This window comes from Williamsia deligens (assembly GCF_024171765.1).
GTDB classification, from domain to species: Bacteria; Actinomycetota; Actinomycetes; order Mycobacteriales; family Mycobacteriaceae; genus Williamsia_A; species Williamsia_A deligens.
Map to the genome: position 1 here is coordinate 171,547 of NZ_JAMTCI010000001.1, position 230,686 is coordinate 402,232.

Below are 230,686 nucleotides of genomic sequence, written 5' to 3' on the forward strand. Positions count from 1 at the left end.
GCGATCGATCTCGTCGTCGCTGGGCACCCGGGACTATCTCCGGGTGCGGCTCGGGATCGGCCGGCCCCCCGGGCGCATGGATCCCGCGGACTTCGTCCTCAAGCCGTTCCCGGCCGCGGACCGCCCCGAGGTCGAGCTGTTGGTGACCAACGGGGTCGACGCCGTCGACCTGCTGCTCACCTCCGACCTCGAGGACGCACAGAACACGGTGCACACGTGGTGAGTCACAATCCGCCGGGACGTGCTCTGCACAGGTGCACCGGACGGGCGATGTCCGCGTCTGCGACGACGAACCGACAGGCGAGAATGACCCCGTCACGCGGGGACGATCAGGACCACCGCGAGCGCGGGGAGAGTGGGAGACATGGCGACCATCAAGGCGAACACCGGACGCGAGAACGTCGCGATGCTGGGCATCGGTGCATACCGACCGAGCCGCGTCGTCACCAACGACGAGATCTGTCAGACGTTGGACTCCACCGACGAGTGGATCTACGAGCGCACCGGCATCCGTAGTCGTCGCTGGATCTCCGGCGACGAGTCCGCGCGGTCGATGGCCGTAGCCGCCGCCGAGAGGGCCATCAGCAACTCCGGTGTGCCGCGCGAGAAGATCGGCGCCGTCCTGCTGTCCACGCTGAGCTGGAAGACCAAGATCCCCCACGGCGCGCCGCAGATCGCCTACGACCTCGGGATCAACGGCGTCGCCGCCGTCGACCTCGCGTCGGGCTGCAGTGGCTTCGGGTACGGGCTCGGCGTGGCCGCGGACATGGTGCGGTCGGGGTCGTCGGAGTACGTGCTCCTCGTCTGTGTGGAGACGCTGTCGATAGTGCTGGACCCGACCGACCGGAACACCGCCTTCATCTTCGGCGACGGTGCCGGCGCCGTGATCGTCGGACCGAGCGAGGAGAACGGCATCTCCCCCACCGTGTGGGGCAGCGACGGCGAGAACGCCGAGGCCATCGGCCAGAGCTACGACATCATCGAGTACATGGACCGGGCCCAGGAGATGCAGGCCCTCGACCCGACCGACGCGCCGCTCGACCGCATGGTCGTCACCATGCAGGGACCGCGGGTGTTCCGCTGGGCCGCCATCGCCCTGCCGAAGGCACTCTCGACCACCCTCGAGGAGTCGGGCATCACCGCCGACGACATCGACGTCTTCATCCCCCACCAGGCCAACGCCCGCATCAACGAGCTGATGAAGAAGAACCTCGGGCTGCGCGACGACATCCCCATGGCCAACGACATCGAGCAGACCGGCAACACCTCGGCCGCGTCGATCCCGCTGGCCATGGAGGAGATGCTGGCCTCGGGCAAGGCGCAGGGCGGTCAGACCGCGCTGCTGCTCGGTTTCGGCTCCGGTCTGAGCTACGCCGGTCAGGTCGTCACGCTGCCGCCGGCCCCGAAGGAGACGAGTCTCTAGACGACGCGCCGGTACGGCGTGCGTGACCTGCCGGTTCGTCGGCGGGGTTAACACCCGGGGGAACACCTGCGACAGTGATACGGGGCGACGAAAGGACACGGCATGACCGCGATCGCGGAGACCACGGGGATCAACACCATCGGCATGCTCGGGATCGGTGCGTACCGACCTGAACGAGTCGTCACGAACGACGAGATCTGCGAGCAGATCGACTCCTCGGACGAGTGGATCTACACCCGTACCGGCATCAAGACCCGCCGCTTCGCCCGCCGCGACGAGGACGTCACCCAGATGGCCGTGGCGGCCGGTCGCACCGCGATCGCCAACGCGCTGCTGCAGGGATCCGACATCGACGCGGTCATCCTCGCCACCAACACCCACCTGCTGCTGACGCCGGCCGGCGCGACGAAGGTCGCCACCGAACTCGGCGCGAACGGTGTCCCCGCGTTCGACGTGACCGTCGGGTGCGCGGGCTTCGGCTACGGCATGGCGCTCGCGTCGGACATGGTCCGCGGCGGTAGCGCCCAGCACGTGCTGGTCATCGGGGCCGAGCAGCTCTCGGTGACGCTCGACATGACCGATCGCGGCAACTGCTTCATCTTCGGTGACGGTGCCGGCGCGGTCGTCGTCGGTCCGACCGAGGACCAGCAGCTCGGACCCGTGGTGTGGGGCTCGGACGGCTCGCAGTACAACGCGATCCGCCAGGACTTCGACTGGGTCACCTTCCTCGACGGCGACCGCAAGCAGCGCCCGTTCCTCCGCATGGAGGGCACCTCGGTGTTCCGCTGGGCCGCGTTCGAGATGGGCAAGGCGGCGCAGCGCGCGCTCGAGGCCGCCAAGATCGGATCCGAGGACCTCGACGTCTTCATCCCGCACCAGGCCAACGCCCGCATCAACGAACTGCTCGCCAAGAACCTGCACCTCAAGGAGGGCACGGTCGTCGCCGACGACATCGAGTTCACCGGCAACACCTCCGCGGCCTCCATCCCCCTGGCCATGGAGAACCTCCTGTCGACGGGCCGCGCCAAGCCCGGCCAGACCGCTCTGCTCCTCGGCTACGGCGCCGGCCTCAGCTATGCCTCCCAGGTCGTGAAGCTCCCGCCCGTCCCCTTCGAGTGACCGCGCATCCGACGCACTTCTTCCCGCTCACCGGGAAGAAGTGCGTCGGATCGCGTAACGGATCGTGGCCACGACGTATCCGGGGCGTTCTGTCGCGTCCCGCCAGGTGAAGTTCAGTACGTTTCACCCTGCGGCCATGAGCGCATTCCGGCGTTCCCGGTCCCGCTGAAATGCGCCCGGGTCGGTGTGGAACGCGAATCCGTCGATCTCGACGATCACCTTGGCCTCGCGGAAGACGATGTCGCCGACGTAGCCCGACACCTCGACGTTCGCCGCCCACCCGTGGATGCGCGCACGCCTCAACAGCTGATGCGTGATCCGCTCCGCCTCCGACCGAGCCCCACCTGACGCGGCGGCGAGGATGCGTTCGGCGGCCCCCGCGCCTCGTCGCCCGGGATACCTCTCGTGAGCTGCCACGGCATCGGCCAGGTCGATCTGCCGGCGCAGGAGTGCGCGATCGAACGCGTCGACGGCACCCTCGTTCGCCGCCGCTTCCACCGCGGCGAACGGCAGCGCCATGACGCGCAGGCCACCTCGGGTCGCGATGTCCTCCGGATGCAGTTCCCGCTGCAGGATGACCGTGCCCACGACGACCCGACCGCGACGGCCGCGCGGCGCCACGACGACCACCCGCTGCGGAGCGCGCTCCGCAGCACCCTGCCACCACATGGAGGCGAGGCCCCCGAGAACTGCCCGATCGCCGACGGCTTCGCAGGCCAGCCGAAGTCGCGACCTGTCCGTCATCGCGCGATCGGTCGCCATGTAGACACCGCCCGCGACGGCACGCCATCGGCCGCCCGCGACCAGCCGACCGATCGCCGAACTGCTGAGACCCGCCTCGAGGGCCTCTCTGCGGGTGATGACCCCGTCGTGCGCCGCCAGGACATCGCGCACCGCTGCGTTCATGGTCATTGGACGCCCCGAACCCGGTAACGGTTCCACGGCCCGATACGACGCAGTTGTTCCCGCTGGCCGGGAACAACTGCGTCGGATCGGCGAAGTGGGCGTCGAGTAAAGTGTCACGGTGAGTTCTGAAGCCATCGCACGTGAGGTGGCACGTCGGCGCACCTTCGCGATCATCTCCCACCCCGACGCCGGCAAGTCCACGATGACCGAGGCTCTGGCGTTGCACGCCAGGGTGATCGGCGAGGCGGGCGCGATCCACGGCAAGGCCGGTCGCAAGTCCACCGTCTCGGACTGGATGGAGATGGAGAAGGCCCGCGGCATCTCCGTCAGCTCCACCGCCCTGCAGTTCACGTACGGCGACGCGGTGATCAACCTCGTCGACACCCCCGGCCACGCCGACTTCTCCGAGGACACCTACCGCGTCCTCACCGCGGTCGACGCCGCCGTCATGCTCATCGACGCGGCGAAGGGACTCGAGCCGCAGACGCTCAAGCTCTTCCAGGTGTGTCGTCACCGCGGGATCCCCGTGATCACGGTGATCAACAAGTGGGACCGCCCGGGCCGCACGCCGCTGGAGCTCATCGACGAGATCAGCGAGCGCATCGGCCTGCTTCCCACACCGCTGTACTTCCCGGTCGGCATCGCCGGTGACTTCCGCGGCCTGCTCGACCGCCGCACCGGCGACTACGTCCGCTTCACCCGCACTGCGGGCGGCGCGACCATCGCACCCGAGGAACTGATGACGGCCGACGCCGCCGCGGCCCGCGAGAACGGCGAGTGGACCGCTGCGGTCGAGGAGAGCGACCTCCTCTCGGAGATGGGCCAGGACCACGACGAGGAACTGTTCCTCGCGGGCGAGACCTCGCCGATGATCTTCGCCTCGGCGATGCTCAACTTCGGTGTGCGGCAACTGCTCGACGCCCTCGTCGAGCTGGCCCCGCCGCCGGCCGCCCGGGATTCCGTCGACGACGCCACCCGCGACGTCACCGACCCGTTCTCGGCGGTGGTGTTCAAGGTGCAGGCGGGCATGGACTCGTCCCACCGGGACCGCCTGGCGTTCATGCGCATCGTGTCCGGTGAGTTCGAGCGCGGCATGGTGGTCACGCACGCGCAGACCGGGAAACCGTTCGCCACCAAGTACGCCCAGGCCGTCTTCGGCCGCGACCGCTCCACCGTCGACACCGCCTACCCCGGCGACGTCGTCGGTCTGGTCAACGCTATGACGCTGGCGCCCGGTGACACGCTCTACACCGACGACGAGGTCCGCTACCCGCCGATCCCCTCGTTCGCACCCGAGCACTTCGCGGTGCTGCGCGCCGTCAGTGCCGGCAAGTACAAGCAGTTCCGCAAGGGCATGGACCAGCTCGCCTCCGAGGGTGTGGTCCAGGTGCTCCGCAACGACCTGCGCGGCGACGCCTCGCCGGTCCTCGCGGCCGTCGGACCGATGCAGTTCGAGGTCGTCACCGCCCGCATGAAGACCGAGTTCGGGGTCGACACCGCCGTGGACTTCCTCGGCTTCACCCTCGCCCGACGCACCGACGCCGCCAGCGCCGACGAGCTGAATCGTCAACGCGGGGTGGAGGTCTTCACCCGCAGCGACGGTGTCCTGCTCGCGCTGGTCAGCGACAAGTGGCGGTTGCAGTACATCCAGAAGGAACACCCGGAGCTGACGCTGGAACCTCTCGTTGCCGCGGCCGACTGACCGTCGCGGCCACCCGCCGACGATCGGCCTCGCCACCGTCGCCGTCGGTGTCCTGACCCTCGCGGCATGCGGGTCGTCGACCGACCCGGCCGATCCCGACCGCCGTTCCCCGGCACCGACAGCCTCGGCGACGGGACAGACGGGGCGCGCTCCCGCGCAGAGGTGCGCGACGTCGCCGACGCGGGGCACACTGACGCGCCCGGAGAACACGTTGCGCTTCACCCGGGGAGAGGCCGCGGTGTCCGTGCAGCGGCTCCCGGCCCCCGTCCCCGCCGACCGCACCCCCGGGGCGACCGGGACCGGCACCGACATCGGGTGTTTCGTGTTCGAGCGGTGGGGTCCGCCGAATCCGGTCGTGCCGGTCGAGAGCGTGCTCCTCGCCTTCCGCGGTCCCGGCGCCGACGGTGTCCTCATCGACATGTCCCTCGCCGACTTCGTGGCCCGCCCGCGGGTGCCCGCGCAGATCGGGGTCGTCGTCGACGGCCGGCACTATCAGGGCACGTGCACAGTGGAGACGACAGACCTCGGTGAGACACGCGCTGCGGGCGTCTTCGTCTGCCCCAGTGCTGTTCTCGACGACGCGAACCCGTTCGCCCCGGACGACGACATCGCCGCGAGCGATCGGTCGCCCGAGCCGGAGACGACCAGTCCCCCGCCCGTCCCGGGGCCCGGCGGTCTGGCGATCCCGGCGACGACGGCACCGATGGCGCCGACGCCGACAGAACAGACCGCAGCGCCGTCGGCGTCGTTCACCGGGTGGTTCCGCGTCAGCGGTTGATCGGCGCGCTCAGCTCCCGGTGACGATCCGCACGACCTCGTGGGGATCGACGTCCTCCAGCGAGGCGGGCATGAACGACGGGTTCCGGTCCTTGTCGACGAGGACCGCGCGCACCCCCTCGGCGAAATCCGGGGTGGCGCAGATGCGTTCGGCAGCGTGCAACTCCCGCTCGAAGCACTCGGCGAGGGTGGACCGCTCGCCCGCCTCGATGAGGGCCGCGGTCACCAGCAGGCTCGTCGGCGATGCCGCGCGCAACGCGGTGACCATCGACTGCGCCCACTCGTCACCGACCGCTCCTTGCAGGCCGCCGACGACCCCGGCGACCGAGGTGTCGTCGAAGTACTCCGCGATCGCGGACGGCCGCAGATCGCTGCTCGGCGGGGCCGCGAGGTCACCGAACACCTCGGGAAGCGGCGCACCGGAACGGATCCGGTCCGCGACGGTGCCGAAGTCGTCGGCGGGGACGAAGTGGGTGGCCATCCCGACGGCGACAGCATCGGCCCCGGAGATCCGGGACCCCGTGAGGCCCAACCACATCCCGACGCCCGCGGGCAGACGAGGGAGGAAGTAGGTGGCGCCCACGTCGGGGAAGAAGCCGATGGCCGTCTCGGGCATGGCCATCATGGTCGACTCGGTGACGACCCGGACCTCGCCGTGCACGCTGATGCCGAGACCCCCACCCATGGCGGCGCCGTTGATCATCGACACGTACGGCTTGGGGAAATCGGCGACGAGCTGGTCGAGCTCGTACTCCGACCCGAAGTACTTCGTGATCGCGGCCGCGTCAGCCGCGAGGGCGTTGTCGCGGATGGCGCGGATGTCACCACCGGCGCAGAAGGCCCGCTCGCTGCCCGACGTGACCAACACCGTCTCCACGGTGTCGTCGTCGGCCCACCGACGCAGGAGGTCGGTCATGTCGTCGATCATGGTCTGATCGAGCGCATTCAGGGCCTTGGGACGGTCCAGCACGATCTCGCCGACACCGTTGGCGAGCGAACTACGAATGTAGGACATGCAAGCACCGTACTAGCCCCACTGTTCGGCGAGCTCCATCCACTCGGTTTCGGCGGCCTCCTTCTCCGCGACCACCGAGGTGAGCTCGGAGTCGAGGTCACGCAGGCGGCCGGCATCGGTCGCCGCGGCGGCGAGCAGCCCGTGCAGCTCGGTCTCGCGGGCATCGAGTTTCGCGATCTGACGTTCGAGGCGCTTCATCGCCTTCTGTGCGTCTCGCTCGGCGCCGGCATCCCGAACCGGTGCCGCGGCAGGCGAACCCGCCCGGCCCGCCACCGACGAGACCGGGGTCGCGTTGTCGCCCTGACGCGCACGGCGCTGCAGGTACGACTCGATGCCCCCGGGCAGGTTGGTCAGCCCGCCGTCACCGAAGAGTGCCCAGGTGCTGTCGCAGATCCGCTCGATGAGGTACCGGTCGTGGCTGATGACGACCATCGTCCCGGCCCAGCCGTCGAGGATGTCCTCGAGCTGCTGCAGGGTGTCGATGTCGAGGTCGTTGGTGGGCTCGTCGAGCAGCAAAACGTTGGGCTGCGCCATGAGCACCCGGGTGAGCTGCAGGCGACGACGCTCGCCACCGGAGAGATCCCCGACCGGGGTCCGCTGCCGGGCCGGGGAGAACCCGAGGCGCTCGGCCAGCTGCCCCGCCGAGATCTCCTTCTCCTGCTTGGTGCCCGCACCGATGGTGATGCGTCCGGCGACGTCCTCGACCGCCTCGAGCACACGCATGTCGGTGGGGAGATCGTCGAGTTCCTGTCGCAGCCAACCGATGGACACCGTGGTGCCCTCCTTGCGGCGACCCGGATCGACCGGCACCTCACCGGCCAACGCGCGCAGAAGCGTGGTCTTGCCGGAACCGTTGATGCCGACCAGACCGATGCGTTCGCCGGGTTGCAGTCGCCACGTGAGGTCCTCGACCAGCACGCGGTCGTCCGGGGTGCGCAGCGTGGCGTCCTCGAGTTCGATGACGACGCGTCCGAGGCGGCGCTTGGCGAACGTCGACAGCGCGACGCTGTCCCGCACGGGCGGGACGTCGGCGATCAGCTTCTCGGCGGCCTCGATGCGGTACTTGGGCTTCGAGGTCCGTGCCGGCGGGCCGCGGCGCAGCCACGCCAGTTCCTTACGGGCGAGGTTGCGGCGGCGTTCCTCGGCGGCGTCGGCGAGGCGGCCCCGCTCGGCGCGCGCGTAGATCCAGTCGTTGTATCCGCCTTCGTATTCCGTCACCGAGCCGTGCGCGACCTCCCAGGTGCGGGTGGCGACGGTGTCGAGGAACCAGCGGTCGTGGGTGACGACCACGAGCGCGCTCCGGCGGTTGACTACGTGGTCGGCGAGCCACTGCACGCCCTCGACGTCGAGGTGGTTGGTGGGCTCGTCGAGGATGAGCAGGTCGAGGTCCTGCACCAGCGCCGCGGCCAGCGCGACACGACGACGCTGCCCACCGGAGAGTTCCTCGACGCTGCGTTCGAGTCCCCCGTCGAGACGATCGATGCCGATGCCCGCGAGCACCGACCGGACCCGTGCGTCGGAGGCCCATTCGTGTTCGGCGACGTCGAGCGGTCCGAGGACCACGTCGCCGACGGTGGAGCCGGGCGGCAGGACACCGCGCTGGGTGACCGTCGCCATGCGGACGCCGCCGGCGATCGACACACGCCCCGAGTCGGGTTCGGTGATGCCGGCGAGGATCTCCAGCAGCGTCGTCTTGCCGCCGCCGTTGAGTCCGACGACACCGATCCGCTGGTTCTCCTGCACACCGAGGCTCACCGACTCGAGGAGCGGTGCGATCCCGAAGCTCTTGCTGATCTTCTCGGCGTTGACGAGGTTGCTCACCGGTCGCCTCCTGTCTGTTCGTCGACGACCCGTGCACCGGGTACCGGTCCTGTGGCTGTTCGTACGGCGCGGGCGACGCCCTCCCCCGACAGTTCCGCAGCGACGCGCACCGCGTGGTCGGCGTCGGCGCACAGGAACACGCACGTCGGGCCGGACCCGGAGACGATGCCCGCGAGCGCGCCCGCCTCCGTCCCCGCACGCAGGGTCCGCCGCAGGGTCGGGCGCATGCTCAGCGCCGCGGGTTGCAGATCGTTCACGAGCGCGTCGGCGAGCAGGCGGGCGTCGCCGGCGGCCAGTGCGGTCAGGACGTCGTCGGATGTGCCCGCGCGGCGGATCGGTTCGGACCGTTCCGCGGCGCGCAGGGTGTCGAGCTCGCGGTAGACCGCGGGGGTGCTGAGTTCGCCGGCCGCGACGGCGATCACCCAGTGGAACGTCCCCCGCGACAGCACGCGCGTGAGGCGTTCACCGCGGCCGGTGCCCAGCGCGGTGCCACCCTGCAGCGAGAACGGGACGTCGCTGCCGAGCCCCGCGGCGATTCCGGACAGTTCGTCGCGCCCGACGTCCAGACGCCACAGCCGGACCAGCCCGGCGAGCACGGCGGCCGCATCCGCGCTGCCTCCGGCCATCCCGCCCGCGACGGGGATGCCCTTGGCGATCGAGACTGCGACCTCACCGTGGTCGCCACCGACGTGGGCGCGCAGCGCGTCGACGGCCTTCCAGGCGAGGTTGGTGCTGTCGAGGGGAACGGAGTCGAGGGCGCGATCGTGAGCCCCGGACGGCCCCGTGACGGTGATGGTCCGCGTGTCGGCGGGGGTGATGCGGACCTCGTCCGTCAGCGACACGGCGTGGAAGACGGTCTCGAGTTCGTGATAGCCGTCGGCCCGCAGATCACCGACACCGAGGTGGAGGTTGATCTTCGCGGGTGCCCGGACGACGACGGGCGAAGGGACGACGGACAGCACGTCATCCCACACTAGTGAGGGCGAGCCGGACGAAGTCGGCCACGTCGAGACGTTCGCCCCGCAGGGAAGGGTCGATGTCGGCGGCGCGCAACCGTTCCTCGGCCGCAGCGGGCGAACCGGCCCAGCCCGCCAGGGCGGCACGCAGCGTCTTGCGACGCTGGGCGAACGCGGCGTCGACCACGGCCCACACCGCGCGGCGGGTGGTCTCGTCGGTGGACCACGGCATCTCGCACCGGTCGACGCGCACCAGGCCGGACTCGACCTTGGGCACCGGCCAGAACACGCCGGCACCGACGGTCCCCGCCCTCCGGACGTCACCGAAGAAGCGCGCCTTGACGCTGGGCACTCCGTACGTCTTGCTCCCGGGGCCCGCCGCCAACCGCTCGGCCACCTCGAGCTGCACCATCACCAGTGCCGTGCGGATGCCCGGGCAGTGCGCGAGCAGGTGCAGCAGCACGGGGACGGCCACGTTGTAGGGCAGGTTCGCGACCAGTGCCGTCACGTCGCCGACGTCCGAGGACGAGACGTCCATCGCGTCGGCCCGGACGATGCGCAGCGACGACGCCTGCGCCGGCGCCAGCTCGGCGACGGTGCGGGGCAGGACGCCTGCGAGGACCGGATCGATCTCGACGGCCGTGACCCGACCGGCGGATCCGAGCAGCGCGAGCGTCAGCGACCCGAGTCCGGGCCCGACCTCGAGCACGTGATCGTCGGCGGTGACGCCGGCCTCGGCTACGATGCGTCGGACCGTGTTGGCGTCGTGGACGAAGTTCTGGCCCAGCGACTTGGTCGGTCGCACACCGAGCTCGTCGGCGAGCTCCCGGATGCGGACGGGGCCGAGTAGACCGGGTGTCGGGTCCCCCGACGGCAGACCGGGTGTCGGGTCGGTCAGCGGAGGCCCTCGCCGGAGGCGGGGATCATCGAAGGCCCAGCTTGGCCGAGCAGGACGGCCAGGCGCCCCAGCCCTGGGCGGCGAGTGTCTTCTCGGCGACCGCGATCTGCTCCTCGCGGGTGGCGAGGTCGGCACGAGGCGCGTACTCCTGGCCGCCCCAGCGGTCCCAGGTGTTCTGGTCGAACTGGACGCCGCCGTAGAAGCCGTTGCCGGTGTTGATGGCCCAGTTGCCGGTCGACTCGCACTGCACGAGCTGGTCCCACACGGAGCCCGCGGGGACGAAGGGTGCACCCGGCTTGGTGCCGATCCTGACCTCGGCCGCGACCGGCTGCGTCAGCTCCTGGGACCCCAGCTTGACCCGCTTCGTCTCCTTGCCGTCGACCGTGGTCACCGAGTACGTGACCTGCTGCGAACCGGGCTTGCCCGGCGTGGTGACGACCCGCTTGTCCTTGACCAGCGTCGGGTCCGGGGTCTCCTTGTCCGGCGCGGTCAGCGGCTCGGTGGCGGTGAACTGCTCGGTCCGGATGCGGGTGACGGCGATCTTCATGTTCGCGCTGACCGGCGTGTCGGCCGCGGGCGTCACGACGTCGTCGCCGGACAGGGGTGCGCCGACGTCGGCCAGGAGGTCGCCGACGGTCTTCGCGGCCACGACCGGCTTGATGGTCTTCTTCGCGTCGACGAGGGTGACCGGCTTGGGCAGGATCACCGACACGGCGGCGCCGTCGACGGGGAGAGGCGCGGTGCGCGAGGACTCGACGTCCACGCTAGGCCCGCCGAGGTTCTGCTGCGCGAGCGCCTGCTCGACGGTGACCGCGTTGGTCTTGATCTCCCGCGGGGTGCCGTCGACGTTGAGCAGGACGGTCTTGAGGCGGTGGAAGGTGATGGTCTGGCCGTCACCGAGTCCTGCGGACGCCGCGGGCTTCACCAGGTCACCCGAGGCGGGGTGCAGGCCCTGGTCGGCGAGGACGTCCTCTACCGAGGACCGCATGGTCGCGACCGTCATGACCTTGCCGTCGACGTCGATGATGACCGTCTTGTGGCGCATGACGCCGAGGATGCCGCCGGCCACGAGGGTGGCGAGCAGGGCGGCGATGGCGACGCGAACCCGCAGGGAGTTCGATTCGTTGATTCTCGCTAGGAAAGACACACGTCAACTTCTGGTCGGCGGCAAGGTCTCGGGGATTCCCCCAGGCAGCGGCGATCACCGGTTGGGATCGCTGCGATCACAGAAATATAACGAGGGGTCACGCGGATGGCAAAGCGATCCCGTAGAGACGCTCGGCGTTCGCGGTCACCTGCCGGGCCAGATCGGCCGGGTCGTCGCAGCGCGTCTGCGCCAGCGATCGCACGGTGTACGGCAGGCAGTACGGCTGGTTCGGTGCGCCGCGGTGGGGATGTGGGGTGAGGAACGGCGCGTCGGTCTCGACGAGCAGCAGCTCCGGTGGGACCACCCGTGCCGCCGCCTGCAGCGCCGCGGCGTTCGTGAAGCTGACCGTCCCCGAGAAGGACAGCGCGTACCCCCGGTCGACGCATTCGCGCGCGATCGTCTCGTCCTCGGAGAAGCAGTGCATGATCACCGTCTCCGGTGCGCCCTCGTCGGCGAGGACGTCGAGCAGATCCCGGCCCGCGTCGCGGTTGTGGATCATCAGGGGCTTGCCGACCTCCTTGGCCAGCGCGATGTGCCACCGAAAGCTGTGTTCCTGCTGCACCTTCGACGCACAGTCGTCGGAGCGCTCGAGCCAGTACCAGTCGAGCCCGGTCTCGCCGACGGCGACCACGCGCGGATGGCGGGCCATCGCGGCGAGCTCGTCGGCCGTCTCGTCGGTGAGGTCGTCGGCGTGGGTCGGATGCAGCGCGGTCGCCGCCCAGACCCGGCTGTCCCAGTCGGCGGCGGCGATCGCCCAGCGCGCGTCGACCATGTCGTCGGCGACGGTGACCACACCGCCCACGCCGACGGCGCCCGCGTGATCGAGGATCTGTGCGACCGCCTCGGCGTCGCGGCCACCGCACGCGGCGAGGTGCGTGTGCGCGTCGATCAGGGGCGCGAGGGGTTCCGGATCCGGGGGCGGGGGCTTGCGCTTGCTCACAGCGTCACCGTCCCGGTGATGGTGGTGTTCGACACACCACCCACCCAGATGCTGTCCCCGTCGTCGTCGATCGACACCCGTCCCGCGCGTCCGATCGCCGTGCCCTGCGCGGCCACGTAGGACGCGGGCACCTCCCCCGCCGACCGCAGCCACACGGCGAACCCCGCGTTGAGGCTGCCGGTCACCGGGTCCTCGGGCACCCCGACGCCGGGGACGAAAGCCCGGACCTCGTACGCCGCGTCGGCGGCGTCCCCGCGATGTGCGCCGATCAACCCCACCTTGTGGTCGCCGAGGGCGCCGAAGTCGGGCGTGATCTCCAGGACACGCTCCGCCGATGTCAGCATGAGTCCGATCCACCCGGGCCCGTTGTCGACCCAGTTGCTCGCGACGACATCCGACGGTGCGAGACCGAGCGCCGACCGGATCTCGGCGAGCACGTCGTCGTCGACCGGTCCGGACCGTCGCAGCGGCGGGGCCGCGAACGCCAGGCGTGCACCGTCACGGCGGATGGTCACCAGCCCGATGCCGCACTCCTGCACGATCGCCTCGGCGGCGGGCACCCCGCCCGCCTCCAGCCACGCATGCGCCGAGCCCAGGGTCGGGTGGCCCGCGAACGGCAGTTCGCCGCCGGGGGTGAAGATGCGCAGTCGGTAGTCGGCGGACGAATCGGTCGGCGGGAGGACGAAGGTCGTCTCCGACAGGTTCGTCCAGCGCGCGAACGCGGCCATGGTCGCGTCGTCGAGGCCGTCGCCGTCGAGGACGACAGCGACCGGGTTGCCGGTCAGCGGGCCGGACACGAAGACGTCGACCTGGGCGAACGGGCGGGAGGACGGAGTGCTCACGCCGCCATGGTGTCAGGCGCGCATCCGACCCGGCGATCGAGTTCTCCCCGCCCGGCGTAGCGTCCCCGGGCGATGGACCCCGCACCGACACCCACCGACGCCGACCGGCCCGGCGTCGTCGTCATCGCCGTGGACGAGGCCGACCCCGATCTCGCGGCGATGCTCGACTGCACCGTCGCCGAGCTGACGCGCCGCTATCCCGACTACCACCCGGAGCCGTTCGTCGAGGGTGGCGAGTATTTCGTCGCGCGACTCGAGGGCCGACCCGTGGGATGTGTCGCGCTGGTCCGCCACGAGGACCTCCCCGACGCTGCCGAGGTCAAGCGGCTCTACGTCGACTCCAGCGCGCGGCGGGCGGGTGTCGCCCGCGCTCTGATGGACGCCCTCGAGGACCGCGCCCGCCGGCTCGGCCTCTCGCGGGTGGTGCTCGAGACCGGCAACCGCCAACCCGAGGCGGTCGCGCTGTACGAGCGGATGGGCTACGCGGTGACCGAGCCGTATCACCCGCAGGGCTGGAACAACGTCAGCATCTTCATGGCCCGGGACCTGGCGTCGCCGACGTCCCGCCCGGCACGCTGAACGTCCCTGACTATCGTCGGTCCGATGGAGATGCGGACGGGGACAGCGCGGGTCGGCACGGCGGAGATCGACGGGGTCGAGCACGAGATCGACATCTACTACGAGGACCTCGGTGACGTCTCGGACCCGGCCGTCCTGCTCATCATGGGCCTGTCTGCGCAGCTGACCGTGTGGCCGACCGGGTTCTGCGACGCGCTGGTGGACGCGGGGTTCCGGGTCATCCGCTTCGACAACCGCGACATCGGACTGTCGACGCACCTCGACGGCGTCCGCGTCCGCGGGTCCGTGCTCCCGCGCCTGGTCCGGACCGAGCTGGGGTTCGGCAGCAGGGTCCCGTACACCGTCGTCGACATGGCCGCCGACGCGATCGGACTGCTCGACCACCTCGGCATCCGGCGTGTGCACGTCGTCGGCGCCTCGATGGGCGGGATGATCGCGCAGGTGGTCGCGGGCAACTATCCCGAGCGCACGCTGTCGGCGGCCATCATCTTCTCCTCGACGCTGCAGATGTTCCTGCCGCCGCCCGCACCCGAGAAGCTGCTCGCCCTGCTGTCCGGCCCCGGCAGGGGTGCGACGCGCGAGGACTACATCGCCGCGTCGGCGAAGGCGTTGCAGACCATCGGCAGCCCCGGCTACCCGATGTCCGACGAGGAGGCGTGGGAGAAGGCCGCGGAGTTCCACGACCGGTCGCACGACCCCGCGGGGATCCTGCGTCAGACCGCGGCCGTCATGGGCAGCGGGAGCCTGCGCCGCTACGCGCGCGCCATCACCGCGCCGACGGTCGTCATCCACGGCAAGGCCGACGGACTGATGCGCCCGACCGGGGGCAGGGCCATCGCCCACGCCGTCCCCGACTCCCGTCTGCTCCTGCTCGACGGCATGGGTCACGACCTGCCCGAGCCGCTGTGGCCGCAGATCGTGGGCGCCATCACCGACAACATCGCCCGCGCGGCGACTGTCTAAGCTGGCCCATCATGGCTGACGAACCCCGGGCTGCCGGCGACCACGCGACCCCGTTCTACGTGACGACGGCCATCGCGTACCCGAACGGTGTCCCCCACATCGGCCACGCCTACGAGTACATCTCGGCCGACGCCATCGCCCGGTTCAAGCGCCTCGACGGCTTCGACGTGCGGTTCCTCACCGGCACCGACGAACACGGCCAGAAGATGCAGCAGACCGCCGCCGCCGAGGGCATCCCGACCCGGGATCTCGCCGACCGCAACGCCGCCGCGTTCCGCACGCTGCAGGAGTCGCTGGGCAGCAGCTTCGACCGGTTCATCCGCACCACCGACGCCGACCATCACGCGGCGTCCCAGGAGATCTGGCGTCGCATGGCCGACGCCGGCGACATCTACCTCGACACCTTCAGCGGCTGGTACTCGGTGCGCGACGAGGCGTACTACGCCGAGGACGAGCTCACCACCCTCGACGACGGCAGCCGCGTCGCGACCGCGACGGGCACGCCGGTCGAGTGGACCGACGAGGCCAGCTACTTCTTCCGCCTCTCGAACTACCAGGACAAGCTGCTGGCGCTCTACGAGTCCCAGCCCGACTTCATCGGCCCCGCCACCCGGCGCAACGAGGTCGCGAGCTTCGTCGCCGGTGGCCTGCGCGACCTGTCGATCTCGCGCACCACCTTCGACTGGGGCGTGCCCGTTCCCGGCGACCCCGACCACGTCATGTACGTGTGGGTCGACGCACTCACCAACTACCTCACCGGCGTCGGCTTCCCGGACACCGATCCCGCACTGCTGGAACGCTTCTGGCCCGCAGACCTGCACATCATCGGCAAGGACATCGTCCGCTTCCACTGCGTGTACTGGCCGGCGTTCCTCATGAGCGCCGGCATCGCGCTGCCGAAACGCGTGTTCGCCCACGGCTTCCTGTTCAACAAGGGCGAGAAGATGAGCAAGTCGGTCGGCAACGTCGTCGACCCCTACTCACTCGTCGAGCAGTACGGACTCGACCCGCTGCGCTATTTCCTGCTGCGCGAGGTGTCCTACGGCCAGGACGGGTCGTACTCGCACGAGGCGATCATGGCCCGCATCAACGCCGACCTCGCCAACGAGCTGGGCAACCTCGCCCAGCGGTCGCTGTCGATGATCGCCAAGAACTTCGACGGGTCGGTGCCGCAGCCCGGCGATCTCACCGAGGACGACTCCGCCCTGCTCGCGCGGGCCGACGGTCTGCTCGAACGGGTGCGGGCCGAGTTCGACGTCCAGACACTGCATCTCGGCCTCGAGGCGCTGTGGGAGGTGTTGGGCGAGACCAACCGGTACATCTCCGCGCAGGAGCCCTGGAAGGTCGCCAAGGTCGACCTCGACCGGGCCGGGACCGTGCTCTACGTGTGCGCCGAGGTGGTGCGGATCGTCGCGACGCTGACCCAGCCCGTCATGCCGGAGTCGAGCAATCGCCTGTTGGACCTGCTGGCCGTCGACGCCGACGCCCGCACGTTCGCCCACCTGCCGGATCGGCTGGCTCCCGGGGTGACGCTGCCCAAGCCCGCACCGGTCTTCCCGCGCTACGACGACACCCGCGACTGATCGTCGCGACGATGACGGTGGCCGAGAGCCTCGGTCCGGGCTCATCCGTCGACCAGGTGCTGGGCGCACTCGCCGACCGTGCCCGCGCGCACGGTGTCCCCGGTCCGGCTGCTCTCGTCGGCGACTGGCTCGACGCGCAGGCGGTGATCGCCCCGTCCATCGACGTGCGGTCCGGACACGGCATGTCGGAGGTCCCGTCCGGGTTCTGGTTCGGCGCGCTCTCCTACCCCGACCGCACCGACGAGGCCCGGCTGCCCGCCGTCCTCGGCGGCACCACCGACGCGGTCCTGGTCTCGCGGGACGGCGTATGGGAGTTCGTCGCGACGAGCGGCAGTCGGTGCCCGGACGACCTACGCGCGATCGTGTCCGGGACGGTCGCGACCGGGCAGCCACGGTGGGCGTCGCGGTGGTGCGCGCCGGATCGACGCCGACACGAGGACGCGATCACGTCGTGCCTCGACGCGATCGCCGCCGGCGAGATCTACCAGGCGTGTGTCTGCAGTCGGTTCACCGGACACCTCGACGGTGATCCGCTCGACTTCTTCCGCTCCGGCGTCGCGGCGATGTCACCGCGGAAGGCCGCGTTCCTGTCCGGGGCGTGGGGTGCGGTCGCGTCGTTCTCCCCCGAGACCTACCTGCGGCGTCGCGGCGAGACCGTCACCTCGAGTCCCATCAAGGGGACGCTGCCGCTCACCGGTGACCCTGCGGCGCTGCGCGCATCGGTGAAGGACGTGGCCGAGAACGTGATGATCGTGGACCTCGTCCGCAACGACCTCGGTCGGGTCGCCGTCCCGGGGAGCGTGACCGTGCCCGAGTTGCTGTCGGTGCATCCGGCGCCCGGTGTGTGGCACCTCGTCTCGACGGTCGCCGCACAGGTACCCACCTCCGTCGACTCCGACACCCTGCTGCAGGCGACGTTCCCACCGGGATCGGTCACCGGGACACCGAAACTCGCCGCACGCTCGTTCCTGGCCGGCTGGGAGTCCGACGCCCGGGGGGTCTACTGCGGCGCCATCGGGGTCCGGACAGCTGAGGGCGACCTCGACCTGAACGTCGCGATCCGCACCGTCGAGGTCGCCCCGGACGGTGCGACGGGACTCGGTGTGGGCGGCGGGATCACCATCGACTCCGATCCCGCTCTCGAGTGGCAGGAGTGCCTGGACAAGGCCGCGTCGATCGTGGCGTTGCGCGACCGATGACGACAGGTCAGCGAGCGGCCAGGACCGCCTCGTAGAGATCGCGGCGACCGACCCCGGTCCGGGTCGCGACCTGCGCGCAGGCGTCCTTGAGCCGCACGCCGTCGGCGACGAGGTCCTCCACCGCGCCGACGAGATCCGCCGGATCCGACGGGGCCGCGACAGCGCCCTCGATGACGACGGTGATCTCCCCACGGACCCCCTGTGCGGCCCATTCGGCGAGGTCGGACACGGTCCCCCGGCGGACCTCCTCGTAGGTCTTGGTCAGCTCACGGCACACCGCAGCGCGGCGGTCCGGTCCCAGCACCGCGACGGCGTCGGCCAGGCAGTCGGCGAGGCGGTGCGGGGACTCGAAGAACACCGCCGTCCGGGGTTGGACCAGCAACTCACCCAGCCATGACCGTCGCGCCGACGGTTTGCGGGGCGCGAACCCCTCGAAGCAGAAGCGTTCGACGGGCAGCGCCGACAGCGCAAGCGCGGTGGTCACCGCCGACGGCCCCGGCAGGCAGGTGACCGGCAACCCCGCCTCGGCGCAGGCCACCACCACGCGGTAGCCGGGATCGCTCACCGACGGCATGCCCGCATCGGTCACCAGCAGCACCCGGGACCCGGCGGCGACGTCGTCGACGAGTCCGGGTGTCCGGCGCTCCTCGACCTGGTCGTAGTAGCTGACGACGCGGCCGGTGATGGTGACGTCGAGCGCGGCGGCCAGGCTGCGGGTCCGGCGGGTGTCCTCGGCGGCGACGACGTCGGCCGTGGCCAGCGCCTCCCGCAGACGCGGTGAGGCGTCGTCGGGTCGGCCCATCGGGGTCGCGGCGAGAATGAGACATCCCGGTCGCGCGGCCGGGTCGTCGCCCGTCGTCGTCATGTCGCCTCCGTCGCCGTCACCGCCCGACAGCCTACGATCGTGCGGGTGAGCATCGTCGAGCCCGTCGAGAAGGCCCGCCCGCGCGGGTCCGACGACCCGTCCGATCTGCTCGAGCTCTCCGGTCAGGCCGAGGACCTCGGCGCCCGTCCCGGCCCGTCGGTGCCGGATCCGGTCTTCGGTGCCACCGACACCCGGCGCGGATGGATCGTCGCGGCGGTCCTGACCGTCATCACGGCCATCACCCGCTTCTGGGGCCTGGGCCACCCGACCGACAACGGCACCCCGGTCTTCGACGAGAAGCACTACGTCCCGCAGGCATGGCAGGTGCTCACCGGCGGCAACTGGATCGAGGACAACCCCGCCTACGGGCTCGTCGTGCACCCGCCCGTCGGCAAATGGGTGATCGCCCTCGGCGAGGCCATGTTCGGCTACACACCCGTCGGGTGGCGGTTCGCGTCCGCGGTGCTCGGCACGATCATGGTGCTCATCGTGTTCCGCCTCGCCCGGCGGTTGTCGCGGTCGACCCTGATCGGCGCCATCGCCGCGGTGTTCCTCATCTGCGACGGCGTGACCTTCGTGTCCTCGCGCGTCGGCATGCTCGACATCGTCCAGATCTTCTTCCTGCTCGCCGCGATGGCCACACTCGTCGCCGACCGCGACCAGATGCGCGCCCGCCTGCACCGTGTGTGGACGGAGGGACGGATCGCCGACTCACCGTTCGGACCGCGCCTCGGTTTCCGCTGGTGGCGATTCGCGACGGCGGTACTCCTCGGTCTGGGCTGCGCGACGAAGTGGTCGGGCATCTACTTCGTCGTCTTCTATCTGGTCTTCTCCCTCGGCTTCGACGTCGCCAACCGGCGCGCGTACCACGTGCAGCGCCCGTGGATGGGCACGCTGCGTCGCGACGTCGTCCCCGCGGGGTTCAGCCTCGGCGTGACCCCGATCCTGGTGTACCTGGCCAGTTTCGCGCCGTGGTTCGCCGGCGAGACGTCGGTGTACCGGTACGCGGTCGGCAACCAGGTCGGCTACGACGGCCCGTCCTCCTGGGTCCCCGGGGCGTGGCGGTCGCTGTGGTTCTACGAGGCCGGGATCCTGAAGTTCCACGAGGGTCTGACCAACTCGGCGGGCAACCACCATCCGTGGGAGTCGAAGCCGTGGACGTGGCCCATGAGCCTGCGCCCGATGCTGTACGCCGTGCAGAACGGTCCCGACCAGTGCGGCGGCGGTCAGTGCATCCGCGTGCAGATGCTCATCGGGACCCCCGCCATGTGGTGGCTGGCCTTCCCGATGCTGCTGTGGGCGCTCTGGCGGTGGATCGCGCGACGCGACTGGCGCTACGGCGTCGTGCTCGTCGGCTACGGCGCAGCCTGGCTGCCCTGGTTCATGGAACTCGACCGCCAGATGTACTTCTTCTACGCCACCGCGATGGCCCCGTTCCTGGTGATCGGGTTGGCGTTGTGCGTCGGCGACCTCCTCGGCGTCGACGGACGATGGCGTCGCTTCGGCCGCGAACGACGGATGCTCGGCGTGGCGCTCGCGTCGGTCTACATCGGTCTGGTGATCACGAACTTCATCTGGATGTGGCCCATCCTGACCGGCGCACCGCTCTCGCTCCGGGAGTGGAACCTGCAGATGTGGCTGCCCAGCTGGCGCTGAGCCCTCGTCGGTCGTCCGTTGGGCGGCTGGAGACGTCGGTTGGGCGGTTAGAGGCGTCGAGTGGGCGGTTAGAGGCGTCGAGTGGGCGGTTCGACCCACTTGACTCGTCAACCGCCCAGTCGACGCGTTCTAACGCCCACTCGACGTCGTCAACCGCCCACTCGACGCGTGGGTGGGGTCGCGGTCGCGGCCGGGGGCGGGGGTCGATCAGTTCGGGATACGCCCGCGGAGCCTGTCGGTGGTGCCGACGTCGGAGGCGACGTAGATCTGGTCGAGGCTCGTCTGCACGTCGAAGAACGCGAGCGGCAGGTTCTTGAGCCGGTCGTCCTGGGTGCGGAACTCGACGCGGTTGCCCGCGTAGCGCATCGTCATCGTGACGATCTGGTTCTTGTCGGTGCCGACCGGGTTGAAGATCATCGGGCCGGTGAACGGCGTGCCCTTCCGGACCGGGAACCCATCGCGGGTCGGATCACCGCTCAGCGAGATCGCGGCCACCGACTGACCGGTCCCGCCTGTCACGTTGCGTGGCCCGTAGAGCAACACCGAGTACGTCGGGCCGTACCCGCGACCGAACCCGGCCGCCCCTCGGGTCACGAGGGTGACGTCGAGGCGACCGGTTCCACGGTCGTAGTCGACGGTGACCGACCGCAGGTCGACGCTGCCAGGAGCTGCCTTGATCGGCGACGGCACCGTCACCGATCCGGCCGACGCCGGCGTCACGCCGACCGCTGCGCCCGCTGCCACCAGGAGACCGGAGAGGGCTGTGACGGACCACCGAGCAGTGCGATGCATTGCGACTCCTGTGACGTACGCCGCCGGGATGCGGCTCTGTGACGAGTATCGCATCTCGGATCAGCGATCCTCAGCCGAGTCGGCCACCCGGACGAGTCGACACACAGCCGACTGGTCGCGTCGCCCGATCGGTCGAGTCGCTCAGATCTTGTCGGCAGGTGGCGGCGGGTCGAGCAGTGACGCGTCGACGGGGACGCTGCCCGAGGGCAGGACGTCGGTCGTCGGGTCGGTCGCCGCGAGGGTGTTGGCGTGGACGCGGACCTTGTCGTCGATGCCCTCGGCGCGCTGTCGGGCCGCGATGATCAGCGGGTCGCGACGCAGGTCCATGAACAGCGACACGCACATCGCGATCATCACGATCACGAAGGGCAGCGCGGCGATGATCGCCATCGTCTTGATCCCCTCCAGCGCGTCGTCCCCGCTGACCCACAGCAGCAGCGCCGCGACGGCACCGGTGAGCACACCCCAGAAGATGACCACGCTCTTCGACGGCTCCGGTCGGCCCCGCTGCGACAGCGTGGCCATGACGAGCGACGCGGAATCCGCACCCGAGACGAAGAAGATGGCGACGAGGACCATGACCAGCACCGAGGCGACACCCGCGAGCGGCAGGTTGTTCAGCATGTCGAACAGCTGCGACTCCTCGTCGGGGCTGTTCGACAGGCCCTTGCCGTCCATCTCCTGGCTGATGGCGGTACCGCCGAACACGGCGAACCACACCAGCGAGACGGTGGTCGGGACGATCATCACGCCGATCACGAACTGGCGGATGGTGCGGCCGCGGCTGATCTTGGCCAGGAACATGCCCACGAACGGGGTCCAGGAGACCCACCAGGCCCAGTAGAAGATCGTCCACCCCGACAGCCACTCCTGGCCGGCGGCGTCGGTGGTCGCGCTGCTGCGGGCGGCGTCGGAGGTGATGTCGTTGAGGTAGCTGCCGATCGAGGTCGGCATGACGTTCATGATGAAGACGGTCGGGCCGACGACGAACACGAACAGCGCGAGCACGATCGCCAGCACCATGTTGATGTTCGACAGCCACTGGATGCCCTTGGCGACGCCGGACACCGCCGACGCGACGAATGCCGCTGTCAGCACGGCGATCACGGCGACGAGCAGGAATTTACCGCTCTCGCCGACCCAGTTCAGCTCCTCGAACCCCGAACCGATCTGCGCCGCACCGAGACCCAGCGAGGCGACGGTCCCGAACAGGGTCGCGAAGATCGCGAGGATGTCGATGACCTTGCCGCCCCAGCCGTTGGCGCGGTGTCCGAGCAGCGGGGCGAAGACCGCGCTCATGAGCTGGCCGCGACCACAGCGATAGGTGCTGTAGGCGATGGCCAACCCGACGACGGCGTACATCGCCCACGGGTGCAGTCCCCAGTGGAACATCGTGGTGGCCATGGCCACACCGACGTCGCGGGCGTCGGTCCCGGGCGGTGCGTTGACGTAATGGGTGAGCGGCTCGTACGCGCCGTAGAACATGAGGCCGATGCCCATGCCGGCGCTGAACATCATGGCGATCCAGCTGACGGTGCGGTACTCCGGCTTCTCGCCGTCGCGACCGAGCGGGATCTTCCCGTACTTGCTCACGGCCAGGAAGATCGCGAACAGCACGAATGCGGTCGCGGCGAGGATGAAGAGCCACCCGAGGTTGTCGGTGATCGCCGACAGGATGGATGCGGTCCCGTCCTTGAGGCCCGTCTTGTCGACGATGCCCCAGACGAGGAACGCGACGACCAGCGCTGCGGTGACGCCGAAGACGACGACGTCGACGCCGATGCTGCGTCGTCCGCCCGGCGTCGACGTGGGGGTCCTGCTGCCACCGTGTTCTCCGGTGGAAGGGGTGGGTGTCGTGACTGCCATGGCAGCCACTCTCTCAGTGAATCGTCACAACCGCCAAAGATCACACAACGGACATTCACTCGTAATCCGGCAAACATGCAGCGCACACCCTTGTCAGGGTGGGGCGGTCAGGGCGTCCCGCGAAGCGCCGCGGTGAGCATCGCGGCGATCTCGTCGTCCCCGACACCGAGCGCCCGCAATGCCGACACGTGCTCGGTGGTCGCCTGTTGGGCACGCTCCCGGGCCGACGACGACTGCGCGGCGACGAACGAACCCTTCCGGCCGCGGGTCTCGATGACACCCGCCTCCTCGAGTTCCCGGTAGGCGCGGGCGGCGGTGTTCGCCGCGATCCCGAGGTCCTCCGCCAGCGCGCGCACCGTGGGGAGACGGGTGCCGACGATGAGCTCCCCGCGCGCCACGAGGTCGACGACACCGCGTCGCACCTGCTCGAACGGCGGATCCGACGCGTCGGGGTCGATGGTCAGCGGCAGCGTCACGACTCAGCCCTCCGCACCCGGCAGGGGGTCGCGCGCGACGGGACACGACATGCATCGGGGTCCACCACGGCCGGAACCGAGTTCACTGCCGGCGATGGTGAGCACCTCGATGCCCGACTGCGCGAGTCGTCGGTTGGTCTCGACGTTGCGGTCGTAGGCGACCACCACGCCGGGGGCGATGGCCAGGGTGTTGTTGCCGTCGTCCCACTGTTCACGTTCGGCGGTCACCGCGTCGAGACCGGTGTCGATGACGCGCAACTTCCCGATGCCCATCGCGTCGGCCGCGGCCTCGACGAACGGACGTGGTCCGGTGACGGCGGTGGACGCGTCACGGCGGATGGTGAACGCCGACAACGTGTCCTGGACGGCGGGGTACATCACGACCGCGTCGGTGTCGACCATGGTGCAGACGGTGTCGAGGTGCATCGACGCACGCCGCTGCTCGATGGGGACGGCCAAGACCGTGTGGGCGAGACCGTCGTCGAACAGACTGTGCGCCAACGCCTCCGCCCCGGCCGGGGTGGTCCGCTCCCCCACCCCGACGGCCACCACGCCGGGCGCCATCAGCAAAACGTCACCGCCCTCGACCGGCGCCGAGTGCGATTCGTAGGCCCGTCGCGTCCCCCGGAACCGCGGGTGGTGCGCGTAGACGATGTCGGTGAGCGACGTCTCCCGGGCTCGCGCGGGCAGCGCGAGACTCGTGATCGCGAACCGCGGTCCGATCCAGAACGAGCTGTCGCGGGTGAACAGCAGGTTGGGCAGCGGATCGACGGCGAACTCCACGCCGTGGTGCATCCGACGCACCAGCGACGTGCGTGCGGCCGCGGGACTCTCGGGCAACTCGTCGAAGGTCATCCCCGCGGTCAGCACCGACACGAGGTCCGCCGCGGCGAGCGACCGCAGGTGCGCGGACAACTCGGCGGCGAGGTGCGGGCCCAACCGTCGGGCGCTGACGGCGGCGGCGATGCCCTGCATCCGGGCCGCCCCGCTGGCGGCCATGGTCTCGACGAGCAGGTCACCGAGCAGCAGCACCTCGACGCCGTGGCCGGCGAGCAGGTCGGCGAACGCGTCGTGCTCCTCCTGCGCGCGGTCCACCCACGGCAGGCCGTCGAACAGCAGCTGGTCGCTGTTGCGGGGGGTCAGTCGGCGTAGCTCGTCGCCCGGGCGATACAGCATGACCGCGCGCAGGCGACCGACCTCGGAGTCGACCCCGGGCGCGACCGGCGTCTGGAGCCCCACGGCACTGTCCATGGCCCCACGGTAGTGGCCGAGCGGAGGCGTGTCCGTCCTACGCGCCGTCGCCGTCGACGGCCGCCGCCGCGATGCCCGACCGCGCGGGCGCCGTCTCGCGGGCGAACACCCAGAACACCAGCGCCACGAGGGGAACCACTCCGGTCAGCAGGAACGCGGGTCCGAATCCTGCGCTCTGGGCGATGAATCCGGCGACCACCGGGCCGCTGACCGCACCGATGTCGGAGGTCATCTGGAACGCCGCGAGGGCCGTCCCGCCCTGACCACGCACCGACAGCATGTCGGCGAGAGACGCCTGATGCGTCGGCGCGAACAGCCCAGAGCCGATCCCGGCAGCGAAGCTCAGTGCCCCCGCCACCCACACCGACGCGCTGAACCCGAGGACGAGTGTGGATGCGGCCATGATCGCCAACCCGGGGAGCATCAGCGGCCGTCGACCGAACCGGTCCGACAGCCGCCCCGCGAGGATGATGGCGACGACGTTGCCGCCGGCGTAGACGGCGAGCAGCACACCGGCCAGCGCCGGTGACTCACCGAGCCCGTCGGTGTCCACGACGAACAGCGGCACCAGGGCGACCCGCACACCCATGGACGCGAAGCCCTGTGTGAAGTTCGACGCGAGCACGGCGCGATAGGCACTGTCGCGCAACGCCTCGACGAAACCCAGCGGCGCCACGTCCGAGACGGCCGCGCCCGCGACCGGCCGACCGCCGACGTCGCGCAGCAGGGTCGCGACGACCGCGGACGCCACGATCAGGGCGATCGCGTAGACCACGAACGGCATCCGCAGCCCGAAACCGACCAGCGCTCCGCCGATGAGCGGGCCGGTGATGCTGCCCATCAGGAAGCCCGCGCTGAAGAACCCCGACGCGCGACCCCGGATCTCGGGCGGCGCCAGGCGGATCAGCAGCGCGAGCGCCGAGACGGTGAACATGGTGGACCCGACGCCACCGAGGGCACGGAACACCAGGAGCTGCCAGTAGTTCTGCGCGAACGCGCACGCCAGGGTCGACGCCGACACGATGACGAGGCCGCTGAGATAGATCCGGCGCTCCCCCATCCGCGACACCAGCCGGCCGCCGACAGGCGCGAAGACCAGGCGCATGGCCGCGAACGCGGACACGATGACCGACGCCGCGCCGACACCCACGTCGAAGCTGCGGGCGAAGGCCGGCAGCGCCGGTGCGATGAGTCCGTACCCGAGTGCGATGACCACGTTGGCCGACAGCAGCACCCAGATCTCACGGGGGATCGCCCGCATCAGGTCTCCGCCCGCGTGCGGCGGAGCACGTGGTGCCGGGGGTCGTCGACCGGGTTGTCCGGCGGGATGTCCCCGGTCGCGACGACGGTGAAACCCGCCTTCTCGAGCGCCCGCCACGACGCGCGGTTGGCGGCGACGACGGGGACCAGGATCTCCGTCGCGTCCGGGTGTCGCGCGAAGGTCTCGTCGACGGCGGCGGCAATGATACGGGGGCCCAGGCCGTGACCGCGATCGGACTCGGCGCCGATCAGGTAGTCCAGGCACCATGCGGTCGGCGGGACGTCACCGACGACAGGTTCGAGGACGGCGACGTCGTCGGGGACGTCGACGATCCGCGAGGACTGCACCAGTCCGACCGGCCGCACCCCGCCGTCGTCGGTCACCTCCACCACGAGGTCCTCACCGGGTTCGGTCCCGTCGACCTGCGGTCCGAAATCGCGCTCGAGGGCAGCCTCGTCGGCGTCCTGGAACCACCACCGGTGGACCCGGGGTTCGGCCAACCACGCCGCCAGCATCGGGAAGTCGTCGCGCGTCAGCGGCCGGAAGGTGATCGCGTCGAGCGGCGCGCGGTCCCGCTGCGATGCACTCACCCCCTGATGGTCGGTCATGGGATCAGCGTGAGCAAAACCGGCTGCACGGACCGGCGCCCCGGGAGTGCCTACGATGACGCGATGCCGACCACGCGTACCCGCTCCGTCTCCGTCCTCGTCTGCGTCGCCGGGCTCGGTGCGGCCGTGCTCGCGGCCTGCGCACCGACCTCCGACACCTCCGCCCCGGCATCGTCCTCGTCGGCCTCCCTCGCCGACTGCACGCCGTCGACGCTGAAGGTGCGGACCGCGGGCAAGCTCACCGTCGCCACCGACGACCCCGCCTACGACCCGTGGTTCAGCGACAACGACCCGACGAACGGCCGCGGGTACGAGTCGGCCGTCGCCTACGCGGTGGCCGGCAAGCTCGGGTTCGCCCGGGACGCGGTCACCTGGACGAAGGCCGGGTTCAACCAGGTCATCCAGCCTGGCCCCAAGGCGTTCGACTTCGACATCAACCAGTTCTCCATCTCCGCGCAGCGCGAGAAGGCGGTGGACTTCTCCAGCCCGTACTACTCGGCGGCGCAGGCGATCATCACCCGCAAGGACTCGCCGTTCGCCGGCGCGACGTCACTCGCCGCACTCAAGGGCGCACGACTCGGAGCGCAGATCGCGACCACCTCGCTGACGGCGATCGATCAGATCGCGCCCACCACCAAGCCTCTCGTCTACGACGACACGTCGAAGGCCGGGCAGGCGTTGCAGAACCGTCAGGTCGACGCGATCGTCGCCGACCTGCCGACCGCGTACTACCTGACGTCGGCGGAACTGACCGACGCGACGATCGTCGGACAGTTCCAGCCGACACGGGGCGACCAGGAGAAGTTCGGCCTGTTGCTGGCCAAGGGCAGCCCGCTCACGTCGTGCGTGAGCGCAGCCGTCGACGCGTTGCGGACCGACGGGACCCTGACCGCGCTGCAGAAGCAGTGGCTGAGCCAGGCGACCGACGTCCCCGAACTGACGTGAGCGCGCCGTACGTCCCCAGTGCACGCCAGGTCGACCGCGAGCGGTTCCGTCGCCGACGGACCCGGCGGCGCGCGACCATCGCCGCGGTCTCCACGATCGTGGTGCTCGGGGTCCTCGTCGCCGTCGTCGTGACCTCGCCCGGCTGGGACAGGGTGCAGGCCACCTTTTTCAGCCCGTCCGATGCGGCCGCCGCGTTCCCCGACGTCGCCAGGTCCTTCTGGCTGAACATCCGGCTGTTCCTCGTCGTCGAGGTGCTCGTGCTGATCCTCGGACTCGTCGTCGCTGTGATCCGGGTGATCCCGAGCCCGGCGCTCGCGCCGCTGAAGCTCGTCGCCGTGGTCTACGCCGACGTCTTCCGCGGCACCCCCACGCTGCTGATCGTGTTGCTGGTCGGGTTCGGTGTCCCCGCACTGCAACTCGCCGGCGCCCCCACGAGCCTGTTCTGGCTGGGGACCATCGCGTTGACCCTGAGCTACGGCGCGTACGTCGCCGAGGTCATCCGCGCCGGCATCCAGTCCGTGCACGCGACGCAGTGGGCCGCGGGCCGGGCGATCGGACTGTCCTACGGGAAGACGCTGCGGTACGTGGTGCTCCCCCAGGCGATCCGGCGGGTGGGACCGCCCCTGCTCAACGACTTCGTCTCGCTGCAGAAGGACACCGCGCTGCTGTCGACGATCGGCCTCGTGGAGTCGTTGCGCGCTGCGCAGGTGATCTCGGGCCGCGACTTCGTCTTCACGCCGTACGTGGTCGCGGCCTGCTTCTTCATCGTCGCGACCATCCCGCTCGCCCGCCTTACCGACCACCTCACGGTGCGGTCGCTCCGACGGGAGAACGCCCTGTGACCGGCACGTCGCTGCGACTCGAGGACGTCCGGAAGTCGTTCCGACGTCGCGGTTCCGACGATGTGCGGCCTGTTCTCGCCGGGCTGAACCTGACCGTGGGCGCCGGGGAGGTGGTCTGTCTCATCGGCGCGTCCGGGTCGGGGAAGTCGACCGCGCTGCGTTGCATCGACCTGCTCGAGCAGATCGACGACGGGGCGATCTGGCTGGGCGAGGACGACATCACCGATCCCCGGGTCGACGCCGACGCCGTCCGTCGCCGCATCGGGGTGGTGTTCCAGGCGTACAACCTGTTCCCGCACCTGTCGGTCCTGGACAACATCATGCTGGGTCCCGTTCGCGCGCATGGCCGTTCCCGCGCGGACGCCAGGGAGACCGCGCTGGCGCTCCTCGAGCGGGTGGGGTTGTCGGAGAAGGCGCGGGATCACCCCGATCAGCTCTCGGGCGGTCAGCAGCAGCGCGTCGCTCTCGCGCGGGCGATCGCGACGGGCCCCGAACTGCTCCTGCTCGACGAGGTCACCGCCGCTCTCGACCCGCTGCTGGTCGGCGAGGTGCTCGACGTCGTGCGCGGACTGCGCGACGACGGGATGACGATCCTGATGGCCACCCACGAGATGGCCTTCGCCCGTGAGGTGGCCGACCGCGTGGCGTTCGTCGCCGACGGGCGGGTGGAGGAGGACGGCCCTCCCGAGCAGATCTTCGGCGCGCCGACCAGTCCCCGGACCGCCGACTTCCTCGCCCGCTTCCGCCGGGCGTGAGGCTCCCGCCTGCGCCACGCCACCGACCCTGCGGGGCCTCGGACACCGTCAGGACGACGAACGGCCGACCGCGCGGGGGCGCTCGAAAGCGGTGACCATGGGCGACGCATGCGAGTCGAGTGCACGTTCGGTGAGTGCGCGGCCGAGCTCGATGGCCTCGGTGGCGCGGTGGAAGTCCAGGCTGCGGATGGCGGCTCGCGGCACCTGGATCAGGACGTCGGGGGGCAACGCCGCGAGCTGATGCCGCGCGAGCGCCTCCTGCATGATGTCCAGCGACCGGTTCATCACGGCGAACCGGCTGAGCTTGCGGGCGGCGTCGCCGGCACCCGAGCCGGACCGCTGCTCGTGCGCGATGGCCTCGATGACCTCGTCGGAGTCGGCGAGGCCGTCGCCCGCGACGCGGTCGACGATGGACTTGACGAAGTCGTTGTCGAGCGCGTGCGACCCGATACGGCGCAGGCGCGACATCGCGTCGAGGGGCAACCCCGGCCCCGTCTCCCCGGACCGCTGCACCGTCTCCTCGGCGTCGGCGTCGGACGGCGCGCCACTCTCGAGGCGGCTCTCGTCGAGACCCACACCCTCCGACCCGAGGTCGACACCGATCACGACGTCGGCCGGGGCGGCGGCGAGAGGGGCGATGGGCAGCGGGTCGAGGATGCCGCCGTCGACGAGGACACGGCCGTTCATCACGTGCGGCGTGATCACCCCGGGGATGGCGATCGAGGCGCGGATCGCCACGTCGACGGGGCCGCGCTGGAACCACTGCGGGCGACCCGAGGTGAGGTCGGTGGCGACCGCGGTGAACGGGATGGCGAGGTCCTCGATCGCCACGTCACCGAGGATCTCGCGCACCTTGTCGAGGATCTTGTCGGCGTGGATGACGCCGGGCGCGGTCAGCGACACGTCGAGCAGTCGCATCACGTCGAGCTGGCTGAGCCCGGTCACCCAGTCGACGTATTCGTCGAGGGTCCCGGCGGCGTAGAGCCCGGCGACCAGGGCGCCCATCGACGAGCCGCTGACGGCGACGATGTCGTAACCGCGCTCGTCGAGGACCTGCAGCACACCGATGTGCGCGTATCCCCGAGCGCCGCCACTGCCGAGTGCGACGGCTGCTGTCGGAGTGCTCACGCGTTCCAGATTACGGACAGCGGGTCGAAACGCCTTATCGTCGTCGCGTGGACTGGACCGGCTACGCGATGTTCCTGGGGTTCGCCGTGGTGCTCACGCTGATCCCCGGCCCCGACACCGCCGTGTCCATCGCGAACACCCTCGCCGGTGGGCGCACCCGGGGGCTCAGCGCGGTCGTCGGGATCGGCGTCGCCAACCTGGTGCAGAGCGTCGCGGCCGCGGCGGGCCTGTCGGTGCTGGTGGTGCGTATCGAGCCGCTGTTCCTCGCGATCAAGTGGATCGGCGCCGCCTACCTGCTGTTCCTGGCCGTCCAGACCTTCCGGGCGATGCGCCGGCACACCGACGAGGTCGAGGCGCCGCCGGCACCGGACGGTGGGCCCCGCGTGGCGACAGGGCTGCGGCAGGGTTTCCTGTCGAACATCTGCAACCCGAAGGTCATCACGTTCTACCTCGCGGTGCTCCCCCAGTTCCTCGGCACGGACCCCGCGACCGGGACCGTCGTCCTCTACGCCGTCACGGTCCCCGTCATCGGTGCCGCCTACCTCCTGGCCGTGGTCATCGGCGTCGATCGTGCGCGGGCGGTGTTCTCCCGCAGCCGCGTCCGCGCCGTGATGGACGCCGTCACGGGCACTGCACTGCTGGCGTTCAGCGTCCGACTGGCCACCGAGTAGCGGCGACGGTCCGCACGGGGTCGGTGGCCTAGACGGGGTCGGAGTCAGCGGGCACCGCGAGTCGCAGGGCACCCGGTCCGCTCTGCGCGGCGACGTCGTCGGGGTTGAGCAGCTTGCACGACGTCATCGACAGGCAGCCACAGCCGACGCACGACCCCATCAGATCGCGCATGTGGGTGAGCAACTCGATCCGGGCGTCGAGGTCGGCGATCCACTTGCGCGACGCCCGCTCCCACATCTTCGGTGTCGGCGACTCGGCGTCGCCGAGGACCTCGAGCACCTCGGCGATCTTCGACAGCGGGATCCCCGCGGCCGCCGACGCCCGGATGAACGCGACCCGCCGCAGCATCGCCCGGTGATAGCGACGTTGGTTGCCCGACGTGCGACGGGAGAAGATGAGGCCCTTGTCCTCGTAGAACCGCAGCGCCGAGGTGCTGACACCGGAACGCTGGGCCAGCTCACCGATCGTCAGTTCCACCGCCCGGGACGCCATGTCCTGGCACAGTACGCCCGGACCACGATGACCGAGCGGTCGTCACCGATGAGTTCCGACCGTCCGCACGGTCTGCACCACCGACAGCACATCCCGCGTGAAGGAGACCCCCATGGCCGCCGCCATCACCCCGTTCCTCTGGTTCGACGACGCACTCGAGGAGGCACTCGACTTCTACCGCGGCGTCTTCCCCGACATGGAGGTCGAGCACATCGGACGCGCGGGCGACTCCGTCCTGACCGCGACGTTCGTCCTCAACGGACAACGCTTCCAGGCGATGAACGCCGGGCCGCACTTCCAGTTCACCGAGGCCATCTCGTTCATGATCGACTGCGCCGACCAGGAGGAGACCGACCACTACTGGTACGGCCTCCTCGCCGACGGCGGCCAGGAATCACAGTGCGGGTGGCTCAAGGACCGCTTCGGCCTGAGCTGGCAGGTGACGCCGCGGCGGCTGCTGGAACTCAACTCCGACCCCGATCCGGCACGGGCCCAGGCGTCGATGGCGGCCATGATGACCATGCAGCGCATCGTCATCGCCGACCTCGAGGCGGCTGTCGCGGCGGTGTGACCCCGTCGACGACGGGCGGCGTCGACAGCGGCCGAATCGGACACCGTTAGCCTCCGGAGATGACCACCGTCGACGCGCCCGTGCCCACGGTCGCCGCCCGACTGGACCGCCTGCCGGTGGTGCGCGCGCATCGCATCGCCACCGCGGTGATCGGGCTCGGCCTGTTCTTCGATCTCTACGAGAACTTCCTCGCAGCCACCATCTCCGGCGTCCTGCGGTCGGAACTGTCACTGGACCGCACCGGGCTGAACCTGCTCCTCGGATCGGCGTTCATCGGACAGTTCCTCGGCGCCGCCGTGATGGGTCGCTACGCCGACCGCGTCGGGAGACGGCGGGCGTTCATGATCAACCTCGCCGTCTACTCGTTCTTCTCGCTGCTGGGCGCCTTCTCCCCCAACGCGGCGTTCCTGGTGGTGACGAGGTTCATCGCGGGTGTGGGCATCGGTGCCGAGTTCGCCCTCGCCGACTCCTACCTCTCCGACCTGCTGCCCAAGAACGCCCGCGGACGGATGATCTCGTGGGCCTACACCGTCGCGTTCTTCGGCGTCCCGGTGGTCGGGCTGCTCGCGCGCTGGCTGGTCCCGCTGCAGCCGTTCGGCGTCGACGGTTGGCGGTGGCTGTTCGTGCTCGGCGGTCTCGGCTCGTTCGCGGTGTGGGTGGTACGCCGTGGACTGCCCGAGTCACCCCGCTGGTTGGAGGCGCAGGGCCGCCACGACGAGGCCGACGCGATCTGTCGGCGCTTCGAGGACCAGGCGATCGCCGCGGGACACCAGCTCGCCGAACCCGACCGCACCCTGGTGGTCACCCCGACCCGCGCTGTCGGTGTGCGGGCGTTGTTCCGGCCGCCGCTGACACGTCGCACCACGATGCTGTGGATCCTGTCGGTGCTGGAGGTGTTCGGCTACTACGGTTTCGGCACCCTCGCCCCGATCGTTCTGCTGGACAAGGGCTTCGACCTGGTGACGTCCCTGGGGTTCCTGGCCGCGACCTACTTCGGCTACCCGCTCGGCTCGATCCTCGCCGTGCCCATCGTGGAACGCATCGAACGGAAGTGGCTGGTGATCGGCTCCGCCGGGGCGATGGCGGCGTTCGGACTCTGGTTCGGGTTCGCCGGGGCCGCGTGGGCGATCGTCGTCTCCGGGGTGCTGTACACGATGGCGAGCAACCTGTTCTCCAACGCGTACCACGTGTATCTCGCCGACTCGTACCCGACGGCGATCCGCGGCACCGCGGCCGGTGCCGCGTACTCGCTGTCGAAACTGACGACCGGCGTGCTGCCGTTCATCCTGCTGCCGTTCCTCGACGCGAACGGTGCGGGCCCGGTGTTCGCGCTCGTCGCCGCGGTGATGCTCGCGCTGATGGTGAACGTCGGGGTGCTCGGACACCGCAGCACAGGGCTCTCGGCCGACGCGGCGGTCATCGACAGTCGCCATCCGCCCACTCGACGCGATTAGCCGCCCACTCGACGCCCTGACCCCGTCGACTGGGCGGTTAAGAACGTCGAGTGGGCGGTTGGAGACGTCGAGTGGGCGGGTGGAGACGTCGAGTGGGCGGGTGCGACTTGCCCCGGGCTCATTGCGGGACGCGGACGCGGTCGGGATGCTGGAGGTATCGAACCTTTCCATGACGCCCCCGCCGACGACGATCCCCGCCCGGATCGTGGGTCGACGCTGCGCTCGGCGGGGATCTACGTGGTGTCGGTGTTCTCCTTCGCCATCGCGTTCCTCGTCGTCGGGGCCGCTCTCTACGACCCCGTGCCCCTGTGGGTGCTCATCGTCTTCCCGCTGCTGGTGTTCGCGGGCGCCGTCGGCGCACTGTGGTGGACGTTCCGGATCTGGCAGGCCGAGCGGTCCGCGGCCATGACCCCGCGCGGACGCTGGCAGGTCTGGCAGGGCGCCGGCTGGCTGCTGTTGGCGATGTTCCTGCTGTCACTCGGTGGCACCGGCGGCGCGCTCATGGACCGCTGATCCCCCGACGACCCGCTCGATGATGCGTGCCGCCTCGGGGAACTGCGCGGGGTCCGCCCACCCGTAGTTGAGGCGCAGGTGCGGCCCGGGCACCGACGCCGGGAACCACTCGTCGCCGGGCGACACGGCGACGCCCTCGGCCAGGCAGCGGGCTGCGACCCCCTGCGCGTCCAGATCCTGCGGCAGCCGCGCCCACAGGTTCAGTCCACCGTCGGGAACCGACGCGACGGTCAACGACGGTGCATGCGCCGACACGGCTGCGGCGAGCGCGTCGCGACGGACCCGGAGTTCGCGACGCAGCCGCGCGAGATGTGTCTGCCACGACGGCCGCGTCACCACGTCGAGAGCAGCGTGCTGCAGCACCGGTGAGACGTAGAGGTCGCTCGAGGCGAGTGCGCCGGCGATCCGGTCGCGCACCGGCCCCCGTGCGATCACCGCACCCACCCGCAGGGCGAGCGATGCACTCTTCGTCAGGGAGCGGATGTAGACGACGTGGCCGTCGGGGTCGTCGGCCACCAGCGGTGGGCGCGGTTCGGCGATCGCCAGGTCCCGCGCCCAGTCGTCCTCGACGAGGAACACCCCACGGTCGGCGGCGACCCGCATGATCGCGGCACGCTCCTCCGGGAGCCAGTGCGCGCCCGTGGGGTTCGCGAACGTCGGCTGGACGTAGGCGATGCGTGCACCCGACGCCCGCAGGGCCTCGTCCATGTCCGCGACGCGCGGTGCTCCGGCACCTCGTGCGACGGGGACGATGACCAGCCCTGCCTGGCGGGCCGCGGAGATCGCACCCCAGTACGTCGGCGACTCCATGACGACCGCCTCACCGGGCGCGGCCAGCGCACGGAAGACCGCCGACAGGGCCGCCTGTCCGCCTGCGGTCACCACGACGTCGGTCGGGCGCGGTGCCGCCGACGCCAATCCGGGTGCGGCCTCCCGCGCGAACCACGCACGCAGGTCGGCCACGCCGACGAGAGGTGGCCGGTCCCAGGGGTTCTCGCGGATCGCGCGCTGCAGTGCCGACCGCACCTCACGCAACGGCACCAGGTCCGGTGACGGGTAGCCGCTGTGGAGCGCGATCGTGCCCGGCCCCACATCCCGCAGCGTCGATCCGACAGGTGTCGGACCCGTACGGTCGGGTCCGAGGCTGGTGGTCTGCCAGTCCACGTCGCCCGCGCCCCTGGCCGAGGGGGATCGCAGGACGAAATTGCCGACGCCGGGCCGTGTCTCGACGAGACCGGATGCGACGAGCCGACCGATCGCCTTCTGCACCGTCACCGGTCCGGCCCCGAACCGCTGGGCGAGCGACCGGGTGGACGGCAGTCGCGACCCCGGGGCCGCCTCGGACAGCTCGCGGCGGAGCTGCTCAGAGATGGCCGCACTGCTATCGTCGAACATGAGATACGACAATAGCGCTATCGCCGGTGCGGCCGCACCGCTACCGGCGCGCTCCGGCCTGGCGATCGGGTCGGTCGGAGTGCTGGCCTTCTCGTTCACGGTGCCCATGACACGCATCGCCGTGGCCGATCTCGATCCGCTGGTCGTCGGCATCGGCCGGGCCGTCGTCGCCGGGGTGCTCGCTGCCGCCGTGCTCGCCGCTGTCCGGCCCCGGCGTCCCCGAGGCGTCCAGTGGGCGCGTCTCGCGGCGGTCGCCGGCGGCGTCGTCGTCGGGTTCCCCGTGCTCACCTCGATGGCGCTGACCACGACGACGGCCGCGCACTCGGCTGTCGTGATCGGTCTCCTGCCTGCGGCGACGGCGGTCGCCGCGGTGGCGCGGACCCGCGAGAGTCCCCCGGCCCGGTTCTGGTGGTTCGCGGCGCTCGGCGCACTGGCGGTCGGTGTGTTCTCGGCGGCGGGGCGGGGCTCGTTCGGTACACCGCATGTCGGTGACCTCCTGCTGGTGGCCGCCGTCGTCGCCGGCGCGATCGGGTACGCGGAGGGCGGACTTCTCGCCCGCGAGCTCGGCGCGTGGCAGACCATCAGTTGGGCGTTGCTGCTCGCCCTGCCCGTGACCGCAGCGGTGACGTGCACGGTGGTCCTGCGGTCCGCGCCGCACGCGGGCGGCACGGGGTGGGCGGCGTTCGCCTACCTGTCCGGCGTCAGCATGTTCCTGGGCTTCTTCGCCTGGTACCGCGGGCTGGCGATCGGCCCGATGACCACGGTGAGCCAGATCCAGCTCGTCCAGCCGGTGCTGTCGGTGCTGTGGTCCGTCGCCCTCCTCGGCGAGCACCTCACCTGGGCCCTGACGCTCGGTGCCGCGGCGATCATCGCGGTCGCCGCGTGTGCCGTGCGCAGCCGCCCGACTACTGGACCGGCGAGTCCGGTGGCGCCACACCGAAGTGCGGGGCCTGCTCGATCGACGCCACACCGCGTATCGAACTGAGCGGACCGCGCACGTCGTCGGCGACGGTGCCGGAGATGATGCCGATCGCGGCGTGCACGGCCGTCACGTGGACGCCGACCGCGCGGACGGACGCGACCACGTCGTCGAGAGCGGCGAGGTGGTCGTCGTCGACGGTGATCGTGACGTCAGCCATGGCGGCCGATCCTACGCCCGCGACAGCGACTCGTCCGCAGGTCAGCGCGGCGCCTGAACCAGACCCGCGCCGACATCGGACGCGGGCACATCGAGCCGACGGGCCTGCTGGGTGAGGGTGGTCCACAGGTCGCGGCCCCGCCGGCCGGTGGTCTGCGCCCAGAGAGCCGCGATCCCCGCCACGTGCGGTGTGGCCATCGACGTCCCACTGATGGTGGTGTACCGGCTCGCGCCGTCACCCTCCGAGGACCCGGGCGGGAAGACCGGCCACGACGAGTACACGTCGACGCCCGGGCCCGCGAAGTCGACGTTGCCGCCCTCGACGTCGGTACTGCGGGCGGAGAACGGCGCGATCGCCGAACGCTGGTCCGTCGCGGCCACCGCAGCGATCGACGGACTGTTCGCCGGCACCCCGACGAACCCCGGGTCGGCGGGACGGTTCGCGTTGTTGCCCGCCGCAGCGACGATCAGCGTCCCCGCCGCGAGTGCGCGCCGACCGACCGTCTCGTAGGCGGTGGACACCGCGCGGACATCGGCACCGAGCGACATGGACACGATGTCGACGCGGTTGGTCAGTGCCCAGTTGAGCCCCGCGAGGATGCCCTCGTCCGCGCCGCTGCCGTCGTCGCCGAGGACCTTGCCGACGAACACCGCCGCCTCGTACGCGATGCCGTACCGCCGGCCGGCGGTGGGGGCCTTCGGTCCGCACGACGTTCCGACGCAATGGGTTCCGTGACCGTGACCGTCCTGTGCGGTCGTCACCCCGTCGACGAATGCGGCCGAGGTGATCTCCCGGCCCGCGAAGTCGGGATGCGTGAGATCGAGACCGGTGTCGAGCACGGCGACGCGCACACCGGCGCCGGTGGCCGTCGTGGTCGAGACGCCGGTGGCGATGAGGCCCCACGTGAACGCGTCGGTGTCGGCGACAGGCGCGGCGGCACGGACCGAGGCCGCGCCGGCGCCGAGTCGGGCGACGAGATCGGCGACGCCGTCGGCGTATCCGCGCAGGTACTCCGAGCGATCCGGCGTGGGCGGCACCCCCGGTGCGCTCAGGATCCGGTGCACGCGTTCAGGTTCCACGGCGAGGATGTCGCCGTCGGACGAGCACTGTGCGGCCAGCGCGGACGCCTGGTCGTCGTCGGCCGCGACGACCGCGATGCCGAGGTCGGCGAAGACGGTCGCCTGTGCTCGCCGGGTCTGGGAGGGGTCGACGACGCGGTCACGGAAATCCGCGGTGGACGCGACGTCGGTGAGTCCGGCGACGCGGCGCAGCACGTCCGCGTATCCCCCCGCGCTCGTCGCGTCCCCGAAGACCACCAGTCGGCGTCCTGTCGTCCCCTGCTGTCCGGTCCCCCGCTGTCCGGTCCCCTGCTGTCCGATCCCCTGCTGTCCGTTCGATGTCCCGATCATCGATGCCTCCCATGCTCGTGTTCGCACACCGTAATGCGAGCCTGCGACAGCGTCCGGGCGCCGACGCACGGTGGGCGCCGCCGATATCGGGCGCGGTTCAGACCCCGTAGAGGTCGGCGACCCTGCGCAGCAGCGGCTCCTGTGCGGGCAGGATCTTGCGGCCGGCGGTGGGCATGTCGAACCACTCGACGCGGTCGATCTCGGGGAACTCCCGCATCGTGCCGGATCCCCGCGGCCACTCCATGGTGAAGGTGTTGCTGACCGACGTCGCGGGATCGACGTCCGTCTCGATCACGTACGCCGTGACGATCTTCCCGCTCTTCTGGGTGATGTCACCGATCGGCTGCAGTGCGCCGGCATCGACGGCGACACCGACCTCCTCGGCGAACTCGCGGGCGGCGGCGTCTCGCGGGTCCTCATCGGTGCACTCCCCCTTGGGGATCGACCAGGCGCCGTCGTCACGTCGGGCCCAGAGGGGGCCACCGGGGTGGGCGAGCAGGACCTCGATCGTGCCGGCGCCGGCGCGGCGCACGGCGATCACGCCGGCGCTACGGCGTGGCAACGCTGCGGATCTCGGGTGCGACGTGTGCTGCGCGGCGGCGTTCGACCTCACCCCGATGGATGGCGGCACCGATGGTCAGGGCGGTGATGGCCGCGACCGCGAGCCACCCCACCACTGCTATGACGACGATCACAGCGACCATGCCAGCATCGTGACCTGCGGCCGGTCCACACACAAGGGGACAGGGGTCCCGCGTTGGTCACGACTTGCTCACGATGTCCGCGACGTGATCGGCCACAGTCGCGAGATCGGGATACGCCGCGTGGGTCCCCGTCGTGCGGACGGCCAGCGATCCGGCCGTGACGGCCCACCTCACGGCGTCCCGGAGATCCTCACCGACGGCCAGCCGGGCGGCGAGCACCCCGACGAGAGCGTCTCCCGCACCGGTGGAGTCGACCACGTCGACGCGCGGCGGGCTCACCTCGCCCGTGTCGTCGCCGGTCACCCAGACCGCTCCGCGCGCACCGAGGGTGACGACGACGCTGCGAGCACCCCGCCGCGTCATCGCCGCCGCGGCCGCACGTGCGTCACCGATGCCGTCGACGGATCGACCGGCGAGGACGGCGAGTTCGTGTTCGTTCACCACCAGGGGGTCACATCGGGCGACGAGCGTGGCGTCGAGCGCGCCGGCGGGTGCGGCGTTCACGATCAGTCGGCCCGTGCAGGCGTCGGCGGCGGCCGCCGTGACCGCCGTCGGGACCTCCATCTGACAGACCACCACCGCCGCCTCGGACACCACGGATCGTTCGGTGTCGTCGAGGTCGTCCCACGCCTCGTTCGCGCCGGGGTCGAGCACGATGGTGTTCTCGCCGTCGGCCACCTGGATGAAGGCGGTGCCCGTGCGTGCGTCGGCCACGGTCCGCAACCCGGTCACGTCGACACCCTCGCGGTCCAGTGCCGCGCGGGCGTCGCTCCCGTCGGGTCCCTCGCCCACGCGACCGATGAACGCCACCGCCTCGTGGACTCGCCGCGCGGCGACCGCCTGGTTGGCACCCTTGCCGCCGACGTTGCGACGGACACCCGCCGCGCGCAGCGTCTCCCCCGGTCGCGGGAACCGGTCGAGCTCGGCGACCACGTCGACGTTGACCGATCCCACCACCACCACGGCTGCCTGCACGGTCCCGATGATGCCGGACGGCCGCGGGGTCCCCGGTGGGTATGGTCGGGAGGCATCACAGGAGCCCGGCAGCGGAGGTCAATCGTGGACGTCGACGTCATCGTGGTGGGAGCCGGACTCTCCGGTCTCGTCGCCGCACACGAGCTGACCGCGGCGGGGCGTCGGGTCGCGTTGCTCGACCAGGAGAACGCGGCCAACCTCGGCGGGCAGGCGTGGTGGTCGTTCGGCGGCCTCTTCTTCGTCGACAGCCCGGAGCAGCGACGCCTGCGCGTGCACGACTCCGTCGAACTCGCCTGGCGTGACTGGCAGAACAGCGCCGGCTTCGACCGTCTCGACGACGAGGACTCGTGGGCCGTGCAGTGGGCCCGCGCCTACGTCGAGTTCGCGGCGGGCGAGAAGCGGTCCTGGCTCGACGGTCACGGCATCACCTTCCTGCCCACCGTCGGGTGGGCCGAACGCGGTGGCCTGCGCGCCGACGCCCACGGGAATTCGGTGCCGCGCTTCCACGTCGCCTGGGGCACCGGCACGGGGATCGTCCGCCCGTTCGCCGAATCCGCCCGCCGCGCCGCGACGCAGGGGACGCTCGCGTTCCACCACCGCCACCGCGTCGACGAGTTGATCGTCGAGGGCGGCGCCGTCGTCGGTGTCCGCGGGTCGCTGCTCGAGCCGGATGTCGCCGTGCGCGGAGCACCCACGTCCCGGGTCGTCGTCGGCGACTTCGAGCTGCGCGCGCAGGCCGTCGTCGTCACGTCCGGCGGGATCGGCGGCAACCACGAACTGGTCCGCAAGTTCTGGCCGGAACGTCTCGGCACCCCTCCGCGGACGATGGTCACCGGTGTCCCCGAACACGTCGACGGGCGGATGCTGGGCATCGCCGAGACCGCCGGCGCGCGGTTGGTGAACCGGGATCGTATGTGGCACTACACCGAGGGCGTCGCCAACTGGGATCCGATCTGGCCGTCGCACGGCATCCGGATCCTCCCCGGACCGTCGTCGATGTGGTTCGACGCGCTCGGCCGCAGACTCCCCGATCCGTGCCTGCCCGGCTTCGACACGCTCTCCACCCTCCGTCACCTGCGGACCACACCCGACATCGCCGACCACGACCACTCGTGGTTCGTGCTCAACAAGCGCATCATCGCCAAGGAGTTCGCCCTCTCGGGGTCGGAGCAGAACCCCGACATCACCTCGGGTGGTCGCATGGCGATGGTGCGCGAACGCGTCTTCGGTTCCGGCGCACCGGGACCTGTGCAGGCGTTCATCGACAAGGGTGTCGACTTCGTGACCGCGTCGACCGTCGAGGAACTCGTCGCGAAGATGAACGGCCTGACCGACTCGGCCCTGCTCGACGCCGCGACCGTCCGTCGACAGATCGAGGCGCGCGACGCCCAGCTCGACAACGCGTACAGCAAGGACAGCCAGATCATGGCGATCCGCAACTCGCGGGCGTTCATCGGCGAGCGACTCGGCCGCACCGCCGCGCTCGGCAAGATCCTCGATCCCGACGACGGCCCGCTGATCGGCGTGAAGCTGCACGTGTTGACGCGGAAGTCGTTGGGCGGGATCCAGACCGACCTGTCCTCACGCGTCCTTGGTCTCGACGGCGAGCCCGTGGAGGGGTTGTTCGCCGCCGGCGAGGCGGCCGGGTTCGGCGGCGGCGGCGTGCACGGCTACAACTCGCTGGAGGGCACGTTCCTGGGCGGGTGCCTGTTCTCCGGCAGGACAGCCGGCCGGGCGATCGACGCCGCGCTCGGCACCCGGCCGGTCGCCAGTCGCGAGAACGCGTAGGAGGAACCCTTCATGGCCGAGACACCGCGCGACCACGGCGATCCCGGTGACGCACCGTCGGTGCCGTCGCCGCTGACCGCACCGATCAACCCGGTCCGTCCGAGTGCGGCGGAGGAGGCGCGGACCATCGCGGCGTCGACGAACACCGCGACGCTCGCGACCCTCACCGCCGACGGCGACCCCTGGGCGTCGTACGTGACGTTCGGTCTGCTCGGTGGCGATCCGGTGCTGTGCGTGTCCCACATGGCCGAGCACGGACGCAACCTCGCGTCGGATCCGCGTGCGAGCCTGGCCGTCGTCGCACCGACATCCGACACCGATCCCCTCGCGGGCAGTCGGATCACGCTGGCGGGCCGCGTCGCGAAGCCCGTTCGCGACGAGTACGCCGCCGCGCGCACCGCACACCTCGCCGCCGTGCCGGCCGCGAGGTATTACGTCGACTACAGCGACTTCACGCTGTGGGTGCTGCACGTCGACCGCGTGCGGTGGGTGGGCGGATACGGGCGGATGGACTCGGCCACCGGAGCGGATTACGCGGCGGCACAGCCCGATCCGGTCGCGCCGCTGTCGGCTCCTGCCGTCGAGCACCTCAACGCCGACCACGCCGACTCGCTGGTGGCGATGGCCGGGGCGTTCGGCGGGTTCCCCGACGCGACCGCGGCCACGTGCACGGCGGCCGATCGCTACGGACTCGACCTCAAGGTGACGACGCCGCGCGGGATCGCGTACACCCGCGTCGGGTACGCGTCGCCGATCGACGGCATCGACGACCTCCGCGCCGCGACAGTCGATCTCGCCCGCCGCGCCCGCTCCTGACCCACGCCCCACCCGTCGAGTGGGCGTTTGGAGACGTCGAGTGGGCGTCTGTGTACGTCGAGTGGGCGTTCGACGACGAGCCGACGCCTCCAACCGCCCAATCGACGTCTCCAACCGCCCAACCGACGTCTGTAAGCGCCCAACCGACGTCTGTAAGCGCCCAACCGACGTCTCCAACCGCCCACCCGACGAGTTCGGGCGGGGTGCCAGACCCGTCCGGCCGTCAGAAGCTGACGGTCGGCGGCGCCTGCTGACCCTCAGGGGCCTTGTAGAACTCCCGGCGACCGACCTTGGCGACTCCGGAGAAGAACATCCACGGGATCGTCGAGACCAGGGTGTTGAGCGTGCTCACGGCGTCGTTGTAGTACTGGCGGGCGAACGAGATCTGGTTCTCGGTGTCGGCGAGCTGCCGCTGCAGGTCGAGGAAACCGCTGTCCGCCTTGAGATCCGGGTACGCCTCGGCGACGGCCATCACGTCGACGAGCGCCTTCTGCAACTGGGCGTCGGCGGCGGCCTTCTCCGGCACCGCACCACCCTGCGCGGCGGAGGCGACGCGCGACCGCGCCTCGGTCACGGCCTCGAGGACGCCCTTCTCGTGCGATGCGTAGCCCTTCACCGTGTTGACCAGGTTCGGGATCAGGTCCGCGCGGCGGGTCAGCTGGACGTCGATGCCGCCGAGCGCCTCCTGTGCCCCGATGTCGGCCTTGCGCAGCTTGTTGAAGCCGACGACGCCGGCGATCACCAGCAGCACGACGATGACGACGATCACGATCACCGCGATCAGCATGCGATTCCTCCTCCGGTTGTCACCACGAACCACCGCCTCCTCCGCCGCCGCCCCCGCCACCGGAGAATCCCCCGCCGGAGAACCCGCCGCCCGAGCTCGACGACGACTTCTGCGTCGCCTCGTAGGACGAGATCGCCGACGACACCGACGACGAGAAATCCGAGGGGAACGCCGCGAACGTCCCGGCACCGTATCCGGCGTAGAAGCCGGGACCACCCGCAAACCACGTCGGCGCGGGCGGGTCCTCGCCCATCTGTACGCGGTACTTCTCGGCCCACACATCGGCGACACCGAACGCGACGGCCCACGGGATGTACTGCGTGTACAGCTCCCGGTGGCCGCTGAAGTCGAATCGTGCCTCCGACGAGCGCGTCCCCAGCACCCGTCGGAACCCGCCCACCTGCGACCAGACATCGCGGCCCTTCTTGGTCCGGAACGTGACCGCGCCGGGCTGCAACACCGGCAGGCACACGACCGCGAACGCAGCGAACGGCAACCCGAGCAGCGACATCGAGAGCGGGTTCCAGATGTAGATCACCGCGGCGACGATCGCGGCCAGGATCAACGCCAGGCGCGCTCCCTGCGCGAGCCGCGCCGCCTCCAGCAGCCCCGACGACCGTCCCCACGAGGCCAGGGCGCTGTCGAAGCCGGACCGGACGTCCTTGAGGTGTCTGCCGGCGTCGGCATCGGACGGATCGGCGACGAACTCCGCCCCCGACCGCACCCCGAGCGACGCGGCCACATCCTGCGTCACCGAGTCCACCGGGGCGGTCGGGCTCTCGCCGCCACGGATGGTCCAGGTGTCCCCCTGCTTGGCGACGGTCGCGACACCCCGCTCGCCCATCTCCAGGATCGTGGCGGCGAACAGGTCGTCGGAGGTCGCCTCGGTCATCACGAACGCCCCCTGGGCCGGGCCGATCCCCGCCGGCGGCGCGTACATCAGCGGGAAGGCGGGCTCCGGCTCGTGGGTGCTGCGCACGATGAACCCGGCCACGCCCGCCGCGAGGAGCGCCAGCACGCCGACGACGACGGCCCACGGCACCGAACGCCCGAACACCGCGTCGAAGGCGACGGTCCACGGGAGGGACACGCGGTCCGGCGGCGGCACGTCGATCGCCGTCTGCACCGTGACCGGCGTGTGCGGCTCGAGCTCGCCGGTGGTGACCGTCAGCGTCGTACCCGACGCCTGCGCCGTGCACCCGGTGGTCGAGGCCGTGCCGACGGCGCACCGCGTCTGTCGCGGTGCTGCGGGCAGCTCGACGCGGATCGCACTGCGGGTGATGGGCATCTGCCATCCGCCGGGGATGACGTTCCAGTAGAACTGCGACCCCGCCGCACCGTTCTCCGCACGTCCCAGCACCCCGGCGATGGTGTACTCGATGACGTAGCGGTGCCGCCCGCTGATGGTGGTGTCCGCGTCACCGATCTTCGCGACCCGATAACGGCCGTTGCTCTGTGTACTGACGTCGAGACCGTCGGGGCGGCCGTCGCGGGTCACCGCGATGTCCTCGGGGACGAGGCGCACGTGGTGATCGGACGGGTCGACGACGTCGAAGAAGCGGAAGATGCCGTGCTTGGAGACGGGGAAGTCCACGTCGAGGGTCTCGGTGGCGCGCAGTCGACCGTCCGCGGCGACCCGGAAATCGGCCGAGTAGTCGACGATGCGCGCGGTCTCCGTGGTCGGTGAGCCGGAATCATCTCCGGCCCCCGACAGCAGGGGGATGAACATCGCCCCCACGGCGACGAGCAGACCCACCACCACGGTGATCGCTCGCCTCATGGGCAGGGAGCGTAGTCCACTCCGGGGAGAATGCCCGGGTTACGACCATCCCGCCCGTGACCAGCCGGTTTCGACGGTGCCGGGCACCTTTGCTACCGTTGCAGAGCTTCACCCAGGGGCTATAGCGCAGTTGGTAGCGCGTCTCGTTCGCATCGAGAAGGTCGGGAGTTCGATTCTCCCTAGCTCCACCACGACATTGAAGTTCAGAGAGCGTTCCCGGTCTGACCGGGGCGCCCCCCGGTTTCTGTCCGCAGTTCTTCCGCAGCAGATTCGCGGGATCGCCGCATCGAGCGCGCCCGCGACGGCATCGAGGTCGGAGTCCAAGAGGTCGGCGTACTCGTCCGACGTCTTCGACGTCATCGACGCCTTCGCGAGTCCGAGCATCCGCTGTCCGCGGACGTCGGCGCCGGCCGACACCGCCAGTGACGCGGCCGTGTGACGAAGGTCGTCCTGACCGCCACCCTGCAGTCGATCTGCGGTACCAGGGGAGATGAGCGGTTCGGACACCCCACCTCTCGCGGAGCGTACGGTCTAGACGACCCCCGGCCGACCCTCCCAGCGTCACGTCGGTCCGTGGGTGGCCCCCGCCTGGCCACCGGGGTTGGAAGCGCCCGGGCGACGGCCGGCGGCCCGCCAACTCGGGGGAGGATTGGCGGGCCACCGGCTGCGGCCACATCTTCGCCGCGGATCAGGTCTGAGTCTCTCTGCTCACCGTCGACACAGGTAGCCGTTCCGGCCACCCCTCGCCCGGGATACTGGACGGCTCGCGCTGTACTTGCCCCGGGGCCCGTGCGCGAAGCGATCGTCCGCGCGGGGCGCGTGAGACCGCGCGACGACACGGGCGGTCTTGGGTGGAGGTTTCGCCAAAGCCGCATCCCGCGGCCGCTTCGGGAGGATCGTCCGCCTCATGTGCCCCGACTGCGCGTTCCGCATCGTCACCTCGACGATGACAGGGGAACTGCGCGCCGACGGCACCCGCGACGACGTCGTCCTCCGCTACTGCTCACCCGACTGCGCACTCAACGGCACACGACCTGCCTGACGGAGCAACTGTGTCCTCCGGTCGGTCGATGCGCAATCGTCACCCGGGGTGGCCATCGACGATGCATGGTGGCCACCGGACTCGAGGTGACGCTGCACCAGGGCCGTGAGCGCGCCGAGGTGTCGCGCTTCACCCGCACCCTCGATGGAATCGTGCTGTCCCTGCGCGAGATCGATCAGGTCTATCTGACCCGCGCACCGCGGGCGACGTGGGTGCAGGCGGATCTCAAGCACCGCCGCGACCGCAGACGGCAGCCGTCTCGCCGGGCTCGTCGCGCCGAACAAGGGCGTGCAAGCGGTCTCTCTCGCCACCTAGAACGACGAGCGCGTGGACGCCGGGTGGAAGCTGTCGGACAGTGTGAGGATCCACCTCACACACGACGAGGGGTTCCCCTGTGGTCACGTAGTCCGCGGCATTCACGTCTTTCGCCCTGCGCCGGTGTGGGTGCCCACGCTCGATGACGCGTTGGCCGAGGACAGCACCCGCGGCTGACGGAACCGTCGGCGTCCCGAGCGCGCCCGACGTAGGCGAGCATCCTCGGCGCCGTGGGCCACGCCCTCACCACCGCCGCGGCCGACCCCTGCGAAGGGGAAGCGAAAGCGCTCGCAAGAATGTTCGCATGTCGCAGAACGACCACGATATGAACGCCATCCCCACCGGTGACCCGATGCCCCAGCTCGTGCACAAGGCGCGTAGCCGCCCACGCGACGAGAACGCAATCACCGAATCGGTCCGCGCGTGCATCGCCGTTGGCTACGACTGGAGCGACATCGGCCCCGCCATCGGACTGAGCGTCAACGAAGCCCGCGAGCGGTGGCGGCACCTGCAGGGCGACCCTCGGGCGTAGCGAGGTCGGTGCCGCGGCCCACTGCTAGAACCGCGACACCTCGGCAACCTCGGCCACCGTGATCACAGGCTTCACTGCTGCACCGCGTGCGAAACCAGGCCGGCCAATGTTGGACACACCCGTCAGCTCTGGCCAGATGGGTCACCACGTCTCAAGCGCAGGGGTGCAACGCGAGCGGTGACCCGCCGCAACGAGACTCCAGCCTTCTCGGTGCCTGCAGACGTCCGGTTCGTAGAGCGTGCATCGAGAAGGTCGGGAGTTTTGAGCCATGTTCAGAATCGGAGGGTGGACCCGTGACCAGCGAGAACGTGACGACGACCGAGCCCGTCGACGCCGTCGCACGACGTCGCCCGACGCTTCGACCAGCTGCAGAAGATCTATTCTGCGGGGCCGTTTTCGCAGCGATCTGGCAGCACCAGAGGGTGTCCATCGATGACATGCACGACGAGACCCCGTGGCGACTGTTCACCGCCGACATCATCGCCGAGCTGCCGATCTCGCAGGACGACAACACCCCGATCGCGGACATCGCGAGGACGCTCGTCGCACGGGACCACCCGGGGCCGGACACGGCGAACCGCACGGACAGCTGACGACCGCACCCGACCGTCAGTCGGCGTCCCCTCGGCGTCCGAGAAGATGGAACGCTCGGCTCATCTGCCGGTAGGGGTCACGGCGACTCGCCTCGGCCTCGACCCGCGCGATGGCGTCAACCTCGGCGGGATCCGAGATGTCGAGGGCTGCGCCGGCGAACTCGAGCCAGTCGACGAAGAGCCAGGTCCCGTACAGCGCCTCCGTCGCCACCCCGTGAGCGGACAGCGTCGTCGTCAACTCCTCGGGCGTGTCCGACCGCGTCTGAACCCCGAGTGGGTTGTCCTGCACCCGCTCGTCGAACGCCGCGAGGGCGTCGACCCATCGACGTTCCATCGCGGGGCGGACCGCGGTGGCGTGGGCGTTCGAGGTCATGATCGAGACCAGGCCCCCAGGCTGCGCACAGCGGCACAGCGTGGCGATCACGGGCTCCGGGTCGTCCAGGTAGCCCAGCACGCCGTGGCACAGAACGCCGTCGAACCGGTTGTCCCCCACCGCGTCCACCGCATCCTCGCCGGCCGCCTGGATGAGTGTCACCCGAGTCCGCGCATCGTCGGACATCATGCGCAGCCGCTCCCGGGCCCGGTCGAGCATGGCCGAGGACGGCTCCACGATCGTCACGTCGAAACCTGCGGACGCCAACGGGAACGACTGATGCCCGGCGCCGCCGCCCACATCCAGCACCCGCGCGGGCGGCTGCGGCAGATGATGCAGCAGGTGTTGGTGGAGCACGTAGGTCCGTACGTATCCCTTGACGGATCCATAAGCCCCGTCGACGAAGCGGTCTGCGAGGTCACGATCGGCCCAGGAGGCATCGTTCACGCAGTGACGGTAGCGCGACGCGCCGTACCGATTCAGCCCGAAAGTGCCGGTTTGCGATCGTGAACGTGCGTACAGTCGGTGTGGGTCCGGATGGGGTGTCCCCCCCAATCCCCATACGGGCCCATCCCACGCCACGAGTGCGTGGGGAGTCTCCACGGAGACGCCGACGGCCCCCTGTCTCCCCCGACCCGGGGGCCGTCGGCCCGGGGCTCCACAGATCGCCCCCGTCCGCCCGGAACGGCTCGCCGCGCGGTGATGGCACCATCGAGGGATGGTGAGCACAGCGTGACGAGTGTGGTCGTGGTCGGCGCGGGCGTGGGAGGACTCGCCGCGGCCGTCCGCCTGGCCGCGCAGGGACACGACGTCACCGTCCTCGAGCACGCAGACGAGCCCGGCGGCAAGCTGGGCGTGATCCGGCGCGACGGCTTCGTGTTCGACACAGGCCCGTCACTGGTGACCATCCCGGACATCCTGGAGGACCTGTTCGCCGCGACGGGCGCACCGGTCCGCGAGGTCCTCGACCTCCAGCGGCTGTCGACGGCAGCGCGGTACCGCTTCCCCGACGGCAGCGTCCTCGACATGCCCGGCCACCTCGACGACATCCCCGCCGCGCTCGACGCCGCCCTCGGTGCGGGCACCGGGGCACAGTGGGCAGCATTCCTGAAGCGCGCGGAGACGATGTGGGACGCCTCGCGGGAGACGTTCCTCGAGGCGCCGCTGACGATCTCGGCGCTGCGGCGCAATCACCCGTCGCCCGCCGCGCTGCCGGCGATCGCACCACTGCGGACCATGCGCGGGATCGGCAAGAAGTACCTCTCCGACCCGCGACTGCGCATGCTGCTCGACAGGTACGCGACATACACCGGATCCGACCCCCGGCGCGCTCCGGCAGCGCTGGCCACCGTGCCCTGGGCCGAACAGGCATACGGATCCTGGTACGTCCGTGGCGGACTCGGCCAGATCGCCGCCGCCCTGGTCGACCGGCTCGTCGGACTCGGCGGCCGCATCGAGTACGGGGCGTCTGTCGGCGCGATCACCACCACCGACGGCCGGGCCGACGGCGTGGACCTCGTCGACGGCACCCACATCGCGGCCGAGATCGTCGTCGCCAACGCCGACGCCCGCTCGGTCTACGGCGCACTGCTGCGGACACCGGCGACGACGAGGATGGCCAAGCGCGTGCTCGCGCCGACCCCGTCGTTCTCCGGTTTCGTCCTCCTGCTGGCGGTCGACGATCCGCCAGACGGGCACCCGCACCACGAGGTGCTGTTCGCCGAGGACTACGACGCCGAGTTCGACGCACTGTTCGGTCGTCGCGGCGGACCCCGGCCGGTCGACCGGCCGACCGTCTACATCTCGGCCCCCGACGACCCCGGGATCGTCCCCGGCCCGGGCAGCGCGGCATGGTTCGTCCTGGTCAACGCGCCGCGACACGACGTCCCGCATGGGGTGGACTGGGACGCACCGGGACTCGCGACGGCCTACGCCGACAGGATCCTCGACCTCATGGCCGAGCGTGGTGTCGACGTCCGTGACCGCATCCGGTGGCGCGAGGTCCTCTCGCCCGCCGACCTGGAACGTCGCACGCTCACCCCCGGCGGGTCGATCTACGGGTCGTCGTCGAACGGGGCCCGTGCGGCATTCCTCCGGCCGCAGAACGCATCTCCGGTTCCCGGGGTCTATCTGGTGGGTGGCTCCGCCCATCCCGGGGGCGGTCTGCCGCTGGTGATGCTGTCGGCGAAGATCACCGCGGAGCTCGTCGCGGCGGACCTCACCGGACGATGATCACCGGTCTCCGAGACCGTCCTGCAGTCGCCTCGGAGCCCGCCGACGCCACGCGTCGGTGAGGAGGTCGAGGACGGGCTCGGCGTCGGCCGAGGCGAGATCGACGGCCACCGCCGACACCCGCGACCCCCACATCACCACGCTCGCCCAGCCGAATTCGGCGACCGCCTCGTGGACCTGCTCCGGGGTGAGCATGATCCGGAGGACCTGCGGTTCGGGACGGGTCGCGAGGACCGAGGTGCGGAAACGGATCGCGTCCATCCCGTGGTGGTCACCGACAGTCACCTCAGGCAGCGACGCAGCGTGCCGCGTGACGTCGTCCCAGGTGAGCACGCCCCGAGTGTCCGCCGCTACTGCCCGACAGCGCTGCGGTAGTCCGGCTCCTCGCGCATCATGCGGCGATGCTGGAACGGCGGCAGATGGTCGAACACCGGGTGCTCGTCGTCGATCTCGAGGACCACCGCGCCGGGGCGACGCAGGTGCATCGGGATCTCGTCGGCGAACGGATCGCCCACATCGTCGAAGTCGCGGCGACGCTGCGGCCGGGCAGCGCGGGTCGCACGCCGGCGACGGATCTGCTCCTCGATGCGGACTGCGCGACGCAGGACGGCCATGTAGACGACCAACGCGGCGACGGTCACACCCGTTGCGACCCAACCGAGCCCACCGAGCGCGATACCGACACCCAGGCCGGCCAGCGCCAGCATCGCCAGGGTGAGCACCACCCGTTGCCGTCGGCGGTAGAGCTTCTCGCCGCGACGCTTGTCCGCAGCGGCGTCGTATCCACCGCGCCCACGACGGCGCGGCTCGTCGGCGTCGGCATCCAGGTCGTCGTCAGCCGCGTCGTCGTCATGCAGGTCGTCGTCGAGCTCGCCATCCGCATCGTCGTCGTGATCAGCGTCGGCGTCGCCCGCCGACGCATCGCCGTCGGTGTCTTCGGCGTCCTCGATGTCGTCGGCGTCCTCGGCCACGATCTCCGGCGCACCGTCGGCCTCCTCGCCGGCGGTGCGGGTCCGGGGCGGGGTGCCGACGTGGATGGCGTCGAGGTCGACCACCGCGTCCTCGTCGGACTCGCCGGCATCGTCGGCCGCGACCGTCGCGGCGACCCGCTCACGCCGGACATCTGCGTGGTCGTCGTCGTCGTTGATGAGCTCGCCCGGCTTGCGGTACTCGCGCTCCGGGGCGACCCAGCCGGCGTCGTGGGGGTGGCGCCCGGCGGAGATACGGCGCGTGGCCCGGGACATCGCGCGGCCGCCGCGGTCGATGACCCGCGTGGCGAGCGTCGCCTGCGTGGGCTTGCGGATCTCGGGGCGGTTCTTGATGAGCATCGGGACCAGGACGAACAGCCAGATGGCCACCAGACAGATCCACAGCACGGAGTTGGGCATGCGGGCGGCTCCTCCTCTCGGCGTCATCCCGGTGACCACACCAGTCACACGTGATCCCCGAAAGGTTAATGCGCCGAACAGCTCGACCTGCGCCGACGCGCCGGGCGGGACACCAGATCACGCGGGGAAGGCGGCCCGCCCCGTACGGACGATCGCCTCGGTGGCGCTGCCCACCACCTCGTCGGCCGTGAGAGCGAAGAGCAGGTGGTCCCGCCACGCCCGGTCGACGTCCATGTAGCGCTGCAACAGCCCCTCGCGGCGGAAACCGACCTTGCCCAGCACAGCCTTCGACGCCTCGTTCGCGGGTTGGACCGTGGCCTCCACCCGGTGCAGTCCGACGGGGCCGAAGCAGTGGTCCACGGCGAGCGCCACAGCGGCGGTCACGACGCCGTTGTTGGTGCGGTCGGCGTCGATCCAGTAACCGATCCACGCGTTGCGCAACGCCCCGCGCTGGATGTTGCCGATGGTGAGCTGCCCGACGAACTCGCCGTCGACCTCGATGGCCAGCGGGATCATGTTCCCCACCTTGGCCTCCCGGCGGAGCACCGAGAACAGTGCGGGCCAGGCGGTGACGTGGTGGCGATCGGCCCAGTCGCCCTCACCGGTCGGCTCCCACGGCAGCAGGGTGGCCTGGTTCTTGATGCGCAGGGCGCTCCACGCCCGACCGTCGCGCAGGCGGACGCCCCGGAGACGCACCGTCCCACCCGGCGTGAGCAGGGGTCCCAGACGCGTGGGCCAACCGGGGTGCGGACCACCGCGCTTGTTCGCCGACCGCCAGAACACGTCCGAACTGTAATACGCGGGTGCGACGAGCCGGGCGGATCAGCCGCGCTGCGCCAGGAACAGCACGTCGACCTCGTCGCCGGTCTGCACCTCGTCGACGTCGGAGTCGACCACGACCAGGCAGTTCGCCTCGGCCAGCCCAGCCAAAAGGTGCGACGACCCGCTCTCGGACGAGCCGATGACCTGCACGAGGTACTCGCCCGTCTGCTCGTCGCGCATCAACTGTCCGCGCAGGTACCCCCGACGTCCGCGCACCGAGGCGATGGGCCCGACGGTGCGGGCCCGGATGACCCGACGCATCGGCTTGCGCTTGCCCAGCGCGATCCGCACGAGCGGCCGGACCATCACCTCGAACGCCACCAGCGCGCTCACCGGGTTCGAGGGCAGCAGGAACGTCGGCACCTCGTCGCGGCCGAGCTGCCCGAAACCCTGGACCGAGCCGGGATGCATGGCGATGCGGTCGATCTCGATGTCGCCCAGCGGCGCGAGTGCGTCCCGGATGTTCTCCGACGCCGTCCCGCCCAGCGGGGCGCAGATCACGACGATCTCCGACCGGATGAGCTGGCCCTCCACCACGTCACGCAGCTGCGACGCCTCGCGGCTCGCGATGCCGACGCGGTTCACGTCGGCGCCGGCGTCGCGGGCTGCCGCCGCCAACGCATAGCTGTTGACGTCGAACACCTGCCCGGGACCGGGCGCGCGGTCGATGTCGACCAGTTCCCCACCGACCGAGATCACCGACAGCCGCGGCCGGGGATGCACCAGCACCCGGGTGCGTCCGACGGCCGCGAGCAGCCCGACCTGCGCCGACCCGATGATGGTGCCCGCACGCACCGCGACGTCACCGGGTTGTACGTCGTCGCCGACCCGGCGGACGTAGTCACCGCTCTCGACGGCGTGGCCGATCTTCACCTTCGACAGTCCGCCGTCGGTCCACCGCAACGGCAGCACGGCGTCGGCGAGGGTCGGCAGTGGTGCGCCCGTCTCCACGCGCACCGCCTGCCGGGGCTGAAGCCGTGTGGGGGTGCGGGATCCGGCGGGCACCTCACCGACAACGGGCAGCACGACGACGACGTGTTCGCCGGGTGCGTCGGCGTCGTCGGACGCCACGATGCCGGCCTCGGCGACATCGACACTGCGCACCGCGTACCCGTCGATGGCCGCCTGGTCGAAGCCGGGCAGCGGGGCCTCGGTGACGACCTCCTCGGCGCACAGGAGTCCCTGCGCCTCACTGATGGCGACGCGGACGGGGCGCGGCGCCACCGCGGCGGCGGTCACCCGCGTCAACTGGTCCTCGACCGAACGCATCTCGCCTCCCACCGTCCCCTCGTCACCCGGGCGCGCCCGGGGACTGCTGATCGAGGTCTGACGTTAGTCGGTGACGGCGCGGGATCGGGCGATCACGCGTCCTGGGCGAGCCGTTCGACGAGGTACTCGCGCAGTTCGGGGCCGATGTCGTCGCGGTCGAGCGCGAAATCGACGGAGGCCTTGAGGTATCCGCCGGGGTTGCCCAGGTCGTGGCGGGTGCCGTGGTGGACGACGACGTGGACCGGGTGGCCCTCCTCGATGAGCAACGCGATGGCGTCGGTGAGCTGCAGCTCCCCGCCGGCGCCGGGCTCGATGCGGCGCAGCGCGTCGAAGATGGCGCGGTCGAGGATGTAGCGGCCCGCGGCGGCAAGGTTCGACGGGGCGTCGGCGGCGTCGGGCTTCTCCACCATGCCGGTCAGCTTCATCACGTTCGGGTTGTTCGCGTCCTCGAGCGGTTCCACGTCGAAGACGCCGTAGGCACTGATCTTCTCGTGCGGGACCTCGATGGCGCACAGCACCGTTCCGCCACGACGGGCGCGGGTGCGCGCCATGACCTCGAGGACGCCACCGGGCAGCACGAGATCGTCAGGGAGGAGAACGGCCACGGCGTCCTCGTCGTCGCGCAGTTCGGCTTCCACGCAGCCCACCGCATGCCCGAGACCTAGGGGCTTGTCCTGCACCACGGCGGCGACCTCCATCAGCGACGGCGCGTTGCGCACCTTCGCCAGCATGGAGGCCTTGCCACGCTTCTCCAGCGTCGACTCCAACACCAGGTCCTCGACGAAGTGGGCCACCACCCCGTCCTTGCCCGGCGACGTGACGATCAGGAGCCGTTCCGCCCCGGCCGATTTCGCCTCCTCGGCGACGAGCTCGATACCCGGCGTGTCCACCACGGGCAGCAGCTCCTTGGGGACCGTCTTGGTCGCGGGCAGGAACCGGGTGCCGAGCCCGGCCGCGGGAACGATCGCCGTGCGTGGGATCGGCGGCGTGTTCGGAACGCTCTCGTATTCGACGCCCTTGGGTCCCATGCCCTACCTCTCAGCTCAGCTGTCAGTGTCGGATCGACGCTAGGTCTTCTCCCCGCCCGTCTCCTGTGAACCTATCGGGTGTCGGCTGTGCGCGCGGGCCGTGCGAGGACCGCGATCCGGGAACCGTCGACATCCCAGCCGACACCTGCGGGGTCGCGGCCGGCGCGGTCCACGACGTCGTCCAGGAGGGCGACGTCGTCGGGCGCGAGATGCTCCCGCGTGGCCGCGAGGACCCGTCGGAGATGGTCGGTGGCCCACGTCACCGCAGGTCCCCCGGTTCCCGGGTCGACGCGCGTCGTGAACTCGTGGGCGTCGACCACCTCCCAGCCGGAGTCGGCGACGATGCGCGGCCAGTCGCCGCCGTGGGTCGGCATCGCCGCACGCAACCGCGTGTCCACGAGATCCCAGGCACGACGTTCGGCCGCCCCGGCGGGACTGTCGGCGGTGAGGAACCGCATCGGCCGGGCCACCTCGACGACGCACATCAGGCCGTCGTCGGTGACGGCGCCGGCGAGACCGCGCAGCACGCGTCCGGGATCCGCCACATGGTGCAGACAGTTCGACGCGAACAGCAGGTCGGGGGCCGTATCGAGCTGCAGGTCCCCGTCGAGATCCGCGACGACCGTGCGGACCCGGGAGGCGACACCCAGTCGGTCGGCGTCGCGCATCAGCGCCTCGTCGTACGCGTCCGAGGCGTCGACCGCGGTCACCTGGGCGGCCGGGAGGCGTCGCGCGAGACCCACCGCGGCGATCCCGGTACCCGCTCCGAGGTCGACGACGGCACGAGCGCGCGGCGCCCGAGCCGCCACCCAGTCGAGCAGTTCGTCCCAGTGCCCGGCGAGGGCCAGGGTCTCGGCGGGCAGTCCCGCGTACGCGTGGTCGCCGGGGGGACCGTGGTGGTGATGACCGTGGGGCATGGCGCGACCATAACCATCTCCCGGCCACAACAGCACACCGTATTGCTGAAACAGCACACGCGTCCTGAACCCACCGCACCGTGCCATCGGCGGATGGCACGATGAACCCATGACGACGTCGAAGACGGTCCACCCCGGACGGCGGAAGACCCCGTTCCACCGGTGGCTGTTCCGTCCCGGACGCTTCCGCGTCCTGGTGAGCCTCTACCCGCCACTGCTCGGCGCGGGCGTACGCGTCTCACGGATCTCCGACGACTGGACGTCGGGCGTCGTGAGCCTGCGGGTCTATCCGTGGACGGCAAACCTGCACGGCGCGGCATTCGGCGGCGCGCTGTTCAGCGCGACGGACATCCTCTACGGGATGATGCTGGCCGCCCAGCTCGGTCGCCGGTTCGAGGTGTGGACCAAGGCGGCCCACATCGAGTTCCACGCCCCGGGTCGCGGCCGACTCCGACTCGACGTCACCCTCACCCACGACGAGGCACAGACGATCCGTGAACAGACCGAGCGCGACGGGTCGTCGGACGTGATCCACCACGTCGCGATCGTCGACGGCGCCGGTACCGTCGTCGCTGAGGCGACGCACACCATGCGGGTCCGAGTGCGGGCGGAGCGATCCACAGACGCGTGATCGCCCGTCAGCCGTCGTGGCGTCCGTGCCGCAGGATCCCGCCGATGGTGTAGTCGACATAGGTCTCGACCAGCGCGTCGATGTCGTGGTCGTCGCGGAGCCACCAGCTCACGCCGTTCATCAGGTCCAGGACCGCGATGGCCGCGCGCGTGGGGTCGGCCACCGTGAAGTCCCCGGATCGGACGCCCGCGGCGATCACGTCACGGACTCGACGCTGGTAGTACCGGCGGTAGTCGACGATGCGCTCGCGGTGCTCCTCGGTGAGAGCCGCGAGATCCCGCAGGCTCACGAGGTGCTCGACGCGGTTCTCGGCGAGGAAGCGCAGATGGACCTCGACGAGCTCCGACAGCCGACCGGCCGGCGTCCCCGCGCCGTCGAGGACGAGCATGTGCTCCTCCACGGGCACCTTGGTCATCCTCAACGCGATGGCGTAGAGGATGTCCTCCTTCGACCCGAAGTGGTTGTAGAGGCTCGCACCCTTGATACCCACGGAGTCGGCGATGCCCCGCATCCCCGCCGAGTGGTAACCGACCTCGGCGAAGTACTCGGCGGCAGCGGAGACGATCTCGTCTCGACGGTTGCGCGGTCGTGTCAGTCGGGTGACGCCGTCGTCCGCCGACGGTTCAGGCCGGGGCGCCACGTCGTCGTAGTTCACGCTTGAGGATCTTGCCCTGCGCGTCGACCGGCACCGCGTCGACGAGGTGCACACGCTTCGGCAGCTTGTAGGACGCGAGCGTGGTCCGGCAGTGCTCCCGCAACTCGTCGCCGGTGACGTCACTGCCCTCGACGGGGATGACGAAGGCGGTGACCGCCTCCACCCAGTAGTCGTCCGGGAGGCCCACGACGGCGGCGCGCGCCACACCGGGATGCGTCTGCAGTGCCCGTTCGACCTCCTGCGACGAGACGTTGTACCCGCCGGTCTTGATCATGTCCTTGATGCGGTCGAGGAAGAAGAGGTTCCCGTCGGCGTCGCGGCGCACCCGGTCACCGGTGTGCACCCATCCGCCCTCCATCACGGCCGCGGTCTTCTCCGGTTCGGCGAGATACCCGACCATCACCGACGGTGTGCGGCAGAGCAGTTCACCGCTGTCGGAGTCCCTGCCGTCCTCGTCGACGACACGGATCTCGAGGTGGCCGACGGGCTTGCCGATCCAGGTGGGGTCGTTGTCCGGAACGTCCTCGAGACGGCTGAACCACCCGACGGAGCCGAGCTGGGCGAGTTCGGACTGCCCCCAGTAGGTGCCCCAGATCGACCCGGGGGCAGCGTCGGCCCACGCATCGACCGTCCTCGGCGACACCTGGCCTCCGTATGTCAGGCACCGCTGCACCGTGCCGACGGTCGCCGACCCGAAGTCGGGGTGATCGGCGAGCGCGAGGTAGAAGGTGGGCGTCTGCGCCAGGACGGTGATGCCCTCGTCGCGGATCACGCGCAGCGCGTCGGCCGGGGCGACGCTCGACGGGAAGACCAGCGTGGCACCCAGCAGCAGAAGCGATGTGGCCGAGCCGATGCCGGCGATGGTGTGCAGCGGCATGACGAACAGCCACACGTCGTCGTCACGGCATCGCAGCCCCCACGTGTAGGCCGGCGCCGTGGAGATCAGGTAGTGCCTGTGGGTGAGCATGACGCCCTTCGGCGCCGCCTCGGTGCCACTGGTGTAGACGATCATCGCCAGGTCGTGTTCGTCGACGACGCAGTCGGGTTCGGTCTCGTCCATCTCCGCGAGAAGGCGGTCGAAGCCGCGAGGCCCGTCCCCACCGAGGACGACGATGTGCGGTCGGTGCTCGCGGCCGGAGAGCGCCGCCTCGACGGTCGCCTCGAGTTCCGCCGCGACGACCACGACTGACGGCCTCAGGTGGTCGAGCTGCTGGGCGACCTCGGCCGCGCCGAACAGTGCGTTGATGCCGGAGTACGCGGCCCCCACCTTGAGCAGGCCCTGGTAGACCACGATCGACTCGACCCGGTTCCGCGACATCACCGCGACCCGGTCGCCCTGACGCACCCCCATCGACAGGAACAGGTGCGCGGCGCGGTTGGCCTGCCGATCCAACTCGGCGTAGGTCGTGACCAATCGGGTCCCGGCGGCGTCGTAGGTGACGACGGCGGCTCTGGCGCCGCGACTCTGGGCGTGGCGCCGCAGTTGGTCCCCGAGGGTGGCGCGCCGCATCCGCGCCTCCTGCGCCTGCGTGAGCATCGGGCGATCAGACAGCTCCGGCGTGGCCGTCACGCGAACATCGGGTTGTCGAAACGGTCGAGGAACGCGGTGTCGGCGACCTCGGCGCGGGTCAGCTTCTTCGGGAAACCCTTCGCGGGGTACCCGACCGCCACGTGGGCAGCGGTGATGACGTCGTCGGGGATGTGCAGCAGTTCCTTCACCGCCGGCTCCTCTGCACACAGCAGCGTGGTGACGGCGGAGGCGACACCCTGGTCGCGCAGCGCGAGGGTGAGGTTCTGGACCACGGGGTAGATGGACGCACCGCCCACGACGCTGAGCCGTCCGAGCTCGTGGTCGGTCGGGTGCAGACCCGCCATCTCGGCACACACGACGATCAGCACGGGCACCTCGGCCAGGTGGTTGGCGAAGTAGTTGGCGCTCTCGACGGTCCGGTCGACGGCGCCGACCGCCTTCTGCCCCTCCTTGATCGCCGCGTAGTAGGCGTTCCAGTAGGGCATGTACAGCTCGGCCAGACGGGCCTTGGTCGCGTCGTCACGGACGACGATCCACCGGACCGGCTGCCGGTTGCCACCCTGCGGCCCGAACCGGGCATGGTCGAACGCCTGACGCAGTACGTCGTCGGTCACCAGTTCGTCGCTGAAGTACCGGCAGGTACCCGTGGTCCGCATTGCCTCCACCAGTTCCACAGTTCAACCCTTCGTCTGAAACTACCCGCTGTTAGTGAGATCCAGGTCATAGTTGCACCGACTTGCGTCGACGTCAACGCCTCGCTGCCGCGATTTGCAGGGAGCTCTTCCCTCCGCAGCTAACGACTGTTAGTTTCGGATCATGACCACGATGCCCGACGCCGACCGCGCCCGTCTCGACCGTGCGACCGCGTCGGGGAGCATCCCGACGATGCTCGCGGTGCTGGTCGAGTACACGGGCGATCGCGGATGGCTGCAGCCCCGCTTCCGACCGACCCGAAGTCGCGGGATGGACGAGAACGCCTCGGGCGGGCTCCCCGACGAGGTCCAGGCCGAGATCCGCGCCGCGTTCGCCGACGCCGTCCGCCACTGGTGGGAGCAGGGCAGACCAGCACGCCGGGACCTCGCCGCGGGCGAGGTCGAGACCGTCCTGTCCTTCACGACCGGGGAGACGGTCCCGGCCGACGTGGCGTCGATGATGGCCGAGATCGTCAACGGCCCGCAGCCCGTCCCGCAGGCCCCCACCGCAGCACCAAATCTGCGCGCGATCGTGATCGGTGCGGGAGTCGGGGGGATGTTGATCTCCGTAGCGCTCGATCGCGCTGGGATCGACCACGTCATCCTGGAGAAGAACGAGGAGGTCGGCGGCTCCTGGTGGGAGAACCGGTATCCCGGCGCAGGCGTCGACACCCCCAGCCACCTCTACTCGATCTCCGGCTTCGATCACGACTGGTCGACCTACTTCGGCAAGCGGGACGAGGTGGAGGCCTATCTGCAGGCCTACGCCGACGCCCACGACATCCGGTCGCGCATCCGGTTCGGCACCGAGGTGACCCGCGCTGTGTTCGACGACGATGCGCAACGCTGGGCGGTCACCGCCGTCGGCGCCGACGGCGACACGACAGACCTCGAGGCACCGGTCCTCATCAGCGCCGTCGGCCTGCTCAACCGACCGAAGGTCCCCGACCTGCCGGGCATCGGAGACTTCCGAGGCCGTGTCTTCCACTCCGCCCACTGGCCTGCCGAGCTCGACGAGCCGGACTCCCTGCGCGACAAGACGGTCGGGATCATCGGCGCCGGCGCGAGCGCGATGCAGATCGCACCCGCCATCGCCGACCGCGTCGGATCGATGACGATCTTCCAGAGGTCACCGCAGTGGATCGCGCCGAACGCCGACTACTTCCGGCCGGTCGACGACGACGTCCACTGGCTCATGGACACGATCCCCGGGTACCGCGAGTGGTACCGCGCCCACCTGTCCTGGATCTTCAACGACAAGGTGCACCCGTCGCTCCAGATCGACCCCGACTGGCATGAGGCGAGTGCGTCGATCAACGAGACCAACCACGGTCATCGCCGGTTCTACGAGCGATACATCCGGGACCAGCTCGGCGACCGTGACGACCTCATCGCGGCGTCCCTGCCCGACTACCCGCCCTTCGGGAAGCGGATGCTGCTCGACAACGGCTGGTACGCGATGCTGCGCGAACCGCACGTCGACCTCGTCGCCCGCGGGGTCCGCGCCTTCACCCCGTCCGGCGTCGTCGACGCCGATGGTGTCGAGCACGCACTCGACGTGGCCGTGCTGGCGACCGGCTTCCAGAGCACTCGGATGCTGTACCCGATGGAGATCGTCGGCCGGTCCGGTCGGTCCACGCGAGAGGTGTGGGGCGACGACGACGCCCGGGCCTACCTCGGGATCACGGTCCCCGACTTCCCGAATCTCTTCATCCTCACCGGACCCAACACGGCGATCGGGCACGGCGGCAGTTTCATCACCATCCTCGAGTGCCAGGTCCGCTACATCGTCGACGCCCTGCACCGCATGCAGACCGACGGCATCGCGGTCCTGGAGTGCCGGCCGGAGGTGTCGCACGACTACAACGCGGAGGTCGACGCCCGGCACGCCCGCATGGTCTGGACGCACCCCGCGATGCAGAACTGGTACCGCAACGCCGACGGGCGCGTGGTCGCCGTGTTGCCCTGGCGCATCACGGACTACTGGTCCATGACGCGTCAGGTCGACCTCGACGACTTCCTCGTCGAGCCGCCCCGCGGACACGCGGAGACGGTCGGAGGACCTGCGCACCGCTCGGCCTCGTGACGTACCCGGGCCCGTTGCACGGGGTGCGGGTGCTGGAGATGGAGGCGATCGGCCCGGTGCTGCACGCCGGGATGATGCTGGCGGACCTCGGCGCCGACATCGTCCGCGTCTCGCGGCCACGACGGGTCGACACAGCCGACGACGGCGTCACGGACGCCGACGCCGCGATGCTGCGCGGCCGCGTGGACGTGACGGTGGATCTCGCCGATCCCGCTGAGGCGGAACGGTTTCGGGAGCTCGTGAGCCGCGCCGACATCCTCGTGGAAGGTTTCCGACCGGGGACCATGGAGAAGCGCGGCTTCGGGCCGTCGGAGTGCGCCGCGGTCAATCCACGGTTGATCTACGGACGCATGACCGGGTGGGGTCAGTCGGGACCGCTGGCGCGCACCGCCGGACACGACCTGAACTACCTCGCCGAGTCGGGCGCCCTGGAACCGATCGGTCCCTCCGGCGCACCGCCCACGCCGCCGCTCAACTACGTCGGCAACTTCGGTGGCGGGTCGATGTTCCTGGTCGTCGGAATTCTCGCCGCCCTGCACGACCGGACACGCACCGGCCTCGGGCAGGTCGTCGACGCGGCGATGATCGACGGCGCGAGCTCCCTGACCAGCCTCGTGCGGTCGTGGCGACATGCCGGCCGGTGGTCCGACGACCGCGGGACCAATCTCCTCGACGGGTCCGCACCCTTCTACCGCGCCTACACGTGCCGAGACGGACGGTTCGTCGCCGTCGGTGCACTCGAGGACGCCTTCTACGACCGGTTCGTCCGCGGCCTCGGCCTCGACCCCGGCGACCTGCCGGACCGATGGGACCGCGGGCACTGGCCGCATCTGACGGAACGACTCGGCGACATCCTGCGCACCCGCGACCGCGACGAGTGGGCGGATGCGTTCCGAGGCCTGGACGCCTGCGTCTCCCCCGTCCTCACCCTCGACGAGGCGACCGCGACCGAGCACGCCCGTCAGCGCGCGGCGTTCGTCGCGTCGGGGCCGGTGACGATGCCCGCGCCGGCACCCCGTCTCGACCGGGCCGGCGACGCCGCGCCACCGCTGACTCACGGCGACGTGGACGCGGCGATCGCCCGCTGGCGCTGACCTTCCGCGACCGGTCGCGTGTCCCGCGCGGCCGACGGCGATGATGGGCGCGTGCCCGATGACATCGCGACCGCCAAACACGAGCTGCGCGCCGACCTCGTCGGCCGTCGCGACGCGCTGTCGGAGACCGCCCGTCGCGATGCCGGGGTCTCTCTCGCGACCCACGTGGGCGGCGCACCGGTCCCCACCGGCCCCGGCGTGACCATCTGTGCCTACGTCTCGGTCGGGACCGAACCGCCGACCGGACCGCTGATCGCCGCCCTCGCCGACACCGGGGCGAGGGTGCTGCTGCCCATCAGTCTCCCGGGGCCGCCGGCGCCCCTGGAGTGGGCCGCGTTCGACGGGCCGCAGTCGCTGGCGTCGGGACGGTTCGGTCTCCTGGAGCCGACCGGCGAGCGACTCGGCCCGACGGCCGTCCGCGACGCCGACCTCGTCCTGGTCCCCGCACTCGCCGTCGACGTCCGCGGCTTCCGGCTGGGTCGTGGCGCCGGCTTCTACGACCGCTCACTCGTCGACGTCCGCGGCGTGGTCACCGCCGTGGTCTACGACGACGAGGTGCTCCCGTCGGTGCCCGGCGACACCCACGACGTGTCGATGACGTGGGCCCTCACGCCCGCGGGCGGGTTCCGGCGCCTCGACCGGTGACCGATGACAGTCCGACCCCCGCTCGGCCGGACAACGAACCACGTCGCCGCCGATTCTCTTTACAGTCGTGGTGAAGATTGTGAACCGGATCACGCGTGCCCGACCGAAACACGAAGTGCCGGATAGCGTTCGTCGTCATGACCACCATCCGCGTGACGCGGGAAGACGCGATCGGCCGCGAGGCACAGTTGTCCTGGCTCCTCGCCGCCGTGGCCGGGATGATCGGCGCCGCGGCGTTCCTCGATTCAGACGGGTACTTCGTCACGTTCATGACGGGCAACACCGAGCGTGCGGTACTCCAAGGGTTCGACACGACCCGCGAGAGGGGCGTCATCGGCCCGGTCGCCTTGAACGCCGGCATCCTGATCATCGCCTTCGTCCTCGGCGTGGCCGTCGCGATGTACCTGCGCCGGAAGCTGTGGAAGAACAACCCACACGGCATCACGGTGTTGACCACCCTGGGTCTGTTCGCGGCAGGGATGACCGACCTGATCCTGAACGGGTTCCACGAGAACGATGTCACCTACGTCCCGATCATCATCGTGGCGTTCACCGTCGGCACGTTGAACACGGCGTTCGTCAAGAAGGGGGAGGTCTCGATCCCACTGAGCTACGTCACGGGCACGCTGGTCAAACTCGGCCAGGGCGTGGAGCGCCACGTCACCGGCGGTGGCACCGTCTATGACTGGCTGGTCTACGCCCTGCTCTACGTCGGCTTCATCACGGGTGCGGTCCTCGGCGGCGTCGTCGCCTCCATCATCGACGGCGGGTACGTCCTCTTCGGAGCGGCCGGCCTGTGCGCCGTCGCCACGGTGGTCGCCTTCTTCCACACGGATCGGCTGCGGAGTCATGCGTGGCCACCCGAGCCGGCGGAGCAGACGACCGCCTGACCCCGTGGTTGGCACTCGTGTCGGTCGAGTGCCAGATGGCGCGCTAGACTCTCACAGGGTCCGTTCCGGGCCCCGTGATCTTCAGTCCCGGAGGTATGTCGGTGCCGACCTACTCGTATGCGTGCACGGAGTGCGACAACAAGTTCGACATCGTGCAGTCCTTCAGCGACGACTCGCTCACGGAGTGCCCCAAGTGCGGCGGCCGTCTGCGCAAGCTGTTCAACTCGGTCGGCATCGTGTTCAAGGGCAGCGGCTTCTACCGCACCGACAGCCGGTCGGGATCGACCGTCGGGTCGGAGTCGTCGGGGTCGGAGTCCTCGAGTTCGGACTCGTCCTCGAAGTCGGACTCGAGCAGCAAGTCCGGTGACAGCGCGAAGTCCTCGAAGGACTCGTCCGCCGGTTCGTCGAGCAGCAGTTCGTCGAGCTCCTCGGGCTCGAGTTCGTCGTCGAGCACCGCCGCCGCATCCTGACCCGCCGCGCGGTTCTCCACAGCTCGGAGTAGTCCACAGGCTGACCCCACGACGATGACCCCGTGGACGCGATGCGTCCGTAGCGTCCGCGGGCATGGTCGGTCGTCGTCAGGGTCCCCGGGACCATCGTCTCGATCCCACCGTCACCGATCGGGTGCGCGTGGCTCTTCGTCCGGGGTGGACGCGATCGCTGGCGATCCGTCGCATCCTCGCCATCGTGCTGGTGGGTGCCGCCGTGACGTCGGCGGTGATCGCCCACCGGGGAACTCAGCTCGCCACGGTCATGGTCGCCGCCCGCGACCTCTCCCCCGGTCTGGAACTGACCGCCACCGACCTCCGCGCAGTCGAGGTCGATCCGTCCGCGGTTCCGCCCGGTGCACTCCGGATGACGCGGGACGGCCTGGGACGCACCGTCACCGGACCCGTGCACAGCGGTGAGATCCTCACCGACTGGCGACTGCTCTCGACACGCCTTCCCGCGCTGCTGACCTCCGACGAGTCCGCACGCCTCGTCCCCGTCCGACTCGCCGACGACGCCGTCGTCGACCTCCTGCGCACCGGTGACGTGGTCGACGTCCTCACCGAGGCCGACAAGCCCGAGGGCACCGGCACTTCCCGTGACAGCGGCAGGGTCCTGGTCCGTGGCGCGGTGGTGGCGGTGGTGCCCGGCCACGCGGGTTCCCGCGACACCCGGCCGCCGGTCGTCATGCTCGCGATGCGGGAGCGCGACGCCCACGCCGTCGCCGGCACCGCACTCGCCGCGCCGGTCACCGTCGTCTTCCACTAGCGCGGGCTGTCGGGACGTCGCGACCGAACGATGCAACCGTGATTGCTGATCCGCTGTCGCCCCATCGCCCGCGCAGTCCGGGGTGATCCCGGCACGAGATCAACCTCTGACCGCCTCACCGGGTTGGCCCTCGCGGCGGTCGAGCGGGGTCGGGATCAGAGGCCCCGGGGAGCGGGCCGACGGGGCGTCTTCGTCGGCCCGTCCGGGTCGAATCCGCGGTCGCTGCGGCTCGATTCGGGCGGCCGGGCTGCGCGGGTCGGCCCATTGCCAGTTCAGGCCATGAGCCGACCCGCACCTCATCAGGTCACGCCAGTGACATCCGCACCCTCTCGGTCGCGGCGACGACGTGGGCCAGCGATTCGCGGACCTCGTCGGGCTTGCGGGTCTTCAGGCCACAGTCCGGGTTGACCCACAGCCGTTCTACCGGAACAGCATTCAGTGCTGCCCGCAGCGATTCGACGATCTCGTCCTGCGACGGCACCCGCGGCGAGTGGATGTCGTAGACACCCGGCCCGACGCTGTTGCCGAAGCCGATCGCGTTGAGGTCGTCGAGGACCTCCATCTTCGACCGTGCCGCCTCGATGGACGTGACGTCCGCGTCGAGGTCGGCGATGGCCGTGATGACCTCACCGAACTCCGAGTAGCAGAGGTGGGTGTGGATCTGCGTCGCGTCGGCGACACCGGACGTCGACAGCCGGAACGCATCGACGGCCCACGCCAGATACGCGGCCTGGTCGGCCGCACGCAGTGGGAGGAGCTCACGCAGAGCGGGTTCGTCGACCTGGATGATCCCGATACCGGCATCCTGGAGATCGACGGTCTCGTCCCGGATCGCCAGGGCGATCTGGTTGGCCGTGTCCGCCAGCGGTTGATCATCGCGCACGAAGGACCACGCGAGGATCGTCACGGGACCGGTCAGCATCCCCTTCACCGGCTTCGGGGTCAGAGCCTGTGCGTACGTGGCCCACTCGACAGTCATGGGCCGGGGGCGCGACACGTCGCCGAACAGGATCGGCGGGCGGACGCAGCGGCTGCCGTAGGACTGCACCCAGCCGTTGTGGGTCGCGGCGAACCCGTCCAGCTGCTCGGCGAAGTACTGGACCATGTCGTTGCGTTCGGGCTCACCGTGCACCAGGACGTCGAGACCGAGCTCCTCCTGCAGACGGATCACGGATTCCACCTCGCCGCGCATGCGACGGGTGTACTCCGCCTCGTCGATCTCGCCCGACCGCAGCGCTGCGCGGGCCAGACGGATCTCCGAGGTCTGCGGATAGGAGCCGATCGTCGTGGTCGGCAGGACCGGCAGGCCCAGGCGCTCGTCCTGTTGCCTGCGCCGATCCGCGGCCGGGCCCCGGGCTATGCCCTCCGCGACGATGTCGGCGACTCGGCCGCGGATGCCCTGGTCGTGGACCCGGGGGTCCGCCCGTCGGGCCGCGATCGCATCCGCCGCCTCCGCGAGCTCCTCGGTGACCGCATCGCGTCCCTCGGTCAGGGCGCGTGACAGGGTCACCACCTCGGCGACCTTCTCGGACCCGAACGCCAGCCAGGGACGCAACGTCTCATCGAGACCATCCTCTGCGGCGATCGTGTACGGAACATGCAGCAACGAGCACGACGTCGACACCGCCACCGTCCGCGCACTGCCGAGGAGCGTCGCGAGAGTCGCCGATGCCCGGTCGAGGTCGGTGCGCCAGATGTTGCGTCCGTTCACCACCCCGGCGACGAGCAATTTCTTCGCGAGGCCCGTCGACGCGACCACGCGGTCGACGTCACCGCGCACGAGATCCACGGCGACGCCGTCGATCCCTGTCGCGGCAAGTGCACCGAGGGCGTCACCGAGGTCTCCGAAGTACCCGGCCACCAGCAGCGCAGGTCGGTCTGTTGAGTCTCCGAGCGGGCCATAGACGCGTGCGGCCAGGCCTGCCGCGTCGGGCGTCACATCTGTGGCGAGCGCCGGCTCGTCGATCTGCACCCACTGCGCACCGGCGGCTTTCAGCTGCCCGAGGAGGTCGGCGTACAGCGGGATGAGCTCGTCGAGGCGGGAGATCGGCGCGTCCGCCCCGTCCACCGCTTTGCTCAGGAGCAGAAAGGTGATCGGACCGATGATCACCGGGCGCGCAGGCACCCCGAGCTCGGTCGCCTCGACCAGCTCGGCCACGGCCTTCTCGGGATGGAGTGAGAACGTGGTGTCCGGCGAGATCTCCGGGACGATGTAGTGGTAGTTCGTGTCGAACCACTTGGTCATCTCCATCGCGGTCACCGACTGCACGCCGCGCGCGGCGGCGAAGTAGCGGTCGAGGTCGTCGGCGATCCCGTCGTACCGGTGTGGGAGTGCACCGAGCAGGACGATGGTGTCGAGCACCTGGTCGTAGAACGAGAAGGTGTTGACCGGCACGGAGTCGAGGCCGGAATCGCGGAGACGGGTCAGATCGTCTCGGCGCAGGTCGCCGGCCTGGACGAGCAGTGCCTCGCGATCGATGCGGCCCGCCCAGTACGCCTCGGTGGCGCGTTTGAGTTCGCGGTTCGGGCCGATTCGTGGTGCACCGAGAACGGTGGCGCGGAAATCCGTTGTCGTGCGATCGATGTCGGACATGGTGGTCGTACCTCCGGATGTGGAGCGGATGGCCATCGCCCATACCCGACGGTCACCGGACCACGCGTCGACGCTCTCGCACGGCGACGACGCCATCGCCCCGCGGCACCACCCGTCCGATCGACGGTTGCCGTGCGGCGACCCACCTGTCCGGCCACACGCCCAGTCCACGAGGCGATGAACCGTCCACCGCGGCGCGGCGGACACGGCTGGCAGGTCTTCGGACTCATGGGCGAGCGCTGACGCGCACCTACTGGTCGACGCTTCCCGGGCATGGGGCCCAGTGCTGTTGCCGACGGTCGTTCCCACTCACCGCTGCGGGACAGTCCCGGATTCCCACCGGGTTCCCTCTCGCGGGGGTCCTGCCGGTCTCCCGGCCGGTGATCCCCACTCGATGCGGCGCCAACGGACGCAGTTCCCTGCATCCGGTGGCGCCGCAGACCAGCTGCGCGCCTCACGCTACGTGGACCGCCGGCGTCCGCGAGTCGAGGGGCTGTGAATCCCGGCCGTCAACGGCAGCGCCTACCACCGTCCTCGCCTGCCTGACGTCGTCGTCGTCGCGCACATCGTTCCCCCGGCACCGCCGATCCGCGCGTGCGTCCGACGTCGAGAGTCCGAGGTCGATAGGGTGATCGGGCACATCGACCATCGGACGAGGAGGGCACATGCTCAAGGGCTTCAAGGACTTCCTGATGCGCGGGAACGTCATCGACCTGGCGGTCGCGGTCGTCATCGGCGCGGCGTTCAGCGCCATCGTGAAGGCGTTCACCGACAGCATCATCCAGCCACTGATCAACTCGCTCGGCAGCACGAACCAGGCCGAGGGGCTCGGCTTCCTCATCCGCAGCGGCAAGGCCAACACCTTCGTCGACTTCGGCACGCTGATCACCGCGGCGATCAACTTCGTCATCATCGCCGCGGTCGTCTATTTCGTGATCGTCCTGCCGTTCGAGAAGATCAAGGCACTGAGCGCGAAGAAGGGCGACGACGCCGCCGCGCTCACCGAGGCGGAGCTGCTGACCGAGATCCGCGATCTGCTGGCCACCCAGCAGACAGGCGGCTCGGCGACCAGCGGCAGCACTGCCGCACCGACCGGCGCCACCGCCGTCGACGGTCCCGGACGCCACGAGGCCTGACCGGCCCGGGAGACGTCAGCAGTCCCCAGGCTCGTTCCCGGGACGACCCGGACGCGGAACTGTACCCCGACCCGGACGAGTACTTCTCAGGCCGACGCGCGAATCTCGAGCTTCTCAACCATGGTGCTGCCACCCGCGATCGTCTGCGGCGTCTCAGCAGAGGGGCTTGAGGGCCCAGAAGAAGTCCGCGACGAATCCGCTGATGAAGTGGCTCTTCGCGTGAAGGTGGGCTACCCCGATCCGGGCGAGAACCGAATGCCGAGCAGCCGTGGTCAGGCTCACTGCCCGCCGCCTGCCACGAGGAGCGTCGTCGTATGCAGACACATGCGGAACGTACGCCACATTGCGGGCTACGGCTACGAAACCGCTTCTTGTCTGCAGCTGTGATGGGTGGAGCAGTCGGACACACGACGTCGTCGACCTGCACTCGACGGCGTGGGTCACGAGTGTCACCCCTTTCCGAGGTGGCTTTGTCGTTCACTTCGGCGACACCGCGAAACCGGAAAACCATTACGGTCGGCGGATGCGCATCTCTGTTGTCGTGCCCGCACACAACGAGGCCGGCGACATCGCACACTGCCTGGAACGCTTGATCGAACAGGACGGCCCCATCACCGAGATCATCGTGGTGGACAACAACAGCACCGATGAAACTCCCGATCTGGTCCGCGAGGCGGCCGTCGGCGACGATCGCGTTGTTCTCATCACCGAGCCGCGACCGGGTGTTGCATACGCACGGTATGCCGGCTTCGCCGCTGCGACCGGTGACGTCATCGTCAGCGTCGACAGTGATACTCGGGTCGAGCCCGGGTGGTCCACTGCGATAGCGTCCGCCTTCAGCGACAACCCGCGAATCGCCGCCGGGACGTGCCCCATGGTCATGTTCGACCTTCCGTTCCAGGGTGCGTTCTCTCGCCGTAACCTGCGTCTGCAAGCACGGGCACAACGCCATCTAAAGCACGGGGAGATCACTCCCGCTCCTGCGTTGTCGGGCGCGAACTCGGCGATCCGGCGAACCGCCTGGGACGACATCGCCGACAAGGTGAGCTACCGCGGTGATCTGTTCGAGGATCTGGACCGTTCGCTTCTCCTGCAGGATGCAGGCCATTCGCTTGCAATCGTGCCGGGAATGGCGGCCACGGTGTCGGGGCGGCGACTGCTCTCCGGACCGCGGAGTCTGCTGCGATACGCCGCGTGCGGACCGCGGACCTACGCCGTGCACGGCAAGACGCGTGAGGCCGCCATAGCGTGGGTGCTGAACGTGGTCATCGTGATGCGATCATCGGTATTGCTGCCGGCGAACCGGGCCTGGGATCCCGACCGCGGCAATTTCTCCTTGCGACGCCTGCTCGCGCGGGAATGGCAGGTGCGACACTCGCCGATCGGCTGAGCCCTGACTGGGATGCCCGGCAGTCAGCCATCGGTTGCGGCACAGTTTCGTCGTTGATGCGCGCCGAACATGCGTGGCCACCCCCCGGCGTTTTCCCACGAAGGGACGACTTGCCGGATCCATGTCCGAATGTTGCGATCGATGCGTGAGCAGACCGCAGCTGTCGGTGATCGTGCCCGCCTACAACGAGGAGGAGATGCTGCCCGACTGCCTCCGGACGCTCGTGGACCAGGACGACCCTGTGGACGAGATCGTCGTGGTCGACAACAACTCGACGGATTCGACTGTCGCGGTCGCCGAGGGCACTCGCCGACCAATTCCCCATCATCCGGGTGATGCACGCTCGGGAACAGGGTGTGATCCACGCCCGGTCCGAAGGTTTCGACGTCGCGACCGGAGACGTCCTGGCACGCGTCGACGCGGACACCCGCGTGCACCCTTCGTGGGCACGGATGGTGCGGGATTTCTTCTTTTCACACGGGAACCAGTTCGCCGCCGGCTCGGGCCTGTGTAGCTGTCACGATCTGCCGTGGCAACAGATCTTCCGTCGCCAACAGCGACGGATCTCCGATTCCGTCGCGGCATCCCTCGCAATGGGCGACGCGTCGGCGGCGGAGTCGATGCGACTCTTCGGGTCGAACATGGCCATAGCCCGGCGTGCCTGGGAGACCGTTCGTGCCGACCGTTCCAGGAGCACAGACGTCTTCGAGGACCTGGATCTCAGCCTGACGTTGGAGGCCGCGGGGTATCGGATCGGTCTCATCCCGCACCCCGACGCCCAGATCTCCGGCCGGCGATTCCTCTCACCCCCGGCGGTCTACCTGCGGTACTGCTGGCGCGATCAACGGACCCTGCGGCGCCGCGGTCACGTCGGCCGGGCGTGGCGCGCGGTGGGGACGACGGTGCTCGTGCAGATGCCGTTCTACTGTGTCATGTGGATTCCGTTCCGCGCGTTCGATCCTCGCACGCAGCGGATGCGGCCGAGGCGACTGCTGCGTCGCGGTGAACACAGGGTGCTGCCGTCCGGGGACTGACCGGGTGGAGCCCGTCAGACCAGGGACGCAGCTCGATGTGCGGCCACCGATGCCTCGATGAACCCCAGATAGACGCTCGGGTCGGCCATGACGGAGTCGTCGGTGGTGACCGAGACGATCAAACGGTCCCGCACGGTGCGGATCGAATGGGCGAGAAGGCATCCGGCGCTGAGCGTCTGCATGCCGTACATCGCGTCGACGGACGATCCCGCCATGGTCTCGACGCCCCGAGTGGGACCGACGTTGGTGATCGCCACGGTGGCCACAGCGGGTCTCGCGTTCAGGCGGCTGGAGCGAGACACGCCACCGAGCAGCCGCAGCAGCGGCCCGGGCAACTCGGGTGTTCGTTCCGACTGCGACGCGCGGACACGTGCCTTCGCGGCGGTCGCGGAGGCGCTCACGGCCGCGACGCGTTCCAGTGGGTGATCGATGTCGGTGTGCAGGTCGACGATCGACGCGGCGAACTGGTTCACGGGCCCGTCGGTACCGGTCCGTGTCGAGATCGGCACGAGCGCGGGAAGGGTGGCCGCCGGCGGTTCACCCAGGCCGGCCAGGTAGTCCCGGAGCGCACCACCGATCACCGAGAGCATCACGTCGTTGACCGTTGCACCAGGACACGAACGCCGGATGTCGAGGACGGCGGCCAACGGCACGGGAACGAACGAGCACACGCGCTCGCCGCGTTCACGAGCGATGAACCGGGTGGGCGGGCACGGAACAGCGTCGGGGCGCCCCGCGTGATCGTTCTGCCGCTCGCGCGACCTCAGGCTCCGGAGGATGCCCACCAGGAATCGCGTCCAGGTCACTGGCGCGAGGACGATCTCTCGCACCGCGGCGGCAGCAGGGCCGATACCGTCGTCGTCGACCCGCCAGCCGTCGGGTGCAGGGCCGCGATTCTCACCGGCATCGGCGAGGGCGTACCGGGTGAGTTCGGTCCAACGCATCCCGTCGAAAGCGGCATGGTGCCACATGATCGCGAGAAGACTGGATGGACCGGATTGACCGGGCACCCCGTCGACCGCGGGTAGCAAATGCGCCCGCCACAGCGGCCTGTCGGGCGCGAGCGGCCGCGCACCGATGCGACTGATCTCCACGGTGGCTTCCGACCACGTGAGACCGGTGGCGTGGTCGAAACAGTGTCTGGTGACGTCGAACTCCGGGTCGCGCTGCCAGAACGGTCTGCCCAAAGAGAGCGGGACGTGGCGTACGCGGGACACGAAATGGTCATCGAGGGCGGTCATGGCCCGCACCCGGGCCAGGACCTCGTCCTGCGACACCCCTGTGCCGTCGGCATGGTCGCGAAGCACCCATACCGAGATGACGGTTGCCGAAGCGTGCCGGTCGCCGAGGAACAGATACGCGGCGTCGCGCGACGACATCTGGTGCATCGGTCCTGCCTCCACATACAACAGGCAGGCGCCCCATGATGCGGCGGTCCCACGGATCTAGGCTGTGGCGGGATCGTACGGCGGGCAGTCGTCGGCCATGATCGAATCGGGCAATGCCGTCCGACTCGGCCGCCAGTGCAGACGACGCCCATCTGGCAGTGTTGACCGCATGGCTGATCGGGATGTGACACCGTCCGACGCCGATGTCGAACGCTCCGCGCGATGGCTCGACCGGGACATCCGTCGCGCCGCGCGCGCCGCCCCCTCGGAGATCGACGAGCGTGTTCACCGTCGTCTCGGGCATCTCGTGACCCATGCGCGTAACCACTCCCCGCTGTTCGGTGAGCTCTACGCCGCGGTCCCTCCCGAACCCCGGGTCGATGACCTCCCCATCACGACGAAGCCATGGCTGATGGAGCGTTACGACCTGTGGGCGACGGACCGTAGGGTGACGTCGGCGGCCGTCGATGACTACGTGGCGCGCGCCGACCCAGGGTCGCGCGACTTCCTCGGCGACTACATGTACAGCGAATCATCCGGGACGAGCGGTGCGACCGGCCGGTTCGTCACCGAACGGTCCGCCCTGAAGGTGTTGCACGCGTTACGGTCTCGTCTGCCGCGACCATCCGCGACGACCCTCCTCCGCGTCGCGCGTAAGCGAGGTCGCTCGGCCGCGATCATCAACGACCGCGGCCATCACATGGGCGCGGTGTACTACCGGCGGGCCGACGGCGGAGCCCGCGCCGGCCGCATCCTGGTGCCGGTCACTGATCCGATCTCCGTCATCGAGGCTGCACTGGAGGACTGCGACCCCGCTTCGATCAGTTCCTACGGATCGGTGCTGGCCCAGCTCGCCGAACGCCAGATCGCCGGACACCTGAACGTCGACCCGGCTGTGCTGATCCCGTTCTCGGAGACCGTGACCGACCCCACCCGACGGCGCCTCCTGACGGCCTGGCCGAACGCAACCGTCGCCGAGCAGTACGTCGCGAACGAGTGCATGTTCATCTCGGCACGGTGTTCTCACGGCGCCCACCACCTCAACGCCGACTGGGTGATCCTGGAGCCCGTCGACGTGGCGGGGCGGCCGGTGCCACAGGGCACGACATCGCACTCGGTACTCCTCACCACCCTGTTCCGGCGAGTGCAGCCCATCATCCGTTACGACCTGGGTGACCGGGTGCGCTTCCATGAGCACCAATGCCCATGCGGCAGCCGGTTGCCCGCCTTCGACGTTCTCGGTCGGACCGGCCACCTGATCTCGCTGCAGACGCAGGGCGGCCAGGTCTCGATATCCCCCACTGTGCTCACGGTCGCCCTCGACGACCTCGAGGACGTCGTCACCTCCCAGTTGGCGATCGACTCCGACGACCACGTGACGGTCCGGCTGACTGCTCGCCACGGAGCGGACGCGGAAGCCGTCGGCGCGCACGCGGCCGGCTGCCTATGGGCGGTCTTCCGCGATGCGGGTGCGCCGTCGGTTTCGGTCCGCGCACTTGTCGAGGACCCGGTCCGCGGCCCCGGCGGCAAGATCCCTCGCACGATCGACCATCGGCCGACCTGACGCACGGGGCAAGACTCGTCGCACATACACAATTGCGGTGCAACGCCGTCACAGTACGGACTTCGGGAATTGAACAGACGATCAGACGTCGGTGCGCTGGACGCGCACGGCAGCGACGAGGCCCAGCACGATGACCCACGCCACGAGCACACCGAGCCCGATCCAGGGGGTGAGGCTGGTGGGTTCGCGGAGACTGGAGATGAAGCTCCCGCCGGCGTTGCTGGGGAGGTATTGCGCGATGTCGCGGCCGATCTGTCCGAGCAGGTTACCGAACAGGACCGGCAGGACGAGGATCAGAGCGATCAGGGTCACGATGGCCCCGGGGGTGCTGCGGATGATCCATCCGAGAGCGGCACCGAGCGTGCCGATCAGCGTCAGGTAGAGCCCGGTCCCCAGAACGATCCGGAGAACTCCGGGGTCACCCAGCGATGCCCCGGTGCGGTACTGCGATAGGAATGCTTGCGCGGCCGTGAACGCGACGACACTGCTGGCCACCATCGCTACCAGGGTCACCACGAAGAACACCACGAGCTTCCCGACGAGCACCGGAAGTCGGGTGGGGACCGCACCGAACGTCGACCGGATCATGCCGGTGCTGTATTCCCCGGTCACGAACAGCACACCGAGAGCGCCGATCAGCAGCTGCGCCAGGTAGTGCCCTTGCAGGGTCGCCGAGGGAACGGCGTCCTCGAGCTGGATTCCGCTGAGGTGACGGGTGTTGACGGCGACGAGTCCCGCGATGACCAGCATGCCGAGTACCGCCGCACCGAGTACGGCCAGTGTCGAACGCAGTGTCCGGAATTTGATCCACTCGGAGGTGATGACCCGCCACACCGTGACCGGCTGGGCGGGACTGTTGATCGCGACGCGATCGGCGGGATGTGCGGTGGTGGTCATGCTGCGTTCTCCGGGGTTCGATGCGCGGTGCCGGCGCGGTAGGTGACCGATTCGTCGGTCAGTGCCATGTAGGCCTCCTCCAGAGAGGCGCTCTGGGTGGCGAGCTGGAACAGTGTGATGCCGTTCCGGGCTGCCACGATCCCGATGTCGTCGCTGCTCATACCCTCGACCTCGAGTCCGTCGGGCACGGTCCGTACGACCGCGCCGCGATCGAGGAGACGAGCTAGTTGGTCTGCCTGCGGTGAGCGCACCAGCACCACGTCGGCGGATGCGTCGGCGATGAACTCGGCCATGGATTGGTCTCGGAGCAGACGTCCGCCACCCACGACGATCACGTGGTCTGCGGTCTGGGCCATCTCGCTCATCAGATGCGACGACAGGAACACTGTGCGGCCTTCGGCGGCCAGACCGGTCAGCAGGTTCCGGATCCATCGAACCCCGTCAGGATCCAGACCGTTGACCGGTTCGTCGAGGATCAACGTCTGCGGGTCGGCGAGCAATGCGGCGGCGATCCCGAGCCGTTGGCCCATCCCCAGTGAGAAGGCCCCCACTCGTTGTCCTGCGACGTCGTGCAGACCGACGAGGTCGATCACCTCGTCGACGCGTCCGCGTCCGATTCCCGTGGTGGCGGCGACTGCACGCAGGTGATTACGCGCGGACCGCCCGGTGTGCACCGCCCTCGCCTCGAGCAGCGCCCCCACCTCGGCCAGCGGCCGGCGATGCTCGGCATAAGGCTTGCCGTTGACGGTCACCGACCCCGAGGTGGGTGCATCCAGACCCAGGATCATCCGCATCGTGGTCGACTTCCCTGCCCCGTTCGGGCCCAGGAAGCCGGTGACGATGCCCGGCTCGACAGTGAACGAGAGATCGTCCACGGCCAGCGTCTCGCCGTACCGCTTGGTCAGGCCGCGTGCTTCGATCATCGACAACTTCCTGCCTTCGTTCCCAGTGTGTCTGGAATTCTTGCTGCGACCACTGTGGCGACCACCGCCACGCCACGAATCCCCTGCCGTCACAAGACAGCGGGCCGAGTCGATCCCCCCAACCATGCGCCCCGAGTCCTGAGAGAACGCTGTGACGGCGCACCACGGCCTTGTCCAGCGTCATGTACGGGGTGTGACGGGCAGGGAGCGCCGACTCGGCACAGTCTCAGGGCTTGCCAGGGGCTTCTCAGCGCCGGAGGTCGATGGTGGGAGTCGGGCTCGAGGGAGCCCCGGCCTTCAGGGGTCGCGACCATCTGATCGGAGATCATCATGTCCCATCGCACGTGGCGAACGGTGGCCATCGCAGCGGTGATCGGCGCGGCGTCGCTGACGGGCGCGGGCTTCGGCATCGCGCATTCGCTCGCACCGGCATCGCCACCGCCCTCGCTGAGCAACCAGGTCGACAAGCCCGAGGCCGGGGACACACCCGACGCCACCGGCACCGTCGACAAGCCCGAAGCCGGGGACACCCCCGACTCGCCTGCGGCAACCGACACCCCCGAGCCCGGCGACACCCCCGACGCGCCGGGTCAGCACTGACGCGCCGGGTCAGCACTACGCGACACGAACCCCGGCGACCGCCCCGTGGCGTCGCCGGGGTGGTGTAGTTCTCGTGGGTGAGAGGTGGGTGTGAACGTGCGGATCCTGGTGATCGAGGACGATCCGAATGCCGCAGAGACGGTACGCCGGACGTTGATCGCAGAGGGATGGGTCGTCGACGTCTCTGCCGACGGTGAGGACGGCCTGGTCCAGGCGCTGCACGGTCAGTACCAGGCGATCGTCTGCGACATCATGATGCCCGGACTGAACGGCTACGAGGTGGTGCGGCGACTCCGGTCGGCAGACATCTGGACACCGGTGCTCATGCTCACCGCCAAAGACGGTGTGTACGACCAGACCGACGCCTTCGACCTCGGTGCCGACGACTACCTCACCAAACCGTTCTCGGTCGAGGTGCTCGTCGCGCGGCTGCGGGCGCTGATGCGGCGGGGCGGCCCCTCTCGTCCCACCGTCCTCACCGCGGGTTCCCTGTCGCTGGACCCCGGCGCACACGTCGTCACCCGCGGTGACTCACCCATCTCGCTGACTCCACGCGAGTTCTCGGTGTTGGAGTTCCTGCTGCGCAACAAAGGTCTCGCCGTCACCAAGACCGAGATTCTGCAGGCGGTGTGGGACAGTCATTTCGACGGCGATCTGAACGTCGTGGAGGTGTACATCGGATACCTCCGCAAACGTGTGGACCGTCCGTTCGGGTGCGCCTCGATCGAGACCGTCCGCGGGATCGGTTATCGACTGGTCGACGCCGGCTGATCGGCCCCCTCGTCCCCTGCGGGCGGAACGGTGATGGTGATCGCCGCACCGCCCAGATCGGATGCGGAGATCGTCAGCGTCCCGTGATGCGCGCGGACGATCTCGGCCGTGATCGCCAGGCCGAGTCCGGTGCCACCGTTGCTGCGTCGCCGGGATGGATCGAGCCGGACGAACCGCTCCAGGACCCGGTACCGCTCGGTCACCGGGATCCCGGGCCCGTCGTCGCCGACGGTGACCGACGCCCCGCCGCGGGGATCGACGTCGACCGTCAACTCGACGGTGCTGCGGGCGTGGCGCAGTGCGTTGTCCACCACGTTGCGGATCGCACGCTGGAGCATCGCGCGATCGGCGACGACCCGCGCCGCGCGGACATGTGCCGCCACGGTGACCGTCCCCAGCTGGCCCAACCGTCGGATCTCGTCGGTGACGATGTCGTCGAGGTCGACGTCCTCGACGCTCACCGGGAGCCCACGTTCGTCCGCGCGGGCGAGCAGCAGCAGGTCGTCGACCATCCCCCGGAGCCGGTGCGCCTCGGGTAGCAGGATCTCGTCGACGGTCGCGTGATCCAGATCCTCACCCCGGTTGCGCGCGAGCTCGAGCAGGCCGACCACGGTGACCAGCGGGCTCCGCAACTCGTGTGAGGCGTCACCGACGAACCGCAGCTGCGCATCCCGGGCCGATTGCAAACGTTCGAGCATCTCGTTCATCGTCGTCGCCAGGCGCGCGATCTCGTCGCGCGTCGCGGGCTCCGACACCCGCTCGCTGAGGTCCGCACTGCTGATCGCGGCGACCTGCGAACGAATGCGTTCCACGGGCCGCAGCGCCCGCGCCACGGCATAGGAGGTGCTGGCGGCCAGCAGGACGAGAATGACCGGGAACACCGAGGCGAGCAGGATCGCGACCGTGATCACCACGTGGTTGATCGGTCCCTCCGCCGCGCCGACGACGACCGTGGCGTCCCCTGCAGGACTGCGGACACCGAGAACGGTGGCCCGGTATTCCGCCGGGTTGTCACCGAGGGTGGCGCCGTCGACGGCCCGTCGTGTCCCCACCGCGACCGGTGACGTCAGGGCATGAGTCCGATCCCGGGCAGTGGCCGCCACGACGCGCCCACTGCTGTCGACGACCTGCACGACGTCGATGTCGGCGGTCGGCGCGAGCGCGGACGGGTCGAGGCCGGCGATCGATTCGGTGCGCAGCGTCGCTGCGATGTCCGCGGCCCTGCTCGCGGTGGCGGCGTCGGCGGAGTTCAGCAGGGACTGATGCAGGACAGCGAGCATGATCGCTGCCGCCACTCCCAACGCCAGCGCCAACAGGGCTGTCGCGATCAGCGTCAGTCGAACTCGCACGCTGCCGAACGCACGTCGGACACGCCGTCCGACACCGATCTCGACGGTGGTCATCGGCAGAGCCTAGACACGGACTCGATCACCGCGGACCCGGCGTTTCAGCGTCCTCTCAGGAGGACCCAGGATTGCCACAGCGGCCGCCACGCATCGTGGCGTCATGAACAACGCTGCACGATCCGGGGTCTCGTGTGCCGCGGTGATCGGGGTGTGGGTGCTCGGTCTGGCGATCGTCGCGCATCACAACCCTCTGGGCTGGGCCGACGGAAGTGTCCTGCAGTGGACGGTCGACCACCGCTCGGCCGCTCTCACCTCGCTGGTCGAGGTGGTCACGGTGGCGTTCAGTCCGCTGTGGGTGCTCATCTGGACGGTGCTCGCCGCAGCCGTGCTCGCGCTGCGTGATCATGCCGCGCACCGTGCCGTGCAACTGGTCGCCGTCGTGGGCGTGGCCGGGGTCGCCTGCGAGGTCGTGAAGCTCGCCGTCGAGCGTCACCGCCCGCCCGTGATCGATCAGGTCGGCACGCGCGAACTGGCCATGTCGTTCCCGTCCGGTCACGTCAGCGGCGCGACCGCACTCGTGCTCGGGCTGGCGATCGTCGTCACGGCCGGGTCCGCACGACGCGTTCGCCTGATCGCCGTCGCGTGCGCCGTCTGCGTGTCGCTGGTGGCCGCCGGCACCCGCCTCTACCTCGGCGTGCACTACCTGACCGATGTGACCGCCGCCCTCGTCCTGTCCACCGCGGTCGCCGCCACGCTGCCGGCGCTGGCGGCCTCCGCACTCGACCATCTCGCACCCCACCTGCCTCCCCGCTGGCAGGACATGGTGAACGACCCCGAACACGCCGCAGTGGCGACGACGAAAGGCTGATCGATGCACCCCGACGTAGCAGTCGACACCCGTTCCACCGTTCGACGTGCGTGGAGCAAGGTCCCCGAGGTCACCATCTGGTTCTGGGTGATCAAGATCCTGGCGACGACCGTGGGTGAGACGGCAGCCGACTACCTCAACTCGACCCTCGGGTTCGGCCTGGTGAACACCACCATCGTCGCGGTGCTCCTCCTGATGGTCAGCCTGACCGCGCAGTTCGTCGTCCGCCGGTACGTCCCGGCCCTGTACTGGTGGATCGTCGTGGTGGTGAGTGTCACCGGCACCCTCATCACCGACAACCTCACCGACAGCCTGGGGGTGCCGCTGGTCACGACGACGGTCGTGTTCGCGGTCGCCCTCGTCATCGTGTTCGCGGCGTGGTGGTCGGTCGAGCGGACGTTGTCGATCCATTCGATCCGGACTCCCCGGCGCGAGGCGTTCTACTGGCTGGCCATCCTGGTGACGTTCGCGCTCGGTACCGCGGCCGGCGACCTCATCTCGGAGAGGTTGGCCCTGGGATACGGCTGGTCCCTGCTGATGTTCGCCGCCGTGATCGCGGTGATCACGGCGGTCCACTACGGACTCGGCGTATCGGCGGTGCTCGCGTTCTGGGCCGCCTACATCGTCACCCGCCCGCTCGGCGCCTCACTGGGCGATCTGCTCACCCAACCCGCTGACGCCGGTGGACTCGGCCTCGGCTCGACAGTGGTGAACTCGGTGTTCTTCGCCGTGATCATCGTCCTCGTCGCATACCTGACGTTCACGAAGGTCGATCGACTCGAGCAACAGGCTGACGGAGCCGCAGCGTGAGCTGCGTGGACCACCCGGGTCATGTCCGGGTCCCGACCTGGCTCGTGGTCACGGCGGTGATCTACGCGGCGACGGCGTCATTCGTCCTGACGCTGGTGTGCGCCCGGGAATGCGGCATGGCGTCCGACGTCGCGGCCGGCCCGGGCGCGGTCGGGGTGGCCATGACCGCGGCCGCGGTGGTCGTCGGTTGTCTGGCCCCGACTGCGCTGGCGACGGTGCGGCATGGTCGCTCGCCCGAGTAGCGCGACGTCAGGCGCTCGTCGGTCTCGCCGGCGGACGTCGGCCCTGATCGTTCTCGCCTGCCTCACCGCGTTCACGGTGGTGGCCGCGCAGTCCTATGTCCGCGCGCTCACCGCGCCGGGCTATTCCACGGTCGCAGACATCACCTCGGCGTGGCTGCGATCTCACGGGGCGCGATCTCTCGTCGACGGCGCGGAGGCGTGGTGGTACAGCCACCACCGACCGTCGCAGGCCCCCGCAGATGTGCGACGGTTCCCCACCACGACCACCACCGACGCGTCTGTCGCACTGCCCACCCTCCCCACCCCGTCGGGTGGGTTGCATCCGCCCGGCTGGCAGGTCGCTGCACGGGACTCGACCGGTCGCCCGGCGGTGTACACCAGCCTCTTCGAACCTGATCCGGCGCTCCCCAGCGTGGTTGCGAGTGTTGCGGTGCTCCCCGCCGTTGCGCTGCGCGCGCACCTCGTCCTCGGAACGGCTGAGCCCCGACGCAGCAGCCCGTCCGGGATCGCGTCCGTTCCGCCCGCCGACGTCCCCCATCTCATCGCGACCCTCAATTCCGGGTTCCGCTTCTCCGACATCACCGGCGGTGTCGTCGCCGACGGACGGACGGTCCGCGCGCTGCGTGACGGACAGGCCACGGCAGCGATCGACGACCGCGGACAGCTGACGGTGGGTGAGTGGGGGCGAGACGTGCACCCCGACGGCCACCTCGTCGCCGCACGTCAGAACCTCGAGCTGATCGTCGACGCCGGGGCTGCTCTTCCACGTGCCGGCCGTAGCGATTCACGGTGGGGCGGAGCGCATCTGCAGTACCAGTTCACGTGGCGATCCGCACTCGGCGTCGACCGTCATCACGACATCGTCTACGTCGCCGGCAACCGCATGGACCTCGCCGCTCTCGCGGAGGCGCTGGTGGCCGCCGGGGCGGTCCGTGGCATGGAGCTCGACATGCATTCGGGGATGACGGCGTTCAGCACGTGGGCACCAGGCGCGGACGGGACGCGAATGCCGACCAAACTGATCGCGGCCATGCCGGGCCCGGCTGACCGCTACCTCGAGCCGGACAGGCGGGACTTCTTCTACCTCACGGAGGCGACCGGCAAGCCGGCGCGTGCGGCCGCGCCGACCGCAGGTGCCCGGTGACTCTCGCCGAATCGGTCGCCCTCGTCGTCACCGTCACCACGACCGTGCCGGACGACGTGACTCGAGCATGAGATGGCAACGCAGTACAGCGTTGGCCCTCGGGGCCGCGTGGTGCTGCGCTGCGGCGGCTTGCCGATCGCCACTGTTCCCGGGGGTGACAATCGACGGGACGGGCCCATCCGAGGATCTGAGCGGCCTCGCTGCCTCCACCGCTCTGACCACTGTCACAGTTCTCTGTCCAATGCTCGCGGTCGTCGCCGCGTGGCGTGCGATGTCCACGATCCCCTCCGCCGACACCCGGTTCTCGGCTCGCCTGTCAGCGGTCGTCGTCATCGCGGCGAGTGCGGTACAGATCCTCACCCTGCCCGTCGTGGTCGGAGCCGTTCGCGTGCCGGCAGAGACGTTCTCGGTCGAGACCCGAACGGCGGCCATGCTCTCCGGGCTGTCGTTCGCTCTGGTCGCCGGTGTCGTCGGGGTGGTCGCACGGAGGACGACCGACGACACCACCGGACCGCTCGCACTGACCACCGTCGTCACGTGCGTGCTCACGTCCACCGGCCTGATCACCGGGGTGGCCCTCTTCGCGGTCGCGGGGTGGATGGCGGTCCCCGCCATGCTGGTGACGTCGGCAGATGTGGTGAGCCGGGCCGTGGCTGCACCGAGCCCCTGACTCGGGGACGATCATCGCCATGGATTCCTGGGCGAGACTCGCACTGGGCGCCGTCGTTCTCGTCGCGATCGCCGTCGCTCTTCTCACCTGGTTCGGCACGGCCCACGCCAGGGCCGCGATCCCCGCCGTCTCGCGGGCAGCGGTGCAACTCGCTGTCGTCGCCATCGTGCTGCATGCAGCGATCACAACAGGGTGGCTCGTCGGGGTGATCGTCGCGGTGATGTTCACGGTCGCCGTCGGTACCGCGGCCCGGCGACTGACGGACATCGATCACGCCGTGTTCCGGTGCGCGGCCTCCTGCGGGGTCGGCGCCACCGTGACGATCGGCCTCATCGTGGGTGCGGGTGTCCTCGACCGTGACAGCAGGACCCTGGTGGCCGTGTCCGGCATCGTCATCGGCGGATGCATGACGGCAGCGACCCTGACGGGCCGTCGCCTCACCGACGGCATGCGATCGAACAGGGATGAGATCGAGGGATGGCTGGCCATCGGCGCCCCGCCCCGGCGAGCCGTGCTCGACACCGCGCGGACAGCGGTGACCGAGGCGCTGATCCCCGGACTGGACCAGACACGGACAGTCGGCCTGGTCACACTGCCCGGCGCGTTCGTCGGTGCGCTCATCGCCGGTGCCGACGCCACCCAGGCGGCCCGATTCCAGTTCATCGTTCTCACGGGCCTCGTCTGCGCCCAGGCGCTCACGTCGGTCACCCTCGCGATCCTGGCCGGCGAACCCCGCACTCTGCCGGCTGTCGCGGAGCCTCGGTGAGGGCGACATCGGACACCGTGGGATCGCCGGCGACCCGGAAACGCAGCCGTAGCCTGCTTTCAGCGTCGTCTCAGCAACCGTCGGGCACCATGTCGCCCATGACTGCACAGCCTGATGGCTCGATGACGGCACCGTCGGCGCGTCTCACTCCCGCCTCCTCGGTGTGGCTGCGAGTGCCCGAGGTGACCGCGCTCTTCTGGACGATCAAGATCCTCACGACGGGCATGGGCGAGACGCTGTCCGACTACCTCGGGACCCACCTCGCACCGGAGATCGCCGGGGTCATCATCCTCGCCGCGTTCATCGCCGCGTTCGTCGTCCTGTTCCGCTCCACGTCCTTCTACGCGTGGCGCTATTGGGCGGCCGTCAGCATGGTCAGCGTGCTGGGCACCGTCGTCGCCGACGTCATCCACGCCGTCGGCATCCCGTACGTGGTCAGCAGCGCTGTTTTCGGTGTCGCGGTCGCAGTGATCCTCTGGACATGGCGACGCGCCACGGGATCCCTCGACGTGCACGACATCACCACCCGCCGTGCGGAGCTGTACTACTGGGCGACCGTCTGTGCGACATTCGCGCTCGGTACCGCACTCGGCGACTGGACAGCCGCGTCGCTGCACCTCGGCTACCTCCTGTCCGCCGTCGTCTTCGGGGTCGCGATATGCCTTCCGCTGGTGGGGTGGCGGCTCGGGATGAACGCGGTGACCGCGTTCTGGATCGCCTACGTGCTGACGCGGCCCCTCGGGGCATCCACCGCGGACTGGCTCGCCGACGCCAGACACGGCGGCCTCGGATGGGGAACCGGACCCGTCACCGCAGGGTGGGTCATCGCGATCGTGGTTCTCGTCGCCGTCGTCGCGCGACGCGACCGGCGACCTGCACCGCTCCCACAACGCTGAACCGCCGCGCCACGGTGCGCTCCTGCGGCAACCCAGACCACGGTGGGTGTCGCCACAGCGCCGATAGTGTGCACGTGTGATCAGCGCAATCGTCGAATGGCTGCTGGACCTCCCGCCGTGGCTGGTGCTGCTGATGGCGTTCCTGTTCCCGGCACTGGAGGCGTCGGTGTTCGTGGGCGTCGTCATCCCGGGTGAGATCGCGGTTCTCATCGCAGGCGTCGTCGCCAGCGGTGGCCGACTCGAACTGTGGGAGGTGCTCGTCGCGGCGATCGCCGGCGCGGTCATCGGGGACTTCATCGGATTCGAGGTCGGCCGACGGTGGGGTCAGGCACTGCTCGCGAAGCTCCCGGAGCGCCTGGTCAAACCCGAGCACGTCGAGCGCGCCCGGACAGAACTGCGTCGACGCGGCGCCCTGGCGGTCCTGGTGGGCCGCTGGACCGCGGCCCTGCGAGCACTCATGCCCGGCCTGGCGGGGATGTCCGGCGTGCGGCTACAGACCTTCGCGATCTTCAACGCGATCGGCGGCGCCATCTGGGCGGCGGTCGTGGCCGGCCTGGGCTACGGCGCCGGCTCCTCGTACGAGCGCGTGGAGAACGTCCTGGGCACCACGTCGAAGGTCGTGATCGGCGTGGTCATCGTCGTGATCGCTGCGCTGGTGGTGCGGCATCGTCTGCGCCGACGGACGATCGCAGCCGCTCCCGGCCTGACCCGGGACAACACTGCGGAACCGCGGCCCGTCGGCGAGTGACCCAGGCGTCGCCCTACGCGGCGCGCGCCAACCAGAGGCGTTTGCGGCACACGGCTTTCATCTGTTCGACGACGTGAGCCGGGAGCGTCCCGCCGTCGTCGACGCGTTCGGCCGGGTTGTCCAGGTACTCACGGAGGCGGTGGAAGAACTCCACGTCGCCCATCCCGAACTCCTCGCGGATCTTGTCGGTGGGCCCCCCACCGCGTTGGAACCACCCCAGCTCGAACTCCAGCAACTTGCCGTCGTCCAGGCCGCGGTTCCCCATCCCGCTGCCGACCGTCGCACCCATGCTCATACCGCCTACCCCGTCGATGATCCTGTGCCCGTGTCCCGCTCGACACCGGGTCTTCTCCACCGGCTCCGAGCGACCCGTCCATTGTGCCGATCGAAGGTGACATGGACCACCCTTATTGCGCACGACGAATGAATACACGAAGAACGGGGAGCGACCCTGGGGGCCGCTCCCCGTCTTGTCGGGTTCGTGCTGTGTCAGCCGATGCTGAACGGCTTGCCGACGAGGGTCACGTAGCCGTCGACCGCGTCGGTCGAGACCTTGACCTTCACGTAGGCCTTGGCCTCGGCGAAGCCGGCGCAGCCGTCGACGCGGAACTGCTCCTGGCTGTACGCCAAGCCCGCGCGGGTGCCCTTGAACTCGAAGCCGGTGTCGTCACCGTTCTTCACGACGCTGACCGCGGTGGCCTTGCCCGGCGAGAGCTCGAAGGAGCTGCCGATCGAGTTGTTGGACAGGTCCGCACCATCCCCTGTCGTGCCTGCAGCTTTAGCCGCATCCAAGATCTGCTCCGTCGACAGGCCGCCCTGAGCGTTGGCGCCCGCACCGAAGTTGAGCTGGCAACCGACGATGTAGCCGGCGTCGATCGCACCGCCGGTGGCACCTGAGCCGCCGACCGTGACGAGCACCTTGCCCGAGACCAGCACGTTGCGGCTGGTCGGCAGGGCGACGGTGGACTGCTGGCGACGGTCGACCGACTCGTCGAAGAGTCGGACGGTCACCTTGGTGCCGTCGACGAGGGTCTGGGAGGTGAACCCGCCGGGCAGCGGGCCGGCCGCGGCGCCGCCGGCGCCGAGGCTGGAGAGGGCGACGGCCGAGACGGCGGCGAGGCCGGCGACCGCGCCGGCGCGACGCTTGGTGCTGGTGTTCATGGTTTCCCCTTCAGGAAAGTCGTTCTGCGTGCAGCAGATGGGTCTATCGGAGATGGAAGGACGGATCTGCTGCTCAGCCGAGCGTGAACGGGACGCCGTACAGGGTGGACTTGATGTAATAGTCGCCGGTCGTCTCGAGCACGGCGATCGAGCGGGCCTGCGCGTAGCCGCCGCACTGCTGCACGTCGATCTGGAAGCGCTGGAGCTGCACGGCCGCCGTGGTGCCCTTCAGCTCCTTCGCGCCGACAGCCACGGTCTGCACCTGGCCGGGCGACAGGGGCACGGTCAGCGAGCCGGACAATCCGAAGCTGGGCAGCGGAAGAGCGTTGCTGGCGCTGGGTCCGCCGACACTGAACCCGAGCCCGCCCTTGAGGCCCTCGATGTTGATCTGGCACCCGATGAGGTAGCCGACGGTCAGCTTGCCCGACGTGCCCTTGGGGTAGGTGGCGAAGAAGTTGCCGAAGGTCTCGGCGGCGCGACCGGCGCCGTTGTTCGCCTGCGACTTGACGGGGAAGATCCCCTCGCCCGTGCGGGCGAGCTTGATCGTGGTGCCGTCGACACCGACGGTGGTCTTGGATCCGTTGGGGAGGGCACCGGCGGCAGCATTGCCCGCGCCCATGCTGGCCAGACCGACGGCCGAGACCGCGACGACGGCGGCGGCCGCTGCGAGGCGGCGCAGACCGAGCTTGCTCTTCGTGCTCATTCGTTCCCTCTCAAGGACGTGCTGTGAACCAGACTGTGGCGAAGCGTAGCCCGGTGTGACCTGACGGTTCCGCGAAATCGTTGCGTGGGCACTTGACGGTTGAGTTGCCCGACGTTTCGCGGAGGTTAATTCCGCGTCGAGCCCTCGTGACGCCACCGCCCCGGCCCGACCCGCGGCGACGCGGCACCGTCAGTTCATCTGTGGTGCGTTGTCGATCGGAACGTTAACCCGGGGGGCTTGACCGGACAACAGATGGGCTCGGCCCGGTCACGAAATGGGTACATCCGAACCGGATCACCACGACAGGCCGAGCGATCGTGGCATAGACGACGAATCGGGCATCACCGGACCGCGCGCTCGCCTGACGTGGTCATTCGTGATGCGGGGGCTTGTTCTCCCGGTACCAGCGCTCGGAACCCGACCCCGCACCATCGTGATCTCCGTCACTCTTGGTTAGGGTTGCCTCATCTGCCGTCACCGACGGCAGGTCGTCGCCGAAGATCCGTGCCAACCGACGACGACGCTCCCATGCGGATTCCTGCATGGGAGCGTCGTCGGAGTGCTTGTCGGACATGACCTCTGGCGTCAGAGCTCGGTGAGTGAGGAGATGATGCGCTCGGCGAGCGGGGTCACGGTGGCCATGCCGTCGCGGACAGCCGCACGGGAGCTGGCCAGGTTGACCACCAGGGTCTGACCCGACATCCCGGCGACACCACGGGACAGCCCCGCGTCCGACGCACCGGCGGCCAGACCGGAACTGCGCACGGCCTCCTCGATCCCCGGCAGTGACCGGTCGAGCAGACCCGCCGTCGCCTCCGGGGTGACGTCACGCGGTCGCACGCCCACACCGCCGACGGAGATCACGAGGTCGACACCACCGATGACGGCGGTGTTCAGCGCGTTGCGGATCTCGACCTCGTCGGCGGAGACGGCGATGGTCGCGTCCACGTGGAAGCCGGCCTCGGTGAGCAGCTCGCCCACGAGCGGGCCGATGAGGGTCTGGTCTTCGCCGTGCGCCGCGCGGTCGTCGACGACGACCACGAGGGCACGACCGAGGTCGTTGGACTCCAGGCTCACCGATGTCATGCGGTCATCCTGCCGCGACCCGGCCGCGAGTCGCTCGGCGGCCCGGTCGGCGTCGGCGACATCCTGCGAGGAGACGCCCAGTCCGACGGACCCGAGTTCGTCGAGGATGTCGGCGGCGGGCGGCTGCGGCAGGATCCGCAGGATCGTCGAGGATTTGTCGAGGGTCATCAGCGGCCTCCGGTGTCGAGTGTGTCGAGGGTGACCTGAACGGTCTTGGACGACCCGTTGGCCGTGTAGGTGATGGAGACGGTGTCCCCGGGGGCGTGCGAACGGATGGCCGCGACGAGGGCGTCGCCGGAGGAGATCACCCTGTCGTTGACCTTGGTGATCAGCGAGCCGGACGGGATGCCGGCCTTCGACGCGGCACCACCGGCCTGCACGGCGGAGATCAGGGCACCGGGCGTCGCGGCGTTCTCGCCCGACGACTGCACCGACACACCGAGCCCGGCCTGCGTCGCACGACCGGTGCGCTGCAACTCCTGGGCCACGCGCATGGCCTGGTCGATCGGGATGGCGAAGCCCAGGCCGATGCTGCCGCCCTGCTGGCTGGAGCTGTCGGACAGGCTGGCGATCGCGGTGTTGATGCCGATCAGCGCGCCGTTCGCGTTGACCAGGGCACCACCGGAGTTGCCGGGGTTGATGGCCGCGTCGGTCTGGATGGCGTCGATGACCGAGGCGGTGCTGTTGTCCTCACCCTGGGTCGAGACCGGGCGGTTCAACGAGCTGATGATGCCCGTGGTGACCGTGCCGGCCAGTCCGAGGGGCGACCCGACGGCGATGACGTTCTGGCCGACGGCCAGGTTGCCCGACGTCCCAACGGTGATCGGTGTCAGACCGGTCTTGTCGGCCTTGATGACGGCGATGTCGGAGATGGGGTCGGCGCCGACGACGGTCGCACCCGAGGTGCTGCCGTCGTTGTAGCTGACCGTCAGATTGCCCGACCGTCCCGACTCGGCGGTGACGACGTGGTTGTTGGTGAGGATGAAGCCGTCCTGGCTGAGCACGACGCCCGAGCCCTCACCCTCCCTGTTGCCGACGCGCACATCGATCGACACGACCGACGGCAGCACCTTCGCCGCGACGGCCTGCACCGACCCGGCCTCGCCCTGCACGGGCTGCGACGTGTCCCTGTCGCCGCCGAGCGGCGACGAGAGCGAGCGGCTCGAGGTGTTGTCGACACCGGCACCGACGACGCCTCCGACACCTCCGGCGACGACCGCCAGGACGATCGCGCCGATCACGAGACCCGCGCGCGACCCGCCACGGTTCTGGGTCGCCACCGGCGCGGGGTGATACGTCGGCGACGCGAAGCCACCGGTGTAGGCGCCGTACTGCTGCGTCGAGTCGTCCTGGCCCGAGCCGAACTGCTGGGTGGAGCCGTACTGCTGACCCGACCCGTACTGCTGGCCCGAGCCGTACTGGCCGTACTGCCCCGGATCGGACTGCTGCCCGCCTCCGTACTGCTGGGACCCGTACTGCTGGGACCAGGGCTGCTGCTGGTCGGAGCCGTAGGCTTGCCCGTAGGACGGCTGGTTCTGCGCCGACCCCTGGTGGCCCGGGTAGTAGCGCGACGTGTCCTGCTGGTCGGCGGATCCCTGCGAGTCCGAGGACGAGCCCTCGTGGCGTCCCTGGCCGGACCAGCCGCCGGTGTCCTGCGCGTCACCGCCGCGCTCGCCACCCTGGCGTGACCCGGGATCGTCCTGGTTGTCGCTCATGCGTCGAAGTCCTCCATCGCTGCTCCGGAGCGGCTCGGGCCGGCCGGCGTCGTGAGACGCGGGACCCTCCGCGGGGAGTGACGCACAGCTGCGTCGTCGTACCTGTTGACCCTAATCCTGGCGGGGGGTCCTGAGAGAGGTCTGAGACCTGTCGATGAGTACCGAAAGGAACTCACCTCACGCGTGGATGGTCACGGCGAGGTCACCGCCCGTCGTCGACCGGCCCGGGACCCGGCGTCGGCCGACCGGGCAACTCGATCCGGATCCGGGCGCCACCGAGCGGCGACTCCCCCGCCTGCACCGAGCCGCCGTGACGGACCACCACCTGCCGGACGATCGCAAGCCCCAGACCCGAACCCGGCATCGACCGCGCCGAGTCCGATCGGTAGAAGCGCTCGAAGACCAGATCTCGATCCTGCTCCGGGATCCCGGGACCCGCGTCGGACACGGTGAGCTCGGCGCGGTCGGCCGAGACGGACCGCAGCTCGACGTGCACCGGCTGGTCCGGCGGACTCCACTTGGCCGCGTTGTCGAGGACGTTGAGCACCGCCCGCGACAGGCCGTTCGACTCACCGAACACGAACCACGGCACCATCGACACCGAGAACTCGACGTCACTGCGACGCCGGCGGACACGCTCCAGCGAGCGGTCGACCACCTCGCCGAGGTCGATCTCCTCGGCGATCGTCTGCGGTGCGTCGTCTCGGGCCAGGTCGACGAGATCGCCGACGAGCGTGGACAACTCCTCGATCTGCGCCATCACGTCCGACTGCAACTCCGCCATGTCACCGGCGGGGATCGAGCGCGCACCGGGGGCGTTGCTGGCGATCAGCAGCTCCAGGTTCGTCCGCAACGAGGTGAGCGGGGTGCGCAGCTCGTGACCCGCGTCGGCCACGAGCCGTGATTGTCGTTCCCGCGACTCGGCCAGCGCCCGCAGCATCGCGTTGAAACTGTCGGTGAGACGGGCGAGTTCGTCGTTGCCGGTCACCGTGATCGGCTCGAGGTCGTCGGTGCGGGCCACCCGTTCGGCGGCCTGGGTCAATCGTGCGACCGGCCGCAGTCCCGCGCGCGCCACCGTCGTCCCCGCCACGGCGGCGAGGATGACGCCGCACCCACCGACGATCGCGAGGACCCACGCGAGCCGACCCAGCACCTTGTCCGTGGGATCCAGGCTCTGCGCCATCACGAGGGTGTTCCCGTCGGCGAGCTTGCGCGCCAACACCCGTTGGTTGTCGACGGTGCGCAGACTCGACGCGCCCGACGAGGACGGATCCGCCGCCGCGACGTCCCGCTCCACCACACCGAACGGGACCTCGCCGATCTGGAAGACCTGACCATTGGGTCGCACCAGGGCGACGGAGATGTCGGAAGAGAAGATGGTGCCCGCGACGAGGTTCTCCGGCGACGACTCGAGGAGTCCGAGGCGCGCCAGCTGCGTCATGCCGTCGGCCCGGTTCATTAGCTGCGCGTCGACGTCGGCGTACATGGCGCGGTAGACGACCGCGTACGCGCTGGCCGCCATCACCGCGACCGCGATGCCGACGACCGTGGCCGCCAACAGGGTGACGCGCATCCGCAGGGAGATGGACCGGGTGAGGGCTGTGGCCTCCCGCATCGGACCGCGCCCGCCGGGATGCTGCGGGGGCGGTCCGCCCGACCCGTCGACCGGCTGCATGTCCCCGGGGACCGGATGCCAGGTGGCGTAGGGGGCGGCCGCCGGCCGCGATCCGGAGAGCGGGGTGTCGACGGGGCCATATGTCGGCTCGAACGACGGGCGGTCGGGATGTCCTGTCGGGGCACCGTCGCGACCGGGGCCCGCCGGCATCACGGCGGGGTCTCGCGCAGCACGTACCCGATCCCGCGGACCGTGTGGATCAGGCGGGATTCACCGTCGGCCTCGGTCTTGCGACGCAGGTAGCCGATGTACACCTCCAGGGCGTTGCCCGAGGTCGGGAAGTCGTACCCCCACACCTCCTCGAGGATCCGCCCCCGCGTCAGCACGCGCCGAGGATTGGCCATCAACATCTCGAGCAGCGCGAACTCCGTGCGCGTGAGACTGATGGCCCGCTCCCCGCGGGACACGTCGCGCGTCACCGGGTCGAGCGTGAGATCGGAGAACGTCATCGACTCGGAATCGGCCTCGACGTCCGCGCCGGACCGTCGCAGCAGGGCGCGCAGGCGCGCGAGCAACTCCTCCAGCGCGAACGGCTTGGGCAGGTAGTCGTCGGCGCCGGCGTCGAGACCCGACACCCGCTCGGAGACACTGTCGCGGGCGGTCAGCACGAGGATCGGCAGGTCGTCGCCGGTGCTGCGCAGGCGACGACACACCTCCAGCCCGTCGAGCCGGGGCATCATCACGTCGAGCACGACGGCGTCGGGCCTCTCCGACTTGATGCCGTCGAGGGCCTCCATGCCATCGCTCGCGGTGTCGACGGTGTAGCCGTTGAACGACAGCGACCGTCGCAACGACTCCCGGACAGCGCGATCGTCATCGACCACCAGGATGCGCATGACCCCAGTGTGGCCGGGCCGACTGAGATCGGGCTGAGACAACACGCCGGGGAACCCGGGGACAACACGCCGGGGAACCCGGGGACAACACGCCGGGACAACGCGCCGCGTGAGTGGCGATCAACGATCTCTCGCCCGTGATCAGAGCAACACCTGTGGAGAACGCCGCCTGTAGCCCCTCACAAAGTCTCGCCAAGCCGGTCACGGTTCGGACATTTCGCTCGCTACCGTCTGCCCGGTTCAGCACGCGACGAAAGGGTCTGGGGAATGAGTTCAGCGGTGGGATCGACGGGGGAATCACTGCGACCGGTGTGGCCGCACACGGACGCTCTGATCACCCGCGACTGCCGGAGCCTGCGCTTCGGCGGCAAGTACGCCGACGTCGTCGCGTTGAGCACCGGCGACCCGACGGCGTTGCGCCCGACCGTCGACGCCGCGACACGACGACGCGTCTCGACCATGCCCGAGCCGCGTCGCGACACCGCTCTGGTGCTCGGCGCCAACGGGTTCCTCGGTGCGCACCTCATCGGCCGGTTGACCCACGACCCCGCGATCACCGAGGTGTTCGCCATGATCCGCCCAACGGAGACCGCGTCGGCCCGACGCCGACTGCAGGACACCGTCGACCAGTACGAGATCAGCATCGACTTCTCGAAGGTGACCATCGTCGAGGGCAATCCCACCGCCCGCTTCTTCGGTCTCGACCGCGAGGGCTACACCGGTCTCGCCGAGGCCGTCGGACTGATCTACAACTGCGCCAGCTCCACCGACTACCTGTCCAGCTACGTCGACCTGCGCGACGACTGGTTCGTCAGCCTGCTGCGAGTCCTCGAGTTCTCGATCACCCGCACCCGCAAGCACGTCACCTACGTCGGCAGCATCGGCGCCCACCTCTACCAGCGCGCCGAGGACTTCCGCCGCGCCGACTCGTGGTGGTACTCGGGGTACGCCCAGATGAAGTGGGTCAACGCCGCACTGCTGGGGTGGCTGGCCGACGACGACACCTTCTCGGTGACGCTGTGCGAGGCGCCCTACATCCTCGGCAGCACCCAGCGCGGTCTCGATCCCGGTCGCGCCTACAGCTTCTGGCGGATCCTCGAGGTGGCGATCGCCGTCGGCGCCATCTGGGACGGCCCGGGCATGAACTACGTCCCCGTCGACATCATCTGCGAGGTGATGGTCAGCAACGCGCTGGCCGACATGCCGCTGGCCCGGATGTTGCCGTCGAACCCGACCGACTACGACCACAGCCTGTACGCCGATCTCCTCGGCCTGGACCTCGTCACCTGGGACCAGTTCTACAGCCGGGTGGCGGAACTCGCGGGCGAGGAGTTCGCCGCGACGATGCTCGGCGACAACATCGACGTGCTGATGCGCAAGGTCCACAAGCCCGAGGCGATCTTCCCCGCCGCCCACGACGCGTCGTGGTGCGATCACCGCCGTCTGTTCGAGCTGTACTTCAGCACCGTCACCCTCAAGGACCTCGTCTCCGGTCAGCGTGCACCGGCGATCGTCGGCGCATGAGCGATGCGCCCCGTCACCGGGTCGGGGTGGTCGGCCGTCGCGCCGAGCCGTCCCGTGTCGCACTCGCCGACACACCGTTGCGACCCGAGCTGGCGAACGCGGCGATGTCGATCGGTTTCTACGTGGCGTGCACCGGGATCGGGCTCCTGCCGGGCGGATTGGCCCGCCCGGCCCTGGAGCGGTACGTCGGGTGGGCGGCCGCGATGGACGAGAGGCGTGGCCATTGAACAGGCCGCCCGCCGCGCTCGGGTGGGCGCTCGGCATCGCCACGGCGACAGCGGCGTCCGCCGGCGCGGTCGTCGCGTGGTGGCGTCTCCGGTTCTTCTTCCGCGACCCCGTCCGCACACCGCCTGACAATCGGCATGCGGTGGTCGCCCCCGCCGACGGCGTCGTCACGTACGTGAAGCGGGTCGACCGTGGACAGGTCCCGTTCGCGATCAAGAAGGGGCGCACCATCCCCCTGCACGAGTTCACCGACATCGCCACCGACAGCAGCGGATTCCTTGTCGGCGTGTACATGACCGAGTACTCGGTGCACCGCAACCGCTCCCCGATCGCGGGGACCGTCGTCGCACGCCGCCACCGCGCCGCCGACCCGTTCAACCGGTCGATGGCGCGGGTCGGGGCGAATCTGCTGGCCCGTCAGACGCCGTACGACGAGGGGTGTGACTACCTGATGACCAACGAACGGTTGACGATCGGGGTGCGCCACCCGGGTGGGGCGGTGGCGACGGTCACGCAGATCGCCGACCTGTGGGTGAACCGGATCGTCGCGCACGTCGACGTCGGCGAATCCGTCGCGCGCGGTGAGCAGTACGGGATGATCCGGTTCGGGTCGCAGTGCGACGTGTTCCTCCCCGACGAGCTCGCCGACCGCATCACTGTGCGCCCCGGCCAGTACGTCTTCGCCGGGACGACCACCATCGCGATCTCCCCCGTCGCCGTCGACCACGTCGGGGCCGACGACTGCGACACCGACCGCCCCGTCCCGCTCGTCGAGGAGGCGACTCTGTGATCACCGTCGTGCCGGTCCGCTCCGCCGCGGACTGGAAGGACTTCACCGCCGTCTATCGGACCGTCTACGCAGACGACCCCTACGGGCTGCCCGACGAGCCGATCGATCTCGGCGCCACCCTGCGGTCGCCGGCGACGGAGTTGCGGGACGTCCGGCACAGCCAGGCGTTCGTCGCGCTCGACGGCCTGCGACCGGTGGGACGCATCGCCGCGATCCACGACACGTCGTTCACCGACCACACCGGCGAGTCCATCGGCTTCTTCGGTTTCTACGAGGCCGTCGACGACTATGCCGTCGCCGAGGTGCTCCTGGACGCGGCCTCGTCGTGGTTGGCCGAGCGGGGTTTGACGATGATGGCCGGCCCGTTCAGCCCGTCGATGTTCTACAGCGCCGGCGTCCTCGTCGACGACGCCGGCACACTGCCGCTGATCGGGATGCCCCACAACCCGACGTATTACGCCGCGCAGCTGGAGAAGTGGGGCATGGCGGGGATGAAGGACTTCTACAGCTACCGCTTCGATGAGCCCTATCAGATGTTCTGCAGCGAGAAGTTCGCCCGGCACAAGCAGCTGTACGAACGGGTCAGCGCCCGCTCGGAGGTGACCTTCCGGACCATGAGCTACCGGACGCTGCGCCGGGACGCCGAGATCGTGCGAGAGCTGTACAACACGACGTTCCAGGACTTCTGGGGGTTCTCGCCGCTGTCGCGCGCGGAGATGTGGGACCTGCTGAAGATGATGCTGCCCGTCCTCGATCGCGAGCTGACGTTGCTGGCCGAGTACCGCGGGAAGCCTGTCGCCTTCTTCATGGGCATCCCCGACGCCAACCAGGCGATGGCGCGGTCGGCCCGGCATCGCAACCGACTGGTGCGGGACCTCACCACGCTGCGATACGTCAAGGGGCGCCGCAGGACCGACGTCGTCGACGGGGTCCGCGTCGACATGATGCTCGTCGACTCATCCTGCCCCGACCGGTCTGTCGCATCGCAGATGGTGGTCGAGATGTGGCGCCGCATCGAGGAACGCGGCTACACGCGCATGGAGGGCGCCCCCGTCCTCGACGACAGCGAGTGGATGAAGGGTTCGGTGCTGTCCCGCATCGAGATGAGCCCGTACCGCACCTACCGGATCTTCTCGCGGGACATCGCCCCCGCCACCTCCGCGGGCTGACCCGTGGTCGACACCGCCGAGCGTCCCGCGCCGCCGACCGCCGGCCGGCGATCACCCGGCGTCGTCTGGGGCGAGTTCGTCGCGCGCCACCGGTACGCCGTGCTCGGCGTCGGACTGCTGGTCGTCGTCATCTCCGCCCTGCTCTACCCGACGTTGCAGTCGCGACTCGTCGGCGTCGACTTCTCCGTCGCCGACCGCGACTCGTCGATCTCCGACACCCTGGTGGGCGAGCATTTCGCCGCCTTCGGCACCGAGCAGCTCGCGGTCACCTTCTCCTCCACCGACCGCGTCACCTCCGACCCGCGGTTCCGGGAGCGGGTCGAGGCCGTCGTGTCGGCGCTGCGCGGCGAGGACGGTGTGGTGTCGGTCGTCGACCCCTATCAGACACAGGGATTCGCGCCGCAGATCTCCGCCGACAAGACGGCCGCGGTGGCACTCGTCGGCATCTCAGGCGATCCGAGCCGACGCATAGGGATCGCCGACCGACTGCAGACGTCGCTGTCGGGGGCGAGCCGCGACGGCGTCACCGTGTCCATGACCGGCTACTCCCCCATCACCGTCGACCTCACCCGCGTCGAGTCCGCCGATGCCACCCGCGCGGAGAGCGTCGGCATCCCCATCGCGCTGCTCGTCCTGGTGCTGGCGCTCGGCGGCATCGTCGCGGGCGCCATCCCGTTGATCTCCACCGGCATCGGGCTGCTCTTCGCCTTCGGTGTCATCTCCGCCCTCGCGCAGGTGATGACCTTCGACATCCTGGTGACCACCGTGGCGTCGATGATCGGACTCGGCCTCGGCATCGACTACTCGCTGTTCGTGGTCAGCCGTTTCCGCGAGGAACTCGCGCGGCAGGGCATCACGTCCCGTCGGGACACCGAGGGTGTCGTGCGCGCGACCGGTGTCGCTGTCGGGACCGCGGGGCACACCATCGCCATCTCCGGGCTCATCGTCATGATCGCGTTGGCGTCGTTGACCATCGTCGACGTCCCCGCCATCCGGACCATCTCGCTGGTCGTCGCGCTGACCATCGTCTGCGTCCTGCTGGCCGCGTGGACCGTGCTGCCGGCGGGGCTCGCGGCCCTCGGGCCGTCCGTCGACAAGTTCGGCCTTCCTGAGCGATTCCGGCCCGCGGACGCGCGGATCGACGCGGGCACGAGCCGCTGGGCGCGGTGGGCCCGTCACGTCATGCGGCATCCGTGGCGGTACGCCGTCGCTTGCGTACTGCTCCTGGTGCTCTGCGTCGTCCCTCTGGGCTCCATCAAATACGGCGTCGACATCGGCACTTCGGCTCTGCGCGACCAGCCGAGCGGCCCCGCGAACACCGTTCTGGCCGAGAAGTTCGCGCCCGGCACCACGTCCCCGATCACGACGGTGTTCACCGGCCCGGATCGCGGTCCGATGAGTGACCAGCAGGCGGAGAAAGCGATCGAACTCGAGTACGCGCTGCGGAAGGACCCGCGCGTCTCGTTCACGTACTCGCAGAGCAACGACGGCCGATCGCTGATGGTGGTCATCCCGTCGGTGCCCATCGACTCGTCGAAGGCGAACGACCTCGTGCAGTCGATCCGCGACCGGGCCGACGCGATCACCACCGACGGTGGACCGCGCGCTTACGTCGGCGGGACAACGGCTCTCGTCGTCGACGCGTCGTCGGAGATCTCCGGGAAGCTGCCGTGGGTGGTTGCCGCGGTGCTGGGCTTCTCGTTCCTGTATCTGGCGCTCGTGTTCCGCAGCATCGTGATCCCCGTCAAGGCCGTCCTCATGAACCTGTTGGTCACCGGCGCGGCGATGGGGTTGACTGTCGCGGTGTTCCAGTGGGGATGGCTCTCGTCGCTGCTCGGGTTCACGAGCGTCGGCTTCGTGCAGATCTATCTGCCGATCACCGTGTTCGCTGTCGTGTTCGGGTTGTCGATGGACTACGAGGTGTTCCTGATCGGCCGGATGCGCGAGGTGTTCGCCCGCACGGGCGACAACCTCGAGTCGGTGGTCGACGGCATCGAACACACCGCGCGGCCCATCACCGCCGCGGCCGCCATCATGATCGCGGTGTTCGCCAGCTTCCTCACCGCGAACGTCCTGGAGCTCAAACAGTTCGGCTTCGCGCTGTCGGTGGCCGTGCTGTTCGACGCCGTCCTGGTACGGATGATCCTCGTGCCCGCCATGATGCGCCTCTTCGGCGCCCGGAACTGGTGGCCGGGGGGCCGGTCAGTCGCGCCCGGGCCCGCCGCGCCGGCTTCCGCCTGAGATCCGGCGTTCCCGCTCCACTTCCAGGGTTCCCGCTCCAGTTACAGGGTTGCCGCTCCGCTTGTTGAAGGACGCTCCACCTGCAGGCGGAGCGTCCTTCAACAGGCGGAGCGTATGAACTGTCCGGGGCCACGTGTCCACAGGTTCGCGCCTCTCCACCGACGGTCGACGACGTCGCGCGCGACGCCGCGTTCTCGACACCCCACCGCGGTTTCGTCGTGCCATGAACGAGCACACCGGGGCCGGCGAGCCTCGACCCCTGTCGACCCCCATCGTCCGTTCCACCGCCATCGATTCCGGCATCACCGACTGGAGCTTGAGAACCGCTGTGCGCACGGGCGATCTCGATCGCCTCTATCGGGGCATGTACGCAGAGAGACAGGACTCGTTCGTCACCGACGACGGCCGCGTGGTGCGCTCCGACTCCATCGAGGCCCGCCGCGACCATTACCGCCGCAGGGTGATCGCTGCTGCCGAGTTCGGGGAGGAGCGAAAAGCGGCCAGCCACCAATCCGCGGCTGCACTGCACAAGATCCCGGTCCTGGGACTCCCCGACGACATCCATTTCACCGCGGACCGCCACGCCGGTGGTCGGCGCAAGGGGCGTGCCTTCTTCCTCCACGCATCACCTCTGCCGCCCGACGAGGTGACCGTCGTCGACGGGATCCTCACGACGACGCTCGCGCGGACCGCGATGGACGTCGCTCGCAACGGGGCGTTCGCCGACGCCCTCGTCGTTCTCGACGGGGCACTACGGGCCGGCGCGACGCATGAGGAAATCGCAGTCCTGACCGACCGTGGCCGCCGGCGTCGCGGTATCGCACTGGCCCGTCAGGCCTTGACATGGGCCGACGGGCGGTCCGAGAGCGCCGGTGAGTCCCTCAGCCGAGCGTTGATGATCCGCGCCGGGTTTTTGATGCCCGAGCTGCAGGTGGAGTACCGCGAGGAGGACGGCGAGGTGTTCGCGCGCGTCGACTTCGACTGGGGAGGACGCGTCGTCGGCGAGTTCGACGGTCTCGTCAAGTACGACGACGCGACCGACGTCGTCGCCGAGAAGCGACGCGAGGACAAGCTCCGTGCCCTGGGGATCATCGTCGTGCGATGGACGTGGAATGACCTCCGCAACCCGGACCGGTTCATCGCAACGCTGCACCGAGCCTTCACCACCGCCGGATTGCTCGCAGCATGACGGTGCGGGGCGCGACCGGCGATTCGTCGCTGCGGGCGCAGACGCTCCACCTGTTGAAGGACGCTCCGCCTGCAGGCGGAGCGTCCTCGAACAAGTGGAGCGGGAAACCTGGAAGCGGAGCGTCCTCGAACAAGTGGAGCGGGAACCCTGGAAGTGGAGCGTCCTCGAACATGTGGAGCGGGAACCCTGGAAGTGGAGCGGAAACCCGGGAGGAGGGTGCCGGACGGGGACACCCGCCGCCTGAGCCGCCTGAGGGCGTTCGGCCCCGGACAACACGAAATCGGGACCCCGGGGGCAATGCCCTCGAGGCCCCGATTCCGGGACGTTCTCTACAGAGTGGGTGTCAGCGACGATCGAGGTCGATGAGGCCCATCTGCACGGCCTTCACCAGGCGGCGCGGGACACGCTGGCTGACGCCACCGGCCTTGACCTCCTGCAGAGCCGGGTTCTCGGCCTTCCACTGGGCACGACGACTCCGCGTGTTCGCCCGAGACATCCGCCGCTTCGGTACAGCCATGATCCAGCCCTTCCTTCACTTCACGATTCGGTCGTGTCGACATCGCCCTGCGACCTCGCCGTGGACGACGGCCGTCCGCGGCGCCCATATCGGCGCTCGAACTTCTGCACTCGTCCTGCGGTGTCCATCACGCGGTGCGCACCAGTCCAGAACGGATGCGAGTCGGACGTGACATCGACAACCACAAGAGGGTACCGGTTCCCGTCCTCCCATTCCAAAGTGACATCGGACGTCACCGTCGAGCGGGTCAGGAACTGCTTCCCGGTCGACGAGTCACGGAACACGACGGGGTGGTAGTCGGGATGGGCTCCGGGCTTCATCTCTTCTCCTCGTTCTCGGGGATCGGGTGCGGGACGGACGTCTCGCACGGGTCGGCGTGGAACGCGCCGAACGGGTCGTCCCAGGTCGACCACACGCCCTGACCTGCGGCCATCTCGGCGTCGGTGACACAGGCGGCACGGAGCGCGGCACGGATCGTGTCGGGGTCGGCGCGGTGCACCAGCACGACGAGGCTGGTGTGCCGGTCGCCGAACTCGGGGTCCCACCGCGCCGCGGCCAGGGCACCCCGCTCCGGGTCGACCTGCGCGAGCTCGTCCGGGCTCATCGCGGCGAGCCAGGGTCCACCGGTGGCGACGCGCAGCCCGCCGCCGGCGCTCTCCATCCACAGCGCCTCGACGGGCTGGGTCGCGAGCCACAGTCGGCCGCGCGAGCACACGACGCCCTCGAGCAACGCGTCCAACGCGTCGTGCAGGCGGCCGGGGTGGAACGGGCGGGTGGTCGTGAACTCGACGAGCTGCACCCCACAGTCGGCGTCGAGCGGAGGCTGCCCGGCGAGGAGGGGGTCGAACGGGCCCACCGAACGATCCCGGCGGGCTCCCAGCGGCATGGCCGACAGGAGCAGGGCGACGAGCTTCTCGTCGAGCGGACGTCCGGGCGCCTCCATGACCACCGGGACGTCCGGCGCGAGGCGACGGATGACGGCTCCGAACACCGCGGCGTCCCAGTTCGCGACAGCCGCACCGTGCACGACGAGCGCGTCGGCGAAGGCGACGTGTCCGACCGCGACCTGCGACAGCGTGCGCTCGTCGCCGGCGTCCCCGGAGTCGAACCCGGCCTCGGGCAGTGTCAGGTCGCCGGTGGCCTCCTCGAGCCACGTGCCTGCCGCGATGCAGCCGATGACGGCCTCGACCCGAACGTCCCGCGACGCCGGTCCGTCGACCTGACCGGGGACGCCGACGACGTCGACGGCATCGATCGCCCAGCACAACGGCTCGGGTTCGATGAGCGGGTCGAGCGCGACGACGATCCGATCGACGTTCGTCCGCCGGTGCAGGGCGCGCAGTGTCGGCAGCAGGTCATGCCGCAGCGCGCACGAGACACATCCGTGGTCGAGGTCGATGCGGCTCACCCGTGTCTGCGTGCACCCGTCGGCGTCGACCTGACGGACGGTGCGGGTGATGACACCCAGCGACACCTCCACCAGATCGTGGTGGACGATCGCCGTCCCCGGTGCGGCCAGTCCTGTGGCGACCGCGTCGACCGCGACGGGGTCCAGCCCCGCCACCACGAACACCGGCGTCCTCTCCACGAGGCCCTCCTCTTTGTTGGAAATCATTGTCGACAAGGTGCTACCGTAGCCGCTAACGAGAACGATTACCATTTGCATGAGGAGGGCACGTGTCGGCACGCTGCCAGGTCACCGGGCGGGAACCCGGGTTCGGCAAGCAGGTCTCGCACTCCCACGTCCGCACGTCGCGGCGATGGGATCCGAACCTGCAGCACAAGCGCTACTTCGTCCCCAGCGAGGGCCGCACGGTGACCCTGCGGGTCTCGGCGAAGGGCATCAAGACGATCGACCGCGACGGCATCGAGGCCGTCGTGGCACGAATCCGTGCGCGAGGAGAGAAGGTCTGATGGCGAGCAAGAGCACCGACATCCGTCCGGTGGTGAAGCTGAAGTCCACGGCGGGAACGGGATACACCTACGTGACGCGCAAGAACCGTCGCAACGATCCCGATCGCATGGTGATCAGGAAATACGATCCGATGGTCCGCCGCCACGTCGACTTCCGCGAGGAGCGCTGACATGGCAAAGAAGTCGAAGATCAACCGAAACCTGCACCGTCGCGAGATCGTCGCCCGGTATGCCGAACGGCGTGCAGCACTGAAAGCGATCGTCCGCGACCCGAACGCCGCCGACGACGCGCGCGCTGACGCGCAACTCGCCCTGCAGCGCCTCCCCCGCGACGCCAGTCCCACCCGCGTCCGCAACCGCGACGTCGTCGACGGGCGCCCCCGCGGGTACATCGGCAAGGCCGGCGTCTCCCGCGTCCGCTTCCGCGCGATGGCCCACGACGGCGAGCTGCCCGGCATCACGAAATCGAGTTGGTGACACCGATGGCGAAGAAGCCCCCACGCCGACGGCCTGCGTCGGACAAGCCCGCCGCCCCGAAGCGGAACATCCTGCAGGACCGCGGGATCACCGAGGTCGACTACAAGGACGTCGCCACCCTGCGTCTGTTCCTGTCCGACCGCGGCAAGATCCGCGGACGACGTATCACCGGCCTGACACCGCAGCAGCAGCGCCAGGTGGCCACCGCGATCCGCAACGCCCGCGAGATGGCACTGCTGCCGTTCGTCTCGAGTCGCTAGGCCCGCGTCACGCCGAGGCGAGCGCCGTGCGGGCGACGTCGTCGTAGGCGGTGGTCTCGTCGCCGAGGAGGAAACGGTCCACCTTGGCCCGACGCCAGTAGAGATGCGCGTCGTGGTCCCAGGTGAACCCGATGCCACCGTGGACCTGGATGAGGGTCTCGGTGGCCTCCTGGGCGGCCGTGGCGGCGAACGCCTTTGCCGCTGCCGACGCCAGCGGTAGCTCGTCGGGTGAGGCGTCGGCGGTCCACGCCGCCCACCACACCAGCGACCGCAGCTGCTCGACGGCGACGTAGGCGTCCACGAGCGAGTGCTTCACCGCCTGATAGGAGCCGATGGCCCGGCCGAACGCGACACGGTCCTTGGCGTACTCGACGCCCATCTCGACTGCGCGAGCGGCGGTCCCGAGCCCCTCGGCGGCGAGGATCGTGCGACCCACCGCGGTCGCTCGATCCCACCGGGCCCGCGCGTCGGTCGCGATGACCTCGGTGTCACGCAGCGTCACGCGTCCCAGGCCCCGCGTCGGGTCGATCGGATCCGGGGTCTCGACGGAGCCTGTCGCCACGACGACGTCGTCGCCGACGAGGGCGAGGAACGACGTGGCCCCGACCGCGTCGAGCGTGGGTGCACCGGCGTCCACCACGGCGAACGCGGAGGACCCGTCCGCCAGTGCCGACAGGCGCGCGTCGTCGCCATCGAGGAGGACAGCGGCCCGCGCCCAGGTCACCACCGACGGCGCGGCCAGGACACGTCCGGCCTGCTCGGCGACGACCGCCAGATCGAGCACGGAACCACCGCCTCCCCCGGACGCCTCGGGAACGGTGATCGACGCGAAACCACTCTGGGCCAGTCGTTCCCGGCCGGGTGCGAGGCCGCTCGCATCACCGTCGAGCGCCGCGCGGATCTGCGCGGTGGACGTCACCGACGCGAGAGAGTCACCCGCGGCCGACGCGAGGTCGCGCTGCTGGTCGTCGAGATCGAAGTTCATGCCCTCTGGCCTTCCGTGCGTGCCGGGGCCTCGGACCCACCGGCGGCGACCGCGATGCTCTCGCGGAAGGTGATGTTCTTGTCGGCCCGCGGCTCGGACGGCAGGCCGAGGACGCGTTCGCCGATCACGTTGCGCAACACCTCGTTCGTGCCGCCCGCGATGGCGAGCCCCGGCAGGCTCGCCTGGATCGCCTGCCACTGCCCGGCGTCGTCGTCGGCGTTCGCGAGGGCCCCGTCACCGTCGAGCAGGTCGACGGCGATGTCGGCGAGTTCGCGCGCCGTCGCCGTGCCCGACAGCTTTCCCGCCGACGCCTCCGGGCCGGGCATGTCGCCGCGGCTGATCGCCGACAGCAGCCGATACCCGGTGTAGCGGGTGGCCAGCGCCTGCGCGTACGCGCGGCCGAACCGCTGTCGCACGACGCCCTGGCGGGCCTCGGGCAGGTCCGGCAACCGTCGGGCGACGTGCGCCGCGACGGCGTCGGGAGAGATGCCCAGGTCACTGCCGCCACCGCCGAGCGACAGTCGCTCGCTCATCAGGGTCGTGATGGCGACCGACCACCCCGCACCCACCTCGCCGAGACGTTCGGAGTCGGGGATGACGACGTCGTCGAAGAAGACCTCGTTGAACTCGGCGCTGCCGCTCATCTGGCGCAGCGGGCGGGCGGTGACGCCGGGCGCCTTCATGTCGACGACGAACATGGTCAGGCCCCGGTGTTTCGCGACGTCGGGGTCCGTGCGGGTGAGCAGGATGCCGTAGTCGGCGAGGTGCGCGAGCGTCGTCCACACCTTCTGTCCGTTGACCACCCAGTTGCCGTCGTCGGTGCGGACCGCGCGGGTGCGCAGGGCGGCGAGGTCGCTGCCGGACGCGGGCTCGCTGAAGAGCTGGCACCAGATGTCGTCGGCGCGGAGCAGTCGCTGGAGGTAGCGGTCCTTCTGGTCCTGGGTCCCGTGCGCGATCACCGTCGGACCGCACATGCCGATCCCGATGAAGTTGACCAGTCCGGGTGCGCCGGCGCGGGCGAGTTCCTGGTCGACGATGGCCTGCTGCATCGGGGTGCCGCCCTGGCCACCCGCCTCCACCGGCCAGGTGACGCCGACGAGGCCCCCGTCGTAGAGGAGCGCCTCGCGCTGCCGTGAGCGGACGTCGTCGTGACCACGCTCGCTGCGGTCGCCGAGTTCGTCGCGGTGCTCGGTGATGAAGGTGCGCACCTTCTCGCGCCAGCGTGCCTCGTCCGGGGTGTCCTCGAAATCCATCGCGCCCTTCCGCGGCCGTCGGCACGGCCTCTCCCGCCACTGTACGAGCGGGACCGTGAGCGGCGTCACAGGCGGCGTGCACGGCCGGGCGGTGGCGTTCCGGCACGCACGTAGGATCCCCCGGTGTCCGGAGTGGTCCAGGGGTTCACCGTCATCTTCATCCTCATCGGGGTGGGATGGGTCCTCGGACGGACGGGGACGCTCGGACCCGACGCGCACCAGGTGTTGTCGCGGCTGGTGTTCTTCGTCTTCACCCCGGCGCTGCTGCTGCACTCGTTGTCGACCACCGACGTCGCGCAGATCTTCTCCACAACGCTCGTGATCGCCGGGGGCAGTGCGTTCGCGGTCGGGGCGGTCTACTTCGTCCTCGCCCGGACGGTGCTGCGACGTCAGATCCCCGAGGCGGTGATCGGCGCGCTGTCGTCGAGTTACGTCAACAGCGCGAACCTGGGCATCCCCATCGCCATCTTCGTCCTCAAGGACGCGACGTTCGTGGCGCCGCTGCTGCTGTTCCAGATCATGATCTACTCGCCGATCGCGCTGACCATGCTCGACCTGACCGCACTGCGCTCGGGCACCGGACGGATCACGCTGCGCGACACCGTCGTCGCGCCGCTGACGAACCCGATCGTCATCGGCGGCCTGATCGGCCTGGTGATCTCGCTGACGGGGACGACACTCCCCCACGCAGTCGAGGAACCGATCGGGATGCTCGGCAACGCGTCCGTGCCGGGTGCGTTGCTCGCGTTCGGGCTGTCGCTGACCGGCGTGAGCGTGTTGCGCAAGGGCAACAGCCCACGCCGTGACGTCGCGCTGGCGTCGGTGATGAAGATGATCGTGCAGCCCGTCCTCGTGTTCGTGCTGGCGTACTTCCTGTTCGACGAACGCGGACACAACCTGTTCGCCCAGGTGGTCATCGCCGCGCTACCGACCGCGCAGAACGTCCTCGTCTACGCCACCCGCTACCAGCGCGGGGTGGTGCTCGCTCGCGACAGCGCCCTGGTCACCACGCTCATCTCGATCCCGGTCATCGCCGTGATCGCCGCGCTTCTCGCCTGACCGCTCGCCGAGTTTCACCGCGACGACCCCGGCGAGGATCAGTGCCCCGCCGGCGAACTGGATCGGGCGCGGGATCTCCGCGAGCAGCGCCCAGCTCCACAGGACACCCGCCAGGACCTCGCTGAGGCCCACGAACGACGCCACCCGCGGCCCGAGTCGCCGGGCACCGATCACACCGGTGACGTACGCGGTCGCCGCCGTCACGACGCCGAGGACGGCCACGGCGACCCACGGCGACGTCGCGACACCGGCGTAGGCGATCGGGCCGCTCCCGACACGCATCGGCATCGCACCGACGGCGCCCAGCACCGCGAGCACCAGTGCGCCGACCACGAGGCCGGCACCGGCGAGCGCGAGCGGCGGCAGTCCCGAGTCGTCGTCGGCGGAGATGAGGAAGTAGGCCGCGGCGCCGACCATCGCACCGAACGCCCAGGCGACCCCGGTCCCGGAGACGCCGCCCGACGAGGCCAGGTCGAGGACGAGGACCAGCCCGACCGCGCAGATGCCGACACCGGCGGTCGTCACGGCCGACGGCCGTTGTCCCCGTCGGGCCCAGAGCCACAGGACCACGGCGGCCGGGGCGGTGTACTCGATGAGCAGCGCCGGGCCCACCTGCATCGACTGGACAGCGGAGAAGTAGCAGAACTGCGCACCGGCGACCGCGAGGAGCCCGTAGAGGGCGATGCTCGTGACGTTGCGACGCAGCAGGTGCCACCGACCCCGCAACGCGCGGATCGCGAGCGGCGCGACGACCGCGGCACCCAGCGCGATACGCAGGGTGACGACAACCCCCGGCGACCACCCGCCCTCCAGCATCGGGCGCGCGATCGCCCCCGACAGGCCGAACGAGAACGCGGAGACCAGAGCGACCACCAGCCCCACACCCACACGCCTGTCATCACCCATGCGCTTCATGGGTCATGACGCTAGGTGGCGTCGAGGTAATGTGTCAACGTGGTTTTCACCGATGACACCGAGATGTCGTTGCAGGCTGCGGTCGCGCTGGTCAACACCGCGGAGGACCCCGACACCCTCACGACGGTCGACGAGCTCCTCGAGTTCGTGCGCCGGCAGGGCTTCACCGGACGTGTCGACGCCGACCGCGCCGAGCTCGACGAGGTCCGCGCCGCACGTCCACGACTGCGGGCACTGTTCACCGCGAGCACCACCGACGCCGTCGACCTGGTGAACGCACTGCTCTCCGACCACCACGCGACTCCCCGCCTGGTGCGTCACGACGACCAGGACTGGCACATCCACGCCGTCGACGACGACGCCCCGCTCGCCGCCCGGATGCTCGTCGAGGCCGCGATGGCGATGGTCGACGTCATCCGCGCCGACGAGATGTCGCGCTTCTCCGTCTGCGACGACGACGACTGCCGTGCGCTCGTGATCGACCTCTCGCGCAACCGGTCTCGTCGCTACTGCTCCACCACCTGCGGCAACCGCAACGCCGTGGCGGCCTATCGGTCACGTCGGAGGGTCTCCGGGACCGACGGTGGGCGTTAGGGTCGCACCATGAGCGATCTGCCCGCCGAGCGACCCGACGAGCGACCCGCGACGCGGGTGTCGGACGCCGACCGCAGTCGCGTCCACGACATCCTCGCGGCCGCGATGGCGCAGGGGTATCTCAGCCCCACCGAGTACGAGACCCGCGCGGACAAGGCGGTGGTGGCGCGCACGACGGACGACCTCGCCCCGCTGACCAGCAACCTTCCCGTCGATGCGATCGCGGGGTCGGTCTCCGCGACCGCACCTCCCGGACAGGCTCCGGTACAGCGCCTGATCGCCGTGATGAGCGGGGCGGAACTCGCCGGCGACGTCGCCGTCTCGGGCACTCTGACCGCGGTGGCGTTCTGGGGCGGCGTCAGCATCGACCTCCGCGACGCCCGGTTCACCACAGGTGCCCTCGACATCCAGGCGACGGCCGTCATGGGCGGGATCGAGATCGTCGTCGGACCCGAGGTCGAGGTCGACATCCGGGGCGTCGGGATCATGGGTGGCTTCGACCGCCGCGCGTCCGGCCCGGGCTCGTCGACCCGCGGTGCCCGGGTGACGATCACGGGCGCGGCGCTCATGGGTGGGGTGTCGGTGGAACGCAAGGGCCCGGCGATCGACACCCGCAAGAAGCTCAGCTGAGGCGGTCGAGCAGACCCCGCGCATCGAACGGCGCGTGCACCTTCACGTCGTTGTCGAAATAGGCGTAGATGTCGCCGCGGTGACGTCGCAGCGTGGCCGCCCATTTGTCGAGTGACTCGGCGGAATAGCCGCTCACATAGAGCTTCTCGTCCCCGTGGAGTCGGCAGTAGGTGAAGTCGGCGGTCTTCTCGTCCATCACCGGGTAGAGGTGTGCCGCGTCGGCGAGCACCAACGCGACCCCGGCATCACGCAGCAGACGCACCGCCCGCGACGACTCGAACGTGGCGTGGCGGACCTCGACCGCATGTCGCACGGGCCGGTCGGCGTCGACGTCGAACCAGTCGCGTCCGTCGAGCCGCTCGTCGTGGTGCCGCGCGATCTCCGCTGCCGCGACGGTGGTCCGGGGTAACCCGTCGAGGAACGGACCGAGCCGGTCGGGGTCGAACCGCATACTCGGCGGGAGCTGCCACAGCACCGGACCGAGCTTGGGCCCCAACGCCAGCACGCCGGAGGCGAAGAAGTTCGCCACCGGCGCGTCGACGTCGCGCAGCTTCTTCATGTGGGTGATGAACCGCGGGCCCTTCACCGAGAAGGCGAAGTCGTCCGGGGTCTGCTCCGCCCACCGCCGGAAGCTGTCCGGCTTCTGTAGCGAGTAGAAGGTGCCGTTGATCTCGACCGAGTTCAGCGTGGACGAGAGGTACTCCAGTTCACGCCGCTGGACGAGGCCCTTCGGATAGAAGGTCCCCCGCCAGGGCGGGTACACCCATCCCGAGGTGCCGACGCGAACAGTGCGTGTCATGCACCTGTACTACCCCCGTCGACCCCGTCGTGAACCCAGGTAGTCGCCGACGACCGCCGCACCCAACCCGTCGATGTCGGGAGCGACGACCCGTCCACCGATACGGCGGGCCACCTGATCGATGAAACGCTCCAGGCTGGGGTCGTCGCCGAGACGGAAGATCGTCACCTGGGCGCCGAGGCGGGCCACCGCGTCCAGCTCGCGCACGGTCATGGCCAGCGTCGCCGGGTGCGGTGGGTAGTAGAAGAACGGTTCACCGTCGGGCTCGAGATGCGCGGTCGGTTCGCCGTCGGTGACGATGAGCACCACCGGCTGCGCGTTGGGGTGCTTGCGCAGGTGCCGCCCGGCCAGCATCAGCGCATGGTGCAGGTTGGTGCCCTGCTCCATCCGCGGCTGCAGGCCCGTCAGCTCGGCGATGTCGATGGTGCGGGCGTGCCGCCCGAACGCGATCAGCGACAGCTCGTCGTTGCGGAATCGCGTCGAGATCAGGTGGTTGAGCGCCACGGCCGTCCGCTTCATCGGCAGCCAGCGGCCCTCCATCTCCATGGAGAACGACGTGTCGACGAGCAGGACCACCGCCGCCTTCGACCGCGCCTCGGTCTCGGCGACCTCGACGTCGCGCACGTCGATCCGAACGCCGCCCGAGGCGAGGTCGCCCACACCGCCGGGTTGCTCGGTGATGGTGCGCCGCACCGCGTTCCCGACGGTGGCCGTGACGTCCCACGGCTCGGTGTCGCCGAACTCCCACTCCCGAGTCGCCCCGGTCGGTTCGCCCGACGCGCCCGTGCGCCGCGTCGTGCGATCGCCCTTGCGACCGGAGAGCTGCTCGGCGACATCCCGGAAGATGGACTGCCCGAGCTGACGCATCGCCTTCGGCGACAACTGCAGGTTGCCGTCGGCGTCGCGGTGGAAGATGTTCTGCTCTTTGAGGGCCTTCTCGAGCTCGGCGAGGGTCCGTGCGTCGGCCGACGCCTCCGGGCCGAGCTGCCGGGCCAGCGCGTCGAGATCGATGTCGTCCATCTGCGCGCCGGCGTACTGCTGGGACAGCTGCTCCGACAACGACTCCAGCTCCGCCAGGTCGGACAGTGCGCCTGCGCCCTGCCCCATCCCCATGCCCTGCTCGCCGGTGAAGTCCGCCGAGTCACCCCACCCCAGGTCGGGACGGGCCTGTCGCAGCTGGGAATCCATCTGTGACAACTGCGACATCAACTCCGGCGACCCGAACGCCTGCTGCGCCAACTGGTCGAGTTCCGCGCGCTGCTCGGGGGTGAGCGAGTTGTAGAACGCCTGCGCCGCCGCAGCCCGCTTGGCCAGGGAGTCGACGAGTTCCTCCGTCGACTGCGGGTTGTCGGGGAAGTGCTGACCGTGCTTGTCCATGAACTCGTCGAACTGCTCGGTCGTGTCCTCGCCGCGGTTGTGCGCGGCGAGGAGCTCGTTGAGATCCGAGAGCATCTCCGAGATCGCCTGGCGGTCGGCGTCCGTCGCGTTCTCCAGGGCGTCCTTCATGCCCTGGAAGCGCTGGTCGAGCATCTCGCGGCCGAGGAGGTCGGAGATCTTGTCGTAGTCGGCCTTGGCCTCCGGCGAGCGCCACTCGTACTCCGAGAGCTCCTGGACCGCCTGCGCCGTCGACGCCGGCAGGTTGCCGATCTGCATCTCGGCGAACCGCGCTTCGTCGTCGAGGTCGCGGGCGAGCTGCTTGCGCTCGTTGAGCACCGCGGAGTCGAGGAGTTCCCGTATCTCGGCGAACGTCCCGTCGAGGTTGTTCTTCTCGAGCAACTCCTTGCGGCGCTTGTTGATCTGCTCGCGCAGCTTGTCCAGACCACGCATGTCCTGGCTGCCGCGCCGCAGGTACTCGCGCATGGCACGCTGCGGCGAGGCGCCGGCCATGATGTCCTCGCCGATCTCGTCGAGCGCCGAGCGCAGATCGACAGGAGGCGCCAGAGGGTCCGGCCCCCCGCGGTAACGCTGGTAGGACGAGCGGTGGAAAGTCTTGCGTGCCATCAGGCGGTGCCCTCCCGGGTCTGCGGGGACGGTCGGCGGTCAGCCGTACATGGTGACGCCGTGGTCGTCCGCCTCCTTGCTGATGCGCCGGGCGAGGAAGAGACCCTCGAGCGCGAGTTCCAGTGCGCTGGCGCGTTCCCCACCGTCGGCGGCGTCGAGACGTTCGGCGACGGCGTCGATCACGGGTGTGGTGGTGTCCGGCGACGGGATGGACTTCAGCAGCTCCGAGGCCGTGACGCGGTCACCGGTGACGACGGGCTCGCCGCTCTCCAGTGCCGTGACGAGCGGCGCCATGTCGATGCCACCGAGGTGGGCGCGGACCGTGTCGGCGGTCGCCTTGCGCAGCAGGTGTTCGAGGACCTCGCCCTCGCGTCCCTCCTCGCCGGACTCGAACTCGACCTTGCCGCGCAGCACCTCGATGATCGAGGTGAGGTCGACGACTCGGGCGACGGCCGAATCCTCGCCGGTCACCGTCGCGCGGTGCAGCGCTGCGGCACCGACGGTCTCGGCGCCGGCGATCGCGAACCGCGCCGAGACACCGGAGCGCTGGTCGATCGACGGGTGGTCGCGGACGTAGCGGGTGAACCGCGCCAGGATCTCCACGACGAACGTCGGGACGGTGGCGACGAGGTCCGCCTCCTGCTCGATGACGGCGATCTCGTCGTCGAGCTCGAGCGGGTAGTGGGTGCGGATCTCGGCGCCGAAGCGGTCCTTCAGCGGGGTGATGATGCGCCCGCGGTTGGTGTAGTCCTCGGGGTTGGCGCTGGCCACCAGGAGCACGTCCAGCGGGAGTCGCAGCGAGTAGCCGCGGATCTGGATGTCGCGCTCCTCCATCACGTTGAGCATCGACACCTGGATGCGCTCGGCGAGATCGGGGAGTTCGTTGATCGCGACGATGCCGCGGTGGGCGCGCGGGATCAGCCCGAAGTGGATGGTCTCGGGGTCGCCGAGGTTGCGGCCGGCCGCGACCTTCATCGGGTCCACGTCGCCGACGAGGTCGCCGACGGACGTGTCCGGCGTGGCGAGCTTCTCGGAGTAGCGCTCCGAGCGGTGCCGCCACTCGATGGGCAGGTCGTCGCCGAGGTTCGCCGCCGTACGGATGGCGGCCGGGGTGATCGGCTCGTAGGGGTGCTCGTCGAGTTCGGAGCCCGTGATGACCGGCGTCCACTCGTCGAGCAGTCCGGCAAGGGTGCGCAGGAGGCGGGTCTTGCCCTGGCCGCGCTCGCCGAGCATGACCACGTCGTGGCCGGCGAGCAGCGCGCGCTCGAGTTGGGGGACGACCGTCGACTCGAAGCCGACGATGCCGGGCCACGGGTCGTCGCCGGCCCGGAGCTTGGTGAGGAGGTTGTTGCGGATCTCGTCCTTGACCGACCGCTGGACGTGGCCGGAGGCGCGGAGTTCGCCGAGTGTGCGAGGAGAGGGATGACCGGAGGGAGCTGACGTCACCTCTCCACGCTACGAGTGTTTCGCCGGTCCCGCACAGACCCCGCCAGGCAGGACCCGCATTCTCGCTCTCAGCGAACGGTCGTCCGGCTTCCCGCGACCGTTCTCCCCACCCGCGACCGTTGCGACGGTCGCGGCAGGTGGGTGCGGTCGCGGCAACGGTCTTTTCTCAGCGAATGGCGAGCCAGACGGCGAGACCGAGGCCGGCGAAGCCGATCACGACGCGCAGTGGGCCGGCGGGCAGGCGGGCGACGATCGGCGGGCCGGCCCACCCGCCGGCCAGGCACCCGATGCCCATGGCGACGGCCGCGACCCAGTGCACAGGACCGGTGATCGCGAACAGGACCGCCGCCGACAGGTTCGACAGGCCCAGCAGCGCTGACTTGAGCAGCGTCGCCCGCCACAGCGGTTGCGCCGAGGTGATCAGGGCCAGGGCGAGGAAGATGACCCCCGCGCCGGCGCCGAAGTAGCCGCCGTAGATCGCCACCGCGAACGAACAGACGGCGAACACCGTCGGCATCTCCCGGTGTCCGGCTGCCCGCCGCAGGACGGGCTGCGCCAACACGGCGACCGCGGCGAGCGCGACGAGGACGGGCACGACCGCCTCGAACGAGCCGGCCGGGGACAGCAGCAGGACGCCCGCACCGATCAGCCCACCGACGACGGCGATCGCCCCGAGCACCGTGAGCCGTCGGCGGTCGTCGAGCAGCGAGGATCCCGCCCGCGCCGTGCTGCCCACCCCAACCGACACGAGCGCGACGGTGTTCGTGACGTTCGCAGCGAGCGGTGGCAGTCCGGCGAGGAGCAAGGCCGGATAGCTGACGAGCGATGCCAGCCCGGTGATGTAGCCGACCAGTCCGGCACCGAAACCGGCGACGGTCAAGAGCGCCAGGGTGCTGAGAGTCATCGCGATCATCATCGCCTGCGGTGTGATGCGCGCGGCTACGCGGCCTTGTCCGCGGTTCTCGCAGGTGCTCGGGACCGGTGTTCGTGGCCGGTGGGTGTGCGGATCAGCGCTTCGTGGGTGCCGTCGTCGCTGATCGACGTGGTGACCTGCCAGCCGGTGTTCTCTTTCTGCCTGTTGTGGGTTCGGCACTCGCCGAGTCCGTTCAGCGCGTCTGTCGGTCCGCCGTCGTGGTGGGGGTGGGCGTGGTCGATTTCGGCGATCGGGGCGTCGCAGTACGGGATCCGGCAGGAGATGTCGCGGCGGGTGATGAAGCGGCGCAGACCGTTGGGGAAGATCCGGGCACGGGATTCCATGGCCACCAGGGCGCCATCGGGGGTGGCGAACAGTCGCCGCAGGGTGACGAGCGCGTCTGCATCGAGCGCGTCGGCGATGATCCCGCGGGCGGTATCAGCAGGCACGAGGCCGTAGCCCGCGACCTCTGCAGCGGCGTCGGTGCCACCGACGAGCACGTCCGCCGACACGACGACGTCGACCGAGACGGCCACCTCCTCGGCGCGCGCCTTCCCGGTAAGCCGTTCGAGCAGGGTGTCGGCCATGACCTGCGCGTGGGTCCGATCGTCGTCTCCCACCAGGCCGTCGGCGTGCTGCTTCAACGCCGCGTACGCGGCAATGCCTGCGGTCATCGGCAACAGCGCCGACAGCTGCACCATGGCATCGGGTTTCGGACGCATCGACACCCGGCGATCCTTCGGTGCAGCGGCGTTGCGATCGACCACCGCATGCGGATCACGCTGATAGGCAATCTGCTTGGCCAGCGCCTCGAGCGCCCGGTCCCCGACACCGTCGAGCGTCGCGGCGTCTGCACACAGGGCGTGGTCGATCACGCGCCGGTCCTCGACCTGCAGGTAGGCGGTCTCGCGGACCAGGATCGTCGCCCGCCATTCCGACAACACTCCCTCCCGCAGCCGCGCGAAGGTGTTCGGCATCTCGCCCATCGCCCGCGCGAACCCCAGATGCCGGCCACCGGCGTTACCCGACACCCGACGCGCCAACGCCACCTCCGCCGACAACCCACGACACCGCCGGTCGACCGGAACACCCCGCTCGGCTTCGGCAGCGGAGCGAAGTTGCTGCAGTCGTAGCGTGTCCTGAGCCTGTCCTGCCGCGCACGCGGCCTTGATCGACTCCAACAGAGAGATCCGGTCGATCGCCTCTCCCTCGTCTACCGCGGCAGACAGCTCGGCGAGCATCGTCATCATCTCGCGCAACACATCCCGCGCGTCGACGTCTTCGGTGCCCTTCATGCGTACATGTGTACACGCGGGGTCCGACAACATCTCCGCATCAAAACCAGCTGTGCACAACCTGTTTCGGCCTCCCAATCGTCCAACAGCCGGTCCCGACCGCCCAACAGACTGTTCCTGGTGCCCGACAGACGGCGGTTACGGGTGGTTACTGCGGCGCGGTAACGGTTTCCGCAGGTCACAGCACACGGGGCCGCGCATCACCGCACCGGAATCACGCTGATCCCAACGCTGGGAGCGCCGAGGAACCGCCGTGATGATCCTGGCGTGATCGAGATCCAGGGACTCACCAAGACGTTCGGGCACGGCCCGAACGCCGTCACCGTCCTCGACGACATCGACTTCGCCGTCGCCGCGGGGGAGATCTTCGCCGTCGTCGGGCCGTCGGGGGCGGGAAAGTCGACGTTGGCCCAGTGCATCAATCTCCTCGAGCGACCGACGGCGGGGTCCGTCGTCGTCAACGGTGAGCGCCTCACCGACCTCGACGCCGCGGCGCTGCGGGTCGCTCGACGACGTATCGGCACCGTCTTCCAGTCCGCGAACCTGCTCAGTCGTCGTACGGCCGCCGAGAACGTCGCACTCCCCCTCGAGTACCTCGGGGTGACGGCCACGCAGACCCGCGAGCGTGTCGCGGAACTCCTCGACCGTGTGGGGCTCACCGCCCTGGCCGACCGCTATCCCCACCAGCTCTCCGGAGGGCAGCGACAGCGCGTGGGGATCGCCCGTGCGCTCGCCCTGCGCCCCTCGGTGCTGTTGTCCGACGAGGCCACATCGGGTCTCGATCCGGCGACGACCGACTCGTTCCTCGAGCTGCTCACCGAGGTGCGCGACGAACTGGAGATCGCCGTCGTGTTCATCACCCACGAGATGGACACCATCGTCAAGGTCGCCGATCGTGTCGGACGCCTCGACGCGGGGCGCATCGTCGAACAGGGCGCTGTCGTCGACCTCCTCCTCGACCCCGCGTCGGCATTGGGCTCGGCACTGCGCCCCCGCGCCGCGACGACGGCACCCGCACCGGGTACCCGCGCCATCCGCGTCACCCACACCTCGCCCGCGGTGCCCGGCGACTGGATCACCCGCATCGCCGCCACGACGGGCGCGACGCTCACCGTGCTCGGAGGCCACGTCCAGGACGTCGGTGGGATCCCCGTGGGCGAGTGGACGATCGGGGTACCGGACGGCGATGTCGCAGGTGTCGTCGCCGCGGCCGGCCCACTCGGACTCGCCGCCCGACCGCTCGACGCGACCTCCAAGGCGGTCGCGGCATGAGCGCCACGGCCGGTGTCCTCGCGGCCATCACGGTCCCGACGAACGAGATCCCCGGGCTGCTCATCCCGGCCTTCCGCGACACCGTCATCATGGTCGGCATCGTGATGGTGATCGTCGCCGTCGTCGGGGTGCCCCTGGGTGCGATCGTCCACAACCTCGCTCCGGGTGGACTCTTCGAGAACCGGACGCTGCACACCCCGCTCTCGTGGGTCATCAGCATCGGCCGATCGTTGCCGTTCCTGGTGCTGATGACGTCGATCATCCCGTTCACGCGGCTGATCACGGGCACCAACATCGGCATCCCCGCCGCGGTGGTGCCGATGTCGATCGCGGGCATCGCGTTCTTCACCCGCATCGTCGAGAACTCGCTGCGCGGTGTGCCGTCGTCGGTGGTCGCGGCCGCGACGGCGGCGGGCGGGTCGAAGGTCCAGATCATCCGCACCGCACAGATATCCGAGGCGCTGCCGTCGATCGTCGGCGGCCTCACCATCAACACCATCGCGATGATCGAGTACTCGGCCATCGCGGGCACCATCGGCGCCGGCGGTCTCGGATACATCGCGGTCACCTACGGCTACCAGCGGTTCGACCACCAGGTGATGATCGCGACGATCATCACGCTGGTCATCACGGTGGCGATCATCCAGGTCGTCGGCGACGCCCTGGTCCGGTTCCTCTCCCCCGAGCAGTCGGTGCGGTCGGCCCGGTTGCCCTCGAAGGTCTGACCCGACAACGGGTCCGACCCACACGCCACCTCTCATCACACGGACGCGCATCGGGCGTGGCCGTGACCCCCTGCGCACCGAAGGAGACACCCATGACGCAGACCAGCTCCCCCACAACCCCCGACGGCACAGCCGGTTTCGACGTGAAGAGGCGCCGACGCGGTCCGATCGTGATCGGCGTGGTCGTGATCGTCGTCGCGGTCATCGCGGCGTTCGTGGCCTGGCGGGTGGTCGGTTCGGACAGCAAGTCCCCCAACGAGACCGCCGGCGCCACACTGACCGTAGTCACCGCCGAGGGCAATGCCAACGAGCAGGCCCTCGTCGACTACATCGCGAAGAACGTCGCGCCCAAGTACGGCATCAAGGTCGCGTTCAAGGGTCTCGCGGACAGCACCACGCTGAACCGCGCGGTCAGTGACGGCGAGGTGGCCGGCACGATCTACCAGCACAAGCGGTGGCTGTCCCAGGTCCTCGACGCCAACCCCGACTTCAAGGAGGTGGCCGCGACGCCGGTCTTCCGCTGGGGCTTCGGCATCTGGTCGGACAAGTACACCGACGTCTCGCAGCTGCCCAACGACGCCAAGGTCTCGCTCTACTCGGACCCGGCCAACGAGGCCCAGGGCCTGTGGCTGCTCGAGCGTGCCGGCCTCATCACCCTGAAGCCCGGGATCGACAAGTCGCGCGCCACCCAGAACGACATCGCCACCAACCCGAAGAACCTGCAGTTCACGCTGCTCGACTTCGCGGCCCAGTCGCGGGCACTGCCCGACCTCGACGCGACCGTCGGCTACACCGAGTACTACCTGGCCGCGGACATCCCGATCAGCAAGCAGATCTTCGCCCCGGCAGCGCCCGACGAGTTCGCCGGTCAGCTCACCATCGGCACCCGGTGGCAGAACTCCGACAACATCAAGAAGCTCGTCGCCGTGTTCAAGGACCCGGCCGTGCAGGAGTACCTGCGCACCGATCCGACAGTGAAGAACATCCTGCTGCCGCTGCAGGCGTGATCTGAACTCCCGCACGATCCGCGAGCCGCTGACCCTCCCGGGTCGGCGGCTCGCTGCGTCGAGTGGGCGTCCAACCGCCCAACCGACGTCGTTAACCGCCCAACCGACGCGTCCAACCGCCCAACCGACGTCTCCAACCGCCCACTCGAGGGGGTGGGGGTCGGGTCTGGGGTCTGGGGTCGGGGGTGGGGTGGGGTCTGGAGTCGGGGCGGGTCAGCGACTCGCGACGTGGCGGTAGCGCAGCACCGACAGGGACCCGAAGACGACGAGGATCACCAGCGAGCAGCCGATCGAATAGCCCACCGCATGGTCCGCCACCCATCCCGTCGCGGCGGGGAAGCTCGGTGGCGCCGGGTTGTCGAACAGTTGCCGACACGCCGTCGCCACGGCGGTCACCGGGTTCCACTCGGCGATCACACGCAGCGGTCCGGGCAGGCTCTGCGCCGAGATGAACGCGCTCGACAGGAACGTCACCGGGAACAGCCACACGAAACCCACGCTCTGCGCCACCTCGACGGTGCGCGCCATCAACCCGGTCAGCGCACCCACCCAGGACATCGCGAAACCGAACAGCAGCACCACCGCGAACGCGAGCACCGCGTCGCCGAAGCCACCACGGATCCGCCACCCGACCGCGAGCCCACACAGGGCCATCACGGCCACCGAGATGATGCTGACCGCGAGATCGGAGACGGTGCGGCCGAGCACCACGGCGATCCGCGACATCGGCAGCGACCGGAACCGGTCGACGATGCCGTCCTGCAGGTCGCCCGCGAGCCCGACCGTGGTGAACGCGGCGTTGAACGCGACTGTCTGGGTGAAGATCCCCGCCATCAGGTACTCGCGGTAGGAACCGCCCCCGAACGTGGCACCGAAGACGTACGCGAACAGGAAGACGAACATCAGCGGCTGCAGCGTCGCACTGACCAGCAGTGTCGGCACCCGCCGGATGGTGATGAGGTTGCGCTCGGCCATCATCACGCTGTCGGACACCACGCTCATGCGTCGACCTCCTTCTCGGCGGTGAGGGTCAGGAAGACGTCGTCGAGGGTCGGCGCGGACACGGTGGCGTCGACGACGCCCACGCCCGCCGAGGTCAGCTCGGCGACAGCGGCTGCAGCCGAACGGGTCCCGTCGTCGACAGCGACCGTCCATGTCGACGCCGCGTCGGTGGCAGCAGGTGCTGCGATGCCGACCCGCGACAGCACGTCGGTGACCGTCGTCGAGTCGGCGTCCGCGGCGACCTCGACGGTGAGGAACGACTGCGTGATCGTCGACTTGAGCTCCGCCGCCGTGCCGTGCGCGATCACCGCGCCCTTGTCGATCACGGTGATCTCGTCCGCGAGTGTGTCGGCCTCCTCGAGGTACTGCGTCGTCAGCAGCACCGTGGTCCCGCCGGTGACGAGATCGGTGATGAGCGACCACATGTCGCGGCGACCGCGCGGGTCGAGGCCCGTCGTCGGCTCGTCGAGGATGACCAGGCGCGGCCGGGCGACCAGAGCCCCCGCGAGGTCGATACGACGTCGCATGCCGCCGGAGAAGGTCCGTGTCGGCCGGTCGGCGACGTCGGCGAGGCGGAAGTCGTCGAGGAGTTCCCGCGCGCGCACCCCCGCGGCGCGACGACCCATCCCGTAGAGACGTCCGACCATGCTCAGGTTCTCGAACGCGGTGAGGTTGCCGTCGACCGCGGCGTACTGGCCGGAGACACCGATCGCCTTCCGCACGGCGACCGCCTCCCGGCCGACGTCGTGTCCGAGGACGCGCACGGTGCCGCCGTCGGGCGCGAGCAGCGTGGAGATGATCCGGACGGTCGTCGTCTTCCCGGCACCGTTGGGACCGAGGAGCGCGTGCACCGTCCCGGCGCGCACGTCCAGGTCGACACCGTCGAGGGCGACGTGGGTGGACGCCGACCGCCCCAGTCCCCCACCGAAGACCTTGCGCAGCCCCCGGATCGACACCGCGATGTCATCACCGGCGGCGGAGCCCTGGGCGGGCGAGTCCTCGGGGTCGGTGGTCGGAGTGGGGTCGTCGACCGGCGCGGGGTCCGCGGAGGGCCGGGAGGCCGCCCGTCGCTCCCAGGGTGCGCGGTCGTCGGTGGTGTCCGTCGCGGTCATGCGCGGTGCCGTCCTGTCGTCGTCGCGTCATCGGTCAGTTCCCCCGCCGCCTGGTCGCCCGCCATCTGCTGCACCATCTCCCGATCCGCCATCACCCGGGGCGCCCACTGCGCCACGACCTCGGGATCGAGCAGATCGCGGTGGCGTGCCTGCACGACGACCTCGGTGATGTCGCCGGCGACGACGTCCCGCCAGTCCTCGACCGCGGGACCCGCCAGGGGTTCGACTGCGGCGGTGACGAAGACGACGTCGTGGTCGATCGCCGACGGCCGCCACCGTGCGGCGACAGCGGTGGCGTGGCGGTAGGCCGCGTACAGCGATTCGAGCGTCTCGACCGGCAGCTGCGCGATCGGCCCCGGGACGTCGTGGAGCAGTTCATGTGCTTGCGCCACCGTCAGATCCGGGTCCACGTCGTCGCCGTCTGCCACCCCGAACTCGACGACGAGGTCGGCCACCGACGGCGCCTCCTCCCACCCCGGGTGATCGGCGACGACGTAGGTGTCGAGGAGCGTGAGTGACGCGACCGGCGGACCACCGTCGTCGAGGCGGCAGGCGATCTCGGCCGCGAGCATCCCTCCCAGCGACCACCCGAGAAGGTGGACGGGACCGGTCGGGACGAGTTCGCGGATGCCGGCGACATGCCGCTCGGCGAGGTCGGCCAGCGACGCCGCGGGGTCCTCGCCGGAGAGGGCGGGGTTCTGCAGTCCGTAGACGGCCCCGCCGGGCGGGACATGCGGGAGGAGCGCGGTGTACGACCACGCCAGTCCGATGGCGGGATGCACCAGGATCGTCGGGATGTCGTCCTGTGCCGCGTCGGGGTCTCCTGGTCGCAGCACGATCACCGGGCTGAGCCCGGCCGGCCCGGCACCCACCTGCACACCGTCGATACGCCAGGCCAGCTCCTCCGGTGTCGACGCGGCGAAGACCCACGCCACCGCGACGTCGACGCCACTGCGGCGGCGCATCTCGGTGACCGCTGTCGTCGCGGTCAGCGACGTCCCGCCGAGGTCGAAGAACCCGTCCGTCGCGGAGACCCGGTCCACCGCCAGCACGTCCGCGAACACCTCGGCGACCATCGACTCGGTCCCCGGGCGTGGCGGCCGACCACCAGCCGAGCGTGCGGCCGGGGCGGGCAGGGCAGCCCGGTCGATCTTGCCCGCCGGGGTCGTCGGGATCGCATCGATCACGACGACGGAGGCGGGCACCATGTGGCGCGGGAGGCGACGGGCGGCGAACCCCCGGACGTCGGAGGACAACTCGGTCCGGTCGGCATCGGGGTCGGCGGGCACCACATGGGTGACCAACCGCGCCTCGGCGCCGTCGCCGAACACCGTGGTGACGACGCGCCGCACGCCGCCGTGCTCGGCGACGACCGCGTCGATCTCGCCGGGCTCGACCCGGAAGCCCCGCACCTTGACCTGCCGGTCCGCGCGGTCGACGTACTCCAGGGTCCCGGAGCTGTTCCAGCGCACCAGATCACCGGTGCGGTACATGCGCTCACCGGGGCGTCCGACGGTCGCTGCGACGAAGCTCGAGGCCGTCAGGCCGGGTCGCCCGTGGTAGGCCTGCGCCACACCGTCCCCGAGGATGTACAGCTCGCCGACGACTCCGACGGGAACGGGGTGCAGGCGCCGGTCGAGCACCGCGAGCTGCTCGCCGCGGTTCGGGCCACCCATGTCGATCGGGGCGCCGGGGCGCAGGGGCGCGCTGAGCGCACTGAAGACTGTCGCCTCGGTGGGGCCGTACGCATTGAGCATCCGCCGCTCCCCCGCCCACCGACGGACCAGCGCGTCACCGAAGCCCTCGCCGCCGACGACGACGGTCCGCACCGACGGGAGGTCCTCCGGTTCGAGACCGTCCAGCGCGGCGGGGGTGAGGAATGCCGTTGTCACCGACCGGGTGCGGAGCACCTCGGTCAGCGGCGCGCCCCCGTAGACGTCGGTGGGGACCACCACCAGCGTCGCGGGCCCCGCGAGTGCCATCAGCATCTCGAGGACCGACGCGTCGAAGCTCGGTGAGGCGAAGTGGGACACCAGGTCCCCGTGCCCGACCTGCGCCCGCTCCCCCAGCTCGTCGCGGATCCCGGCCAGACCCCGATGACCCACCACGACGCCCTTGGGCAGCCCGGTGGATCCGGAGGTGTAGATCACGTAGGCGCCGCCGGCGAGCGGGATGTCGATGTCGGACAGGAGATCCGGGGACTCCTCGGCGATCGCGGCCATCGTCGACGGCTCGTCGGGGACGACCCAGCCCACGCCGGTCGGGAGGTCGGCCACATGGTCGGCGGTGGTCACGCCGATCGTCACCCCGCTGTCCTCACACATGTGCACGATGCGGGGTGCCGGGTACATGGGGTCCACGGGGAGCCAGGCCGCGCCGGTCTTCGCGATTCCCCAGATCGCGGCGACGGCGTAGGCCGATCGCGGGATCGCCATCGCGACGACGTCACCCACCCCGACGCCGAGTCCGCGCAGATGGCGCGCGAGACGTGTGGTGTGCGCGTCGAGCGCCCGGTAGGTGATCGATCCGTCCTCGTCGACGACGGCGATGCCGTCGGGGTCGGCCGCGACCGCCTCGGCGATGATCGCCGGGAACGTCCGCGGCGCAGCGGCGGTCGCTCCTGATGCCGGCGCCAGGCCGGCGAGCTCGTCCGCGGCGGTCACCGCGATGTCGCCGACGGCGACGTCGGACCGCGGATCGGCGGTCACTGTCGTGAGCACCCGGATCAGACAGTCGACGAAGGCCTCGACGGTCGTGGCGTCATAGAGCTCGCGCGCGTAGACGACCTCGATCCCGCCCGACGCCGCCGCGGGCGACAGGCCCTGCACCGTGACCTGCAGGTCGAATTTCGCGGCCCCGGTGTCGAGTTCGCGGGTCGTGACCCCGGGAACCCCGGCCACGTCCAGCGATCCGGCCTCGGCCAGATCGTGCACCGACAGCGCGATCTGGACCAGCGGGGTCCGACCCTCGACCCGCTCGGGGTTGACGGCCGCGACGACGTCGTCGAACGGGATGTCCGCGGCGTCGAGGTCGTCGAGGTCGGCGTCACGGACCGCCGCGAGGAGCTCGCCCAGTGGCCGGTCGGGGCGGATCTCGGTCCGCAGGGCGACGGTGTTGACGAACATACCCACGATGCGCGCGAGGTCCGGGTGATCGCGCCCGGCGACCGGGGTGCCGACGACCACGTCGTCCCCGACGCCGACGCGGTGCAGGAGCACCGCGAGCGCGGCGTGCACGACGACGAACGGGCTCCCCGAGATCGACCGGGCCGCAGCGGAGATCGCGGACCGGAGGTCGCGGTCGAGGGTGCGTCGCACCACCGCGGTCGTGTGCACCCCCGGCCGACGCGGATGGTCGGGTGGCAGGGTCGACTCCGCCGGTGCGTCCTGCAGGCGGGTGCGCCAGCGGGCGAGACGCGTGGCGGCGAGGGTGCCGGCTACGTCGGGGTCGCCGAGATCGGCGACCTGGCGTCGCGCGTGGTCGAGGTAGCTGAGCGGTGCCTGGACCAGCGCTGGGACCGCGCCCGCTGCCCGTGCCGTGTAGGCGGTGAACAGATCCTCGACGAGGACCGGCAGCGACCAGCCGTCGGCCGCGATGTGGTGCACGACGATCACGAGGTCGGTCCCGACCGGTGTCCTGATGACGGTGACCCGCAGCGGACGCTCGGTGGTGAGATCGAAACCGCGGTGCGCGTCGGATCCCGCAAGGCGGGCGGCCGTATCCACATCGTGGGCGTCGACGATCCGGATGACGTCGGCGGTGCCCTCGACGCTGCGGACCTGTTGGACCGGCGTGCCGTCGACGACGGGGAACGTGGTCCGGAGAGCGGCGTGGGTGCGGCACACGTCGAGCCACGCGGCGCGCAGGGCTTCGATGTCCATCTCGCCGTCGATGCCGATCACCAGGGGGACGTTGTAGGCGGGCGACACCGGGTCCGCGGCCTGCAGCGTCCACAGGCGGCGCTGGGCCGGCGCGAGCGGACCGGTGTCCGCCGGGACTACCGCTGGCTCCGGCGGTGCCGACCGCGTCACCTCCGACGAGACCGCCTCCGGCGTCGGGTCACCGCCGAGAAGGGCCGCCAACTCTCCGACGGTGGGGTGGTCGAACAGGTCGCGGACCCGGACGCCCACCCCGGTCCTCTCGGCGAGGACGGCGACCACCTGGGTCGCGACGAGCGACGTCCCGCCGAGGTCGAAGAAGTCGTCGTCGAGGCCGATGGGATGGGCGGCGTCGAATCCCGGTATCGCGGCGGCGAACGCCTCGGCGACCGCGATCTCCGCGGGCGACAGGGGTTGCCGGAACGGCTGATCGGCCTCCGCGACGGTCGGGGCCGGCAGTGCGGCCCGGTCCACCTTGCCGTTGCCCGTCCGGGGGATCTCGTCGACGACGGTGATGGCCGACGGCACCGACTGCCGTGGCAGCAGCGCGGAGACGTGGCGGCGCAGGGCTGCGGTGTCCACGCCTCTGCGCGCGTCGACGGGCACCACCCAGCTCGCGATGACGGCGTCCTGGGCCTGTCCGTGCACGGCGGTGACCGCGGTGCGGACGTCGCCGTGGCGCTCGAGCGCGGCGTCGATCTCGCCGAGTTCGATGCGGAAGCCGCGCACCTTCACCTGGGAGTCGTTGCGGCCCAGGTAGGTGAGACGTCCGGCGCGGTCGTAGGAGACGACGTCGCCGGTGCGGTACATCACGCCACCCGGGCGGGTCGGGTCGGCGATGAACCGCGCCGCCGTCAGGTCCGGACGTCCGAGATACCCCTGGGCGACACCCCGACCGGCGAGGTACAGCTCGCCGGGGACCGAGGCGGGGACCGCACGCAGTGCCCCGTCGAGGACGTGCGCCGCCATACCGGCGATGGGCGACCCGATGGCGACCGGTGCGCCGGGCGTCACCTCCCCCATCACCGCGACGACCGTCGTCTCCGTCGGCCCGTAGGCGTCGATGACGGTGCGCCCGGGTCCGAACCGGGCCAGCAGTTCCGGTGTCGGCGACTCCCCACCGACGGCGACGGTCCGCAGCGCGGGGAGGTCCTCGTGGGGCACGGTGGCCAGCGCGGCCGGGGTCACGAACGCATGGCTGATGTCGTTGTCCCGCATCAGGTCCGCGAGTTCGCGTCCCCCGACGACCGTCGTCGGCACCACCACCAGCGCGGCCGACGTCTCGAGCGCGAGGAGGATCTCGAGGACGGAGGCGTCGAAGCTCGGTGACGCGAAATGCAGGACACGGGAGCGCCTGTCGGTGCCGTACCGACGTCGCTGCTCGGCGGACAGCGCCGACAGTCCGCGATGGGTCACCTCCACGCCCTTCGGGGTGCCGGTGGATCCCGAGGTGTAGATGACGTAGGCGACGGCGCTGGGGTGGAGCGGCCCCAGCCGGTGGCGGTCGTCGACGGGACCGTCGGCGAAGGTCGCCACGACGGTCGCGACCGGCGAGTCCGCGTCGACCGTCATCCACCGCGTCTGCGTGGGGAGGGCCGGGACGTGGGCGCTGCGGGTGATGCCCAGTCGCACCTGCGCATCGGAGAGCATGTGCGCGATACGCGCCGAGGGATAGGCGGGATCGACGGGGAGGAACGCCGCCCCGGTCTTGGCCACCGCCCAGAGCGCGACGAGGCAGTCGATGCCGCGCTCCACCGCGACGGCGACCCGGTCCCCCGGACCGACGCCCTGGCCGATGAGCAGTCGCGCCCACCGGTTCGACGTCGCGTCGAGCTCGAGATACCCGATCTCCCGTCCGGTGGCCGGTTCGACCGCCGACGACGACCGCGGTGCCGCCGCCACCGCGGCGGCGAGCATCTCCGGCAGCGTCCGCATCCGTGGAACAGCGTCGGCCGAGACGATCGGCGCGCGCTGCCGTTCCTCCGCACGGGTGAGCACACGCAGGTCGGCGATGTCCGTCGCGGGATCGGCGACGACCTGGTCGACGACGTCGAGGAACCGATCGACGAGGTCGCGGACGGTGTCGCCGTCGAAGACGTCGGTGGCGTAGGTGAAGCGCATCGCCGACCCGCTGACCCGCAGCTCGAGATCGAAGCGGGCGGCGCCGGTCTCGACCTCCCGGACACCGACCTCGACGTCGCCGAGCGCGATGGGTGCGAACTCGGCGTCGGTGAAGCTCAGCGCGACGGCGAACAACGGGTGCGACCCCGACGACCGGTCGGGGGCGAGCGCGGTCACGAGCGTGTCGAAGGGCAGGTCGGCACGGGTCAGCGCCTCGACATCGGTCGCACCGACGCGGTCGAGGAGGTCGGCGAACGAGATCGACGACGGAACCGGTGTCCGGAGCACCACGGTGTTGACGAACATCCCCACCAGGTCGGCGAGGTCCGTGGCTGCCCGTCCGGCGACCGGGGTCCCGATGACCACGTCGGCGGGTTCGCGGTCGAGCGTCACCGCCGGATCGGTCGACAACCGTGCCAGCACGGCGGCGAACACCGTGTGCACCACCATGAACGGACTCAGCCCGTGCGCGCTCGCCAGTCGTCGCAGCGCAGTGAGGCGGACGCCACCGAGGTCGGCGTCGACGGTGCCGCTGGTGGGTTCGGCAGCGGCGGTGCGGGTTCTGTCGGTGGGCAACGACACCCGCGTCGGGAGTCCCGCGAGGGCGTCGGTCCACCAGGCGAGGAGCTCGGCGGCCCGGCTGGTGGGGTCGGCGGGATCGCCGAGGGTCTGCTCCATCCAGTCCGCGTAGTCGCGGTAGGTGACCGGCAGGGGGTCCCAGGCGGGGATCTCGCCCACGGTGCGCGCCGAGTAGGCCGTGGCGATGTCGCGGGCCAGCGGTCCCATCGACCATCCGTCGGCGGCGATGTGGTGGATGGTGAGCGCCAGCTCGTGACGGGTGTCGGGACCGGGGATGTGGACGAGGTGCGCCCGCAGCGGCGGGTCGACGCGCAGGTCGAACGGGTGCCGGGCGAGGTCGATGTGGCGCCGTCGGGCATCCGCGTCGTCGTGGGCCTCCACCACGCCGATCGGATCGACCGCATCCGCCGCGTCGAGCACCGTGGGCACAGGTGTCCCCGCGTGGTCGGGGAAGACGGTGCGCAACGGCTCATGTCGTCCCACCACGTCCCGCACGGCCGCGGACAACGCGTCCACGTCCACCTCTCCGTGCAGCTCGACGACGAACGCGATGGTGTACGAACCGCTCTCGGGCTCGAGGCGGTTGAGGAACCACAGGCGTCGCTGGGCCGGTGAGCAGACGCCCTCGTCGGCACGCCGCTCGACGTGCGTGATCGGCACCAGCGAGCTGCCGCCGAACGGATCACCCGTCGTCAGCGGGCCGCGCATCCTGCCGTCGAGTCGCGCGGCCATCGTCGCGACGCTGGGCGTCTCGAACAGCGCACGAACACCGAGCCGTTCGCCGACGGCGGCCTCCACCGACGCCATCACCGTGGTCGCGGTCAGCGACGTCCCGCCGAGGTCGAAGAAGCTGGTGTCGCGGTCGATCTCGTGGACGTCGACCCCGAGCGCCGTCGCGAAGATCTCGGCGAGGCGGTGTTCGACGTCGTCCCGTGGCTGGGCGACGACCGCGGACACCGGCGCCGGGGCGGGGAGGGCGTCGAGGTCGACCTTGCCCGCCGGTGTCGTCGGGATGGCGTCGATCACGGTGACGCTGCCCGGCACCATGTGCGCCGGGAGTGTCTGTCCGACGGCGGACCGCACGGCGGGTCCGTCGGCGTCGGTCGCCTCGGACGGCGCGGGGACCACGTACGCGACGAGCCTGTCGTTGCCATCGGGGCCGGGGGCGGTGGTGGTGACGGCGTCGGCGACCTGGGGCAGTGCGGCCAGCGCGGCGTCGATCTCGCCGAGCTCGATGCGGAAGCCGCGGATCTTGACCTGGCCGTCGCCGCGGCCGACGAACTCGAGTGCGTCGTCGGACACCCACCGGACCTTGTCGCCCGTGCGGTACATCCGGGTGCCCGGTTCGCCGAAGGGGTTGGCCACGAACGTCGTCGAGGTCCGCCGCTGCCGGTCGTGATACCCGCGGGCGAGTTGCGTACCGGTCAGGTACATCTCGCCGACAGCCCCGGGAGGAACCGGCATCAACCGCTCGTCGAGGACCATGACGCCGATCCCCCGGACCGGCCCGCCGATGGTCACCGGATCGCCCGGTCGGAGTGCGTCGGAGATGGTGGCCACCACGGTCGCCTCGGTGGGCCCGTAGGCGTTGAACACCTGGTGGTGTTGCGCCCACTCCTCGACAACACGCGGGTTCGGGGCCTCCCCACCGACGATGACGACCTCGAGGTCGGGCAGTCCGGGCGTGATGGTCGCGAGCACCGACGGTGTGAGGAACGCGTGGGTGATCCGTTCCTTGCGGAGCAACTCCTCGAGGTCACGCCCGCCGACGATCTCCGGTGGTGCGATCACCATCGTCGCCGCGGCCCCGACGGCGAGCAGGTTCTCCAACAGGGAGGCGTCGAAGCTCGGCGAGGCGAACTGCAGTGTGCGGCTCGCGGGTCCGGCGGTGAAACGCACCAGCTGCTCGGCGGCGAAGTTGGCCAGACCGCGGTGGCTGACGATCACACCCTTGGGCACACCGGTCGTGCCCGAGGTGTAGATGAGGTAGGCCGGGTTGTCGACCGAGACCGGCATCGCCCGCTCGCTGTCGGTGACGGGCACCGACGGATCGATCCCGACGGCCGCGGCGAGCTCCGAACACCGTTCGCCGTCCACGTCGAGTTCGCGGACATCGACGGTGTGCGCCACGCCGTCGCCCGCCGTGAGACACAGGCGCGCACCGGAATCGGCGAGCATGTGGTCGACCCTGTCGACGGGGTAGTGCGGATCGACCGGGACCCAGGCCGCGCCGGCCTTGCTCACCGCCCAGATCGCGGTGACCCATTCCACCGACCGCGCCATGGCGACGGCCACGTAGTCCTCGGGGCCCACCCCGAGTCCGATCAGCACGCGGGCGAGCGTCGTCGAGCGCTGGTCCAGATCGGCGTAGGTGACCTCGCTGTCCCGGAAGCGGACCGCCACGGCGTCGGGATCGACGGAGACCGCGTCGGCGACCATCTCCGCGAACGTCACGGCCCGTCGCGGCGCGAGTCCGCTGGCGGGGACCAGCGAGGCACGTTCGTGGCGGTGGAGCACCGGGATGTCCCCGATGACGTGGTCCGGGTCGCCGGCGACGGCGACGGCGATCCACCGCAGCCTGTCCCCGAGGTCGGCCACGGTCGACTCGTCGAAGAGGTCCGTGGCGTAGCCGATCTCGACGGACATCCCGTCCGGCCGGCCGGTGTGGTCCCGGTTCTCGACGGCCGTGAACTCGAGATCGAATTTCGCGGTCGGGGTGGGGATCGGCTCCGCCCGCACGTCCAGACCCGCGAAATCGAGGGGTACGCGTGCCGTCTCCTCGAGGGCGACGCTCACCGAGAACAACGGGTGTCGTCCGGGCACGCGCGGCGGGTTCACGATCTCCACGACGCGGTCGAACGGCAGGTCCGCGTTGTCGAGTGCGGCGAGATCCGCGCCGCGGCAGCGGTCGAGGACCTCGCGGAACGTCTCGTGCCTGGTGGTCGCGACCCGCAGCGTGACGGTGTTGACGAACATGCCGACGAGCGGGTCGAGGGCGGGATCGGCCCGACCGCCCACCGGTGTGCCCACCACGACGTCGTCCTCGGCGGAGAGGCGGCGGAGCAGCACGGCGACCAGCGCGTGGACGACGGTGAACATCCCGACGTCGCAGTCCGTGGCGAGCTCCGCGAGCCGGGTGTGGGTGGTGGGTGTCAGCGCCACCCGCACGGTCGCGCCGCCCGCGTGCCCCGCGGGGTCCCGGGGCCGGTCGACGGGGAGCTCGGTCTCGGCCGGCACGCCGTCGAGCTGACGCCGCCAGAACGCCGCCTGCGCGGACGCCAGGGAGCCGGAGACGGTCTCGTCACCGAGCCGCTCCCACTGCCACAGCGTCACATCCGCGTACTGCACGGGCAGCGGCTCCCACGCCGGGACCTCACCGCGGCTGCGCGCGGAGTAGGCGGTGGCGAGGTCGAGCGCGAGCGGCCGCAACGACAGGCCGTCGGCGGCCGCGTGGTGCAGGGCCACGACGAGGCGGTGATCCGACGGTCGGCCCGCCGACGACGGCGAGGTGACGAGGGCGGCCCGGATCGGGAGATCACGTGTCAGATCGACCGGGCGCGCGACGAATTCGTCGTCGTCGAGACTCCCGTGCACCTCGAGGATCCGACCCGGGTCCGGCAGGACCACCTGATGGGGTCCGTCGGCGTCGAGGGGGAGGATCGTCCGCAGCGCCTCGTGACGGTCGACGACATCGTCGAACGCCTGACGCATCGCCTCGACGTCGAGCACAGCGGCGATGCGCAGTCGGAACGGGATCACATAGGCCGACGGCGCCTCCCGCGCGAGCAGCCAGATGCGGTGCTGGGCGGGCGAGAGCGGGATCCGATCGGGTCGGGGGCCCGCGATCGGGCCGGTGTCCGCGATCGGGCCGGTGTCCGCCGCGAGGCCGTCCACGGTCACGCCGGCTGCGGCCAGGGCACCGGAGAGTCGCCGGGGGCTCGGATTGTCGAACACATCCCGGATCCCGACGCGATGGCCGAGGACCGTGGACAGCCGGCCGGCCAGACGGGTGGCGGTGAGCGAGTTGCCCCCGGCGTCGAAGAAGGAGGTGGTGGCGCCCAGTGCCGGCACCCCCAGCACGTCGGCGAACTCGTCGGCCACCGCCCGCTCCAGCTCACCGGCCGGGGAGTCGTCATCGTCCGTGAGCGCGATCGTCATCTGCGGTGCGGGCAGCGCCCGCCGGTCGAGCTTCCCGTTCGGCGTGGTGGGCAGCGCATCGAGCACCATGACGACCGCCGGCACCATGAACGCCGGGACACGACCGGACATGCTGTCGCGCAACGCAGTCGGGTCGACGACGTGTCCCGTCGCCGCGGTGATGTAGGCGACCAACATCTGTTCGTCCGGTGTGGCCCCGCGGGCGATCACCACCGCGTCACGGACGGCGGGATCCGCGGCGAGCGCGGCCTCCACCTCGCCGGGTTCGATCCGCTGGCCCCGGATCTTGACCTGGAAGTCGCTGCGACCGATGTAGACGATGTCGCCGGAGGCGTCGAGCCGCACCAGATCGCCGGTGCGGTACATCCGCGATCCCGCGCCTGCGGGGTCGGCGACGAACCGGTCGGCGGTGAGATCGGGACGCGACAGGTATCCGCGCGCGAGCTGCACCCCCGTCAGGTACAGCTCACCGACGACGCCCGGCGGTGTCGGACGCAGCCGCGCGTCGAGGATGCGTGCCCCGGTGTTCCACACCGGTCGCCCGATCGGGACCGGTGACCGGTGCGGGTCGACCGCGTCGGCGTGGGTCACGTCGATGGCGGCCTCGGTGGGGCCGTAGAGATTGTGGACCGGCGCCGACGACACCCGTGCGAACGCCGCGACCACCGCCGACGGGAGCGCCTCGCCGCTGGTGATCACCATCCGCAGGCTGTCCAGGGCAACGCCGTCGTCGGACCCTGGACCCGCCCCGGCCTCTCCGACCGTGGCCACGAACGTCGCCAGCATCGACGGCACGAAGTGCGCGACCGTGACCCCCAGGCCCGCGATGGCGCGCGACAGATAGCGCGGGTCGCGGTGTCCGTCGGGGGTGGCCACCGCGAGGGTCGCTCCGGTCGCCGCCGGCCACAGGAACTCCCACACGGAGACGTCGAACGTGGCGGGGGTCTTCTGCAGCACGACGTCGTCGACACCGAGCCGGTAGCGGTCCTGCATCCACTCCAGGCGGTTCACGATGCCCGCGTGGATGACGCCGACGCCTTTCGGCCGGCCCGTGGACCCGGAGGTGAAGAGCACGTAGGCGAGATCGTCCGGGGACGGCTCGCGTCGGCGGTGGACGTCGGCGGCATCCACCTGCGCACCGTCGTCCACCGCCGCCCGGTGTGCGAGGTCACCGATGTCGACGGCGACGGTTCGGGGGCCGTCGACGTCGCGGATCGCCTGCGCCGCGGTCAGTTCGGTGACCAGCACCGCGATCGGTTGTGCAGTCGCCAGGACGTGTCGCAACCGGTCCGGCGGTTCGTCGACCGCGACGGGCAGGAACGCGGCACCCGATCGGACCACGGCGAGTACTGCGACGAACTGGGCGACGCTGCGCGGCACCATGATCCCGACCACGTCGCCGGGACCGACCCCCGTGGCCGCGAGATCCGACGCGAGGGCGACCACGAGTGTCTCGAGTCGGGCGTGGTCGAGGGCGACGCCGGGCTCTCCGTCGGCGTCGGTGGTGACCACCGCGGCACCTCCCCCGGCGATCCCCGCTGCTCGACCGTGGGCGAGCAGGTCGACGAGGGTCCTCGCCCGCACCGGATGTGCTGTGGCCGAGAGGAGGTCGAGCGTGCGCCGTTCGTCCTCGGTGGCCGAGTCCAGGTGCGCGAGGGTCACGCCGTCCGCCGCGGCGACGAACGCGTCGAGGTGTTCCAGGAACCGCGTGAGTGCGGCCCGCACCTCCGATCGCGCATATCGACGCGGGTTGGCCTCGAGATCGACCTGGATCGAGCCGTCCAGCGACTCGTGCACGTTGCACGAGAGGTCCTCCACCGGACCGGTGGTCAGCACGTGGACGACGCCGGCGGTGGCACCGAAGTCGATCTCGCGCAGGAACATCATGACGTTGACCATCGGTCCGAAGAACCCGCGGGCCACCCGGGACCCCGTCTCGGCCATGTCCCGGGCGATGTCCTCGTGCCGGTATCGCTGGTGGCGCAGGGCCGAGCGGATCGCGGCGTCGGTCCCGGCGACGCAGTCGTGCACTGTCGCCGCGGGGCGGGCGGAGAGGACGAGCGGGACGACGTTGGAGGTCAGTCCCGCCGAGCGGCGGAGCGCGTCGGAGGTGCGCGCCATCACCGGCAGGCTGATCATCACCTCGTCGCGGTCGGTGACGGCGGCGAGGTGGGTCGCGAACGCGGCGGTCACCACCGACGCGGTCCGCACCGACTGCGCTTGCGCGCGGGTACGCAGCGCCTCGGTCGATGTCGTCGACAAGGTCGCCGACTCCGTCAGCGAGAGTTCGGCGTCGGCACCCGAGCCCCCCGGGCGGAGCGCGTCGGCGAGGGCCACGACCTCGGGCGCCCGGGCGGCGACCTCCCGCCAGAACGCGCGGTCGGCGACGAGGTCGTCGGAGGCGCGGTAGTCCCGGTCGATGTCCGAGATGTTGCGCATGGTAAGCGCTTCCACGGGCGGCGCGGGCGCGTGACCGGTCAGTTCGCCGTAGCACTGGCCGACGCGGATGAGCATCAGGGCCGCCGCGTACCCGTCGAGGACGATGTGGTTGCCGCGGGCGTAGAGGATGTCGTGGTCGGGTCCGAGCCGCAGCACGATCATCGACACCAGCGGCTCGGCGACGAGGTCGACCGGAGCACTGCGGTGCACGTCCATCAGGAACCTGGCCGCGCCCCGGGGATCGGGCTCGGCGCGCAGGTCCACGACCTCCACGGGTATGTCGGCGTCGTGGTCCACCGCGAGACGGACGGGGAGGTCCTCGTCGGGGTCCGCCCCGTCACGGTCGGGGGCATCGCGGTCGGGGGCATCGGTCACGTCGACGACGGTCAGCAACGGCGACTGCATCTCACGGGCGGTACGAGCGACGGCAGCATGCACCGCGTCGACGTCGAGGGTCGTGGGGAACTCGAGGAAGAAGGCGATCGACATCGGGGTGTCGGGGGCCACCTCGTGGGCGAACCACACCCCGCGCTGGGCAGCGGTCATCGGCACGACCTCGAGGCGCTGACGCCCGTCCACGCCGACCTCCCACGCAACCGGTTCCGCCGGTGTCGTCGCGCCCCGGGGCGCGGGCCGCGAAGCGCAGACCGACGACCGCCGGGGCGACGATCGTCGTGGACGCGTCAGCACCGGCGCGAAATGCACTGTGAGCGTTGCTCAATACTCACGGTTGCCGCGACGGTGCCGACGTGCCCTGGTCCGGGTTCAAGCTAGCAAAGGTTGTGACAGACCACTATGCACACGTGGACACGTCGGACGCTGCAAATCCGTTCAGCTGAGCGGATTTACAGTGCATGCGTGCTGGTATCAGCGATCGTTCATCCGGTCGCGAGGGGCGCGACGCCGCCGCTGATGTCGGTGATCGAGTAGTTCTTGTTCTTGTCCACCGTGATCGGGTACAGCGCAGTCGTTTTCACGCCACCGGGCGACTGCACGTTGGTCACCTGGACGTCGACGAACACCTGTACGACGTAGACACCGTTGTTCTGGCTCTTGATATCGCTTCCCACCAGGTCACCCTTGGACACCCACTGCAGCTGACCGAGCAACTGCCGCAGCACCGACTCGCTGGTGGTGAACTGCTGCCGCATCTTGTCGTCCACGCCGGTCCGTAGCGCGGCGAACCACGGGTCGAAGTCCCGATAGTTGATCAACGCGGCCCGCACGGCGTACTGACTTGCGACGTCCTCGGCGCGCTGCGCGTCGGAGTTCGCGTCCCGCAGGGTCGTGTAGTCGTCGCGGTAGTCGACCGCCGAGTACACCGCGACACCGGCGACCACCGCGAGGATCACGACGAGCGCGGTGAGCACCCCGACGAGGACGCGCCGTCGGCCGGGCGTCGCCCCGGTGTCGGCCTTCGTCTCGGTCTCGGCCTTCTTCTCGCCGTCGGCTGTCGCCGTGCTGTCGGCCTTCTCGCCGTCGACCTTCCCGGCGGCGACCTCCTCGGTCGTCGCCGACCCGGCCTCGTCGTCCGCCGTGCCGGCCTCGTCGCCCGGCGAGCCGGCCCCGTCTCCCGGCGCGCCGGTCTGATCGTCAGTCGCCATCGATCTCGTCCTTCGTCGTTGTCCTCGCCCCGCGACCCTGCGTGGGACCGTTCACACTCACCGCACCTACCTCGTGCTGACGCGGAAGCGCACCACACCGTTCTCGTCCACGATGCGCAGACCCCGCTTCACGACCGAGGAGATGTCGATCTGTGTCGCGGGGGCCACCGTCGACAGCAGCGGGAGGAGCACCCCGATGGGTGGGGTGATCTTCGGCAGCAGCCGCACGAGGTAGTCGTCGAGGGTCTGCAGGAACGGCGAGATGACCTGCGTCCACGCAACCGCGCCGTTGGTCGCACGTGCCAGACCCGGGAACAGACCCCACAACTCCGTGAACGGCGGCTGGTTGATGAGCAGCTGACGCGACCCCTCCGAGAGGGTCGGCCCGATGCCGTCAGCCTTGCGGACGAACTCCTGCGCGGTGTCGAACAGGTCGGAGAACTCCGTGCGCTGCGTGGTGATCGTGCGCGACAGGTACTGCGAGAACTCGCCGATGCGCGTGATGTCGTCGTCACGACCGATCCACCCGGCGTTGACCGTCCGGGCGATGCTCTCGAGTCGACCGGGGTCGACCTGCCCGACGAGGCGTTGCAGGTTGGTCAGGGTCTCCCCCACCGTCGACCGGGCGTCGACGTCCTTGTCGAGCCGTGCACCGTTGCCGATCCACGGCCCCGCCGCGGTGGTGGACGAGAAGTTCAGGTACTGCTCCCCAACCAGCGACAGGTTCTCGACGGTGACCGACGACGACGCCGGGATGCGGTAGTCGGAGTCGATGGAGAGTGTCGCCCGCAGACCGTTCGGCTGGATCGCGATGGCCTTCACCGTGCCGACCTCGATGCCGTTCCACAGCACGCGGGACCGCGGCAGGAGACCACCCGACGACGCCATGTCGACGGTGACGGTGTTCGACGACGTGAACGGGCGGACCTTGAGGATCCCGATCGCCAGGTACCCGGCCAGCGCCACCGAGACCACCACCAGCAGCGCCAGCGACGTCTTCACACCGATCCTCATCGCATCGCCCCGATCATCCGCATGGTCGCCGCCACGGTGCGCAGTTCGTCCGACGACGCCGGCGGCGTGGACAGCCCGGTGGGCGAGGTGATGTCGACCATGTTCACCGAGGGCTGGGTGAGGAACGGGATGATCTGCTTGTTCACGAGATCACCGAGGGCCTGCAGGTCCCGGGGCAGGGTGGAGTCGAGTTCGACGGCGAGGTCGACGAGGGGGTCGACCGTGCGGATCAACGTCGACAGCGGCTGGGCGCGGGTGGTGAAGAGCTGATCGACGGGGACGAGTTCGAATCCCAGGGAGGCGAGCACCTTCGAGAAGCTGGCGAAGGACACCAGCGCCCCACCGATGCGTTCGGGACCGACGTCGAGCGTGAACCCGAGGTCCTTGCCCCGGCTCTGCACCGATCGCGCCAGGACGGCCAGGGAGTCGAGGATCTCGCCGACGGGGCCACGGTTCTGGGCGAGGCGGGCGACGAGTTCGCGCGACACCTCGATGGCCTTGTCGCGCTGTGCGATGTCGTCGGGGAACGCGGTGTTGGCCTTGTCCACGGTGCGCTGGATCTTCTCGAGCGTCCCACCGTTGGCGAGCGACGCGATCCCGCCCAGCAGTTCCTCCACCGCCGGTGTGACCGTGGTGCGCGAGACCGGGATCGTGGCGCCGTCGCCGAGTGCCCGTGTCGCGGAGCCGTTGTCGGCGTCGCTGTCGGCAGGGGGCGTCAGCGCGATGTAGATGTCGCCGAGCAGCGTCGACTGTTCCAGCGAGGCACGCGTTCCCTGCGGCACCCGCACCGAGCCCTGCATGTCCACCGTGGCCACCGCGACCGGCGATGCGGGCGTGCCCCCGATGCCCACCTCGCGCAACACCCCCACCTTGGTGCCGTTCATCAGCACCTTGCTGCGGGCGGGCAGGTTGAGGACGTTCGAGAACTCGAGGCGGAGTTCGCGACTCGACCCGGACACCCGGGTCCCGGGCAGCGGGAGGTCGGTCACCTGCACTCCGCACCCGGCCACCAGCGTCGCCACGGCCACCAGGAACGCGATCGTCACCACACGCGCGCGGGTCATCGCGCCCCCACCGATCCGAGGACCAGCTGCACGAGCTTCGTGTCGACCCGGTCCGGGGCGCCCGCGACCGGGCGGCACGATCCGGCGAGGAGCTTGTTCAGTGCCGCGCACCCGGCTGTGGACGACGAGATCGGTGCCCGCACCCGCACGGTGGGCAGGGCGACGGAGACGGCCAGTCCGGGACGCGTGTCCTGCGCCTGGGCCCGGATGGCCGACATGACGGGCGGGATCAGCTTGAGCAACGCCACGATCTGATCGGTGGGCAGCAGCTCCACGAGCGGGGTGATGAGCTCGAGGACCTTCAGCAGCACCGGACCGTACCGCTGGACGGCGTCGGCGAGTTGGGGCACGACGCGGGTGACGCGTTCGAGCGCCGGGTTCAACTCACGGGTCAGTTCCCCCAGTGCGATGGAGAACTTGCCGACGTTGTCGATGGCCGACTGCACGTCGGGCCACCGCTGGACGAAGAAGTCGGCGAGCTGTCGACCGTTGCTGATCAGCGACCGCAGCTGTTCGTCGCGCAGCGCCGGGTCGCCCAACGCTTGCGACAGTCCCCGGATGGCGCGGTTGAAGTCCTCGGCGCTCCCGCGCAGCGCGTTGTCGACGTCGGCCAGTGCCGTGCCCACCGCCTGCTGCTGCGGGCCCGGGGCCCGCCCCGCCACGTCGGTCAGCTGCGACGACAACTTGTCGAATGCGTCGAACGACTGGCTGAGGCTCTTCGGGGTGTGCGTGCGCTCGAGCGGGATGCACCGCGCCGTGTCCCAGGTGGGGCCACCGGTGTAGGGCGTGGGGATCTCGAGCCGCCGGTCGGTGACGATGGAGTCCGACGTCGTCACCGCCGACACGTCCGCGGGGAAGGTGATGTCGGAGTCGACGTCGAAATCGACACGGACGGCGCCGTTGTCGGGGCTGACCTTCGTGACGTGGCCGATCGCCGTGCCGAGCAGCGTCAGGTTGCTGCCCTCGTACAGGCCGATGGAGTCGGACATGATCGCGCACCCCGAGCGACTCGAGGTGGCCTCGGTCGTCCGGACCGCGGCGACGACCACCGCGATGACACCGATGATGGCGGCCACCACGACGATCCGGGAGGCCACCGTCCGCCACCGGGACCCCTCACGCACGTCGGTCATGTCAGCACCCCCGTCCGGGGACAGGGATGCACAGGGCCGGTGCGTCGACGGTGGTCTTCGCGAGGTCGACGTCCACGGTGCTCCCGTCGGTGGACAGGATTCCGCCGATCTCGTTCGCGAGTTCGCTCAGCCGGTTGATGATCGGGTTCGACCCCGCGAGGCGATCGCGCAGCGACAGCACGATCTTCTTGACCTTGTCGACCTCCGGGTCGATCGTCCCCGACAGCGCACTCACCGGGGGCTCGAGGAACGCGAACAGCGCGTCCACGCCACGGATTGTCTCCAGCGCGTCGAAACGGAACTGGTAGAAGCGGTACCCGATCAGTCCGACGAGCCGCAGCACGTTGACCAGCTGCGCCCGACCGTTGTTCAGCGCACCGATGTACTCCTCGGTGATCGCGATGGCGCGGTCGAGGTCGTCGTCGCGATCGCCGAGGGTGGTGGTCACCGCCGCGATCTGCCCGATGATCTCCCGGGCCGCGTCCGACCGTCCGGCGAGGGCCTGACTCACCTGCGCGAACGTCTGGCGCGTGGTGACGGCGTCGACCTTCTCCACCACCGCGCCGGAGTCGGCGATGACGTCGGTCAGCTCGTACGGTGTCGACGTCGCGGACCGGGGGATGTGACCGCGCAGGGCCTGTGACCCCTGCGGGGTGATCGCCAGGTAGTGGCCGCCGATCGCGGTCGTCAGACGGATGTCGGCGCCCGTGCGATCGCCGAGACGGACCGAGTCGTCCATGCCGAAACGGATCTCGACGTGGTCGCCGACGACGCGGGCATCACGCACCTCGCCCACCCGGATGCCGGCCACCCGCACCTCGTCCCCTGGCCGCAACTGGCCGCTGGAGGCGAAATCGGCCGTGTACTCGCGCTCTCCCGGCGGCATCACGTACAGCAGTCCGCACACCAGGGCGATCACCGCGAGCACCGCGACACCCACGAGTCCGACGACCACCTCCCGGCGCCGCCGCCGATCCGGGGTCCGTGCGGGCCGGGCGTCCCGCTGCGTCGTCGGCGCGCTCATCGGCAGATCACCACCGGGGCACCGGCGAGGAGCACGGTCGTCAACGGGCCCGGGATCGACTGCCCGCGCGCACAGGTCAGCGAGGCTGCGCGGGCGGCGCTCGTCGAGGCGACGAGCGAGTCCAGGACACCGGGGACGCCGGCGAGGATGTCCGACGCGGTGTTCGTCAGCGGGATGTACTTGCGCAGCAACCGGTCCACGTCCGCGTAGTTGCCGAAGTAGACGCCGTTGAGGCTCTGCAGCACCAACCGGAGCGGCTTGAGCGCGCGCGCCGCGAGTGTCAGCGACTTCTCGGTACCGTCGATGTTGTCGGCCAGCGCCCCCAGCGCGTCACCGGTGCGGCTGATCAGCTCATTGAGACGCGGTGACTTGTACTGGATCTCCTTCGCCACCGACCCCAGGCCCGTCACGAACGCGGCGATCGTCTCCGACCGGTCGGCGGCGAACCGCGTGATCTCGTTGAGGCGGTCCAGGATCGAGCCGAGATCGGGTCCGCGTCCCTGCACCACGGCGAGCACGTTGCCGACGAACTCGTTGATCTGGGCCGGGTCGAGGATCCGGAAGACCGGGCGCAACCCGTTGAACAGCGCGGTGATGTCGAACGACGGGATGGTCCGCGACTGCGGGATGGTGGCGTCACCGGTGGAACGGGTCCCGGCGGGCCCGTCGGTGGAGACGTCGAGGTAGCGCTCGCCGACGAGGTTCAGGTAGCGGATCGCGACGGTCGAGTTGTCGAACAGCGGTACCGACCGCGCCAGGCTGAACGTCACGCGGGCGACCCCGTCGTGCAACGCGACCTTCTCGACCTTGCCCACGCGCACACCGATCTCGCGGACGTCGTTGCCCGCGGACAGCCCGGAGGCGTCGGAGAACTCGGCGGTCACCGTGCGTTGCGCACCGGTCACCGACGGCGACAACGCGCCGACGACGACCCATCCCGCGGCCACCATCGCGACGACGAACAGCGCGAGCCCGACCATCGATCCCCGGTGCAGTCTCATCGCCCGCCCCGTCCCGCCGCCGAGGGGATGCCCGACAGCGGTGCGCCGGGCAGCAGCACCGACGTCAGCTGCGGCATGTTCGCCAGGGTGGCGCCCACCTGCAGGGTGACCTTGCCGTTCTGCGTCGGCAACGCCTTCGTGAGGCGCCGCACCAGTTCCCGGGTGTCGTCGTACGCCGGTGGGATGGACCGCAACGTCTGTCCGAGCGGCGATCCGACGGTGATGACGAAGTCCAGCAGGGTGCTCAACGAGCCGAGGTTGTCGCCGACGACGCCGCCGATGGTGCCGACGGTGTCGACGAGACCGGACAGGGTGTCGCGGACGCCGGACACGACAGCGGGGTTCGTGTACTCCGCGGTGGTGCGGGTGAGGTTGATCAGGACGCTGTCGAAGGGGCCCTCGAGGTCGGCGACGCCCCGGCTGGCCGGGCCGAGTGTCTGCAGGAACCGCGCCAGCGGCATCTGCTGGCGGGCGGCGGCGAGGTTCAGCAGGTCCGCACCCGACCGCAGCAGGGGTTGCACCGCGGTCACCACGCGGGAGAGGACGTCGATGCTGGTCGACACCTCGGTGCCGGTGACCGTGGTGGAGATCTCCCCGACCTGCCGCAGGAGCGTCGCCACCGACACGGTGGTGGACTCCGACCCGATCCGGAGCCGCTCGCCGTCGCGCAGGTGGCCGGCGGTGTCGCCCACCGTGCGATCCGACCGCAGCTCGATCCCCGTGACACCCAGGATGTTCGACGGCGCGTAGGCGGCACTGACCTGGTCGGGGATGTCGTCGGCCTGGTCGGCGTCGATGGACAGGGCGATCTGCTGCTTGGAGCCCTCGGTGACGGTCACCGAGTCCACGCGGCCGACGATCAGACCGCGGAACTTCACGTCGCCACCGGCGGCGAGACCGTCCCCGACGGCGTCGGCGACGGCGACGACCTTCACTCGGCTGTCGAAACCGCCACGGGCGTAGACGGTCAGCGGGATCGCGGCGACGACCAGCACGACGATCGCCGCCGCCCCCAGGGTCAGCAGTGTCCGCCTCGACGGTCCCCGTCCGGAGAGGTCCTCGTACATCATCCGGAGAACCGGAATCCGACGTCGGAACCCCAGAACACCAGGGTGAGGATCATGTCGAGCACGACGATGACCACGAAGCTGTTCTTGATCGCCCGTCCCGACGCGATGCCCACGCCCTCGGGACCGCCTGCCGCATAGAAGCCCTGATAGCAGTGGATGAGGATCACGGCGACCACGAACACGACGGCCTTGACCACGGCGAGCAGCATGTCGACCGGGGACAGGAACGCCGTGAAGTAGTGGTAGTAGGTGCCCGACGACTGCCCGTGCACGGTGTTCACCACGAACGCGCACGAGAGGTAGCTGAGGATCAGCGTGATGAGGAACAGCGGGATGATCGTCACGATCCCGGCGATGACGCGGGTGCTGACCACGAACGGGATCGGTCGGATCGCCTGCGCCTCCAGGGCGTCGATCTCCTCGGCGATGCGCATCGACCCGATCTCCGCCGTCATCCGACAGCCCGCCTGCGCCGCGAACCCCACCGCCACCACGATCGGACCGATCTCGCGGGTGTTGACGTAGGCCGAGAGGAACCCTGTGAGCGGCCCGATGCCGAAGAGCCGCAACGTCGCGAACGACTCGATGCCGATCGACCCGCCCACCGACAGCCCCAGCACCACGAGCACCGCGACCGACCCACCACCGACGACGATGCCGGTCGATCCCCACATCAGGTCGGAGAGGACCGCCCCGGTCTGCGACCGGTAGACGCGCAGGGCGTGCGGGACGGACCGGATGACGTCGTAGGCGAAGTGCACCTGGTGGCCGATGCGCTCGACGGCGTTGACCGGCACGACGGCGGCCCGCGACGCCGTGGTGGTCCAGCGACGTGACCGCGCATAGGTGGCGAACCCGCTCATCGTCACCCCACCTTCTGCTGGACGAACATCGACAGCACCTGGGTGACGGCCAGGTTGAGCAGGAACGAGGAGACCACCCCGAGGACGACCGCGGCGTTGACCGCGTCGGCGACACCGCGCGGGCCGCCCTTCGCCTCGAGTCCTCGCTGGCAGGCGATCGCGACCACGACGATCCCGAACAGGACGGACTTCAGCAGGGCCACGACGAGGTCACCCACGCTCGCGAACTGCCCGAACCCGCCGAGATAGCTGCCCGGGGCACCGCCCTGGAAGGACACGTTGATCACGTATCCGGCTGCGACGCCGACGAAGATGATCTCCATACAGATCAGGGGCGCCACCGCCACCACGGCCAGCAGACGCGGCGCGACCACCCGTCGGGCCGGGTCGATCCCCATGGTGCGCATCGCGTCGATCTCGTCGCGGACCGTGCGGGCGCCGAGGTCGGCGGCGATGGCCGACCCGACGGCCCCACCGATGAGCAGGGCGGCGCCGATCGGGGCCCCCTGCTGCAGGATCGCCAGCGCACCGGCCGCCCCCGACAGCGACGACGCACCGAGCTGCTGCGTCAGTCCGCCCACCTGCACCGACAGGATGACGCCGAACGGGATGGCGACCAGCACCGCCGGGACGCCGGCGACACCGGCGAAGAAGCTGGTCTGCGAGAGGGTCTCGCGCAGCGGCAGTCGACCCCGGACCGTGTCGCGGACGATGTGGCCGAAGGCGGTCAGGGTCAGCTCGATGAGGCGACCGAGCGTGGCGATCGCGGACAGCACGGCGTCGCCGAACCGCCCCAGCGCGAGCACGCCGCCGGAGCGCGCTCCTGTGTTCGCCAATCCGTCCCCTGATGTCGTCGTCGGTCGAGGTACGGAGCTCACGACGCGACAACGCGGACACATGGGCTCCGTGACCGGCGTCACTGTAATGCCGCTCGCGGGCGATGTGGGGTCGTTGATCGACGAGCTTGGGAGGGACGACAACACGGGACGCCGGGTGTTGGACGAGCGCGGGTCACCGGATCCGACGGCGTGTCTCCGGCGGGTCGGATGGTGGACCGGGGTGGGGGTTCGTCACCCTGGACACATGCGGACTGACCCCACGGACACGCCGGACACCACCGCCGACGCCTCCCCCGCGGGCGGCTCCGGCGCTCTCGACGGTGTGCGCGTCGTCGAGCTGGGATCGCTCATCGCCGGCCCGTTCGGTGCGCGGCTGCTCGGCGACATGGGTGCCGACGTGGTGAAGATCGAGGCGCCCGGGTCGCCCGACCCGCTGCGCGGATGGGGACAGGCCGAGGTGGACGGGCACCGGTTCCTGTGGACGGTGTACGCGCGCAACAAGCGGGCGGTGACGCTGGACCTGCGGGCCCCGGCCGGGCGCGAGCTGTTCCTCGACCTCATCGCGACCACCGACGTCGTCGTGGAGAACTTCCGGCCCGGCACGCTCGAGCGACTCGACCTCGGGTGGGACGTGCTCTCGGAGCGCAACCCGGGGCTGATACTGGTCCGGGTCTCCGGGTACGGACAGACCGGTCCGCAGGCCGCCCGGCCCGGGTACGCGTCCGTCGCCGAGGCCGTCAGCGGCCTCCGGCACCTCAACGGGTACCCCGATCAGCCGCCGCCCCGGCTGGCCCTGTCCCTCGGCGACACGCTCGCGGGGATGTTCGCCGCACAGGGCGCGCTCGCCGCGCTCTACCGCCGCACCGTGACCGGTACCGGCCAGGTGGTGGACGTCGCGCTCACCGAGGCCTGCCTCGCGATCCAGGAGTCGGTCATCCCCGACTACGCGATGGGCGGGGTGGTGCGCGGGCCGTCGGGGACCCGACTCGACGGGATCGCACCGTCGAACGTCTACCCCACGGCCGACGAATCGCTCGTCGTCATCGGGGCCAACCAGGACACGGTCTTCCGACGCCTCTGCGGGGCGATGGGCCGACCCGATCTGGCCGACGACCCGCGCTTCGCCACCCACGGCGCCCGCGGGACCAACCAGGACGAGATCGACAGACTGATCGCCGAGTGGACCGCGACGATCGACCGCGCGGACCTGCTGGCTCTGCTCGACGAGGCCGGGGTGGTCGCCGGGCCGATCAACACCGTCGCCGACATCGTCGACGACCCGCAGCTGCGGGCGCGGGGGATGCTGGTCGAGCACCCCGACGACCGCATCGGTCGTACCGTGCTCGGACCGGGAGTGGTGCCCGTGCTGCACGGATCGCCGGGGTCGGTACGGTCGTCGGCGCCCCCGCGACCGGGCCACCACAACGCCGAGGTGTTCGGGGCACTGCGCGACCCGGAGGCGTTGGCGCGACTGCGCGAGGAGGGGATCCTGTGACCGAACCCGGCACCTCCGCGGTGGCGACGCCCAAAGGCCGTCGCACGGAACAGGCCTTCGTCGACGCCGCACGGAAGGTGTTCGCCGAGAAGGGCTATCTGGCCGCCAAGATCGCCGACATCGCCGCCGAGGCGGGTCGCTCGACGGGCTCGTTCTACAACTACCACGAGAGCAAACGCCAGCTGCTGGAACACCTCCTGGAGGAGTTCCAGGTGCGCGTCCTGGAGGACACCCGCCGCAACCTCACCAGCGACGCGTCGACCAACATCGACTCCGCCGTCCGTGCCTACTGGTCGTCGTACCGCGACTACCTCCCCGAGATGATCGGGGCGTTCCAGCTGTCGATGACCGACCGCGCCTTCGCGCAATGGTGGCGGTCGCGGCGCTCACAGGGCATCGACGAGGTGCTCGACGTGTTCCGCGCGGGCGAGAACTCCGGCGCCGACATCGGCCTCGACAAGCACCTGTTCGCCTCGGCGATCGTCTCGATGCTCGAGTCGTTCTGCTGGACCTGGTTCGTCACCGGTGGCGACGACACCGTCGCCGGCCGGTCGGACGAGGAGGCGATCCGGACCCTCGTGGAGATCTGGCGACGCGGCCTCGTCGTCCGTGGAACCGGCGACCCCGCCTGACCGGCCGCGCTGAGGGCAGCTGCCGGCCCGCTCAGCTCGACGGGACCGCGGCGGCCAGGAACTCGAGCGCGTCACCGATCACCGTCGGGAAGAGCGGATCGATGTACGGGTCGAAATGTCCGCCGGGGTACTCACGCACTGTGCACACCGAGATCCTGGCCGCGGCGGCCCGGGCGGATGCGGCGGGTGCGATGTCGTCGCCGTCGGCGACCTGGATCAACACCGGGCAGGTGATACGGGAGACGGTGCGGATCGGCGAGTAGCGGCCGATGTGCAGCAGGACGCGTGCCGCGACCGTCTCGGGGACGGAACCCCGCTCGAAACCGGACTGCCGAACCATCTCCTCGAAGGCCTCGTGGGCGCCGGGGGCGGTCATGACCGCGGTGGTGCCCGGGGCGCCGATCGAGTGGACGTAGCGCGGCGCTGTGCCGCGCGCCGCATTGAGGAGGTCGGCCAGAGCATGAGGAGCGAGCCTCAGCGAGGATCGCAGTCCGGTCGCCCGCACCGCGGCCGGGCCGCTGAGGTGAGGCACCTGCGCGATCGCCGCGGCGAACGGCTGCCCTTCGGCGGCCAATGTCAGGACGTGTCCCCCGGCGAACGATGTGCCCCATCCGATCACGCGGTCGGGATCGACCCCGGGAAGGGACCGCGCGAATGCGATGGCCGCACGCCAGTCCGCGAGCTGGGCGGAGATGTCGAGCAGCTGCCGAGGCTCGCCGTCGCTGTCCCCGAAGTACCGGTAGTCGAAGAGGACGACCGCATACCCGGTCTGGGCGAACTCCCTCGCGTACCGCGGGAGGCTGAGCGTGCGGACGGATCCGAAGCCGTGCGCCATGACGACGACGGGCACAGGCCGGGTGCCGTCCGTCGAGGGGATGTGGACGTCAGCGGTGCACCTGACACCGGACGACACGAAGTCTCGGGTCTCGACGTGGACACTTCGGCTCATTTGCCGCCTTCTCTCTTGAATGGTCGACAAGAAGATAGGTCACGTCTTGTCGACGGGTCAAGATACGATCGCCCGATGCCCAGGAACCGTCGATCGCGCGACCGCGACGAGAAGCGGGGTGAGATCCTCGCGGCAGCGCGCGAACTGTTCATCGCCGAGGGCTACGCCGAGGTGTCCGTGGCGCGGATCGCGCGCCGGGCCGAGGTGACGTCGACGACGGTGTACTGGTACTTCACCGACAAGGACGAACTCCTGGTCGCAGTCCTCGACGACCTGCTCGCGTCGTCACTGGCCGAACTGGAGTCGTCGGACAACTCGTCGATCGAGCAACTGTTCCTGCTGGCGGCGACCCGACTGACGGAACTGGGCTCCCTCGTCGACGCCGTCCACACGCGCCGTCTGTCGTCGCCGGTGATCGACGAGTGGCACGACAACTTCCACGGGCTGGCGGAGACGATCACCCGTGCGGTCCTCCCGGATGCCCTGGACGACGACCGTGTCGACGCGATATGCCGGATGACGACATTCATCATCGAGGGCATCGTGACCCACCGTCCGCCGGATTCCGCGGTACGCGAGATGGCCGCGGCCGTGGCGTCGATGGTCGACGAGAGCTGACAGCTCGTCAGCCCGGCATCCGCCACTGCGCGACGAGCAGCGCGATCTCGACGTCGAGGCGGTGCGTGGACAACGGGGCGCCCAGGACACGCTCGGCCGCCGCGACGCGGTATTTGATCGTGTTGGGATGCAGGTGGAGCGTGGCGGCTGTCGCCTTGTGACTGCCGTTGCGCTGCAGGAACTCTCGTAACGTCGTGCGGAGTCGGCCGGCTTGCTCGGTGGGGTGCGCGAGGTCGCCGAGGATGCCCGCGATCCAGTCGTCGACGGCGTCGAAGTCATGAGACAGCTGGGCCACGACGGCGACTCCTGGCGTCGTGTAGTCGACGACCGAACCCGTGTCACCGGCGGCGGCCAGGCCGGCGATGCGCTGTGCGTCGGTCGCCTCTCGATGTGACCGCCGGAACCCCGCCAAGCCGGAGTGGGGGGCGCCGACCGCCATGTGGATGCCCGGGGTCATCGGCCGGCCGTACGTCGGTGTCGGGGTGTCGTCGACCGGGATGTCGACACCGGCGGGGACCGGGAACCATGCCCAGACAGTGTGGTCGTCGGCGGGGACGATCAACGGCGCAGCGCTCGCCCCGGACCGCTCCGCGTAGGAGCGGACCTCGCGACCGAGGTGGTGGGCCTCGCCCACCGCGGCGTCGGCGGTCCACGCGATCAGCGCACGGTGTGTCCGATCGAGGCGGTAGTCGAGTGTCGCCGAGGCGGAGGCGGGATCGATGTTCTCGGGGCCGGTCAGGATCTGGCGGATACGGTGCGCGCGCTGTGCGTCGCGATGCGAGAGCCACCGCTCACGCTCGTCCTGGTACTCACGGACCACGGTCTCCGACACCCAGTCGATGTAGGTCGACCCGATCTGGCCGATGCGGTGGAACACCGGCAGTCGGATGGCGGGATCGATGTCGTGCAGGGCCATGCGTCCGTACACGCGGTCCATGAACGTGGTGTAGCCCAGCCGGTATGCGCGGACCAGGGCGGTGACGGGTGCAGTCGTCCGCGCGAGATGGCGGGCGTAGTCGATGGCGGCCTCGGGGGCCTGGAGTCGCGCGGCGGGCACACCCTCGCGAACGACACGCAGGAAGGTCGCGACGTTGCCTTCCACGCTCGCCCCGAGCAGCGCGAGCAGTCGCGGATCGCCGCGCAACTCGCTGATCTCCCGCTCGAGGACGTCACGGATCAGCCGCGCCTCGCCGGCGATGTCGCGGGCGAGATCGGCGTGCACCTGCTCGACGACGAAGGCGGCCGCACCGTCGAGATCGTCGGCGGGGACAACGTCGTCGGTCACGGGACGACGGTAGCGGTTGATCGCCGGCGGCACCGCAGATCGAGATCTGCAGTTCAGGTGGGCCAACGGGGGTTGCTCGACCCCACGGCCTCCATGTCTGAAGATTGTCCCCTGGGGACAACGACCGCCAGAAACTGTGTCGCGCCGGGATATGGCCTGCGTCACACGCCGCTTCGTACCGTGAGTGTGCTCACCGTCGACACATGGTTCGGAGAACTGATGCACCTGCCCGACATCCCCGGTCACCGCGCCATGCAGGACCCCGACGCGGTCATGGTCACCGACGACACGACCGCCTACACCGCCGCAGGGTTCGACACGGCGGTGGTCCGGGCCGCACGCGTTCTCGCCGCGGCCGGCCTCACGCGAGGAACCGTCGCGGCCGTCGTGTTGCCGAACACCGCGGACCTGGTGATCGCACTGTTCGCGGCCTGGCGTCTCGGCGCGGCCGCCACGCCGGTGAACCCCGCCCTGGGCAGGCACGAGATCGCCTATCAGCTGGCCGACTGTTCGTCACAGGTCGTGGTGACCATCCCGGAGCTGACAGCCGTGATGCCGCAGGGCCACCAGGTCGTGACCGATCTGCATGCCACCGCCGATCCTGGCGACCCCCTGGCGGGGTACGACGTGCTCGCCGATGCCGATGACCTGGCGTTGCTGATCTACACCAGCGGGACGACGGGCAAGCCCAAGGGCGTGATGCTCGACCATGCGAACCTGACCGCGATGGTGGACTCGAGCATCGCCGAGATGTCGATGGACTCCACCGCGCACAGTCTGTTGATCCTGCCGCTGTTCCACGTCAACGGCATCGTCGCCGGTGTCATGTCCGCACTCGCGGCCGGGGGCCAGACCACGATCGCCGGCCGTTTCGATCCGCTCACATTGTTCGACCGGGTCGAGGCGGCGCGGCCCACCTACTTCTCGGCCGTGCCGGCGATCTACGCGATGCTGGTCGACCTTCCCGAGACGGTCGCACCGGACACCTCGTCGCTGCGGTACGTCATCTGCGGGGCGGCTCCGGCGAGCCCGGAGTTGTTGCGGCGGTTCGAGACCCGCTACGGCGTGCCGGTCATCGAAGGGTACGGACTGTCGGAGGGGACGTGTGCGTCCACGCTGAACCCGGTCGACGGGCCGCGTAAGCCGGGCACCGTGGGACGCGCGATGCCCGGCCAGACGGTCCGCATCGTCGACACCGACGGGCAGACGATCACCGACGGGCGGCCCGGCGAGGTCCTCATCCAGGGTCCGACCGTGTTGCGCGGCTACCTCGGTCGTCCCGAGGAGACCGCGACGACGCTCGTCGACGGCTGGCTGCACACCGGCGACGTCGGACAGCTCGACGAGGACGGGTATCTCACCCTCGTCGACCGGTCCAAGGACATGATCATCCGCAACGGAGAGAACATCTACCCCCGCGAGATCGAGTCCGTCGTGTACCGACTCGACGGCGTGCGGGAGGCCGCGGTGGTCGGCCGGCCGCATCCGACGCGCGGGGAAGAGCCGGTCCTGTTCGTCTCGCTCAACCGCGAGTCGGACCTCTCGGACGAGGTCATCGACGAGCACATCGCCGAGCACCTCGCCAAGTACAAACGCCCGGTGACGATCACGACCGTCGACGACATCCCCAAGAACCCCGTCGGCAAGATCGACAAACCGTCGCTGCGGCGCCAGGTCGCACCCGTCTCCTGATCCTGCTCGATCCCGCCCGAGATGAAGGACGTCCCATGGGCCTGCTCTCACCCACGCTTCCCGCGATCGACCTCGCCGAGTGGCGCCGCCTCCCTCACCTCGACCGCGTCAGGCTGCAGGTGCAGCACTGGGGTGAGTACGGTTTCGGCACGCCCGCAGGCGCGTACCTGTTCTACGTCGTGAAGATGGCGGCGTACCTCCTGATCCCACTGGCGGTCATCATCGCCACCACCCCGGGTGTCGGCGGGTGGGGACAGATCGGGCACTGGTGGACCGAGCCGATCGTCTACCAGAAGTTCGTCATGTTCACCGTGCTGTTCGAGGTGCTCGGATTCGGTTGCGGCTCCGGCCCTCTGACGATGCGGTTCTTCCCGCCGGTGGGCGGCTTCACCTACTGGCTGCGGCCCGGGACGATCCGTCTCGCACCGTGGCCGACGAAGGTGCCGCTCACCGGAGGGGACACCCGCACCGCCACCGACGTGGCGCTGTACGCCGCGCTGCTCGTGACCCTAGGCTGGTCACTGGTGTCCGACGGGGTCAGCGGCGGCCCCGGTGTCGCCGGGATCATGAACTGGGCGTTCCCACTCCCGACGGTCGCTCTGCTCGGCGTGCTGGGTCTGCGGGACAAGGCCATCTTCCTCGCAGCGCGCTCGGATCAGTACTTCCTGATGATCGTCGCGTTCCTGTTCCCGTTCGTGGACATGATCATCGCTCTGAAGCTGATCATGATCGCGGTCTGGTGGGGTGCGGCGACCTCGAAGATCAACCACCACTTCCCGTTCGTGGTGGCCGTGATGATCTCCAACAGCCCCCTCATCCGCAGCACCCGCCTCAAGCGCAAGCTCTACCGCGACTTCCCCGAGGACATGCGGCCCTCGACCTTCGCGAAGTTCACCGCGCACCAGGGGACCGTCGTGGAATTCCTGCTGCCGGCGATCCTCCTGTTCTCGACGAACACCGTCCTGACGACCGTGGTGCTGATCGGGTTCACGATCTTCCACCTGTTCATCATCTCGACGTTCCCGGCGGGAGTCCCACTGGAGTGGAACGTCTTCGTCATCCTCGGTGCGTGGTTCCTGTTCGGGCACTACACGAACGCCGAGTACGCCGTCTGGGACGCCACCACCGTGTGGCCGTTCGTCATCGCCGCGCTGCTCGTGGCGGGGATCGTCGTCGGCGGGTTCCGGCCGCAGTGGGTGTCGTTCCTCCTCGGCATGCGCTACTACGCCGGGAACTGGGCCACCGACACGTGGATCCTCAAGCCCGGCATCGAGGAGCGCATGCAGGCCGAGATCACCAAGTCCGCGCCGATGACCAAGATGCAGCTGCTCAAGCTGTACGACGACGACACCAGCGAGTTCATGATGCAGAAGTTCTCCGCCTGGCGCTCGATGCACAGCCACGGACGCGCCCACATGGGTCTGATCTCCCATGCGGTCGCGAACCGCGAGAACCACGTCATCCGCGAGGGCGAGTTCATGGCCGGGTCCCTGCTCGGGTGGAATTTCGGTGAGGGACACCTGCACAACGAGCAACTCCTCGCCGCCGTGCACAACCGCCTGCACCTGGCCCCAGGCGATCTGATGGCCGTGATGATCGAGGGTCAGCCGTTCCACCGCGGCACGCAGAGTTATCGGATCGTCGACGCCGCGGCGGGTCTCGTCGAAGAGGGCACCGTGTCCGTCTCGGACACCATCGCCCGACAACCGTGGCTCGACGAGAGCGCCGACATCCCTGCGTCGGTGACGCGTCGTGTCACGAGCATCAGCGCGAGCGGCTCCGACCCGTCGGGCCGAGGCGCAGCGGGCGCCCGGTGACGACGGCGACGGTCGTCGGGTCCGGACCGAACGGGCTCGCGGCAGCCGTCACCCTCGCCCGAGCGGGTGTGTCGGTCACGGTCCTGGAGATGGCGGACCGTATCGGGGGCGGCACGCGCACTTCGGAACTGACGGTGCCGGGTGTCCTGCACGACGACTGCTCCGCGGTCCACCCCATGGGCGCAGCGTCGGCGTTCTTCCGGTCGGCGGGCCTCGAGCAGTACGGCCTGCGATGGTTGAGTGCGCCGATCGACGTCGTCCACCCTCTCGACGGCCGGCGGGCCGGGATCCTGCACACCTCACTGGTCGACACCGCGACCGGTCTGGGCCCGGACGGCGCCCGGTGGCGACGCGTGTTCGCTCCGCTCACCGAGTCGTTCGACAAGCTCGCCGCGGAGTTCTTCCAACCGATCACCCACATCCCGCGACACATGGTGTCGATGGCGTGGTTCGGGCCGACGGCCCTGTCCCCGGCGACGCTCACCGCATCGCGGTTCCGCACCGACGAGGCCAGAGCACTGTTCGGCGGCGTGGCCGCACACGCGGTGTACCCGTTGACCCGACCCACGACGTCGGCGATCGGCGCGATGATGATCGCGGCGGGACACAACCACGGGTGGCCGGTCGCCGAGGGCGGCTCGCAGGCGATCACCACCGCGATGGCGACACTGCTCGCCGATCTCGGGGGCACCGTGCACACCGGTGTCCGTGTCACGCGACTCGACGAGGTCGTCGGCGACGACATCGTCATGCTCGACCTCTCCCCCACCGCTGTCGCCGACCTCGCCGGCGATCGACTGCCGTCACGGGTCGAGCGCGCATACCGCCGATACCGGTACGGCCCGGGGGCGTTCAAGCTCGACATCGCTGTCGACGGCGGGATCCCCTGGGCCACCGAGGCGGCATGCTCTGCCGGGACCGTGCACGTCTGCGGCTCGTTCGAGCAGGTCGTCGCAGCTGAGCGCGACGTGCACCGGGGCATCATGCCGCAGCGTCCCTTCGTGCTCCTCGCACAGCAGTACCTCGCCGACCCGTCGCGGTCTGCGGGGTCGATCCATCCGATCTGGGCCTACGCGCACACCCCCCACGGCTACACCGGCGACGCGACAGAGCTGATCCTGGAGCAGATCGAGCGTTTCGCACCGGGATTCCGCGAGCGGATCGTGGCGATCCACTCCCGCACCCCGACCGAGATGCCTTCCTACAACCCGAACTACGTCGGCGGTGACATCATCACCGGCCTGAACTCGCCCCGCCAGGTCCTGATGCGACCGCGTGCGGCGTTCGACCCGTACACGACAGGAATCGACGGCGTCTACATCTGTTCTGCAGCAACCCCTCCCGGTGGCGGCGTCCATGGCATGAACGGCCACAACGCCGCCGTGAGCGCACTGCGGCGCGTCGCCGCGTGAATCCGCGTGCGACGCCGACAGTCCCGTCAGTTCTTGAACGGGTTGAACGTCTTGCCCAACACGTAGCCGAGTCGCGTGGGGATCGGCCCCGCTGCGGCGGCCGTGATCTTGTTGACCGTCCCGGGAACGCACACGGGTTTGCCGGCCTCGACCGCGTCCCACCCCTCACGGACCACGTCCTCGGCCGACTGCCAGAGCAGGCCCGGGAGCTTCGTCGACGCCGCGTCGCGGGTGCCCATGACGTCGTGGAACTCGCTGTGGGTGAACCCGGGACACAGCGCGGTGACGTGGATCCCGTCGGGCTTGAGCTCCATGTCGAGAGCCTGGGACATGGTGAGCACATAGGACTTGATCGCGGTGTACAGCAGACTCGCGGCCGGAGGCAGGAGCGCCGCCAGCGACGACACGTTGACGATCCGGCCGTACTGCCGTTCCTTCATCCCCGGGACGACGAGGTGGGCCAGCTCGGTCACCGCGGTGACCATCACCTGGATCTCACGTGCCAGGTCCTCGAAGGGCGTCTCGGCGAAGCTGCCGTTGCCGGAGAACCCCGCGTTGTTGATCAGGATGTCGATGTCGATACCCTGAGATGCGCACTGCTCGAGTATGTTCCGTGGACCTCCGACGTCGTTCAGGTCCGCGGCGATCACGGTCGCGGTGACACCGTGGTCGCGGGTGAGCTCCTCGGCGAGCGTCACCAACCGGTCTTCTCGACGTGCCACCAGGACGACATTCGTCTGCTGCGCGGCCAGATGCCGTGCGAACGCCGCACCGATCCCGGCCGACGCACCCGTCACCACAGCGGTTCTCGATCCGGTCGACGCAGTCATGGTCCTGGCCCTCGTTCCGACGTGGTGGTGAGACGCCGCCACGCTAACAGCTTCTTGATCGACACTCAAGAAGGTGCGCGCCGAGGGTTTTCTCACCCCCAAGGCCTTCGTGGGTGGGCACCGCCTCGCCGGTGAGGTCCCGCTACTGACCGACCTTGTCGGACGCGGCGGTGAGGGTGTCGATCTCCTCGGCACTCAGCCGGAGCGACGTCGCCGACAGCAGGCTGGGCAGCTGATCGAGCCGGCTGACGCTCGCGATCGGTGCGACGATGCCGGGTCGGGTCAGCAACCAGGCCAGGGCCACGGTGGCGATGGACGTCTCGTGGGCCGTCGCGATCTCGTCGAGGGCGTCGACCACCTCGAGACCGGCGTCGCTGAAGTAGCCCTGCGTGAGCTTCTCGCGCGGTGTGTCGGCGAGATCCTCTCGCGTCCGGTACTTCCCGGTGAGGAACCCCGACGCGAGGGCGAAGTACGGGAAGACACCGAGGTCGTGCTGGTCGGCGAGATCGCGCAGGGCCGGCTCGTACGTGCGCCGGTGGACGAGGTTGTAGTGCGGCTGCAGCGCGATCGGCCGATCGAAGCCCTCGCGCTCCGCGATGGCGAACCACTCCTCGATGCGCTCCGGTGAGAAGTTGGAGATGCCGACGTGACGCACCTTGCCGGACCGGATCAGAGCGTCGAACGCCGCGAGCGACTCCACCAACGGTGTGCCGTCGTCCGGGCGGTCGAAGTGCGCGTAATAGAGGTCGATGTGATCGGTCTGCAGACGCTGCAGGGACGCATCGGCCGCAGCACGGATGGTGTCCGGTGCGAGACCCAGGAAGTCAGGGTGTTGGCTGACCTTGGTGGCGATGACGACGTCGTCGCGGTTTCCCCTGGCAGCCAACCAGGTTCCGAGGACCGTCTCGGACTCCCCACCCGAGTTGCCCGGGGCGAACGCCGAGTACGAATCCGCGGTGTCGACAGCGTTGCCGCCACCCTTGACGAAGGCGTCCAGGATCGAGTGCGACGCCTGCTCGTCGCTCGTCCACCCGAAGGTGTTCGCGCCGAGCATCAGCGGGAAGACGTCGAGGTCTGAACTACCGATCGTTGCCATGACTCAGGACAACGTGGCGGTCGACTGGCCCATTCCCCGTGAGAGAACCCGCGCCGAGGTCCACGTCACGAGAACAACCCCGATCGCGGCGAATTTCGTCAGAGCCGCCCGCCGAGCACGCCGGGCCGGTGTGTCACGGTCCGGGTGGCCGGCCAAGATCGTTGTCAGACTGACGCCTTCGACCGCGTCGGCCGCGACGGCCAGCCCGCACACCCATGGCCCGACCCGTCGGATCATCGTGGCCCACCGGTTTGCCGTGATCCGTCGTCGGGCGTCCTCGGTGAGCAGGACGAGCACCGCCCCATAGCTCGTCATGTAGCCGAAGTCCCAGGCGATCGACCGTCGGGCTGCCGCGCAGCCCTCGTCACCCCATCGGTCGAGAATCGCCGTCGCCCGCTCGCCGGACCCGGCCAACTCGAACGCGATGATCCCCGGACCACCGGTGCCGGCCATGGTCATCTCGAACCGGGCCATCCCCGCGGTCGCTGCCAGGAACACCGCACCCGCCGCCCAGGTCACACACCGCAGCTGCTGCCCATCGAGTGCGGTCCACGCCCTTCCCGATCGCACCGTCAGAGACCCGGCAGCCGTGGTGTCGCGAACATGCATGTGACCCATGGTGGTCCTCACCGGGTCCACGTGGTGCCCGGCCGTGAGTTGAGCTACCGATTCTCCAGGTCAGCGCGGGTGCCCGGGACAGGGCACGCGGTGGACAACGGCGATCGGTTCGGGTGACAATCGGCGCCGGGGAAGGCGGCGTGCGTGGGGATGCGCGCCGCGAAACATCACAGGGTCCCGGCGCGGTCGCACCGCCCGGGAACCGGCCAGGGGGGCCTCGTGTACGCAGATCTGCGTGCCCGTCCGCGTGTCGACGCGGCCGGCCAGTCCACGCACTCATCACCCGCCGACGATGCGGCCGGCACAGGGTCCGACGCGGTGGGGTCCGGGGCGGGCAGGAGTCCGTTCCGACCGCTGACACCGTTCACCGAGACCGACGCGGCGGTGTTCGACGGACGCACTGACCTGCGACGGCGTCTGCACCTGCGGGTTATCGCCGGCGAGGGCGTCGTCGTCCTGGTGGGGCCCTGTGGATCGGGCAAGACCTCCCTGCTGCGTGCCGGTCTGATCCCCGAGGTCCGTGCGACGGGACTGCGGACGCGGACGTCGACGGTGGACGCGTCGACGGTGCTGCTCCGACCGGGTGAGGCGCCACTGGCCGCACTGGCCGAGGCGTTCGGCGTCGAGCGCGGTGCGCTGGACGACGTCGCGACCGTCGCCGACAGCATCGCCGCGTCCGACACCGTCGGTGTCACCGGCGGACGCCACGGCGCCTGCCTGATCGTGGTCGACCACCTCGAGGACCTCTTCCGATGGTGCGCGGCGCGCGAACGCCGACTGGCCCTGCAACTCCTCGACGCGCTGGCCGCCGACGAGCGTTTCGCCGTCGTCGTGGGCCTGCGGGCCGAGTTCGCCGCCGACGCGCTGGGCGAGGCGACACTGGTGCCCGCGCTGGACCTGCGATCGGTCGTCCTGCTGCCGATGACGACGGCCGAGATCGTCGAGACGGTCGATCTGCCGGCCCGCGTCGCCGGGGTACGCACGCAGGCCGGTCTCGGCGAGGCGATCGCCGCGGACCTCCCCGGTGTCGGCCCGCGGACACCGCCGCTCATCGCTCTGCAGGTGATGCTGGATCACCTGTGGCACACCCGCGTCGCCGACAGCGACGAACCCCTGACGGTGGAGGCCTACCGCGCCTCGGATCCCATAGCGGAGATCACCGCGGCCTCCGCGGACCGGGTGTGGATCCGGATGACGGACGGCGACAGGGAGACCGCGCGCATCGTTCTGCTCGCCGCGGCCGACGGCGACGCCACCGCCCGCGACATGACGGTGTTGCTGCGGCGTCTCGCACGCCCCCACCTCGACCGCGTCGTCGCCCGGCTGATCGATGCCCACCTCATCCGCGTGTCCGACGGGCGCGTCGAGATCGCCCACGTCGCACTGACGACCGCCTGGCCCCGCCTCGCGGACTGGCTCGCGGACCGACACCTGCAGGCGCCGATTCGTGACCGCGTCGTCGCCGATGCCGCCCGCTGGGCGCAGAACGGGCGACAGCGCGACGATCTCTACGACTCGAGCGCACTCCGCCGCGCCGACGACGCCGTCGAGCTCTTCGACGACCTCGGCGTGGACGCGACGACGTTCCTGCAGCGATCACGGGAACGGTTGTCGCTGCGTCGATCCCGTCGTCGCGTCGCGCTGGGTGCACTTGTCGTCATCGCGGTCGTGTCCCTGGTGTCTGCCGTGGTGGTCGCCGTGTCATTGGTGCACTCGCAGGACGCCCGGACCCAGTCGCGACTCGCTGCGCTGATCGCGACGTCCGCCGCCGACGCCACGTCCGACCCGTCCGCGTCCGCCGACGCCGCCCGTGCGGCATACGCGGCCGATCCGAACGACCCCCGCGCCGAGCAGGCGGTCCTCGCGACACAGACACTGCCGCTGGGCCGCGCGCTGGGCACCGGGCCGACACGCGCCGTCGCCACGGCACCGGCCGGAACCGACGGGCAGTCGGTCGTCGTCGGAGCCGACGGGCAGTCGGTCGTCGTCGCAGCCGACGGGTCGCTGGCCGTCGTCGACCGCGAGGGTTCTGTCGGTCCCGGCACCGACGCCGGTGTCGCCGCCGGGGCCCAGACGGTCGCCGTCACCGCGGGCGGCGTCGTGCTCGTCGTCGACGACACCGGGTCGATACGCCTGTGGCGCATGTCCTCCGGCTCCGCCCTCATCCCGGTCGCCGCGGTTCCGGCCATTACCGGCGGGCGTGCTGTCGCCGCGGTCGCACTTCCCGGACGTCCGCAGATCGCGGTCGCCGACGGCGTCGGCGCCTCCGGGCGCGTGAGGATCGTCGACGTCGGCGATCCGGCGAAACCGGTTGTGTCCTCGACGATCCCGCTGGTCTCGACACCCACCGCAGTGGCCACCACACCGTCCGGGGTCGTCGTCGGTGACGCCTCCGGCGGCGTCACCGTGGTCGATCCCCGCGGCGGCGACGTCGTCGGGTCCCTGCCGCGTCGCACCGGCGCCGTGACCGCACTGGCCGCGACGGCCGGCTCGGTGGCCGTCGCCGACTCCGACGGTCACGTCGGCGTCGTCCCGATCGGCACCGACGGACTCGCCACGGGCCCCGACGCCGACGTCACCTCCGTCCGGGGTCGCGTCGACGGCCTGTCGTTCTCCCCGACCGGACCCGGGCGTCCCGCCCCACTCCTGGCCGTCACCGGCGCCGGCGTCACCGACATCGTCGACCCCGCACGGCCGTCCGCGCCCCGCCCTCTCATCGCGCCGCTCCGCAGCCCCGACGGCGTGGCTGCCGCCCGGTTCACCGGTGAGCGCTCCCTGGTCAGCGCCGGCCCCGGTGGCGCCCGGGTGTGGTCGTTGCCCGCAGGGATCGTTCCCGGCGGCTTCGGGCTCGCCGTCGCGCCGTCGTGTTCGGCCGTTCGTGCGATGTGCGCGGTCGCCCACGCAGGCGGACCCGTGCAGGTGGTCGACGTGCGTGACCCCGACGCGCCGGTGGTGGCCGGGATGATCGACGCGCCTGACCATTTCGACGGTGCGGCCATGGCGCCCGACGGACTCTGGATGATGACCGTCGACGCCGCGCACCGCGCGCAACTCTGGGACACCCGCTCGTTCGCCACCCCGATCGCCGTGGGAGCCCCGGTCTCGCTGGGCACCGGACCCGTCGACGTCCTCGCCTTCTCGCCCAGCTCGGACTCGCTGGCGATGTCGCGGCAGGGCGGCGCGGGTGTCGGTGTGTGGTCGGTGACGTCGCGCGGCCTCGTGGACATCGCCGACCTGCGTACCGGGACGGCGGTCACCGCCGCGTCGTTCTCCGCCGACGGCGGACAGATCGCCGTCGGTGGATCCGACGGGGTCCTGCGCTGGACGCTGTCGGACACCGGAGCGGCACCCGTCTCGGGTCGGATTGCCGCCGGCACGAGGGTCACGTCCCTCGGATACGGCCTCGCACAGGGTCGCGGAGAACCCGGATCGGGCCAGGAGACCGCCCTGCGGCCCGTCGTCCTCGTCGGGGACGCCACCGGGGGCGTGAGCCGCTGGGAGGTCTCGTCGGGCGGTGCGCTGGGTCCGCGGATCCCGGTGGGGTCGGCCGCGGTCACGTCGACCGTCGCGCTCGGCGCGACCACCGTGACAGGCTCCGCCGACGGCACGGTCCACCGCATAGCCGCGAACGGCACCGCCGTCGGCGTCGCCGACCTGTATCCGCCGCAGGACTCCGGCGAGGTCCGCCTGGGCCCGCTGGGCGGTGCCACGGTGGTCGCTGTCGGTGACGACACCCCCACCCGACTGCTGTCGGTGACCACGGCCGGCGTCGCCGGGAGGATCTGTTACGCGACGGGTTGCTGACGCGCGCGCGTCGATTGTCCCGATCGCCGGGAACGTCGGGGACGTTCCCAGGGTGTTCACAGCGACCCGGCACCGCCCCGTCAGCGACACCGATGAGTGTTGTCGGACGTGACCACCAGTGCGCCTGTCCATCCGGCACCCACAGACACCGCTGTCGTTCCCTCGGCGGTCCCCCCGGCACGCCCTCGTGATCGGGTGGCGCTGGCCGTCCTGCTCGTCGGCACCGCGGTGTTCTACCTGTGGGACATCACCGTCAACGGCTCCGCCAACACGTTCTATGCAGGCTCGGCGTGGGCGGGATCGCGGAGCTGGAAGGCACTCTTCTTCGGTTCGCTCGACCCGTCGAACTTCATCACCGTCGACAAGCCGCCCGTGTCCCAGTGGGTCATGGGCCTCTCGACGCACATCTTCGGCTACTCGAGCGCGTCGCTGCTGATCCCCGAGGCGCTCATGGGTGTCGCCACCGTCGCGCTGGTCTACGCGGCGGTGACGAGGCTCGCCGGGCGCGGTGCCGGCCTCGTCGCGGGCACCGCCATGGCGCTCACCCCCGTCGCGGTGATGATGTTCCGCTTCGACAACCCCGACGCGGCGATGGTCCTGCTGATGACGGCAGCGGCCTACTGCACCGTGCGCGCCACCGGCACGGCGTCGATGCGGTGGCTCGCGCTCGCGGGGGTTGCGGTCGGGTTCGCCTTCCTCGCCAAGATGCTCGAGGGCCTGATGGTGCTGCCGGCGCTCGGGCTTGTCTACCTCGTCGCGGCGCCGACCACGGTGCGGCGCCGCATCGTCCACCTGCTGGTGGCGACGGTGGCGATGGTCGTATCGGCCGGGTGGTACGTCCTCGTCACCATCGCGTGGCCGGCGTCGTCGCGGCCGTACATCGCCGGCTCGACCGACAACTCCTTCATGAACCTCGTGCTGGGGTACAACGGCCTCGAGCGGATCGAGGGCAAGGAGCACGCCGGGGCCGGTGCGCAGCGGGCGATCATCGACTCGCCGGCAGCACAGCAGTTTATCCGCGAGTTCCAGCACTCCGGCGCCGGCGCCCACCGCGGCGGGGGCATGTTCTCGGCGGGCCCGGGCATCACGCGGTTGTTCGACGGTGAGTTCGGCGTGGAGATCTCGTGGCTGCTGCCCGCCGCTCTCGTCGCCCTGGTGGTGGGGCTCGTGCTGCGGGGTCGCGCTCCGCGCACCGACCCGGCGCGGGCCGGTCTGCTGCTGTTCGGCGCCTGGTTGCTCGTCGACGGGATCGTGTTGTCGTACATGAAGAGCAATCCGCACCCCTACTACTCGATGGCCATCGCGCCGCCGATCGCCGCCGTCGTCGGACTCGGTGTCGCGGAATGCCTGCGCGGACGCCGATCGGTGCTCGGTGTCGTCGGCGGCGCGGCGATCATCGCGGCCGCAGGCGGGTGGTCGTTCGTCCTCATGCGACGCGATCCGCAGTGGCAGTCGTGGTTGGCGTGGACGGTGCTCGTGCTGACAATCGTCGCCGTGGTGGCGATCCTGGGGGTCGGGCTCACCGGTGCACGCCGATCCGGTGACGTGGGCCAGACGCTTCCCGGCCTCCGCGGCGGACGTGTGGGTCTCGCGCTCGGCGGTTTGGCCGTCGTGGTCGGCCTGGCGGGACTCGCAGCCCCGGCCGCGTACTCCGCGGAGGTGGTGGCGACAGCGCACACCGGCGGCTCACCGTCCGCCGACCCCAGCACCGAGGCACGCGCACACTCCGCGAAGGACACCGGCGGCTTCGCGGCGTTCTTCGGCGGGACCACCTCGGCGCCCAGCGAGCTGACACGGACGCTGCAGAGCACCCACACCCGCTGGGCGGCGGCGATCAGCCGGTCGTCGACGGCTGCGGGACTCGAGTTGTCCACGCGCACCCCGATCATGGCAATCGGTGGCTTCACCGGCAGCGACCCGGCGCCGACACTGCCGCAGTTCGAGAAGTACGTCGCCGACGGTGACATCGGGTACTACATCGCCACGGGCACCGGCGGCAGCGGTCGAGGACAGTCGGCGCAGGCGTCACAGTTGTTGCGACGCCTCGACTCCTCGTCGGTGACGGGCCAGATCCAGTCCTGGGTGGAGAAGCACTACACCGGCCACCGGATCGGTCAGTACACGGTCTACGACCTGCGCACCCCGCGCTGACCCGCTCCGGCCGCCCAACAAACGGTTCCTGCCGCCCAACGAACGGTTCCTGCCGCCCGACGAACGACGTCACCCCGTCTGTTGGGCGGCGGGGACCGTCTGTTGGGCGGCGGGGACCGTCTGGTGGGCGGTGGGAGCAGATCAGTGGGCGAAGTGGCGGGATCCGGTGAGGTAGAGCGTGATCCCGGCGTCGGCCGCAGCCTCGATCACCTCGGCGTCGCGGATGGACCCGCCCGGCTGCACGATGGCCCGCACGCCCGCGGCGGTGAGGACCTGCAGACCGTCGGGGAACGGGAAGAACGCGTCCGATGCGGCGACGCTGCCCGCCGCACGGTCCCCGGCCCGGCGGACCGCGAGGTCCGCGGAGTCGACCCGGTTGACCTGTCCCATACCGACTCCCACCGACGCGCCGTCGGCGGCGAGGAGGATGGCGTTGGACTTGACCGAGCGGCACGCGATCCACGCGAAGCGGAGATCGGCGAGCGTGGCCTCGTCGGCGGCGTCACCGGTGGCCAGCGTCCAGGTGGCCGGGTCGTCGCCCTCGGCGTCCAGGATGTCGCGCTGCTGCACGAGGATCCCGCCGGAGATCGGCCGGAGTTCCTTGCCGGCACGCTGCGGCGGGTCGGCCTGCAGGATGCGGATGTTCTTCTTGCGGGTCAACACACCGAGTGCGCCGTCGTCGAACCCGGGGGCGACGATGACCTCGGTGAAGATCTCGGCGACCTGCTCGGCCATCGCGACGCTGACGGTGGTGTTGGTGGCGATGACGCCGCCGTAGGCGCTGACCGGGTCACACTCGTGCGCCTTGCGGTGGGCGGTCGCGACGTCGTCGGCGACGGCGATCCCACACGGGTTGGCGTGCTTGATGATCGCGACGGCGGGGCCGTCGAAGTCGTGCGCGGCGCGCCATGCGGCGTCGGCGTCGGTGTAGTTGTTGTAGCTCATCTCCTTGCCGTGCAGTTGCTCGGCGCGGGCGAGACCCCCGCCGTCGGCGGCCGACGGGTCGCGGTACACCGACGCGGCCTGGTGGGGGTTCTCCCCGTAGCGCAGGGTCGAGCCCAGTTCCCACGTCCGTCCGAGGAACGCCGGCGCCTCGTCCTGGGCGAGCTGCTCCGACAGCCACCCGGCGACGGCGACGTCGTAGGCGGCGGTGTGCGCGAACGCCTTCGCGGCCAACGCGGTCCGTGCGGCGAGGTCGAATCCCCCGTCGGCGACCGCCGTACCGACGCGGCCGTAGTCGGCGGGGTCGACGACGACGGCCACCGACGGGTGGTTCTTCGCGGCCGCGCGCACCATCGACGGACCGCCGATGTCGATCTGCTCCACGCACTCGTCGAAGCCGGCGCCGGACGCGACGGTGTCGGTGAACGGGTAGAGGTTCACGACGACGAGGTCGAAGGGGGCGACGCCGAGGTCGTCGAGTTGGGTGCGGTGGGATTCCTTGCGCCGGTCGGCGAGGATGCCTGCATGCACCCGCGGGTGCAGCGTCTTGACGCGGCCGTCGAGGCACTCCGGGAAGCCGGTCACCTCGGACACCTCGGTCACCGGGATCCCCTCGGCGGCAATCGTCTTCGCCGTCGAACCGGTGGACACCAGTTCCACGCCCGCCGCGTTCAGCGCGGCCGCGAGGTCGGCGAGTCCGGTCTTGTCGTACACGCTCACCAATGCGCGACGCAGCGGGATGCGGGAGTCGTCGGTCACGAGAAACGGGCCTTTCGTCCGTGGCAGGTAACGCCTCTGGTCACAAATGCGGCGACGGCCTGGACGAGCAGGACGTGTTCGACGCTCTTGATGCGGTCGTGCAGGGACACCTCGTCGTCGGTGTCGTCGATCATCACCGGTGCCTGCATGAGGATCGGCCCGGTGTCGACGCCGTCGTCCACGAGGTGGATGGTCGCGCCGGTCACCCTGACGCCATGCGCGAGCGCGTCGGGGACGGCGTGCGCGCCGGGGAACGACGGCAGCAGCGCGGGGTGGCTGTTGAGGATGGCGCCGCCGAACCGCGCGAGGAACGACGGGCCGAGGATCTTCATGAACCCGGCCGTGACCACCAGCGCCGGTGCGTGCTCGCCGACCACCTCGGTCAGCGCGACATCCCAGGCGGCGCGATCGGCGTGATCGGCGACGGCGCACCGCACGACGGGGACGTCGAACCGGGCGGCGATCGCCTCGGCGGGGCACTCACGGTCGACGACGACCGCGACGACCCGGGCCGGGTAGTCCGGCGACTGCGCAGCGGTGAGGAGGGCCGTCAGCAACGTCCCGGTCCCCGAGGCCAACACCACGACCGGTGCCGCGTCGACGGGCGTCGTGGCGTTCAGGACGGACTCCTCGCGGCGGGCTGCAGACGGACAGGAGGAGCCTAAACCGCCCGCCCCCGCGGGGATCGCGGCGGGTGACGCCGACGGGCCGACTCAGCGACGGGGTGCGTCCTCGATGTCATGGTCACCGAACACCAGCGAAGCCGGAGCACGTTGCGGCAGGTCGTCGGGGTCGATGTCGAGCGTCGGGGAGTCGTCGGCGGCGATCTGCGGGCTGTCGACGGGGGGTGCCGACCGTGGTGCGTCGTCGTCATCGGACCCGTCGTGGGGATCCACCGCGTCGGTCGCGGGGTCGAGGTCGTCCAGGTCGTCGAGCTCGTCGAGGTCGTGGGTGGGACCGAGGAGCCGCGCCCGCCGGGTCGAGGGCGACGCCGCGCGGGCGAGGGTCACGACCACACCGACGACGAACCACCAGCCGAACGCGAACAGCCCCGCGGCGGGCACCGTGGCGCCGACGGAGCCGGCCTCGCCCAACGCGCCACCCGCCAGCCACGTGAGCACCACCATGGCGACCGCCATCAGGCCTCCGGTCGCGGCAGCGACGCGGACGCCGTGGGCGAGCCCGAGGTACGGCGTGCGGACGGTGGTGACCACGGCCGCGACAGCGGTGAGGGCCAGGAGCAGCGGTGCGAAGACGGCGACCGCGGTGGGGGTCACCGCGAGTATCGGCAGAGGCGGCATCGATCCGGCGTGGGCGGCGAACAGGTCGCCGCCGGCGGGGCCCACGTGCACGTCGGCCCCGACGAGCAGCGCCGCGGCACCGATGACCACGTTGGGCAGGTACAGCACCGACAGCACCGTCAGACCGATGTAGCCGACGACACCGTGTCCCGTCTCGAGGATGTCGCCGACGGTCCCCCACGACCACAGCAACCGTCCGACCACGACGACGGCACCCGCGGCCAGCAGGGCGAGCAGACCGCGCGCGGCGCTGCGCAGCGCGATGGGGGCCCAGGGCGCGGCGCCGATCACCTCGCGCAGGGCGGGGGCGGTCGGGTCGCCTCGACGGCTGAGCAGCAGGCCGATGCCGGCACCGAGCCCGTGCACCAACGCGGTAGCGCCGAGGGCGACCGCGACGTTGGGGATGCCGACGGTCACGACGGTGGAACCGTCCATGACCAACGCGAGCGCGATGACGGTGAGGACGAGGGGGCCGGCGACAGCGGCCAGCACGACGGCGGCCGCGTCGGAGCGGGATCGGCGGCCGGCGGCTCGGGACGTCACCCGGGCGACGGCGGCGACGATGCCGATCGTCGGCAGCAGCGGCAGCACCCCGACGGTGATCTCGCTGACCGTGACCGGCACCTGGTGGGCTGCGAGCCACACCGACCCGATGGCGGCGGTGTAGCCGGTCATCCCCCCGTCGGACGTCAGGAGGGTGAGCGCGACGAGCACGGCGATGCCGATGAGGACGACAGCGCCCACGGCGAACGCGACGACGACCAGTTCCCGGGTCGAACCGGCCGCGCGCGCAGACGAGAGTCGCTGCGCGCGTCGCAGTTCCCGTAGACGGGTGGACAGACCGGCGCCGGTGGAGGTGACCATCGCCCCTCAGGGTCGCATCACCCCACCGGCGTCGGTGGCAGGCGCGCCGACGCGGGTACGGACCCGCGTCGGCTGCCGATCAGGAGCCCGAGGTCTGCTCCGGGAACGACTGGGTCCGGTCGCCGTACGGCGACGCGGGGGGCGTCGTGCCCTGCGACCCCGCGGTCGGCGCTCCGGGGATGCCGCCGCCGAGGCCCGACGACCCCGCGCTCGGCGAACCGCCGGTCTGCGAGCCCGACGCCGACGAGCCGGAGGTCGACGACCCCGATCCGCCCTCGGGCTTGCCGAGACCGACCGTGGGCTGCGAGGTGGGTGCGCTCGACGACCCCGCCGCGGACGAGCCGCTCTCGGAGCCGTAGGCACCGGCGTCGGCGGTGCCCGTCGCGGTGCCGGTCGCGCCGCCGTAGCTGTAGGCCTGCGTCTGCGCGGTGGACGGCGACTGCGTGGTGGTCGGGGTCTGGCCGGTCGGGGTGGACCCGGTGCCGCTGTCGCCACCGGTGCTCGACGAGCCGGCCGCGGCGGTCTTGAGGATCCCGCCGTCGACCAGGAGCCAGACGATGGCCGCGATCGCCTCGAGCAGACCGAACACCAGCAGCAGGATGAACCCGACGGACGCGTCGACGACGTCGGGCAGCGTGATCAGCTGGAACAGCGTCACCAGGGCACCGACGATCGCCAGCGAGGCGACGATCGGGCTCACCGTGCCGGTGAGCTTCGGCAGCAGCGTGGTCAGCGCGAGCACACCGGCCGCCGCGAGGGCGATCAGCGGGAACCCGACGACCGACTGGAACAGCGTGCTCGAGGAGTCGGTGCCGTCGGCGAACTGCACCGCGGTGGTGAACCCGAGGAACAGGTTGACGATGCCGAGCACACCGATCAGGTAGACGAGGTAGCGGCCGATCTCGGCCGGGAGCCCGGGAGCGCGCTTCGGCTTGGGCGGGGTCGCGGGCTGCTGGCCATAGCCCTGGCCGTAACCCTGCTGCCCATAGCCCTGCTGGCCGTAACCACTCTGCTGCCCATAGCCCTGCTGGCCGTATGCACCCTGCTGGCCGTAGCCGCTCTGACCGTAGGGCGAGCCCGTCTGCCCGGCGTAGCCCGGCTGCGAGCCGTAGCCCTGCTGTGATCCGTAGCCCTGCTGGCCGGTGTAGCCGGGCTGGGTGCCGTATCCCTGCTGACCCTGTCCGTATCCCTGCTGGCCGTACCCGCCGGGCTGGCCGGTCGCGGCCTGCCCGCCGTAGCCGCCGGTGTATCCACCCTGCTGGGCGTAGCCACCGGTCTGGCCGTAGCCCTGGCCGTAGCCCTGACCTGCCGGGGACTGTCCCGTCGGGGACTGGGCACCGTAGGACTGGCCGGCGCCGTAGGTCTGCCCGGAGCCGTACGGGCTCTGTCCCGTCGGGGACTGGCCCGCCGGGGACTGACCCGCCTGGGACTGCCCACCGTAGGACTGGCCGGGGGTCTGCTGGCCCCACCCGGACTGACCGGCCTGGTCCTCGGGACGCTGTTGGCCGCCGGGCTGCGACGGCGTCGTTCCGGGGTTGTCGTCGGTGCCCCCACCGGATGGATACGTCACTGCACTCTCCTCACCGAGATCGGATGGTCGGGCCGCCGACTCGCGCCGGCGCCCGGACGTTCTGCCACGCTAACGTACCGGTCAGGTGTCACACCCCCTGTTCGCCGCCGTACAGACGTGCATGATCGCAGGTCACCAGCGGTGTGAGGCCCCCGTCTCGCGATAGAAATCGAGCAGATCGGGATCGTCGACGGAACGCGGGTCGAGGGCGACGTCGGCCCGCCCGGCGAGGATGCCGGTGACCGGCACCTCGAGCTTCTTCCCGGTCCGGGTGTGCGGGATCCCGGGCGCGAGCAGGATCTCGTCGGGGACGTGCCGCGGCGAGAGCCGCCGTCGGATGTCGCCGCGGATCCGGTCCCGGAGTGCGTCGTCGAGGTCGCGGGGTCCGCCGTCGTCGGCGGGTACCAGCGTGACGAACAGCGGCATCCAGTAGGCCCCGTCGGGGCCGTCGACGCCGAGGACGAACGCCTCGGCGACCTCCGGGATCGACTCCACCACCTCGTAGATGTCGGCCGATCCCATCCGGATCCCGTGGCGGTTGAGGGTGGCGTCGCTGCGGCCGTGGATGACCACCGATCCGCGGGCGGTGACGGTCACCCAGTCGCCGTGGCGCCACACGGGGGTGTCGTCGGGCTCGCCCTCCCAGTCGTGGTCGAAGTAGGCGGCGCGGTAGCGGGACCCGTCCTCGTCGTCCCAGAAACCCACGGGCATCGACGGCATCGGTGCGGTGACCACCATCTCCCCTACCTCGTCGACGAGTTCGCGCCGGTCGGGCGACCAGCTGTGCAGTGCGACGCCGAGGTAGCGCACGGACAGCTCGCCGGGGACCACCGGCACACCGACGGTGCCGCCCGCGAACGCGGTGACGACGTCGGTGCCGCCGCTCACCGACGAGACCGCGACCGATGCGCCGACGGCGTCGGGGATCCACTCGAACAGATCGGCGGCGAGTGTCGAGCCGGTGCTGCCCACCGTGCGCAGGCGGGACAGGTCGTGGCGCTCGCCGGGTCGGAGCCCGGCCTTGCGCGACGCCTGGATCTGACCGGGGCTGGTGCCGAAGTAGGCGACCCCCTCGTCGGCCACCACCGACCACAGCCGGTCGGCGTCGGGAAAAAGGGGCGAACCGCTGTAACAGACCACTGTCGCGCCGCAGAGCAATCCGGCGACCCGGTAGTTCCACATCATCCAGCTCAGTGCCGTGTGCCAGAAGAAGACGTCCCCCGCGTCGAGGTCGGAGTGCAGCGCGATGACCTTGAGGTGCTCCAGCACCACACCACCGTGACCGTGCACGATCCCCTTGGGCCGACCGGTGGTGCCCGAGCTGAACAGCACCCACAGGGGGTGGTCGAAGCCGACCGCCTCGACGACGGGATCGACGGCCTGCGCCATCACCGCGTGCAGGTCTGCCGTCTCGAGGCCGCCGAGCGTCCACGACTCGTCCTCGGTGTCGCCGAGCGTGATCACACCGACGGTGGTGACGGTGTCGATCGCGTCGGCGAGCGCCTGCGCGTCGGCGCGCTTGTCGATCCACTTCCCGGCGTAGGTGTAGCCGTCGGCGATGATCAGGACGGTCGGGCGCAACTGGCCCAGCCGGGCGGCGGCACCCTCGGGCGCGTAGTCGGCCCCGCACCCGGACCACACCGCACCGATCGAGGCGGTCGCCAGGAACGCCACCATCGCCTCGGCCACGTCGGGCAGGTAGGCCGCGACGACGTCGCCGCGACGGACGCCCGATGTCCGCAGCCACTGCGCGAGGGCGCCGATCCGACCGGGCAACTCCGCCCAGGTGATCACCGTGCGACCGCCGCTCTCGTCGACGCCGACGATCGCGGGCGACTCACCGTCCGCCGTGGCCGAGGCCGCGAGCACCCTGTCGACGTAGTTCAGCTCGACCCCGGGGAACCAGACCGCGCCGGGCATCGCGTCGGAGGCGAGGACCTGCTCGAGAGGTGTGGTGGCGGTGATGGTCTCCCCGGCCCGGCTCTGCATCCCGGTGAAGACCCACAGCGCGCGCCAGAACTCCGCCGGGTGATCGACGCTCCACTGCCAGACCCGGGCGTAGTCGCCCACCGGGTCGGGCTGGAGGGCGTCACCGCGGGCGACGTCGGCGGTGTCCGGGAGGGATGCGACGAATCGCTCGTAGGCGGTCGTGTGCTGGGTCACGGCGTCATCATGCCGGGCGGGAGATCGTGACACCGGTCACCTCGCGACATACGGTGTGGTCACCGACACACAACCCTCCGGTCGGCGCCCACCACCCCCGGGCGCACCCGGACACATATGAGCAGGCCAGGAGATCCCATGACCCTCACCTCAGACCACAGGCCGTCCGACGGCGGCACCCCCGGGCGGGACAGCAGCCCCCGGTACTCCCTCGAGGAGCGCTACACACGCTCGTCCGGAACCGTCTATCTGACGGGCATCCAGGCGCTGGTGCGCATGATCGGGGACCGCGCCCACATCGATCGCCGGAGCGGGCTCCACACGTCGTCGTTCGTGTCGGGATACGAGGGGTCACCCCTGGCCGGACTCGATCTCGAGCTCGCCCGTCGCCGTTCCCTGCTGGCCCCGCTCGACGTCGTCCACCGCCCTGCCCTCAACGAGGAGCTCGCCGCCACCTCCGTGATGGGATCGCAGATCGCCGCGCGTGTCGCCCAGCTCGCACCGCGCGAGGACGGCAGCACCCGCGACGGCGTCGTCGGCTACTGGTACGGCAAGGCCCCGGGACTCGACCGCGCCTCCGACGCCCTGCGACACGCCAACCTCATCGGCACCCACCACCGCGGCGGTGCGGTCGCCCTCGTCGGCGACGATCCCGGCGCCAAGAGCTCGACGGTGCCGTGCGCCTCGGAGATGGCCCTGGCCGACCTCTACATGCCGGTGCTCTATCCCGCCGACTCCCAGGACATCCTCGACTTCGGTGTGCACGCAGCGCTGATGTCGCGGGTGTCCGGCCTGTGGACATCGATGAAGATCTGCGCCCACGTCGCCGACGGCGCATCGACCGCCGAGGTCTCCCCCGACCGGATCGTGCCCGACCTCGGCGGCCTCGGCGACAGCCCGCACATCCCGAGCGGACGTCTGCTCGGTGCAGAGTTGATGGAGCTCGAGCAGAACCAGCTGACCATCCGCAAGCCACGCGCGGAGGAGTACGCCCGCCTCAACCGGCTGAACCGGATCGTGACGCGCACCGCCGACGACCGCATCGGCATCGTCGCGGCCGGGAAGACCTACCTCGACGTGCGGGAGGCGTTGCGGCTCATCGGCATCGGTGACGACGAGCTCGGCCGCCTCGGCATCCGCATCCTCAAGCTCGGGATGGTCTACCCCTTCGAACGCTCGATCCTCGACGAGTTCGTGACCGGTCTCGACGAGATCATCGTGGTCGAGGAGAAGCGCGATTTCATCGAGACCATGATGCGCGACATCCTCTTCGACCGCGCCCGCGCCGGCGGCCTCGCGTCGATCGTCGGCAAGACCGACGAGCAGGGCGCGACATTGTTCTCCCGCTTCGGTGAACTCGACATCGACGCCGTCACCCGCGGTCTCGCGAACCGTCTCGCGCGGGTTCACCACATCCCGGCCGCACTCGACTGGCTCGACCGGCAGAGCCGTCGCCGCACCCGCATCGAGCTGCCGCTCGCGGTGCGCACGCCCTATTTCTGCTCGGGATGCCCGCACAACAGCTCGACGAAGGTCACCCCCGACACGCTCGTCGGTGCCGGGATCGGCTGTCATGCCATGGTCCTGCTGATGGATCCCGGGCAGGTCGGCGACGTCACCGGCGTCACCCAGATGGGCGGCGAGGGCGCGCAGTGGCTCGGCATCGCCCCGTTCGTCGGCGAACAACACTTCGTGCAGAACGTCGGCGACGGCACCTTCATGCACTCCGGGTCGCTGGCGCTGCGTGCGGCGGTCGCGTCGGGTGAGCGCATCACCTACAAGCTGCTCTACAACGGGACCGTCGCCATGACCGGTGGGCAGGACGCCGTCGGCGGGCAGGGACTCGCCCCACTGACCCGACTGCTGCAGGCGGAGGGCGTGTCCCGCGTCGTCGTCACCTCCGACGACCCCGACCGCACCCGCGCGCTCGGCCTCGCACCCGGCGTCTCCGTCCGCCACCGCGACGACATGCTCACGGTGCAGACCGAACTAGCCGCCGTCGACGGTGTCACCGTGCTCGTCCACGACCAGCACTGTGCCGCCGAGAAGCGCCGCGGGCGCAAGCGCGGCACCACCCCGACGCCGACGACGCGCGTGATGATCAACGAACGCATCTGTGAGGGATGCGGCGACTGCGGGCAGAAGAGCAACTGTCTGTCGGTGCATCCCGTGCAGACCGAGTTCGGTCGCAAGACACGGATCGACCAGAGCTCGTGCAATCTCGACATGTCGTGTCTCGAGGGTGACTGCCCGTCGTTCGTCACCGTGACCCCGGGCACCGGCGTCAGCCGTCGACGTGTCGCCGACATCGGTGCCGATGCGATCTCCCCGCCGCCCCACGTCCCGTCGCGGCTGGCCGACCACGGATTCCGTATGCGCACCACCGGGATCGGCGGCACGGGCGTCGTCACCGTCAGCCAGGTGCTCGCGACCGCGGCGTCGCTGGACGGTCTGCACGCCCGAACCGTCGACATGACAGGCCTGGCGCAGAAGGGCGGTGCCGTCGTCGGCGACCTCAAGCTGTCGACGCGGCCCCACGTCGACGAGGCCGCCAAGGTCGCGACGGGCGACTGCGACCTGTACCTCGCGTGCGACCCCCTCGTCGGTGTGGACCCGGTGAACATCCGCGTGGCCGCCCCCGAGCTCACCGTCGCGGTGGTCTCGACGAGCGAGATCCCCACCGGCGCCATGGTGATCGACACCGCCGTCGGGTTCCCGGCGCGCTCGAGCATCGTCGACCGCGTCACCGAGCACGCCGCCCGCGCCGTCTTCGTCGACCCGGCTGCCACCGCCACGGCCCTGTTCGGCGACGAGCAGTTCGCCAACATGCTGATGGTCGGTGTCGCGTATCAGACCGGGGCTCTGCCGATCTCGGACACCGCGATCGAGCGGGCGATCGGCGTGAACGGCGTCGCCGTCGACGCGAACGTCCAGGCTTTCCGACGCGGACGGCAGCTCGTCGCCGATCCCGACGCCGTCACGGCCGCCGCCGACGCGTTACGACCGGCGGTGCCGGCAACCGAGCCGTCGGCATTCGCGCGGGATCTCGTCACGCGATTCGGTGACGTCGACGACGAACTGCGGTCCGGCTTGCTGCTGCGGATCGACGACCTCGTCGACTACCAGAGTGCGAGGTACGCGCGGCAGTTCGTCGACGACGTCCACGACCTGTTCGTCGCCGAACGGCAGCTCGGGTCGACCGTCGTCACCGACGCAGCGGCGCGCGGCCTGTACAAGTTGATGGCCTACAAGGACGAGTACGAGGTGGCCCGACTGTCCGCCGACGACGCGTTCGCGCGCGAGGTCGCCGAGACGTTCGGAGCCGATGCGCAGGTGGCGGTCCGACTGCATCCGCCGGCCCTGCGGGCGATGGGGATGCGACGCAAGATCGCGCTCGGGCCGACGACGCAGAAGGCCCTCCACGGATTGGCGCGCTTCAAGCGACTGCGCGGCACCGCCCTGGACCCGTTCGGTCGCACCGAGATCCGTCGCACGGAACGCGCGCTCGTCGACGAGTACCGGTCGCTGCTGGCGTCCGTCACCGCCGCGATCGCCGACGGCCGCATCGGCCGGGACCAACTCCCCGCGGCCGCCGCGCTCGCGGCACTGCCGGACGTGGTGCGTGGTTACGAGGACATCAAGATGGCGAACGTCGCCCGGTACCGGGAGGACGTGGCCGAGCACCGGCGTCGCCTCGGGCTCTGAGCCGCCACAACCGACACCGATGAGCTCCGCCGTGTGCCATGTGCACGCGCCGGGCTCTGTCGGTGTGGGTTGTGGACCGTGGGCGTCGTGACCGCCGCGAGACCCAGGTCTCGATCACCCGGCGATCGTCGCGCGGGTGCCGTACCGGTGACCGGGCGGGCATAGCGTCGCCGACATGACCACGATCGCGAGCGGGATCACCGACGAACGCCTGGCCGGGCTGCGCCGCTGGAACATCGGGCTGACGGTCCTGCACGCCGCGCAGGCCATCGCCGTCCTGGTGCTCGCCAACGGCTTCTCCATCACCGTCACGTCGACGTTCCCGGTCGGCCCCCCGGGAACCGCACCGCCTGCGCCCGAGAAGCTGTTCGACGTCTCGGTCGGCGCGGCCATCGCGGTGTTCCTCGCGCTCGCCGCCATCGACCACCTCGCGACCGCGACGGTCGGACGGCGGCTCTACGAGAGCGACCTTCGCCGCGGGATCAACCGGTTCCGGTGGATCGAGTACTCGGTCAGCGCGTCGATCATGATCGTGCTCATCGCCTTCTACTTCGGCGTCACGAACATCGACGCGGTCATCGCGGTGTTCGGCGCGAACGTCGCGATGATCCTGTTCGGCTGGCTGCAGGAACGCGCCAACCCGCCCGGCCGCGACCACACGACGATGCTGCCGTTCTGGTTCGGCTGCGTCGCGGGCGTCGTCCCCTGGATCGTCATCGTCGTGAACTTCGTCGGCGCGGGCAGCCGGGTACCCGGGTTCGTCGTCGGGGTGTTCGTCTCCCTGCTGATCTTCTTCTCGACGTTCGCCGTCAACCAGTGGCTGCAGTACCGCGAGATCGGCCCCTGGCGCAGCTACGTCTTCGGCGAGAAGACCTACCTGGTGCTCAGCCTCGTCGCGAAGTCACTCCTCGCCTGGCAGATCTTCGGCGGCTCGCTCGCCGGCTGAGCCCTCCCCGCTCTGCCCGACCTGGACAGACGGCGAGGTCGGCTGGTCGGGAATTAGTTGGGGTTTACATATAGTTGTAGCATGCACTGATACTTGCCCTGGACGACCTCGAAGGGACCCCCGATGCTCTCCTCGCTGACCACACGGTGGCGCGCTCAATACAGCAAGCTGCCCCCGGCGCTGCAGATGATCGGCCTCCAGATGTGGCTGCCGATCTTCTTCATGTTCATGTTCTGCTTCTGCTACCTGGGGGCCTTCCACTCGCCGAAGATCCACGACGCCCCGGTGGCCGTCGTGAACTCGCCCGCCGCCTCGCAGTTCACCGACCGCTTCGGCCAGGCGTCGCCGGGGATGTTCGACTTCCGCTTCGTGCAGGACCAGGCCGAGGCGACCGAGGCCGTGCGGGACGGCAGTGCCGCGGCGGCGGTGACGTTCCCGACCACGCGCACCGGTGCGCCCGAGGTCACCATCGCCAGCGCCCACCAGTTCCAGGCGGCGCAGCTGATGAAGTCGACCTTCACGACGGCGTTCACCCAGGCCGGCACCGCACCGAAGATCACCGACATCGCTCCCCTGCCGTCGGGTGACTCCTACGGGATGGGCGCGATGTACCTGATGCTCTCGTGGTGCATCGGCGGCTACATGGTCGCCATGTTCATCGGCATGATGGGCAACCCGTTGAGTCACCTGACCCGCGTCGGCATCCTCGCCGGCGGCGCCCTCGTGGCGTCGGTGATCACCAACCTGCTCGCGTCGCTCGTGATCGGCGTCTACGACAGCTCCCACATCTGGCAGTTGATGGGGATCTCGTTCCTGTGGATCCTTGCGATCGGGCTGGCCGTCAACGGCCTCGCCTACTTCTTCGGCCGCTTCGTCACGGCGATCGCACTGACGATGTTCGTGTTCCTGTCGATCCCGTCGTCGGGTGCGGCCTACCCGGTGTGGATGGTGCCGCGCCTCTTCGGCGACCTGAACCCGCTCGTCGTCGGGCACGGGATCACCGAGATGATCAAGCGCGTCCTCTACGGCGTCGGCGAGCCCTATTGGCAGCCGTTCCTGCTGATGGCCGGCTACGCCGTGCTCGGCATCGTGACGATGCTCGTCGGCAAGCGGTGGCGTGAGAGCAAGGAGTTCGACCGCATCCTCGCCGGCAAGACGACGATGATGGCGGCGGCCCAGGGCGCGATGATGCAGAAGGGCATGGCCGACCGCGAGCGGATCCTGACCGCGCACGGTCTGGACAAGAACGCCGAGCCGATCGAGGACGACGCCGACGACACCGGTGCCGCGGACGGAGCCGCCGGGGACGACGCGCACGTCGACGAGACACCGGACCGTGGTGATTCCCCTGAGCGCGTCGAGCTCGGCAGCCGGCCGTCGCACTACACGGTCGCCGACCTCGAGTCCGACTTCGGCGGCGACCCCATGCTCGGCGGGAACGGCCTGGGCCGCAGTGGAACCGGTGGCGCGCTCGCGACCGACGAACTCGAGCACCAGGTGCGGGAGATGATCAACCGTCGCCGCGTTCCCGATCACTCCGCGAACGGGCACACCCGCCACTGAGTCGCGCGACGCCGGCGGTGGCGGTGGACCCGGTCCATCGTCACCGCCTGCGTCTGTCCGGCGTCGGGGTCGGTCTCCGTCACCGACGCAGAGCGCGACGGGCCAGGGTGTTGCCCAGCCACTGACCCAGCTGCACCAGCACGACGAGCATCGCGATGACGACGACGGTCAGCGTGGCGTCGAACTGCTGGTACCCGTACTGCTGGGCGAAGTCACCGAGCCCGCCACCGCCGACGTACCCGGCCATGGCCGACATGTCGACGATCGCGACGAAGATGAACGTGTAGCCGAGGATGAGTGGCGCGAGACCCTCGGGCACGACGACCGTTGCGAGCGTGCGCAGGCGACTCGTCCCCATCGCGCGGGCCGCCTCCACCACGCCCGGGTCGACCGACACCAGATTCTGTTCGACCACGCGACCGATCACGAACACGGCCATCACCGTCATCGGGAAGATCGCGGCCTGCGTGCCGATCCGGGTGCCCATCACCTCGCGGGTCACCGGCGCCATCGCGGTGATGAAGATGATGAACGGGATGGGGCGCACGATGTTCACCGCGACGTTGAGCACCGTGTAGACCACGGGGCTCGCGAGCAGGTTCGTCGGTCGCGTGGCGTAGAGCAACGCACCGAGGCCGAGCCCGAGCACGCCGCCGATGACGAGCGTGAACCCCACGAGCTGGAAGGTCTCGATGACCGCGTCCCACAGCACAGGACGCAGTTCCGGCGTGATGATGTCGCCGAGGATCATGATCAGCCACCCACTCTCGTGTGCTCGATGACCTCGGTGACCTGACGCAGACCCGCCACCGCGGAGTCGATGTCGGCGTCGCTCCCCTGCAGCGCGACGGTGAAGGCGCCGAACGGACGTCGGGCCAGTTCGACGATGCCGCCGTAGACGATCGACGCCCGCACACCCGCCTTCGCGAAGTGGTCGGCGACATCCACCGCGGTGTCACCGCCGACGCCCTGGTCCCGGATCGCGACCGTCACGAACCGCCCGGTGTGTCGTTCCCGCAGCCGGGCGAGGGTCTCGTCGGACGGGACGTCGCCCACCGCGCTGCGCACGAGTCGCCGGGTGATCGCCGACTGCGGGTGCGCGAACACGTCGTACACGTCGCCCTGCTCGATGAGCCTGCCACCGTCGAGAACCGCGACCCGGTCACAGATCTCGCGGATCACGTCCATCTCGTGGGTGATCACCACGATGGTCGTCCCCAGCTCGCGGTTCACCCGACGCAGCAGCGACAGGATCTCCGAGGTGGTGTCGGGATCCAGTGCGCTCGTGGCCTCGTCGGCGAGAAGGATCTTCGGCGAGGTCGCCAGCGCCCGGGCGATCCCCACCCGCTGCTTCTGCCCGCCGGACAGCTGCCACGGGTACTGCTTCGCCTTGTCGGCGATTCCGACGAACTCGAGCAGCTCGGTGACCCGCCGCGCCCGTTCGTCTCTCGCGACGCCGGCTATGCGCAGCGGGAACTCGACGTTGCGCGCGACCGTGCGAGAGGAGAACAGGTGGAACTGCTGGAACACCATGCCGATCTCCCGACGCACGCGTCGCAGCTGCTGCTCGCCCGCGGTGCTGATGTCCTCGCCGTCGACGATGACCTGGCCGGAGTCGGGTCGCTCGAGCCCGTTGATGAGACGCACCAGGGTGCTCTTGCCGGCACCGGAGTAGCCGATGACGCCGGTGATGGTGCCCGCCGCGATGTCGAGGTCGACACCGTCGACCGCTGCGGTCCCCGGTGTGTCCGCCCGACCCAGGCGACGCCCCCCGCCGAAACGGCGGGTGGCGCCCCGGAACGAGATCGCAGCGGCGCCCGGGTGGTCAGCCACCGTTGGCGGCGACCTGCTTCTGCAGGTCGACGGTGAGCTGCTGCAGTTCGGCAGGATCGTTGTTCTTCAGGACCCCGTTGCCGCCCAACGACTTCTTGACCGCCGCCTCGACCTCGGGATCGTGGTAGATCGAGACCAGCTTCGCGTAGGTGGCGTTGTCCTTGTCCTGCTCACGGGCGACGAAGACGTTGATGTACGGCTTGGCGATGTCGCTGTTGGGGTCGTCCTTCGCGATGATCTTGTCCTCGCCCAGCTTGGCCGAGGTCGCGTAGTTGTTGTTGACGATCGCGCCGTCGACCGAGTCCAGGCTCTGCGCGGTCTGGGCGGCGTCCACGGCGGTGACCGTGACCTTCGACTTGCCCTTGTCGATGTCGGCGATGGTCGAGAAGCCGTTGCCGCCGTTGCGGAGTGAGATCAGGCCGGCCTGCTGCAGGACGAGCAGTCCACGGGCCTGGTTGGTGGGATCGTTCGGGATGACGACCGAGCCGCCCTGCGGGATCTGGCTCACCGAGGTGTGCTTCGTCGAGTACAGCGGCAGCGGATAGACCGCGGTGGCGCCGATCGGGACGAGCTTCTGGTTGTTCTTCTGGTTGTACGTCGCGAGGTAGAGCATGTGCTGGAACTCGTTGAGCTGCAGTTCACCCTCGGCCAGCGCGGGGTTGGGCTGGTTGTAGTCGGTGAAGTTGACCAGGTCGACGGTGATCCCGTCGTCGGACGCCTTCTTCTTGAAGACGTTCCAGTAGCTCTCGGCGGCGTCGGCGACACCGATCTTCACGATGCCGGAGTCCGAGTCGGATCCGCAGGCGGTGACCCCGCCCAGCACCGAGATCGTGGCGACGAGCGCCACCGCAACCTTCTTCCAGACCATGGTCTGTGTCCTCTCTCCTGCCCGGGATCACCGGGCTCCTGACGCGCCGACGATGTGGCGTAGAAGACGAAGACTAGGCGGGGCGCGGTGCGCCCCATGACCACGAGAACAGCTGCGGGCGAGGGGACATGCCCTGACGTGCAGCGAATTTCGCGTTCGAGTTGCGATCAGCCGGAGCGGAATCCGCCGACCTCGGCGGGGGCGATGCGATGTACTGGTCGCATGGAGAATGCGACCACCCACCCCGGCGATCCCGGCCACCCGGTCCGTCGACGGATCGACGACCTCATCGACGAGCACCGCGACCACCTCGCGACCAGCCTCGACGGGCTGACCGAGGAGGAGGCACGGCGGTCACTGGTGCCGTCGAGAACCACGCTGCTGGGGCTACTCAAGCACGTGACGTTCGCCCAGCAGGTCTGGTACGACCAGGACATCACCGGCCGATCGCGGGCCGACATGGGTCTGCCCGAGGCGGCCGAGGACTCGTGGATCCTGGCGGACGAGGACACCGTCGAGAGCATCCGATCGCGGTTCCTCGCGGTGTGCGCCGAGTCGCGGCTGGCCGTCGCGTCGATGGGGCTCGACACGATCGTCACCGGACGCCGACCGCATCCCCTGTGGAATTCGCATCTCCATGTCCTGCGCGAATTGGCCCACCATTGCGGGCACGCCGACATCCTTCGCGAACAGATCCTCGCCGCGCGCCCCTAGCCTCGACAACGTCGAGCGTGCCGAAACCAGCCGCCGAGCGTGCCGACAAGAGTCGCCCAGCGTGCAGTAGATCCCGTCGACCGTGCACTCGGGCGCGACCTACGCTTCCCGCGTGGGCTTCTACGACGATCACGTCCTCCCTCGCATCATCGACGTCGCGCTGGGTCGACACGTCGACGATCTGCGACGACGGGTCTGCGACGGCCTGTACGGCGACGTGCTCGAGGTCGGTTTCGGCACCGGGCCCAACGTCCCCTTCTACCCGTCGACAGTCACCCGCGCGCTCGCAGTCGAACCGTCGCCCGGGGCACGCCGACTCGCTGCGCCGGCGATCGCGTCGTCCGCGGCTCCCGTCGAATTCGTCGGCCTCGACGGCGCGCGGATCGACCTGCCCGGGGCGTCCGTCGACTGCGTCCTGAGCACCTGGACGCTGTGCACGATCCCCGATGTCGACGCGGCGGTCGCCGAGATGTTCCGGCTGCTACGCCCCGGCGGCCAGGTGCATTTCGTCGAACACGGCATCTCTCCGAGTCCGTCCATCGCTCGATGGCAGGAACGGATCGAACCGGCGTGGGGTGCGGTCGCCGGCGGGTGCCGCCTCACGCGGAGCGCACCGGACCTCCTCCGAGCGCACGGCTTCGCGGCACCGGAGGTCGACGTCGTCCGAAAGGGACCGGAGCTCGTCGCCCGCATGTCGATCGGGACCGCGCGGCGCTGACCGTCTGCACGCTCGACGGGATCGAGTGCACGCTCGACGGGATCTACCGCACGCTAGGCGGGATCGAGTGCACGCTCGGCGGGTCGTATCGGCACGCTCGGCGGCGGTCAGCTCGCGGCGATCACGACCTTGCCGATGGTGCTCGACGACTCGAGGAGTCGGTGCGCCTCGCGGAGGGTGTCGACGCCGAGCGGCGACAGCGTGCGGTTCGCGGTCGTCACGATCGCCCCCTCGTCGACGAGGTCCGCGACGCGGTCGAGGATGCGCTTCTGCGCGTCGCTCTCGGGCTCGTGCAGGGGACGCGCGAACATGAACTCCCACCGCCAGCTCTGGCTCCTGTCCTTCAACGGCATCGTGTCGAGGCCCTCGGGGTCGTCGATGGCGACGACGGCCCCGCGCACCCGCAGTAGCTCGGCGTACGCCTCGACGTTGCCGTCGGAGAAGGCGGAGAAGACGTGGTCGACGCCGTCGGGCACGACGGCCCGCACCGACTCGACGAGGTCGTGGCGATCCACGACGTGGTGGGCGCCCATCCGCTCGGCCCACTCCCGGGATTCCGACCGCGACGCAGTCGCCACGACGGTCAGGTCGGTGAGAGCCCGGGCGAGCTGCGTGACCATCGAGCCCGTTCCGCCCGCGCCGCCGGTCACCAGGATGGTGCCGCTCGCACCCTCGGCGATCTCCAGGACGTCGAACAACGCCTCCCACGCGGTGATCGTGGTGAGGGGCAGCGCCGCGGCGGCGGCGAAGTCGAGCGACGACGGCTTGCGTCCGACGATCCGCTCGTCGACGAGCTGGTGGCCGGTGTTGCTGCCGGGGCGGGCGATCGACCCCGCGTAGTAGACCTCGTCCCCGACAGCCCGCGTGGTCACGTCGGGCCCCACCGCCACGACGACCCCGGCCGCGTCGAACCCGAGGACCTTCGGTGCCGCGTCGGCGTCGAACCCGCTGCGCACCTTGACGTCCACGGGATTGACCGACACCGCGCGCACCTCGACGAGCAGGTCGTGGCCGGTGGGTGTGGGCGTCTCGGACTCGTGGGCGACGAACGACGTGTCGGCGTCGACCGGTCCGGGTGCGGTGGCGACGATCGACGTGGTGGTCGACGGGATCGAGGAGGTCATCCCTCGACGGTAGGCGCGCCGAGCCCGTAGACGACGACAGCCCCGCCCGGAACCGGGCGGGGCTGTCGTGGGAACTGCTGTCAGAGAGCCTTGTAGAGCTCGCGGGCGAGCTCGGCGGTCTCGGTCGGGGTCTTGCCGACCTTCACACCGGCAGCCTCGAGCGCGTCCTTCTTGGCCTGGGCGGTGCCGGAGCTGCCCGAGACGATGGCGCCGGCGTGGCCCATCGTCTTGCCCTCGGGCGCGGTGAACCCGGCGACGTAACCGACGACCGGCTTGCTCACGTTGGCCTTGATGTAGTCGGCGGCACGCTCCTCGGCGTCGCCGCCGATCTCGCCGATCATCACGATGACCTTGGTGTCGGGGTCGGCCTCGAACGCCTCGATCGCGTCGATGTGCGTGGTGCCGATGACCGGGTCACCACCGATGCCGATGGCCGTGGAGAAACCGATGTCCCGCAGCTCGTACATCATCTGGTAGGTCAGCGTCCCCGACTTCGAGACGAGGCCGATGCCACCCTTGCCCGCGATGTTCGCCGGCGTGATGCCGACCAGCGACTCCTCGGGGGTGATGATGCCGGGGCAGTTCGGCCCGATGATGCGGGTCTTCTCGCCCTTGGACTTGTTGTAGGCCCACGCGTACGCGGAATCCTGGACGGGGATGCCCTCGGTGATGACGACGAGCAGCGGGATCTCCGCGTCGATCGCCTCGATGATCGCGTCCTTGGCGAACTTCGGCGGGACGAACGCGATGGAGACGTCGGCGCCGGTCTTCTCGATCGCTTCCGAGACCGACCCGAACACGGGCAGCTCCACGTCGGAGCCGTCCTTGGCGACGTGGCTGACGGTGGTCCCGGCCTTGCGGGCGTTGACGCCGCCGACGACCTGGGTCCCGGCCTTCAGCATCAGCTTGGTGTGCTTGGTGCCCTCGCCGCCGGTGATGCCCTGGACGATGACCTTGGAGTCCTTGGTGAGGAAAATAGACATGTCTGCTCGTCCTTTACTTGCTCGCCAGTTCGGCGGCCTTGTCGGCGCCGGCGTCCATGGTGTCGGCCAGGGTGACGAGCGGATGGTTCGCGTCGTCGAGGATCTTGCGTCCCTCCTCGACGTTGTTGCCGTCGAGGCGGACGACGAGGGGCTTGTTCGCGTCGTCGCCGAGGATCTTCAGCGCGGACACGATGCCGTTGGCGACCGCGTCGCACGCGGTGATACCGCCGAAGACGTTGACGAACACGCTCTTCACCTGCGAGTCGCCGAGGATGACGTCGAGTCCGGCCGCCATCACCTCGGCCGAGGCGCCGCCGCCGATGTCGAGGAAGTTGGCGGGCTTCACGCCGCCGTGCTTCTCACCGGCGTACGCGACGACGTCGAGGGTCGACATGACCAGTCCCGCGCCGTTGCCGATGATGCCGACCTGGCCGTCGAGCTTGACGTAGTTGAGGTCGTTCTCCTTGGCCTTCAGCTCGAGGGGATCGGTCGCGTCCTTGTCCTCGAACTCGGCGTGCCCTTCCTGGCGGAAGTCGGCGTTCGCGTCGAGGGTGATCTTGCCGTCCAGCGCGAGGATCTGGTCGTCGGGCGTGCGGACCAGCGGGTTGACCTCCACCAGGGTCGCGTCCTCGCCGACGAACACCTCCCACAGCTTCTGGATGGTGTTGGCCGCGGCGTCGAGCACCTCGGCGGGGAGCTTGCCCTTCTCGGCGATCTCACGGGCGAACGCGAGGTCGACACCCTTGACGGCGTCGACGGGGACGCGGGCGAGCGCGTCGGGGTTCTCCTCGGCGGTCACCTCGATCTCGACACCACCCTCCACGGAGCACATCGCGAGGTAGGTCCGGTTGGTGCGGTCGAGCAGGAAGGAGATGTAGTACTCCTCCGCGATGTCGCTGGCCTCGGCGACGAGGAGCTTCTTGACGACGTGACCCTTGATGTCGAGCCCCAGGATCGCCTCCGCGTTGGCGGCGGCCTCGTCGGCGTCGTTGGAGTACTTGACGCCGCCGGCCTTGCCGCGACCGCCCACCTTGACCTGGGCCTTGACCATGACCGGCTTGCCGATTTCCTCGGCGATCTGCCGAGCTCCCTCGACGGTGTCGGTCACGCGGCCGGCGGATGTCGGAACCTCGTGCTTGGCGAAGAGTTCCTTCGCCTGATATTCGAAGAGATCCATTCAGCTCACCATCTTCAGATTCGCCCGCGCTTCATCTGTGGACGCGAGCACCACGGGGAAGGTTATCGCCGGGGTGAACCGGCCCCGGACGGGCATGCGACGCATGTGCGCCAGATCACTCCCGAACCCCCCGGGCGGTCCGTCCGAGCGCTCGTTCGGGAGGGTGGACGCCCGTTTCGGGCCGCTTGACCGAAAATCCGGGCGTGTCACGCCCCCCACCGTAATGTGAGGCAGCTCACATCGCTGAAGAACCGTTCGCCCACGGTTGCACACGCTGCAATCATTTCGTTACCGTCGCCTGGGCTCGGTGACGTGATCGCGATCCACGCGGGTGAGTCACAGGGGCCCATCGCTGGGGGACAAGCCGGAAGGCACAACACACAGGGCGTGAGCGCGCTCTCACGCGGGCAGACGTGTGTCGGGATTCGGAAGGTGCAGTCTTGGGAGTACGTGGGAACGCGGGCGTCGACGCCTCGGAGCGGTCAGCTCTGATCGACGACACCCGACCCGAGGAGATCACCTCGATCATCCCCATCGACTGGGCTGACGCCCCCCGGTGGGACTCCCCGGACCGACGGACGCCACGTCGACCGCTCCCCGCCGACGTCACGCAGGACATCCTCATCGCCGAGTGCGAGTTCGAGGACACCGCCGACGCGCACCCCTTCGACCTCGCCGAGACCGGCTACCGGACCGTCGAGCCGCCCGTCCGCCGTCCCGCCACGCAGGCCCGCCCGTCGCGGTCGGGTGGTCGTCACCGCCTCGCTGCGCCGCCCTCGGCCCTCAAAGGTCGCGCCGCATTGATCGCCGTCGCCGCCGGTGCCGCCGTCGTCGCCGCGACCGGTCACATCGACACCTCGCCCGCCACCGAGAACGCCGCGCCCGAGGCCGCGGCCCCGCAGGTCAACCCGGCTGCGGCCGTCACCCCGGTCGATCCGACCGTGTCGGGAGACTCCGGCGTCACCGCCGGGACGCCCGCGCCGGACATGCACACCTTCACCGACCAGCTCGCCGAGGGCGACAAGCTGGCCAAGGACGCCGCCGAGGCCGATCGTCGCGCCCGGTTGCCGCTCTTCGCGTCGCCGCTGCCACTCGGTCAGTACCAGTTCACCTCGGGCTTCGCCTTCCGCTGGGGCGCCTTCCACGGTGGCGTCGACTTCGCCGCCCCGCTCGGCACACCGATCCACGCCGCCACCGACGGCGAGGTCATCGAGGCCGGACCGGCGTCGGGCTTCGGCAACTGGATCCAGATCCGCGCCGCCGACGGCACCGTCACGATGTACGGCCACATGTACAACTCGGGCGTCGGAGTCCGTAAGGGCCAGCACGTCACCGCCGGCGACGTCATCGGCGCCGTGGGCAGCGACGGGTTCTCGACCGGACCGCACTGCCACTTCGAGGTGTGGAAAGACGGCCGGATGAAGATCGACCCCATGCCGTGGCTCGCCGAGCACGGTGTGCAGATGTCGAACTACACCGGCTGAGCGACCGCCCTCTCAAGGCGCACTCCTCACACCCCTGCGGCTCGACGCGTCTGTTGGGCGGCAGGAACCGTCTCTTGGGCATCCGGAGCACGCCAGTGGGCGTCTGCCGACGCCCGCACTCAGGCATCGGCGACAGGTACGCCCCGCCTGGACAGCACGTCGATGCGCTGTCTGGCGTTCGCGTCGTTTGACGGGCACAGAGCGGCCCGCCCGAAGATCTCCGCTGCCACCACCATGAGCTTGCTGGGCCCTGAGGTAGACGCGGTCGGACTAGAGCTTCTCGACGGGGAGTCCGCCCAGCGACATCAGGGTGATGCGGCCACCGCTGCCGAAGTCGAACGTGACGCGTTCCGTCGCCCCCGACCCCTCCTTGGCGACGACCTTCCCCATCCCATACTTCGCGTGGGTCACCCGGTCGCCCACGGACACCGAGACCTGTGTGTTGCGACCGCGCGTCGGGTCCGACGAATACGACGACCGTCCGCGCATCCCCCGGTTCGACTCCTCACCCGAACCCGACCGGTAGGAACCGGCGCCGAAGAAGCCACCGGAACTTCCGAACGAGCGTTCCCGCCGCTTCGGCTCCGTGCGCTGCCAGTCGATGAGGTGCTGCGGGATCTCCTGCAGGAAGCGGGATTCCGGGTTCGACACCGGCTGCCCCCATGCTGATCGCACCATCGCACGCGTCACGTAGAGCCGCTGCCGCGCGCGGGTGATGCCCACGTACGCGAGCCGACGTTCCTCGCTCAACTCCGCGGGGTCGCCGAGGGACCGCATGTGCGGGAACTGTCCGTCCTCCCAGCCGGTCACGAACACCACCGGGAACTCGAGTCCCTTGGCGGTGTGCAACGTCATCAGGGTGACGACGCCCGAGGCGCTGTCGGGCACCTGGTCGGCGTCGGCGACGAGTGAGACACGTTCGAGGAAAGCCGCGAGCGACCCGGGTTCCGGTTCGCCGTCGGCGGGATCGGGACGGTCGTCGGGGTCGAGGGCGGCGGCGTCGATGCTGAACTCCCGGGCGACCGAGACCAGTTCGTCGAGGTTGTCGAGCCGGGCCCCGTCCTGCGGGTCCGACGACCCCTCGAGTTCGTCGCGGTAGCCCGAGCGGGCGACGATCGCCTCGACGAGGTCACCGATGTCGGCGTTGTCGCGCCCGGCGTCGACGGAGACGGTGTCCGCGTCCTCGGCGTCACCGGCGGCGAAGATGGCCAGGAAGTCGTTCCGGAGCCCCTCGATGAGGTCGACGAAACCCGAGATCTGCTTCACCGCACGCGAGTTCAGCATCGCCACGTTGCCTGCGGCCGCGTCGATCAGAGCCTGGTAGTAGCTGATGCCCGCGTTCTCCGAGTGCACCGCCACGCACGCCTGGGCGCGGTCACCGATGGCACGTTTGGGGACGTTGACGATGCGACGCAGGCTGACGGTGTCGTCGGGGTTGGCCACCACCCGCAGGTAGGCGACGATGTCGCGCACCTCGCGCCGTTCGTAGAAGCGCACACCACCGACGACCTTGTAGGCGATGCCGAGGCGGATGAACACCTCCTCCAACGCCCGTGAGCCGCTGTTGGTCCGGTAGAAGACGGCGACGTCGGAGTAGGTGAACTCACCGGTGTCGGTGAGGCGGTCGATCTCACCGGCGATGAAGGACGCCTCGTCGCGTTCGGTGTCGGCGACGTAGCCGACGATCAGTTCGCCGTCGCCGGAGTCGGTCCAGAGCTTCTTCTCCCGCCGGTTCGGGTTGCGCGCGATGACCGCGTTGGCCGCCGAGAGGATCGTCTGCGTCGACCGGTAGTTCTGTTCGAGCAGGATGGTCTCGGTGTCGGGGAAGTCGCGCTCGAACTCCTCGATGTTGCGGATCGTGGCACCGCGGAACGCGTAGATCGACTGGTCGGCGTCACCGACGACGCACAGCTCCGACGGGGTGACCGCGCCCTGACCCGTACCGACGAGTTCGCGGACGAGCACGTACTGGGCGTGGTTGGTGTCCTGGTACTCGTCGACGAGGACATGGCGGAACCGGCGACGGTAGTACTCCGCGACCTCCGGGTGGGTCTGCAGCAGCGTCACCGTCTCGCCGATGAGGTCGTCGAAGTCGAAGGCGTTCGCCGACGCGAGCCGCCGTTGGTACTGGACGTAGATGTCGGCGAGGGTCCGCAGGGTGTCGTCGTCGGCCTCGGAGGCCTGTTCGACGGCCGTCGCCGGGTCGACGAGTTCGTTCTTCAGGTTCGAGATGTGGATGCCGGAGCCGCGGGGCGAGAACTTCTTCGGGTCCAGGTCGAGATCGCGCACGATCATCGCCAACAGGCGCTTGGAGTCGTCCGCGTCGTAGATGGAGAAGTTGGAGTTGCGGCTCGCGATCAGCGCCGCCTGCGCCCGCAGGATCCGCACGCACGTGGAGTGGAACGTCGACACCCACATCCGGTTGGCCCGGGGACCGACGAGCGACGCCACGCGTTCACGCATCTCGGCGGCGGCCTTGTTGGTGAACGTGATGGCCAGGACTTCGCCCGGCGAGACGTCACGCTGGGCGAGCAGGTAGGCGATCCGGCGGGTCAACACGGCGGTCTTGCCCGACCCCGCGCCGGCCACGATGAGCAGCGGCGAGCCGGAATGGCGCACCGCGGCCTGCTGCTGCGGGTTGAGGCCGTCGAGCAGTTCCCGGGCGCGATCCGTCAGATCGTCCGTGGCGACGCCCGAGACCGCCGGATCACCCCTGGTGAGACCGGGAAGAGACGGTTGCGGTGCGGATTTCATCAAGGATCGAGACTACCCGCGGCATCGGACAGCATGCGCGCGCCATGCGCACAGGTGTGCGAAGGTCAGCGCAGCAGCGCGGGGTCGTAGACCTCGCCGACCTGCCCGGCCGCGAGGTGCAGGCCGAGGCCGGGGGTGACGGGACGCACCGAGACGGCGTCTCCCGAGCCCATCGCCTGGACGTAGAGCGGATGCAGACCCGACTCCACGCGCACCCGTTCCGGAGCGCTGTCGCCGACGCGGACCTCCACCTCGCCGTCGCCGGTCGCGCAGTAGCCGAGCGCGACGGTCCACCGCCAGCGGATGAGCGGTCCGTCGAGCGGGATGGAGGTGGGGCCGGTGATCTCGGGTCGCGCACAGGTCCCCGCCCCCGCGGCGAACGTGCGCGCCCGGGTGACGGCGCCGTCGGCGATCTCGCCGCGGGGATCGAGCACGCGGAGCCTGTCGGCGGAATCCCCGAACGTCGGTCGGTCCCGGAGCCCCGCGAACACCCGGGAGACCTGGTTGTCGGGGTAGGCGACCGGCAGCAGCACCTCCAGCGGGAGCGCCTGGTCGAACATGGGGGTGCCCGCCATCTGCGCGAGCGAGGCCGTCGCGGTTCGCAGGTAGTCACCGGTCGGGTTGTCGGCCCAGCTGTCGGTGAATGCGACGGTGGAGACGACGGACGACGCGGCGACGGTCGCGGTGGCCGCGACACCGACGAGGCGCAGTCGGGACGCTGCGACGGGCACCGACCCTCGCGGCGGCGAGGACATCACGAGCACGGCCGCCACGGCCAGCACGAGCGCACTGTCGGGGAGATAGCGCAGTGTCTGGGCGAGCTCGAGCGCCGTCCCCGAACTGCTGCGATTCCAGCTGACCAGCAGCTGGGCGACGACGACGTATCCGGCTGCGGCGGCCACGACAGCACCCGCTCCGCGGCGCCCCGCGACACCCGCCGCGACGACGACGACCACGACCACCGCTGCGACGAGCACCGTTCCCGTCCCGACGGCACCGAACGGCGGACTCGGGTTCCATCGCCCCCACGACCACGGACCGCCGACGAGCGCCGGCAGCACGCCGTGGGTCACGGCCCGCCAGGTCAGTGCCCACGTCTGCCCCAGCGAGTGGTCGCCCGCAGCGGGGTGGGCGAGGACCGCGAAACAGACCGCCCACACCACGGTGACACCGGCGAGCGCACCCCACAGCGGTCGCGACCGCGCCAGTGCGGCCCGCACGGTCGTGTCCCGACCCGCCAGTCGGTCACGGCGGACGCACAGCACGGCGACCATCAGGGCAATCGGGCCGACGAGGGCGGCCTTCTCGAAGAACGTCATCCCGATCGCGGCGACGATCGCCGAGCGCACCGCCAGGGTCCGGACGGCGACGGGAACCCGGCCGCGACAGGCCAGCACCGCATCCCCGGCGACCCACGCCGCCGCCGCGACGAACGGCAGGCTGTTCAGGCCCGCGGCCCACCACACCGACGCCGGCACGGTCATCGGGCTGAACAGGTAGAGGACGAACACCGCGACCGTGGCGGGCCGCACGCCGCCGACGATCACCATCAGCCGCCCCACGACCGTCGACACGACGGCCTGACCGACCACCAGCGACGCGGCGGCGACCGGCCAGCTCAGCGGCGCGATCGTGGTCAGCAGACCGGCGACGGCGAACGCCCCCGGCATCACGTGGCCGTCGTGGTTGTCGAGGAGGAAGCCCGGTCCGCCGGCCGACCCGGACCGGGCGATCAGGATCAGGTCGTCCCAGTAGAAGTCGCCGCGGGCGAGAGTCCAGCACCGCAGAGCGAGCTGCGCCACGACCGCGAGCGCCGCCACGACGAGAAGGGTGCGGACGGACGGGCGCGCGATCCGGGTCGATGCCCGGGGCGCACGCTCCGCCGTCGGCGTCGACAGGACCACGGGGTCGTGTGTACCAGCCGTGGCAAGATCTGCGGGATGGACACCCCCGACCAGTCGGCCGACGCCGCTGCCCCCGACCAGTCGGCCGACGCCTCCGGGATCGACCTGTCGGCGTACGACCTCGGCCCCGACGTCAGCGCGATCGGCGAGGACATCGACGCCCTGCGCGCGGAGATCGACCGCCTCGACGCGATCATCCTGGCGGCCGTCACCCGACGCAGCAACGTCTCCAAGCAGGTCGGCCGCACGCGGATGGCCGCGGGCGGACCCCGTCTCGTCTACAGCCGCGAGGTGAAGGTGCTGGAGCGGTTCTCCTCCCTCGGCAGCGAGGGACACACCCTCGCGATGCTGCTGCTCCGCCTCGGTCGCGGTCCCCTCGGCCGGTGAGCACAGCGTCCGAGGCCCCCATGCGCGACAACGTCCTGTTCGTCCACTGGCACGACCTCGGACGCCACCTGGCCTGCTACGGCGCGCAGGGGGTCGTGAGCCCCGTCCTCGACACCCTCGCGGCCGACGGCGTGCTCCTCACGGATGCGCATGCGGCGGCGCCGCTGTGTTCGCCGGCGCGCGGGGCGCTGTTCACCGGTCGCTACCCGCACTCGACGGGCCTCATCGGCCTCGCGCACCACGGGTTCGAGTACCACGACGACGTCCGGACGCTGCCGGCGATCCTGTCCTCCCACGGCTGGGCCACACAGCTCTACGGGATGCAGCACGAGAGCTCCGACCCGTCCCGGATCGGCTTCGACGACTGGGACGTCTCGGACTCCCGCTGTGACCACGTCGTCGCGCGGTCCCAGGAGTGGTTGCGTGAGCACGGGACCGACGGACCGTTCCTGCTGACCGCGGGCTTCTTCGAGACCCACCGCCCCTACCCCGCCGACGAGTACCCGCCGGAGGACCCGAGCGCTGTCACCGTCCCGCCGTTCCTGCCCGACGCGCGTCCGGTCCGGGAGGACATCGCCGGGTTGCAGGCATCCATCACCAAGGCCGACGCCGCGGTCGGTCGCCTTCTGGACACCCTCGCCGAACTCGCCCTGGACGCGACCACCTGGGTCGTGTTCATCACCGACCACGGCGTCGCCTTCCCCCGGGCCAAGTCCACTCTCTACGAGGCGGGTACGGGTGTCGCGTGCATCATCCGGCCGCCGACGGCGCGCGGTGTGACGCCGCATCACTACGACGACCTGTTCAGCGGCGTCGACCTCTCCCCCACGATCCTCGACGCGCTCGGGCTCGACGTCCCCGACGACATGGAGGGGTTCTCCCATGCCACGGAGATGTTCGGCCCGCCTGTCGATGCCGACGCCGTCCGCTCGGAGGTGTTCACGGAGAAGACATTTCACGACAGCTTCGATCCGATCCGCGCCGTGCGGACCACCACCCACCGCTACATCGAGAACTATGCGCGACGCCCGGCCCTGAGTCTGCCGCTGGACATCCTCGACAGCCCATCGGCGCTGGCGCTCGACGGGTCCCAGGATCTCCCGCGTCCCGAACGCGAGCTGTACGACCTGCGTGTGGACCCGCTGGAGCGGATCAACCTCGCCGACGACCCCGCGCACGCGACGATCCGCGACGACCTCGCTGCCCGCTTGCACCGGTGGCGCACCGAGACCGGCGACGAGCTCCTCGACGAGGCCACGGGCACCGCGATCGCCGCGGAGTTCATGCGACGTCACCACGCCCAGCTCGACACCGAGCCCGCGCGGGAGAAGACCCGGAGCCTCCCGTCCCGCCGCCCCTTGGGCGAGCAGCGCGAGCTGCGTCGCACCGCGCGGGACCCCGACAGGGAAAGTTAGCCTCGCGTCTGAAGTAGTTGTGTCCTAAGGCAATCGAACGAGTTCACATTCATCAACGCCCGTTGATGTTGTGTCAGTGGAGGTTTCACGCCCGGCCTGTGGGGAATCAGAGGTGCGGCACCGATCGGTGCCGCCCCCGGTCACCGGGGTCACCACTCACACAGGAGACAGACGATGACGAGCAGCCACGATCCGGGCCTGCGCCCCAACCCGGCTCACCACGGCGAGCCCGCCCCCTTCCCGCCGGCCCCGCACACCGCGAACCTGCGCCAGCGGATCGAGACGAAGGTCTCCACGAAGACCACCGAGTTGATCGCCTACGTGGTCGCCGTGCTCGCCGTGGTGATCACCGCGCTCGTGGTCGGTGGCGACGACGGCAGCAGTGACCCGTTCGGCGCAGCGGAGGCACTGAAGTACATCACCTGGCTGACCATCGGTTACATGGTCGCCCGGGGACTCGCGAAGTCGGGCAGCCCGGCCACCGACGACCGCAACTGAGTCGATCCGGCTCGCCGGAGATGACACCGCTGGGTGGTGGCGCGTGCGCGATGCACGCGCCGCCGCTCAGCGGTGTTCGTCGTGGACGCCGTGCCGCATCACGCTCACATCGCCTCGATCTGCGGCAGGATGTCGTTCTTGAGGCGCTTCATGTCGTCCATGGTCTTGGCCGTCGGCACGTCGGCGAACGGCGGCCACACCAGCAGCTTGGTCAGACCCGCCTCGCGGTAGCGCTTGAGGATGTCGGTGACCTGCCGCTCGGACCCGACGAGGAGGTTCGAGGCCTTGCCGGCGGGGGTGTCGTCCATGTCGACATCGGTGATCACCGTCCAGATCATGCTCGCGATGTCGAGGTCGTCGATGGTCCGTGACGTGTCGAGTTCCGCGAGTTCCGTGGCGATCCCGGCGCGCCAGGTCGCGATCTCCTCGGGCGAGTCCTGGATGCCGATCCACCCGTCGAGTCCGTACTTCGCCACCCGCTTGGCGGCCCGCTTCGCATCTTTGAGACCGCTGAAATACATGGGCGGGCGCGGACTCTGGAGTGGCTTGGCGCCGAAACCGCTGGGGCCGAAGTCGGCGAACTCGCCGTGGTACTCGAACACGTCGTTCGCCCAGATCCCCTGCATGATCTCGATCGACTCGCGCAGGTGCTGGTGACGTCGCGGGAAGATGTGGCCCGCACTGGCGGCCGCGAACTCCTCGGGCATCCAGCCCGATCCGACGGCGACGTTCAGCCGACCGTTGCTCAGGTGGTCGATGGTGGCGAGCTCGGCGGCGAGCACACCCGGTGCGCGGTAGGGAGTGTCGATGATGCTCATGCCGATCCGGACCTTGGTGGTCTTCGCGGCGAGCCACGGGATCAGCGGGAACCCCTGCAGGAACTGGCCTCTCGACGACACGGGCAACTGCTTGGGCAGTTCGTGCATCATGCCGAACGCGTATTCCATCTCCGCCCGGTCCGAGGACTCGGGGACGATGATGCGGTCGAGGGTCCAGACGGACTCGTACTCGAGTTCCTCGGCGAGTGCGGTGAGGTCCTCGAGTTCGGTGACGGTGATCTGCTCGCGGAAGTTGGGCAAATACAGGGCGAGTTCGAGCATGGGGTCCTCCTCGGTGGAGCGGGTGGTCAGTGGGCTGCGAGCGCGGAGCGGATGTCGGTCTTGAGGATCTTCCCGACGGTCGAGCGGGGCAGATCGGGCCAGATCTCGATCTGTTTGGGCGCCTTGACCGATCCGATCCGCGCCTTGACGAACGCGGTCAGTTCCTCGGCGCTCGGCGGGTCACCGTCATGGAGGAGGACGACGGCAGTGACCCGTTCGCCCCACTTCTCGTCGGGCAGTCCGACGACGGCACAGTCACGAACGGCGGCGTGGGCCATGAGGGCCTGCTCCACCTCCGCGGAGTACACGTTGAACCCGCCGGTGATGATCATGTCCTTGGCGCGGTCGACGATGTGGAGGAGCCCATCCTCGTCGAGGAACCCGATGTCACCGGTGTGGTGCCAGCCGTGGGCCGATGCGGCCGCGGTCGCCTCCGGGTTGCGGTAGTAGCCCGCCATCACGAGCGGCCCGCGCACGCACACCTCGCCGCGCTCGCCCGTGGGGACCGCTGCGCCGTCCTCGTCGAGGATCGCGACCGTCACCAACGGGGACGGGAATCCCGCCGACGCGAGCCGGTCGTGGTGGATGCTGCCGTCCGGCAACCGATGCTCTGCGGGCGACAGCGTGGAGATCATCATCGGCGCCTCGGACTGGCCGAACAGCTGCGCCATCGGGCCGATCCGGTCGAGCGCCTCCGCGAGGCGACTGGTCGAGATCGGTGCAGCGCCGTACCAGAAGCACTGCAGCGTCGAGAGATCCGTCGCGTCGAGCGCCTCGTGCGCGAGCACCATGTAGATCAGCGTCGGGGGCAGGAACGTGTGCGTGATCCCATGGCGCGCGACCAGATCGAGGAACTCTCCCACGTCGGGGTGGTCCATCACCACGATCTCACCGCCGAGCGCCATGATCGGGAAGCACAGGACGCCGGCCGCGTGCGTCAGCGGCGCCAACGCCAGGTACCGCGGCCGCCCGTCGAACGGATACCGCATGAGCACGACGGACGTCATCGTCTGCAGGTTGCGGTCGGTGAGCATGACGCCCTTCGGCCGTCCGGTCGTTCCTCCGGTGCCGACGAGCGCCACGACGTCGTCCACCGGATCGGCATCGACAGGGTCGTCGCCGGCGGCGTCGGCGAGCCAGTCGTCGAATCCCACGGCGAGCCCCGATCTCCCACCGAAGCGGACCAGGGTGGTGAGCTTCGGCAGACCGGGAGCGATGTCGGCGACCAGGTCGTCGAATGCCGGTTGGAAGAGCAGGGCGGTGCAGTCGATGAGGTCGAGCAGCTCCGCGTTCTCCTGCGCCGCGTTGCGCGGGTTGATCGGGCACCACACCGCGCCGGCGCGAGCGATGCCGAAGATGCACGCGAACGACGTCGGGTGGTTGGCCGACAGGATGCCGACCTTGTCCCCCGGGGCGACGCCCGACCGACGCAGTGCCCTCGCCACCGCATGCGAGAGGTCGACCACGTCGCCGTAGGTCAGCGACTCGCCGCCCAGCGTGAGGCACGGCGCGTCGGGCCCGAGCGAAGCGCCCTTGTCGAGGTAGAAGGCCAGTGTCACAGCGGATCCCGGGCGTCCTGTGCGGCGGACGTCCTCACATCCCCATCCCACCGTCGACCGGCAACCCGGCTCCGGTGATGAACTTCGCGGCGTCGGACGAGAGGAACACGACCGCGTCGGCCATGTCGTCGACCTGCCCGAGGCGCCCGAGCGGCGTGAGTTCGGCGACGGCGCCGGCGGCGGCCTCCGGGGAGTCGAACAGGCCCAGCCCCGCGGTCTCCACGGCGAGCTTGTTGCCCATGGCCGTCGGGGTCAGACCCGGGTAGATGCAGTTGATCCGCACGCCGTACCCGAGCTTTCCGGACTCGGCGGCGGCGACGCGGGTGAGGCGGTCGATGGCGGACAGCGCCGTGCCGAGGACGTTGACGGAGAGCAGAGTCGACGCCGCGTCGGCATCGAAGTCGATCAGCAGGTCGGTGACCTCCACGCCCGCGTTGTTGACGACGATGTCGATCCCGCCGAGCGCGGCGACCGCTGTCGCCATGGCCGACTCCCACTCCGCGTCGTGGCGGACGTCGAGATGCACGAACTCCGCCTTCGCTCCGGCGGACCGCAGGCTGTCGACCGTCTCGTGGCCGAGTTCGTCGTTGATGTCGGCGACCGCGACGGCCGCCCCGGCCTGCGCGAGGGCCGACGCCATGCCGGCACCGAGCCCCTGTGCCGCGCCGGTGACCAGCGCCTTGCGGCCGGTGAGGTCGTAACTCGTCATGCGTGTGCCCTTCCCTGGACGGACTCGGCCCGGCGGAGATGCCGGACACAACCGATGGTGACTGCGATCGAGATCACACTAGAAACGGCCTTTGACACATGTCAAGGAAAACTTGGGCGACTGTCAAGAATTCTTCTGACAGGTGCCCAGACGCTGTCTCACATGGCCCTCGTTCTGCACGTTCTGTGCCGATTGCGCCGTACACTCGGTCGATGACCACCGCCACGCGACCCGACGTGCGGTCGGGGCAGCGAGGCCCGGACAAGTTCGCCGCACGCCGCAGCGAGCTCGCGACCGCGACGCTCAAGACCCTCGCCGAGCTCGGCTACGCGCGCACCAGCCTGCGCGAGATCGCCCAGAACTCGGCGTTCTCCCATGGCGTCCTGCACTACTACTTCCGCGACAAGCTCGATCTGATCGCGGAGGCGGTCCGGATCTACGAGGACATGTGCGTCACCCGCTACGACGAGGCGGTCGCCTCCGCGACCACCGCCGACGAACTGCGGCGGGACTTCTCGTCGATGTTCGTGGCGACGCTCCGGGCCGACTCGTCGCTGCACCGCCTCTGGTACGACCTCCGCAACCAGACCCGCTACGAGGAATCGCTCCGCGACGAGGTCCGTGAGATCGAACTCCGTCGTACCGAGATGATCTGGAACGTCGTCAACCGCTACTGCGAACTCCGCGGCACCCCTGCGCGGATGACCCGGCAGCTCGTCTACCTCACCTTCGACGGCATCTTCCAGCAGGGTCTCGACGACCTTCTCAACGGCGTGGATGCCGAGATGACCGGAGCGCGAACACTTCTCGACGAGGCGTTCGACGCGATCTGACGTCGGCCGCGTCTTTCGACGCATCCTCGCCGTCCGATCGTCCACATTGACGTGAATGTCGGGGTTACCGTCGTGAAGTGTCCTCCCCTCACGCGCACTCCCGCCGTCTGCTCACCACCCTCGGCGCGGTGGCCGCGCTCGGCGTCGGCCTGACCACGGCGGTCGGACCCGTCCGGGCCGCACCCGCGCTGACGGCCACCACGATCGCGTCCGGCCTCGACAAGCCCTGGGACGTCGAGGTCGCCCCCGACGGCACCATCGTCACCGGCGAGCGCAGCGGCAGATTCGTCGCGGTGCGTCCGGGGGGTGCGGCCGCGCCCGTCCGCGCCGACCAGTCGAGCTTGTTCGTGACCAACGAGGCCGGCCTCATGGGCCTCGCGCTCGACCGCGGGTTCACCCAGAACCGCACGCTTTATTCGTGTCAGGCCGAGAAGACATCCGGCGGCGCTGTCGGGACAGGATCCGCCGGGAGCCTGCCGATCCCCTTCCCGAACACGGGCCAGGAGATCCGGGTGGTCGCCTGGCGGGTGGCCGAGGACTGGTCGGCGATGACGAGAACGCGCACGGTGCTGTCGGGGATACCGGTCAACTCCGGTGGGCGACATGCGGGCTGCGGGTTGACCGCGGCCCCCGACGGGACACTGTGGATCGGCACCGGGGACAACGCGGTGCCGTCGTATCCGCAGAGCCGGACGTCGCTGGGCGGCAAGGTCCTGCACGTCACCACCTCGGGCGCACCGGCGGCCGGCACGATCCCCGGCACGCCGATCTACTCACTGGGACACCGCAACGTGCAGGGCGTCGCCCTGCAGCCGGGTACCGGACGGGTCTATTCGATCGAGCAGGGCACGTCACGGGACGACGAGCTGAACCTGCTGCAACCGGGCGGCAACTACGGGTACCGGCCCGACCGGGCGCCGCTGGTCTACGACGAGTCCGTCCCCATGACCGATCCGGTTCGCGTGCCCGGTGCGATCGGCGCGGTCTGGTCGTCGGGCGCACCGACCCTTGCGACGCCGGCGCTCACGTTCCTGCCGGGTGGGTGGGGTGATCTCTCCGGCGCAGCGGTCGTCGCGACCCAGCAGGGAAAACGCCTGCTGTTTCTCACGTTGTCAGACGACGGGCGGCAGACGGTGCGTCGCACCGACGACCTCCGTGACACCTACGGCCGCCTCCGCGGGCTCGGCATCGACCGCGACGGCTCACTGCTGGTGACGACGGACAACGGCGGAGGCGGCGACCGCATCCTGCGCGTCCGGCCGCCGGGCTGACCCGACCTCGTTGCCGGCGTTCCGGCCCGGCGCAGACGCTCCACTTCTTCGAGGACGCTCCGCCTGCAGGCGGAGCGTCCTCGAACAACTGGAGCGGGAACCCTGGAAGTGGAGCGTCTACACCACAAGTGGAGCGCGAATCCCGGAACCGGATCCGCGTCAGCCGCGGCTGACGGTCCGGAAACCGACGTTGCCGGCCGTGGACGACGGGGTGCTGTGCGAGCGTGCCGCCACGCGATAGCGGCGGCACCAGGAGTCGTCACAGAGGTACGAGCCGCCGCGCAGAACCCGTGCGGCGCCACGGTCGGGTCCGGCGGGGTCGTCGGCGGGTGCACGACGGTAGTAGCGGGGATCGAAACGGTCGGCGCACCACTCCCACACGTTGCCGATCATCTGTCGGAGTCCGAACCCGTTCGGCGGCAACGCCGCCCCCGGCAGGGTGGGCGCCACACCGACGTGCGTCGCGGCCGAGCCCGGGAAGTCGCCGCCCCAGAAGTCCGGGGAGAACGTCCAACACATACGTCGCCCGGCGGGCTCCCGTTCGTCCCCCCACGGGAATCGTGCCCCCTCGAGCCCGCCGCGGGCGGCCATCTCCCACTGCGCCTCGCTCGGCAGCGACCGTTCCGCCCAATCGCAGTACGCGACAGCGTCGTCGAAGGAGACGTGGACGACGGGGTGGTCGTCGCGGCCGGCGAGATCGGAGGCCGGGCCGGCCGGGTGTCGCCACTGCGCACCGCGCACCGCGAGCCACCAGGGCGCGTCGACCGACGCCCCGAGGACAGCGGGATCGTCGTCGGCCACAAGCGAGTGGAACACCGTCGACGACCCGGCGTCCTCGGCGGCGGTGCGGTGACCCGTCGCGTCGACGAAGGCGGCGAAGTCCCGGTTGGTCACGGTCGTCTCGTCGATGGCGAACACCGACAGTGCCACGGGGTGCACCGGCGTCTCGCCGTCGGGCGCGAGCCCCTCGCCGTGCGCGTCGCCCATCGCGAACCGGCCACCGGGGATCGGTCGCTGCGTGATCGCGTGGACGCCGGTCACGATCCCGCGGAGGTCGGTGCCGGGTCGACCGTCGACACCGGGTACCCGTGTTCGGCGGCCTCCTCGCGGTAGCGGGCCACCCACTCCCGCGACCGCGCGTCCCCCTGCCGCCGGAGCGGCGGCGGCGGCGCGAGCCGGGGATCGAGACCGATCGCGTCGAGCACACGGCCTGTGGTCGAGGTCGGATCCGCGACGAGTTCGTCGAACTCCACCCGCACCGGGTCGATCCCCTCGCGGGCGAACCACCCCTCCCACGCGCGCTGTTGCGCGACGAAGTACTCGGCGAGGTGCGCGATCGCCCCGAGGTGGTACTCCGCCGTGGAATCCCGTTCGGACTCACCCGCCGTCCACGACTGTGTCTGCACCGCACGCCACATGGACACCGCCTGCCCGGCGACGTCCGCCCGATGGACGTATACCCAGACCGGGTCGACGTCGAGGACGGCGTGGACGGCCTCGCGCAACAGCGGCTCGCGACCGCCGAGCAGATCACGGACCCGCCGGCACAGCACGGTCGTCTGGTTCCACATCAGCTTGCCGCCCCAGACGCCGTTGTCGCCGGTGCCCTGGGCGCGGACGTCGGCCCGCCACTGGTGTGCGTCGCGGGTGTCGGGTCGGCCCGGGCGCACGGGCGCGAGCAGCTGATCGATCGCGGGGTCGTGCACGCCGACGAACCAGTCCGGCGACTGCGGTGGCAGCGACGTGTCCGGGAGGTACTCGAAGAACTCCGCGGGCCGGCCGGCGGCGCCGGTGATCCGCAACGACTCCACCAGCAGCGTGCTGCCGCTGCGTTGGCTCGCGCACACGAGGTACGCGCGGTCGACAGTCGAACGATCGGGTCCGCTCACCGGCTCAGCCTAGAAGCCGCGCCCGCGCGACGCGCGCGGCGAGCCCCTACCGACCACGGTGATCGCAACGCCGCGCCACTAGGGTGGTGGTCACCGGGGGGATCCGCATCGCGGGACGCGAGTCGAAGGGTCGGAGATGGCGAGCGAGCACACGGGCAGGACCAGCGCGAGCAGGGACCGGGATCACGACGATCACTCCGGTCACGAGCACGACGTGACGGGCAGCCACGCCTGGCGTGAGCTGTCGGCGCATCAGCCCCACGTCTATGCCATGCATCTGCGCGAGGTGTTCGCGGTCGACCCGGACCGCGGTCGGGACCTCACCATCGACGTCGGCGACCTCCACATCGACTACTCCAAGCACCGCGTACTGCGCGAGACCATCGACCTGCTGATCTCCCTCGCCCGGGAGACGCACCTCGAGGACAAGCGCGACGCGATGTTCTGGGGTGAGCACATCAACACCTCCGAGGACCGCGCGGTGCTGCACACGGCGCTGCGGTTGCCGCGGGAGGCGACCCTCAAGGTCGACGGCCAGGACGTCGTGTCCGACGTCCACGAGGTCCTCGACCGGATGGGCGCCTTCACCGACCGCGTCCGTAGCGGGGAGTGGACGGGCGCGACCGGCAAGCGGATCGAGACGGTCGTCAACATCGGCATCGGTGGGTCCGACCTAGGACCCGCGATGGTCTACCAGGCGCTGCGGCACTACGCCGACGCCGGCATCTCCTGCCGCTTCGTCTCCAACGTCGATCCCGCCGACCTCGTCGGCACACTCGCCGATCTCGATCCGGCAACCACCCTCTTCGTCATCGCGTCGAAGACCTTCTCGACGCTGGAGACACTCACCAACGCCGCCGCGGCGCGCTCGTGGTTGCTCCGTGGCCTCGGCGTCGACGAGTCCGACACCAAGAACTCCGCTGTGGCGCAGCACTTCGTCGCGGTGAGCACCGCCGCGGAGAAGGTCGCCGACTTCGGCATCGACACCGACAACATGTTCGGGTTCTGGGACTGGGTCGGCGGTCGCTACTCCGTCGATTCCGCGATCGGCCTGTCGGTGATGGCCGCGGTCGGCAAGGAGGCGTTCGCCGACTTCCTGCACGGCTTCAACATCGTCGACCGCCACTTCCGCTCGGCGCCGCTGCACCAGAACGCTCCGGTCATCCTCGGACTGATCGGCCTCTGGTACAACAACTTCTGGGGCGCACAGTCCCGTGTGGTGCTTCCCTACTCCGACGACATGGCCCGCTTCGCGGCGTACCTGCAGCAGTTGACGATGGAGTCCAACGGCAAATCCGTCGACATCCACGGCCACCACGTCACCACCGACACCGGCGAGATCTTCTGGGGCGAACCGGGCACCAACGGCCAGCACGCCTTCTACCAACTGCTGCACCAGGGCACGCGACTGGTCCCGGCCGACTTCATCGGATTCGCCACCCCCACCGACGATCTGCCGGTGCAGGCGACCGACGGCGGCGAGCCCGGGTCCATGCACGACCTGCTGATGAGCAACTACTTCGCGCAGACCAAGGTGCTCGCGTTCGGCAAGACCGCGGACGAGATCGCCGCGGAGGGCGTCGACAGCCACGTCGTCGCGCACAAGGTGATGCCGGGCAACCGTCCGTCGACCTCGATCATGGCGCCGAAGCTGACCCCGTCGGTGCTGGGCCAGCTCATCGCGCTCTACGAGCACCAGGTGTTCGTCGAGGGCGCCATCTGGGGCATCAACTCCTTCGACCAGTGGGGCGTCGAACTCGGCAAGACCCAGGCGAAGGAGCTGCTGGCCGTCCTCGAACAGTCCGATGCCCCGGCGCGCCAGGACGACTCGTCCACCGACGCGCTCGTCCGCTGGTATCGCGAACACCGCGGCCGGAGCGTCTAGGGCCTCCTCGAGAGATGTCCGACAGCACGGTGCCCCGGTTCTCCGTGGTGGACGACATGTACTACCGCGGCCACCACGGCCGCGGTCCGTCCACCGTCATGCAGGGGGTGTGGCGCTTCTCGGAGCGCATCGCCCCCGACGACCTCGCGGCGATGCATGCCGCGTTGAGCGCCGGGGCCCTCACGCGTCGGGTCCACAGCCCCCGGACCCCGTGGGCGCGCAGATGTCTCGTCGGCGGCGGCCGGGTGACACCGCTGTTCGTCGACGACACCCCCATCCACGACGTCGTCGCCTGGGCTGACCGACGTGCCCAGGTCCCGCTCGACGTCGACACGGGCCCGGTGTGGGAACTCGCGCTGGGCCACGTCGAGAGCGGCGGGTCCGTCGTCACCCTGAGTTGTTCGCACCTGGTGAGCGGCGGGGTGGGCATGGTCGCCATGGCCGAGGCGTCGCTCGCCACCGGCGACGCGGTCCCCGAGGTCACCCCCGCACCGCAACCGCCGGGGTGGCGCGACGACATCCGCGATGCGGTCCTGCTCTGGGTGCACGTCGTGTGGGCCGTCCTGGTGTCGTTCGCGCGGGCGTTCACCGATCCCGCGGTACGCGACGAGCTCCTCGACGCCGCACGCGGCACCGCGGCGGGCGGCACCCGGGCGGTGAGCGCACCCGACGATCACCGCACTCTCCTCGTCGACGTGGACGCCGAGGCGTTCGCCGCACTCGCCCGCCGCGAGAACGCCACGCCCACCGCCTTGTTCGTCGCACTCGTCGCCGCGGCGGCCCGTCGCCTGCACGGTCGGGACGCGGTGCGGGTGGCCGTGCCGGTCGCCATGCCCGACGGCGCGGTCGGCAGCTCCGTGGTGACAGTCGCGTCCGACACCGATCTCGGTGACCTCTCCCGACGGATCCGCACTGTGGCCGCGCGCGCCCGGGAGCGTGTCGTCACGTCGTCGACGCATCCCGCGGACCCACTGGCGTCCGTCGTGGGTGCGCCGGGCGGGATGCCGGACGAACTGATGCAGGTCCTCGGCGACAGGATCGCCGGGCGCGTGGTCGGCGACCCGGGGATGGCCGACGGTCTCGCATCGAGTCTGGGGTTCCTGCCCGACGCGTTCCTCGGCGTCGGGGGCCACCCGTCGACCGGACTGGCGGTGCGCGCCGTCACCACGAACCGGTCCGCGGCCAAGACCGGTGTCGGCGCCTGGATGGCGCGCTCCTCCGCACGCGTCACCTTCGCCTTCGACGTGACGGGGGCGACCGGCGACGAGGACGTCGTGGCCGACACCCTCACCGCATGGGGGCTCGACCACCACCCGTGGTGAGGACGGTTCCACGATGCGCCTCGCGCGGCGCCGCCACCGGCGGTGTCCCGCGTCCTACTATTCGGCCATGACAGCCCCGTCGCCCGCCACCGTCGCGCCCCGTCGGACCCCATCCCCCGCAGCACGATGCGCGGGTGTCGTCGCCGTCGCGCTGGCCGCGGTCACGCTCGTCGCCGGCTGCACCTCCGGCTCGGGGGGCACCGGGGCGGGGGCCTCCGAACGACCGAGCGTCTCCGTACCGGTCTCGGCGGTGGTCACCCCACCGGCCGGCCCCGTCGACCGCACCGCACCGGGCGCCGCCCTGACCTTCGGACAGAGCGCGTACCTGCCCGCGAACGCGTTCCGGCCCGGTGGCCAGATCGCGATGGTCACGGTCACCGGCATCGAGCCCGGTGTCGCCGGGGACGTACCCGGATCGCTCACCGACGGCGGGTCACCGTTCTACGTCCACGTCACCTACACCTCGCTCGTCGACCGGGTCCTCGATGCGCCGTCGATCGTCGGCCTCGCCGGCAGCGCCGACGGGCGCACCGCGGCCCGCACCGTCGAGCCGCCGGACAACCTGCGGCAATGCGTCGCCACCGAGACACCGAAGCAACTGACGCGCGGGACGTCGTGGGCGACCTGCTTCATCGCGGTGGCCGACCCGGGAGTCGACCTCACCCGCGTCATCTACTGGGCGCAGACGACCACCGATCCGGGCGACGACTACAAGGCGTCGCCGGTCGTGTGGGCCCCGGCGGGTGCCGCGGCTCCGACTGCGAGCGCGACGCCGACCAGCTGATCGTTCACCACGCCTGACCACCCTGGTGGTGGTGGACGCGGGTACGCACGGTGTTGCCGCCCGCCCGCTTCGCCTCGTACATCGCCGCGTCGGCGAGTTCGGTGTACAGCGACGTCGCCATCAGCCGGTGCGTGCCGGCCATGTCGCCGGTCATGTGGACGACCCCGACGCTCGCGGTCACGACGGGATCGGTGACCGCGGAGATGGTGTGCAGGACATGGGTGGCCAGCCGGGTCGGGTCGGTCCACCGCAGGCTGTCGGCGATGACGAACTCGTCGCCGCCGATCCGCGCGACGACACCGCTGGTGCCGACGGCCTCCCGCAACCGGACCGCGATCTGCGCCAGGACGCTGTCCCCGTGGCGGTGCCCGTAGCGGTCGTTGATCTCCTTGAAGTTGTCGAGATCGGCGACGATGACCGCCACGCCGCGGTCGTTCATCGCGGTCATGCGCTCCAGTGCGCGGTCTAGTCCGCGCCGGTTGAGGACACCGGTCAGGGTGTCGACCTCGGAGGCGGCCGCCTCCGACGAGAGCGTCTCGAGCAGGAACTGCGTCACCACGGGCACCATGACCGCGACGAGAACCGTCTGCACCACCGCGATCGTGGCCAGGACGGTCCCCGAACTGCCGGCCTCGACGAGCCGCCAGGCCAGGGCGACGGAGAAGACGACCGTGAACACGAGGTGCGCGGACAGCATCCGGGCGCCGTGGAAGATCGCGATGTAGCCCGAGATGACCGCGAACACGGCGCACCCGTAGATGCCGCCCAGTGCCTCCGACTGCGCCAGGCACCCGATGGCCGTCCCGATGTCGCACACCGCCACCCAGAGGCGTGACCGCGTCGCCGAGGGCCATGGGAGCACCAGCCACATCGCCGCACCGAGGACGCCGACCACCGCGCTGGCGGTTCCCAGACCGGTCCAGATTCCGGTGGTGTCGCCGCCGGCGACGTAGACGATCGGTACCAGCGAGATCATGGCGGTGACGACCGCCATGATCAGCCGCGCGGGCTCGATCAGCTGTCGGTCGGCGAGGTAGGCGCTCACCCAGGGGAACTGGTCCGCACGACGCCACCAGTGCAGCAGCACCCACCCGAGTTGCTCGAGTGCCACGGGAAGACGGATCACGACATCCCGCCCATAGCCCATCCCCCAGACGGTGCGATCTCTCGTCTCACCGGCCCTGCATCGTGACCCCGCACCACCTGCGGGTCAGCGATGATGCTAGCTCACACCATCCGCCGGGTGATGGCTCCTGGCAGGTGACTCAACGCCAGGTCGACGGCGGCCCAGGGCCACCGCGGCACGGCCTCACGCAGCGGCTCGCGTTCGACAGCGGCGACGAGCGCGGCGACACCCTTGTCACGGTCGACCATCATCGAGCTCTTCACGCCCGCGTTGATGTCGGTGGAGATGTAGCCGGGCAGCAGGATGCTCACCCGGATCGGGGACGACCGGAGCTCGGCCTGCAGTCCCTCACCGATGGCGGTGAGCCCCGCCTTCGACGCCGAATAGGCGGTCTGCGCCTTCGGCAGCCCCCGCACGGCACTCACCGAACTGATGAGCACGAGATGCCCGCGGCCCTGCGCCCGGAAGATTGTCATGGCCGCCTCGACCTGCGCGAGCGCACCCACGAGGTTGGTCTGGACCGTCTCGATGTTCGCGTCCGCGCGACCGGTCCCCAGCGGGGCGCCCTTGCCGAGACCGGCGTTGACGATGATGCGGTCGAGACCGCCGAGCCGCCCGGCGAGATCGTCGAACACGACCGGGACCCGGTCGGTGTCGGTCACGTCGAGCGCCGCCACCTCCACCGCGGCAGCCTCGCCGGACACCTCGCTCGCGAGCGCCTCCAGACGGTCGAGTCGGCGGGCGGCGAGCGCGAGGGACCGGCCCTTGGCGGCGAAGGCGCGGGCCATGCCCTCTCCGAGTCCCGAACTCGCACCGGTGATGAGGATCGACTGTCGTTGCACGCCGGGCAATCTACTTGAGCAGCCGGGACATCCGGCGGTCGGCGAGCACCTTGCCCCCGGTCTGGCACGTCGGGCAGTACTGGAACGACCGATCGGAGAACGACACCTCACGCACCGTGTCCCCACACACCGGGCACGGCATCCCGGTGCGCGCGTGCACCCGCAGGCCGGAACGCTTCTCCGACTTCATCGTCGCGACCTCCTGCCCCTCGAGGCGCACGATCGCGTCGGAGAGGACCGCGTGCATCGTCACCCACAGCTTCTCGACGGCCGCGGCGTCCAGGGAGCGTGCGGTGGCGAACGGCGAGAGCTGTGCGGTGTGCAGGATCTCGTCGCTGTAGGCGTTGCCGATGCCGCTGATGATGCGCTGATCGGTCAACAACGTCTTGATCCGCGCACCCGTGCCCGCCAGGATCGCCGCGAACTCCTCACGCGTCACCGCCAGCGCATCGGGCCCGAGCGAGGCGATGCGGTCGACGTCGGCCACGGACCGGACGATCCACACCGCCAGCCGCTTCTGCGTGCCGGCCTCGGTCACGTCGAATCCCTCACCCGGGAGTCCGCAGTGCACGCGGATCGCGATGGGACCCTTCCCACCGGGGCGCGGCGGTGTCTGCGACAACGCGCCCGACCATCGCAGCCACCCTGCCCGGGACAGGTGGATCACCAGGTGGATGGGGTCGGGGTCAGGACCCGGCTCCGGTGGTTCGGTGCTGATCACCAGGTACTTCCCGATGCGTCCCACGCGCGAGACGACTCGACCGGTCAGGGCGGTGTACGGCGGGTCGGCGGTCTTGAGGACCGCGAGCGACGCGACGTCGACCCGGCGGATCGGCAGGCCCGCCGCGCGACCGTCGACGTGGTCGGCGATGGCCTGGACCTCGGGCAACTCAGGCATGGCCTCTAGTCTGCACTGATGGGCAGGACTCCGGGGGTGAACGTCGGGGGGGACGGCATCGGGCGGGCGCACGACGACGCGTCCCTGGCGCGGGCGATCGCCGTCGGCGCAGGGAAGCTGCTGGTGGCGGCACGTCACGACAGCCTGCTGGAGGGGCGACTCCTCGGCGACATGGGCGACGCCCTGGCGCAGGCCTGGATCGCCGCCGTGTTGCGGCGTCACCGCCCGGCCGACGCAGTGCTGTCGGAGGAGGCGCGCGACACCGGTGAGCGTCTCGGCGCCGAACGCGTCTGGATCATCGATCCCCTCGACGGCACCCGCGAGTACGCGGCCGGCCGCGACGACTGGGCGGTCCACATCGCGCTGACCGTCGACGGCGTGCCCACCGACTGCGCCGTCTCGCTCCCCGCGATCGACGAGGTCTTCTCCACCGAGGACGCCGCGATCCCCGACGAGGCGTCGGGCCGGATGGTGGTGTCGCGGCACGGCCTCACCTACGAGACGGGGTGGGTCGCCGACCGGTTGTCGTTGCGGCCGTACTCACTCGGCTCCGCGGGCGCCAAGGCGATGGCCGTGGTCCGAGGGGACGCCGACGCCTACGTCCACGGGATGGGTCAGTACGAGTGGGACAACTGCGCACCCGTGGGGGTCGCGACCGCCGCGGGCCTGCACTGCAGCCGCTTCGACGGGACACCGCTGCGCTACAACCACTCCCGGCCGTATGTGCGTGACTTCGTCATCTGTCGCCCGGAGATCGCCGACCGCGTCCTCGGTGCCCTCGACGAGATCTACTGACGAGGTCCGGTGATCAGGGCGTGCGGAGGAGGTAGATGTCCATGATCCAGCCGTGCCGCTCGCGGGCCGCTGCCCGTGTGGTGCGGATCGTCTCACCGACCTCGGCGACGGTGCCCGCCACGGTGATCTCGTCCGGCGTGCCGAGGTAGGCGCCCCAGAAGATGTGGTCGTCGGGGGCCGCGGTGCGCAGGAACGCGCAGTCGGCGTCGAGCATGACGAACTGGTTCGTGTCCGCACCCGCCGGCGTCGACGCCAGCCGCCGCCCGGTGGTGATGTGGATGGGCTCGCCGATCCGGTTGGCGAGGATCCGATGGGCCGCGGTGAGCGCCGACGCGCTCGTCACCCCGGCGACGACCTCGACCGACAGGTCCACGCGGCCACGCGCGGCGATCGCGTCGGTGATGCGCAGGGTGGAGTCGTACAGACCGGGATCGCCCCAGACCAGGATCGCGCCGACGCCCCCGTCGGGCAGCTCGGCCAGCAGCGCGTCCTCGATCGCCGCCGACCGCGCGTCATGCCACCGACGCACCTCGGCGTCGTAGTCGTCGGGGTCCCGATCGCGCGGAGGGTCGGCGATCTCGACGAACCGGTAGTTCCCGGGACCTATGTGCTCGTCGCACATCTGACGACGGACGTCCCGCAACGGCGCCGACGCGGCACCTTTGTCCAGCACGAAGAAGGCGTCGACACCCTGCATGGCGTCGACCGCCTCGAGGGTGACCTGCCGGATGCCGCCGGGCCCGATCCCGATGACCCGCAGGGTCCGGGTCACGGTCGGGCGCGCGGCAGCCCGTGGAACCGCGCCATCACGTCGAGCATCGCCTGCGTCGGGAGGATCCGCTTCAGTGCGAACACCACCGAGGCGTTGTTGCCCAACGCGTACAACGGTTTCGGGTTCGCCGCGAGGGCGGCCTCGACGATGACCTTCGCCATCGGCTCGACGGCGAGGCCCTTGTCCTCGTTGCGGCGGGTGGCCGCGGCGACGACGTCGTAGTCCGCCCGGTAGGCGGAGTCGTCGTCGATGTCGTAGACACGGCGGTCGCCGATGCCCGTGGCGATGGTGCCCGGTTCGACGGTGGTGATGGCGATGCCGAACGGCGCGAGTTCGCGGCGCATCGCGTCGGAGAACGCCTTGATCGCGCTCTTCGTCGCGCCGTAGACCGACCGGAACGGCAGCGGGAAGCTGCCCAGCATCGACCCGACCATGACGATGGTCCCCGACCGCCGCGCCCGCATCCCCGGCAGAAATGCCTTGGTCAGGGCGATCGGACCGAACACGTTGGTCGCGAAGACGTTCTCGAGCGACTTCATGGGTACATCCTCGAGCGGTCCCATGTGGCTGACGCCGGCGTTGTTGATCAGGACGTCGATGTCACCGGCCTCGGCGACGCAGGCCGTGATGCTCGCCGGCTCCGTCTGATCGAGCGCGATGTAGCGGACGCCGGGGACCCGGTCGGCCTCGGCGATGGCGTCGGGTCGTCGGCTGGTCCCGATCACCTCGTGGCCCCGGGAGACGAGGTCTCGGGCGACGGCGGCACCGATCCCGCTCGACACACCGGTGACGAGGATCGTGCGCGGGCCTGTTGTTCGACGCTGCGATGCGGGGGACACGGCGATCACTCTAGGTGCGCCGGGCGGACACGGGAAAAGGAGTGGCGCGGGCAGGGAATCTCAGGTGATTCTCAGACGTTCGTACCTGCGGAGCGGCTCGTCGTGCGTCATCGTCGCCGTCGACCGAGCGCCCAGGGGTGCTCACGCAGTCGGATGCGCCCCTGCCGGGTAGGGGTGGTGGAGAGAAGGTCCCAGGGTGTTGGTCGGAATCGTCCTGGCGGTGCTCGCGGCGGTCGGCTACGGCCTGTCGTCGGTGATGCAGGCGCTCGGCGCCCGCCAGGCGACAGCCGCGTCCGGCGGCGTCGGGATGACCACCGAGTCCGGCAGTCCCACCCTCCGGTCGACCGTCGCCGCGGCCATGACCGGCGTCTTCGTCCTGGGCGCGCTGATGGACGTCCTGGGCTTCGCGGCCGGCGCGGGCGCCGCGCGGATGCTGCCGCTGTTCCTGTCGCAGACCATCGTCGCCGGGAACCTCATGATCACCGCAATCCTCGGTGCGACGTTCCTCGGCATCCGCCTGCACGCGCGCGACTGGACGGCGATGGTCCTCGTCCTCGTCGCGTTGTGCCTGCTGGGCACGGCCTCCCACGGTCACGGCGCCACCCACGCCGACCTGCCCTTCAAACTCGCACTCCTGATCGCCACCGTCGCGATCATCGTCATCTCGCTGCTGGTGGTCCGTCGGCTGGGCCACACCGGTTCGGTGGTGGCCGGCATGTCGGCGGGCCTGCTCTTCGGTGCCATCGCCATCGCCGTGCGTGTGCTCGACGGGTTCGCCCCGTTCTCGCCGGCGACGATCCTCACCGACCCGGCCGCCTGGACCATCGCCATCGCGGGGGCGTTCGGCTTCTACCTGCACACGGTGGCGTTGCAGCTCGGTGCGGTCAACGGGTCGACTGCGGCGATGGTCGTCGGCGAGACCGCCGTCCCCGGACTCGTCGGTGTCTGGCTCCTCGGGGACTCGACCGTCCCCGGCCTCGGGTGGATGGGCGCACTCGGATTCCTCCTCGCCGTCCTCGGCGCGGTGTTGGTCGCGCTCTTCGGCTCGTCGGAGGCGCATCGCTCGACCGTCGCCAACGAGATGCACCCGGCTCTCGACCCCCGCAGGTCGCAATCCGCGACGTGCACTGCTACGAACGGATGACATGACCACTGCTTACGACTTCACCGCGACGACCATCGACGGCGAGGAGGTCAGCCTCGACCAGTACCGGGGCAAGCCCCTGCTCATCGTCAACACCGCCTCACAGTGCGGGTTCACCCCGCAGTACGAGGGCCTGGAGAAGCTGAACAAGCAGTACGGCGACCGCGGTCTGGTCGTGTTGGGGTTCCCGTGCAACCAGTTCGGTCACCAGGAGCCGGGCGACGCCGAGGAGATCAAGAACTTCTGCAACCTGCGCTACGACGTCTCTTTCCCGATGTTCGACAAGATCGACGTCAACGGCAAGGGTGCGCATCCGCTGTACGACTGGCTCAAGTCCGAGAAGGGCTCGGTCCTCGGCAGCCGGATCAAGTGGAACTTCACCAAGTTCCTGGTGAACCGCGACGGCGAGGTGGTGGACCGCTTCTCCCCCACCACGAAGCCGGAGTCGATGACGGGCGCCATCGAGAAGGTGCTCTGAGTCCCGGGGGCTCGTCACATCCCGGGGGCTGTCACATCCCGCGCCTAGCCTGAGCGGCATGCCCGATCGCTTCCCTGACGACTGCCCCACCATCGCCCGCGACGGGCAGACCATCGGGTTCAGTCCATCGCCCGACGGGATGCGGCTGTTCGCCTGGTGGCGCGACACCACCGACGCACACACCGACAGCGAGATCTTCGGTGCCTTCGGCAGCTACCGCGAGGCCGTCGAGGCGTCATTGCGTGCGTTCGCCGCGTCTGACATCGAGACGGCCGGGCTCGACCCTGATCCCGACGAGGTCACCGTCGAGGCCGCCGACCTCGAACGTCGGTTCACCGCGACGGACTGGATGGGCCTCGGGTTCTGACCCGCGTCGTCACTCGACCTCGGCGGTCGTCCGGGTCGCGCTCTCCGCAGGCGAGGACGTCGTCGACGACGAGGTCGTGCCGGGGACAGTCGTTGTCGTGGTGCTCGCGGTGGTCGTCGTCGGTGACGTCGAGGCCGACTGCGGCGCAGCGTCATCCGACGCCGGGGTCGAGGTGGTGGGCGACGAGGTGGTCGTGGTCGTCGGCGTCGTGGCGGTGGTCGAGGGCGCAGTCGACGGAGGCTCTGTCGTCGTGGCCTTGGTGGTCGAGAGCTCCGTGGTCGACGGGACGCTCGTCGACGGCCGCGGCTGCGTGGTGGTCGACGACGTGGTCGCGTCGACCTCGGTCGCAGGGACCGGTGCGGCGACGAGAGACCGCGCGGCCACCGTCGTCGGCGCCGCGACGCGCGGCACGAACACCGCGGTGATCGCCGCAACGATCGCGCGGACCGTGTTCTGGACGACCGCGGTGACGGTCGCCGCGATCTGGGAGAAGAACCGCTGCACCGCCTGGGTGACGACGGTGAGCAGGTTCGGACCGGGTGTGTACTGCGGGTGCGCGGCGATGAAGTCGGCGATGACCTGCGCGGCGGGCTTCGGGGTGCCGTCGGCGCGGTAGAGACCGAACGAGTCCTCCAGCGAACCGGTGTACTGCGGCTTGTCCTGCATCGTGTAGATGAACATCGGCCCGGCGAACGACTGCGCACTCCACGCGGCGACGAAGTCCCTGATGTAGGCCGCCTGGTGGTCCTCGGTGACCGCCTGATCGGCGGGCTTGATCGGCGCGATGGTCGCCAAGCCGTACTCGGTCGCCCAGATCAGTTTGCCGCCATCGCCTTTCGCGACCATGAGTGCCCGCATGGCGTTGACCTCGTTGAGCGGCGACCCTGTCAGGTCGAGACCCTGCGAGTACGGCGTCGTGAACTGGTACGGGTGGAACGCGATCGCGTCGAAGTACCCGTGCGCACCCGCGTCGTACATCTGCTGGAGGAACGTCGGCGAGTCGATCGACTCCCCGGGACGGGTCGGCACCGCACCCAGGATGCCGCCGATGACGGTCACCGACGGGTCCGCCGCCTTGATCTTCGCGTATGCGTCCTTCAACAACACGGTGTAGCGCGCGGCATCCGGGGTCGGCGTGAAGGCGACCGCCCCGTTCGGCTCGTTCCACACCTCGTAGGCGGCGATCTTCCCGGTGAACCGCCGCGCGACGAGGCCGGCGAAGTCGCCGAAGACCGCCGGGTCGGCGGGCGGGCTGGTGACCGGGGTGTCGCCGGGACGCACGGCCCAGTACGGCGAGTGTGTGATGGTGGCGAGCACGCCGATCCCGCGCTTGTCGGCGGCCGCGACGACGCGATCGATGTTGTCCCACTTGTAGACGCCCTCGTCGGGTTCGACGTCGTACCAGGGGATCAGGACGCGGACGTTGCGGACGCCCAACGCCTGCATGCGGTCCAGCGACGCGTCGATCTCGGCCTGGGTCTTGGAGTACAGATCGCTGTCGGCGATGCCGAGGGTGTCGGCCTTCTCGATGATGTCGGCGACCGGCACCACCGCGACGGTCGACACCGGACGGGCGGTGGACGAACCGCCCGGGAGCAACGCCTGGCCGGCGGCGGCCCCGAGCAGGACGAAGGCGGCCATCGCGACCAGGGTCCGGGCCATCGGGCGTGACCCCCGGGCAGAGAGCGACAACGGATACTCCAGAGGTCTGTCGCGGACGCCAGGGATGCCGCGGATCAGACAATTAGTACACCAGCGGCCCGACCGCCGCGTCGCCGAGTTCATGGCGCCCTACCAGGGGGCAGTCGAGGTGACAGGTCCTCCGGCGACTTGCCGGCGAGGACGCTGTTGGTGCCCTCGGCAGGATTCGAACCTGCGACCTACCCTTTAGGAGAAGTGAGGTCGCGGCGTTCTCCGAGAGACGCCACCAGCGGCGATTGAGCGCGCCATTCGCGATTCGCGCAGGTCAAGGCCACTGACTGCACACCTGCGGCGCAGCGGCGGTTACCGGCTGCGCACCCCCGACAGTGCGCCGGTGGGTAGCACGGGGGTAGCACGGCACACACCGCCCACCGGTTGCCGCGCGCCCTGGTGCCCGGTCCGACCCGGCCCGTAGCGTTGCAGCGGTAGCGCGCCGCTGTGCAGCGCCACGGCAGTACGCCCCTCGCGATGGAGTCGCGGGTCAGCCCCCGATTGGTAATCGGCACCCGCCCGATCCATCGGAGAAACCATGACCACCACACGCCCCGCCGACACTCGCCCTTCCTCCACCCGCCCGCTCGGCAGCGGTCCCGCTCGATCGGTGGCCGACGACGTGGCCTCGCTGTTCGCCTTCGGCGCCGACGCGCGCGGCTACAGCACCGAGGGCGATGTCCTCGTCAACCAGACCGCCGACGGCGTCGACCTGAACACGATCTGGGCTGAGGCGCAGACCGCGATGGGTCTGTGGAACCAGAAGCGCAGCGCCTTGGCTTCGCTCATCAGCTACCAGACGGTCAACAGCGGCGACGCCATCCCGCAGGTGATCGGCGGCGACCACTTCGAGAAGGCCAGCGAGTTCGGCGAGCCCACTGGCCTGCGCAGCGCGCCGGATGCGCTGCTACTTGGCTACGACTTCGACGACTTCGACCTGGCCAGCCGCATGAGCTGGAAGTTCCTGCGGTCGGCGTCGGCCGAGCAGGTGTACGCCATTATCAGCCGCGCGATGGAGGCCGACAACCGGCTGGTGACTGGCACCATCCTCCGCCGCCTGTTCGACCCGGCCCAGGGCATCAACGAGTACGGCCAACCGGTCTACGGGCTGTACAACGGCAGCGATGGCATGGTGCCCCCGCCCCACGCGGGGCAGGAGTTCCCCAGCAGCACGAGCCACTACCTGGTCAGCGGCAACACCGCCCTGGACCCCGGCGACCTGACAGATGCCATTACCCAGGTGCAGAGCAAGGGCTTCGGCACGACGCAGAACTCGCGACTGCTCGTGCTCGCACACCCGCACGAGGCGGAGGTGGCAGCGAGTTTCAGGGCCGGCGAGATCACCAACGGCGTCGAGAGCCGCTACGACTTCATCCCGTCAAGCTCGGCACCCGCCTACCTGACGCCGGACAACGTTGTCGGTCAGGTGGCGCCGGGTGAGTTCGCCGGCCTGGAGGTGCTGGGGTCGTTCGGCCCGGCGTGGATCTGCCCCTCGTTCTACCTGCCGCAGGGGTACATCGCTGTCGTGGCAACCGGCGGACCCAACAGCAGCAACAACCCGGTGGCGGCGCGCCAGCACCCCAACCCGGCCTACCAGGGCCTGCGACAGATCCCCGGCAACGGTCCATATCCCCTCACCTCAAGTTTCTTCCAGCGATCCTTCGGAACCGGAGTTCGGTACCGGGGTGCGGCGTGCATCGTCCAGGTGAAGGCCAGCGGCCCGTACACCGCGCCGACATGGGCGTGGACGTGACCGCCCCCGATTACGGTCCGCAGGCCGGCGAGTTCAGCTGGGGACCGGGGAACGTGCCGCCGGGGTGTGAGGACGCGCCGATACGAGGGGGCGGCGCGTACCGAGGCACCACACCACCGGCGGCGCCGACGCCGGACCTGAGCGCCCTGGCCCGCGAGCTGGCCGACCGCCACACCGCCCGGGACGGCTGACGTGGCCCGCGCGTACCGCCGCGACGCCCGAGGTCGGTTCGCCGCCGCCGGGACGAAGATCAGCAACAGCTACGTCAGCGGCAGCTTCACCCGCAACCTGGCGGTGGGCCGGGGCGGTGCCTACAAGGGCGTGAAGGTCGGCGCCGAGTTCCGCACGCCCGCGGGCCGGGGCGCGGTGGTGAAGGGCATCGTCGGGTATCACGGCAAGCCCGATCGCCGCCTGGACATCACTCCCGGCCTAGACAAGTCCGCCAAGAAGGTGACGGTGTCAGCCCGCCCGAACCCATCGCGCCGCGCAGCCGCAGGACGGAAGCTCCGCAAGTAGCCGACCGCAGACCTGTCGGCACTGCCCGCCCCAAGATCGCCGAGCCGCCGTACGCCACGAGACGACCGGCCCGGCAAACCCAGAACCCCACCAGCGCCACCGACGCCGGTGGGGTTCTGGCGCTATAGATCGATGCCGTCGAGTAGCGCCCCTGGCGTGGTCTGCAAACCAGCCGCGATCTTCAGTACGTTCTCAATACGAGAGCTGCGCTGCCCCCGTTCCACCTGGCCTAAGTGCGTCCAGTGCAGGCCAATCCGTTCCGCCGCCTGCTCCTGACTGAGATTGAGCTCGTGGCGACGAGCCCTCACCCTTGCGCCGAACACCGCCACGGCGCTGGTGGCTGCGGAGGCGGGCTGATCAGGCATGGCCCGCCTAGCACAATCGCCTCAACCGCAATCATCCAGAGCGGAAACGTCGTATTGCCACGCGGGCGCATTCGCACATGGTTACGATTCGCCCGATTCGTCCGTTCGAAAGGAAGCCATCATGCGTCGCGCGACCATCACCCCGCTCCTGCTCCTCTCCTTCACCCTTGTGGCGGGATGCGGCAGCAGCGACGGTTCACCGAGTGCAGCAACCTCTACAGTCACGGTTTCCGCCGACGCCGGTTCTGCAGACCGCACCTCTGGCTCGACGTTTGACGTCAACACGGGCATCAGCGGAATCCGTAATCCTCCGTTTACGGGCGCTGACTGCGCCTACTACGACGGAACGTTGAGAAACGGCGACCCCGTAATCATTCGTGGTTCGGATGGGAGTGTGCTCGCGAAGACTGAGCTCATCAGCATGCCAGAAAACACCGGAGAGGCTGCCGGGCCGTACTGTGGTTTCCGCTTTTCGGCAAGCAATGTCAAGGCCGACGAACCCGCATACTCGCTGACCGTCGGCGGTTTTGCACCAGTGGTCGTCACGCAGGCCGAGCTCGTGTCCAGAGAATTCTTTAGCGCGCGTTCTCCGATAGATGTATTGGCCGAGAACGGGAAGGTGCCGCTTTCCAAGTAGGCCTTAAACGCACCCTGCTCACCCACGCACTTCGCTAACGACCCGCGGGGATCAGATTGCATTTCGTTCGAAACCGCACTAAAGGCACTACTGCTGGCCCTGGTGTACCGTTGTTTACGCACGGGCTGCTTACCTGCAGCTCGAGACAAGTCCCGGGGCTTCGGTCACGGGCACTGTGAGTATCGGCCGAGCGACGCAGTGCATCGCGGGGTCGGCGTAGGGCTTATCGCGGTGCGATGGCGACTCGCAGAGTTGTGGCAGTGAATGGTGCCGCGTTGAAGTTTGGCGCGGGCACCTAGCGGCGGAGCATCGCTAGCTGGCGCACAACGCACATACCCGAGAGGGTGCGTGCGTCGTGACGCCAGCTTTTTTGCGTTTCGGCGAACGCACCTCGACCACACCGAGGAGCAACACCGTGAGTACCGCACCCACCCGACCGCCGGTTGCCCGACCTGTGCCCGGGCCGACCCAGCTGAACGACCTGCCCACCGTCAAGGGCCGCGACGGCGCCGTCGAGTTTCTGAACCGCACCCTCGGCGTACCCATCACCCCGACGCGCATGCGAGCAGCGATCGAACGCCGCGAGCTGCCCGTCTACAAGATCAGTGGCAACAACTACCTGACCGAGCGGGACCTCTACCTGTGGGTGAAGAGCCTGGCTCGGCCCGTCGCCACCCAGGGCGGTGCCGCGTGACCACCATGGACCCCAACGGCCTCATCATCGAGGCTGACGACGCACTGACGTCCATCCACACCCGCTCGGTCATCAGAGGCCTTAAGCGCGCCGACGCCTACGGTTCGCCGGCGGTCGCCACCTCCGACGAGCTACGGCAGGCGGTCCGGACCGCCGCCGACCGAGCTCGCGCGGCCGAGCCGCTCCGATGCGTGAAACGTGTAGACGACGTGGTTCGCTTCCTCCTCGAACACCACGGCTTCGACGTCGCCTGGTTGACGCGGAAGGCTCCGCCGCCGGGCCTGACGATCTGCCACGTCGCACATCCCGGTGCTGAGTGGCTGACGTGGGTACTGCCAGACGGCACCGACAACGTCGGTGCGATCTGCTTCGAACTGCTCGGCGTCGTTGCGCGTCACCACGAGATGGTCGAACGACGGACGCCACCGCCTGAGGCCACGGAGGAGTTCGAGGCCGGGCAGTTCGGCTACCAACACTGCGACTGGTGCCACCAGGACGTGTCGGCCACTCACTCGGTTTGGGACATGCGGGTGCTGCTGATGAGTCAAGGCAACCGGCTGTTCGCATGGATCTGCTGCGCCGACTGCTCGACGAGGTTGGAGGGGTCGCATCCCGGCGGTCTGCGCTGGATGCCTCAACCGCCTGCACCCCGGCGCGCCGTGTTGGGCGTTCCCGGACGCCTGACGCGCCCACTGCGGGCTGTGCACCCCTGCCGCCGGTAACTGCGGCGGGGGTGCGCGGGTCAACCCGCCTGCGGGGCGCCGGTGGCGCCTCGCCTGAGCTTCATCCCCGCTGTGGTGCGGCGGTGACCCGACCAAAAAAGAACGCCGGTCCATCAGTCACCAACTGAATGAACCGGCGCTCCCCACGTTCAGCCAAGGAGTCTGGCCGCATGGCCCAGGATACACCACCACTACATCCAACGATGTTGCAGCCGAACGATTCTCGAATAGATTCCGGGGTTCCGACGTCGATCCCCGACGTGGCCGGTCTGTCCCTCCGCGAAGCGGCCTTGGCCTACGCCGAGGCCGGATGGTTCGTGTTCCCGCTCATCCCGGGCGCGAAGGGGCAGCCGGTGGTGAAGTTCTCAACGGAGTCCACTCGCGATCCTGCGCAGATCGCACGGTGGTGGGACGAGGACCCCGACCGCGGTATCGGCGGACACGTAGGTCGAAGCGGCGCCGTGGCGTTCGACTTGGACAACGCCCGCCTTGACGAGCTCCCCGCCGCCATCGCCCAGGGTCTGCGCAGCGGTCGTGTGCAGCTGAGCCGGCGAGACAACCCCGACCGAGGGCACTACGTGTTCGCGGCCGAGCCCGGTGCGTTCGGTAACGGGGCGGGTGCGTTCCGGCCGTTCGGGGAGGTTCGCGGCAAGAACGGATTCATCGTTCTCGCGCCGACCCCGCATGTGAAGGACGACGGCGAATATCGGTGGGTGCAGCCGGGGCCGCTGCCGCCCCTACCGGAGGCTCTACGGGCGTGCCTTTCAACGGTGACGGCGGAAGAAGTTGAGCCGCTTACCAACGAGCAGTTCGACGCGTTCGTGGCCAACCCGGACCACCAGCGGTCGGAACGCACCGGGGCGTTGGACGGGATCCTTGCGAAATTCGAGAAGGACGTTCGAAGCGGTGTCAGTAGCCATGAGGCGCTGATTGACGCGTTGCCCTGGGCGTTCCGCGAGGTCCGGGTCGGCCTATATCCCGCCGAGGAGGCCGTGCGACGAATCCAATCGGCGTTCCTTGATTCGTTCACGTGGGAGGGTCGCAACCCCGACGGCCGGACACGGCCGACAGGCGACGAGTTCTACCGTGCCGCCACCTGGGCGGCGGCGCGGGCCATGCAGGCGGACCCCGCCGAGATCCTCGAACGGGTGAACCGGAACGGCGCCGCTGCGGTGGCGGTCGACGAAGAGGCGTTCTGGACGGCACGCCCCGAGCTGGAGCAGCTAAGGGTGTTCGCGCGGTCTCGGCGAGTGGGGCCGTGGGCCATGTTCGGCGTGGTTTTGGCGCGGGCGCTGGCGACGGTGCCGCCGTCGGTTGTGCTGCCGCCGCTGCGCGGAGGACACGGCAGCCTGAACTTCTTCGCGGCGATCGTCGCGCCGTCGGGCAAAGGCAAGGGCACCGCCGAGGCCGCCGCCGAGGAGGCGCTGATCACAACCCTGAGGTGTACGCGGCCACCTTGGGTAGCGGTGAGGGCATACCGAAGGAGTTCGCCTACAAGAAGCGCGCCGAGCAAATCGACGTGCGCAATTCGGTGCTGTACTCCGCGCCCGAGATCGACTCGATAGCGGCGTTGAAAGGCCGCAGCGGATCAACGCTCCTACCGGAGACGCGAAAGGCGTTCTCGGGTGAGCGACTAGGTTTCGGGTACGCGGCCGACGACAAGAAGTTCGCCATTCACAAGCACCGCTACCGCATGACGATGACGGTCGGCGTGCAACCGGGGCGATCGGTCACGCTGTTCGAGGACGCCGACGGTGGCACCCCGCAGCGGTTCGCGTTCTTCCCGACGACGGACTCCGACGCCCCCAAGCGAGCCCCCGCCGAGCCCGAACCGGTGAAGCTGCCACGATGGCCGACCGGGCTGCTGGTGACCGACGGGCGAACGCTCATTGGCGAACGCGACGCCGACGGCGAAGCGACCATCGCGATAGAGCCAGGTGATCTCCGTCTGTCCGTGCCTGCACAGCACGACGATTTCCACGTCTTGGGCGTGCCGCAGTCGGTCCGTGACGAGGTGGACGCGGAGGCGCTGAGCAATCTGCGAGGCGACCACGGCCACACCCTGGACAGCCACGGCCTGTTCCTGCGGATGAAGATCGCCGCCGGACTGATGTGGCTGAACGGCCGGACCGACGCCATCACCGAGGAGGACTGGCACCTGGCGGGGATAGTGATCGCTGTAAGCGATCGCACGCGCACCGAGACCGTGCAGGTGCTCCGTCAGCAGGCGTCTGCAGTGAGCCAGTCGCGCGGCCGGGCCGAGGGCGAACGCGAGATCGCCAAGGCAGAGGTGGTCGAGGATCGTCGGCTAAAGCGGGCGATAGACAACGTGCGCAGACACGTCGAGGATGCGGGCCGACTGACCCGGAAAGAGCTGCGCAGCAGGCTGAAGAACGATCTGCGCGAGCATCTGGACGAGGCCGTCGACAGGCTGGTGGCGGCGGGTGTGGTGGGCCGCGAGGACGGCGACCAGGGCGGGTACGCGGTCGTGTTCAAGGCCGTGCGATGACCGCCGACAATGCCACCCGCAGGGGGAGTACAGGGGGTACGCGTACTCCCCCTCGCCCGCAAAAGCGGGCGCCGCCGCGCTGTGAAACACCAGGTAGAAGAGGAAATTACCAATCGCGGGTATAGGGCAAATCGCGGCGGGGGGAGTACACGTACCCCCCGTACTCCCCCCTCCCGCTCAAGCAGGAGATCACCATGAACGACCCCACCCAATCGCAAGCACCCGCCCCGGCGGAGGAGGTTCTGTTCCCGATCGACCGCCCTGAGTTCGACACCGCCGCGCCGGACCCATCGAAGGAGGTGGAGAAGGAAGCCGAGTTCGACATGCGTTGGCAGGACGGGCGACAACCGCCCCGGCAGTGCAGCGCGCACCGCACCAACGGCGAACCGTGCAGGCGGGCGGCGATTAACGGCGGCAACGTGTGCGGCACCCACGGTGGACGCAGCCCACAGGTAAAGGCCAAGGCGCGTGTGCGCCTGGAGATGGCCGCCGACCGAGTGGCGAAAGAGCTGCTGCATATCGCTACCGACGACGCCTCGCCTCCGGCGGTGAAGTTGGCGGCGATCAAGGATGCGCTGGACCGCGCAGGCGTGAGCGCCAAGACCACCGTGGAAGTGGAACCGGGCGCGCGATTCCAGGAGGTGCTGGACGTGGTGCTCGCTGGCGGACCGCGAGGCGCCGCCGGCAAGGCCGGCGATCCCGACCGCGAGTGGATTGCGCAGGAGCTGAACATCATCAACGCCGAGGTGGTGGACGACGGACCCGCCCACCCAGCGCCACCGCGCCCCGAGGCCGCACAGCTCGAGGCCCCGGCCCCACCGCCAAATGGATCGGGTCTGCTGTCGATGGAGGACGCCCTGGAGCAGTTGCACGCCACCAACCCACCGCCCGCGCCGCCCGCAGCCCGCCGCCGCAGGGGCCGTTCGTAGGCCCCTGGTGGGCACACACGCGGCCCCGCACCCGGCCGGGCGCACCCGCACACCCGGCGGGCAGCTCAACGCCACGCAGATGCTCAAAGCGGTTGCGAGAGAACAGCTATCGAGTAGTGACGTGCATCACACCGCCGTAGGGTGGTGCTTGGTTTACATACACGGCTGCACCGCAGGTGGCACGAGTTCGGCGGTCAGCGACGACACAAGGAGTGGGCAGTGAAACTAGCTGCATACCTGCGCTGCTCAAGCGCACGACAGCAAGAAGCGTTCGGCCCCGAGGTACAACGGCAGGCAATTCGACAGTGGGCCAGAGCGAACGGCCACCGCATCGTCAGTTGGCACGAGGACACCATCTCCGGTACGAGCGAGCTGAAAGACAGGGCCGGGTGGATGCAGGCCGAGGCAGCTGTGAAGTCCGGCGCCGCGCAGGGCATCGTCGTGCCCCGGCTGGACAGACTTGCTCGCGACGTCATGATTCAGGAGCTCCTGCTCCGCAAGACACCCGGCGTGGTGCTCTCCGCGCGCGACAGCGAGAACGAACTACTCACCGGCACCACCAACGACCCCAGCCGCAAGCTGATCCGCACGATCCTGGGGGCCATCGCCGAATACGACCGCGAGATGATCACCGACCGCCTGGTCGCCTCGCGGCACGCCAAGGCAGCCGCAGGCGGGTACGCACACGGCGGTCTGCCCTACGGGTTCGCCAGCAAGAACGGCAACCTAGTTCCGGTCGCGGCCGAGCAGCGCGCGCTCGCCCTGATACGCAGTCTCTCGGCTCAGGGTGTCGGCACCCGTGAGATCGCGCGGGTACTTACCGCCGAAGGCCACCCCACCAAGCGCGGCGGTGAATGGTGCAGCAGCACCGTGGCTCGAATCCTCAAGCGGGATCAGACGCGCGCGAGCGAGGCAGCCTGATGGCCTGGATCAAGGCATACGAAACCGCCGCTCGCCAGCGCGGTAAGCCGGTGAAGACCTACAAGGTGATCTGGAAGGAGGTGGAGCGCGACGCCTACGGCCTGCCCCTGCCTGCCGACCCCGCGAAACCCGAGGGGCGCAAGCGCACCCGCAACCGACAGGAGAGCTTCCCCACCCGCGAGGCAGCCGAGGCCCGGCGCGACGAGCTGAACGCCGCCCGCCATACCGGCACTACCGCCGCCCTGGCCGACCAGCGGAAGGCCGGCGATCTCCCGTTCGGCTACCACGCGCGCGAGCTGTTCTCCGCGATGCACGGCACGGTTAAGCCCCGCACGGTGGAGAAGGCCGAGGGCGTGTACCGCCGCTACTTGGCTGACGCTTTCGGCGAGCGCGCTATCGCCACCATCACCGCTGCCGACGTAAGGCACTTCCGCAGCGCGATGCTGGCACCCCGGCCACGCCGCAGCTACGACACTCGCTCCGACAGCGCCGCGCAACCGACCAACCCCGACGGCACGCCGCAAACCGTTGTGTTGAAACACGGCACCGTGAAAGAGGCCTACGACGTACTGCGGCGCATCTTCGATGTGGCCGTGGTGGACGGCGCCATCAAGGCCAACCCGGTGCATTCGGTGCCGCTCCCCCGGCAGTCGGCCACGGCGCGCACCTCGGGGCAGGAAGCAGCGGCCGACTTCGCCCCGCAACCCCTCAGCGGGCCGCAGGTAGCGGGCGTGGCGCACCACATCGGCACAGTTCAGCTCCAGCCGGCGTATGCCCTGGCGGTTACGTTCAGCGCGTACACGGGCCTGCGGGCAGGAGAGCTACGTGGCCTGGAGATCGGGGATGTCACGCTGCCCCGCACACCCGGCGCGATGGGCATGGTGGCGGTGTCTCGCACCAAGACTCGGCGGGGCGGGCAGTGGGCGGTGGGCACGCCTAAGTCGGTGCGCAGCACCCGCGTGGTGCCAATAGACGCGTGGCTGGCCGACGACCTGCGCGCGTACTTGGCTCGGCATCCACTGCGGCTGAACCCTTCGGCGCCGCTCTTCCCGGGCCGCATGACCCGCGCCGAGGCCAAAGCGGCGGGCGTACGGCAGAGCGATCTGGCGGCGGGCCTGAATGGCGAGGCCATCGCGAACACCTACAAGTGGACCGAGCCGATGGATACCAGCAACGTGGCGCGGAACTACTACGCCCCGGCCATGGCCGCGTGTGGCCTGCCGCCCGCCCGCTGGCATGACCTGCGGCATACGTTCGCCGTACTGTCCCTCTCGGCCGGCGAGCACTACATGCAGGTGAGCAAGTGGCTGGGCCACGCCAGCTACGTCACCACGCTCACCGTCTACGCCGACTACATCTCCGAAGCCGAGGGCGGAAAAGCCGCGCCACTCAGTCGTCCGTTGGCGACGGTTGGTGGTCCGGCTCGGCAGGTGACGGCACTTCTGTAGCTGTTTCGTCTACTGCCCGGTCTTCTGGTCGCTGGAATAAGCTGTCGGCCCATTCGCGAGTGCGACGCGACTCTTCGGCCCGCTCGCGTGCCTCCGCTTGTCTATGGTCGCGTTCTTTGTCAGCGTCGGCTAGATATACCCACACGCCATTGTGCTCGCTACGAGAAAAGGCCTGAACAGTTGTTGCGATCTTTGCGATTTGATCCGCCGTCGAATCCAGTCGACGGTCCAAGATCTTTGCAACGTCGTGGATGGTCTTCTGGTCTACTCTGCGCGTGTCTTTCAGCATGTTGAAGTTCAGGTCCACAGGCGACGAATACCGGTCGTAGTCGCGAGAAAATGGCTTGTACCAGTGCTGGCGCTTTTTGCGATCACCCCGGTAGCTGATGTGCCCCACGTGCCTACTACGAATGTTTTCAAGACCGAGACGACTCGGCGCGTGATCCCAGAGTGCTCGCCATTCCTGAAACGGTGCGAGTATTGGGACTACCTGCGGGATAGCTACCGTCGTAATGTCGGCACCTTCGTAATCCGGGCTCACCTCCGGCGGCGTGTCTAGATGAACCTCAATGTCGTAGGCGGGCGTCTGACCGAAGTTTTTGATAACTAGCTCTAGAAATTGCCAATCTGCGGCCATCGGCTCGGAGTACATGACTACAGTCGGCTGCGCCTGCTCATCACGAGTGAGCCTAGCCTCGCGAACTTGCCGAAGCGCGAACGCTGCCGCGACGACCGCGACGCCGACGGCTGCCCACGTTCCGATAGCCGACCAGTTGTCAGACGTGAGTGACCACATACCGTTCCATGCGTCGCGAATTAGAGCCATCACGACCGCCCGAGCGTCCAGCCGGTAACCGCCTGGATCTTGACGCGAAGGAAGTCGAAGTGAACGGGCGCAGGTGAGTAGCAGGTCACGTCCGACAGGTGGATGAAACCTGGCATACCCGATCCATTGAGATCAGTAGTTTCCTCGTTCTCGCCACCGTCACTCCGGCGTTGCGATTCTTCACGGCGCTTCTTCATCTGTTCACGCCATTTCTCGAACCACTGAGAATGCGCTGTAGCAAGAGCCCGAGCGCCATCCTCGAGGTCATCCGGAATCATGCCCTGAGCGGTCGAAAATCCCCACTCGAAGTATGACTCCGCGGAATTGATTAGCCCCGATGCACGGCCCCACGGCATGAAAAGAGTCACTGCGAAGCCGATGCCGAAGTCGTTGGCGCTATCGGCCATAATTTGCAGCGACCAGTCCGGGGCTGCGAACCAGTCAGACGTATTGGTAAGGGCCGGTAGCGGCGCAGGCTGTGTTGGCTCGGTCACTCGTAGATAGTCTCATGCACCCCCGACACGAACCGGTTGCGCGTGTTGGGTAGCACGGGGGTTGCATGGACCACCGTCCGCCTTACTTCCGGAGGGCCGATTTGCGCGTCTAGCTGGTCATTCTTGGTGCCCTCGGCAGGATTCGAACCTGCGACCTACCCTTTAGGAGAGGGTTGCTCTATCCCCTGAGCTACGAAGGCTGACGTCGGGGAGTCTACGGCAGGGCGGTCCGGCGCAGCCGTGGACGGCAGGTCCGGCGCAGCCGTCGACGGCATCGTGCGTGCCACGCCGACCGCCGCCGCCGCGGCGAGGAGAAGGACGACCGCGGCCACCGAGAACGCGACGTCGTACGACGACCCGATCACCGGCGCGACTACCAGGGGCCCCAGCATCTGACCCACGCCGTACACGGCGGTCAGGACGGCTGCGGTCCGCGCGACCGGGAGTGCCGCCCCGACGGACATGGTCACCGCGACGACACCGAGGAACGTCATGCCGAACAGCGCCGCCGCCACGACCGCCACGGCCGCCGACGACGACACCGCCGGGAGCACCGCACCGACCGTCTGCACGAGCAGTGTCACCACCAGGACACGCTGTGCGCCGAAACGTGCTGCGGCTCTGGCCCAGATCGCGACCGACGGTGCCGCGGCGATTCCCACGACCAGCCAGACCAGCGGTCCGACCACCGACGTCCTCGACCCCGCACCGACGGCCGCGACGAGGAACGTGCCGATCACGATGTAGCCGACGCCCTCGAGGAAGTACGACGCGAGCAGGAACCGCCACGCCGGCCGATGGGACGGGCGGCCCGCGGCGTCCGGGGCTGTCGCCGGCGCCGCGGACTCCGGTTCGATCCTCGTCGCGAGGACGGGGACGAGGAACAGTGCCGTCAGGGCCGCGGCGACCAGCCAGAGCGACCGCCAGTCGAGGCTCGACCCGACGAGGGCGATGATCGCGCCGCTCAGGGCGATACCGATGCCGACACCCGCGAACGTCACCGCCGTCGACGCGCCGTGACGTCGCGCCGCGGTGACGGTGCTGATGCAGCCGACGAAGATGACCGCGCTGGCCACGCCCGCGAGGAGGCGCAGTGCCGAGAACGCCGCGATCCCCGATGCGACGGCCATCGCGGCCTCGGATGCGATCAGCACACCCGCCCAGAACCGCAGGTGCATCGAGGTGTTGATGCGGGGACGCACAGCGAGAGCGGCCGCGCCCACGAGATACCCCGCGTAGTTCGCGGTGGCGACCACGGCGCCCCCGGACGGGGTGACCGCGTCCGCCGACTCCATGAGTGGGAGCAGCGGCGTGAACGCGAACCGTCCGACGCCCATGGCCGCGACCAGCCCACCGGCGCCGGCCCAGGCGACGCGCTGATGACGGCCGAGGATGTCTCTCACCCCGACGACGCTAGACACCGGATCCAATGGAGAGAAATGCCGGTTGAGCATCGGGTATAACCTGCACGCATGGAACCGGAGGTGCGGCATCTCCGCGCGATCGTCGCCCTGGCGGATCACGGCACCTTCACGGCGGCGGCGGCAGCACTCACCGTCAGCCAGCCGGCCCTGACCCGGACCGTCCAGCACCTCGAGCGGGTGGTGGGGTGCGACCTGGTCGCGCGGACGTCGCGGTCGTCGAGCCTCACCGCAGCGGGCGCGGAGTTCGTCGAGGGGGCCCGTCGCATCCTCGGCGACCTCGACGGGCTGACGGCTCGGATGCGCGCGGGATCGCGCGTGCGGGTCGGGTTCGCCTGGCTCCTGCCCCACTGGTTCGGCGACGCCACACGTCGCCACGAGCTCGGCGGCGGCATCGTCGACGTCCGCCGACTCGACGACCCGCTCGCGGCGGTCCTCGGCGCCGAGGTCGACGTGGCGATCAGCCGGGTCGGCGTGGATCCCGATGCCGGTCTGACCTCCCGCGTGCTGGCCACGGAGCAGCGTGTGGTCGCCCTGTGCGCGACGTCCGACCTCGTGACCCGGCCCGACCTGCACTGGGATGATCTCGCCGCCGAACCCGTCATCGTCAACGACGCCTCGGGGACGACCCGTCCGGAGTCGTGGGACCGCGTCGACCCCGATCGCGTCGTCGTGCACTGCAACAACTTCGACGAGTGGATCGAACTCACCGCGGCGGGGCGCGGGATCAGCGCCGTCCCGGACCTGATCTGCTCGCGGGTCTCCCACCCCGGTGTCGTGTTCCGTCGCATCCCGGGCATCCCGGCGACGCCGATCCTCGCGGCATGGCGGCCGTCGGGTGGCTCCCTCGGGGCGGTGGAGGGATTCGTCGAGCTCCTCGCGGGCGCCGCTGCTGACGCGCACCCTGCGCACGACGCCACCGGTCGCTAGGCTTGCGAAGCACTCACTCCCCCGGTACGCGCTGACCGGCCGTGTTTCCTGGGCGTCACACGACGGAAACGCCTCGGCGATCTGCCAGACCTACCGTCGCCTGAGGTTTCGAGACCAGCATCGGCGCCATCGGCGCGGATCGGACATCAGGGGTGAACAGATGAGTGGCAGCATTTCCCGCCGTGAGGCGATCAAGGCGGTAACCGCCCACAGCACGCCGGAGTGCGCCACGGCGGGGGCGCCGCTCGCCGAGCTCTTCGGCGTCAACGTCTTCGACAAGTCGGCCATGAAGGACCGGCTCCCCAAGAGCGTGTTCAAGAAGGTCTCCGCCACCATCGACGAGGGTGTCGCCCTCGATCCCACCATCGCCGACGTCGTCGCCAACGCGATGAAGGACTGGGCCATCGAGAAGGGCGCGTCGCACTACGCGCACGTCTTCTACCCGCTCACCGGTTTCACCGCCGAGAAGCACGACTCGTTCCTCGAGCCCGACTCCTCGGGTGCATCGCTCGCGGAGTTCCAGGGCAAGACCCTGCTGCAGGGTGAACCCGACGCGTCGAGCTTCCCCAACGGTGGCCTGCGCGGCACGTTCGAGGCCCGTGGCTACACCGGCTGGGATGTCACCAGCCCCGCCTACATCCTCGAGAACCCGGCCGGCAACACGCTGTGCATCCCGACGGTGTTCATCTCGTGGACCGGCGAGGCCCTGGACAAGAAGACCCCGCTGCTGCGCAGCCAGCAGGCGATGAGCAAGCAGGCCATGCGACTGCTGAAGCTGTTCGGGCACAACGACGTCGACACCGTGGTGTCGTACGCGGGCGCCGAGCAGGAGTACTTCCTCATCGACGAGCACTTCTACTACGCACGTCCCGACATCATGACCACGTCGCGAACCCTGTTCGGCGCCAAGCCGTCCAAGGGCCAGGAGTTCGACGACCACTACTTCGGTGCCATCCCGGATCGCGTGCTGGGCTTCATGATCGACCTCGACCGCGAGCTGTTCAAGCACGGCATCCCGTCGAAGACCCGCCACAACGAGGTCGCCCCCGGTCAGTTCGAGCTCGCGCCGGTCTTCGAGCGCTCGGTGCTCGCCCACGATCACCAGCAGCTGATGATGACGATCATGAAGAAGGTCGCCGAGAACCACGGCATGACCTGTCTGCTGCACGAGAAGCCGTTCGCCGGCGTCAACGGTTCGGGCAAGCACGTCAACTTCTCGCTCGGCAACAGCAACCAGGGCAACCTGCTCAACCCCGGTGACACCCCGCACGAGAACGTGCAGTTCCTCGTGTTCTGCGCGGCCATCATCCGCGGTGTCCACAAGTACGGCGGGCTCCTGCGCGCATCGGTCGCGTCGGCCAGCAACGACCATCGCCTCGGCGCGAACGAGGCTCCGCCCGCGATCATCTCGATCTTCCTCGGTGACCAGCTCATGGATGTCTTCGACCAGATCGCCAAGGGTGGCGCGACGGAGTCGAAGGAGTCGGGCGTGCTCGAGCTCGGCGTCGACAGCCTGCCCCCGCTCAAGGCCGACCCGGGCGACCGCAACCGCACCAGCCCGTTTGCGTTCACCGGCAACCGGTTCGAGTTCCGCGCACCGGGATCCAACCAGTCGATCTCGGATCCCATGGTCGCCATCAACACGATCCTCGCCGACTCGATCGACTACCTGGCCACCGAGATCGAGAAGCTGACCACCGACGGCACCGAGTTCAACGCGGCCGTGCAGTCGGTCCTCCAGCAGATCATCACCGATCACGGCGCGGTCATCTTCAACGGCGACGGATACGCCGACGCGTGGCAGGAGGAGGCGGCCGCCCGCGGCCTGAAGAACCTGCGCACCACCGTCGACGCCGTCCCGTTCATGGCCGAGGCGGAGAACGAGGAGCTGTTCGAGCGCTACGGCGTCCTGTCCGCACGGGAGCTCGAGGCCCGCAAGGACGTCATCCTCGAGCAGTACGCGCTCACCATCCTGGTCGAGGCCAAGGAGACCGCCGAGATCGCCAAGACCATGATCCTGCCGACCGCCCTGCGGTACCAGGGTGAGCTGGCGGGCGTCGCGGTCAACGTCAAGGCCGCCGGTCTCGACGCGACCAACCCGCTGCTGTCCGACATCACCACGGCGATCGGCGAGTTGAGCACCTCGCTGGCCACCCTCGAGGAGGGCATCGGGGCGTTCCACGGCGAATCGGAGCTCGAGGAGTCGACGTATGCGCTCGAGACGCTCATCCCCGCGATGGCCGCGGTGCGCGTCGCCGCGGACACCCTCGAGACCCTCGTCGCCGACGACCTGTGGCCGCTGCCGACCTACAACGAGATGCTGACGATCCTGTAACGCGTCGCACGATCCGGGTCCGCCCGGTCGGGAGCGCTCCCTGTCACCGTGTGGGGAAACCGCTTCCGGCCGGGCGGTATTCGTCTGTCCGGGCCGTCCGCGACCCGACGGCGTCCGCCGTCCCGACGGCGGCGACGACCCGCCGGAGCACGTCGGTGTCGGACCGTTCGGTCCGCCCGCCCGGTGACGCCACCTGTCCGACCCGGACCATCCGCTCGCCCGGACGGAACGGGTTGGCCACGAAATGGTTCGCGGTCCCCGACGGGTCGCGCGACCAGCCGTGCGCCAGTTGGACGCCCGCCACGTACAGGTCACCGGTGGTGCCCGGCGGAACCAGGCGCAGATGGGCGTCCAGGACGTAGGCCTCCACGTTCCAGCCCGGACGTCGGTCCTCACCGGTTCGGAAAGCAGCTCCGCCCGCCTCGGCGACGGCACCGGTGCCGGCGAGCGGTCTGTCGTACCCGTGGCCGACCGTGACGTGTGCGGTCGCCCCGAGCACCAGGGTCCAGATGATGTCGCAGACGTCGCGGAGCTTGTGTGCGTGCACGGGGACGACCACCTGCATGTCGTCGGCGTCGCGATCGCCCGCCCACGCGCTCAGCGTCCACGCGAGCCGGTTCGCCAACGCGCCGTGCGACGTCGACAACGCCGCCAGCTCGTCGCCGCGACGGTGGATGACCACCTCGGCGACCGCGTGCAGATGACCGCGGCCGGCGCCGTCGTCGACGGTGACCGGCTCGTCGGGGTGGTACACGAGCTCCTCGTCGTCGATGGAGACGATCTCCACCCACGGCGGGACGACGGCTGCGGCGGCGATGTCGGTGACGACGCGGGTGGCACGCGCTTCGGCGATGCGCACGATGGTCTCCGGGGCGGTGCTGCGGGTCGAGAGCACCAGCACGCTCCCGCCGGCACGCAGGACGGCCAGGGTGGCGACCATCGCCGCGGGTGTCGACTCGCACAGGACACCCACCACCGAGCCCGGGCTCACCCCGGTGGCCAGGAGGGCACGGGCGACGCGGTTGGCGTAGCAGTCGAGGTCGCCATGGGAGATGACGCCGTCGGTCGTGACGACGGCGGCGCGATCGGGATCGCGCGACATGCCCATCTCCAGCAGGTCGACGAGGGTGGCCGGCGCCGTCAGCTCTGCGGTCGCGTTCCACTCGTCGAGGATGTGGACGCGCTCGGCCTCGGAGACGACCTGCAGCGACCCGACCGGTGCGCGACCGGCGACGACGAAGCGGCCGAGGAACTCGACGAAGCGGCCCAGGTGGTCACCATGGTCCTCGCCACCGACCGTCGACAGTTCGAGGGTCACCTCCCCGGAACGGCCGACTGTGCACCAGACGACGACGGGGACGGCGGCGAGAGCTGCGGTCACGTCCTCGGTGCCGCCCGCCGCGACCGCCACATCGCGCGGGGCCACCGTCGGGTCGGGATCGACGGGTGCGTCCACGCAGGCGCCCACGCGGACGATCAGGCCCGACACGGTGTGGCGCGCGCTGACCGGCAGGTCGACGGGAGCGATCCGTGCGCCACCGGACACTGCGACCCCGACACGCGGGGCGGTGGTCGCCGGACCGGGGCCGCGGTACGCGACGAGGCCCGCGGCGACGACGATCTCCGGGTCGATGCGGTGGTCGTCGGCCACGGCGAGAAGGGCTCGCGACGACGTCGTCGACAGTGTTCGGCGATGAACGGTGGTGGTACCCGGATTCGCCATTGTCGGTCTCCTCGTCGTGCTCTGCGAGTTGCCTCGTCAGTCGCGCAACGGCCCCACCCCGTTACATGCAACGGGCGTCGCACACGAGGTTCGGTGCGTGGGGTGGCGTGGATGGGTCGGGGCGGCCGGTTTTTTCGAACACGCGGGACGGCGTCAGCGACCGGCGGCGGTCACCCGCGCGGCAACCGCGTTGACCAGGACGTTCGCGATGTCCCCGGGTTCCCGGGCGACGTAGCTCGTGCCGCCCGGGGACAGCGCCGAGATCTGCTTCAACGCCTGCGTGTCGACGTCGTCAGAGATGCCGATGGTGACGATCTCGACGGGGCGGGCCGGGTCGGCCAGTTGCCGGATCCGGCGCGTCAGCTCGTCGAGGGAGATGCTGTCGGGATCGTCGTTGCGACCGTCGGTGAGGACGATGATGCTGTTCGAGTAGCTGGGGTCGTAGGAGTCGAGGACCTTCCGGTACGCCGCCAGGGTGGTGTCGTACAGACCGGTCCCCCCGCCGATGTACTGCTCGTAGTCCTCGGCGCGGCTGTCGAGGTACTCGCGCTGCGTGCGCCCGTCGGGTCGCCGGGCGTCCTCCCGCTCGATCGGGGCGATCTCCGTCCAGTCCTGCCCGGGCCCACCCTTGTCGGTGGAGAAGAACCACAGACCGATCTCGGTGTTGTTGGGGAACAGCTTGTTCCCCGCCAGCGCGGCCTGCACGAGGAGGTCGGCGCGGGTGGTGTCGCCGACGCTCTCGGACATCGATCCCGAGACGTCGAGGGCGACGAGGGTGCGGATCGGTTCGGCGACGACGGCCCACTGCCGCAGCGTCTTCTCCCGGGCCGCGGTGTCCGTGACGACCACGGCGGGCACCCGCCCGACGCCCGCACCGGGCAACGGCTCGGCCGACGACGGCCGGAAACCGGCGTCCCGCAGCGCGGCGAGACCCTCGGGTGAGGACATGGCGGCCGCGAGTCGACGCCCGCCGTCGCGGGCCGTGTCGCGCTCGCCGACACCGGCTGTCACGAGCATCGGGTGGTCGAGGAAGACGGTCCCGTCGGTGGGGACGGCTGCGGTGAGCGCGGTACCGGGGTGCGCACGTCGGTAGTCGACGAACTGCTGCTCACTGGTGACGGTGGGGCTCCCCGCGGAGTCGGCGAGCGCGAGACGGTTCTCCTCGCTGTCGTCCTCGGCGCGGATGTTGCCCTGCTGGATGGCGAGGACGGTCATCGCGTCGGTGAGCTGCTTGGACGTCAGCGTGCCCTTCTCGACGGCTGCGACGGCGCCGGCGATGGGGGCATTGCCGGTGCTGGTCGTGATGGGGCTCCCGATGCGCAGCCCGGGCAGTCGCATCACGTCGACCCAGGACCGCAGGGTCGACAGGTTCCGACCGACCACGACAGCAGGTGACGAGGCCAGGGACCCCACCGGATCGACGGGGAGGCGCACCTGCCCGAGGACGGTCGCGGCGCGCTCCGAGGAGTCGGCGACCCACAGGTCGGGCGCCGTGGACCCTCGACCGAGCTGCCCAGCCACCGCGGCCCCGGCGACCGCCGTGACGGTGTAGTCGTAGCAGGACGCGGCGGACACCGACGGCGTCACAGCTTTCAGCGGTGTCGTCATGGACGGATCGGCCGCAACGGTGACCGTCGTCCGCGACGAGCAGTCGGCACCGTCCTGTGACAGCACCCGCCACGTGACCCCCGCTGCCACCAGGCACGCGACGATCAGGACCAGCGGGATCCAGAGGCGACGTCGACGACGGACCGGCGCGGACGCGCGCCGACCCGGCTGCGGAGCAGCACCCACCGCATGGCGCCCCATCGATCCCCCGTCCCCCGACGAACCTGTCGAATCGGACGGAATATAGCCGAGCGCCGGCTGCGGCGCCTACCCGGCGAAGGTGGCCGTGAACTTCGCGAGCGACTCGCGCAGGTCGGACGAGACGAGCTTGGCCGCGGCCTTGCCCGCGGGGCCCATCATCGGCAGGCCGCCCAGGTCGAGGTCGATGGTGACGGTCGAACCGTCGCCGTCGGGTGCCACCGACAACGCCAGCTTCACCTTGACGCCGCCCTTGCCGTTGCCCTTCAGCCCGACCTTCGTCGGCGGGTCGAAGGTGTCGACGGTCCAGTCGAACCGCACGCGCGTGCCCTTGACGGCGACGACGCTGGACACCTTGGTGCCCTTGCTCATCTGGTCGGGGGTGGGGAGGTCGCTGCGCCACCCGTCGTGGATGG

204 protein-coding genes, 2 tRNA genes, 2 pseudogenes and 1 riboswitch (2 of these 209 running past the window's edge) are annotated in these 230,686 nt (G+C 70.0%); of the genes and pseudogenes, 101 read left to right on the forward strand and 107 right to left on the reverse strand.

What is annotated here, in order from left to right; genetic code table 11:
- The 3 genes from pth to LX14_RS00845 all read left to right on the forward strand — a co-directional run.
- Window positions 1–223 carry the end of an aminoacyl-tRNA hydrolase gene (gene pth / locus LX14_RS00835; protein ID WP_253645398.1) on the forward strand. It extends 344 nt beyond the left edge of the window, so 223 of the gene's 567 nt are visible here — the last part of the coding sequence; its start codon lies beyond the left edge, outside the window; the stop codon is at window positions 221–223.
- Window positions 224–364: 141 nt separating this feature from the next.
- Window positions 365–1,423 (forward strand): beta-ketoacyl-ACP synthase III, encoded by a 1,059-nt coding sequence (locus LX14_RS00840; RefSeq protein WP_253645399.1) that lies wholly within the window; start codon window positions 365–367, stop codon window positions 1,421–1,423.
- A gap of 102 nt (window positions 1,424–1,525) precedes the next feature.
- Window positions 1,526–2,542: a beta-ketoacyl-ACP synthase III gene (locus LX14_RS00845; protein ID WP_253645400.1), complete on the forward strand. Its 1,017-nt coding sequence runs from the start codon at window positions 1,526–1,528 to the stop codon at window positions 2,540–2,542.
- Between the two features lie 123 nt (window positions 2,543–2,665).
- Here the strand turns inward: LX14_RS00845 and LX14_RS00850 are convergent, their stop codons facing one another.
- Window positions 2,666–3,454, reverse strand: coding sequence for a type IV toxin-antitoxin system AbiEi family antitoxin domain-containing protein (locus tag LX14_RS00850; protein ID WP_253645401.1), 789 nt, complete (start codon window positions 3,452–3,454; stop codon window positions 2,666–2,668).
- Between the two features lie 112 nt (window positions 3,455–3,566).
- Here LX14_RS00850 and LX14_RS00855 point away from each other — a divergent pair, with 112 nt between their 5' ends.
- On the forward strand, window positions 3,567–5,150 hold the full coding sequence (locus LX14_RS00855) for a peptide chain release factor 3 (protein ID WP_253645402.1): 1,584 nt from the start codon (window positions 3,567–3,569) through the stop codon (window positions 5,148–5,150).
- Complete coding sequence (locus LX14_RS00860; protein ID WP_253645403.1) at window positions 5,134–5,928, forward strand: hypothetical protein; 795 nt, start codon at window positions 5,134–5,136, stop codon at window positions 5,926–5,928. Before LX14_RS00855 ends, LX14_RS00860 begins: the two co-directional genes overlap by 17 nt.
- Window positions 5,929–5,937: 9 nt before the next feature.
- Here the strand turns inward: LX14_RS00860 and LX14_RS00865 are convergent, their stop codons facing one another.
- From LX14_RS00865 to LX14_RS00895, 7 genes are all read right to left on the reverse strand, one after another.
- Complete coding sequence (locus tag LX14_RS00865; RefSeq protein WP_253645404.1) at window positions 5,938–6,942, reverse strand: enoyl-CoA hydratase/isomerase family protein; 1,005 nt, start codon at window positions 6,940–6,942, stop codon at window positions 5,938–5,940.
- Between the two features lie 12 nt (window positions 6,943–6,954).
- Complete coding sequence (locus LX14_RS00870) at window positions 6,955–8,763, reverse strand: ABC-F family ATP-binding cassette domain-containing protein (protein ID WP_253645405.1); 1,809 nt, start codon at window positions 8,761–8,763, stop codon at window positions 6,955–6,957.
- Complete coding sequence (locus LX14_RS00875) at window positions 8,760–9,725, reverse strand: 4-(cytidine 5'-diphospho)-2-C-methyl-D-erythritol kinase (protein ID WP_253645406.1); 966 nt, start codon at window positions 9,723–9,725, stop codon at window positions 8,760–8,762. The genes LX14_RS00870 and LX14_RS00875 overlap by 4 nt, the downstream gene beginning before the upstream one ends.
- Window position 9,726: 1 nt before the next feature.
- Window positions 9,727–10,617 (reverse strand): 16S rRNA (adenine(1518)-N(6)/adenine(1519)-N(6))-dimethyltransferase RsmA, encoded by an 891-nt coding sequence (gene rsmA, locus LX14_RS00880; RefSeq protein WP_253647835.1) that lies wholly within the window; start codon window positions 10,615–10,617, stop codon window positions 9,727–9,729.
- Window positions 10,618–10,642: 25 nt separating this feature from the next.
- Window positions 10,643–11,764 (reverse strand): resuscitation-promoting factor, encoded by a 1,122-nt coding sequence (locus tag LX14_RS00885; protein ID WP_253645407.1) that lies wholly within the window; start codon window positions 11,762–11,764, stop codon window positions 10,643–10,645.
- Between the two features lie 97 nt (window positions 11,765–11,861).
- Window positions 11,862–12,704 carry a TatD family hydrolase gene (locus LX14_RS00890; RefSeq protein ID WP_253645408.1) on the reverse strand — a complete coding sequence of 281 codons (843 nt, stop codon included), beginning with the start codon at window positions 12,702–12,704 and terminating at the stop codon, window positions 11,862–11,864.
- Entirely contained in the window at window positions 12,701–13,546 is an 846-nt protein-coding gene (locus tag LX14_RS00895; RefSeq protein ID WP_253645409.1) for a PhzF family phenazine biosynthesis protein, read from the reverse strand. The genes LX14_RS00890 and LX14_RS00895 overlap by 4 nt, the downstream gene beginning before the upstream one ends.
- A gap of 72 nt (window positions 13,547–13,618) precedes the next feature.
- Between LX14_RS00895 and LX14_RS00900 the strand changes: the two genes are divergently transcribed.
- From LX14_RS00900 to LX14_RS00915, 4 genes are read left to right on the forward strand one after another with little or no spacing between them, the layout of a single operon-like run.
- Entirely contained in the window at window positions 13,619–14,125 is a 507-nt protein-coding gene (locus tag LX14_RS00900; RefSeq protein ID WP_253645410.1) for a GNAT family N-acetyltransferase, read from the forward strand.
- Window positions 14,126–14,155: 30 nt separating this feature from the next.
- Window positions 14,156–15,088, forward strand: coding sequence for an alpha/beta fold hydrolase (locus LX14_RS00905; RefSeq protein WP_372505349.1), 933 nt, complete (start codon window positions 14,156–14,158; stop codon window positions 15,086–15,088).
- 11 nt (window positions 15,089–15,099) lie between these two features.
- On the forward strand, window positions 15,100–16,671 hold the full coding sequence (gene metG / locus LX14_RS00910; protein WP_253645412.1) for a methionine--tRNA ligase: 1,572 nt from the start codon (window positions 15,100–15,102) through the stop codon (window positions 16,669–16,671).
- 11 nt (window positions 16,672–16,682) lie between these two features.
- Window positions 16,683–17,870, forward strand: a complete 1,188-nt coding sequence (locus LX14_RS00915) for an aminodeoxychorismate synthase component I (RefSeq protein ID WP_253645413.1) — start codon at window positions 16,683–16,685, stop codon at window positions 17,868–17,870.
- A gap of 7 nt (window positions 17,871–17,877) precedes the next feature.
- Here LX14_RS00915 and rsmI read toward each other — a convergent pair whose 3' ends face one another.
- Window positions 17,878–18,735 (reverse strand): 16S rRNA (cytidine(1402)-2'-O)-methyltransferase, encoded by an 858-nt coding sequence (gene rsmI / locus LX14_RS00920; RefSeq protein WP_253645414.1) that lies wholly within the window; start codon window positions 18,733–18,735, stop codon window positions 17,878–17,880.
- 105 nt (window positions 18,736–18,840) lie between these two features.
- Between rsmI and LX14_RS00925 the strand changes: the two genes are divergently transcribed.
- The gene (locus LX14_RS00925; RefSeq protein WP_253647836.1) at window positions 18,841–20,391 is read left to right on the forward strand and encodes a dolichyl-phosphate-mannose--protein mannosyltransferase; all 1,551 of its coding nucleotides are present in this window, start codon (window positions 18,841–18,843) and stop codon (window positions 20,389–20,391) included.
- A 207-nt stretch (window positions 20,392–20,598) separates the two neighbouring features.
- Here the strand turns inward: LX14_RS00925 and LX14_RS00930 are convergent, their stop codons facing one another.
- The 6 genes from LX14_RS00930 to LX14_RS00955 all read right to left on the reverse strand — a co-directional run bounded on the left by LX14_RS00930 (window position 20,599) and on the right by LX14_RS00955 (window position 26,645).
- Window positions 20,599–21,183, reverse strand: coding sequence for a hypothetical protein (locus LX14_RS00930; RefSeq protein ID WP_253645415.1), 585 nt, complete (start codon window positions 21,181–21,183; stop codon window positions 20,599–20,601).
- Window positions 21,184–21,324: 141 nt separating this feature from the next.
- Entirely contained in the window at window positions 21,325–23,049 is a 1,725-nt protein-coding gene (locus LX14_RS00935) for a BCCT family transporter (protein WP_253645416.1), read from the reverse strand.
- 107 nt (window positions 23,050–23,156) lie between these two features.
- Window positions 23,157–23,525, reverse strand: coding sequence for a GntR family transcriptional regulator (locus LX14_RS00940; protein WP_253645417.1), 369 nt, complete (start codon window positions 23,523–23,525; stop codon window positions 23,157–23,159).
- A gap of 3 nt (window positions 23,526–23,528) precedes the next feature.
- Complete coding sequence (arcA, locus tag LX14_RS00945) at window positions 23,529–24,776, reverse strand: arginine deiminase (protein ID WP_253645418.1); 1,248 nt, start codon at window positions 24,774–24,776, stop codon at window positions 23,529–23,531.
- A 37-nt stretch (window positions 24,777–24,813) separates the two neighbouring features.
- Entirely contained in the window at window positions 24,814–26,037 is a 1,224-nt protein-coding gene (locus LX14_RS00950; RefSeq protein ID WP_253645419.1) for an MFS transporter, read from the reverse strand.
- The gene (locus LX14_RS00955) at window positions 26,037–26,645 is read right to left on the reverse strand and encodes a GNAT family N-acetyltransferase (RefSeq protein ID WP_253645420.1); all 609 of its coding nucleotides are present in this window, start codon (window positions 26,643–26,645) and stop codon (window positions 26,037–26,039) included. Before LX14_RS00955 ends, LX14_RS00950 begins: the two co-directional genes overlap by 1 nt.
- Window positions 26,646–26,708: 63 nt before the next feature.
- On the opposite strand from LX14_RS00955, the gene LX14_RS00960 reads away from it, so the two are divergent.
- The 3 genes from LX14_RS00960 to LX14_RS00970 are packed head-to-tail and all read left to right on the forward strand — an operon-like array spanning window position 26,709 to window position 29,187.
- Complete coding sequence (locus LX14_RS00960; RefSeq protein WP_253645421.1) at window positions 26,709–27,590, forward strand: ABC transporter substrate-binding protein; 882 nt, start codon at window positions 26,709–26,711, stop codon at window positions 27,588–27,590.
- Complete coding sequence (locus LX14_RS00965) at window positions 27,587–28,432, forward strand: amino acid ABC transporter permease (protein ID WP_253645422.1); 846 nt, start codon at window positions 27,587–27,589, stop codon at window positions 28,430–28,432. Before LX14_RS00960 ends, LX14_RS00965 begins: the two co-directional genes overlap by 4 nt.
- Window positions 28,429–29,187, forward strand: coding sequence for an amino acid ABC transporter ATP-binding protein (locus LX14_RS00970; protein WP_308214056.1), 759 nt, complete (start codon window positions 28,429–28,431; stop codon window positions 29,185–29,187). The genes LX14_RS00965 and LX14_RS00970 overlap by 4 nt, the downstream gene beginning before the upstream one ends.
- Window positions 29,188–29,235: 48 nt before the next feature.
- On the opposite strand, the gene LX14_RS00975 is transcribed toward LX14_RS00970, so the two are convergent.
- Window positions 29,236–30,315 carry a patatin-like phospholipase family protein gene (locus LX14_RS00975; RefSeq protein WP_253645423.1) on the reverse strand — a complete coding sequence of 360 codons (1,080 nt, stop codon included), beginning with the start codon at window positions 30,313–30,315 and terminating at the stop codon, window positions 29,236–29,238.
- Between the two features lie 47 nt (window positions 30,316–30,362).
- Here LX14_RS00975 and LX14_RS00980 point away from each other — a divergent pair, with 47 nt between their 5' ends.
- Complete coding sequence (locus LX14_RS00980; protein ID WP_253645424.1) at window positions 30,363–30,986, forward strand: LysE family translocator; 624 nt, start codon at window positions 30,363–30,365, stop codon at window positions 30,984–30,986.
- Between the two features lie 28 nt (window positions 30,987–31,014).
- Here the strand turns inward: LX14_RS00980 and soxR are convergent, their stop codons facing one another.
- Window positions 31,015–31,479 carry a redox-sensitive transcriptional activator SoxR gene (gene soxR / locus LX14_RS00985; RefSeq protein WP_253645425.1) on the reverse strand — a complete coding sequence of 155 codons (465 nt, stop codon included), beginning with the start codon at window positions 31,477–31,479 and terminating at the stop codon, window positions 31,015–31,017.
- Between the two features lie 112 nt (window positions 31,480–31,591).
- Here soxR and LX14_RS00990 point away from each other — a divergent pair, with 112 nt between their 5' ends.
- The 3 genes from LX14_RS00990 (at window position 31,592) to LX14_RS01000 (ending at window position 34,017) form a co-directional block, all read left to right on the forward strand.
- Window positions 31,592–32,050, forward strand: coding sequence for a VOC family protein (locus LX14_RS00990; protein WP_253645426.1), 459 nt, complete (start codon window positions 31,592–31,594; stop codon window positions 32,048–32,050).
- Between the two features lie 59 nt (window positions 32,051–32,109).
- Complete coding sequence (locus LX14_RS00995; RefSeq protein ID WP_253645427.1) at window positions 32,110–33,504, forward strand: MFS transporter; 1,395 nt, start codon at window positions 32,110–32,112, stop codon at window positions 33,502–33,504.
- Window positions 33,505–33,744: 240 nt separating this feature from the next.
- Window positions 33,745–34,017: a hypothetical protein gene (locus tag LX14_RS01000; RefSeq protein ID WP_253645428.1), complete on the forward strand. Its 273-nt coding sequence runs from the start codon at window positions 33,745–33,747 to the stop codon at window positions 34,015–34,017.
- On the opposite strand, the gene LX14_RS01005 is transcribed toward LX14_RS01000, so the two are convergent.
- Window positions 33,979–35,412, reverse strand: coding sequence for an aminotransferase-like domain-containing protein (locus LX14_RS01005; RefSeq protein ID WP_253645429.1), 1,434 nt, complete (start codon window positions 35,410–35,412; stop codon window positions 33,979–33,981). The two genes, LX14_RS01000 and LX14_RS01005, sit on opposite strands and share 39 nt — an antisense overlap.
- Here LX14_RS01005 and LX14_RS01010 point away from each other — a divergent pair.
- Window positions 35,411–36,397, forward strand: a complete 987-nt coding sequence (locus LX14_RS01010; RefSeq protein ID WP_253645430.1) for a DMT family transporter — start codon at window positions 35,411–35,413, stop codon at window positions 36,395–36,397. The genes LX14_RS01005 and LX14_RS01010 overlap by 2 nt on opposite strands.
- Here LX14_RS01010 and LX14_RS01015 read toward each other — a convergent pair.
- The 5 genes from LX14_RS01015 to LX14_RS01035 all read right to left on the reverse strand — a co-directional run bounded on the left by LX14_RS01015 (window position 36,318) and on the right by LX14_RS01035 (window position 39,639).
- Window positions 36,318–36,551 (reverse strand): hypothetical protein, encoded by a 234-nt coding sequence (locus LX14_RS01015; RefSeq protein WP_253645431.1) that lies wholly within the window; start codon window positions 36,549–36,551, stop codon window positions 36,318–36,320. The genes LX14_RS01010 and LX14_RS01015 overlap by 80 nt on opposite strands.
- 41 nt (window positions 36,552–36,592) lie before the next feature.
- Window positions 36,593–37,960, reverse strand: coding sequence for a S8 family serine peptidase (locus tag LX14_RS01020; RefSeq protein ID WP_253645432.1), 1,368 nt, complete (start codon window positions 37,958–37,960; stop codon window positions 36,593–36,595).
- Window positions 37,961–38,057: 97 nt separating this feature from the next.
- Complete coding sequence (locus LX14_RS01025) at window positions 38,058–38,522, reverse strand: NUDIX hydrolase (protein WP_253645433.1); 465 nt, start codon at window positions 38,520–38,522, stop codon at window positions 38,058–38,060.
- The gene (locus tag LX14_RS01030) at window positions 38,509–38,664 is read right to left on the reverse strand and encodes a hypothetical protein (protein WP_253645434.1); all 156 of its coding nucleotides are present in this window, start codon (window positions 38,662–38,664) and stop codon (window positions 38,509–38,511) included. The genes LX14_RS01025 and LX14_RS01030 overlap by 14 nt, the downstream gene beginning before the upstream one ends.
- A 57-nt stretch (window positions 38,665–38,721) precedes the next feature.
- Entirely contained in the window at window positions 38,722–39,639 is a 918-nt protein-coding gene (locus LX14_RS01035; protein WP_253645435.1) for a ribokinase, read from the reverse strand.
- An 84-nt stretch (window positions 39,640–39,723) separates the two neighbouring features.
- Between LX14_RS01035 and LX14_RS01040 the strand changes: the two genes are divergently transcribed.
- Both LX14_RS01040 and LX14_RS01045 read left to right on the forward strand, forming a co-directional pair.
- Window positions 39,724–41,427, forward strand: a complete 1,704-nt coding sequence (locus LX14_RS01040) for an FAD-binding dehydrogenase (protein ID WP_253645436.1) — start codon at window positions 39,724–39,726, stop codon at window positions 41,425–41,427.
- A 12-nt stretch (window positions 41,428–41,439) separates the two neighbouring features.
- Complete coding sequence (locus LX14_RS01045) at window positions 41,440–42,243, forward strand: HugZ family pyridoxamine 5'-phosphate oxidase (protein ID WP_253645437.1); 804 nt, start codon at window positions 41,440–41,442, stop codon at window positions 42,241–42,243.
- Between the two features lie 223 nt (window positions 42,244–42,466).
- Here LX14_RS01045 and LX14_RS01050 read toward each other — a convergent pair whose 3' ends face one another.
- Entirely contained in the window at window positions 42,467–43,030 is a 564-nt protein-coding gene (locus tag LX14_RS01050; protein WP_253645438.1) for a LemA family protein, read from the reverse strand.
- Between the two features lie 19 nt (window positions 43,031–43,049).
- Window positions 43,050–44,810, reverse strand: coding sequence for a DUF2207 domain-containing protein (locus LX14_RS01055; RefSeq protein ID WP_253645439.1), 1,761 nt, complete (start codon window positions 44,808–44,810; stop codon window positions 43,050–43,052).
- Between the two features lie 115 nt (window positions 44,811–44,925).
- Between LX14_RS01055 and LX14_RS01060 the strand changes: the two genes are divergently transcribed.
- The 4 genes from LX14_RS01060 (at window position 44,926) to LX14_RS01070 (ending at window position 47,292) form a co-directional block, all read left to right on the forward strand.
- A tRNA-Ala gene (locus tag LX14_RS01060) sits at window positions 44,926–45,001 on the forward strand.
- 716 nt (window positions 45,002–45,717) lie between these two features.
- Window positions 45,718–45,852 carry a hypothetical protein gene (locus LX14_RS20570; RefSeq protein WP_301283139.1) on the forward strand — a complete coding sequence of 45 codons (135 nt, stop codon included), beginning with the start codon at window positions 45,718–45,720 and terminating at the stop codon, window positions 45,850–45,852.
- A 619-nt stretch (window positions 45,853–46,471) separates the two neighbouring features.
- Entirely contained in the window at window positions 46,472–46,699 is a 228-nt protein-coding gene (locus LX14_RS01065; RefSeq protein ID WP_253645440.1) for a hypothetical protein, read from the forward strand.
- A gap of 437 nt (window positions 46,700–47,136) precedes the next feature.
- Window positions 47,137–47,292, forward strand: a complete 156-nt coding sequence (locus LX14_RS01070; RefSeq protein ID WP_253645441.1) for a hypothetical protein — start codon at window positions 47,137–47,139, stop codon at window positions 47,290–47,292.
- 16 nt (window positions 47,293–47,308) lie between these two features.
- Here the strand turns inward: LX14_RS01070 and LX14_RS01075 are convergent, their stop codons facing one another.
- A complete protein-coding gene (locus LX14_RS01075) occupies window positions 47,309–48,112 on the reverse strand; it encodes a class I SAM-dependent methyltransferase (RefSeq protein WP_253645442.1) in 804 nt (267 codons plus the stop codon).
- 285 nt (window positions 48,113–48,397) lie between these two features.
- Here LX14_RS01075 and LX14_RS01080 point away from each other — a divergent pair, with 285 nt between their 5' ends.
- Window positions 48,398–49,897: a phytoene desaturase family protein gene (locus tag LX14_RS01080; protein WP_253645443.1), complete on the forward strand. Its 1,500-nt coding sequence runs from the start codon at window positions 48,398–48,400 to the stop codon at window positions 49,895–49,897.
- Here LX14_RS01080 and LX14_RS01085 read toward each other — a convergent pair whose 3' ends face one another.
- The 6 genes from LX14_RS01085 to LX14_RS01110 all read right to left on the reverse strand — a co-directional run bounded on the left by LX14_RS01085 (window position 49,898) and on the right by LX14_RS01110 (window position 55,321).
- On the reverse strand, window positions 49,898–50,230 hold the full coding sequence (locus LX14_RS01085) for an MmcQ/YjbR family DNA-binding protein (protein WP_253645444.1): 333 nt from the start codon (window positions 50,228–50,230) through the stop codon (window positions 49,898–49,900).
- A gap of 17 nt (window positions 50,231–50,247) precedes the next feature.
- The gene (gene sepX, locus LX14_RS01090; protein ID WP_253645445.1) at window positions 50,248–51,285 is read right to left on the reverse strand and encodes a divisome protein SepX/GlpR; all 1,038 of its coding nucleotides are present in this window, start codon (window positions 51,283–51,285) and stop codon (window positions 50,248–50,250) included.
- Between the two features lie 117 nt (window positions 51,286–51,402).
- Window positions 51,403–52,068, reverse strand: coding sequence for a GNAT family N-acetyltransferase (locus LX14_RS01095; RefSeq protein ID WP_253645446.1), 666 nt, complete (start codon window positions 52,066–52,068; stop codon window positions 51,403–51,405).
- A gap of 39 nt (window positions 52,069–52,107) precedes the next feature.
- The gene (gene glp, locus LX14_RS01100; protein ID WP_253645447.1) at window positions 52,108–53,376 is read right to left on the reverse strand and encodes a molybdotransferase-like divisome protein Glp; all 1,269 of its coding nucleotides are present in this window, start codon (window positions 53,374–53,376) and stop codon (window positions 52,108–52,110) included.
- A 92-nt stretch (window positions 53,377–53,468) separates the two neighbouring features.
- Window positions 53,469–54,404 carry a UTP--glucose-1-phosphate uridylyltransferase gene (locus LX14_RS01105; protein ID WP_253645448.1) on the reverse strand — a complete coding sequence of 312 codons (936 nt, stop codon included), beginning with the start codon at window positions 54,402–54,404 and terminating at the stop codon, window positions 53,469–53,471.
- A gap of 71 nt (window positions 54,405–54,475) precedes the next feature.
- Window positions 54,476–55,321 (reverse strand): class I SAM-dependent methyltransferase, encoded by an 846-nt coding sequence (locus tag LX14_RS01110; protein ID WP_253645449.1) that lies wholly within the window; start codon window positions 55,319–55,321, stop codon window positions 54,476–54,478.
- A gap of 109 nt (window positions 55,322–55,430) precedes the next feature.
- Between LX14_RS01110 and LX14_RS01115 the strand changes: the two genes are divergently transcribed.
- Entirely contained in the window at window positions 55,431–55,952 is a 522-nt protein-coding gene (locus LX14_RS01115) for a PaaI family thioesterase (protein ID WP_253645450.1), read from the forward strand.
- A 7-nt stretch (window positions 55,953–55,959) separates the two neighbouring features.
- Here the strand turns inward: LX14_RS01115 and LX14_RS01120 are convergent, their stop codons facing one another.
- Genes LX14_RS01120 through LX14_RS01130 form a run of 3 tightly spaced genes read right to left on the reverse strand, consistent with a single transcriptional unit; the run spans window position 55,960 to window position 58,812 of the window.
- Window positions 55,960–56,592: a TetR/AcrR family transcriptional regulator gene (locus LX14_RS01120; protein WP_253647838.1), complete on the reverse strand. Its 633-nt coding sequence runs from the start codon at window positions 56,590–56,592 to the stop codon at window positions 55,960–55,962.
- Window positions 56,576–58,144, reverse strand: a complete 1,569-nt coding sequence (locus LX14_RS01125; RefSeq protein WP_253647839.1) for a class I adenylate-forming enzyme family protein — start codon at window positions 58,142–58,144, stop codon at window positions 56,576–56,578. The genes LX14_RS01120 and LX14_RS01125 overlap by 17 nt, the downstream gene beginning before the upstream one ends.
- A 29-nt stretch (window positions 58,145–58,173) precedes the next feature.
- Window positions 58,174–58,812 (reverse strand): nitroreductase family protein, encoded by a 639-nt coding sequence (locus LX14_RS01130; protein WP_253645451.1) that lies wholly within the window; start codon window positions 58,810–58,812, stop codon window positions 58,174–58,176.
- A gap of 142 nt (window positions 58,813–58,954) precedes the next feature.
- Between LX14_RS01130 and LX14_RS01135 the strand changes: the two genes are divergently transcribed.
- From LX14_RS01135 to LX14_RS01160, 6 genes are all read left to right on the forward strand, one after another.
- Window positions 58,955–60,916, forward strand: a complete 1,962-nt coding sequence (locus LX14_RS01135) for a flavin-containing monooxygenase (protein WP_253645452.1) — start codon at window positions 58,955–58,957, stop codon at window positions 60,914–60,916.
- Window positions 60,913–62,010: a CaiB/BaiF CoA transferase family protein gene (locus tag LX14_RS01140; RefSeq protein ID WP_308214057.1), complete on the forward strand. Its 1,098-nt coding sequence runs from the start codon at window positions 60,913–60,915 to the stop codon at window positions 62,008–62,010. Before LX14_RS01135 ends, LX14_RS01140 begins: the two co-directional genes overlap by 4 nt.
- Window positions 62,011–62,061: 51 nt before the next feature.
- A complete protein-coding gene (locus tag LX14_RS01145; protein WP_253645453.1) occupies window positions 62,062–62,655 on the forward strand; it encodes a 5-formyltetrahydrofolate cyclo-ligase in 594 nt (197 codons plus the stop codon).
- Between the two features lie 137 nt (window positions 62,656–62,792).
- Window positions 62,793–63,545: a YoaK family protein gene (locus tag LX14_RS01150; protein WP_253645454.1), complete on the forward strand. Its 753-nt coding sequence runs from the start codon at window positions 62,793–62,795 to the stop codon at window positions 63,543–63,545.
- A gap of 101 nt (window positions 63,546–63,646) precedes the next feature.
- Window positions 63,647–64,015: an FmdB family zinc ribbon protein gene (locus LX14_RS01155; protein WP_253647841.1), complete on the forward strand. Its 369-nt coding sequence runs from the start codon at window positions 63,647–63,649 to the stop codon at window positions 64,013–64,015.
- Window positions 64,016–64,109: 94 nt separating this feature from the next.
- The gene (locus tag LX14_RS01160) at window positions 64,110–64,802 is read left to right on the forward strand and encodes an SAF domain-containing protein (protein ID WP_253645455.1); all 693 of its coding nucleotides are present in this window, start codon (window positions 64,110–64,112) and stop codon (window positions 64,800–64,802) included.
- Between the two features lie 304 nt (window positions 64,803–65,106).
- On the opposite strand, the gene metE is transcribed toward LX14_RS01160, so the two are convergent.
- A complete protein-coding gene (gene metE / locus LX14_RS01165) occupies window positions 65,107–67,395 on the reverse strand; it encodes a 5-methyltetrahydropteroyltriglutamate--homocysteine S-methyltransferase (RefSeq protein WP_253645456.1) in 2,289 nt (762 codons plus the stop codon).
- Window positions 67,396–67,609: 214 nt separating this feature from the next.
- Window positions 67,610–67,745: riboswitch (cobalamin riboswitch) on the reverse strand.
- Between the two features lie 315 nt (window positions 67,746–68,060).
- Here metE and mscL point away from each other — a divergent pair.
- The 4 genes and pseudogenes from mscL (at window position 68,061) to LX14_RS01180 (ending at window position 70,955) form a co-directional block, all read left to right on the forward strand.
- A complete protein-coding gene (mscL, locus tag LX14_RS01170) occupies window positions 68,061–68,531 on the forward strand; it encodes a large-conductance mechanosensitive channel protein MscL (RefSeq protein ID WP_253645457.1) in 471 nt (156 codons plus the stop codon).
- A 523-nt stretch (window positions 68,532–69,054) separates the two neighbouring features.
- Window positions 69,055–69,921: a glycosyltransferase family 2 protein gene (locus LX14_RS01175; RefSeq protein ID WP_253645458.1), complete on the forward strand. Its 867-nt coding sequence runs from the start codon at window positions 69,055–69,057 to the stop codon at window positions 69,919–69,921.
- Between the two features lie 121 nt (window positions 69,922–70,042).
- Window positions 70,043–70,231, forward strand: a pseudogene (locus LX14_RS21040) (glycosyltransferase family 2 protein); the annotation flags it as partial.
- Window positions 70,206–70,955, forward strand: coding sequence for a glycosyltransferase family 2 protein (locus LX14_RS01180; RefSeq protein ID WP_301283248.1), 750 nt, complete (start codon window positions 70,206–70,208; stop codon window positions 70,953–70,955). The pseudogene LX14_RS21040 and the gene LX14_RS01180, both read left to right, overlap by 26 nt.
- A gap of 14 nt (window positions 70,956–70,969) precedes the next feature.
- On the opposite strand, the gene LX14_RS01185 is transcribed toward LX14_RS01180, so the two are convergent.
- Window positions 70,970–72,343, reverse strand: coding sequence for a wax ester/triacylglycerol synthase domain-containing protein (locus LX14_RS01185; protein ID WP_253645460.1), 1,374 nt, complete (start codon window positions 72,341–72,343; stop codon window positions 70,970–70,972).
- Window positions 72,344–72,512: 169 nt separating this feature from the next.
- Here LX14_RS01185 and LX14_RS01190 point away from each other — a divergent pair, with 169 nt between their 5' ends.
- Complete coding sequence (locus tag LX14_RS01190) at window positions 72,513–73,907, forward strand: phenylacetate--CoA ligase family protein (RefSeq protein ID WP_253645461.1); 1,395 nt, start codon at window positions 72,513–72,515, stop codon at window positions 73,905–73,907.
- Between the two features lie 81 nt (window positions 73,908–73,988).
- Here LX14_RS01190 and LX14_RS01195 read toward each other — a convergent pair whose 3' ends face one another.
- Together LX14_RS01195 and LX14_RS01200 are read right to left on the reverse strand one after the other, a co-directional pair.
- Entirely contained in the window at window positions 73,989–74,804 is an 816-nt protein-coding gene (locus tag LX14_RS01195) for an ABC-2 transporter permease (protein WP_253645462.1), read from the reverse strand.
- A complete protein-coding gene (locus LX14_RS01200; RefSeq protein ID WP_253645463.1) occupies window positions 74,801–75,727 on the reverse strand; it encodes an ABC transporter ATP-binding protein in 927 nt (308 codons plus the stop codon). The genes LX14_RS01195 and LX14_RS01200 overlap by 4 nt, the downstream gene beginning before the upstream one ends.
- Window positions 75,728–76,057: 330 nt before the next feature.
- Between LX14_RS01200 and LX14_RS01205 the strand changes: the two genes are divergently transcribed.
- Both LX14_RS01205 and LX14_RS01210 read left to right on the forward strand, forming a co-directional pair.
- Window positions 76,058–76,327 (forward strand): hypothetical protein, encoded by a 270-nt coding sequence (locus tag LX14_RS01205; protein WP_253645464.1) that lies wholly within the window; start codon window positions 76,058–76,060, stop codon window positions 76,325–76,327.
- A 96-nt stretch (window positions 76,328–76,423) separates the two neighbouring features.
- Window positions 76,424–77,098, forward strand: coding sequence for a response regulator transcription factor (locus LX14_RS01210; RefSeq protein ID WP_253645465.1), 675 nt, complete (start codon window positions 76,424–76,426; stop codon window positions 77,096–77,098).
- On the opposite strand, the gene LX14_RS01215 is transcribed toward LX14_RS01210, so the two are convergent.
- On the reverse strand, window positions 77,074–78,501 hold the full coding sequence (locus LX14_RS01215; RefSeq protein WP_253645466.1) for a sensor histidine kinase: 1,428 nt from the start codon (window positions 78,499–78,501) through the stop codon (window positions 77,074–77,076). The two genes, LX14_RS01210 and LX14_RS01215, sit on opposite strands and share 25 nt — an antisense overlap.
- Window positions 78,502–78,604: 103 nt before the next feature.
- Between LX14_RS01215 and LX14_RS01220 the strand changes: the two genes are divergently transcribed.
- The 8 genes from LX14_RS01220 to LX14_RS01255 all read left to right on the forward strand — a co-directional run bounded on the left by LX14_RS01220 (window position 78,605) and on the right by LX14_RS01255 (window position 84,588).
- The gene (locus LX14_RS01220; protein WP_253645467.1) at window positions 78,605–79,312 is read left to right on the forward strand and encodes a phosphatase PAP2 family protein; all 708 of its coding nucleotides are present in this window, start codon (window positions 78,605–78,607) and stop codon (window positions 79,310–79,312) included.
- A 3-nt stretch (window positions 79,313–79,315) separates the two neighbouring features.
- Window positions 79,316–80,122, forward strand: a complete 807-nt coding sequence (locus LX14_RS01225; protein WP_253645468.1) for a COG4705 family protein — start codon at window positions 79,316–79,318, stop codon at window positions 80,120–80,122.
- Window positions 80,119–80,364: a hypothetical protein gene (locus LX14_RS01230; RefSeq protein WP_253645469.1), complete on the forward strand. Its 246-nt coding sequence runs from the start codon at window positions 80,119–80,121 to the stop codon at window positions 80,362–80,364. Before LX14_RS01225 ends, LX14_RS01230 begins: the two co-directional genes overlap by 4 nt.
- Window positions 80,345–81,508 (forward strand): phosphodiester glycosidase family protein, encoded by a 1,164-nt coding sequence (locus LX14_RS01235; RefSeq protein WP_253645470.1) that lies wholly within the window; start codon window positions 80,345–80,347, stop codon window positions 81,506–81,508. Before LX14_RS01230 ends, LX14_RS01235 begins: the two co-directional genes overlap by 20 nt.
- A gap of 271 nt (window positions 81,509–81,779) precedes the next feature.
- Window positions 81,780–82,178 carry a hypothetical protein gene (locus LX14_RS01240; protein WP_253645471.1) on the forward strand — a complete coding sequence of 133 codons (399 nt, stop codon included), beginning with the start codon at window positions 81,780–81,782 and terminating at the stop codon, window positions 82,176–82,178.
- 19 nt (window positions 82,179–82,197) lie between these two features.
- Window positions 82,198–82,944, forward strand: coding sequence for an ABC transporter permease (locus LX14_RS01245; protein WP_253645472.1), 747 nt, complete (start codon window positions 82,198–82,200; stop codon window positions 82,942–82,944).
- A gap of 98 nt (window positions 82,945–83,042) precedes the next feature.
- Window positions 83,043–83,840, forward strand: coding sequence for a COG4705 family protein (locus tag LX14_RS01250; RefSeq protein ID WP_253645473.1), 798 nt, complete (start codon window positions 83,043–83,045; stop codon window positions 83,838–83,840).
- 76 nt (window positions 83,841–83,916) lie between these two features.
- Window positions 83,917–84,588: a DedA family protein gene (locus LX14_RS01255; protein WP_253645474.1), complete on the forward strand. Its 672-nt coding sequence runs from the start codon at window positions 83,917–83,919 to the stop codon at window positions 84,586–84,588.
- Window positions 84,589–84,601: 13 nt separating this feature from the next.
- Here LX14_RS01255 and LX14_RS01260 read toward each other — a convergent pair whose 3' ends face one another.
- From LX14_RS01260 to LX14_RS01290, 7 genes are all read right to left on the reverse strand, one after another.
- A complete protein-coding gene (locus tag LX14_RS01260; RefSeq protein WP_253645475.1) occupies window positions 84,602–84,883 on the reverse strand; it encodes a DUF3263 domain-containing protein in 282 nt (93 codons plus the stop codon).
- Between the two features lie 194 nt (window positions 84,884–85,077).
- A complete protein-coding gene (locus LX14_RS01265) occupies window positions 85,078–85,749 on the reverse strand; it encodes an MspA family porin (RefSeq protein ID WP_253645476.1) in 672 nt (223 codons plus the stop codon).
- Between the two features lie 73 nt (window positions 85,750–85,822).
- On the reverse strand, window positions 85,823–86,452 hold the full coding sequence (locus LX14_RS01270; protein ID WP_253645477.1) for an MspA family porin: 630 nt from the start codon (window positions 86,450–86,452) through the stop codon (window positions 85,823–85,825).
- 585 nt (window positions 86,453–87,037) lie between these two features.
- Window positions 87,038–87,706: a MogA/MoaB family molybdenum cofactor biosynthesis protein gene (locus LX14_RS01275; protein WP_253645478.1), complete on the reverse strand. Its 669-nt coding sequence runs from the start codon at window positions 87,704–87,706 to the stop codon at window positions 87,038–87,040.
- Entirely contained in the window at window positions 87,706–89,253 is a 1,548-nt protein-coding gene (locus LX14_RS01280; RefSeq protein WP_253645479.1) for a S1C family serine protease, read from the reverse strand. The genes LX14_RS01275 and LX14_RS01280 overlap by 1 nt, the downstream gene beginning before the upstream one ends.
- A 202-nt stretch (window positions 89,254–89,455) precedes the next feature.
- Window positions 89,456–90,928, reverse strand: a complete 1,473-nt coding sequence (locus LX14_RS01285; protein WP_372505350.1) for a HAMP domain-containing sensor histidine kinase — start codon at window positions 90,926–90,928, stop codon at window positions 89,456–89,458.
- Between the two features lie 149 nt (window positions 90,929–91,077).
- Entirely contained in the window at window positions 91,078–91,764 is a 687-nt protein-coding gene (locus tag LX14_RS01290; protein ID WP_253645481.1) for a response regulator transcription factor, read from the reverse strand.
- 267 nt (window positions 91,765–92,031) lie between these two features.
- Here LX14_RS01290 and LX14_RS01295 point away from each other — a divergent pair, with 267 nt between their 5' ends.
- The 6 genes from LX14_RS01295 (at window position 92,032) to LX14_RS01320 (ending at window position 98,902) form a co-directional block, all read left to right on the forward strand.
- Window positions 92,032–93,288, forward strand: coding sequence for an SDR family oxidoreductase (locus LX14_RS01295; protein ID WP_253645482.1), 1,257 nt, complete (start codon window positions 92,032–92,034; stop codon window positions 93,286–93,288).
- Window positions 93,285–93,515 carry a serine/threonine protein phosphatase gene (locus LX14_RS01300; protein ID WP_253645483.1) on the forward strand — a complete coding sequence of 77 codons (231 nt, stop codon included), beginning with the start codon at window positions 93,285–93,287 and terminating at the stop codon, window positions 93,513–93,515. Before LX14_RS01295 ends, LX14_RS01300 begins: the two co-directional genes overlap by 4 nt.
- Window positions 93,512–94,303 carry a phosphatidylserine decarboxylase gene (locus LX14_RS01305; protein WP_253645484.1) on the forward strand — a complete coding sequence of 264 codons (792 nt, stop codon included), beginning with the start codon at window positions 93,512–93,514 and terminating at the stop codon, window positions 94,301–94,303. Before LX14_RS01300 ends, LX14_RS01305 begins: the two co-directional genes overlap by 4 nt.
- Window positions 94,300–95,472: a hypothetical protein gene (locus LX14_RS01310; RefSeq protein WP_253645485.1), complete on the forward strand. Its 1,173-nt coding sequence runs from the start codon at window positions 94,300–94,302 to the stop codon at window positions 95,470–95,472. Before LX14_RS01305 ends, LX14_RS01310 begins: the two co-directional genes overlap by 4 nt.
- 3 nt (window positions 95,473–95,475) lie before the next feature.
- Window positions 95,476–97,713, forward strand: coding sequence for an MMPL family transporter (locus LX14_RS01315; protein WP_253645486.1), 2,238 nt, complete (start codon window positions 95,476–95,478; stop codon window positions 97,711–97,713).
- A gap of 223 nt (window positions 97,714–97,936) precedes the next feature.
- Window positions 97,937–98,902 (forward strand): hypothetical protein, encoded by a 966-nt coding sequence (locus tag LX14_RS01320; protein ID WP_253645487.1) that lies wholly within the window; start codon window positions 97,937–97,939, stop codon window positions 98,900–98,902.
- Window positions 98,903–99,245: 343 nt separating this feature from the next.
- On the opposite strand, the gene rpmF is transcribed toward LX14_RS01320, so the two are convergent.
- The 3 genes from rpmF to mrf are packed head-to-tail and all read right to left on the reverse strand — an operon-like array spanning window position 99,246 to window position 101,034.
- Window positions 99,246–99,419, reverse strand: coding sequence for a 50S ribosomal protein L32 (gene rpmF, locus LX14_RS01325; RefSeq protein WP_253645488.1), 174 nt, complete (start codon window positions 99,417–99,419; stop codon window positions 99,246–99,248).
- A gap of 20 nt (window positions 99,420–99,439) precedes the next feature.
- Window positions 99,440–99,739, reverse strand: a complete 300-nt coding sequence (locus LX14_RS01330) for a type B 50S ribosomal protein L31 (protein ID WP_253645489.1) — start codon at window positions 99,737–99,739, stop codon at window positions 99,440–99,442.
- Window positions 99,736–101,034, reverse strand: coding sequence for a ribosome hibernation factor-recruiting GTPase MRF (gene mrf, locus LX14_RS01335; protein ID WP_253645490.1), 1,299 nt, complete (start codon window positions 101,032–101,034; stop codon window positions 99,736–99,738). Before mrf ends, LX14_RS01330 begins: the two co-directional genes overlap by 4 nt.
- 62 nt (window positions 101,035–101,096) lie before the next feature.
- On the opposite strand from mrf, the gene rpmB reads away from it, so the two are divergent.
- From rpmB to rpsR, 4 genes are read left to right on the forward strand one after another with little or no spacing between them, the layout of a single operon-like run.
- A complete protein-coding gene (gene rpmB, locus LX14_RS01340) occupies window positions 101,097–101,333 on the forward strand; it encodes a 50S ribosomal protein L28 (RefSeq protein ID WP_253645491.1) in 237 nt (78 codons plus the stop codon).
- The gene (gene rpmG, locus LX14_RS01345; protein ID WP_253645492.1) at window positions 101,333–101,503 is read left to right on the forward strand and encodes a 50S ribosomal protein L33; all 171 of its coding nucleotides are present in this window, start codon (window positions 101,333–101,335) and stop codon (window positions 101,501–101,503) included. The genes rpmB and rpmG overlap by 1 nt, the downstream gene beginning before the upstream one ends.
- 1 nt (window position 101,504) lies before the next feature.
- Window positions 101,505–101,810 carry a 30S ribosomal protein S14 gene (rpsN, locus tag LX14_RS01350; RefSeq protein WP_253645493.1) on the forward strand — a complete coding sequence of 102 codons (306 nt, stop codon included), beginning with the start codon at window positions 101,505–101,507 and terminating at the stop codon, window positions 101,808–101,810.
- A 5-nt stretch (window positions 101,811–101,815) separates the two neighbouring features.
- A complete protein-coding gene (gene rpsR / locus LX14_RS01355; protein WP_253645494.1) occupies window positions 101,816–102,070 on the forward strand; it encodes a 30S ribosomal protein S18 in 255 nt (84 codons plus the stop codon).
- 7 nt (window positions 102,071–102,077) lie between these two features.
- Here the strand turns inward: rpsR and LX14_RS01360 are convergent, their stop codons facing one another.
- Window positions 102,078–103,055, reverse strand: coding sequence for an acyl-CoA dehydrogenase family protein (locus LX14_RS01360; protein ID WP_253645495.1), 978 nt, complete (start codon window positions 103,053–103,055; stop codon window positions 102,078–102,080).
- Window positions 103,052–104,308 (reverse strand): acyl-CoA dehydrogenase family protein, encoded by a 1,257-nt coding sequence (locus LX14_RS01365; RefSeq protein ID WP_253645496.1) that lies wholly within the window; start codon window positions 104,306–104,308, stop codon window positions 103,052–103,054. The genes LX14_RS01360 and LX14_RS01365 overlap by 4 nt, the downstream gene beginning before the upstream one ends.
- Before the next feature lie 123 nt (window positions 104,309–104,431).
- Between LX14_RS01365 and LX14_RS01370 the strand changes: the two genes are divergently transcribed.
- Complete coding sequence (locus tag LX14_RS01370; RefSeq protein WP_253645497.1) at window positions 104,432–105,367, forward strand: AEC family transporter; 936 nt, start codon at window positions 104,432–104,434, stop codon at window positions 105,365–105,367.
- A gap of 27 nt (window positions 105,368–105,394) precedes the next feature.
- Here the strand turns inward: LX14_RS01370 and LX14_RS01375 are convergent.
- Window positions 105,395–106,282, reverse strand: a pseudogene (locus LX14_RS01375) (EamA family transporter); the annotation flags it as partial.
- A gap of 39 nt (window positions 106,283–106,321) precedes the next feature.
- Here LX14_RS01375 and LX14_RS01380 point away from each other — a divergent pair.
- Together LX14_RS01380 and LX14_RS01385 are read left to right on the forward strand one after the other, a co-directional pair.
- Window positions 106,322–106,876 carry a CGNR zinc finger domain-containing protein gene (locus tag LX14_RS01380; protein ID WP_253645498.1) on the forward strand — a complete coding sequence of 185 codons (555 nt, stop codon included), beginning with the start codon at window positions 106,322–106,324 and terminating at the stop codon, window positions 106,874–106,876.
- Window positions 106,877–106,885: 9 nt separating this feature from the next.
- Window positions 106,886–107,506 carry a DUF1707 SHOCT-like domain-containing protein gene (locus LX14_RS01385; RefSeq protein WP_253645499.1) on the forward strand — a complete coding sequence of 207 codons (621 nt, stop codon included), beginning with the start codon at window positions 106,886–106,888 and terminating at the stop codon, window positions 107,504–107,506.
- Here LX14_RS01385 and LX14_RS01390 read toward each other — a convergent pair.
- From LX14_RS01390 to LX14_RS01410, 5 genes are all read right to left on the reverse strand, one after another.
- A complete protein-coding gene (locus LX14_RS01390; RefSeq protein WP_253645500.1) occupies window positions 107,499–108,305 on the reverse strand; it encodes a DUF72 domain-containing protein in 807 nt (268 codons plus the stop codon). The genes LX14_RS01385 and LX14_RS01390 overlap by 8 nt on opposite strands.
- Window positions 108,306–108,314: 9 nt before the next feature.
- A complete protein-coding gene (locus LX14_RS01395) occupies window positions 108,315–110,306 on the reverse strand; it encodes a vWA domain-containing protein (RefSeq protein ID WP_253645501.1) in 1,992 nt (663 codons plus the stop codon).
- A 39-nt stretch (window positions 110,307–110,345) separates the two neighbouring features.
- The gene (locus LX14_RS01400) at window positions 110,346–111,752 is read right to left on the reverse strand and encodes an ATP-binding protein (RefSeq protein WP_253645502.1); all 1,407 of its coding nucleotides are present in this window, start codon (window positions 111,750–111,752) and stop codon (window positions 110,346–110,348) included.
- 166 nt (window positions 111,753–111,918) lie between these two features.
- Window positions 111,919–112,656 carry a sulfite exporter TauE/SafE family protein gene (locus LX14_RS01405; RefSeq protein ID WP_253645503.1) on the reverse strand — a complete coding sequence of 246 codons (738 nt, stop codon included), beginning with the start codon at window positions 112,654–112,656 and terminating at the stop codon, window positions 111,919–111,921.
- Between the two features lie 35 nt (window positions 112,657–112,691).
- Window positions 112,692–113,960, reverse strand: coding sequence for an HNH endonuclease signature motif containing protein (locus LX14_RS01410; RefSeq protein WP_253645504.1), 1,269 nt, complete (start codon window positions 113,958–113,960; stop codon window positions 112,692–112,694).
- Window positions 113,961–114,227: 267 nt separating this feature from the next.
- Here LX14_RS01410 and LX14_RS01415 point away from each other — a divergent pair, with 267 nt between their 5' ends.
- The 3 genes from LX14_RS01415 (at window position 114,228) to LX14_RS01425 (ending at window position 116,964) form a co-directional block, all read left to right on the forward strand.
- Entirely contained in the window at window positions 114,228–115,232 is a 1,005-nt protein-coding gene (locus tag LX14_RS01415; protein WP_253645505.1) for a methionine ABC transporter ATP-binding protein, read from the forward strand.
- Window positions 115,229–115,957: a methionine ABC transporter permease gene (locus tag LX14_RS01420; protein WP_253645506.1), complete on the forward strand. Its 729-nt coding sequence runs from the start codon at window positions 115,229–115,231 to the stop codon at window positions 115,955–115,957. Before LX14_RS01415 ends, LX14_RS01420 begins: the two co-directional genes overlap by 4 nt.
- A 92-nt stretch (window positions 115,958–116,049) precedes the next feature.
- Window positions 116,050–116,964, forward strand: a complete 915-nt coding sequence (locus LX14_RS01425; protein WP_253645507.1) for a MetQ/NlpA family ABC transporter substrate-binding protein — start codon at window positions 116,050–116,052, stop codon at window positions 116,962–116,964.
- Window positions 116,965–117,177: 213 nt separating this feature from the next.
- On the opposite strand, the gene LX14_RS01430 is transcribed toward LX14_RS01425, so the two are convergent.
- From LX14_RS01430 to LX14_RS01485, 12 genes are all read right to left on the reverse strand, one after another.
- Window positions 117,178–117,960 (reverse strand): ABC transporter permease, encoded by a 783-nt coding sequence (locus tag LX14_RS01430; RefSeq protein WP_253647842.1) that lies wholly within the window; start codon window positions 117,958–117,960, stop codon window positions 117,178–117,180.
- A gap of 2 nt (window positions 117,961–117,962) precedes the next feature.
- Window positions 117,963–119,078, reverse strand: coding sequence for an ATP-binding cassette domain-containing protein (locus LX14_RS01435; RefSeq protein ID WP_253645508.1), 1,116 nt, complete (start codon window positions 119,076–119,078; stop codon window positions 117,963–117,965).
- Window positions 119,075–132,799: a non-ribosomal peptide synthetase gene (locus tag LX14_RS01440; protein ID WP_253645509.1), complete on the reverse strand. Its 13,725-nt coding sequence runs from the start codon at window positions 132,797–132,799 to the stop codon at window positions 119,075–119,077. Before LX14_RS01440 ends, LX14_RS01435 begins: the two co-directional genes overlap by 4 nt.
- A 332-nt stretch (window positions 132,800–133,131) precedes the next feature.
- Complete coding sequence (locus LX14_RS01445) at window positions 133,132–133,857, reverse strand: hypothetical protein (RefSeq protein WP_253645510.1); 726 nt, start codon at window positions 133,855–133,857, stop codon at window positions 133,132–133,134.
- Window positions 133,858–133,923: 66 nt separating this feature from the next.
- The gene (locus tag LX14_RS01450) at window positions 133,924–134,871 is read right to left on the reverse strand and encodes an MlaD family protein (protein ID WP_253645511.1); all 948 of its coding nucleotides are present in this window, start codon (window positions 134,869–134,871) and stop codon (window positions 133,924–133,926) included.
- Complete coding sequence (locus LX14_RS01455; RefSeq protein WP_253645512.1) at window positions 134,868–135,935, reverse strand: MlaD family protein; 1,068 nt, start codon at window positions 135,933–135,935, stop codon at window positions 134,868–134,870. The genes LX14_RS01450 and LX14_RS01455 overlap by 4 nt, the downstream gene beginning before the upstream one ends.
- On the reverse strand, window positions 135,932–137,068 hold the full coding sequence (locus tag LX14_RS01460; RefSeq protein WP_253645513.1) for an MlaD family protein: 1,137 nt from the start codon (window positions 137,066–137,068) through the stop codon (window positions 135,932–135,934). The genes LX14_RS01455 and LX14_RS01460 overlap by 4 nt, the downstream gene beginning before the upstream one ends.
- Before the next feature lies 1 nt (window position 137,069).
- The gene (locus LX14_RS01465) at window positions 137,070–138,092 is read right to left on the reverse strand and encodes an MlaD family protein (RefSeq protein WP_253645514.1); all 1,023 of its coding nucleotides are present in this window, start codon (window positions 138,090–138,092) and stop codon (window positions 137,070–137,072) included.
- Complete coding sequence (locus LX14_RS01470) at window positions 138,089–139,093, reverse strand: MlaD family protein (protein WP_253645515.1); 1,005 nt, start codon at window positions 139,091–139,093, stop codon at window positions 138,089–138,091. The genes LX14_RS01465 and LX14_RS01470 overlap by 4 nt, the downstream gene beginning before the upstream one ends.
- On the reverse strand, window positions 139,090–140,163 hold the full coding sequence (locus LX14_RS01475; protein WP_253645516.1) for an MlaD family protein: 1,074 nt from the start codon (window positions 140,161–140,163) through the stop codon (window positions 139,090–139,092). Before LX14_RS01475 ends, LX14_RS01470 begins: the two co-directional genes overlap by 4 nt.
- Entirely contained in the window at window positions 140,160–141,026 is an 867-nt protein-coding gene (locus LX14_RS01480; RefSeq protein WP_253645517.1) for an ABC transporter permease, read from the reverse strand. The genes LX14_RS01475 and LX14_RS01480 overlap by 4 nt, the downstream gene beginning before the upstream one ends.
- Window positions 141,027–141,028: 2 nt before the next feature.
- Window positions 141,029–141,862 (reverse strand): MlaE family ABC transporter permease, encoded by an 834-nt coding sequence (locus LX14_RS01485; RefSeq protein ID WP_308214058.1) that lies wholly within the window; start codon window positions 141,860–141,862, stop codon window positions 141,029–141,031.
- A gap of 247 nt (window positions 141,863–142,109) precedes the next feature.
- On the opposite strand from LX14_RS01485, the gene LX14_RS01490 reads away from it, so the two are divergent.
- Together LX14_RS01490 and LX14_RS01495 are read left to right on the forward strand one after the other, a co-directional pair.
- Window positions 142,110–143,360, forward strand: coding sequence for a CaiB/BaiF CoA transferase family protein (locus LX14_RS01490; RefSeq protein WP_253645518.1), 1,251 nt, complete (start codon window positions 142,110–142,112; stop codon window positions 143,358–143,360).
- The gene (locus tag LX14_RS01495) at window positions 143,357–143,992 is read left to right on the forward strand and encodes a TetR/AcrR family transcriptional regulator (protein WP_253645519.1); all 636 of its coding nucleotides are present in this window, start codon (window positions 143,357–143,359) and stop codon (window positions 143,990–143,992) included. Before LX14_RS01490 ends, LX14_RS01495 begins: the two co-directional genes overlap by 4 nt.
- A 31-nt stretch (window positions 143,993–144,023) precedes the next feature.
- Here the strand turns inward: LX14_RS01495 and LX14_RS01500 are convergent, their stop codons facing one another.
- Window positions 144,024–144,941: an alpha/beta hydrolase gene (locus LX14_RS01500; protein ID WP_253645520.1), complete on the reverse strand. Its 918-nt coding sequence runs from the start codon at window positions 144,939–144,941 to the stop codon at window positions 144,024–144,026.
- Window positions 144,942–145,016: 75 nt separating this feature from the next.
- Here LX14_RS01500 and LX14_RS01505 point away from each other — a divergent pair, with 75 nt between their 5' ends.
- Entirely contained in the window at window positions 145,017–145,559 is a 543-nt protein-coding gene (locus tag LX14_RS01505) for a TetR/AcrR family transcriptional regulator (RefSeq protein ID WP_253645521.1), read from the forward strand.
- Window positions 145,560–145,566: 7 nt separating this feature from the next.
- On the opposite strand, the gene LX14_RS01510 is transcribed toward LX14_RS01505, so the two are convergent.
- A complete protein-coding gene (locus LX14_RS01510) occupies window positions 145,567–146,844 on the reverse strand; it encodes a PucR family transcriptional regulator (RefSeq protein WP_253645522.1) in 1,278 nt (425 codons plus the stop codon).
- Window positions 146,845–147,063: 219 nt separating this feature from the next.
- Between LX14_RS01510 and LX14_RS01515 the strand changes: the two genes are divergently transcribed.
- Genes LX14_RS01515 through LX14_RS01525 form a run of 3 tightly spaced genes read left to right on the forward strand, consistent with a single transcriptional unit; the run spans window position 147,064 to window position 151,765 of the window.
- Entirely contained in the window at window positions 147,064–148,536 is a 1,473-nt protein-coding gene (locus tag LX14_RS01515; RefSeq protein WP_253647844.1) for a class I adenylate-forming enzyme family protein, read from the forward strand.
- A 35-nt stretch (window positions 148,537–148,571) separates the two neighbouring features.
- Window positions 148,572–150,353, forward strand: a complete 1,782-nt coding sequence (locus tag LX14_RS01520; protein ID WP_253645523.1) for a DUF3556 domain-containing protein — start codon at window positions 148,572–148,574, stop codon at window positions 150,351–150,353.
- Window positions 150,350–151,765 (forward strand): phytoene desaturase family protein, encoded by a 1,416-nt coding sequence (locus tag LX14_RS01525; RefSeq protein WP_253645524.1) that lies wholly within the window; start codon window positions 150,350–150,352, stop codon window positions 151,763–151,765. The genes LX14_RS01520 and LX14_RS01525 overlap by 4 nt, the downstream gene beginning before the upstream one ends.
- Window positions 151,766–151,791: 26 nt before the next feature.
- Here LX14_RS01525 and LX14_RS01530 read toward each other — a convergent pair whose 3' ends face one another.
- The 3 genes from LX14_RS01530 to LX14_RS01540 form a co-directional block, all read right to left on the reverse strand.
- Window positions 151,792–152,595, reverse strand: coding sequence for an SDR family NAD(P)-dependent oxidoreductase (locus LX14_RS01530; protein WP_253645525.1), 804 nt, complete (start codon window positions 152,593–152,595; stop codon window positions 151,792–151,794).
- 142 nt (window positions 152,596–152,737) lie between these two features.
- Entirely contained in the window at window positions 152,738–153,691 is a 954-nt protein-coding gene (locus LX14_RS01535) for an aldo/keto reductase (protein WP_253645526.1), read from the reverse strand.
- A gap of 3 nt (window positions 153,692–153,694) precedes the next feature.
- Window positions 153,695–154,300: a hypothetical protein gene (locus LX14_RS01540; RefSeq protein ID WP_253645527.1), complete on the reverse strand. Its 606-nt coding sequence runs from the start codon at window positions 154,298–154,300 to the stop codon at window positions 153,695–153,697.
- Window positions 154,301–154,528: 228 nt separating this feature from the next.
- Between LX14_RS01540 and LX14_RS01545 the strand changes: the two genes are divergently transcribed.
- Together LX14_RS01545 and LX14_RS01550 are read left to right on the forward strand one after the other, a co-directional pair.
- Window positions 154,529–158,113 (forward strand): WD40 repeat domain-containing protein, encoded by a 3,585-nt coding sequence (locus LX14_RS01545; protein ID WP_253645528.1) that lies wholly within the window; start codon window positions 154,529–154,531, stop codon window positions 158,111–158,113.
- A gap of 195 nt (window positions 158,114–158,308) precedes the next feature.
- Window positions 158,309–160,264 carry an ArnT family glycosyltransferase gene (locus LX14_RS01550; RefSeq protein ID WP_308214059.1) on the forward strand — a complete coding sequence of 652 codons (1,956 nt, stop codon included), beginning with the start codon at window positions 158,309–158,311 and terminating at the stop codon, window positions 160,262–160,264.
- A gap of 141 nt (window positions 160,265–160,405) precedes the next feature.
- Here LX14_RS01550 and purH read toward each other — a convergent pair whose 3' ends face one another.
- The 5 genes from purH to LX14_RS01575 form a co-directional block, all read right to left on the reverse strand.
- The gene (gene purH, locus LX14_RS01555; RefSeq protein WP_253645530.1) at window positions 160,406–161,965 is read right to left on the reverse strand and encodes a bifunctional phosphoribosylaminoimidazolecarboxamide formyltransferase/IMP cyclohydrolase; all 1,560 of its coding nucleotides are present in this window, start codon (window positions 161,963–161,965) and stop codon (window positions 160,406–160,408) included.
- Complete coding sequence (purN, locus tag LX14_RS01560; RefSeq protein WP_253647845.1) at window positions 161,962–162,585, reverse strand: phosphoribosylglycinamide formyltransferase; 624 nt, start codon at window positions 162,583–162,585, stop codon at window positions 161,962–161,964. The genes purH and purN overlap by 4 nt, the downstream gene beginning before the upstream one ends.
- Window positions 162,586–162,678: 93 nt before the next feature.
- Window positions 162,679–164,130, reverse strand: coding sequence for a cell division protein PerM (locus LX14_RS01565; RefSeq protein WP_253645531.1), 1,452 nt, complete (start codon window positions 164,128–164,130; stop codon window positions 162,679–162,681).
- 79 nt (window positions 164,131–164,209) lie between these two features.
- Window positions 164,210–165,700: a DUF5336 domain-containing protein gene (locus tag LX14_RS20825; protein ID WP_253645532.1), complete on the reverse strand. Its 1,491-nt coding sequence runs from the start codon at window positions 165,698–165,700 to the stop codon at window positions 164,210–164,212.
- A gap of 132 nt (window positions 165,701–165,832) precedes the next feature.
- Window positions 165,833–167,863 (reverse strand): acetoacetate--CoA ligase, encoded by a 2,031-nt coding sequence (locus tag LX14_RS01575; RefSeq protein WP_372505231.1) that lies wholly within the window; start codon window positions 167,861–167,863, stop codon window positions 165,833–165,835.
- Between the two features lie 138 nt (window positions 167,864–168,001).
- Between LX14_RS01575 and LX14_RS01580 the strand changes: the two genes are divergently transcribed.
- The 3 genes from LX14_RS01580 (at window position 168,002) to LX14_RS01590 (ending at window position 174,077) form a co-directional block, all read left to right on the forward strand.
- Window positions 168,002–171,568 (forward strand): indolepyruvate ferredoxin oxidoreductase family protein, encoded by a 3,567-nt coding sequence (locus LX14_RS01580; RefSeq protein WP_253645533.1) that lies wholly within the window; start codon window positions 168,002–168,004, stop codon window positions 171,566–171,568.
- Window positions 171,569–171,743: 175 nt separating this feature from the next.
- Window positions 171,744–172,514, forward strand: coding sequence for a heliorhodopsin HeR (gene heR, locus LX14_RS01585; protein ID WP_253645534.1), 771 nt, complete (start codon window positions 171,744–171,746; stop codon window positions 172,512–172,514).
- A gap of 123 nt (window positions 172,515–172,637) precedes the next feature.
- Window positions 172,638–174,077, forward strand: coding sequence for an ABC transporter permease (locus LX14_RS01590; RefSeq protein WP_253645535.1), 1,440 nt, complete (start codon window positions 172,638–172,640; stop codon window positions 174,075–174,077).
- Between the two features lie 79 nt (window positions 174,078–174,156).
- Here LX14_RS01590 and LX14_RS01595 read toward each other — a convergent pair whose 3' ends face one another.
- From LX14_RS01595 to LX14_RS01605, 3 genes are read right to left on the reverse strand one after another with little or no spacing between them, the layout of a single operon-like run.
- Window positions 174,157–174,828 (reverse strand): methionine ABC transporter permease, encoded by a 672-nt coding sequence (locus LX14_RS01595; protein WP_253645536.1) that lies wholly within the window; start codon window positions 174,826–174,828, stop codon window positions 174,157–174,159.
- 2 nt (window positions 174,829–174,830) lie between these two features.
- Window positions 174,831–175,910, reverse strand: coding sequence for a methionine ABC transporter ATP-binding protein (locus tag LX14_RS01600; protein ID WP_372505232.1), 1,080 nt, complete (start codon window positions 175,908–175,910; stop codon window positions 174,831–174,833).
- Window positions 175,903–176,778, reverse strand: coding sequence for a MetQ/NlpA family ABC transporter substrate-binding protein (locus LX14_RS01605; protein WP_253645537.1), 876 nt, complete (start codon window positions 176,776–176,778; stop codon window positions 175,903–175,905). The genes LX14_RS01600 and LX14_RS01605 overlap by 8 nt, the downstream gene beginning before the upstream one ends.
- 222 nt (window positions 176,779–177,000) lie before the next feature.
- Here LX14_RS01605 and LX14_RS01610 point away from each other — a divergent pair, with 222 nt between their 5' ends.
- The gene (locus LX14_RS01610; RefSeq protein ID WP_253645538.1) at window positions 177,001–177,492 is read left to right on the forward strand and encodes a DinB family protein; all 492 of its coding nucleotides are present in this window, start codon (window positions 177,001–177,003) and stop codon (window positions 177,490–177,492) included.
- Between the two features lie 112 nt (window positions 177,493–177,604).
- Window positions 177,605–178,210, forward strand: coding sequence for a class I SAM-dependent methyltransferase (locus tag LX14_RS01615; protein ID WP_253645539.1), 606 nt, complete (start codon window positions 177,605–177,607; stop codon window positions 178,208–178,210).
- A 107-nt stretch (window positions 178,211–178,317) separates the two neighbouring features.
- Here the strand turns inward: LX14_RS01615 and LX14_RS01620 are convergent, their stop codons facing one another.
- The 3 genes from LX14_RS01620 to sucC form a co-directional block, all read right to left on the reverse strand.
- The gene (locus LX14_RS01620; RefSeq protein ID WP_253645540.1) at window positions 178,318–179,334 is read right to left on the reverse strand and encodes a zinc-binding alcohol dehydrogenase family protein; all 1,017 of its coding nucleotides are present in this window, start codon (window positions 179,332–179,334) and stop codon (window positions 178,318–178,320) included.
- 80 nt (window positions 179,335–179,414) lie between these two features.
- Entirely contained in the window at window positions 179,415–180,317 is a 903-nt protein-coding gene (gene sucD, locus LX14_RS01625) for a succinate--CoA ligase subunit alpha (RefSeq protein ID WP_253645541.1), read from the reverse strand.
- A gap of 13 nt (window positions 180,318–180,330) precedes the next feature.
- Complete coding sequence (sucC, locus tag LX14_RS01630; protein WP_253645542.1) at window positions 180,331–181,494, reverse strand: ADP-forming succinate--CoA ligase subunit beta; 1,164 nt, start codon at window positions 181,492–181,494, stop codon at window positions 180,331–180,333.
- A 440-nt stretch (window positions 181,495–181,934) separates the two neighbouring features.
- Here sucC and LX14_RS01635 point away from each other — a divergent pair, with 440 nt between their 5' ends.
- Window positions 181,935–182,978, forward strand: coding sequence for a M23 family metallopeptidase (locus LX14_RS01635; protein WP_253645543.1), 1,044 nt, complete (start codon window positions 181,935–181,937; stop codon window positions 182,976–182,978).
- 270 nt (window positions 182,979–183,248) lie between these two features.
- Here LX14_RS01635 and pcrA read toward each other — a convergent pair whose 3' ends face one another.
- Together pcrA and LX14_RS01645 are read right to left on the reverse strand one after the other, a co-directional pair.
- On the reverse strand, window positions 183,249–185,732 hold the full coding sequence (pcrA, locus tag LX14_RS01640) for a DNA helicase PcrA (RefSeq protein WP_253645544.1): 2,484 nt from the start codon (window positions 185,730–185,732) through the stop codon (window positions 183,249–183,251).
- A 65-nt stretch (window positions 185,733–185,797) separates the two neighbouring features.
- On the reverse strand, window positions 185,798–187,636 hold the full coding sequence (locus tag LX14_RS01645; protein WP_253645545.1) for a hypothetical protein: 1,839 nt from the start codon (window positions 187,634–187,636) through the stop codon (window positions 185,798–185,800).
- A 36-nt stretch (window positions 187,637–187,672) separates the two neighbouring features.
- On the opposite strand from LX14_RS01645, the gene LX14_RS01650 reads away from it, so the two are divergent.
- The 3 genes from LX14_RS01650 (at window position 187,673) to LX14_RS01660 (ending at window position 189,936) form a co-directional block, all read left to right on the forward strand.
- Complete coding sequence (locus LX14_RS01650; protein WP_253645546.1) at window positions 187,673–188,023, forward strand: chorismate mutase; 351 nt, start codon at window positions 187,673–187,675, stop codon at window positions 188,021–188,023.
- 20 nt (window positions 188,024–188,043) lie between these two features.
- Entirely contained in the window at window positions 188,044–189,438 is a 1,395-nt protein-coding gene (locus LX14_RS01655; RefSeq protein ID WP_253647848.1) for a sulfatase family protein, read from the forward strand.
- Between the two features lie 174 nt (window positions 189,439–189,612).
- Window positions 189,613–189,936 carry a hypothetical protein gene (locus LX14_RS01660; protein WP_253645547.1) on the forward strand — a complete coding sequence of 108 codons (324 nt, stop codon included), beginning with the start codon at window positions 189,613–189,615 and terminating at the stop codon, window positions 189,934–189,936.
- Between the two features lie 104 nt (window positions 189,937–190,040).
- On the opposite strand, the gene LX14_RS01665 is transcribed toward LX14_RS01660, so the two are convergent.
- From LX14_RS01665 to LX14_RS01675, 3 genes are read right to left on the reverse strand one after another with little or no spacing between them, the layout of a single operon-like run.
- Complete coding sequence (locus LX14_RS01665) at window positions 190,041–191,036, reverse strand: LLM class flavin-dependent oxidoreductase (RefSeq protein WP_253645548.1); 996 nt, start codon at window positions 191,034–191,036, stop codon at window positions 190,041–190,043.
- 26 nt (window positions 191,037–191,062) lie between these two features.
- The gene (locus LX14_RS01670) at window positions 191,063–192,595 is read right to left on the reverse strand and encodes an acyl-CoA synthetase (RefSeq protein ID WP_253645549.1); all 1,533 of its coding nucleotides are present in this window, start codon (window positions 192,593–192,595) and stop codon (window positions 191,063–191,065) included.
- Between the two features lie 34 nt (window positions 192,596–192,629).
- Window positions 192,630–193,304, reverse strand: coding sequence for an SDR family NAD(P)-dependent oxidoreductase (locus LX14_RS01675; RefSeq protein ID WP_253645550.1), 675 nt, complete (start codon window positions 193,302–193,304; stop codon window positions 192,630–192,632).
- 212 nt (window positions 193,305–193,516) lie between these two features.
- On the opposite strand from LX14_RS01675, the gene LX14_RS01680 reads away from it, so the two are divergent.
- Both LX14_RS01680 and LX14_RS01685 read left to right on the forward strand, forming a co-directional pair.
- Window positions 193,517–194,137, forward strand: a complete 621-nt coding sequence (locus tag LX14_RS01680; protein ID WP_253645551.1) for a TetR/AcrR family transcriptional regulator — start codon at window positions 193,517–193,519, stop codon at window positions 194,135–194,137.
- Window positions 194,138–194,214: 77 nt separating this feature from the next.
- Entirely contained in the window at window positions 194,215–195,408 is a 1,194-nt protein-coding gene (locus LX14_RS01685) for a PQQ-dependent sugar dehydrogenase (protein WP_253645552.1), read from the forward strand.
- 159 nt (window positions 195,409–195,567) lie between these two features.
- On the opposite strand, the gene LX14_RS01690 is transcribed toward LX14_RS01685, so the two are convergent.
- The gene (locus LX14_RS01690) at window positions 195,568–196,533 is read right to left on the reverse strand and encodes a formylglycine-generating enzyme family protein (RefSeq protein ID WP_443740386.1); all 966 of its coding nucleotides are present in this window, start codon (window positions 196,531–196,533) and stop codon (window positions 195,568–195,570) included.
- The gene (stf0, locus tag LX14_RS01695; protein WP_253645554.1) at window positions 196,446–197,297 is read right to left on the reverse strand and encodes a trehalose 2-sulfotransferase; all 852 of its coding nucleotides are present in this window, start codon (window positions 197,295–197,297) and stop codon (window positions 196,446–196,448) included. The genes LX14_RS01690 and stf0 overlap by 88 nt, the downstream gene beginning before the upstream one ends.
- A gap of 136 nt (window positions 197,298–197,433) precedes the next feature.
- Here stf0 and pgi point away from each other — a divergent pair, with 136 nt between their 5' ends.
- The 3 genes from pgi (at window position 197,434) to LX14_RS01710 (ending at window position 201,288) form a co-directional block, all read left to right on the forward strand.
- Window positions 197,434–199,182 (forward strand): glucose-6-phosphate isomerase, encoded by a 1,749-nt coding sequence (pgi, locus tag LX14_RS01700; RefSeq protein ID WP_253645555.1) that lies wholly within the window; start codon window positions 197,434–197,436, stop codon window positions 199,180–199,182.
- Between the two features lie 14 nt (window positions 199,183–199,196).
- The gene (locus tag LX14_RS01705; RefSeq protein ID WP_253645556.1) at window positions 199,197–200,504 is read left to right on the forward strand and encodes a hypothetical protein; all 1,308 of its coding nucleotides are present in this window, start codon (window positions 199,197–199,199) and stop codon (window positions 200,502–200,504) included.
- Between the two features lie 67 nt (window positions 200,505–200,571).
- Window positions 200,572–201,288 carry a hypothetical protein gene (locus LX14_RS01710; protein ID WP_253645557.1) on the forward strand — a complete coding sequence of 239 codons (717 nt, stop codon included), beginning with the start codon at window positions 200,572–200,574 and terminating at the stop codon, window positions 201,286–201,288.
- Window positions 201,289–201,292: 4 nt separating this feature from the next.
- Here the strand turns inward: LX14_RS01710 and LX14_RS01715 are convergent, their stop codons facing one another.
- The 3 genes from LX14_RS01715 to LX14_RS01725 all read right to left on the reverse strand — a co-directional run bounded on the left by LX14_RS01715 (window position 201,293) and on the right by LX14_RS01725 (window position 204,154).
- The gene (locus LX14_RS01715) at window positions 201,293–202,435 is read right to left on the reverse strand and encodes a GGDEF domain-containing protein (RefSeq protein ID WP_253645558.1); all 1,143 of its coding nucleotides are present in this window, start codon (window positions 202,433–202,435) and stop codon (window positions 201,293–201,295) included.
- Between the two features lie 80 nt (window positions 202,436–202,515).
- Entirely contained in the window at window positions 202,516–203,256 is a 741-nt protein-coding gene (locus LX14_RS01720; RefSeq protein WP_308214060.1) for an SDR family oxidoreductase, read from the reverse strand.
- A gap of 10 nt (window positions 203,257–203,266) precedes the next feature.
- A complete protein-coding gene (locus LX14_RS01725; RefSeq protein WP_253645559.1) occupies window positions 203,267–204,154 on the reverse strand; it encodes a DNA-formamidopyrimidine glycosylase family protein in 888 nt (295 codons plus the stop codon).
- An 18-nt stretch (window positions 204,155–204,172) separates the two neighbouring features.
- Here LX14_RS01725 and LX14_RS01730 point away from each other — a divergent pair, with 18 nt between their 5' ends.
- Window positions 204,173–204,949: a 3'(2'),5'-bisphosphate nucleotidase CysQ gene (locus LX14_RS01730; protein ID WP_253645560.1), complete on the forward strand. Its 777-nt coding sequence runs from the start codon at window positions 204,173–204,175 to the stop codon at window positions 204,947–204,949.
- A 13-nt stretch (window positions 204,950–204,962) separates the two neighbouring features.
- On the opposite strand, the gene cobF is transcribed toward LX14_RS01730, so the two are convergent.
- Entirely contained in the window at window positions 204,963–205,721 is a 759-nt protein-coding gene (gene cobF, locus LX14_RS01735; protein ID WP_253645561.1) for a precorrin-6A synthase (deacetylating), read from the reverse strand.
- Window positions 205,718–206,560, reverse strand: coding sequence for an SDR family oxidoreductase (locus LX14_RS01740; protein ID WP_253645562.1), 843 nt, complete (start codon window positions 206,558–206,560; stop codon window positions 205,718–205,720). Before LX14_RS01740 ends, cobF begins: the two co-directional genes overlap by 4 nt.
- A gap of 196 nt (window positions 206,561–206,756) precedes the next feature.
- On the opposite strand from LX14_RS01740, the gene LX14_RS01745 reads away from it, so the two are divergent.
- The 3 genes from LX14_RS01745 to LX14_RS01755 are packed head-to-tail and all read left to right on the forward strand — an operon-like array spanning window position 206,757 to window position 208,549.
- On the forward strand, window positions 206,757–207,704 hold the full coding sequence (locus LX14_RS01745; protein WP_253645563.1) for a DMT family transporter: 948 nt from the start codon (window positions 206,757–206,759) through the stop codon (window positions 207,702–207,704).
- Window position 207,705: 1 nt separating this feature from the next.
- Window positions 207,706–208,182: a glutathione peroxidase gene (locus LX14_RS01750; protein ID WP_253645564.1), complete on the forward strand. Its 477-nt coding sequence runs from the start codon at window positions 207,706–207,708 to the stop codon at window positions 208,180–208,182.
- Between the two features lie 58 nt (window positions 208,183–208,240).
- Window positions 208,241–208,549 carry a hypothetical protein gene (locus LX14_RS01755; protein ID WP_253645565.1) on the forward strand — a complete coding sequence of 103 codons (309 nt, stop codon included), beginning with the start codon at window positions 208,241–208,243 and terminating at the stop codon, window positions 208,547–208,549.
- 9 nt (window positions 208,550–208,558) lie between these two features.
- On the opposite strand, the gene LX14_RS01760 is transcribed toward LX14_RS01755, so the two are convergent.
- Window positions 208,559–210,211, reverse strand: coding sequence for a beta-galactosidase (locus LX14_RS01760; protein WP_253645566.1), 1,653 nt, complete (start codon window positions 210,209–210,211; stop codon window positions 208,559–208,561).
- Window positions 210,212–210,779: 568 nt separating this feature from the next.
- On the opposite strand from LX14_RS01760, the gene LX14_RS01765 reads away from it, so the two are divergent.
- Genes LX14_RS01765 through LX14_RS01775 form a run of 3 tightly spaced genes read left to right on the forward strand, consistent with a single transcriptional unit; the run spans window position 210,780 to window position 212,510 of the window.
- Window positions 210,780–211,994 (forward strand): hypothetical protein, encoded by a 1,215-nt coding sequence (locus tag LX14_RS01765; RefSeq protein WP_253645567.1) that lies wholly within the window; start codon window positions 210,780–210,782, stop codon window positions 211,992–211,994.
- The gene (locus tag LX14_RS01770; protein ID WP_253645568.1) at window positions 211,991–212,185 is read left to right on the forward strand and encodes a hypothetical protein; all 195 of its coding nucleotides are present in this window, start codon (window positions 211,991–211,993) and stop codon (window positions 212,183–212,185) included. Before LX14_RS01765 ends, LX14_RS01770 begins: the two co-directional genes overlap by 4 nt.
- 1 nt (window position 212,186) lies before the next feature.
- Window positions 212,187–212,510, forward strand: coding sequence for a hypothetical protein (locus tag LX14_RS01775; RefSeq protein WP_253645569.1), 324 nt, complete (start codon window positions 212,187–212,189; stop codon window positions 212,508–212,510).
- Between the two features lie 122 nt (window positions 212,511–212,632).
- On the opposite strand, the gene LX14_RS01780 is transcribed toward LX14_RS01775, so the two are convergent.
- Window positions 212,633–212,875: a helix-turn-helix domain-containing protein gene (locus tag LX14_RS01780; RefSeq protein WP_253645570.1), complete on the reverse strand. Its 243-nt coding sequence runs from the start codon at window positions 212,873–212,875 to the stop codon at window positions 212,633–212,635.
- Window positions 212,876–212,996: 121 nt separating this feature from the next.
- Between LX14_RS01780 and LX14_RS01785 the strand changes: the two genes are divergently transcribed.
- The 7 genes from LX14_RS01785 (at window position 212,997) to LX14_RS01815 (ending at window position 220,735) form a co-directional block, all read left to right on the forward strand.
- Entirely contained in the window at window positions 212,997–213,512 is a 516-nt protein-coding gene (locus tag LX14_RS01785; RefSeq protein ID WP_253645571.1) for a hypothetical protein, read from the forward strand.
- A 415-nt stretch (window positions 213,513–213,927) separates the two neighbouring features.
- On the forward strand, window positions 213,928–214,206 hold the full coding sequence (locus LX14_RS01790) for a hypothetical protein (protein ID WP_253645572.1): 279 nt from the start codon (window positions 213,928–213,930) through the stop codon (window positions 214,204–214,206).
- Entirely contained in the window at window positions 214,203–214,928 is a 726-nt protein-coding gene (locus LX14_RS01795; protein WP_253645573.1) for a hypothetical protein, read from the forward strand. Before LX14_RS01790 ends, LX14_RS01795 begins: the two co-directional genes overlap by 4 nt.
- A gap of 203 nt (window positions 214,929–215,131) precedes the next feature.
- Complete coding sequence (locus LX14_RS01800; RefSeq protein ID WP_253645574.1) at window positions 215,132–216,493, forward strand: bifunctional DNA primase/polymerase; 1,362 nt, start codon at window positions 215,132–215,134, stop codon at window positions 216,491–216,493.
- 1,138 nt (window positions 216,494–217,631) lie between these two features.
- The gene (locus LX14_RS01805) at window positions 217,632–218,366 is read left to right on the forward strand and encodes a hypothetical protein (protein ID WP_253645575.1); all 735 of its coding nucleotides are present in this window, start codon (window positions 217,632–217,634) and stop codon (window positions 218,364–218,366) included.
- Between the two features lie 219 nt (window positions 218,367–218,585).
- Complete coding sequence (locus LX14_RS01810) at window positions 218,586–219,287, forward strand: recombinase family protein (protein WP_253645576.1); 702 nt, start codon at window positions 218,586–218,588, stop codon at window positions 219,285–219,287.
- Complete coding sequence (locus LX14_RS01815; protein ID WP_253645577.1) at window positions 219,287–220,735, forward strand: tyrosine-type recombinase/integrase; 1,449 nt, start codon at window positions 219,287–219,289, stop codon at window positions 220,733–220,735. Before LX14_RS01810 ends, LX14_RS01815 begins: the two co-directional genes overlap by 1 nt.
- Here the strand turns inward: LX14_RS01815 and LX14_RS01820 are convergent.
- From LX14_RS01820 to LX14_RS01835, 4 genes are all read right to left on the reverse strand, one after another.
- Complete coding sequence (locus LX14_RS01820; protein WP_505011335.1) at window positions 220,677–221,561, reverse strand: DUF8453 domain-containing protein; 885 nt, start codon at window positions 221,559–221,561, stop codon at window positions 220,677–220,679. The two genes, LX14_RS01815 and LX14_RS01820, sit on opposite strands and share 59 nt — an antisense overlap.
- The gene (locus LX14_RS01825; protein WP_253645579.1) at window positions 221,561–222,055 is read right to left on the reverse strand and encodes a GvpU-like protein; all 495 of its coding nucleotides are present in this window, start codon (window positions 222,053–222,055) and stop codon (window positions 221,561–221,563) included. Before LX14_RS01825 ends, LX14_RS01820 begins: the two co-directional genes overlap by 1 nt.
- 124 nt (window positions 222,056–222,179) lie before the next feature.
- Window positions 222,180–222,255 (reverse strand) — tRNA-Arg (locus LX14_RS01830).
- A complete protein-coding gene (locus LX14_RS01835; protein WP_308214111.1) occupies window positions 222,211–223,548 on the reverse strand; it encodes a YbfB/YjiJ family MFS transporter in 1,338 nt (445 codons plus the stop codon). Before LX14_RS01835 ends, LX14_RS01830 begins: the two co-directional genes overlap by 45 nt.
- Here LX14_RS01835 and LX14_RS01840 point away from each other — a divergent pair.
- Window positions 223,528–224,406, forward strand: coding sequence for a LysR family transcriptional regulator (locus LX14_RS01840; protein WP_253645580.1), 879 nt, complete (start codon window positions 223,528–223,530; stop codon window positions 224,404–224,406). The genes LX14_RS01835 and LX14_RS01840 overlap by 21 nt on opposite strands.
- Before the next feature lie 160 nt (window positions 224,407–224,566).
- Window positions 224,567–226,741, forward strand: a complete 2,175-nt coding sequence (locus LX14_RS01845; RefSeq protein ID WP_253645581.1) for a glutamine synthetase III family protein — start codon at window positions 224,567–224,569, stop codon at window positions 226,739–226,741.
- Between the two features lie 43 nt (window positions 226,742–226,784).
- On the opposite strand, the gene LX14_RS01850 is transcribed toward LX14_RS01845, so the two are convergent.
- The 3 genes from LX14_RS01850 to LX14_RS01860 form a co-directional block, all read right to left on the reverse strand.
- On the reverse strand, window positions 226,785–228,464 hold the full coding sequence (locus tag LX14_RS01850; protein WP_253645582.1) for an AMP-binding protein: 1,680 nt from the start codon (window positions 228,462–228,464) through the stop codon (window positions 226,785–226,787).
- 153 nt (window positions 228,465–228,617) lie between these two features.
- Window positions 228,618–230,273 carry a substrate-binding domain-containing protein gene (locus LX14_RS01855; protein WP_253645583.1) on the reverse strand — a complete coding sequence of 552 codons (1,656 nt, stop codon included), beginning with the start codon at window positions 230,271–230,273 and terminating at the stop codon, window positions 228,618–228,620.
- Between the two features lie 66 nt (window positions 230,274–230,339).
- Window positions 230,340–230,686, reverse strand: partial view of a type II toxin-antitoxin system Rv0910 family toxin gene (locus LX14_RS01860; RefSeq protein ID WP_253645584.1) — the 3' portion only. Its footprint extends 94 nt past the window's final position; the window shows 347 of its 441 coding nt (coding positions 95–441); its start codon lies off the right edge, out of view; its stop codon occupies window positions 230,340–230,342.

Bases quoted from the DNA above. Each gene is read 5' to 3' on its own strand.
- LX14_RS00840 (WP_253645399.1), top strand. From the start codon at position 365: ATGGCGACCATCAAGGCGAACACCGGACGCGAGAACGTCGCGATGCTG.
- LX14_RS00845 (WP_253645400.1), top strand. From the start codon at position 1,526: ATGACCGCGATCGCGGAGACCACGGGGATCAACACCATCGGCATGCTC.
- LX14_RS00850 (WP_253645401.1), bottom strand. From the start codon at position 3,454: ATGACCATGAACGCAGCGGTGCGCGATGTCCTGGCGGCGCACGACGGG.
- LX14_RS00865 (WP_253645404.1), bottom strand. From the start codon at position 6,942: ATGTCCTACATTCGTAGTTCGCTCGCCAACGGTGTCGGCGAGATCGTG.
- LX14_RS00900 (WP_253645410.1), top strand. From the start codon at position 13,619: ATGGACCCCGCACCGACACCCACCGACGCCGACCGGCCCGGCGTCGTC.
- LX14_RS00905 (WP_372505349.1), top strand. From the start codon at position 14,156: ATGCGGACGGGGACAGCGCGGGTCGGCACGGCGGAGATCGACGGGGTC.
- metG (WP_253645412.1), top strand. From the start codon at position 15,100: ATGGCTGACGAACCCCGGGCTGCCGGCGACCACGCGACCCCGTTCTAC.
- LX14_RS00915 (WP_253645413.1), top strand. From the start codon at position 16,683: ATGACGGTGGCCGAGAGCCTCGGTCCGGGCTCATCCGTCGACCAGGTG.
- rsmI (WP_253645414.1), bottom strand. From the start codon at position 18,735: ATGACGACGACGGGCGACGACCCGGCCGCGCGACCGGGATGTCTCATT.
- LX14_RS00930 (WP_253645415.1), bottom strand. From the start codon at position 21,183: ATGCATCGCACTGCTCGGTGGTCCGTCACAGCCCTCTCCGGTCTCCTG.
- LX14_RS00935 (WP_253645416.1), bottom strand. From the start codon at position 23,049: ATGGCAGTCACGACACCCACCCCTTCCACCGGAGAACACGGTGGCAGC.
- arcA (WP_253645418.1), bottom strand. From the start codon at position 24,776: ATGGACAGTGCCGTGGGGCTCCAGACGCCGGTCGCGCCCGGGGTCGAC.
- LX14_RS00950 (WP_253645419.1), bottom strand. From the start codon at position 26,037: ATGCGGGCGATCCCCCGTGAGATCTGGGTGCTGCTGTCGGCCAACGTG.
- LX14_RS00955 (WP_253645420.1), bottom strand. From the start codon at position 26,645: ATGACCGACCATCAGGGGGTGAGTGCATCGCAGCGGGACCGCGCGCCG.
- LX14_RS00960 (WP_253645421.1), top strand. From the start codon at position 26,709: ATGCCGACCACGCGTACCCGCTCCGTCTCCGTCCTCGTCTGCGTCGCC.
- soxR (WP_253645425.1), bottom strand. From the start codon at position 31,479: ATGGCGTCCCGGGCGGTGGAACTGACGATCGGTGAGCTGGCCCAGCGT.
- LX14_RS00990 (WP_253645426.1), top strand. From the start codon at position 31,592: ATGGCCGCCGCCATCACCCCGTTCCTCTGGTTCGACGACGCACTCGAG.
- LX14_RS00995 (WP_253645427.1), top strand. From the start codon at position 32,110: ATGACCACCGTCGACGCGCCCGTGCCCACGGTCGCCGCCCGACTGGAC.
- LX14_RS01010 (WP_253645430.1), top strand. From the start codon at position 35,411: ATGAGATACGACAATAGCGCTATCGCCGGTGCGGCCGCACCGCTACCG.
- LX14_RS01005 (WP_253645429.1), bottom strand. From the start codon at position 35,412: ATGTTCGACGATAGCAGTGCGGCCATCTCTGAGCAGCTCCGCCGCGAG.
- LX14_RS01015 (WP_253645431.1), bottom strand. From the start codon at position 36,551: ATGGCTGACGTCACGATCACCGTCGACGACGACCACCTCGCCGCTCTC.
- LX14_RS01020 (WP_253645432.1), bottom strand. From the start codon at position 37,960: ATGATCGGGACATCGAACGGACAGCAGGGGATCGGACAGCAGGGGACC.
- LX14_RS01030 (WP_253645434.1), bottom strand. From the start codon at position 38,664: ATGGTCGCTGTGATCGTCGTCATAGCAGTGGTGGGGTGGCTCGCGGTC.
- LX14_RS01045 (WP_253645437.1), top strand. From the start codon at position 41,440: ATGGCCGAGACACCGCGCGACCACGGCGATCCCGGTGACGCACCGTCG.
- LX14_RS01050 (WP_253645438.1), bottom strand. From the start codon at position 43,030: ATGCTGATCGCGGTGATCGTGATCGTCGTCATCGTCGTGCTGCTGGTG.
- LX14_RS01055 (WP_253645439.1), bottom strand. From the start codon at position 44,810: ATGAGGCGAGCGATCACCGTGGTGGTGGGTCTGCTCGTCGCCGTGGGG.
- LX14_RS20570 (WP_301283139.1), top strand. From the start codon at position 45,718: ATGTGCCCCGACTGCGCGTTCCGCATCGTCACCTCGACGATGACAGGG.
- LX14_RS01065 (WP_253645440.1), top strand. From the start codon at position 46,472: ATGTCGCAGAACGACCACGATATGAACGCCATCCCCACCGGTGACCCG.
- LX14_RS01070 (WP_253645441.1), top strand. From the start codon at position 47,137: ATGCACGACGAGACCCCGTGGCGACTGTTCACCGCCGACATCATCGCC.
- sepX (WP_253645445.1), bottom strand. From the start codon at position 51,285: ATGCCCAACTCCGTGCTGTGGATCTGTCTGGTGGCCATCTGGCTGTTC.
- glp (WP_253645447.1), bottom strand. From the start codon at position 53,376: ATGCGTTCGGTCGAGGACCAGTTGACGCGGGTGACCGCCGCCGCGGTG.
- LX14_RS01105 (WP_253645448.1), bottom strand. From the start codon at position 54,404: ATGGGACCCAAGGGCGTCGAATACGAGAGCGTTCCGAACACGCCGCCG.
- LX14_RS01110 (WP_253645449.1), bottom strand. From the start codon at position 55,321: ATGCCCCACGGTCATCACCACCACGGTCCCCCCGGCGACCACGCGTAC.
- LX14_RS01115 (WP_253645450.1), top strand. From the start codon at position 55,431: ATGACGACGTCGAAGACGGTCCACCCCGGACGGCGGAAGACCCCGTTC.
- LX14_RS01125 (WP_253647839.1), bottom strand. From the start codon at position 58,144: ATGCTCACGCAGGCGCAGGAGGCGCGGATGCGGCGCGCCACCCTCGGG.
- LX14_RS01135 (WP_253645452.1), top strand. From the start codon at position 58,955: ATGACCACGATGCCCGACGCCGACCGCGCCCGTCTCGACCGTGCGACC.
- LX14_RS01150 (WP_253645454.1), top strand. From the start codon at position 62,793: ATGACCACCATCCGCGTGACGCGGGAAGACGCGATCGGCCGCGAGGCA.
- LX14_RS01160 (WP_253645455.1), top strand. From the start codon at position 64,110: ATGGTCGGTCGTCGTCAGGGTCCCCGGGACCATCGTCTCGATCCCACC.
- metE (WP_253645456.1), bottom strand. From the start codon at position 67,395: ATGTCCGACATCGATCGCACGACAACGGATTTCCGCGCCACCGTTCTC.
- mscL (WP_253645457.1), top strand. From the start codon at position 68,061: ATGCTCAAGGGCTTCAAGGACTTCCTGATGCGCGGGAACGTCATCGAC.
- LX14_RS01175 (WP_253645458.1), top strand. From the start codon at position 69,055: ATGCGCATCTCTGTTGTCGTGCCCGCACACAACGAGGCCGGCGACATC.
- LX14_RS01185 (WP_253645460.1), bottom strand. From the start codon at position 72,343: ATGCACCAGATGTCGTCGCGCGACGCCGCGTATCTGTTCCTCGGCGAC.
- LX14_RS01190 (WP_253645461.1), top strand. From the start codon at position 72,513: ATGGCTGATCGGGATGTGACACCGTCCGACGCCGATGTCGAACGCTCC.
- LX14_RS01195 (WP_253645462.1), bottom strand. From the start codon at position 74,804: ATGACCACCACCGCACATCCCGCCGATCGCGTCGCGATCAACAGTCCC.
- LX14_RS01200 (WP_253645463.1), bottom strand. From the start codon at position 75,727: ATGATCGAAGCACGCGGCCTGACCAAGCGGTACGGCGAGACGCTGGCC.
- LX14_RS01205 (WP_253645464.1), top strand. From the start codon at position 76,058: ATGTCCCATCGCACGTGGCGAACGGTGGCCATCGCAGCGGTGATCGGC.
- LX14_RS01215 (WP_253645466.1), bottom strand. From the start codon at position 78,501: ATGACCACCGTCGAGATCGGTGTCGGACGGCGTGTCCGACGTGCGTTC.
- LX14_RS01220 (WP_253645467.1), top strand. From the start codon at position 78,605: ATGAACAACGCTGCACGATCCGGGGTCTCGTGTGCCGCGGTGATCGGG.
- LX14_RS01225 (WP_253645468.1), top strand. From the start codon at position 79,316: ATGCACCCCGACGTAGCAGTCGACACCCGTTCCACCGTTCGACGTGCG.
- LX14_RS01235 (WP_253645470.1), top strand. From the start codon at position 80,345: ATGGTCGCTCGCCCGAGTAGCGCGACGTCAGGCGCTCGTCGGTCTCGC.
- LX14_RS01240 (WP_253645471.1), top strand. From the start codon at position 81,780: ATGTCCACGATCCCCTCCGCCGACACCCGGTTCTCGGCTCGCCTGTCA.
- LX14_RS01245 (WP_253645472.1), top strand. From the start codon at position 82,198: ATGGATTCCTGGGCGAGACTCGCACTGGGCGCCGTCGTTCTCGTCGCG.
- LX14_RS01250 (WP_253645473.1), top strand. From the start codon at position 83,043: ATGACTGCACAGCCTGATGGCTCGATGACGGCACCGTCGGCGCGTCTC.
- LX14_RS01260 (WP_253645475.1), bottom strand. From the start codon at position 84,883: ATGAGCATGGGTGCGACGGTCGGCAGCGGGATGGGGAACCGCGGCCTG.
- LX14_RS01265 (WP_253645476.1), bottom strand. From the start codon at position 85,749: ATGAACACCAGCACCAAGCGTCGCGCCGGCGCGGTCGCCGGCCTCGCC.
- LX14_RS01270 (WP_253645477.1), bottom strand. From the start codon at position 86,452: ATGAGCACGAAGAGCAAGCTCGGTCTGCGCCGCCTCGCAGCGGCCGCC.
- LX14_RS01275 (WP_253645478.1), bottom strand. From the start codon at position 87,706: ATGACCCTCGACAAATCCTCGACGATCCTGCGGATCCTGCCGCAGCCG.
- LX14_RS01280 (WP_253645479.1), bottom strand. From the start codon at position 89,253: ATGAGCGACAACCAGGACGATCCCGGGTCACGCCAGGGTGGCGAGCGC.
- LX14_RS01285 (WP_372505350.1), bottom strand. From the start codon at position 90,928: ATGCAGCCGGTCGACGGGTCGGGCGGACCGCCCCCGCAGCATCCCGGC.
- LX14_RS01290 (WP_253645481.1), bottom strand. From the start codon at position 91,764: ATGCGCATCCTGGTGGTCGATGACGATCGCGCTGTCCGGGAGTCGTTG.
- LX14_RS01295 (WP_253645482.1), top strand. From the start codon at position 92,032: ATGAGTTCAGCGGTGGGATCGACGGGGGAATCACTGCGACCGGTGTGG.
- LX14_RS01300 (WP_253645483.1), top strand. From the start codon at position 93,285: ATGAGCGATGCGCCCCGTCACCGGGTCGGGGTGGTCGGCCGTCGCGCC.
- LX14_RS01320 (WP_253645487.1), top strand. From the start codon at position 97,937: ATGAACGAGCACACCGGGGCCGGCGAGCCTCGACCCCTGTCGACCCCC.
- rpmF (WP_253645488.1), bottom strand. From the start codon at position 99,419: ATGGCTGTACCGAAGCGGCGGATGTCTCGGGCGAACACGCGGAGTCGT.
- LX14_RS01330 (WP_253645489.1), bottom strand. From the start codon at position 99,739: ATGAAGCCCGGAGCCCATCCCGACTACCACCCCGTCGTGTTCCGTGAC.
- mrf (WP_253645490.1), bottom strand. From the start codon at position 101,034: ATGATTTCCAACAAAGAGGAGGGCCTCGTGGAGAGGACGCCGGTGTTC.
- rpmG (WP_253645492.1), top strand. From the start codon at position 101,333: ATGGCGAGCAAGAGCACCGACATCCGTCCGGTGGTGAAGCTGAAGTCC.
- rpsN (WP_253645493.1), top strand. From the start codon at position 101,505: ATGGCAAAGAAGTCGAAGATCAACCGAAACCTGCACCGTCGCGAGATC.
- rpsR (WP_253645494.1), top strand. From the start codon at position 101,816: ATGGCGAAGAAGCCCCCACGCCGACGGCCTGCGTCGGACAAGCCCGCC.
- LX14_RS01360 (WP_253645495.1), bottom strand. From the start codon at position 103,055: ATGAACTTCGATCTCGACGACCAGCAGCGCGACCTCGCGTCGGCCGCG.
- LX14_RS01365 (WP_253645496.1), bottom strand. From the start codon at position 104,308: ATGGATTTCGAGGACACCCCGGACGAGGCACGCTGGCGCGAGAAGGTG.
- LX14_RS01385 (WP_253645499.1), top strand. From the start codon at position 106,886: ATGAGCGATCTGCCCGCCGAGCGACCCGACGAGCGACCCGCGACGCGG.
- LX14_RS01390 (WP_253645500.1), bottom strand. From the start codon at position 108,305: ATGACACGCACTGTTCGCGTCGGCACCTCGGGATGGGTGTACCCGCCC.
- LX14_RS01395 (WP_253645501.1), bottom strand. From the start codon at position 110,306: ATGGCACGCAAGACTTTCCACCGCTCGTCCTACCAGCGTTACCGCGGG.
- LX14_RS01405 (WP_253645503.1), bottom strand. From the start codon at position 112,656: ATGACTCTCAGCACCCTGGCGCTCTTGACCGTCGCCGGTTTCGGTGCC.
- LX14_RS01410 (WP_253645504.1), bottom strand. From the start codon at position 113,960: ATGAAGGGCACCGAAGACGTCGACGCGCGGGATGTGTTGCGCGAGATG.
- LX14_RS01420 (WP_253645506.1), top strand. From the start codon at position 115,229: ATGAGCGCCACGGCCGGTGTCCTCGCGGCCATCACGGTCCCGACGAAC.
- LX14_RS01425 (WP_253645507.1), top strand. From the start codon at position 116,050: ATGACGCAGACCAGCTCCCCCACAACCCCCGACGGCACAGCCGGTTTC.
- LX14_RS01435 (WP_253645508.1), bottom strand. From the start codon at position 119,078: ATGACCGCGACGGACACCACCGACGACCGCGCACCCTGGGAGCGACGG.
- LX14_RS01440 (WP_253645509.1), bottom strand. From the start codon at position 132,799: ATGACCGCTGCCCAGCGCGGGGTGTGGTTCGCCCACGAGGTGGCCCCC.
- LX14_RS01445 (WP_253645510.1), bottom strand. From the start codon at position 133,857: ATGGCGACTGACGATCAGACCGGCGCGCCGGGAGACGGGGCCGGCTCG.
- LX14_RS01450 (WP_253645511.1), bottom strand. From the start codon at position 134,871: ATGAGGATCGGTGTGAAGACGTCGCTGGCGCTGCTGGTGGTGGTCTCG.
- LX14_RS01455 (WP_253645512.1), bottom strand. From the start codon at position 135,935: ATGACCCGCGCGCGTGTGGTGACGATCGCGTTCCTGGTGGCCGTGGCG.
- LX14_RS01460 (WP_253645513.1), bottom strand. From the start codon at position 137,068: ATGACCGACGTGCGTGAGGGGTCCCGGTGGCGGACGGTGGCCTCCCGG.
- LX14_RS01465 (WP_253645514.1), bottom strand. From the start codon at position 138,092: ATGAGCGCGCCGACGACGCAGCGGGACGCCCGGCCCGCACGGACCCCG.
- LX14_RS01470 (WP_253645515.1), bottom strand. From the start codon at position 139,093: ATGAGACTGCACCGGGGATCGATGGTCGGGCTCGCGCTGTTCGTCGTC.
- LX14_RS01475 (WP_253645516.1), bottom strand. From the start codon at position 140,163: ATGATGTACGAGGACCTCTCCGGACGGGGACCGTCGAGGCGGACACTG.
- LX14_RS01480 (WP_253645517.1), bottom strand. From the start codon at position 141,026: ATGAGCGGGTTCGCCACCTATGCGCGGTCACGTCGCTGGACCACCACG.
- LX14_RS01490 (WP_253645518.1), top strand. From the start codon at position 142,110: ATGCGGACTGACCCCACGGACACGCCGGACACCACCGCCGACGCCTCC.
- LX14_RS01500 (WP_253645520.1), bottom strand. From the start codon at position 144,941: ATGAGCCGAAGTGTCCACGTCGAGACCCGAGACTTCGTGTCGTCCGGT.
- LX14_RS01505 (WP_253645521.1), top strand. From the start codon at position 145,017: ATGCCCAGGAACCGTCGATCGCGCGACCGCGACGAGAAGCGGGGTGAG.
- LX14_RS01515 (WP_253647844.1), top strand. From the start codon at position 147,064: ATGCACCTGCCCGACATCCCCGGTCACCGCGCCATGCAGGACCCCGAC.
- LX14_RS01520 (WP_253645523.1), top strand. From the start codon at position 148,572: ATGGGCCTGCTCTCACCCACGCTTCCCGCGATCGACCTCGCCGAGTGG.
- LX14_RS01530 (WP_253645525.1), bottom strand. From the start codon at position 152,595: ATGACTGCGTCGACCGGATCGAGAACCGCTGTGGTGACGGGTGCGTCG.
- LX14_RS01535 (WP_253645526.1), bottom strand. From the start codon at position 153,691: ATGGCAACGATCGGTAGTTCAGACCTCGACGTCTTCCCGCTGATGCTC.
- LX14_RS01540 (WP_253645527.1), bottom strand. From the start codon at position 154,300: ATGCATGTTCGCGACACCACGGCTGCCGGGTCTCTGACGGTGCGATCG.
- LX14_RS01565 (WP_253645531.1), bottom strand. From the start codon at position 164,130: ATGGTCACCTCCACCGGCGCCGGTCTGTCCACCCGTCTACGGGAACTG.
- LX14_RS01580 (WP_253645533.1), top strand. From the start codon at position 168,002: ATGACCCTCACCTCAGACCACAGGCCGTCCGACGGCGGCACCCCCGGG.
- heR (WP_253645534.1), top strand. From the start codon at position 171,744: ATGACCACGATCGCGAGCGGGATCACCGACGAACGCCTGGCCGGGCTG.
- LX14_RS01590 (WP_253645535.1), top strand. From the start codon at position 172,638: ATGCTCTCCTCGCTGACCACACGGTGGCGCGCTCAATACAGCAAGCTG.
- LX14_RS01595 (WP_253645536.1), bottom strand. From the start codon at position 174,828: ATGATCCTCGGCGACATCATCACGCCGGAACTGCGTCCTGTGCTGTGG.
- LX14_RS01605 (WP_253645537.1), bottom strand. From the start codon at position 176,778: ATGGTCTGGAAGAAGGTTGCGGTGGCGCTCGTCGCCACGATCTCGGTG.
- LX14_RS01610 (WP_253645538.1), top strand. From the start codon at position 177,001: ATGGAGAATGCGACCACCCACCCCGGCGATCCCGGCCACCCGGTCCGT.
- LX14_RS01620 (WP_253645540.1), bottom strand. From the start codon at position 179,334: ATGACCTCCTCGATCCCGTCGACCACCACGTCGATCGTCGCCACCGCA.
- sucD (WP_253645541.1), bottom strand. From the start codon at position 180,317: ATGTCTATTTTCCTCACCAAGGACTCCAAGGTCATCGTCCAGGGCATC.
- sucC (WP_253645542.1), bottom strand. From the start codon at position 181,494: ATGGATCTCTTCGAATATCAGGCGAAGGAACTCTTCGCCAAGCACGAG.
- pcrA (WP_253645544.1), bottom strand. From the start codon at position 185,732: ATGAAATCCGCACCGCAACCGTCTCTTCCCGGTCTCACCAGGGGTGAT.
- LX14_RS01650 (WP_253645546.1), top strand. From the start codon at position 187,673: ATGGACACCCCCGACCAGTCGGCCGACGCCGCTGCCCCCGACCAGTCG.
- LX14_RS01655 (WP_253647848.1), top strand. From the start codon at position 188,044: ATGCGCGACAACGTCCTGTTCGTCCACTGGCACGACCTCGGACGCCAC.
- LX14_RS01660 (WP_253645547.1), top strand. From the start codon at position 189,613: ATGACGAGCAGCCACGATCCGGGCCTGCGCCCCAACCCGGCTCACCAC.
- LX14_RS01665 (WP_253645548.1), bottom strand. From the start codon at position 191,036: ATGCTCGAACTCGCCCTGTATTTGCCCAACTTCCGCGAGCAGATCACC.
- LX14_RS01675 (WP_253645550.1), bottom strand. From the start codon at position 193,304: ATGACGAGTTACGACCTCACCGGCCGCAAGGCGCTGGTCACCGGCGCG.
- LX14_RS01680 (WP_253645551.1), top strand. From the start codon at position 193,517: ATGACCACCGCCACGCGACCCGACGTGCGGTCGGGGCAGCGAGGCCCG.
- pgi (WP_253645555.1), top strand. From the start codon at position 197,434: ATGGCGAGCGAGCACACGGGCAGGACCAGCGCGAGCAGGGACCGGGAT.
- LX14_RS01705 (WP_253645556.1), top strand. From the start codon at position 199,197: ATGTCCGACAGCACGGTGCCCCGGTTCTCCGTGGTGGACGACATGTAC.
- LX14_RS01710 (WP_253645557.1), top strand. From the start codon at position 200,572: ATGACAGCCCCGTCGCCCGCCACCGTCGCGCCCCGTCGGACCCCATCC.
- LX14_RS01715 (WP_253645558.1), bottom strand. From the start codon at position 202,435: ATGGGCTATGGGCGGGATGTCGTGATCCGTCTTCCCGTGGCACTCGAG.
- LX14_RS01725 (WP_253645559.1), bottom strand. From the start codon at position 204,154: ATGCCTGAGTTGCCCGAGGTCCAGGCCATCGCCGACCACGTCGACGGT.
- LX14_RS01730 (WP_253645560.1), top strand. From the start codon at position 204,173: ATGGGCAGGACTCCGGGGGTGAACGTCGGGGGGGACGGCATCGGGCGG.
- LX14_RS01750 (WP_253645564.1), top strand. From the start codon at position 207,706: ATGACCACTGCTTACGACTTCACCGCGACGACCATCGACGGCGAGGAG.
- LX14_RS01755 (WP_253645565.1), top strand. From the start codon at position 208,241: ATGCCCGATCGCTTCCCTGACGACTGCCCCACCATCGCCCGCGACGGG.
- LX14_RS01760 (WP_253645566.1), bottom strand. From the start codon at position 210,211: ATGGCCCGGACCCTGGTCGCGATGGCCGCCTTCGTCCTGCTCGGGGCC.
- LX14_RS01765 (WP_253645567.1), top strand. From the start codon at position 210,780: ATGACCACCACACGCCCCGCCGACACTCGCCCTTCCTCCACCCGCCCG.
- LX14_RS01780 (WP_253645570.1), bottom strand. From the start codon at position 212,875: ATGCCTGATCAGCCCGCCTCCGCAGCCACCAGCGCCGTGGCGGTGTTC.
- LX14_RS01785 (WP_253645571.1), top strand. From the start codon at position 212,997: ATGCGTCGCGCGACCATCACCCCGCTCCTGCTCCTCTCCTTCACCCTT.
- LX14_RS01800 (WP_253645574.1), top strand. From the start codon at position 215,132: ATGTTGCAGCCGAACGATTCTCGAATAGATTCCGGGGTTCCGACGTCG.
- LX14_RS01805 (WP_253645575.1), top strand. From the start codon at position 217,632: ATGAACGACCCCACCCAATCGCAAGCACCCGCCCCGGCGGAGGAGGTT.
- LX14_RS01815 (WP_253645577.1), top strand. From the start codon at position 219,287: ATGGCCTGGATCAAGGCATACGAAACCGCCGCTCGCCAGCGCGGTAAG.
- LX14_RS01820 (WP_505011335.1), bottom strand. From the start codon at position 221,561: ATGGCTCTAATTCGCGACGCATGGAACGGTATGTGGTCACTCACGTCT.
- LX14_RS01840 (WP_253645580.1), top strand. From the start codon at position 223,528: ATGGAACCGGAGGTGCGGCATCTCCGCGCGATCGTCGCCCTGGCGGAT.
- LX14_RS01835 (WP_308214111.1), bottom strand. From the start codon at position 223,548: ATGCCGCACCTCCGGTTCCATGCGTGCAGGTTATACCCGATGCTCAAC.
- LX14_RS01845 (WP_253645581.1), top strand. From the start codon at position 224,567: ATGAGTGGCAGCATTTCCCGCCGTGAGGCGATCAAGGCGGTAACCGCC.
- LX14_RS01850 (WP_253645582.1), bottom strand. From the start codon at position 228,464: ATGGCGAATCCGGGTACCACCACCGTTCATCGCCGAACACTGTCGACG.
- LX14_RS01855 (WP_253645583.1), bottom strand. From the start codon at position 230,273: ATGGGGCGCCATGCGGTGGGTGCTGCTCCGCAGCCGGGTCGGCGCGCG.